Annotated in this window: 206 protein-coding genes, 2 tRNA genes, 1 other RNA gene, 4 pseudogenes and 1 riboswitch (1 of these 214 cut by a window edge); of the genes and pseudogenes, 122 read left to right on the forward strand and 91 right to left on the reverse strand. The window is 66.5% G+C overall.

Going from position 1 to position 226,741, the window contains the following annotated elements; translation table 11 throughout:
- Window positions 1-407: pseudogene (locus GLS40_RS03080) on the reverse strand (phosphatidylglycerol lysyltransferase domain-containing protein); the annotation flags it as partial.
- Window positions 408-1,019: 612 nt separating this feature from the next.
- Window positions 1,020-1,334, reverse strand: a complete 315-nt coding sequence (locus tag GLS40_RS03085; protein WP_160381165.1) for a DUF1476 domain-containing protein — start codon at window positions 1,332-1,334, stop codon at window positions 1,020-1,022.
- 245 nt (window positions 1,335-1,579) lie between these two features.
- Between GLS40_RS03085 and purC the strand changes: the two genes are divergently transcribed.
- Both purC and purS read left to right on the forward strand, forming a co-directional pair.
- On the forward strand, window positions 1,580-2,341 hold the full coding sequence (purC, locus tag GLS40_RS03090) for a phosphoribosylaminoimidazolesuccinocarboxamide synthase (RefSeq protein WP_160381166.1): 762 nt from the start codon (window positions 1,580-1,582) through the stop codon (window positions 2,339-2,341).
- 11 nt (window positions 2,342-2,352) lie between these two features.
- Window positions 2,353-2,592, forward strand: a complete 240-nt coding sequence (gene purS / locus GLS40_RS03095) for a phosphoribosylformylglycinamidine synthase subunit PurS (protein WP_160381167.1) — start codon at window positions 2,353-2,355, stop codon at window positions 2,590-2,592.
- Window positions 2,593-2,747: 155 nt separating this feature from the next.
- On the opposite strand, the gene GLS40_RS03100 is transcribed toward purS, so the two are convergent.
- On the reverse strand, window positions 2,748-3,626 hold the full coding sequence (locus GLS40_RS03100) for a sterol desaturase family protein (protein ID WP_160381168.1): 879 nt from the start codon (window positions 3,624-3,626) through the stop codon (window positions 2,748-2,750).
- Between the two features lie 546 nt (window positions 3,627-4,172).
- On the opposite strand from GLS40_RS03100, the gene GLS40_RS03105 reads away from it, so the two are divergent.
- Window positions 4,173-6,977, forward strand: a complete 2,805-nt coding sequence (locus GLS40_RS03105) for an Rne/Rng family ribonuclease (protein WP_160381169.1) — start codon at window positions 4,173-4,175, stop codon at window positions 6,975-6,977.
- Between the two features lie 588 nt (window positions 6,978-7,565).
- On the opposite strand, the gene GLS40_RS03110 is transcribed toward GLS40_RS03105, so the two are convergent.
- Entirely contained in the window at window positions 7,566-7,805 is a 240-nt protein-coding gene (locus GLS40_RS03110; RefSeq protein ID WP_160381170.1) for a sulfurtransferase TusA family protein, read from the reverse strand.
- 117 nt (window positions 7,806-7,922) lie between these two features.
- On the opposite strand from GLS40_RS03110, the gene GLS40_RS03115 reads away from it, so the two are divergent.
- From GLS40_RS03115 to GLS40_RS03125, 3 genes are all read left to right on the forward strand, one after another.
- The gene (locus GLS40_RS03115) at window positions 7,923-8,672 is read left to right on the forward strand and encodes a cytochrome c biogenesis CcdA family protein (protein ID WP_160381171.1); all 750 of its coding nucleotides are present in this window, start codon (window positions 7,923-7,925) and stop codon (window positions 8,670-8,672) included.
- Between the two features lie 64 nt (window positions 8,673-8,736).
- Entirely contained in the window at window positions 8,737-9,963 is a 1,227-nt protein-coding gene (locus GLS40_RS03120; RefSeq protein WP_160381172.1) for a hypothetical protein, read from the forward strand.
- A gap of 172 nt (window positions 9,964-10,135) precedes the next feature.
- A complete protein-coding gene (locus GLS40_RS03125) occupies window positions 10,136-11,512 on the forward strand; it encodes a cytochrome P450 (protein WP_160381173.1) in 1,377 nt (458 codons plus the stop codon).
- 199 nt (window positions 11,513-11,711) lie between these two features.
- Here GLS40_RS03125 and GLS40_RS03130 read toward each other — a convergent pair whose 3' ends face one another.
- The 4 genes from GLS40_RS03130 to hpt all read right to left on the reverse strand — a co-directional run bounded on the left by GLS40_RS03130 (window position 11,712) and on the right by hpt (window position 13,973).
- Window positions 11,712-12,611: a c-type cytochrome gene (locus GLS40_RS03130; RefSeq protein WP_160381174.1), complete on the reverse strand. Its 900-nt coding sequence runs from the start codon at window positions 12,609-12,611 to the stop codon at window positions 11,712-11,714.
- 88 nt (window positions 12,612-12,699) lie between these two features.
- The gene (locus GLS40_RS03135; protein WP_160381175.1) at window positions 12,700-13,173 is read right to left on the reverse strand and encodes a c-type cytochrome; all 474 of its coding nucleotides are present in this window, start codon (window positions 13,171-13,173) and stop codon (window positions 12,700-12,702) included.
- Window positions 13,174-13,243: 70 nt separating this feature from the next.
- A complete protein-coding gene (locus GLS40_RS03140) occupies window positions 13,244-13,423 on the reverse strand; it encodes a hypothetical protein (protein WP_408003719.1) in 180 nt (59 codons plus the stop codon).
- A 10-nt stretch (window positions 13,424-13,433) separates the two neighbouring features.
- Window positions 13,434-13,973 (reverse strand): hypoxanthine phosphoribosyltransferase, encoded by a 540-nt coding sequence (hpt, locus tag GLS40_RS03145; protein ID WP_160381177.1) that lies wholly within the window; start codon window positions 13,971-13,973, stop codon window positions 13,434-13,436.
- A 70-nt stretch (window positions 13,974-14,043) separates the two neighbouring features.
- On the opposite strand from hpt, the gene GLS40_RS03150 reads away from it, so the two are divergent.
- Window positions 14,044-14,499, forward strand: a complete 456-nt coding sequence (locus GLS40_RS03150; RefSeq protein ID WP_160381178.1) for a type II toxin-antitoxin system RatA family toxin — start codon at window positions 14,044-14,046, stop codon at window positions 14,497-14,499.
- 3 nt (window positions 14,500-14,502) lie between these two features.
- Here the strand turns inward: GLS40_RS03150 and GLS40_RS03155 are convergent, their stop codons facing one another.
- From GLS40_RS03155 to ispF, 3 genes are read right to left on the reverse strand one after another with little or no spacing between them, the layout of a single operon-like run.
- Window positions 14,503-14,985 carry a CinA family protein gene (locus tag GLS40_RS03155; protein WP_160381179.1) on the reverse strand — a complete coding sequence of 161 codons (483 nt, stop codon included), beginning with the start codon at window positions 14,983-14,985 and terminating at the stop codon, window positions 14,503-14,505.
- Window positions 14,982-15,479 carry a phosphatidylglycerophosphatase A family protein gene (locus tag GLS40_RS03160; RefSeq protein WP_160381180.1) on the reverse strand — a complete coding sequence of 166 codons (498 nt, stop codon included), beginning with the start codon at window positions 15,477-15,479 and terminating at the stop codon, window positions 14,982-14,984. Before GLS40_RS03160 ends, GLS40_RS03155 begins: the two co-directional genes overlap by 4 nt.
- Window positions 15,476-16,618, reverse strand: coding sequence for a 2-C-methyl-D-erythritol 2,4-cyclodiphosphate synthase (ispF, locus tag GLS40_RS03165; protein ID WP_160381181.1), 1,143 nt, complete (start codon window positions 16,616-16,618; stop codon window positions 15,476-15,478). The genes GLS40_RS03160 and ispF overlap by 4 nt, the downstream gene beginning before the upstream one ends.
- Window positions 16,619-16,801: 183 nt before the next feature.
- Between ispF and dusB the strand changes: the two genes are divergently transcribed.
- From dusB to ntrX, 5 genes are all read left to right on the forward strand, one after another.
- Window positions 16,802-17,791 carry a tRNA dihydrouridine synthase DusB gene (gene dusB / locus GLS40_RS03170; protein WP_160381182.1) on the forward strand — a complete coding sequence of 330 codons (990 nt, stop codon included), beginning with the start codon at window positions 16,802-16,804 and terminating at the stop codon, window positions 17,789-17,791.
- Complete coding sequence (locus GLS40_RS03175; protein ID WP_160381183.1) at window positions 17,788-18,873, forward strand: two-component system sensor histidine kinase NtrB; 1,086 nt, start codon at window positions 17,788-17,790, stop codon at window positions 18,871-18,873. The genes dusB and GLS40_RS03175 overlap by 4 nt, the downstream gene beginning before the upstream one ends.
- Window positions 18,873-20,240 carry a response regulator gene (locus tag GLS40_RS03180; protein ID WP_160381184.1) on the forward strand — a complete coding sequence of 456 codons (1,368 nt, stop codon included), beginning with the start codon at window positions 18,873-18,875 and terminating at the stop codon, window positions 20,238-20,240. Before GLS40_RS03175 ends, GLS40_RS03180 begins: the two co-directional genes overlap by 1 nt.
- 94 nt (window positions 20,241-20,334) lie before the next feature.
- A complete protein-coding gene (locus tag GLS40_RS03185; protein ID WP_160381185.1) occupies window positions 20,335-22,635 on the forward strand; it encodes a sensor histidine kinase NtrY-like in 2,301 nt (766 codons plus the stop codon).
- The gene (gene ntrX / locus GLS40_RS03190; protein ID WP_160381186.1) at window positions 22,628-24,043 is read left to right on the forward strand and encodes a nitrogen assimilation response regulator NtrX; all 1,416 of its coding nucleotides are present in this window, start codon (window positions 22,628-22,630) and stop codon (window positions 24,041-24,043) included. The genes GLS40_RS03185 and ntrX overlap by 8 nt, the downstream gene beginning before the upstream one ends.
- A gap of 562 nt (window positions 24,044-24,605) precedes the next feature.
- On the opposite strand, the gene GLS40_RS03195 is transcribed toward ntrX, so the two are convergent.
- The 4 genes from GLS40_RS03195 to GLS40_RS17795 all read right to left on the reverse strand — a co-directional run bounded on the left by GLS40_RS03195 (window position 24,606) and on the right by GLS40_RS17795 (window position 28,666).
- Window positions 24,606-25,925, reverse strand: coding sequence for an HlyC/CorC family transporter (locus GLS40_RS03195; RefSeq protein ID WP_160381187.1), 1,320 nt, complete (start codon window positions 25,923-25,925; stop codon window positions 24,606-24,608).
- A gap of 85 nt (window positions 25,926-26,010) precedes the next feature.
- A complete protein-coding gene (locus GLS40_RS03200; RefSeq protein ID WP_160381188.1) occupies window positions 26,011-26,946 on the reverse strand; it encodes a site-specific tyrosine recombinase XerD in 936 nt (311 codons plus the stop codon).
- Between the two features lie 3 nt (window positions 26,947-26,949).
- Window positions 26,950-28,467, reverse strand: a complete 1,518-nt coding sequence (locus GLS40_RS03205; RefSeq protein ID WP_160381189.1) for a hypothetical protein — start codon at window positions 28,465-28,467, stop codon at window positions 26,950-26,952.
- A 49-nt stretch (window positions 28,468-28,516) separates the two neighbouring features.
- The gene (locus GLS40_RS17795) at window positions 28,517-28,666 is read right to left on the reverse strand and encodes a hypothetical protein (RefSeq protein WP_202075858.1); all 150 of its coding nucleotides are present in this window, start codon (window positions 28,664-28,666) and stop codon (window positions 28,517-28,519) included.
- A 133-nt stretch (window positions 28,667-28,799) separates the two neighbouring features.
- On the opposite strand from GLS40_RS17795, the gene GLS40_RS03210 reads away from it, so the two are divergent.
- From GLS40_RS03210 to GLS40_RS03235, 6 genes are all read left to right on the forward strand, one after another.
- Complete coding sequence (locus GLS40_RS03210) at window positions 28,800-29,345, forward strand: shikimate kinase (RefSeq protein WP_160381190.1); 546 nt, start codon at window positions 28,800-28,802, stop codon at window positions 29,343-29,345.
- A complete protein-coding gene (gene aroB / locus GLS40_RS03215) occupies window positions 29,342-30,454 on the forward strand; it encodes a 3-dehydroquinate synthase (RefSeq protein ID WP_160381191.1) in 1,113 nt (370 codons plus the stop codon). Before GLS40_RS03210 ends, aroB begins: the two co-directional genes overlap by 4 nt.
- A 189-nt stretch (window positions 30,455-30,643) precedes the next feature.
- On the forward strand, window positions 30,644-31,153 hold the full coding sequence (locus GLS40_RS03220) for a DinB family protein (protein ID WP_160381192.1): 510 nt from the start codon (window positions 30,644-30,646) through the stop codon (window positions 31,151-31,153).
- Between the two features lie 55 nt (window positions 31,154-31,208).
- The gene (gene acuI, locus GLS40_RS03225) at window positions 31,209-32,204 is read left to right on the forward strand and encodes an acryloyl-CoA reductase (protein WP_160381193.1); all 996 of its coding nucleotides are present in this window, start codon (window positions 31,209-31,211) and stop codon (window positions 32,202-32,204) included.
- Window positions 32,205-32,889: 685 nt separating this feature from the next.
- Window positions 32,890-33,306: a universal stress protein gene (locus tag GLS40_RS03230; protein WP_160381195.1), complete on the forward strand. Its 417-nt coding sequence runs from the start codon at window positions 32,890-32,892 to the stop codon at window positions 33,304-33,306.
- Between the two features lie 61 nt (window positions 33,307-33,367).
- Window positions 33,368-35,011, forward strand: coding sequence for a BCCT family transporter (locus GLS40_RS03235; protein WP_160381196.1), 1,644 nt, complete (start codon window positions 33,368-33,370; stop codon window positions 35,009-35,011).
- Between the two features lie 56 nt (window positions 35,012-35,067).
- Here the strand turns inward: GLS40_RS03235 and GLS40_RS03240 are convergent, their stop codons facing one another.
- The gene (locus GLS40_RS03240) at window positions 35,068-35,898 is read right to left on the reverse strand and encodes an aminoglycoside phosphotransferase family protein (protein ID WP_160381198.1); all 831 of its coding nucleotides are present in this window, start codon (window positions 35,896-35,898) and stop codon (window positions 35,068-35,070) included.
- 91 nt (window positions 35,899-35,989) lie between these two features.
- On the opposite strand from GLS40_RS03240, the gene GLS40_RS03245 reads away from it, so the two are divergent.
- The 9 genes from GLS40_RS03245 to GLS40_RS03285 all read left to right on the forward strand — a co-directional run bounded on the left by GLS40_RS03245 (window position 35,990) and on the right by GLS40_RS03285 (window position 46,655).
- Window positions 35,990-37,213 (forward strand): aminotransferase class V-fold PLP-dependent enzyme, encoded by a 1,224-nt coding sequence (locus GLS40_RS03245; RefSeq protein WP_160381200.1) that lies wholly within the window; start codon window positions 35,990-35,992, stop codon window positions 37,211-37,213.
- A 55-nt stretch (window positions 37,214-37,268) separates the two neighbouring features.
- Window positions 37,269-38,675, forward strand: a complete 1,407-nt coding sequence (locus GLS40_RS03250; RefSeq protein WP_160381201.1) for a cryptochrome/photolyase family protein — start codon at window positions 37,269-37,271, stop codon at window positions 38,673-38,675.
- 75 nt (window positions 38,676-38,750) lie between these two features.
- On the forward strand, window positions 38,751-39,959 hold the full coding sequence (locus GLS40_RS03255; RefSeq protein WP_160381202.1) for an SAM-dependent methyltransferase: 1,209 nt from the start codon (window positions 38,751-38,753) through the stop codon (window positions 39,957-39,959).
- A 1-nt stretch (window position 39,960) separates the two neighbouring features.
- Window positions 39,961-40,407 carry a TrgA family protein gene (locus GLS40_RS03260; RefSeq protein WP_160381203.1) on the forward strand — a complete coding sequence of 149 codons (447 nt, stop codon included), beginning with the start codon at window positions 39,961-39,963 and terminating at the stop codon, window positions 40,405-40,407.
- 6 nt (window positions 40,408-40,413) lie between these two features.
- Window positions 40,414-41,529: an NUDIX domain-containing protein gene (locus GLS40_RS03265; RefSeq protein WP_160381205.1), complete on the forward strand. Its 1,116-nt coding sequence runs from the start codon at window positions 40,414-40,416 to the stop codon at window positions 41,527-41,529.
- A gap of 58 nt (window positions 41,530-41,587) precedes the next feature.
- On the forward strand, window positions 41,588-42,616 hold the full coding sequence (locus tag GLS40_RS03270) for a cysteine synthase A (protein WP_160381207.1): 1,029 nt from the start codon (window positions 41,588-41,590) through the stop codon (window positions 42,614-42,616).
- Window positions 42,617-42,627: 11 nt separating this feature from the next.
- A complete protein-coding gene (locus GLS40_RS03275) occupies window positions 42,628-45,102 on the forward strand; it encodes a DUF3772 domain-containing protein (protein ID WP_160381208.1) in 2,475 nt (824 codons plus the stop codon).
- 192 nt (window positions 45,103-45,294) lie between these two features.
- Window positions 45,295-45,384 (forward strand) — tRNA-Ser (locus tag GLS40_RS03280).
- Window positions 45,385-45,779: 395 nt separating this feature from the next.
- The gene (locus tag GLS40_RS03285) at window positions 45,780-46,655 is read left to right on the forward strand and encodes an endonuclease NucS domain-containing protein (RefSeq protein WP_160381209.1); all 876 of its coding nucleotides are present in this window, start codon (window positions 45,780-45,782) and stop codon (window positions 46,653-46,655) included.
- Here the strand turns inward: GLS40_RS03285 and GLS40_RS03290 are convergent, their stop codons facing one another.
- Window positions 46,656-47,039, reverse strand: a complete 384-nt coding sequence (locus tag GLS40_RS03290; RefSeq protein ID WP_160381210.1) for a hypothetical protein — start codon at window positions 47,037-47,039, stop codon at window positions 46,656-46,658.
- A complete protein-coding gene (locus GLS40_RS18070; RefSeq protein ID WP_268892935.1) occupies window positions 47,036-47,161 on the reverse strand; it encodes a hypothetical protein in 126 nt (41 codons plus the stop codon). Before GLS40_RS18070 ends, GLS40_RS03290 begins: the two co-directional genes overlap by 4 nt.
- A gap of 228 nt (window positions 47,162-47,389) precedes the next feature.
- Here GLS40_RS18070 and GLS40_RS17915 point away from each other — a divergent pair, with 228 nt between their 5' ends.
- Window positions 47,390-48,745, forward strand: a complete 1,356-nt coding sequence (locus GLS40_RS17915) for a lysozyme family protein (RefSeq protein WP_235905762.1) — start codon at window positions 47,390-47,392, stop codon at window positions 48,743-48,745.
- Window positions 48,746-48,802: 57 nt separating this feature from the next.
- On the opposite strand, the gene GLS40_RS03305 is transcribed toward GLS40_RS17915, so the two are convergent.
- The 7 genes from GLS40_RS03305 to GLS40_RS03335 form a co-directional block, all read right to left on the reverse strand.
- On the reverse strand, window positions 48,803-49,018 hold the full coding sequence (locus tag GLS40_RS03305) for a hypothetical protein (RefSeq protein ID WP_235905763.1): 216 nt from the start codon (window positions 49,016-49,018) through the stop codon (window positions 48,803-48,805).
- A gap of 149 nt (window positions 49,019-49,167) precedes the next feature.
- Window positions 49,168-50,532, reverse strand: a complete 1,365-nt coding sequence (locus GLS40_RS03310; protein ID WP_160381211.1) for a serine protease — start codon at window positions 50,530-50,532, stop codon at window positions 49,168-49,170.
- Between the two features lie 131 nt (window positions 50,533-50,663).
- Window positions 50,664-51,446 (reverse strand): YMGG-like glycine zipper-containing protein, encoded by a 783-nt coding sequence (locus GLS40_RS03315; protein ID WP_160381212.1) that lies wholly within the window; start codon window positions 51,444-51,446, stop codon window positions 50,664-50,666.
- 24 nt (window positions 51,447-51,470) lie between these two features.
- A complete protein-coding gene (locus tag GLS40_RS03320; RefSeq protein WP_160381214.1) occupies window positions 51,471-53,438 on the reverse strand; it encodes an SUMF1/EgtB/PvdO family nonheme iron enzyme in 1,968 nt (655 codons plus the stop codon).
- On the reverse strand, window positions 53,431-54,654 hold the full coding sequence (locus tag GLS40_RS03325) for an FtsX-like permease family protein (RefSeq protein WP_160381215.1): 1,224 nt from the start codon (window positions 54,652-54,654) through the stop codon (window positions 53,431-53,433). Before GLS40_RS03325 ends, GLS40_RS03320 begins: the two co-directional genes overlap by 8 nt.
- Window positions 54,651-55,442: an ABC transporter ATP-binding protein gene (locus GLS40_RS03330; RefSeq protein ID WP_160381216.1), complete on the reverse strand. Its 792-nt coding sequence runs from the start codon at window positions 55,440-55,442 to the stop codon at window positions 54,651-54,653. The genes GLS40_RS03325 and GLS40_RS03330 overlap by 4 nt, the downstream gene beginning before the upstream one ends.
- A gap of 12 nt (window positions 55,443-55,454) precedes the next feature.
- Window positions 55,455-57,725: a vWA domain-containing protein gene (locus GLS40_RS03335; protein WP_160381218.1), complete on the reverse strand. Its 2,271-nt coding sequence runs from the start codon at window positions 57,723-57,725 to the stop codon at window positions 55,455-55,457.
- Window positions 57,726-58,310: 585 nt separating this feature from the next.
- On the opposite strand from GLS40_RS03335, the gene GLS40_RS03340 reads away from it, so the two are divergent.
- Window positions 58,311-58,469, forward strand: a complete 159-nt coding sequence (locus GLS40_RS03340; protein ID WP_160381219.1) for a hypothetical protein — start codon at window positions 58,311-58,313, stop codon at window positions 58,467-58,469.
- Here GLS40_RS03340 and GLS40_RS03345 read toward each other — a convergent pair.
- On the reverse strand, window positions 58,460-59,296 hold the full coding sequence (locus GLS40_RS03345; RefSeq protein WP_160381220.1) for an IclR family transcriptional regulator domain-containing protein: 837 nt from the start codon (window positions 59,294-59,296) through the stop codon (window positions 58,460-58,462). The genes GLS40_RS03340 and GLS40_RS03345 overlap by 10 nt on opposite strands.
- A gap of 165 nt (window positions 59,297-59,461) precedes the next feature.
- Here GLS40_RS03345 and GLS40_RS03350 point away from each other — a divergent pair, with 165 nt between their 5' ends.
- From GLS40_RS03350 to GLS40_RS03410, 14 genes and pseudogenes are all read left to right on the forward strand, one after another.
- The gene (locus tag GLS40_RS03350) at window positions 59,462-59,710 is read left to right on the forward strand and encodes a hypothetical protein (RefSeq protein ID WP_160381221.1); all 249 of its coding nucleotides are present in this window, start codon (window positions 59,462-59,464) and stop codon (window positions 59,708-59,710) included.
- Between the two features lie 3 nt (window positions 59,711-59,713).
- Window positions 59,714-60,280 carry a serine hydrolase domain-containing protein gene (locus GLS40_RS03355; RefSeq protein ID WP_160381223.1) on the forward strand — a complete coding sequence of 189 codons (567 nt, stop codon included), beginning with the start codon at window positions 59,714-59,716 and terminating at the stop codon, window positions 60,278-60,280.
- 110 nt (window positions 60,281-60,390) lie between these two features.
- Window positions 60,391-60,702 carry a hypothetical protein gene (locus tag GLS40_RS03360; RefSeq protein WP_160381225.1) on the forward strand — a complete coding sequence of 104 codons (312 nt, stop codon included), beginning with the start codon at window positions 60,391-60,393 and terminating at the stop codon, window positions 60,700-60,702.
- Window positions 60,699-61,577, forward strand: a complete 879-nt coding sequence (locus GLS40_RS03365) for an ABC transporter permease (protein ID WP_160381226.1) — start codon at window positions 60,699-60,701, stop codon at window positions 61,575-61,577. Before GLS40_RS03360 ends, GLS40_RS03365 begins: the two co-directional genes overlap by 4 nt.
- Window positions 61,578-61,636: 59 nt before the next feature.
- Window positions 61,637-62,470: an ABC transporter permease gene (locus GLS40_RS03370; RefSeq protein ID WP_160381228.1), complete on the forward strand. Its 834-nt coding sequence runs from the start codon at window positions 61,637-61,639 to the stop codon at window positions 62,468-62,470.
- The gene (locus GLS40_RS03375; RefSeq protein ID WP_160381230.1) at window positions 62,467-64,071 is read left to right on the forward strand and encodes a PriCT-2 domain-containing protein; all 1,605 of its coding nucleotides are present in this window, start codon (window positions 62,467-62,469) and stop codon (window positions 64,069-64,071) included. Before GLS40_RS03370 ends, GLS40_RS03375 begins: the two co-directional genes overlap by 4 nt.
- Window positions 64,041-64,730, forward strand: coding sequence for a DUF3987 domain-containing protein (locus tag GLS40_RS18075; protein WP_160381232.1), 690 nt, complete (start codon window positions 64,041-64,043; stop codon window positions 64,728-64,730). Before GLS40_RS03375 ends, GLS40_RS18075 begins: the two co-directional genes overlap by 31 nt.
- 390 nt (window positions 64,731-65,120) lie before the next feature.
- Window positions 65,121-65,609 carry a crossover junction endodeoxyribonuclease RuvC gene (locus GLS40_RS03385; RefSeq protein WP_160381233.1) on the forward strand — a complete coding sequence of 163 codons (489 nt, stop codon included), beginning with the start codon at window positions 65,121-65,123 and terminating at the stop codon, window positions 65,607-65,609.
- On the forward strand, window positions 65,606-65,767 hold the full coding sequence (locus tag GLS40_RS17800) for a hypothetical protein (protein ID WP_202075860.1): 162 nt from the start codon (window positions 65,606-65,608) through the stop codon (window positions 65,765-65,767). The genes GLS40_RS03385 and GLS40_RS17800 overlap by 4 nt, the downstream gene beginning before the upstream one ends.
- Before the next feature lie 28 nt (window positions 65,768-65,795).
- Window positions 65,796-66,176, forward strand: a complete 381-nt coding sequence (locus tag GLS40_RS03390; RefSeq protein WP_160381235.1) for a DUF6362 family protein — start codon at window positions 65,796-65,798, stop codon at window positions 66,174-66,176.
- 161 nt (window positions 66,177-66,337) lie between these two features.
- On the forward strand, window positions 66,338-67,009 hold the full coding sequence (locus tag GLS40_RS03395; RefSeq protein ID WP_160381237.1) for a hypothetical protein: 672 nt from the start codon (window positions 66,338-66,340) through the stop codon (window positions 67,007-67,009).
- The gene (locus tag GLS40_RS03400; protein ID WP_160381238.1) at window positions 67,006-67,947 is read left to right on the forward strand and encodes a hypothetical protein; all 942 of its coding nucleotides are present in this window, start codon (window positions 67,006-67,008) and stop codon (window positions 67,945-67,947) included. The genes GLS40_RS03395 and GLS40_RS03400 overlap by 4 nt, the downstream gene beginning before the upstream one ends.
- A 441-nt stretch (window positions 67,948-68,388) precedes the next feature.
- Window positions 68,389-69,615, forward strand: a pseudogene (locus GLS40_RS03405) (DNA modification methylase).
- Between the two features lie 3 nt (window positions 69,616-69,618).
- Entirely contained in the window at window positions 69,619-70,605 is a 987-nt protein-coding gene (locus tag GLS40_RS03410) for a DNA cytosine methyltransferase (protein ID WP_235905764.1), read from the forward strand.
- 217 nt (window positions 70,606-70,822) lie between these two features.
- Here the strand turns inward: GLS40_RS03410 and GLS40_RS17920 are convergent.
- The 5 genes and pseudogenes from GLS40_RS17920 to GLS40_RS03435 all read right to left on the reverse strand — a co-directional run.
- Window positions 70,823-71,254: pseudogene (locus GLS40_RS17920) on the reverse strand (IS3 family transposase); the annotation flags it as partial.
- Between the two features lie 41 nt (window positions 71,255-71,295).
- A complete protein-coding gene (locus tag GLS40_RS03420; protein ID WP_160381241.1) occupies window positions 71,296-71,562 on the reverse strand; it encodes a hypothetical protein in 267 nt (88 codons plus the stop codon).
- 4 nt (window positions 71,563-71,566) lie between these two features.
- Entirely contained in the window at window positions 71,567-71,776 is a 210-nt protein-coding gene (locus GLS40_RS03425; RefSeq protein ID WP_160381243.1) for a hypothetical protein, read from the reverse strand.
- A 233-nt stretch (window positions 71,777-72,009) separates the two neighbouring features.
- Complete coding sequence (locus GLS40_RS03430) at window positions 72,010-72,411, reverse strand: nuclear transport factor 2 family protein (protein WP_202075862.1); 402 nt, start codon at window positions 72,409-72,411, stop codon at window positions 72,010-72,012.
- Window positions 72,408-72,845, reverse strand: a complete 438-nt coding sequence (locus tag GLS40_RS03435; protein ID WP_160381245.1) for a VOC family protein — start codon at window positions 72,843-72,845, stop codon at window positions 72,408-72,410. Before GLS40_RS03435 ends, GLS40_RS03430 begins: the two co-directional genes overlap by 4 nt.
- A 10-nt stretch (window positions 72,846-72,855) precedes the next feature.
- Here GLS40_RS03435 and GLS40_RS03440 point away from each other — a divergent pair, with 10 nt between their 5' ends.
- A complete protein-coding gene (locus tag GLS40_RS03440; protein ID WP_235905765.1) occupies window positions 72,856-73,509 on the forward strand; it encodes a TetR/AcrR family transcriptional regulator in 654 nt (217 codons plus the stop codon).
- 151 nt (window positions 73,510-73,660) lie between these two features.
- Here the strand turns inward: GLS40_RS03440 and GLS40_RS03445 are convergent, their stop codons facing one another.
- Window positions 73,661-74,119 (reverse strand): Lrp/AsnC family transcriptional regulator, encoded by a 459-nt coding sequence (locus GLS40_RS03445; protein ID WP_160381247.1) that lies wholly within the window; start codon window positions 74,117-74,119, stop codon window positions 73,661-73,663.
- 153 nt (window positions 74,120-74,272) lie between these two features.
- Between GLS40_RS03445 and GLS40_RS03450 the strand changes: the two genes are divergently transcribed.
- Window positions 74,273-75,286 carry a 1-aminocyclopropane-1-carboxylate deaminase gene (locus GLS40_RS03450; RefSeq protein ID WP_160381248.1) on the forward strand — a complete coding sequence of 338 codons (1,014 nt, stop codon included), beginning with the start codon at window positions 74,273-74,275 and terminating at the stop codon, window positions 75,284-75,286.
- A gap of 146 nt (window positions 75,287-75,432) precedes the next feature.
- On the opposite strand, the gene GLS40_RS03455 is transcribed toward GLS40_RS03450, so the two are convergent.
- Window positions 75,433-76,194: an IclR family transcriptional regulator gene (locus GLS40_RS03455; protein ID WP_160381250.1), complete on the reverse strand. Its 762-nt coding sequence runs from the start codon at window positions 76,192-76,194 to the stop codon at window positions 75,433-75,435.
- 143 nt (window positions 76,195-76,337) lie between these two features.
- Between GLS40_RS03455 and GLS40_RS03460 the strand changes: the two genes are divergently transcribed.
- The 9 genes from GLS40_RS03460 (at window position 76,338) to GLS40_RS03500 (ending at window position 86,668) form a co-directional block, all read left to right on the forward strand.
- A complete protein-coding gene (locus GLS40_RS03460; protein WP_160381252.1) occupies window positions 76,338-77,855 on the forward strand; it encodes an ABC transporter substrate-binding protein in 1,518 nt (505 codons plus the stop codon).
- 103 nt (window positions 77,856-77,958) lie between these two features.
- Window positions 77,959-78,876 (forward strand): ABC transporter permease, encoded by a 918-nt coding sequence (locus GLS40_RS03465; protein ID WP_160381253.1) that lies wholly within the window; start codon window positions 77,959-77,961, stop codon window positions 78,874-78,876.
- Between the two features lies 1 nt (window position 78,877).
- On the forward strand, window positions 78,878-79,774 hold the full coding sequence (locus tag GLS40_RS03470) for an ABC transporter permease (RefSeq protein ID WP_160381255.1): 897 nt from the start codon (window positions 78,878-78,880) through the stop codon (window positions 79,772-79,774).
- 3 nt (window positions 79,775-79,777) lie between these two features.
- Window positions 79,778-80,776: an ABC transporter ATP-binding protein gene (locus GLS40_RS03475; protein ID WP_160381256.1), complete on the forward strand. Its 999-nt coding sequence runs from the start codon at window positions 79,778-79,780 to the stop codon at window positions 80,774-80,776.
- The gene (locus GLS40_RS03480; protein ID WP_160381258.1) at window positions 80,773-81,756 is read left to right on the forward strand and encodes an ABC transporter ATP-binding protein; all 984 of its coding nucleotides are present in this window, start codon (window positions 80,773-80,775) and stop codon (window positions 81,754-81,756) included. The genes GLS40_RS03475 and GLS40_RS03480 overlap by 4 nt, the downstream gene beginning before the upstream one ends.
- Window positions 81,753-83,318: a gamma-glutamyltransferase gene (locus tag GLS40_RS03485; protein WP_160381259.1), complete on the forward strand. Its 1,566-nt coding sequence runs from the start codon at window positions 81,753-81,755 to the stop codon at window positions 83,316-83,318. The genes GLS40_RS03480 and GLS40_RS03485 overlap by 4 nt, the downstream gene beginning before the upstream one ends.
- Window positions 83,315-84,712 carry a M20 family metallopeptidase gene (locus tag GLS40_RS03490; protein WP_160381261.1) on the forward strand — a complete coding sequence of 466 codons (1,398 nt, stop codon included), beginning with the start codon at window positions 83,315-83,317 and terminating at the stop codon, window positions 84,710-84,712. The genes GLS40_RS03485 and GLS40_RS03490 overlap by 4 nt, the downstream gene beginning before the upstream one ends.
- A gap of 320 nt (window positions 84,713-85,032) precedes the next feature.
- Window positions 85,033-85,599 carry a hemerythrin domain-containing protein gene (locus GLS40_RS03495; RefSeq protein WP_160381263.1) on the forward strand — a complete coding sequence of 189 codons (567 nt, stop codon included), beginning with the start codon at window positions 85,033-85,035 and terminating at the stop codon, window positions 85,597-85,599.
- Window positions 85,600-85,609: 10 nt separating this feature from the next.
- The gene (locus tag GLS40_RS03500) at window positions 85,610-86,668 is read left to right on the forward strand and encodes a glutathione S-transferase C-terminal domain-containing protein (protein ID WP_160381265.1); all 1,059 of its coding nucleotides are present in this window, start codon (window positions 85,610-85,612) and stop codon (window positions 86,666-86,668) included.
- A gap of 26 nt (window positions 86,669-86,694) precedes the next feature.
- Here GLS40_RS03500 and GLS40_RS03505 read toward each other — a convergent pair whose 3' ends face one another.
- The gene (locus GLS40_RS03505) at window positions 86,695-87,912 is read right to left on the reverse strand and encodes an MFS transporter (RefSeq protein WP_160381267.1); all 1,218 of its coding nucleotides are present in this window, start codon (window positions 87,910-87,912) and stop codon (window positions 86,695-86,697) included.
- Between the two features lie 174 nt (window positions 87,913-88,086).
- Entirely contained in the window at window positions 88,087-88,950 is an 864-nt protein-coding gene (locus tag GLS40_RS03510; RefSeq protein WP_160381269.1) for a LysR family transcriptional regulator, read from the reverse strand.
- A gap of 117 nt (window positions 88,951-89,067) precedes the next feature.
- On the opposite strand from GLS40_RS03510, the gene GLS40_RS03515 reads away from it, so the two are divergent.
- Window positions 89,068-90,063, forward strand: coding sequence for a hypothetical protein (locus tag GLS40_RS03515; RefSeq protein WP_160381270.1), 996 nt, complete (start codon window positions 89,068-89,070; stop codon window positions 90,061-90,063).
- 91 nt (window positions 90,064-90,154) lie between these two features.
- Window positions 90,155-90,247, forward strand: a pseudogene (locus GLS40_RS18195) (nucleotidyltransferase domain-containing protein); the annotation flags it as partial.
- Between the two features lie 541 nt (window positions 90,248-90,788).
- Here the strand turns inward: GLS40_RS18195 and GLS40_RS03525 are convergent.
- The 3 genes from GLS40_RS03525 to GLS40_RS03535 are packed head-to-tail and all read right to left on the reverse strand — an operon-like array spanning window position 90,789 to window position 93,618.
- A complete protein-coding gene (locus tag GLS40_RS03525; protein ID WP_160381274.1) occupies window positions 90,789-91,541 on the reverse strand; it encodes an ABC transporter ATP-binding protein in 753 nt (250 codons plus the stop codon).
- Window positions 91,538-92,539, reverse strand: a complete 1,002-nt coding sequence (locus GLS40_RS03530) for a FecCD family ABC transporter permease (protein ID WP_408003720.1) — start codon at window positions 92,537-92,539, stop codon at window positions 91,538-91,540. Before GLS40_RS03530 ends, GLS40_RS03525 begins: the two co-directional genes overlap by 4 nt.
- Window positions 92,540-92,577: 38 nt before the next feature.
- A complete protein-coding gene (locus GLS40_RS03535; protein ID WP_160381278.1) occupies window positions 92,578-93,618 on the reverse strand; it encodes an ABC transporter substrate-binding protein in 1,041 nt (346 codons plus the stop codon).
- Between the two features lie 56 nt (window positions 93,619-93,674).
- Window positions 93,675-93,887, reverse strand: a riboswitch (cobalamin riboswitch).
- A gap of 406 nt (window positions 93,888-94,293) precedes the next feature.
- Here GLS40_RS03535 and GLS40_RS03540 point away from each other — a divergent pair.
- From GLS40_RS03540 to uvrA, 8 genes are all read left to right on the forward strand, one after another.
- Window positions 94,294-95,430 (forward strand): hypothetical protein, encoded by a 1,137-nt coding sequence (locus GLS40_RS03540; protein WP_235905766.1) that lies wholly within the window; start codon window positions 94,294-94,296, stop codon window positions 95,428-95,430.
- A 598-nt stretch (window positions 95,431-96,028) separates the two neighbouring features.
- The gene (gene queA, locus GLS40_RS03545; RefSeq protein WP_160381280.1) at window positions 96,029-97,078 is read left to right on the forward strand and encodes a tRNA preQ1(34) S-adenosylmethionine ribosyltransferase-isomerase QueA; all 1,050 of its coding nucleotides are present in this window, start codon (window positions 96,029-96,031) and stop codon (window positions 97,076-97,078) included.
- Window positions 97,079-97,546: 468 nt separating this feature from the next.
- Entirely contained in the window at window positions 97,547-98,854 is a 1,308-nt protein-coding gene (locus tag GLS40_RS03550) for an MFS transporter (protein WP_160381282.1), read from the forward strand.
- A 132-nt stretch (window positions 98,855-98,986) separates the two neighbouring features.
- Entirely contained in the window at window positions 98,987-99,556 is a 570-nt protein-coding gene (locus GLS40_RS03555) for a DUF924 family protein (protein WP_160381284.1), read from the forward strand.
- Window positions 99,557-99,703: 147 nt separating this feature from the next.
- Entirely contained in the window at window positions 99,704-101,098 is a 1,395-nt protein-coding gene (gene lpdA, locus GLS40_RS03560) for a dihydrolipoyl dehydrogenase (protein ID WP_160381286.1), read from the forward strand.
- 133 nt (window positions 101,099-101,231) lie between these two features.
- The gene (locus GLS40_RS03565; RefSeq protein WP_160381287.1) at window positions 101,232-101,792 is read left to right on the forward strand and encodes a class I SAM-dependent methyltransferase; all 561 of its coding nucleotides are present in this window, start codon (window positions 101,232-101,234) and stop codon (window positions 101,790-101,792) included.
- Between the two features lie 67 nt (window positions 101,793-101,859).
- Complete coding sequence (locus GLS40_RS03570; RefSeq protein WP_160381290.1) at window positions 101,860-102,999, forward strand: MFS transporter; 1,140 nt, start codon at window positions 101,860-101,862, stop codon at window positions 102,997-102,999.
- A gap of 99 nt (window positions 103,000-103,098) precedes the next feature.
- Window positions 103,099-105,981 (forward strand): excinuclease ABC subunit UvrA, encoded by a 2,883-nt coding sequence (gene uvrA, locus GLS40_RS03575; RefSeq protein WP_160381292.1) that lies wholly within the window; start codon window positions 103,099-103,101, stop codon window positions 105,979-105,981.
- Window positions 105,982-105,996: 15 nt separating this feature from the next.
- Here the strand turns inward: uvrA and GLS40_RS03580 are convergent, their stop codons facing one another.
- A complete protein-coding gene (locus GLS40_RS03580) occupies window positions 105,997-106,932 on the reverse strand; it encodes a LysR family transcriptional regulator (protein ID WP_160381295.1) in 936 nt (311 codons plus the stop codon).
- A gap of 101 nt (window positions 106,933-107,033) precedes the next feature.
- Here GLS40_RS03580 and GLS40_RS03585 point away from each other — a divergent pair, with 101 nt between their 5' ends.
- Entirely contained in the window at window positions 107,034-108,533 is a 1,500-nt protein-coding gene (locus GLS40_RS03585) for a CoA-acylating methylmalonate-semialdehyde dehydrogenase (RefSeq protein WP_160381297.1), read from the forward strand.
- 105 nt (window positions 108,534-108,638) lie between these two features.
- On the opposite strand, the gene GLS40_RS03590 is transcribed toward GLS40_RS03585, so the two are convergent.
- The gene (locus GLS40_RS03590; RefSeq protein WP_160381299.1) at window positions 108,639-109,046 is read right to left on the reverse strand and encodes a YkgJ family cysteine cluster protein; all 408 of its coding nucleotides are present in this window, start codon (window positions 109,044-109,046) and stop codon (window positions 108,639-108,641) included.
- Window positions 109,047-109,178: 132 nt separating this feature from the next.
- Between GLS40_RS03590 and GLS40_RS03595 the strand changes: the two genes are divergently transcribed.
- From GLS40_RS03595 to coaD, 8 genes are all read left to right on the forward strand, one after another.
- Complete coding sequence (locus GLS40_RS03595) at window positions 109,179-109,598, forward strand: hypothetical protein (protein ID WP_160381300.1); 420 nt, start codon at window positions 109,179-109,181, stop codon at window positions 109,596-109,598.
- A 24-nt stretch (window positions 109,599-109,622) separates the two neighbouring features.
- Entirely contained in the window at window positions 109,623-110,765 is a 1,143-nt protein-coding gene (locus tag GLS40_RS03600; protein WP_160381302.1) for an acyl-CoA dehydrogenase family protein, read from the forward strand.
- The gene (locus tag GLS40_RS03605; protein WP_160381304.1) at window positions 110,762-111,811 is read left to right on the forward strand and encodes an enoyl-CoA hydratase/isomerase family protein; all 1,050 of its coding nucleotides are present in this window, start codon (window positions 110,762-110,764) and stop codon (window positions 111,809-111,811) included. Before GLS40_RS03600 ends, GLS40_RS03605 begins: the two co-directional genes overlap by 4 nt.
- Window positions 111,808-112,680, forward strand: a complete 873-nt coding sequence (gene mmsB / locus GLS40_RS03610; protein WP_160381306.1) for a 3-hydroxyisobutyrate dehydrogenase — start codon at window positions 111,808-111,810, stop codon at window positions 112,678-112,680. Before GLS40_RS03605 ends, mmsB begins: the two co-directional genes overlap by 4 nt.
- Before the next feature lie 123 nt (window positions 112,681-112,803).
- Window positions 112,804-113,553: a hypothetical protein gene (locus tag GLS40_RS17925; protein WP_235905767.1), complete on the forward strand. Its 750-nt coding sequence runs from the start codon at window positions 112,804-112,806 to the stop codon at window positions 113,551-113,553.
- 89 nt (window positions 113,554-113,642) lie between these two features.
- Window positions 113,643-114,089 (forward strand): hypothetical protein, encoded by a 447-nt coding sequence (locus GLS40_RS03620; RefSeq protein WP_160381308.1) that lies wholly within the window; start codon window positions 113,643-113,645, stop codon window positions 114,087-114,089.
- Between the two features lie 205 nt (window positions 114,090-114,294).
- On the forward strand, window positions 114,295-114,729 hold the full coding sequence (locus tag GLS40_RS03625; protein WP_160381310.1) for a CBS domain-containing protein: 435 nt from the start codon (window positions 114,295-114,297) through the stop codon (window positions 114,727-114,729).
- A 199-nt stretch (window positions 114,730-114,928) separates the two neighbouring features.
- Window positions 114,929-115,426 carry a pantetheine-phosphate adenylyltransferase gene (coaD, locus tag GLS40_RS03630; protein WP_160381312.1) on the forward strand — a complete coding sequence of 166 codons (498 nt, stop codon included), beginning with the start codon at window positions 114,929-114,931 and terminating at the stop codon, window positions 115,424-115,426.
- A 16-nt stretch (window positions 115,427-115,442) separates the two neighbouring features.
- Here coaD and GLS40_RS03635 read toward each other — a convergent pair whose 3' ends face one another.
- The 4 genes from GLS40_RS03635 to gap (GLS40_RS03645) all read right to left on the reverse strand — a co-directional run bounded on the left by GLS40_RS03635 (window position 115,443) and on the right by gap (GLS40_RS03645) (window position 118,902).
- The gene (locus tag GLS40_RS03635) at window positions 115,443-116,396 is read right to left on the reverse strand and encodes an alpha/beta fold hydrolase (protein ID WP_160381314.1); all 954 of its coding nucleotides are present in this window, start codon (window positions 116,394-116,396) and stop codon (window positions 115,443-115,445) included.
- Between the two features lie 28 nt (window positions 116,397-116,424).
- The gene (locus GLS40_RS17805) at window positions 116,425-116,568 is read right to left on the reverse strand and encodes a hypothetical protein (RefSeq protein WP_202075864.1); all 144 of its coding nucleotides are present in this window, start codon (window positions 116,566-116,568) and stop codon (window positions 116,425-116,427) included.
- A 123-nt stretch (window positions 116,569-116,691) separates the two neighbouring features.
- A complete protein-coding gene (gene gap / locus GLS40_RS03640; protein WP_160381316.1) occupies window positions 116,692-117,696 on the reverse strand; it encodes a type I glyceraldehyde-3-phosphate dehydrogenase in 1,005 nt (334 codons plus the stop codon).
- Between the two features lie 201 nt (window positions 117,697-117,897).
- A complete protein-coding gene (gene gap / locus GLS40_RS03645; protein WP_160381318.1) occupies window positions 117,898-118,902 on the reverse strand; it encodes a type I glyceraldehyde-3-phosphate dehydrogenase in 1,005 nt (334 codons plus the stop codon).
- Between the two features lie 205 nt (window positions 118,903-119,107).
- On the opposite strand from gap (GLS40_RS03645), the gene GLS40_RS03650 reads away from it, so the two are divergent.
- Window positions 119,108-119,470 carry a DoxX family protein gene (locus GLS40_RS03650; RefSeq protein WP_160381320.1) on the forward strand — a complete coding sequence of 121 codons (363 nt, stop codon included), beginning with the start codon at window positions 119,108-119,110 and terminating at the stop codon, window positions 119,468-119,470.
- A gap of 61 nt (window positions 119,471-119,531) precedes the next feature.
- Here GLS40_RS03650 and tkt read toward each other — a convergent pair whose 3' ends face one another.
- Window positions 119,532-121,547, reverse strand: a complete 2,016-nt coding sequence (gene tkt, locus GLS40_RS03655) for a transketolase (RefSeq protein ID WP_160381322.1) — start codon at window positions 121,545-121,547, stop codon at window positions 119,532-119,534.
- A gap of 219 nt (window positions 121,548-121,766) precedes the next feature.
- On the opposite strand from tkt, the gene GLS40_RS03660 reads away from it, so the two are divergent.
- Genes GLS40_RS03660 through GLS40_RS03670 form a run of 3 tightly spaced genes read left to right on the forward strand, consistent with a single transcriptional unit; the run spans window position 121,767 to window position 123,207 of the window.
- On the forward strand, window positions 121,767-122,474 hold the full coding sequence (locus GLS40_RS03660; protein WP_202075866.1) for a hypothetical protein: 708 nt from the start codon (window positions 121,767-121,769) through the stop codon (window positions 122,472-122,474).
- Complete coding sequence (locus tag GLS40_RS03665; protein ID WP_160381324.1) at window positions 122,474-122,872, forward strand: cell division protein ZapA; 399 nt, start codon at window positions 122,474-122,476, stop codon at window positions 122,870-122,872. Before GLS40_RS03660 ends, GLS40_RS03665 begins: the two co-directional genes overlap by 1 nt.
- Window positions 122,869-123,207, forward strand: coding sequence for an MliC family protein (locus GLS40_RS03670; protein WP_160381325.1), 339 nt, complete (start codon window positions 122,869-122,871; stop codon window positions 123,205-123,207). Before GLS40_RS03665 ends, GLS40_RS03670 begins: the two co-directional genes overlap by 4 nt.
- 49 nt (window positions 123,208-123,256) lie before the next feature.
- On the opposite strand, the gene grxD is transcribed toward GLS40_RS03670, so the two are convergent.
- The 5 genes from grxD to GLS40_RS03695 all read right to left on the reverse strand — a co-directional run bounded on the left by grxD (window position 123,257) and on the right by GLS40_RS03695 (window position 128,624).
- Window positions 123,257-123,619 (reverse strand): Grx4 family monothiol glutaredoxin, encoded by a 363-nt coding sequence (grxD, locus tag GLS40_RS03675; protein ID WP_160381327.1) that lies wholly within the window; start codon window positions 123,617-123,619, stop codon window positions 123,257-123,259.
- A gap of 61 nt (window positions 123,620-123,680) precedes the next feature.
- The gene (locus GLS40_RS03680; protein ID WP_160381329.1) at window positions 123,681-123,917 is read right to left on the reverse strand and encodes a BolA family protein; all 237 of its coding nucleotides are present in this window, start codon (window positions 123,915-123,917) and stop codon (window positions 123,681-123,683) included.
- Window positions 123,918-124,136: 219 nt separating this feature from the next.
- Window positions 124,137-126,296, reverse strand: coding sequence for a phosphoribosylformylglycinamidine synthase subunit PurL (gene purL / locus GLS40_RS03685; protein WP_160381331.1), 2,160 nt, complete (start codon window positions 126,294-126,296; stop codon window positions 124,137-124,139).
- 149 nt (window positions 126,297-126,445) lie between these two features.
- On the reverse strand, window positions 126,446-127,027 hold the full coding sequence (locus tag GLS40_RS03690) for a hypothetical protein (protein ID WP_160381333.1): 582 nt from the start codon (window positions 127,025-127,027) through the stop codon (window positions 126,446-126,448).
- 691 nt (window positions 127,028-127,718) lie between these two features.
- On the reverse strand, window positions 127,719-128,624 hold the full coding sequence (locus GLS40_RS03695; protein ID WP_160381762.1) for a LysR family transcriptional regulator: 906 nt from the start codon (window positions 128,622-128,624) through the stop codon (window positions 127,719-127,721).
- 170 nt (window positions 128,625-128,794) lie between these two features.
- Here GLS40_RS03695 and GLS40_RS03700 point away from each other — a divergent pair, with 170 nt between their 5' ends.
- From GLS40_RS03700 to GLS40_RS03745, 10 genes are all read left to right on the forward strand, one after another.
- Window positions 128,795-132,223, forward strand: coding sequence for an indolepyruvate ferredoxin oxidoreductase family protein (locus GLS40_RS03700; RefSeq protein ID WP_160381335.1), 3,429 nt, complete (start codon window positions 128,795-128,797; stop codon window positions 132,221-132,223).
- Between the two features lie 300 nt (window positions 132,224-132,523).
- On the forward strand, window positions 132,524-133,426 hold the full coding sequence (locus GLS40_RS03705) for a lysophospholipid acyltransferase family protein (protein ID WP_160381337.1): 903 nt from the start codon (window positions 132,524-132,526) through the stop codon (window positions 133,424-133,426).
- A 21-nt stretch (window positions 133,427-133,447) separates the two neighbouring features.
- Window positions 133,448-134,260 (forward strand): glutamate racemase, encoded by an 813-nt coding sequence (locus GLS40_RS03710; protein WP_160381339.1) that lies wholly within the window; start codon window positions 133,448-133,450, stop codon window positions 134,258-134,260.
- A 104-nt stretch (window positions 134,261-134,364) separates the two neighbouring features.
- Window positions 134,365-135,393, forward strand: a complete 1,029-nt coding sequence (argC, locus tag GLS40_RS03715; RefSeq protein ID WP_160381341.1) for an N-acetyl-gamma-glutamyl-phosphate reductase — start codon at window positions 134,365-134,367, stop codon at window positions 135,391-135,393.
- A gap of 7 nt (window positions 135,394-135,400) precedes the next feature.
- Window positions 135,401-135,850, forward strand: a complete 450-nt coding sequence (ccmE, locus tag GLS40_RS03720) for a cytochrome c maturation protein CcmE (RefSeq protein WP_160381344.1) — start codon at window positions 135,401-135,403, stop codon at window positions 135,848-135,850.
- A 48-nt stretch (window positions 135,851-135,898) separates the two neighbouring features.
- Window positions 135,899-136,513 (forward strand): holin-associated N-acetylmuramidase, encoded by a 615-nt coding sequence (locus tag GLS40_RS03725; protein WP_160381346.1) that lies wholly within the window; start codon window positions 135,899-135,901, stop codon window positions 136,511-136,513.
- Window positions 136,504-137,064 carry a holin family protein gene (locus GLS40_RS03730; RefSeq protein ID WP_160381348.1) on the forward strand — a complete coding sequence of 187 codons (561 nt, stop codon included), beginning with the start codon at window positions 136,504-136,506 and terminating at the stop codon, window positions 137,062-137,064. The genes GLS40_RS03725 and GLS40_RS03730 overlap by 10 nt, the downstream gene beginning before the upstream one ends.
- Before the next feature lie 195 nt (window positions 137,065-137,259).
- The gene (locus tag GLS40_RS03735; protein ID WP_160381349.1) at window positions 137,260-139,227 is read left to right on the forward strand and encodes a heme lyase CcmF/NrfE family subunit; all 1,968 of its coding nucleotides are present in this window, start codon (window positions 137,260-137,262) and stop codon (window positions 139,225-139,227) included.
- 5 nt (window positions 139,228-139,232) lie between these two features.
- Window positions 139,233-139,682, forward strand: a complete 450-nt coding sequence (locus GLS40_RS03740) for a cytochrome c-type biogenesis protein (protein WP_408003721.1) — start codon at window positions 139,233-139,235, stop codon at window positions 139,680-139,682.
- Window positions 139,683-139,758: 76 nt separating this feature from the next.
- Window positions 139,759-140,535, forward strand: a complete 777-nt coding sequence (locus GLS40_RS03745) for an enoyl-CoA hydratase-related protein (RefSeq protein WP_160381354.1) — start codon at window positions 139,759-139,761, stop codon at window positions 140,533-140,535.
- A gap of 24 nt (window positions 140,536-140,559) precedes the next feature.
- On the opposite strand, the gene GLS40_RS03750 is transcribed toward GLS40_RS03745, so the two are convergent.
- The 3 genes from GLS40_RS03750 to gltX form a co-directional block, all read right to left on the reverse strand.
- Entirely contained in the window at window positions 140,560-141,399 is an 840-nt protein-coding gene (locus GLS40_RS03750; protein ID WP_160381356.1) for a calcium-binding protein, read from the reverse strand.
- A gap of 203 nt (window positions 141,400-141,602) precedes the next feature.
- Window positions 141,603-142,898: a citrate synthase gene (locus tag GLS40_RS03755; protein ID WP_160381358.1), complete on the reverse strand. Its 1,296-nt coding sequence runs from the start codon at window positions 142,896-142,898 to the stop codon at window positions 141,603-141,605.
- 94 nt (window positions 142,899-142,992) lie between these two features.
- Window positions 142,993-144,399, reverse strand: a complete 1,407-nt coding sequence (gene gltX, locus GLS40_RS03760; RefSeq protein ID WP_160381360.1) for a glutamate--tRNA ligase — start codon at window positions 144,397-144,399, stop codon at window positions 142,993-142,995.
- A 109-nt stretch (window positions 144,400-144,508) separates the two neighbouring features.
- Here gltX and GLS40_RS03765 point away from each other — a divergent pair, with 109 nt between their 5' ends.
- Window positions 144,509-146,638, forward strand: coding sequence for a ComEC/Rec2 family competence protein (locus tag GLS40_RS03765; RefSeq protein ID WP_160381362.1), 2,130 nt, complete (start codon window positions 144,509-144,511; stop codon window positions 146,636-146,638).
- Between the two features lie 7 nt (window positions 146,639-146,645).
- Here the strand turns inward: GLS40_RS03765 and lexA are convergent, their stop codons facing one another.
- The gene (gene lexA / locus GLS40_RS03770) at window positions 146,646-147,338 is read right to left on the reverse strand and encodes a transcriptional repressor LexA (protein WP_160381363.1); all 693 of its coding nucleotides are present in this window, start codon (window positions 147,336-147,338) and stop codon (window positions 146,646-146,648) included.
- Window positions 147,339-147,695: 357 nt separating this feature from the next.
- Between lexA and GLS40_RS03775 the strand changes: the two genes are divergently transcribed.
- The 3 genes from GLS40_RS03775 to GLS40_RS17930 all read left to right on the forward strand — a co-directional run bounded on the left by GLS40_RS03775 (window position 147,696) and on the right by GLS40_RS17930 (window position 153,163).
- On the forward strand, window positions 147,696-148,196 hold the full coding sequence (locus GLS40_RS03775; RefSeq protein ID WP_160381365.1) for a S24 family peptidase: 501 nt from the start codon (window positions 147,696-147,698) through the stop codon (window positions 148,194-148,196).
- Between the two features lie 170 nt (window positions 148,197-148,366).
- Window positions 148,367-150,109 carry a restriction endonuclease gene (locus GLS40_RS03780; protein WP_202075869.1) on the forward strand — a complete coding sequence of 581 codons (1,743 nt, stop codon included), beginning with the start codon at window positions 148,367-148,369 and terminating at the stop codon, window positions 150,107-150,109.
- 114 nt (window positions 150,110-150,223) lie between these two features.
- Window positions 150,224-153,163: a pentapeptide repeat-containing protein gene (locus GLS40_RS17930; RefSeq protein ID WP_235905768.1), complete on the forward strand. Its 2,940-nt coding sequence runs from the start codon at window positions 150,224-150,226 to the stop codon at window positions 153,161-153,163.
- A 262-nt stretch (window positions 153,164-153,425) separates the two neighbouring features.
- On the opposite strand, the gene GLS40_RS03790 is transcribed toward GLS40_RS17930, so the two are convergent.
- The 6 genes from GLS40_RS03790 to GLS40_RS03810 form a co-directional block, all read right to left on the reverse strand.
- Window positions 153,426-153,818 carry a phage virion morphogenesis protein gene (locus GLS40_RS03790; protein ID WP_160381367.1) on the reverse strand — a complete coding sequence of 131 codons (393 nt, stop codon included), beginning with the start codon at window positions 153,816-153,818 and terminating at the stop codon, window positions 153,426-153,428.
- Window positions 153,819-153,939: 121 nt separating this feature from the next.
- On the reverse strand, window positions 153,940-154,068 hold the full coding sequence (locus GLS40_RS18080; RefSeq protein WP_268892921.1) for a hypothetical protein: 129 nt from the start codon (window positions 154,066-154,068) through the stop codon (window positions 153,940-153,942).
- 407 nt (window positions 154,069-154,475) lie between these two features.
- A complete protein-coding gene (locus GLS40_RS03795; protein WP_160381369.1) occupies window positions 154,476-155,786 on the reverse strand; it encodes an ABC transporter permease in 1,311 nt (436 codons plus the stop codon).
- Entirely contained in the window at window positions 155,783-156,469 is a 687-nt protein-coding gene (locus GLS40_RS03800) for an ABC transporter ATP-binding protein (protein WP_160381371.1), read from the reverse strand. The genes GLS40_RS03795 and GLS40_RS03800 overlap by 4 nt, the downstream gene beginning before the upstream one ends.
- A 3-nt stretch (window positions 156,470-156,472) precedes the next feature.
- The gene (locus tag GLS40_RS03805) at window positions 156,473-156,892 is read right to left on the reverse strand and encodes a hypothetical protein (RefSeq protein WP_160381373.1); all 420 of its coding nucleotides are present in this window, start codon (window positions 156,890-156,892) and stop codon (window positions 156,473-156,475) included.
- A gap of 104 nt (window positions 156,893-156,996) precedes the next feature.
- On the reverse strand, window positions 156,997-158,496 hold the full coding sequence (locus GLS40_RS03810) for an alkaline phosphatase (protein ID WP_202075872.1): 1,500 nt from the start codon (window positions 158,494-158,496) through the stop codon (window positions 156,997-156,999).
- Here GLS40_RS03810 and GLS40_RS03815 point away from each other — a divergent pair.
- From GLS40_RS03815 to GLS40_RS03855, 9 genes are all read left to right on the forward strand, one after another.
- Window positions 158,495-158,995: a hypothetical protein gene (locus GLS40_RS03815; protein ID WP_160381374.1), complete on the forward strand. Its 501-nt coding sequence runs from the start codon at window positions 158,495-158,497 to the stop codon at window positions 158,993-158,995. The two genes, GLS40_RS03810 and GLS40_RS03815, sit on opposite strands and share 2 nt — an antisense overlap.
- 74 nt (window positions 158,996-159,069) lie before the next feature.
- Entirely contained in the window at window positions 159,070-160,455 is a 1,386-nt protein-coding gene (locus GLS40_RS03820) for an aminotransferase-like domain-containing protein (RefSeq protein ID WP_160381376.1), read from the forward strand.
- 107 nt (window positions 160,456-160,562) lie between these two features.
- Window positions 160,563-161,624, forward strand: a complete 1,062-nt coding sequence (locus GLS40_RS03825; RefSeq protein WP_160381378.1) for an ABC transporter substrate-binding protein — start codon at window positions 160,563-160,565, stop codon at window positions 161,622-161,624.
- Between the two features lie 48 nt (window positions 161,625-161,672).
- Window positions 161,673-162,452, forward strand: coding sequence for an ABC transporter ATP-binding protein (locus GLS40_RS03830; RefSeq protein ID WP_160381380.1), 780 nt, complete (start codon window positions 161,673-161,675; stop codon window positions 162,450-162,452).
- Window positions 162,449-163,198, forward strand: a complete 750-nt coding sequence (locus tag GLS40_RS03835; protein WP_160381382.1) for an ABC transporter permease — start codon at window positions 162,449-162,451, stop codon at window positions 163,196-163,198. The genes GLS40_RS03830 and GLS40_RS03835 overlap by 4 nt, the downstream gene beginning before the upstream one ends.
- Window positions 163,199-163,212: 14 nt before the next feature.
- Window positions 163,213-164,046, forward strand: coding sequence for a nucleoside phosphorylase (locus GLS40_RS03840; RefSeq protein ID WP_160381384.1), 834 nt, complete (start codon window positions 163,213-163,215; stop codon window positions 164,044-164,046).
- 8 nt (window positions 164,047-164,054) lie between these two features.
- The gene (locus tag GLS40_RS03845) at window positions 164,055-165,080 is read left to right on the forward strand and encodes a translation initiation factor eIF-2B alpha/beta/delta subunit family protein (RefSeq protein ID WP_160381385.1); all 1,026 of its coding nucleotides are present in this window, start codon (window positions 164,055-164,057) and stop codon (window positions 165,078-165,080) included.
- Window positions 165,077-166,567, forward strand: a complete 1,491-nt coding sequence (locus GLS40_RS03850) for an amidohydrolase family protein (RefSeq protein WP_160381387.1) — start codon at window positions 165,077-165,079, stop codon at window positions 166,565-166,567. Before GLS40_RS03845 ends, GLS40_RS03850 begins: the two co-directional genes overlap by 4 nt.
- Window positions 166,560-167,198 (forward strand): class II aldolase/adducin family protein, encoded by a 639-nt coding sequence (locus GLS40_RS03855; protein ID WP_160381389.1) that lies wholly within the window; start codon window positions 166,560-166,562, stop codon window positions 167,196-167,198. Before GLS40_RS03850 ends, GLS40_RS03855 begins: the two co-directional genes overlap by 8 nt.
- A 61-nt stretch (window positions 167,199-167,259) precedes the next feature.
- On the opposite strand, the gene GLS40_RS03860 is transcribed toward GLS40_RS03855, so the two are convergent.
- From GLS40_RS03860 to GLS40_RS03900, 9 genes are all read right to left on the reverse strand, one after another.
- Complete coding sequence (locus GLS40_RS03860; RefSeq protein ID WP_160381391.1) at window positions 167,260-167,430, reverse strand: hypothetical protein; 171 nt, start codon at window positions 167,428-167,430, stop codon at window positions 167,260-167,262.
- A gap of 7 nt (window positions 167,431-167,437) precedes the next feature.
- Window positions 167,438-168,358 carry an ABC transporter permease gene (locus GLS40_RS03865; RefSeq protein WP_160381392.1) on the reverse strand — a complete coding sequence of 307 codons (921 nt, stop codon included), beginning with the start codon at window positions 168,356-168,358 and terminating at the stop codon, window positions 167,438-167,440.
- Complete coding sequence (locus GLS40_RS03870) at window positions 168,355-169,389, reverse strand: ABC transporter permease (protein WP_160381394.1); 1,035 nt, start codon at window positions 169,387-169,389, stop codon at window positions 168,355-168,357. Before GLS40_RS03870 ends, GLS40_RS03865 begins: the two co-directional genes overlap by 4 nt.
- Entirely contained in the window at window positions 169,386-170,915 is a 1,530-nt protein-coding gene (locus tag GLS40_RS03875; RefSeq protein ID WP_160381396.1) for an ABC transporter ATP-binding protein, read from the reverse strand. Before GLS40_RS03875 ends, GLS40_RS03870 begins: the two co-directional genes overlap by 4 nt.
- Before the next feature lies 1 nt (window position 170,916).
- Window positions 170,917-171,396 (reverse strand): RidA family protein, encoded by a 480-nt coding sequence (locus GLS40_RS03880; RefSeq protein WP_160381398.1) that lies wholly within the window; start codon window positions 171,394-171,396, stop codon window positions 170,917-170,919.
- Entirely contained in the window at window positions 171,393-172,190 is a 798-nt protein-coding gene (locus GLS40_RS03885; RefSeq protein ID WP_160381400.1) for a cysteine hydrolase family protein, read from the reverse strand. The genes GLS40_RS03880 and GLS40_RS03885 overlap by 4 nt, the downstream gene beginning before the upstream one ends.
- Window positions 172,190-173,251: a BMP family ABC transporter substrate-binding protein gene (locus tag GLS40_RS03890; RefSeq protein WP_160381402.1), complete on the reverse strand. Its 1,062-nt coding sequence runs from the start codon at window positions 173,249-173,251 to the stop codon at window positions 172,190-172,192. Before GLS40_RS03890 ends, GLS40_RS03885 begins: the two co-directional genes overlap by 1 nt.
- Window positions 173,252-173,473: 222 nt before the next feature.
- Window positions 173,474-174,163 (reverse strand): TetR/AcrR family transcriptional regulator, encoded by a 690-nt coding sequence (locus GLS40_RS03895; protein ID WP_160381403.1) that lies wholly within the window; start codon window positions 174,161-174,163, stop codon window positions 173,474-173,476.
- A gap of 812 nt (window positions 174,164-174,975) precedes the next feature.
- The gene (locus GLS40_RS03900) at window positions 174,976-176,625 is read right to left on the reverse strand and encodes an alpha/beta hydrolase fold domain-containing protein (protein WP_160381405.1); all 1,650 of its coding nucleotides are present in this window, start codon (window positions 176,623-176,625) and stop codon (window positions 174,976-174,978) included.
- 180 nt (window positions 176,626-176,805) lie between these two features.
- On the opposite strand from GLS40_RS03900, the gene GLS40_RS03905 reads away from it, so the two are divergent.
- The 7 genes from GLS40_RS03905 to GLS40_RS03935 are packed head-to-tail and all read left to right on the forward strand — an operon-like array spanning window position 176,806 to window position 184,381.
- Complete coding sequence (locus GLS40_RS03905) at window positions 176,806-177,711, forward strand: shikimate dehydrogenase (protein WP_328598872.1); 906 nt, start codon at window positions 176,806-176,808, stop codon at window positions 177,709-177,711.
- Between the two features lie 15 nt (window positions 177,712-177,726).
- Window positions 177,727-178,713 carry a TRAP transporter substrate-binding protein DctP gene (gene dctP / locus GLS40_RS03910; protein ID WP_160381407.1) on the forward strand — a complete coding sequence of 329 codons (987 nt, stop codon included), beginning with the start codon at window positions 177,727-177,729 and terminating at the stop codon, window positions 178,711-178,713.
- A gap of 54 nt (window positions 178,714-178,767) precedes the next feature.
- Window positions 178,768-179,289 (forward strand): TRAP transporter small permease, encoded by a 522-nt coding sequence (locus GLS40_RS03915; protein WP_160381409.1) that lies wholly within the window; start codon window positions 178,768-178,770, stop codon window positions 179,287-179,289.
- On the forward strand, window positions 179,282-180,577 hold the full coding sequence (locus GLS40_RS03920) for a TRAP transporter large permease (protein WP_160381411.1): 1,296 nt from the start codon (window positions 179,282-179,284) through the stop codon (window positions 180,575-180,577). The genes GLS40_RS03915 and GLS40_RS03920 overlap by 8 nt, the downstream gene beginning before the upstream one ends.
- 4 nt (window positions 180,578-180,581) lie before the next feature.
- Window positions 180,582-182,471, forward strand: a complete 1,890-nt coding sequence (locus tag GLS40_RS03925; protein WP_160381412.1) for a bifunctional sugar phosphate isomerase/epimerase/4-hydroxyphenylpyruvate dioxygenase family protein — start codon at window positions 180,582-180,584, stop codon at window positions 182,469-182,471.
- A 10-nt stretch (window positions 182,472-182,481) separates the two neighbouring features.
- Window positions 182,482-183,366 carry an SMP-30/gluconolactonase/LRE family protein gene (locus tag GLS40_RS03930; protein WP_160381414.1) on the forward strand — a complete coding sequence of 295 codons (885 nt, stop codon included), beginning with the start codon at window positions 182,482-182,484 and terminating at the stop codon, window positions 183,364-183,366.
- A gap of 31 nt (window positions 183,367-183,397) precedes the next feature.
- On the forward strand, window positions 183,398-184,381 hold the full coding sequence (locus tag GLS40_RS03935) for a sialic acid TRAP transporter substrate-binding protein SiaP (RefSeq protein ID WP_160381415.1): 984 nt from the start codon (window positions 183,398-183,400) through the stop codon (window positions 184,379-184,381).
- A gap of 605 nt (window positions 184,382-184,986) precedes the next feature.
- On the opposite strand, the gene GLS40_RS03940 is transcribed toward GLS40_RS03935, so the two are convergent.
- Window positions 184,987-187,500, reverse strand: a complete 2,514-nt coding sequence (locus tag GLS40_RS03940; protein ID WP_160381417.1) for a cation:proton antiporter — start codon at window positions 187,498-187,500, stop codon at window positions 184,987-184,989.
- 378 nt (window positions 187,501-187,878) lie between these two features.
- A complete protein-coding gene (locus GLS40_RS03945) occupies window positions 187,879-189,087 on the reverse strand; it encodes an ROK family transcriptional regulator (protein WP_160381419.1) in 1,209 nt (402 codons plus the stop codon).
- 196 nt (window positions 189,088-189,283) lie between these two features.
- Here GLS40_RS03945 and GLS40_RS03950 point away from each other — a divergent pair, with 196 nt between their 5' ends.
- The 3 genes from GLS40_RS03950 to GLS40_RS03960 all read left to right on the forward strand — a co-directional run bounded on the left by GLS40_RS03950 (window position 189,284) and on the right by GLS40_RS03960 (window position 192,271).
- Window positions 189,284-190,294: a sugar ABC transporter substrate-binding protein gene (locus GLS40_RS03950; RefSeq protein WP_160381421.1), complete on the forward strand. Its 1,011-nt coding sequence runs from the start codon at window positions 189,284-189,286 to the stop codon at window positions 190,292-190,294.
- A gap of 118 nt (window positions 190,295-190,412) precedes the next feature.
- The gene (locus GLS40_RS03955) at window positions 190,413-191,495 is read left to right on the forward strand and encodes an ABC transporter permease (protein ID WP_160381423.1); all 1,083 of its coding nucleotides are present in this window, start codon (window positions 190,413-190,415) and stop codon (window positions 191,493-191,495) included.
- Window positions 191,471-192,271, forward strand: a complete 801-nt coding sequence (locus tag GLS40_RS03960) for an ATP-binding cassette domain-containing protein (protein WP_202075878.1) — start codon at window positions 191,471-191,473, stop codon at window positions 192,269-192,271. Before GLS40_RS03955 ends, GLS40_RS03960 begins: the two co-directional genes overlap by 25 nt.
- A gap of 517 nt (window positions 192,272-192,788) precedes the next feature.
- Here the strand turns inward: GLS40_RS03960 and GLS40_RS03965 are convergent.
- Window positions 192,789-192,878 (reverse strand) — tRNA-Ser (locus tag GLS40_RS03965).
- Between the two features lie 546 nt (window positions 192,879-193,424).
- Here GLS40_RS03965 and GLS40_RS03970 point away from each other — a divergent pair.
- Complete coding sequence (locus GLS40_RS03970; RefSeq protein WP_160381425.1) at window positions 193,425-194,702, forward strand: DEAD/DEAH box helicase; 1,278 nt, start codon at window positions 193,425-193,427, stop codon at window positions 194,700-194,702.
- A gap of 180 nt (window positions 194,703-194,882) precedes the next feature.
- Here GLS40_RS03970 and GLS40_RS03975 read toward each other — a convergent pair whose 3' ends face one another.
- The 9 genes from GLS40_RS03975 to tyrS all read right to left on the reverse strand — a co-directional run bounded on the left by GLS40_RS03975 (window position 194,883) and on the right by tyrS (window position 202,626).
- Entirely contained in the window at window positions 194,883-195,677 is a 795-nt protein-coding gene (locus GLS40_RS03975) for an enoyl-CoA hydratase/isomerase family protein (RefSeq protein ID WP_160381427.1), read from the reverse strand.
- A 100-nt stretch (window positions 195,678-195,777) separates the two neighbouring features.
- Window positions 195,778-195,993, reverse strand: a complete 216-nt coding sequence (locus GLS40_RS03980) for a ribbon-helix-helix domain-containing protein (protein ID WP_160381429.1) — start codon at window positions 195,991-195,993, stop codon at window positions 195,778-195,780.
- Entirely contained in the window at window positions 195,990-196,178 is a 189-nt protein-coding gene (locus tag GLS40_RS03985; RefSeq protein ID WP_160381432.1) for a DUF4169 family protein, read from the reverse strand. Before GLS40_RS03985 ends, GLS40_RS03980 begins: the two co-directional genes overlap by 4 nt.
- 1 nt (window position 196,179) lies before the next feature.
- A complete protein-coding gene (gene fumC, locus GLS40_RS03990) occupies window positions 196,180-197,574 on the reverse strand; it encodes a class II fumarate hydratase (RefSeq protein WP_160381434.1) in 1,395 nt (464 codons plus the stop codon).
- Window positions 197,575-197,730: 156 nt separating this feature from the next.
- Window positions 197,731-198,306, reverse strand: a complete 576-nt coding sequence (locus tag GLS40_RS03995) for a class I SAM-dependent methyltransferase (RefSeq protein ID WP_235905769.1) — start codon at window positions 198,304-198,306, stop codon at window positions 197,731-197,733.
- A 152-nt stretch (window positions 198,307-198,458) separates the two neighbouring features.
- Window positions 198,459-198,956, reverse strand: coding sequence for an SspB family protein (locus tag GLS40_RS04000; RefSeq protein WP_160381436.1), 498 nt, complete (start codon window positions 198,954-198,956; stop codon window positions 198,459-198,461).
- Between the two features lie 101 nt (window positions 198,957-199,057).
- Complete coding sequence (gene chrA / locus GLS40_RS04005; RefSeq protein ID WP_160381439.1) at window positions 199,058-200,305, reverse strand: chromate efflux transporter; 1,248 nt, start codon at window positions 200,303-200,305, stop codon at window positions 199,058-199,060.
- A gap of 101 nt (window positions 200,306-200,406) precedes the next feature.
- Window positions 200,407-200,757: a transfer-messenger RNA gene (gene ssrA, locus GLS40_RS04010) on the reverse strand.
- A 615-nt stretch (window positions 200,758-201,372) separates the two neighbouring features.
- Window positions 201,373-202,626, reverse strand: coding sequence for a tyrosine--tRNA ligase (gene tyrS, locus GLS40_RS04015; protein WP_160381441.1), 1,254 nt, complete (start codon window positions 202,624-202,626; stop codon window positions 201,373-201,375).
- A gap of 64 nt (window positions 202,627-202,690) precedes the next feature.
- On the opposite strand from tyrS, the gene GLS40_RS04020 reads away from it, so the two are divergent.
- The 4 genes from GLS40_RS04020 (at window position 202,691) to GLS40_RS04035 (ending at window position 207,928) form a co-directional block, all read left to right on the forward strand.
- Window positions 202,691-203,797 (forward strand): anhydro-N-acetylmuramic acid kinase, encoded by a 1,107-nt coding sequence (locus GLS40_RS04020; RefSeq protein WP_160381442.1) that lies wholly within the window; start codon window positions 202,691-202,693, stop codon window positions 203,795-203,797.
- 199 nt (window positions 203,798-203,996) lie between these two features.
- Window positions 203,997-204,665, forward strand: coding sequence for a phosphoribosylformylglycinamidine synthase subunit PurQ (purQ, locus tag GLS40_RS04025; RefSeq protein ID WP_160381444.1), 669 nt, complete (start codon window positions 203,997-203,999; stop codon window positions 204,663-204,665).
- 152 nt (window positions 204,666-204,817) lie between these two features.
- Window positions 204,818-206,575, forward strand: coding sequence for a sensor histidine kinase (locus tag GLS40_RS04030; protein WP_160381446.1), 1,758 nt, complete (start codon window positions 204,818-204,820; stop codon window positions 206,573-206,575).
- An 18-nt stretch (window positions 206,576-206,593) separates the two neighbouring features.
- Window positions 206,594-207,928, forward strand: coding sequence for a sigma-54-dependent transcriptional regulator (locus GLS40_RS04035; RefSeq protein ID WP_160381448.1), 1,335 nt, complete (start codon window positions 206,594-206,596; stop codon window positions 207,926-207,928).
- Between the two features lie 208 nt (window positions 207,929-208,136).
- Here GLS40_RS04035 and GLS40_RS04040 read toward each other — a convergent pair whose 3' ends face one another.
- The gene (locus GLS40_RS04040; protein WP_160381450.1) at window positions 208,137-209,090 is read right to left on the reverse strand and encodes a radical SAM protein; all 954 of its coding nucleotides are present in this window, start codon (window positions 209,088-209,090) and stop codon (window positions 208,137-208,139) included.
- Window positions 209,091-209,230: 140 nt separating this feature from the next.
- On the opposite strand from GLS40_RS04040, the gene zwf reads away from it, so the two are divergent.
- Genes zwf through pgi form a run of 4 tightly spaced genes read left to right on the forward strand, consistent with a single transcriptional unit; the run spans window position 209,231 to window position 213,190 of the window.
- The gene (gene zwf, locus GLS40_RS04045) at window positions 209,231-210,691 is read left to right on the forward strand and encodes a glucose-6-phosphate dehydrogenase (protein ID WP_160381452.1); all 1,461 of its coding nucleotides are present in this window, start codon (window positions 209,231-209,233) and stop codon (window positions 210,689-210,691) included.
- Window positions 210,688-210,858 (forward strand): hypothetical protein, encoded by a 171-nt coding sequence (locus GLS40_RS04050; protein WP_160381454.1) that lies wholly within the window; start codon window positions 210,688-210,690, stop codon window positions 210,856-210,858. The genes zwf and GLS40_RS04050 overlap by 4 nt, the downstream gene beginning before the upstream one ends.
- Window positions 210,859-210,880: 22 nt before the next feature.
- Window positions 210,881-211,552 (forward strand): 6-phosphogluconolactonase, encoded by a 672-nt coding sequence (pgl, locus tag GLS40_RS04055; RefSeq protein WP_160381456.1) that lies wholly within the window; start codon window positions 210,881-210,883, stop codon window positions 211,550-211,552.
- Window positions 211,553-213,190 (forward strand): glucose-6-phosphate isomerase, encoded by a 1,638-nt coding sequence (gene pgi, locus GLS40_RS04060; RefSeq protein WP_268892922.1) that lies wholly within the window; start codon window positions 211,553-211,555, stop codon window positions 213,188-213,190.
- A 217-nt stretch (window positions 213,191-213,407) separates the two neighbouring features.
- Here pgi and GLS40_RS04065 read toward each other — a convergent pair whose 3' ends face one another.
- The 4 genes from GLS40_RS04065 to GLS40_RS04080 all read right to left on the reverse strand — a co-directional run bounded on the left by GLS40_RS04065 (window position 213,408) and on the right by GLS40_RS04080 (window position 216,281).
- Window positions 213,408-214,100, reverse strand: coding sequence for a substrate-binding domain-containing protein (locus tag GLS40_RS04065; protein ID WP_160381460.1), 693 nt, complete (start codon window positions 214,098-214,100; stop codon window positions 213,408-213,410).
- 386 nt (window positions 214,101-214,486) lie between these two features.
- On the reverse strand, window positions 214,487-214,849 hold the full coding sequence (locus GLS40_RS04070) for a hypothetical protein (RefSeq protein ID WP_160381462.1): 363 nt from the start codon (window positions 214,847-214,849) through the stop codon (window positions 214,487-214,489).
- A 98-nt stretch (window positions 214,850-214,947) separates the two neighbouring features.
- Entirely contained in the window at window positions 214,948-215,373 is a 426-nt protein-coding gene (locus GLS40_RS04075) for a cupin domain-containing protein (RefSeq protein ID WP_160381464.1), read from the reverse strand.
- On the reverse strand, window positions 215,370-216,281 hold the full coding sequence (locus GLS40_RS04080; protein WP_160381466.1) for a fatty acid desaturase: 912 nt from the start codon (window positions 216,279-216,281) through the stop codon (window positions 215,370-215,372). The genes GLS40_RS04075 and GLS40_RS04080 overlap by 4 nt, the downstream gene beginning before the upstream one ends.
- A gap of 339 nt (window positions 216,282-216,620) precedes the next feature.
- Here GLS40_RS04080 and GLS40_RS04085 point away from each other — a divergent pair, with 339 nt between their 5' ends.
- On the forward strand, window positions 216,621-216,899 hold the full coding sequence (locus GLS40_RS04085) for a glycine zipper 2TM domain-containing protein (RefSeq protein ID WP_160381467.1): 279 nt from the start codon (window positions 216,621-216,623) through the stop codon (window positions 216,897-216,899).
- 130 nt (window positions 216,900-217,029) lie between these two features.
- Here the strand turns inward: GLS40_RS04085 and eno are convergent, their stop codons facing one another.
- From eno to hemB, 3 genes are all read right to left on the reverse strand, one after another.
- Window positions 217,030-218,307 carry a phosphopyruvate hydratase gene (gene eno, locus GLS40_RS04090; RefSeq protein WP_160381468.1) on the reverse strand — a complete coding sequence of 426 codons (1,278 nt, stop codon included), beginning with the start codon at window positions 218,305-218,307 and terminating at the stop codon, window positions 217,030-217,032.
- Window positions 218,308-218,527: 220 nt separating this feature from the next.
- Complete coding sequence (locus tag GLS40_RS04095) at window positions 218,528-219,085, reverse strand: lipid-binding SYLF domain-containing protein (RefSeq protein WP_160381469.1); 558 nt, start codon at window positions 219,083-219,085, stop codon at window positions 218,528-218,530.
- 130 nt (window positions 219,086-219,215) lie between these two features.
- On the reverse strand, window positions 219,216-220,217 hold the full coding sequence (gene hemB, locus GLS40_RS04100; protein ID WP_160381769.1) for a porphobilinogen synthase: 1,002 nt from the start codon (window positions 220,215-220,217) through the stop codon (window positions 219,216-219,218).
- Window positions 220,218-220,358: 141 nt separating this feature from the next.
- Here hemB and GLS40_RS04105 point away from each other — a divergent pair, with 141 nt between their 5' ends.
- Both GLS40_RS04105 and mfd read left to right on the forward strand, forming a co-directional pair.
- A complete protein-coding gene (locus GLS40_RS04105; RefSeq protein WP_160381470.1) occupies window positions 220,359-220,886 on the forward strand; it encodes a component of SufBCD complex in 528 nt (175 codons plus the stop codon).
- Window positions 220,887-220,891: 5 nt separating this feature from the next.
- Window positions 220,892-224,362: a transcription-repair coupling factor gene (mfd, locus tag GLS40_RS04110; RefSeq protein ID WP_160381471.1), complete on the forward strand. Its 3,471-nt coding sequence runs from the start codon at window positions 220,892-220,894 to the stop codon at window positions 224,360-224,362.
- Between the two features lie 29 nt (window positions 224,363-224,391).
- Here the strand turns inward: mfd and GLS40_RS04115 are convergent, their stop codons facing one another.
- Both GLS40_RS04115 and GLS40_RS04120 read right to left on the reverse strand, forming a co-directional pair.
- The gene (locus GLS40_RS04115) at window positions 224,392-225,273 is read right to left on the reverse strand and encodes a bifunctional helix-turn-helix transcriptional regulator/GNAT family N-acetyltransferase (protein WP_160381472.1); all 882 of its coding nucleotides are present in this window, start codon (window positions 225,271-225,273) and stop codon (window positions 224,392-224,394) included.
- A gap of 45 nt (window positions 225,274-225,318) precedes the next feature.
- Window positions 225,319-226,741, reverse strand: partial view of a tetratricopeptide repeat protein gene (locus tag GLS40_RS04120; protein WP_160381473.1) — the 3' portion only. The gene runs 245 nt beyond the window's last position; 1,423 of the gene's 1,668 nt are visible here — the last part of the coding sequence; the start codon falls outside the window, past its right edge — the gene reads right to left on this strand; the stop codon is at window positions 225,319-225,321.

Raw genomic sequence — 226,741 nt, forward strand, 5'->3', positions numbered from 1 at the left:
GAGGCGGTCACCGCAGCCGTCACCCGCGCGGCGCCCACGGCATCCAGCGCGGGCAGGATCCGCCAGCGCACCAGCGTGCCGGTCACCGGGCCAAGGCCCAGCACCTGGGACAGCGCCACCGCCGCCGCGCCCGCGCGCGAGGCCACGCCCGGGGCGAGGCCCGTACGCAGATGGCGGTGGATCACCGCGTCATAGCGCCCGACGGCCCAGAAGCTGAGCGCCGTCGCCCCGGCCGCCGCCAGCCACTGGCCCGGCGAGACGGCCCGCACCGCGGAGGCGATCTCGGCCATTTCCAGCCCGGCCAGCCGGTCGCGCAGCAGCCAGAGGCAGACCAGCCCCAGCACCACGGGCAGCGCAAATCTGAACGCGCGCCGCCCCGCGACGCGTGCCTTGGATGTCCTGAGCAATTCCGTTCCCTCCACTCACCGGGGGCAAGGGATAGGGCGCGGATCTTGCCCGGTCCTTAACGGATCAGATTGTCGGGACATTCGAGGGCGACGGGGACTGTCCGTCGGGGCCCCGGCCTGCGCCGGGGCGTGTCGGACCCGGCCCCCCGTGTGTCGTTCGACAGGAGGGAGCGGGCGGCGCGGGGTCCGGCGATTGTCGCCCCGAGGGCCGGTGCGCCGGTCGCGGTCCGGGTGAGAGGTACTTGGGGTGTCTCGCTGTGGCAGGATGGCCTTGCGCGACGTCCGAAATGCCCCTGTGCGTCGCTCGCGGTGCAGGAGGCTGTCGCCGGGGATACCCGCGCGTGCTGTGCCGGGTGTGCGTCCAATGGTTCGGAGTGCCGTTTCACGGCCTTCGGGGCGCCATTGCGATGTCTTCGGCCCCCCTTGGCGTTCGGTGTGCCCGTGCGTGATGCCCGGGGCGGCGCGGGGTGTCGTTTCAGGCGGATGAGCCGCTAGAAAGCGGCGAGGCACCTTGCGAAGGGGCGCAAATACCCCCTCCGCAGGGCGCCGGATACGGAAAGGGCCGCGCTGATCGGCGCGGCCCTCGGGACAGTCTCCGCCCGGATCGGCGGCTCAGTTCTCTTCCATCAGCTGCGTCTTGGCGAGGATGGCCATTTCCTCGATCTTGGCGCGGATGGTGTCGTCGTCGGCCTTGTCGCCCAGGTCGGCGGCGACCTTGCGGATCACGTCCTCATAGCCGGCTTCCTCGAAATCGGCCTTCACCACCTCGGCGGCATAGGCATCGGCATCGGCGCCGGATTTGCCCAGCAGGCCGGCGGCCCAGAGGCCAAGCAGCTTGTTGCGGCGGGCTTCGGCCTTGAACTTCATGGCCTCGTCATGGGCGTACTTGTTCTCGAACGCGTTTTCGCGGTCATCGAAGGTGGTCATGGTCGGCTCCCCTCTGGTCACTGGCCCCCGATATGACGTCGCGACCGCCTCCGCGCAAGTCTTGCCTGCGGGGGTGCGGCAAAGGGGGCGCGGCCCGGCTGCCGCCGCAAGGGGCAGCGCGGCCCCGTCCCCTGGCGCAATCGGATGGTGCGGCGGCCCCGCACACCGCTGGCGCTTGCGGCAGATACGGCATTGGCATAAGAGGACGCGAGAGGGGCCGCAGGTTCCACCGACCGGGAGATCTCATGGCACGGCGCAAGAAAATCTACGAAGGCAAGGCGAAGATCCTCTACGAGGGCCCGGAACCGGGTACGATCGTCCAGTACTTCAAGGATGACGCCACCGCGTTCAACGCCCAGAAGAAGGACGTGATCGAGGGCAAGGGCGTGCTGAACAACCGGTTGTCCGAATTCTTCATGACCGGGCTGAACAACATCGGCGTGCCGACCCATTTCATCAAGCGGCTCAACATGCGCGAACAGCTGGTGCGCGCCTGCGAGATCATCCCGCTTGAGGTGATCGTGCGCAACTATGCCGCCGGGTCGCTGTCCAAGCGCCTGGGGATCGAGGAGGGCACCGCCCTGCCGCGCCCCATCGTCGAATACTGCTACAAGGACGACAAGCTGGGCGACCCGATGGTCACCGAGGAACATATCGCCGCCTTTGGCTGGGCCAGCCAGCAGGACATGGACGATGTCCTGGCCCTGGCGCTGCGGGTGAACGATTTCCTGTCGGGCGTCATGATGGCCGTCGGCATCAAGCTGGTGGATTTCAAGATCGAGATCGGCCGCGTCTACGAGGGCGATTTCCAGCGCCTCGTGGTGGCCGACGAGATCAGCCCCGACAGCTGCCGCCTGTGGGACATGGAAACCGGCCAGCACCTGGACAAGGACGTGTTCCGCCGCGACCTGGGCAGCCTGACCGATGCCTATACCGAGGTCGCACGGCGCCTGGGCGTGATGCCCAAGAACGCCACCCAGATTACCAAGCCGACCCTGATCAACTGAAGGACCGCGCGATGAAGGCCCGTGTGAACGTCATGCTCAAGACCGGCGTACTGGACCCGCAGGGCGAGGCCGTGCGCCATGCGCTCGGCTCGCTGGGATTTGCCGGGGTCGAATCCGTGCGCCAGGGCAAGGTGATCGAGCTGGACCTGGCCGAGACCGACCGCGCCGCCGCCCAGGCCGCGGTGACCGAGATGTGCGAGAAGCTGCTCGCCAATACGGTGATCGAAAGCTATTCGGTCGAGCTGGTCTGAACGCCGTCCTGATGCGGGGCCTGCTCTGCTGTGACGGCCCGGCGCAGGGCTGACGGGCCTGTGCGGGTGTGTCGCCCGGGCATTGGCCGGTCCGCCGAAAGCTGCAATTCGTGACAAAACGGAAGGTCTGGCCGCCTGCAAAGGCGGCCGGTCCGCTATTCTGCAGGGGCGTTCCACTTGGCGGCGGCATCGGGGCGCGCGGCGATGCGGAGCGCCACCCGCCGGATGCGCCGGCGGATCATCCGGCCCCATTGCAGGACGGGATAGGCAAGGATCGCAACCGGGTTGATGTCGCTGATCCCGCTTTCCTTCAGCCCCATCGGGGCGTCGATGCTGTCGGGCCGCCGGTAGGTGGCGAAAAGCCAGTCCCACAGCGGCATCACATTGGCCAGGTTCTTGCCATAGGCCTCGGGCGTGTCGGCATGGTGCCAGCGGTGGAACCGGGGCGATGCGATCAGCAGGCGCAGGGGCCCGTGGTCGATATCCAGGTCCAGGTGCACATACATGTTCAGCAGGATCAGCAGCAGCATGATCACCGGGATCGTCTCGGGGATCTGCAGCCAGGTCAGCAGCAGGACGTAGCTGGCCGTCATCAGGATCGACTCGAAGGCATGCACCCGGAAGGCGGTGAAGGCGTTCACATGGGTGTCGGAGTGATGCGCCGCATGGGCGGGCCAGCCCCAGCGGGTGTGCATCAGCCGGTGGTTCCAGTAATCGCAGAAGTCGCGGGTCACGATGCCGACCAGAACGGTCACCGCCAGCGGCACGCCGTCCCAGGTTCCGGCGGGCAGGGTCCACAGGCCGATGGCGTCGAACTGGGCCTGCATCCAGACGCTGATCGCCTCGTAATACCGAAAGACGATCATGATGTTGAAGAAGTAGACCACCAGCGAGGCCACGCTATTGAGGATCGCATTGCGCCCCAGCTCTTCGCGCCGGCCCAGCACGAGGTAAAGACCCACGCTCGACAGCCCGCCCACCAGCACCAGGTGGCGGAAGACGAGGTCCACGGCCCAGTCGATCTGTTCCTGCATCCGTCGGTGTTCCCTGCATTGTCCTGTCTCTCTTGAACACGGGCGGTGCGGCACCAGTCGGACACCAAAGTGGCAGAATATGGCAATATCACCCCCTCAGGACGATGCCGGAGCGCCGCGCAGGGGCGATCCGAATTTCGCGATTGTGTTTACCTGCGGTATGCACCTATTGTGTTATGTACGGATCGGACCCCATGCCGGGGTCCGCCGGAGAGTTTCGCTGGCCACGCGGCGGGGGGATCCCTTGGGATCGGACCGATGCGAGGCCAGGCCGATCTGGCCCTCACGGGGGCCGAAGAAACGCCAGGCGCCGGGAAACCGGCCGTCAGGCACCTGAACGGGTAGCGCGCCCGACAAACGAGGCCGCTGCCGGAGAAGAAACGCGATGAGGCGCGCGAGCGGATCGACAGATAATGCGGGGGCCGGGATGGGCCCTTGTCGCTCTGCGCCACGTATCGCCCTTGACAGTCACGACAGCCAGCGCCCCCGTCCACCGGGCCTTCAACCGCCCGGACGGGATCGCCTTGCTGCGTGCAAACGGACAACATGGCAAAGAAAATGCTTATCGACGCCACCCACGCGGAGGAAACCCGCGTCGTGGTGGTGGACGGAAACAAGGTCGAGGAATTCGATTTTGAATCTGAAAACAAGCGCCAGCTAGCTGGCAACATATATCTGGCCAAGGTCACGCGGGTCGAACCCTCGCTGCAGGCGGCCTTTGTCGATTACGGCGGGAACCGGCACGGCTTCCTCGCCTTCTCGGAAATCCATCCGGATTACTACCAGATCCCCGTCGCCGACCGCGAGGCGTTGATGGAGGAAGAGCGCGCCTATGCCGAGGCACAGCGCGCCCGCGACGAGGAAGACGACAAGAAGAAGAGCCGCCGCTCGTCTTCGTCCCGCTCCCGCGCGGCCCGGGCCGACAGCGACGACGCCGTCGCCACCCAGGACCCCGCCGACGAGATCGAGGGGATGGAAACCATCGACTTCGACGATGGCGGCGACGAGGTGCCCGAGGGCAGCTCGCCCATGGAAACCGTGGCCGAGACCCCGGTCGAGGAGCCGCTGGACGACGACACCTCCGACGTGCAGGACGATGACGACGACGAGGAGGAGGCCAAGGCCCCCGACGCCGCCGCCAAGGACAGCGAGATCGAGAGCGTCGCCGAAGAGGACGACCACGAGGACATCCGCCCGGTCCGCAAGCCGCGCCCGCGCCGCTACAAGATCCAGGAAGTCATCAAGGTCCGCCAGATCCTGCTGGTGCAGGTCGTCAAGGAAGAACGCGGCAACAAGGGCGCCGCGCTGACCACCTATCTTTCGCTGGCCGGCCGGTACTGCGTGCTGATGCCGAACACCGCCCGGGGCGGCGGCATCTCGCGCAAGATCACCAATGCCGTCGACCGCAAGAAGCTCAAGGAAATCGCGAACGAGATCGAGGTGCCGCGAGGCGCCGGGCTGATCGTGCGGACCGCGGGCGCCAAGCGGACGAAATCCGAGATCAAGCGCGACTATGAATACCTGCAGCGCCTGTGGGAACAGATCCGCGAGCTGACGCTGAAATCCATCGCGCCGGCCAAGATCTACGAGGAAGGCGACCTGATCAAACGTTCGATCCGCGACCTCTACAACCGCGATATCGACGAGGTCCATGTCGAGGGCGAGCGCGGCTACCGCATCGCCAAGGACTTCATGAAGATGATCATGCCGTCCCACGCCAAGAACGTGAAACACTACCAGGACAGCATGCCGCTTTTTGCGCGCTACCAGGTGGAAACCTACCTGGGCGGGATGTTCAACCCGACGGTCCAGCTGAAATCCGGTGGCTACATCGTGATCGGCGTGACCGAGGCGCTGGTGGCGATCGACGTGAACTCGGGCCGGGCCACCAAGGAAGGCTCGATCGAGGAGACCGCCACCAAGACCAACCTGGAGGCCGCCGAGGAGGTGGCCCGCCAGCTGCGTCTGCGTGACCTCGCCGGGCTGATCGTGATCGACTTCATCGACATGGACGAGCGCAAGAACAACGCCGCCGTCGAGAAGAAGCTGAAAGACAAGCTCAAGACCGACCGCGCCCGCATCCAGGTCGGCCGCATCTCGGGCTTCGGCCTGCTGGAGATGTCGCGCCAGCGCCTGCGCCCCGGCATGATCGAGGCGACGACCCAGCCCTGCCACATCTGTCACGGCACCGGGCTGATCCGTTCCGACGACAACATGGCGCTGAACATCCTGCGCCAGATCGAGGAAGAGGGCACCCGCAAGCGGTCGCGCGAGGTTCTGGTGAAATGCCCGGTGGGCATCGCCAACTACCTGATGAACCAGAAGCGCGAGCATATCGCCCAGATCGAGGGCCGTTATGGCATGGCCGTGCGCATCGAGGGCGACCCGGTGCTGGTCAGCCCCGATTTCAGCCTTGAAAAGTTCAAGACCGCCACCCGCGTGGTCAAGGAAATCCAGATGGTGGTGTCGGTCGACACCTCGCTGATGGACGAGGTCGACGCCGAGGTCGAGGAGATCGAGGACGATCCCGTCGAAGAGACGACCACCCAGGCGGAGCCGTCCGGCGGGTCCGAAAACGGCGACGGCGGCGATACCCGGCCCAAGAAGAAGCGGCGGCGGCGGCGGCGGAAGAAGTCGTCCGGCGGCGCGCCGCAGGGCGAGGCCCGCGATGGCGACAGCGACAGCGATGGCGACGAGGGTGGCCAGTCCGACGATGCCGACGCGGCTGACACCGCCGGGGACGGCGCGGATGCTCCGGCCGAAACCGCCGGGGCCCCGGTGGCCGAAGCCGCGCCCGCGGCGGTCGAGTCCGCCGATGCCGTGACCGAGGCCGAGGCCCCCGAGGCCGCGGCCGAAGAGGCGCCCAAGCCCAAGCCCAAGCGCACCCGCTCGCGCAGCACCAAGTCCAAGGCGGCCAAAGAGGCCGAAGCGGCAGCCGCCGCCGAAGCCGCCGCTGCCGAAGCCGGCACCGACCCGGTCGCGCCCGAAGCGGTGGCCGAAGCCTCGGCCCCCGAGGCCGCGACCTCCGAGGCGCCGGCGGGCGAACCGGCCCCCGAACCTGCCGCCCCGGCGGCAGAGGCCGCACCCGAGGTGCTGCCCGAGCCGGAACCGGTGGTCGAAGCGGTCGAGGCTCCGGCCGAGCCCGCGCCTGCGCCCGAAGCCGCCGCGCCCGAGGAGATGGCCGAGGCCGACCCCGCCCCGGCAGAGACCCCGGCGGCAGAGGAAACGGCTGACGACAGCGCGACCACCGGCGAAGAAACCGCCGAGGCGCGTGTGCCGGAAACCGTGTCCGAAGACGGCACGGATGACGACAAGCCCAAGCGCCGCGGCTGGTGGTCGCTCGGCCGCTGAGGCCAGACGACAGGGCAGAAATCGGGCCGCGCGTCAGCCAGACGCGCGGCCCTTTTTTCGGTTTTGGGGTCTGCGTGATCTCCACAGGCCACCCTGTTCCGGCTGGCCGGACGGGGCAGCGGCCCCGAGGCGCCGGAGCAGGTCCGGCGCACCGGACGGGACACCAGGGTGTCGAGGCGGGCGGCCTGGCAAACCAGATGTCCGGCCGGACGATCAGGACAACAGCCGACGCCTTGGTCCCCGGCGCAAGGCAGCAAGTGTCAGGATGATCCGGTGAGGCCGGTCGGCTTGGCCGGACAGCTGCCAGAAGACGCCAGCCCACGCGCCAGACCCAAAACCAGCCAGGTCCGACGAGGCGCTTCACGTCCCGGACGTGCTCCGGGACCTCGCGCCGCCAGGCACACCCGCCCGGTCCAGCGAGGCGCTTCACGTCCCGGACCTGCTCCGGGACCTCGCGCCGCCAGGCACCCCCGTCCGGTCCAGCGCGGCGCCTCGCGTCCCGGACCTGCTCCGGGACCTCGCGCCGCCAAACGCCTCCGCCCGGTCCGGCCAGACGTTACGCGTCCCCGCTGCCAGGCACCTTCGCCCTCAGCCTTCGGGCCGTCCGGCCCCGCGCCTTACGGTGAATTCGGCGACCCCGTCGACCTCGCGCATGCCCAGGAACTCATGCCCCGCCTCGTGGCAGAAATGCGGGATGTCGATCACCGCCACCGGGTCGTCCGCCCGGATCCGCAGGATATCGCCTGGGGCGAGCGCCATCAGCCGTTTGCGCAACCGCAGCACGGGCAGGGGGCAGATCAGCCCGACGGCATCGACGATATCTTCCATGCCCGCCTGCCTAATCCGGCCCCCGGGCCAAGTCCAGCCACGGGCTGAAACACCCGGCCACGCGCTTGTGACATCGCGCCGCGTGACGCACACCGGCCCATGCGCTAAGCGGGTGGCATGTTCGGCATCGACATCATCGACGCGGCCCTGCTGCCCGCCATGCTCGTCGCCCTCGCTGCGGGGGTGGTGTCCTTTCTCAGCCCCTGCGTGCTGCCCATCGTGCCGCCCTACCTGGCCTATATGTCCGGTGTCTCGATGGGCGAGCTGGGGCAGGGCGGACAGCGCCGCCGGGCCCTGCTGCCCGCGCTCTTCTTCGTCATGGGGCTTTCGACCGTCTTCCTGCTGCTCGGCTTCGCCGCCTCGGCGGTGGGGACGCTCTTTCTGCAGTACCAGTCGTGGTTCAACACCGTCGCCGGCATCCTGGTGATGATCTTCGGGGCGCATTTCGTCGGCGTCTACCGCATCGGCTTCCTCGACCGCGAGGCGCGGCTGGATGCGGGCGACAGGGGCGGCTCGGCCTTCGGGGCCTATGTGCTGGGCCTCGCCTTCGCCTTTGGCTGGACGCCCTGCATCGGCCCGCAGCTTGGCGCGATCCTGTCGCTCGCCGCGTCAGAGGCCGATGTGTCGCGGGGCACCCTGCTGCTGGCCGTCTATGCGGCGGGCCTTGGCATCCCCTTCCTGCTGGTCGCGGCCTTCCTGCCGCGCCTGACTGGCGTCATGGGCTGGATGAAGCGCCACATGGAACAGATCGAGCGGGTGATGGGCCTGCTGCTCTGGACCATCGGCCTGCTGATGCTGACCGGGGGCTTCTCGGCCTTCTCCTACTGGCTGCTTGAGACATTTCCGGGGCTTGCGCTGATCGGTTGATGCCTCAATATTGCCCGGAACCCCTTGTAGGGTCGGGCAAAAGAGGCATCGAGCATCAAAGCCCATGACGACACCAGTGACCCGCCGCCGGGTGTTCTACATCCCCGGCTACGACCCGATCCATCCGCGCCGCTACCGCGAGCTCTACCGCAAGGAGGGCGCCGCGCAGGCCGGGATCTCGGGCTATGAGCTGTCGCTGCGCCCCAAGACGACCAAGGGCCCCTATGGCTGGCACGTGACCGCCACGATGGAGGGCGCGACCGCCGACGCGGATGTCGAGGTGCTGGTCTGGTCCGATATCGTGCGCGACAGCATGAGCAATTCGATCCCCGCCACCTACCTGCAACTTGTCCGCACCGCCTGGGCCTATATCGGCACCGGCGCGCTCTGGCGGCTGATGCGGCTGCGCAAGGGGCCGGTGATCGCCGCGCTTTACCCCGTGGGGTTCCTGCTGCTGCAGCTGGTGCTGGGTCTGGCCGCGGGCCGGATCGCGGGCGGGGCGCTGAACTGGGCGCTTGGGGTGCTTGGCGCCGGGCTGCTGGCGCCCTGGGCCGGGATCGCGGCGGGGCTGGCGGTGCTGGTCGCCGTGCTGCGCTGGTTCCGCAAGAAGGACGGCAAGTTCTTCGCCTATTACCTGATGCACGACTATTCCTTCTCGGCCCGCTCCCTTGGCGCCAATCCGCCGGCGCTGGAGGCGCGGATGGCCGAATTTGGCGAGGCCATCGCCGCCGCACTGGCCGAGGATGTCGACGAGGTTCTGGTTGTCGGCCATTCCTCGGGCGCGCATCTGGCCGTGTCGATCCTGGCCGACCTGATCCGCGCCCGCCGGGTGCCCGCCGACGGCCCGGCGCTGTCCTTCCTGTCGCTGGGGCAGGTGGTGCCGATGGTCTCCTTCCTGCCCAGGGCCGACCGCCTGCGCACCGATCTGCGCTACCTGTGCCAGCGCGGCGAGCTGACCTGGATCGACGTCACCGCGCCGGGCGACGGCTGTGCCTTCGCGCTCTGCGATCCGGTGGCGGTCTCGGGCGTGGCGCCCGAGGGCAAGCGCTGGCCGCTGGTGGTTTCGGCGGCCTTCACGCAGACCCTGTCGCCCGAAACCTGGAAGGCGCTGCGCTGGCGCTTCTTCCGGCTGCATTTCCAGTATCTCTGCGCCTTCGACCGGGTGGGGGATTACGACTACTTCCGCATCACCGCCGGGCCGTTGACCCTGGGTGCGCGCTACGAAGGCCGTGTGCCGTCGAAAAGCCGGATCGAGGCGGCGGTGTCGAAATACACCAGCGTCACCGCATGACCCCTATGCTGCCTGCCACCCGGGGTGCCGGCCTGACCGATCCTGCCCTCGCGCCCCGCGCGGCAGAATGGGCTGACGGCCGGGGCCAGCCCGGGCGCATCGACCGGACCGCCGCGGTGCCGCATCCCCGCCCGGCCGGGCAGGGGCGCCGCCCGCCCCCGCGGGCCGCCCGATGACCCGTCCGCCGAAACCCCCCGCGCGGCCCGACCGCGTGTCGCTGCGCCGGTATGTCCAGCTCTTCCGGGCCGATATCCTGTCGGCCCAGCCCGCCAAGCTCTACCGCGCCTGGATGGCCGAGTTCCGCACGCCCTTCTTCCGCTCCTACCTCGTCAACCAGCCCGAGCTGGTGAAGACCGTGCTCAAGGACCGCCCCGAGGATTTCCCGAAATCCGACCGGGTGAGCGAGGGGCTGCGCCCCCTGCTTGGGCAGTCGGTCTTTGTCACCAATGGCGAGACCTGGAAGCGCCAGCGCCGCATCATCGACCCGGCCTTCGAGGGCGGGCGGCTCAAGGATACCTTTCCGGCGATGCTGGCCGCCGCCCGCGCCTGCACCGGGCGGCTGGCCGGGCGCACCGGCGCCGATGTCGAAATCGAGGAGGAAACCAGCCACGCCGCCGCCGACGTGATCTTTCGCACGCTCTTTTCGATCCCGATCGAGCACGAGATCGCCGCCGCCGTCTTTCGCGAATTCCGCACCTATCAGCGCACCCAGCCGGTGGTGAACCTGGCCGCCTTTGTCCCGCTGCCGCGCTGGTTCCCGCGCTTCTTCCGGCGCGAGACGCGGCAGGCCGCGCGCACCATTCGCGGCCTGATCACCCGGCTATGCGCCGAACGGGCCGAACAGATCGCGGCCGGCACCGCGCCCGACGATCTGGCCACCAAGATCATGACGACCCGCGATCCCGAAACGGGGGAACTGTTCTCGACCTCCGAGATGGTGGATCAGGTGGCGATCTTCTTCCTGGCCGGGCATGAAACCTCGGCCTCGGCCCTGGCCTGGACGCTCTACCTCATGGCGCTCTACCCCGACTGGCAGGAGAAGGTGGCCGAGGAGGCCCGCGCGCTGGACGATGACGACAGCTTTTCGGCCGTCTCGCGCCTGCGCGTCAGCCGCGACGTGTTCCGCGAGGCGCTGCGCCTGTACCCGCCGGTCCCGATGATGGTTCGCGAGGCCGCATGCCCGGTGCAGTTCCGCGACCGCGAGGTGGCGAAGGGCAGCCAGGTCGTCCTGTCGCCCTGGCACCTGCACCGCCACGAACGGCTGTGGGAGCGGCCCGACGATTTCGACCCGGCCCGCTTTGGCACCGAGAATGGCCGCGCCTGCCTGCGTGACGCCTATATCCCGTTCTCGGCCGGGCCGCGCGTCTGCACCGGGGCGGGCTTCGCGATGGTCGAGGGGGTGCTGATCCTGGCGTCGATCCTGCGCCGGTTCCGCGTCAGCCCCGTACCGGGGCGCGAGCCGGTGCCGGTGGCGCATCTGACGGTCCGCTCGAAGGACGGGATCTGGCTGCGGCTAGAGGCGCGGGACGCTCCGGCAGAGCCGGACTGACCCCGGCGGCAGGGCTTCGGTGGCCGCAGGCCGGGGCATTCTGACAGGGGCCCGGGCCGCGATGTGGCCGGGTGGCCGGGATTCCGACACATCGTCCAGTGGCGAGACAGCGGCGCCCGTCCAGTGGATCCGCCCGCGCCGGTCAAACGATCCCTAAGGTTCCGCAACGGCCCGAGCCGGTGACCCCGGCGCAATGGCTCTACTGGATGGCGGGCACGATCTTCAGATAGGACGCGATGGCGGCGCGGTCCTCGTCGCTCAGATGGGCGGTGTTCTTGACCACATCGGCCATCTCGCCGCCCGCCACGTCGAATTCCGGGGTGAAGCCGCTCTTGAGGTATTCCGCGATATCGCCCTCTGACCAGCTGAGCCCGCCGGGGGTGATGTTGGGAATACTGCCCTGGCCCGAGGGGTTCGGCCCGCCCGCCAGCCAGCGCGACCGCTCGGCCCCGCCAAGCGCGTTGCGCGGCGTGTGGCATTCGGCGCAATGGCCAAGCGCCTCGACCAGGTAGCGCCCGCGCAGCTGCTGCGCGTCCAGATCGCCCGTGACCGCCCAGTCGTCGGTGAAGAACAAAAGCTTCCACCCGCCCAGCGATGCCCGGACCGAAAAGGGAAAGCCCACGTCATGCGGAACCGAGGGCGTGGGATCGGCTGGCAGCGTCGCCATGAAGGCATGCAGATCCGCGATGTCCTGCGGCGTGGCATGTACGTAAGAGGTGTAGGGAAAGACCGGGTAGTAATGCGCGCCCTGCGGCGAGACACCGGCCTGCATCGCATTGCCCAGGTCGGCCACGCTCCAGTCGCCGATACCCGCCTTGGGGTCGGACGAGATGTTGGGGGCGTGGAAGGTGCCGAACTGCGTCTTGAAGGGCATGCCGCCCACCAGGACCAGCCGCGCCTCGCCCTCGGCCCCCGGTGCGGCGTGACACGCGGCGCAGCCGCCCGCCCAGAACACCGTTTCGCCCTGTACGGGATCGCCTGTCAGCCCCTCGTAGGTGCCCGCGGCCATCGGCGCCGGGCGGGTGATCATCCAGAAGGCGCCGCCGCCCAGGACGGCCAGCACGACCGCGATGAAAACGATCCTGAGGAACATGTACATGGGCGGTCTCCGCGTTGCTGCTGGCGCGACTCATAGCACGGGGCGCCGTTTCGGGCGCCCCGCAAATCCGTTTTCCGGCCGGGACCGGTCAATCCGCGGCGCGATAGGCCTTGTGGCAGGCACCGCAGGCGCCGCCGAGGGGGCCCATTGCGCCCTGAAGCGAGGCGAGGTCGGTGCCGGCCACGGCAGCCATGTCCGCTGAGGCTGTCTGCAGCGCGGCAGCGCTCTTGGTGATTCCCTCCATGTCCTCCCAGATCGCGGGCAGGGCGCGGGTGCCCTCGACCGAGGCATTGTCCGATCCCTCGGGCCAGAGCGCCATCTGGTTGGTGCCGCTGATCGCGACCAGGTTGTCGGCGGCGGCCTGCGCGGCGGCGGCGTTGTATTCCATGTCGCCCTTGGCCATGGCCCCCAGCTGCCCGAGGTTGAAGGCATAGAGCTGCATGGTGGCCTTGCGGGCCTTGATCGCGGCTCCCACGGCCGGATCCGCGTGGCTGGCACCGATGGCGGCCCCTGCAATTCCCAGTGCAGCAAGCGCCGCGGCGGCGAGTGTCAGCTTTTTCATCCCTGTTGGTCTCCATCAAATTGGCTGTTCGTAGCGCAACGGTAGCAGGAAAAATTGTTGCGGTTGCTGACTAATTCGTGAATCCGGGCAGGCGCGGGCCGCGCGGGTTCACCTTCATCCAGTCGGGCGTTCCGAAAAAGTGTTCCAGCGTGACGATCAGCAGGCAGATCGCGACCACCGCCAGCACCAGTTTCACACGTCCGGGCGAGGGCGGATTGCGCGCCCAGCGGGACATTCGGACCAGCCACATGCCCCACATCTCAGGTGAACCTCACCTTGCCGATATAGGGCAGGTTGCGGTTGCGCTGCGCGTAGTCGATGCCGTAGCCGACCACAAATTCGTCCGGGATTTCAAAGCCGATCCAGTCGGCCTTGAAATCCACCTCGCGCCGCGAGGGCTTGTCCAGCAGGGCGATGGTGCGCAGCTTCTTGGGGCGGCGGGCGCTCAGCATGTGGATCACGTGGCTGAGCGTGTAGCCGGTATCGACGATATCCTCGACCACCAGCACGTTGCGGCCCGCGATCTCGCCCCGCAGGTCCTTGAGGATGCGCACCTCGCGGCTGGATTCGGTCGAGTCGCCGTAGGACGAGGCCTCCAGGAAATCGACCTCGACATTCATGTCCTGCAACTCGCGCGCGATATCGGCGATGAAGACGAAGGAGCCGCGCAGCAGGCCCACGACAACCAGCTTTTCATCGGCCGGAAACTCGGCGCGGATTTCGCGGCACAGCTGTTCGATCCGCGCGGCAATGGACTTGGCCGAGATCATCTGGTCGATGACATATGGACGCTCTGACATGATCTTCCCTTGATCTTCCCGGCCCAGTCTACGACATCGGCGGGGTGAACTGAACGGCCCAGAGAGCGACATGCCGACCCATTCCGAGACGCGGATTCTGCCCTATACGGCACAGCAGATGTACGACCTTGTGGCGGATGTGGCGCGCTATCCGCAATTCCTGCCCTGGTGTGCCGCCGCCCGAATCCGCACGCGCACCCCCTTCGACGGGCCCGAGGGCGCGGGCGAGGTGATGGAGGCGGATCTGGTGATCTCGTTCAAGGTCTTTCGCGAGCGGTTCGGCTCTCGCGTCACGCTCTGGCCCGGGCGGCGGCGGATCGACACCGAATATATCGACGGGCCGTTCAAATACATGAAATCCTACTGGCAGTTCGCCGAGGCCGACGGCGGCTGCGAGGTCCAGTTCTTTGTCGATTTCGAATTCCGCAACGCAGTGCTGCAGGGCATCATCGGCGTGGTCTTCAACGAGGCGATGCAGCGCATCGTGCGCGCCTTTGAACGGCGCGCCGCCGATCTTTATGGCTGAGCCTCAGGGCGCGGGCGCCTGCAGCAGCATCCGCAGCGCGTGATCGCGGGACGCCTCGCGCACCGCGGCGCGGCCCCGGGCGCCAAATTCGATGGTCTCGGCAATCGTGTCCCGTCCGGTCTGGGCCAGGGCAAAGCAGACCCGCCCCTCGGGCTTGTGTTCCGACCCGCCCGGCCCGGCGATGCCGGTGATCCCCACCGCCAGCGTGGCCCCGGCGCGCGCCAGCGCCCCCTCGGCCATTTCGCGGGCGACCTCCTCGCTGACCGCGCCGTGGGCCTGCAGCGTCTCCGCCGACACGCCCAGCAGGTCGCGTTTCATCCCGTTGGAATAGGTGCAGATCCCGCCCAGAACCGCCTTTGACGATCCGGCGATATCGGTCAGCGCGGCGCTGACCATGCCGCCCGTGCAGCTTTCGGCGGTGACCACCCGGTGGCCGTGGGCGAGGCAGACGTCGAGCACCTGTTGCGCAAGCGAAGGCTGGGTCATGACATGAACACTCCATGCACGATGGCGGCCGAGATGGCGACCACGACGGCCGCGGCCACCCCGGCGAGGATATCGTCGAGCATCACGCCCAGCGGATCGTCGCGCCGGTCGGCCCAGCCGATGGGCCCGGGCTTGAGGATGTCGAAGGCGCGGAAGGCCAGGAAGGCGACGACCCAGCCGGGCCAGAGCGCCAGGACACCCACATCCGCATGCGCCGCCCCGATGGAGACCGGCAGCAGGGCCACCCATTGGCCCGCGACCTCGTCGATCACGATTTCCGACGGGTCGTGATTGTCGGACCCGGCGGTTTCGATCCGCGTGGCCCAGACCCCGGCGACAAAGGTCACGAGGATGCCCAGCATCAGCAGATAGGGGCCGCCGATCCAGTGCAGCACCAGCGCCACGGGCAGGGCCGCCAGCGACCCCCAGGTCCCCGAGGCCGGCCGCATGTACCCCACGCCGCCAAATGTCGCGACGATCTCAGTGACTTTCATGCCTTCACCAGCGTCGCGGTGGCCAGCGCCGCGATCCCTTCTTCTCGTCCGGTGAAGCCCAGCCTCTCGGACGTGGTTGCCTTGATCGAGACGCGCGTCCCGTCGATCCCGCAGATGCGGGCGATTTCCTGTGCCATCCGGATGGCATGCGGCCCGATCTTGGGCCGCTCGCAGACCAGGGTGCAGTCGACATTGCCGATGGCAAAGCCGCGCGCGCGCGCCAGACCGGCCGCATGGGCCAGGAAGATTTCGCTCGCCGCGCCCTTCCATTGCGGGTCGGTCGGCGGGAAATGCCGCCCGATGTCGCCCTCGGCCATCGCGCCGTAGAGCGCATCGGTGATCGCATGCATCCCCACATCGGCATCGGAATGGCCCACCAGCCCGTGCCCGTGATCGACCCGCACACCGCAGAGGATCACGTGATCCCCGGGGCCGAAGGCATGCACGTCATAGCCGTTGCCCAGGCGGATGTCGGGCAGGGGCAGCTGGTCCATCGTCCCTCGCAGGATGCGCTCGGCGCGGGCGAAATCGCCGGGGCCGGTGATCTTGATGTTGTCGGCCTCGCCCTCCACCACGGTGACGGCCAGGCCCGCCGCACGGGCGACCTCCACATCGTCGGCGGCTCCGCCCGGATGGGCGGCATGGGCGGCGCGGATGGCGGCAAAGCGGAACCCCTGCGGCGTCTGCGCGGCCAGCAGGCCGGTGCGGTCCTGGGTGCCGGTCACCGCGCCCCGGTCCCCGTGCCAGAGCGCATCGCTGACCGGCAGGCCCGGGGCCGCGGCCTCGGCGCTCTCCAGCGCGGCGGTGACCCGTGCGATCAGCGCGGGCGTCACGCAGGGGCGGGCGATGTCGTGGATCAGCACCGCGTCGGGCGGATCGCCCGCCAGCGCCTCCAGCCCCGCCCGGACGGAGGCATCGCGCGTGGCCCCGCCGGTGGCGCGCAGCACATGGGCGGGCAGGGGCACCGCGCCGTCATCGGGATGCAGGACCACCACGATGGGCGCTGTCCCGGCGGCGTCGAAGGCCGAAATCGTCCAGTCGGCCACGCGGCGCCCGGCGAGGGGGCGCCATTGCTTGGGCAGCCCGCCCCCGGCGCGTGTGCCGCGCCCGGCTGCGACGATGATTGCGGCTGTCTTCATGGTCCCCTCGTGGTACGTCCCGGTCATAGGACCTTGGCCGGGCAAGCGCAATCGCGGGGTGATTGCGGGAATGTGCCCAACTAATAGGCATCTGCCTGTTTGCGAACAGGTTGCGACGCCCCGATTCATTGTCCATATGCATGCTTTCGGCTAGCCAAAGAGCACTGCACAAGGATTGGGCACATGCTGCTGACCCTGGGCACTATCGCCCTCTCGCCTCCGGTTCTGCTGGCCCCGATGGCCGGAATCACCGATCTGCCTTTCCGCGATCTGGTGACAGGTTTCGGCGCGGGCCTCGTGGTGAGCGAGATGGTGGCCTGCCGCGAGATGCTGACCGGGCGTCCCGGAACCCGCGAAAAGGCCGAGCTGGGCCTGGGCCGCGCCCGCACCTCGGTGCAGCTGGCCGGCCGCGATCCCGAGTGGATGGCCGAGGGCGCGCGCCAGATCGCAGGTCAGGGCGCGCAGATCATCGACATCAACATGGGCTGCCCCGCCAAGAAGGTGACGGGCGGGCTGTCCGGGTCGGCGCTGATGCGCGACCCCGATCACGCGCTGCGGATCGTCGAGGCGGTGACCGGCGCGGTCAGCGTGCCGGTGACGCTCAAGATGCGGCTCGGCTGGGATGGCGACTGCCTGACCGCGCCCGAGATTGCCGCCCGGGCCGAGGCGGCCGGCATCCGGATGATCGTGGTGCACGGGCGCACGCGCTGCCAGTTCTACAAGGGCCGGGCCGACTGGGCCGCCATCGCGGCGGTCAAGCAGGCGGTGTCGATCCCGGTCATCGCCAATGGCGACATCACCGATGCCGCCTCGGCGCGCGAGGCGTTGCGCCTGTCGGGCGCCGATGGCGTGATGATCGGGCGCGGCGCGCAGGGGCGGCCCTGGCTGCCGGCGCAGATCGCGCATGACCTTTACGGCGCCCCGCCGCCCGACGTGCCTGTGGGAGAGGCGCTTTCCAACATGATATCAAATCATTACGACGCGATCCTCGCCTTCTACGGGGTGTCCTTGGGCCTGCGTGTGGCGCGCAAGCACCTGGGCTGGTACATGGATGCCGCCCGGGTGACGCCCGATCTGCGGCAGCGCATCCTGCGCAGTTTCGACCCGAAAGAGGTCCACCGGCTGATCGCCCGCGGCTTTGCCTCCGCTCCGGTCGAGATGGCGGCGGCATGACGATGGAGGACAACGCGATCTGGGCCTCGCTTCCGGTTCCCGCCCTGCTGCTGGACCCCGAGGACAGGATCGAAGAGATCAATCCGGCGGCCGAGGGGTTCCTGAACACCTCCTCCCGCTCGATCCGCGGCCAGCAGGTCTGGGAGCGGGTGATGATCAACTCGCCGCTGGAACTGGCCTTCAACCGGGCGCGGGACACGGCCTCGCCGCTGTTTGTCAACGATGTCGACGTGGGCACGGGCGAACGCGCGCCGCTGCACTGCAACCTGCAGATCGCGCCGGTGCAGGACCGCCCGGGCTATATGCTGTTCCTGATTTCCCCGCGGGAACTGGCGGGGCGGATGACGCAGGACCATTCGGTCAAGAGCGCCGCGAAATCCGCCATCGGCATGGCCGAGATGCTGGCGCATGAGATCAAGAACCCGCTGGCCGGCATCACCGGCGCCGCGCAGCTGCTGTCGATGAGCCTGTCGGCCGAAGACCGCGAGCTGACCGACCTGATCGTGGGCGAGACGCGCCGTATCGTGAAGCTGCTGGAGCAGGTCGAACAGTTCGGCAATCTGACCCTGCCGGACATGAGACCGGTGAACATCCACGACGTCCTGGACCGCGCCCGCCGGTCGGCCCTGCTGGGCTTTGGCGCACATATGAAGATCATCGAGGATTACGACCCCTCGCTGCCGCATGCGATGGCGGATGCCGACCAGCTGCTGCAGGTAGTTCTGAACTTGTTGAAGAACGCCGCACAAGCTGCTGGAAAAGAAGGCGGAACCATCCGTCTGCGATCCTATTTCGAACACTCGTTCCGGCTGCGCCGGGCGGATGGCGGCGGAAAGTCGCTGCCGCTGCAGATCGAGGTGATTGATGACGGCCCGGGCCTGCCGCAGGATATCGCAGAGGATATATTCGACCCCTTCGTGTCGGGCCGCGAGAACGGGACGGGGCTGGGGCTGGCCCTGGTCAGCAAGATCATCTCGGACCACGAGGGCTGGATTTCGGTCACCTCGGTGCCGGGGCGGACGGTGTTCCGCATTTCACTGCCGATGGCACCTCGAGCCAGGAAGAAAAAGGAGACTCTCTGATGGATGGCACCGTCCTCGTCGCGGATGACGACCGCACGATCCGCACCGTGCTCACGCAGGCGCTGACGCGGGCCGGCTGCAAGGTGCATGCCACCTCGTCGCTGACCACCCTGATGAGGTGGGTCGGCGAGGGGAAGGGCGACGTGGTCATCTCGGATGTCATGATGCCTGACGGCAACGGCCTGGAAATGCTGCCGAAAATCGCGACCGACCGGCCCGGATTGCCGGTCATCGTGATCTCGGCCCAGAACACGATCATGACGGCGATCCAGGCGGCCGAGGCCGAGGCCTACGACTACCTGCCCAAGCCCTTCGACCTGCCGGACCTGATGAAACGCACCGCCCGCGCGCTGGAGCAGAAGCGGCGTATGCCCTCGGGCCCCAAGGTCGAAGAGGTCGAACGCCCCGACGAGCTGCCGCTGGTCGGCCGCACCGCAGGGATGCAGGCGCTCTATCGCCTTGTCGCGCGGGTGATGAACACCGACCTGGCGGTGATGATCTCGGGCGAGAGCGGAACCGGCAAGTCGCTGATCGCCAAGGCGATCCACGATTTCAGCGACCGGCGCAACCTGCCGTTTGTCACCGCCTCGTCCTCGGATCTGCAGGATCTCGAAGGCCCGGCGCGGGTCCTGGCGCGGGCCAAGGGCGGCACCGTATTGTTCGATGAAATCAGTGACATAGACATCGAAGTTCAGGCGCGCATCGTGCGCATGATGGACGGGCCCACCGACTCGCTGCCGCGGTTCATGGCGACCTGCCAGACCGACCCGAACCGCGCGATGGAAGAGGGCAAGGTGCGCCAGGACCTCTACTACCGGCTCTGCGGCGCGACGATCCAGGTGCCCGCCCTTCGCGAGCGGGTCGACGACATCCCGCTGCTGGTCGAGCATTTCCTGCAGCGCGCCGAGCGTGAGGGCGCCCCGCGCCGCCACGTGGTGGACGACGCGATCGAGATGATGCGCGCCTATTCCTGGCCGGGCAACGTGCGCCAGCTGGAAAACGCCATCCGCCGGCTGGTGCTGACCGCGCGTACCGACGAGATCACCCGCCCCGAGGTCGAAGCCGTGCTGGGCAACCAGCCCGAGACCGAGCCGGTGCTGGGCGGCGGCGATACCGAGAAGCTTTCGGCCTCGGTCTCGCGCCATCTGCGGCGGTATTTCGACCTGCATGGCAACATGCTGCCGCCCCCGGGCCTCTATGCGCGCATCCTCAAGGAAATGGAGATGCCGCTGATCGAGATCGCGCTGGATGCCACGGGCGGGAATCAGGCGAAATGCGCGGATCTGCTCGGCATAAACCGGAATACTTTGCGCAAGAAGATCACCGACCTTGATATTCGCGTGACACGCCGACGCAAATTGATGTAAAACCGCAACATAACCGTGGCCATTGGGAGTCCTCTCCCGCAACGAGCCACAATATATGGCGGTTGGCCGTTGAGGCTACACATCTAGGCGGGGGATGCCTGTGGCAACCCGGGCACGAAACCTGACATGGAACCGGCTGGCCCGGCTCCGTCGTCAGAAGCGATATCAGAATGCGGCGACGCTCGGGCTGGTGATACTTGGCCCGACGCTGGCGCTGTGCACCTTCCTGGTGCTGGGCCCGCTGGACCAGGGCGCATCGGCCCTGTCCTTGCGGCTGGTGCTGCTGGCCGACCTTGTCTATGTGCTGGTCGTGGCGGCGCTGGTCCTGCAGCGGGTGGCGCAGATGGTGGCCGCGCGGCGCGCGCGGTCGGCCGGGTCGCGGCTGCACCTGCGGCTGACGGGCGTGTTTGCGCTGATGGCGCTGATCCCCACGGTGACGGTTGCGATCTTTGCCATGCTGACCGTGAACATCGGGCTGGAGGGCTGGTTTTCCGACCGGGTGCGCAATGTGGTGGGCACCTCGCTTGCAGCCGCGCGCGCCTATGAGGACGAGCATCGCGGCGATCTGGAAGAAGACGCCCGGGCGCTTGCCAATTTCCTCGACGGGGCGCGGGATGCCGCGTTCTTCATGGGCGATGCCGAGCTGCGGCAGGTGCTGACCTCGGGGCAGGGCCAGATCCAGCGCGGGCTGCGCGAGGCCTATGTCATCGACGGCACGGGCGAGATCCGGGCGCGGGGCGAACGCTCCTACCTGTTCGATTTCGAACGCCCGAGCGCCGAACAGATCACCCAGGCCGAGGAGCAGGGATTCCTGCTGATCGAGGATTGGGACAACAACGAATTCCGCGCCCTGTTGCCGCTGTCGCGTTTCACCGACCGGCTGCTCTATGTCAGCCGCCAGGTCGACGGCGAGATCCTGAACCTGCTGGACGACACGCAGGAAACGGTGCGGCTGTATCAGCAGCTGGAAAGCGAACGCGGCAGGGTGCTGTTCGAGTTCGGGCTGCTCTATGTCGGTTTTGCCGTGATCCTGATCCTGGCGGCGATCTGGCTGGGCCTGTGGTTCGCCGAACGCCTGTCGCGCCCCGTGGGCCGGCTGACCGGCGCGGCGCAGCGGGTCGGCGCGGGCGACCTGGGCGTGCAGGTCCCCGAGGAGGAGGGCGAGGACGAAATCGCCATGCTGGGGCGCTACTTCAACCAGATGACGCGGCAGCTGAAGGGGCAGCGCGACGCCCTGCTGGAGAACACCGCCCAGATCGAGGCGCGGGGCCGGGTCTTCGACAGCGTGCTCTCCTCGGTGACCTCGGGCGTGGTCGGGCTGGATGCCGAGGGGCGCGTGACCTTCGTCAACCGCTCGGCCGAGCGGCTGCTGGCCTGGGACGAGGGGCGGACGGCGACGATGATATCGGTCGCGGTGCCCGAGTTTGGCGCGCTGTTCGAGCAGATCCGCGCGGGCGGCGGGCCCGTGGTGCAGGAGGAAATCCGCGTCTCGCGCAAGGGGCGGAGCGAGAACCTGCTGGTGCGCATGGCCACCCGGCGCAATGCCGACGGGCGGCGCGAGGGCTATGTGGTGGCCTTTGACGATGTGACCGACCTGGTGGCGGCGCAGCGCATGGCGGCCTGGGGCGATGTCGCGCGGCGCATCGCGCATGAGATCAAGAACCCGCTGACGCCGATCCAGCTGTCGGCCGAACGCATCCGGCGCAAGTTTGCCCGCCACCTGGACGAGGCCCAGGCGAGCGACCTGGAGGGGCTGACCGAGGTGATCGTACGTCAGACCAACGACCTGCGCCGGATCGTCGACGAATTTTCGAAATTCGCCCGCATGCCGGAACCGGAGCGGCGCGACGAGGATCTGGCGCGGCTGGTGCGTGACGCGGTGCTGCTGCAGCAGGCGGGCCAGCCCGACGTGGATATCACCAGCGACATTCCGGCGGCGGCGATGCCGGCGCGGCTGGATGCGACGATGATCGGGCAGGCGCTGACCAACCTGATCAAGAATGCCGGCGAGGCGACCGAGACGCTGCGCGAGAAGGGCGCACCGGAGAATTACGGTCCGGCGGTGCGGGTGCGCTGCGGCGTTGCCCCCTCGGACGGCGACCCGGAGCTGGCCCCCTGGGCCGAGGTCCGGATCGAGGACAACGGCATCGGCCTGCCCGAGGACCGGGCCCGGCTGTTCGAACCCTATGTGACGACGCGGGACAAGGGCACCGGACTGGGCCTGCCCATCGTCAAGAAGATCATCGAGGAGCACGGCGGAACGCTGGCCCTTGAAGATGCGCCCCTGTTCGCGGGGTGCAATCACCACGGCGCCGCGGCGGTGATCCGGCTTCCCCTGAAGCCGGTGGAACAGCCGCAGGTCCGCAAGGAAAGAGAGCGAGAGGCACATGAGTGATATTCTGATCGTTGACGACGAGCGTGACATACGTGAGTTGATTTCCGACATCCTCGAAGACGAGGGCTATACCACCCGGCTGGCCGGGAACTCCGACGACTGTATGGGGCAGCTCAACGCCGAGCCGCCCGCGCTGATGATCCTGGACATCTGGCTCAAGGACAGCCGGATGGACGGGATCGACATCCTGAAACACGTCAAGCGCGACAATCCGGATGTGCCGGTGGTGATCATCTCGGGGCATGGCAATATCGAGATCGCCGTCGCCGCGATCAAGCAGGGCGCCTATGACTTCATCGAGAAGCCGTTCAACATCGACCAGCTGCTGGTGGTGATCCGCCGCGCGATGGAGGCCAGCCGCCTGCGCCGCGAGAACAACCAGCTGAAGCGCAAGGACACCCAGTCGGCCGAGATGATCGGGGCATCGGCCGCCTATCGCACGCTGGTCTCGCAGCTGGACAAGGTCACCAAGTCGAACGGCCGCGTGATGCTGAACGGCCCGGCCGGGTCGGGCAAGGAGGTGGCGGCGCGCTTCATCCATGCCCATTCCAACCGGGCCGAGGGGCCGTTTGTCGTGGTCTCCTGCGCCTCGATCGACCCGGACCGGATGGAGCAGGTGCTGTTCGGGCGCGAAAGCCCCGAGCGCGGGGTGGAAAAGGGCCTGCTGGAGGAAGCCCACGGCGGGATGATCTATTTCGACGAGGTCGCGGACATGCCCCTGGGCACCCAGTCCAAGATCCTGCGCGTGCTGGTCGACCAGCAGTTCCTGCGTGTCGGCGGGTCGGACAAGGTGCGGGTGGACCTGCGCGTCGTCTCCTCGACCAGCCGCAACCTGGAGGCCGAGATCAACGGCGGCCGCTTCCGCCAGGAGCTGTTCCACCGGCTGAACGTGGTGCCGATCACCGTGCCCAGCCTGGAGGAGCGCCGCGAGGACATCCCGCTGCTGGCGCAGCATTTCATCGAGGGGCTGAACCGGACGCAGGGCCTGCCGCTGCGCGCCCTGTCCGAAGAGGCGGCGGCGCTGATGCAGACCATGGTCTGGCCCGGCAACGTCCGCCAGCTGCGCAACATGATCGAGCGGGTGCTGATCCTGGGCGACGGACGCGGCGAGATCACCTCGGCCGAACTGCCAAAGGAGGAAAACAAGGCGCAGGGCGAGGACCGCGTGGTGCTCTCGGGTTCGCTGGCGACCCTGCCGCTGCGCGAGGCGCGCGAGGCCTTCGAGCGGGAATACCTGCTGACCCAGATCAACCGCTTCGGCGGAAACATCTCGCGCACGGCGCAGTTTGTCGGCATGGAACGCTCGGCGCTGCACCGCAAGCTGAAGTCGCTGAACGTGGTGACGACCTCCAAGGCCGGGTCGCGGGTGGCCCATGTCGAGGACGAGGAAACCGTCGAGGTGGATTGACCCTCCCCGCCTGGGCTGCGGGAGGGGAGATGACGCCGGGCGCCGCGGGCGCCTCGGCCGGGGAAGGGGGGCTGTCTGCCCCCCTCTTGCACCTGCGGTGCAATTCACCCCCCGAGGATATTTTTGGCCAGAGGAAGCGAGCGGGGCGGTGCGGGGGCCGGGGCGTCCGGACAGGAGCCCCACGTTTTGGTCTGGGCGTGCGACCCGCGTGCAACCGGCATTGGACGGCGAAGCGGGGGCGGCGGAGACAGCCGGGTTTCATGGCTTGGCGTGAGGATGCGCCGCCGCGGGATGTCGCGTAGGATGCAGGCCCGCGCAGCGAATGCAGATGCAGGCTGTCGGGCACGCGGCTCGTGCCGGTGTGACGTGTTTTCGGATCGGCGTTCGGATGATCGTGGCGCGTTTGGTGTCCGGGGTCATGTCCCGCCCGCTGCGGGATCTCGACTCATCCTCCGGAGGGGGCGGCGGGCTGGAGAGGGGAGCAGGAGGTGCCGCCCCGGGGGCGTTGCAGGGCAGGTGGCTGTGCGGCCCGGCCCCTGTGCCCCGGGTTGAGGCGCGCGGGTCAGGCCACCGGTTCGAGGGGGCGGATCTTGAGCCGGGTGATGCGGTTTTCCTTGCGCGCCACCACTTCGAAACGGAAGCCGTGGAACGAGAAGACCTGGCCCACCGTCGGGATTGACTGCGCCTCGTGGATCACCAGGCCGGCGACGGTATTGGCCTCGTCATCGGGCAGGGACCAGTCGGTCGCGCGGTTCAGGTCGCGGATCGTCATCGCGCCGTCGATCAGGTACTGGCCGTCTTCGGATTTGCGGATCGAATGTTCCGCATCGGCGTCGAATTCGTCGGTGATCTCGCCGACGATCTCTTCGAGGATGTCCTCCAGCGTGATCAGCCCCTGAAGCGAGCCGTATTCGTCGACCACCAGCGCGAAATGCGTCCGCATCTTGAGGAACTGGCGCATCTGGTCGTCCAGCGTCGTGGTCTCGGGCACGAAATAGGGCTTCATCGCCACATCGGCGATGCGGAATTCGCGCAGCCCCTCGGCCGCGCTGCCGGCGGTGACCGAGAGCTTGTGCACCGCGCGCAGCAGGTCCTTGGCGTGGATGATGCCGATGATGTTCTCGGGGTCGTCGCGATAGACCGGCAGGCGGGTGTGGCTGCTTTCCAGGCACTGGGCCAGGATGTCCTCGGGCGAGTCTTCGGCATTGATGATCTCGATCCGCGAGCGGTGCAGCATGACCTCTTCGACCGTGCGATCGCCCAGGTCGAGCGCGCCGAGCAGGCGGTCGCGGTCCTCTTTCTCCACCACGCCCTCGGAATGGCCGAGGCTGATGGCGCCGGCGATCTCCTCGCGCACGGCGAGGATCTGGCTGTCGGGATCGGTGCGCACGCCAAAGATGCGCAGCACCAGCCGGACCAGCAGCCGGACGGCCGAGACCAGCGGCGCAAAGACCGTGATCACCACGCTGATCGGGGCCGACACGCCGGCGGCGGCGGCTTCGGCATTGGTGATGGCATAGGTCTTGGGCAGCACCTCGGCGAAGATCAGGACCAGCAGGGTCATCACCAGGGTGGCCAGCGCCACCCCGTTGTCCCCGAAGAGCCCGGTGAAGAGCGCCGTCGCCAGCGAGGTGGCGAGGATGTTGACCAGGTTGTTGCCCAGCAGGACCGAGCCGATCAGCCGCTCGTTATCCTCGGTGATGTCGAGGGCGCGCTGCGCGGAGCGCGAGCCCTTGTCGGCCTGCGAGCGGAGTTTGCCGCGCGAGGCGGCGGTGAGCGCGGTTTCCGAGCCCGAGAAGAAGGCCGAGAGCACCAGCAGGAAGAGGATCGCCGAGGCGGTGATCCAGAAGGCGGCGTCGTACAGGGTGGCTGTGTCGTCCATGGGTCAGGTCAGGCGGCCTATGAGGGGTTCGCATGGTTATGGGGCCGGGCGGCCCGGCATTCAAGCGTGGCACCGAGCCGCGCCGTCAGCCGCGGCGCTTGCGCATCAGGGGGTGGTGATCCTGCACCAGATCCTTCAGCCGCTCGTCCAGCACATGGGTGTAGATCTCGGTGGTGGCGAGGTCGGCATGGCCCAGCAGGGTCTGGATCGCCCTGAGATCCGCCCCGCCGGCCAGCAGGTGGGTGGCAAAGGCATGGCGCAGGGTATGCGGTGTGACCTTGTCGGGCGAGACGCCGCCATAGGCCGCGATTTCCTTGATCAGCAGGTAGAACCGGTTGCGCGTCAGGTGCCCCGAGGCCCCGCGCGAGGGGAAGAGGAATCGCGAACCGGCCGCCCCGCGCGCGCGCGCGGCGACATCGGCCTCGTCCCGCAGGATCAGCCATTCGACCAGCGCCACCCGGGCGGGCCCCGACAGCGGCACCATGCGTTCCTTGCCGCCCTTGCCCAAGATCAGCAGCATGCGCGGATCGCCCCGCGCGGCGGCAACCGGCAGCGAGACCAGTTCGCTGACCCGCATCCCGGTGGCGTAGAGCAGTTCCAGCAGGCAGGTGTTGCGCACCCGGTCGGGGACCGAGCGGCCCTGATGGCGGGCGGCCTCCAGCAGCTTGCCGACCTCTTCGGTGCTCAGCGTCTTGGGCAGGCGCTTGTCGCGCCCGGGACCGCGGATCTGGATCGCGGGATTGTCCGCGCGCCAGCCTTCCTCGAAGGCGAAGCGGTAGAGCTGGCGGATGGCCGAGAGGCGGCGGGCGCGGGTGGCGCGGCTCAGCCCCTGGGCGTCGCAGAAGACGAGGTAGGCCTCGACATCGTCGCGGCTGGCGGTGGCGAAGCCGTTGCCGCGCCGCTCCAGCCAGTCGGCCACGTCCTTCAGGTCGCGGCCATAGGCGAGCAGGGTGTTGCGCGCCGCGCCGAGTTCGGCCGCCTGGGCCTCGAGGAAAGCGGATATCCAGCGCGCGGCGTCCACGGCTCAGCCCCTCCGGTCCAGGATCAGCATCTGCAGGGCGGCCTGGCGGGCGATGTCCTCCAGCCCGACGGAGCGCAGGACGGTCAGCGCCTCGGTCGCGTCCTTCCACTCGCCCGCGGCGGCGCGGGAATAGAGCGTCATGGCCCTGAGGATCGCCTCGCCCAGACGGTGCTCGGCGATCATGCGGCGGGTCTCGTCCGTGGGGCGGGCATCGGGGGCCCAGGCGGCGGCCACCGCGCGGGCGGCGGCGGAATGCGCCTGAGCCTTGCCGGGATCGCCGGTGGCCAGGGCGGCGAGGAACAGTTCCTCGGGGCCGTCGGCCTGCATCTTCATCGCCGCCGCCTCGTACCCGCTCGACAGCATGGCGGTGCGGAAGGCCGTGCGGCGGGCGGGTTTGCCGGGCAGGTCCATCCCGGCCAGCCTGTCGCCGTAAAGGCGGGCAAAGGGCACCTCTAGCCAGACCTCGCGCATGGCGGCCCAGGCGGCGGTCACCGTGTCGGCCACGGCCTGGGGTTCGCCCGAGGTCATGGCGGTGTCGAACTCCTGCACCGCCGCGACCCGGTCCCAGATCCCGCCCGAGGCGGCGGGCTTGCGTTCGGTATAGACGCCCAGCAGGCGGTTTTCCGGCAGGGCGCCGGTGCGGGCCAGGCGTTCGATGGCCTCCAGCTCGGATTTCCAGCCCGACAGGTTGCGCAGGTCCGACATGGCATAGGCGCGCGGCTGCGAGGCCACGGGCAGCGACTGGCCGATCGCCTCGTGCAGGCGGAAGACCAGCGGCGTGATCCGGGCCGGCGGGGCCAGCGGGGGGGCGCCTTCGACCAGTTCGGGATCCAGGAACATTTCCAGCAGCGTGTCGGTCGACGGCGGCAGCACATTCAGCGCCCGCACGGTCGAGAAGGTCAGCGCCGCCGCCCGCCAGTCGCCGCGCCGGGCGAGGCAGTAGATCCGCGCGTCATAGCCCGGCGCAAGGTCGGGGCGCGCATCCATCCGGGCACAGGCGTCATCCTCGGTCCCTGCCAGCAGAGACAGGTCGAAATAGCGGTTGAAAACCTCGGGGTAGCGTTCCGGCCCGGCGCGTTCGATCAGGGCCAGCGCGGGTTCCACGGCGCCCAGTTCGGCCAGCTTGTCGATCCGGGCGACCAGCAGCACCGGGGCGCTGCCGTGATCGGCGGCGGGGTCTGCCTCGGCCAGCAGCAGGGTATAGAGCAGCGACTGCATCGCGGGCAGCCGGTCGACGTCGAGCCGGCCCATCAGCCCGGCCAGAACGCTTTCGCGCGACCCGGCCCAGAGCGTTTCGGGAAAGCCGGTGACCGCCGAGCCCAGCAAGCCGACCGAGGCCGTGTCGACCTGGTTCAGCGGCGTCACCTCGACATCGGGACGGCTGGCGCCCCGGGCGACGGGCGGTTCCACCACCGGCTCGACCGGGCGCATGACGGCCGTGGGCAAGGACTGGCTGAGCCAGTCGATCGCCGAAATCGGCGCCTGTGCGGCGACCGGGCCCGCCAGAATCGGGCCTAGCACAGTCGGGCCCGCCAGGAGGGCCAGCGCAAGCGGGAAAGGGATCAGGCGCCTAGTTGACATCCAGCGTCACGGGCGAGCGGACCTCGGTCAGGGGCGGCGAGAAATCCACGCCGAACCACGGGCCGAGATAGGCATAAACGACAAGGGCGAAGCCCAGCAACAATGCCAAATAGAACAACCACTTGATTACGGTAAACATCCGTTGCTGCCCCGGTGCCTGATTTCATATGCCTGCTTCTTTTGGGACTTTATAACTGGCATTTCCGACAAGATCACGTCATTCAGGCAAGATCGTGAAGAATTGAGCGAGAGACAGCCGAGTCAGGCGCGAAATGGGGTGGAACGTGCGGAAAACCATCGTGCTCGTTGGCATGATGGGAGCAGGCAAGACGGCTGTCGGCAAGGCGCTGGCGGCGTCGCTGGCCGTTCCCTTTCTCGATTCGGATCACGAGATCGAGACCGCCTCGAACCAGTCGGTGGCCGAGATATTCGACCGTTACGGCGAAGCCTTCTTTCGCCGGAAAGAGGCCCAGGTGATCGCGCGCCTTCTGGACGAGGAATGCTGCATTCTGTCGACCGGCGGGGGTGCCTTTCTGCAAGAGACGAACCGCAGCGCGATCAGCGCGCGGGGGGTTTCGGTCTGGCTGGACGTGCCGCTGGACCTGCTGTGGAAAAGGGTGCGCCAGCGCGACACCCGGCCCCTGCTGCGCACCGCCAATCCGCTGGCCACGCTCTCGGGGCTCTACGATGCGCGGGTGCCGATCTATGCGCTGGCCGATCTGAGCGTGAAGGCCGATCCCGCCTTCACCGTGCAACAGATGGCCGAGCGCGTGCTCGACGCGCTGGCCGTACGCCCCGATGTTCTGGAGAAAACATGATCGACACCATCCGCGTCGAACTTGGCGACCGCAGCTATCCCATCCACATCGGCCCCGGCCTGCTGGGCCGCGCGGGGGCGATGATCGCCCCGCTGCTGGCGCGTCCGCGCGTGGCCGTGGTGACGGACGAGACGGTGGCCGCGCTGCACCTGGACACCCTGCGCGCCGGGCTGGCGGGGCAGGGGATCGAGACGGTCGCCCTGGCGCTGCCCCCCGGAGAGGCGACCAAGGGCTGGCCGCAGTTCGAACGCACCGTGGAATGGCTGCTGGCGCAGAAGGTCGAGCGGCGCGACATCGTGCTGGCCCTGGGCGGCGGGGTGATCGGCGATCTGGCCGGATTCGCCGCGGCCGTGCTGCGCCGGGGCGTGCGCTTCGTGCAGGTGCCGACCTCGCTGCTGGCGCAGGTCGACAGCTCGGTCGGGGGCAAGACCGGGATCAACGCGCCGCAGGGCAAGAACCTGATCGGCGCGTTTCACCAGCCCTCGATGGTGCTCTGCGATATCGACGTGCTGGCCTCGCTGCCGCCGCGCGACTTCCTGGCCGGCTATGGCGAGGTGGTGAAATACGGGCTGCTGGGGGATGCGGCGTTCTTTCACTGGCTGGAGGAGAACGGCCCCGCCGCCGCGGCCGGTTCGCCCGAGGCGCGGGCGCGGGCGGTCCGCCGGTCCTGCGAGATGAAGGCCGAGATCGTGGCCCGGGACGAGACCGAGCAGGGCGACCGCGCGCTGCTGAACCTGGGCCATACCTTCTGCCACGCGCTGGAATCGGCCACCGGCTATTCCGACCGGCTGCTGCATGGCGAGGGCGTGGCCATCGGCTGCGCCCTGGCGTTCGAGCTTTCGGCCCGCCTTGGCCTGTGCCCGCAGGAAGAGCCCAGCCGGGTGCGTGCGCATCTCAAGGGCATGGGCATGAAATGCGACCTCTCCGACATTCCGGGGGAGCTGCCCGGCGCGGCGGCCCTGCTGGATCTGATGGGGCAGGACAAGAAGGTCATCGACGGGCAGCTGCGTTTCATCCTCGCACGCGGGATCGGGCAGGCCTTCGTCACGGCCGATGTCCCGCGCGAGGCGGTGCTGGCCCTGCTGGACGAGGCGCTGACGGCGGCCTGAGGGCCAGAGCGCAGCGACGGGGACAGGGTTTCCGGCCAGGGCGTCGTGGGGGGCGCTGTTGCTGCGCGTGCGGCGCCGGGGGGCTGCGCGGGGGGCGGGGCTGCGCATTTCGTCGCGCCGGGGGCGTCTTGGGTCTTGCAAACCGCGTTGATGGCTTGTGAATATCGGGCCGACCAAGGAGAGGTTTCGATGATCAGTCCGGCCTATTGCGTGATGATGGCGCAGTACAATTCCTGGCAGAACCGCTGCATGCGGCAGGCGATGGAGCAGTTGGACGAGGCCGATCTGACGGCGGATCGCGGCGCCTTCTTCAAGTCGATCCTCGGCATTGCGAACCACCTGCTCTGGGCCGACCGGATGTGGATGTCGCGACTGGGGGACACGGTCGAAAAGCCCGATGTCGCCGCGTCGGGCAGCACCGCGATCACGCCCACCTCGGCGGTCTGGAGCGCCGAGCGGTTCCGGCTGGACGGCCAGATGGAGCTCTGGGCCGAGGGGCTGCACGCGATCGACCTGACCGGCAACCTGCGCTGGTATTCCGGCGCGCTCGGGCGGGACACGGCGCGGCCGGTGGCGCTCTGCGTCGCGCATATGTTCAATCACCAGACCCATCACCGCGGCCAGATCCACGCGATGCTGACCGCCGCCGGCGCCAGGACGGCGGACACCGATCTTTTCATCATGCCCGGGCTCGAGTAAGGCCCGGGTCCGGCGCGGGCGATCCGCGGCGGAAGACTTCTCAAGGAGGACACCCATGTTCAACGCCCTGATCGTCGACAAGACCGGGGACGGCCCGGCCACGGCCAGCGTCCGGCAGATCGATACCGACGAGCTGCCCCATGCCGAGGTCACGGTGGCCGTCGAATATTCGACGGTGAACTACAAGGACGGGCTGTGCCTGTCGGCCAGTGGCGGCGGGCTGGTGCGCAAATATCCGCATGTGCCGGGCATCGATTTCGCCGGCACGGTCGAAGAGAGCAGCGACAGCCGCTACAAGCCCGGCGACAAGGTCGTGCTGACCGGCTGGCGCGTGGGCGAGGCGCATTGGGGCGGCTATGCGCAGAAGGCGCGGGTCAAGGCCGACTGGCTGGTGCCGCTGCCCGACGGGCTGACGACGCGCCAGGCGATGGCCGTGGGCACCGCCGGGTTCACCGCGATGCTGGCCGTGATCGCACTGGAGGAGCACGGGCTGACCCCGGGCCACGGGCCGGTGCTGGTGACCGGCGCCGCGGGCGGCGTGGGCTCGGTCGCCACGGCGATCCTGGGCAAGCTGGGCCATGAGGTGGCCGCGGTCACCGGCCGTCCCGAGACGGCGGCGTACCTGAAGGATCTCGGTGCGACCACGATCGTGGCGCGGGAGGAGATCAACGAGACGGTCAAGCGGCCGCTGGAAACCGAGGCCTGGGCCGGCTGTGTCGATGCCGTGGGCGGCGCGATGCTGGCGCGGGTGCTGGGGCAGATGAAATACGGCGGTTCGGTTGCCGCCGTGGGCCTTGCGGGCGGCGCGGCCCTGCCGGCGACGGTGATCCCCTTCCTGCTGCGCGGGGTGAACCTGCTGGGCATCGACAGTGTGATGAAGCCCTATGCCGGGCGGCTGAAGGCCTGGGAGCGCATCGCCACCGATCTGCCGATGGAGAAGCTGGAGGCGATGGTTCATCCCGCCACCCTGTCGGATCTGCCGGGGCTGGGCGCGGATATCCTGGCCGGCAAGGTCAAGGGCCGCGTGGTGGTCGACGTGGCCGGAAGCTGACGGAGGCGCGCCGTCTCTCACGACGGCGCAAGCGGCCCCGTCGGACAGGAGCGCCTTCGGCGCACATGATGTTTTGCACCGCGCATCCGCGCGGTGCGTCTGACTCCTCCGGCGGGCATATTTGAAGCAAGAGGAAGCAGGGGACCGGCCCCCTGCTTCATCTCGTCCAAAATACTCCGGGGGAGACGCACCGCAGGTGCGGCGGGGGCAGAGCCCCCTTTCTTGCACAACATGCAGCCTGTCCATCCGGCGGGTCCGCCGGAATGCGGGGTCAAAGGGCCGTGACCCGGCTGGTTTGGGCGACCCATGTCCCGGATCTGGGACCACCACCTGCCGTACAGGACATCGGCGTGCTGTGCCCGCCGATTTGGCCGCCCGTCCGGGGGCCGGGGTGCGGCTGTCGCGGGCTGAGCCGTGGTGCCGTCACGCTCGGGGGGGGCGAGGGCAGCAAATGCGGCGGTCCGCGGGCTGCCCGATCGTGGGCGCGATGTGTTTTCTGCGACAGGATCGGTCGCTTTTGCATAGAATATGGGCGTTGCCGGTTGAACCCGGACCCATGGTTTGATTAACCTTTCACCTCAAGGATGTGCTGCGCCCTGCCGCGGCACGGATGCCACAGCAGCGCGAGGGAGAGTACCCGGACCGGACGTGGCCGGCCCCTTCGCGTCAAACCGGGAGAGGTGAGATGTTCTCGACAATCATGGTGCCCGTGGACCTGGCCCATGCCGACCGGCTGGGCAAGGCGCTCGATTGCGCGGCCAGGCTGGCGAAGGCCGAGGGTGCAAAAATCGTCTATGTCGGCGTTTCGGCCGCCGCGCCGTCCTCCGTCGCCCGTACGCCCGAGGACTTCGCCGAGAGGCTTGCCGCCTTTGCCGCCGAGCAGGGCCGGGCGACGGGGATCGAGGCGTCCTCTCATGCTGTCACCAGCCACGATCCGGCCACCGATCTGGACCCCGCCCTGTTGCGCGCGGTCGAGGAGACGGGCGCCGATCTGGTGGTGATCGCAAGCCACATTCCCAATGTGGCCGACCATATCTGGCCGTCCAACGGCGGCACGATCGCGGCGCGGGCAAGGACCTCGGTCCTTGTCGTGCGTGACTGAAGGCAAGCGGGCGCCAAGACCCGCGACATGTTGTTTACCATAGCGAACAGGGGGGCCATGAATGGCCGATACGACAAGCAACCAGGGCATACCCGAACCGGAAGGCGCGTCCGATGTGATCCAGACCGAATACGAGATCGGTCAGGACAACATCGATGGCAGCGTCGGCCCGTTCGGCTTTGACATCCACAACCCGGTCTTCGTGATCTCGGGCCTGGCCATCGTGGCCTTCGTCTTCTACACGCTCGCCCTGCCGGAGCAGGCGGGGGCGGTGTTCTCGTGGCTGTTTGCATCCGTGACCAAGGGGTTCGACTGGTTCTTCCTGGCGGCGGCGAACATCTTTGTCATCTTCTGCCTCGTGCTGATCGTGACCCCGGTGGGCAAGGTCCGGCTGGGCGGCGCCGATGCACGGCCTGATTACAGCTATATCGGCTGGTTCGCGATGCTGTTTGCCGCCGGCATGGGCATCGGGCTGATGTTCTTTGGCGTGCTGGAACCGGTCTATCACATGGCCGTTTCGGAACCGCTGGGCGTGCCTTCGCCCTTTACCGAGGACGGGCAGCTGATCCCGGAAAACGTGGAGGCGGCCAAGAAGATGGGCCTGGCCGCCACGATCTTCCACTGGGGGCTGCACCCCTGGGCGATCTATGCGGTGGTGGCGCTGGCGCTGGCGCTCTTCAGCTTCAACAAGGGGCTGCCGCTGACCATCCGCTCGGCCTTTTACCCGATCCTGGGCGACCGGGTCTGGGGCTGGTGGGGCCATGTCATCGACACGCTGGCGGTCTTTGCCACGCTCTTCGGGCTGGCGACCTCGCTCGGCTTTGGCGCGCAGCAGGCGAATGCCGGTCTGAACCACGTCTTCGGCGTGCCGATCGGGCCGACGGCGCAGGTGCTGCTGATCACCGGCATTACCTCGATCGCGCTGATTTCGGTGCTGCGGGGGCTGGATGGCGGGGTCAAGCTGCTGTCCGAGATCAACATGGGGATTGCGGCCCTGCTGCTGCTTTTCGTGCTGTTTGTCGGGCCGACGCTGCTGATCATGACCGATTTCGTCAACGGGCTGGGCGCCTATCTGGTCGACCTGATTCCGCTGTCGAACCCGGTGGGCCGCGAGGATACCGGCTTTGTCCAGGGCTGGACCTCGTTCTACTGGGCCTGGTGGATCAGCTGGTCGCCGTTCGTGGGCATGTTCATCGCCCGCGTCAGCCGCGGCCGCACGGTGCGCGAGTTCATCATCTGCGTGCTGATCATCCCCTCGCTGGTCTGCGTGTTGTGGATGGCCGTCTTTGGCGGCGTGGCCATCGACCAGGTTCTGAGCGATCCGGCCACCAGCGCGGTCAAGGCGCAGGTGATCGACAGCTACAACCCGCCGCTGTCGCTGTTCGCGATGCTGGAGGGGCTGCCGTTTTCGGGGATCACCTCGGTGATCGGGATCGTCCTGGTGATCGTGTTCTTCGTCACCTCGTCGGATTCGGGCTCGCTGGTGATCGACACGATCACGGCCGGCGGCAAGGTCGACGCGCCGGTGCCGCAGCGCGTCTTCTGGTGCGTGTTCGAAGGCGCGGTGGCCATCGTGCTGCTGCTCTCGGCCGGGGGGCTGCAGTCGCTGCAGTCGATGGTGATCTCGACCGGGCTGCCGTTCACGATTGTCCTGCTGCTGATGTGCTGGGCGATCTGGAAGGGGCTGCGGGCCGAACAGGCCTGAGGCCGGCCAGCCGGCTGAGGAAATCCGAACCGGCCGGGGCAACCCGGCCGGTTTTTTCATGCGCGCCCGAGGCCCAGCAGGATCGACAGCAGGTCAAGCTCGCGGTCGCAGGCCAGTGTGCCCCCGGCCCGCCAGGCGATCGAGAGGGCGCATTTCGCAGCCCCCCATTGCAGCAGCCGGTCGGGCGTCTGGCCAAGCGCCGGGGCCCAGACGGATGCGCGGCGCCGCAGGACGGCGGGGTCCCGGATCAGGTCCGGGACACCCGAGGGATTGCGCAGGGCATTGGCCAGCTCATAGCCGATGTCGCCCGCCACGCCCTTGGCGTCGAAGGCGACATATCCGCGGGAACAGAGGCGGATATTGTCGTGATGCAGATCGCCGTGCAGCCCCCGGGCGGGGCCCTGGCTGTCCAGCAGGCGGCGCGCCAGGGCGCGGGCGGCGGCGATGTCGCGCCGGGCGGGGGCCGGGCAGTCAGGCGCAAACTGCAGGGCGAAGAGGGCGGCGAACCAGTCCGCCAGTACCGGCAGGCCGTCGCAGGGCAGGGCGCGGGCATGCAGCCGGGCGGCGGTGGCGGCCAGTTCCGCCGTGGCGGTCACGTCATCGCCCGCGCGCACCATGTCGCCCAGCGACGGGCCGTCGAGCCATTCCATCAGCGCCGTGGTCCGGCCGACCGAGTGGACAAGCGCCGCCCCGTGCCCGTCAAGCGCCTGCATCAGGGCAAATCCCGGCGCCTCGTTTGCCATATCGGAGCCGTGGTAGACCTTGAGCGCGGCGGGGCTGCCATCCCCCCGTGTCACGCGCCAGATCGTGGCCAGGGCGGAGCGTTCGGCGACCTGCGCCGCGCGCAGCCCGTGGGCCTGCAGGATGCTGTCGGGCAGGGTCTCCATGCCGCGCACTCTGGCGCAATCCCCGCGACAGGACAACGACGCCGCGCGATCCCCCTTGCGCCCGGGCCAAAAGCTCTGAAAAGTCCGGCGCATGACATTCGACATCGACTTCGTCCGGGCGCAGTTCCCGGCCTTCGCCACCCCGGCACTGACCGATTGGGCCTTCTTTGAAAACGCCGGCGGCAGCTATGCCTGCCGCCAGGTGATCGACCGGCTGACCCGGTTCTACACCGAACGCAAGATGCAGCCCTATGGCCCCGCCGATCCCACCCGCCTGGGCGGCGAGGAGATGGACGAGGCGCGCAGCCGGCTGGCCGCCATTCTGGGCGTGGCGCAGGACGAGCTGTCCTTTGGCCCCTCGACCACGCAGAACACCTATGTGCTGTCGCAGGCCGTCCGCCAGTGGCTGAAACCGGGCGAGGCCATCGTCGTGACCGACCAGGACCACGAGGCGAATTCCGGTCCCTGGCGCCGTCTGGCCGAGTCCGGCATCGAGGTGCGCGAGTGGAAGCTCGACCCCGACACCGGCCAGCTGGACCCGGAACAGCTGGAGGCGCTGCTGGACGACACCGTGCGGCTGGTCTGTTTCCCGCATTGCTCGAACGTGGTGGGCGAGGTGAACCCGGTGCTGGAGATCACCGCCATCGCCCATGCCGCCGGGGCCTTTGTCTGCGTCGACGGTGTCAGCTATGCGCCGCACGGGCTGCCCGATGTCGGGGCACTGGGGCCGGATGTCTACCTGTTCTCGACCTACAAGACCTACGGGCCGCATCAGGGCGCGATGGTGATCCGCCGCCAGTTCGGGCAGGAGCTGCCCAACCAGGGGCATTTCTTCAACGCCGATACGCTCTACAAGCGGTTCACGCCCGCCGGGCCGGACCATGCGCAGGTGGCGGCCTGCGCGGGGATCGCCGATTACATCGACGCGCTGGATGCCCATCACGGCGGGCAGGGCGGCACCCCGGCCGAACGCGGCGCGCGGGTGCACGACCTGATGCGCGCGCAGGAGATCCGGTTGATGGAGCCGCTGCTGGATTACCTCGGCTCGAAGAACTCCGTCCGCCTGCTGGGACCGCGCGCGGCCGCCAACCGGGCGCCGACCATCGCGGTGCAGCCCGAAGGGCCTGCCGCGCCGCTGGCCGAGGCGCTGGCGCAGCACGGGATCGTCTGCGGCGGCGGGGACTTCTACGCGGTGCGCGCGCTCAAGGCGATGGGGGTCGACCCGGCGCAGGGCGCCTTGCGGCTGAGCTTTGTCCACTACACGAGCGAGGCCGAGGTGGCCAAGCTGATCGGGGCGCTGGACGCGGTTCTTTGATCCGGGCGGGCAGCGGCTTACGTAGCCCCGTTGCATTCCGATCCGACATGGACCCATGACCGAGACCAAGCCCTGCATCCTCTGGTTCCGCCGCGACCTGCGGCTGGACGACCATCCCGCCCTGCGCGCCGCGGCCGAAGGCGGCCGCCCGGTGATCCCGCTCTACATCCGCGACCATGCGGTGGACGATCTGGGCGCGGCCCCGAAATGGCGCCTTGGCCTGGGGCTGGAGGCGTTCGCCGCAACGCTGAAGGGCGCCGGGTCGCGCCTGATCCTGCGGGCGGGGCCGGCGCTGGAGGTTCTGGAAGAGGTGATCGCGCAGACCGGGGCCGGGGCGGTCTACTGGTCGCGCCTTTACGATCCGCAGGCGCAGGAGCGCGACAGCCGGGTCAAGGCGGCGCTGAAGGACCGGGGCGTCGAGGCCAAGAGCTTTGCCGGGCATCTGCTCTACGAACCCTGGACGGTCGAAACCCAGCAGGGCGGGTTCTACAAGGTCTATTCGCCCATGTGGCGCGCGGTGAAGGACCGCGAGATCGCAAAGCCCCTGCCCAGGCCCGCGCTGACGGCGCCCGCCGACTGGCCCGCATCGGACCGGCTGGACGACTGGGCCCTGGGTGGCGCAATGCGCCGGGGCGCGGGCGTGGTGGGCGAGCATGTGAAACCGGGGGCCGAGGCCGCGCACCGCAGGCTGGGTCAGTTCGCGGCCCACCGGCTGCGCAACTACAAGGCCGACCGCGACATGGTGGCCGAAGACGGCACCTCGGGGATGTCGCAATACCTCAGCCTGGGCGAGATCTCTCCGCGCGAATGCTGGCATGCCGCCACCGGATCGGGGCAGGGGGCCGAGACCTTCCGCAAGGAACTGGTCTGGCGCGAGTTCGCCTATCACCTGATGTTCCACACGCCGCGTATCCTGGATGCCAACTGGCGCGAGGACTGGGATGCCTTTCCCTGGAACGAGGACGCGCGCCGCAAGGAGGTCATCGCCTGGAAACAGGGCCGCACCGGCGTGCCCTTCGTCGATGCCGCCATGCGCGAGATGTATGTGACCGGCACCATGCACAACCGCGCCCGGATGATCGTGGCCAGCTACCTGACCAAGCACCTGATGTGCCACTGGCGCATCGGCCAGCAGTGGTTCGAGGACTGCCTGGTCGACTGGGACCCGGCCTCCAACGCCATGGGCTGGCAGTGGACGGCGGGGTCGGGCCCGGATGCCGCGCCCTATTTCCGCATCTTCAACCCCGAGACGCAGGCGGCCAAGTTCGATCCCGACGGCACCTACCGCCGCCGCTGGCTTGCCGAGGGGCAGGCGCGGCCGACCAGGACCGCGCTCAGCTATTTCGACGCGATCCCGCTGCGTTGGGGGCTGAGGCCCTCGGATCCGCCCCCGACGCCGCTGATCGCGCTGGAAGAGGGCCGCAAGCGCGCACTTGAAACCTATCAGGCGCGGGAAACGTAACGGAATGGTGACAAAATCTTGCGGGCCGGGGCCGTTGCCGCCTAGCCTTGCGCAACGGGTATGGGAGCAAGGAACATGATCCTCACCAGCACGAAGGACCAGAAGGACCTGCCACGATATTTCGTGCCGGTCTTCGATATGGCGGCGCGGATGCCCGTCGGGCGGCTGGACCTAGTCCTGCCGGATGGCCGGACCTTCCGGGCCGAGGGCGGCAAGCCCGGCCCTGTGGCCGAGGTGCGCGTGCATCACCCCGACACCTTTGCCCGCCTGATCCGCGAGGGCGATCTGGGGTTCTGCGATGCCTATCTTGAGGAATGGTGGTCGACGCCCGATCTTCAGGCCTTCCTCGACCTGATCCACGCCGGCAATGACGAGATGTTCGACGGCTTCCCGGGCATGGGGCTGGTGCGCGCCTACGAGAAGTTCCGCTTCTGGATGCAGCGCAACACCAAGAAGCAGGCCAAGAAGAACATCAGCGCCCATTACGATCTGGGCAATGAGTTCTACGGGCTGTGGCTGGACGAGACGATGACCTATTCCTCGGCCCTGTTCCAGACCGGGCAGGAAAGCCTGGAGGCGGCACAGACGGCGAAATATGCCTCGATGGTGGATCAGATGCAGGTCAACCCGGGCGACCACGTGCTGGAGATCGGCTGCGGCTGGGGCGGTTTCGCGGAATATGCCGCCAAGGAGCGTGGGCTGCGCGTCACCGGGCTGACCATCAGCCAGGAGCAGTTCAAATACGCCCAGGAGCGGATTGCCCGCGCCGGGCTGTCCGAGCAGGTGAATTTCAAGCTGCAGGATTACCGCGACGAGCGGGGCAGCTACGACGGCATCGCCTCGATCGAGATGTTCGAGGCCGTGGGCGAGAAATTCTGGCCGGTCTATTTCAACACCCTGCGCGACCGGCTGAACCCGGGCCGCAACGCGACGCTGCAGATCATCACCCTGCAGGACAAGCGGTGGGAGACCTACCGCCGCGGCGTCGATTTCATCCAGAAGTACATCTTTCCCGGCGGCATGCTGCCCAGCCCCACGGTGCTGCGGCAGGAAATCGAAAGGGCGGGCCTGTCGGTCGCGCGCTCCGTCGAATTCGGGCAAAGCTATTCGCAGACGCTGCGCCGCTGGCACGATACGTTCAACGAAAAGTGGGACAAGGTGGCCGACCTCGGCTTCGATGAGCGTTTTCGCCGCATGTGGAACTTCTACCTGACATCTTGCGCGGCAACTTTTGCCGGTGGAAACTGCGACGTGACGCAAATTACCGTGACGAGGCCCCTCTGACATGCTGACGATGCCCAAGCTGGTATCGGCCCTGATGATCGCCTTCCTGGCGTGGATCATTTCGGGGCTGGTCAAGGCGGTGATGCCGGAAGAAACCAATTTCGGGCATTTTGTCGAACTTTCGGTGGTGGTGGGCCTGCTCTGCGGCTGGGTCGTGCTGGGGCGCCGGGTGAACGGCTTCCTCGGCTTTGGCATCGCGACGGGCATCGGCCTGACGGCGATGGTGGCGACGGTGTTCTGGACGCTGTTCCTGGTCACCGGCAACGAGGTGCTGCGCCTTGCGGTCGACGAGCGTTTCGACGGCCCCAAGGAGGCGCTGCTGGCCATGTTCCCCCTCGGGGCGGAATACGGGCAGTACCTGCTGTTCCGCGACACGATCCTGACCATCGTGATCGGCGGCATGGTGGCCGGGTTCCTGGCCGATCTGTCGGCCCGGTACTGGAAATAACGCTGCATGCCATCGGTCTTTGTCTATGGCACCCTGCGCCATGCCCCGTTGCTGGCCATTGTCACAGGCGAACTGCCCGCGACAACGCCCGCCCGTCTGGCGGGCCATGCCGTGGTGCAGGCCAGAGGCGAGGATTATCCCCTGCTGGTGCCGCGCCCCGGTGCCGTGGCCACCGGCCTGCTGGTCGAGATGTCGGACGAGGGTTTTGCCCGCGCCGACTGGTACGAGACCGCGTTCGGCTATGCCTGCCGGCCCTGCGAGCTGCAGACCGACGCGGGCGCGCGCACGGCGCTGGTCTGGCTGCCGCAAGAGGCGCCGCAGGCCGATGACGGGCCCTGGAGCCTGGAGCGCTGGCAACCCGGCTGGGCCGCCCTGAGCGAGATCGCGGCGAGCGAGGCGATGAGCTTCTTCGGCCGCCTGACGCCCGCCGAACTGGGCTTCAGCTTCACCATGATGCAGATGCGGGCCGATGCGCATCTGCGCTCGCACGACAAGCCCAGGCCCCGTGTCACCAGCGACATGACCTCGGACAGGGTGGAACTGCTGTCCTCGCGGGCCGATCACATCGGCTATTTCACCACCCGGGTCGACACCCTGCGCCATCCGACCTTTGCCGGCGGGATGAGCGCGGTGCTCAAGCGCGAGACCTTCATCGCGGGCGACGCGGCCATCGTGCTGCCCTACGACCCGGTGCGCGACCGGGTGCTGCTGGTGGAACAGTTCCGCATGGGCCCCTATGCGCGCGGGTCGCGCTATCCCTGGATGCTGGAGCCGGTGGCCGGCCGCGTCGACCCGGGCGAGACGCCCGAGACCTGCGCCCGCCGCGAAGCGGTGGAAGAGGCGGGGCTGGATCTGCGGGATTTGCTCCACGTCGGGGATTTCTATCCCAGCCCCGGCTGCATCACCGAATATTTCCACACCTATGTCGGCCTCTGCGACCTGCCGGATTCCATCCCCGGCACCCACGGCGTGGACGCCGAGGGCGAGGACATCCGGACCCGTCTTCTGCCGTTTGAGGCGGCGATGGACCTCATTCCCGCGGGCGAGGCGGACAACGGACCGCTCTTCCTGCTTCTGACCTGGCTTTCACGCGAGCGTCCCCGTTTGCGCGGCATGGCTTGAGTCCACCCCGGCCCCCGTCTAAATCTAGCGGGCCAAAGGACGAGGAAGGAGCCCCGCCATGCAATTCGCCAAGGACCTGGCCCAGGCGGTCGGGAACACGCCGCTGATCAAGCTGCGCCGTGTGAGCGAGGAGACGGGATGCACGATCCTCGGCAAGGCCGAGTTCCTGAACCCCGGCCAGTCGGTCAAGGATCGCGCCGCGCTGTGGATCATCCGCGACGCCATCGCCAAGGGCGACCTGCTGCCCGGCGGCACCATTGTCGAGGGCACGGCGGGCAACACCGGTATCGGGCTGGCGCTGGTCGGGGCCTCGATGGGGTTCAAGACGGTGATCGTGATCCCCGAGACGCAGAGCCAGGAAAAGAAGGACATGCTGCGTCTGGCCGGGGCGCACCTGGTTCAGGTGCCCGCCGCGCCCTACAAGAATCCGAACAATTACGTGCGATATTCCCAGCGTCTGGCCGAAGAACTTTCCAAAAGCGAACCAAACGGCGCGATCTGGGCCAATCAGTTCGATAACGTGGCCAATCGTCAGGCGCATATCGACGGCACCGGCCCCGAAATCTGGGACCAGACCGATGGCAAGGTCGACGGGGTGGTCGCCTCGGTCGGATCCGGCGGCACGCTGGCCGGTATCGGCATGGCGCTGCAGCCCAAGGGCGTGAAGATGGCGCTGGCCGATCCGATGGGCTCGGGGGTCTATTCGCTCTACCGCGAAGGCGAGGCGAAGCCCGAGGGCAGCTCGATCACCGAGGGGATCGGGCAGGGGCGGATCACCGCCAACCTCGAAGGGTTCACGCCCGATTTCTCGTATCAGATCCCGGATGACGAGGCGCTGCCCTATGTTTTCGACCTGCTGGCCGAAGAGGGGCTGTGCCTTGGCGGGTCCAGCGGCATCAACATCGCCGGGGCGGTAAGACTGGCGCGGGACCTCGGGCCCGGGCATACCATCGTGACGATCCTTTGCGATTACGGTAACCGGTACCAGTCGAAACTGTTCAACCCGGAATTCCTGCGGGAGAAGGGCCTGCCCACGCCGTCCTGGCTGAGCGAAGCCCCCCGCTCGATCCCCGGAGTCTTCAACTAGAGAGGTGGCCGATGCGGCTCTTCCGCCTTCTGACGGTCCTGCTGCTCGGCCTTGCCCTTCTGGGGCCCGTTGCCACGGCGCCGCTGCTGGCGCAGCCGGTGCAGGGCCAGCCGCTGGACTACGAGGCCTGGAACCGTGTGGCCGCCCGCGCGCAGGAGGCCACGGACAGCCGCCGCGCCTCGACCGAGGCGCTGGAACAGCTGCGCACCGAACTGGTGGCCTGGCGCTCCTCCTTCGAGGCGGCGCGATCGACCAATGCCTCGGCCATCGACACGGTGCGCGCGCAGCTTGCCGCCCTTGGCCCGGCGCCCGCCGATGACCAGCCGCCCGAGGCGGCCGACATCGCCACGCAGCGCAGCGAGCTGACGCAGCGCCTGACCGAGCTGGAGGCCCCGGGCCGCGCCGCCGAGGTCGCCCACAGCCAGGCCGACGCCCTGATCCGCGTGATCGACCGCATCGTGCGCAATCGCCAGACCGACGAGCTGCTGGAACTGGGCCCCTCGCCGCTGAACCCGGTGAACTGGCCCGTCGCGCTAGGCGCGGCGATGGATTACCTGACCGCGCTGGTGACCGAGACGCGCAACACCGTCACCAATCCGACCCGCGTCGCCGAGGCCAAGGCCAAGGCGCTGCTGGTGCTGATCCTGCTGGCCATCGCCACCGTGCTGCTTCTGCGCGGGCGCCTGTGGACCGAACGCCTGACCCAGTCGGTCCAGGACCGCAGCCGCACGGCGGAACGCTACCTGCTGGCCTTTCTGATCTCGCTGGGCCAGATCATCCTGCCCGTTGCCGGAACCATCGCGCTGGTCACGGCGGCCTTCGTCACGACGATGGTTTCCGGCAGGTCCGAGGTGGTGCTGACTGCCTTGCCCGGCGCGGCGCTGGCCTTCTTTGTCGCCCGCTGGGTGGGGGGGCGCATCTTCCCCCGCTCCGAGGTCATCGAACCGCCGCTGGATCTGACCGGGCAGCAACGGCTGGAGGGGCGGCTCCACGCGACCTTCCTGGGGCTGGTGCTGTTCCTTTACGGGATGATCAACGCGGTTGGCGAATCCGAGAACTGGCTGCCCGGCACCCGCAATGTGCTGCTGTTCCCGCTGATGGTTCTGGGCGGGCTGATGCTGCTGCGGGTGGCGCGCCTGCTGGCGCTGCATTCCCGCGCCGCCGAGGCCGATGGCGACGAGATGCCCTTCCGCAACCGGATGACCTATCTGCTGTCGCGCGCCATCGCGACGGTGGCCATCCTGGGGCCGGCGATCTCGGCCGTGGGGTATTTCAAGCTGGGCTATTCGATTGTCTTCCCGACGATCTTCAGCCTTCAGACGCTTGGCTTCCTGCTGATCCTGCAGCGCGTGGTGACAGAATTCTACGTGCTGCTCACCCGCAACCGCGAGGGCGCGCGCGATGCGCTGGCCCCGGTGCTGGCGGGGTTTGTGCTGGTCATCGCCTCGGTCCCGATCTTTGCGCTGATCTGGGGCGCGCGGGTCACCGACCTGACCGAGCTCTGGGGCCGGTTCCTCGCCGGGTTCACCGTGGGCGAGACCACCGTCTCACCCACCGATTTCCTGACCGTGGTGGTGGTCTTCGCCTTCGGCTTCGGCGTGACGCGGCTGGTGCAGGGCACGCTGCGCACCACGGTCCTGCCGCGCACCCGGATCGACCCGGGCGGGCAGACGGCGATCATCTCGGGGCTGGGCTATGTCGGTATCTTCCTCGCCGCCATCGTCGCGATCACCTCGGCCGGGATCAACCTCTCGGCGCTTGGATATGTCGCCGGGGCGCTGTCGGTCGGCATCGGCTTCGGCCTGCAGAACATCGTGTCGAACTTCGTCTCGGGGATCATCCTGCTGGTCGAACGTCCGGTGTCCGAGGGCGACTGGATCGAGGTCGGCCCCAACATGGGCTTCGTGCGCGCGATCTCGGTCCGCTCCACACGGATCGAGACCTTCGACCGCCGCGACGTGATCGTGCCCAATGCCGACCTGGTGGCCGGCACGGTGACGAACTGGACCCGGGGCAACCTGACCGGCCGCCTGGTGGTGCCCATCGGCGTCGCCTATTCCACCGACACCCGCCATGCGGCCAAGGTGCTGCAGGCAATCGTCGAGGAACAGCCGATGGTCCTGCTGAACCCGCCGCCGCAGGTGGTCTTTGTCGGCTTTGGCGCGGATTCGCTGGATTTCGAGATCCGGGCGATCCTGCGCGACATCCTGTCCATCGTCTCGGTCCAGAACGAGGTACGCCACCGCATCATCGAACGCTTCCGCGAAGAGGGGATCGAGATCCCCTTCGCGCAGCGCGACCTCTGGTTGCGCAACCCCGAGGCGCTGCGCGGGGCAGGGGGCACGGAGCCCCAGACCGCGCCCGCCGCCACGCCAGCCGCGACAGAGCCCGCCACCCCGCTGGCCCCCGGCGCGGCCTATCTGAAGGACAGCGACGTGGACAGCGACGGCACCGCGGACGGCGGCGACCCGGACGGATCGCGCTGAGCCGACGCGTTGCCGCGCCCCGCCGGGGCCCCTGCGCCGCGGGGCTGCGCCCGCCCGCGTGGCCCGCCCGGAGTACCGAGCGGTCCATTGTGGCGGCCGAGGGCAGTTCCGCCAGGGTCTCGCAGGGGCCTGTCGAAAACCCTGTTTTGGCTCTTGAACGTCTTGGGGATGTTCGGCTAATGAGACCCGACCGGAGAGGTGGCCGAGTGGTCGAAGGCGCACGCCTGGAAAGTGTGTAGGCGGGAAACCGTCTCCAGGGTTCGAATCCCTGTCTCTCCGCCACTTTCAGACACCGAATACGTCCAAGGGCCCCGGTTGGGGCCTTTTTTCTTTTTGTTTCAAATGGCATTGGCAGGGCCATTCGCCCTTCGGAGACTGGGCGCTTGCCGAAGAATGGGTCTCCGAAGGGCCCGTGTCTCTGTTCGAGTGCCCCTCGATGGTTACGGGACGGCGTGAAACATCCTCGCATTTACAATGGGTTGCCGGGTTCATGGGGTCGCCGCGTTCGCGAGATAATCCGGTAACGGAGACCGACACGAAGCTGCAGGGCGGTCGGAAGGATGGCTCCTGGCGGCCTATCACGATGTCAGCACGGCACTGCGTGCGATCCGCAAGAAAGCGCTGATGACGGATCGGCTATAAAACGATAACGATTACAAAAAAGGGAACGGGTGCGGATGAACCACCAAGCCTACTCGAACGGCATTCAGATAGAACAACTCGAAGGTGGCCTCCTGATACAACAAGGTGGCGAGGCCTACATTGCGCGATCCTGGCGTCTCACGCCCTCCGTCGATCATTTGATCAGGACAGCAGCTGCCGGTGGGTTGGACTGGATGATCCGCTCGGATCACCCGCTTCGAAAAGCGCGATGGCCCAATGCGAGAGGGGTTGTCTACTTGGCCTTCTCGGCGTCTCCTGATCTGCAATGGTCCGTCGCGATCGACACATTTCGCCCGGCGCGCGGTGACTTCGGTCATGCTGTCTTTAACGGCAAGTATCACGCGCAGTTTGTTACGCGGGGCATCCCGTTTGTCTTCGAGGGGCGCAACAAAACGTCGGGACATCTGGTCGTTGCCAGAGATTTCGTGATCCCGACCCTTGTTGAATTGGCGGACTTCGATCACAGCGTCTTGACCCTCAACAGGACGCCACATCAAGGGGATGGCTTTACGACCGAATACGTGATCCAGCACAGCATACTTGCGAATTGGGAGCAGACGCCTTGGGCGGGACGTTACGACCTTGTTCAGGACGAATTCCCGGTCGATGGAGGGCTCTCTTCTCGGCGGATCGACATTCTGGGACGTGACCAGTTGACAGGAGATTGGCTCATAATCGAGCTAAAGCGCGCCGAAGCGAGGCCCGAAGCCGTGGAGCAGGTGGCGGATTACTTGCTCGCCCTCGGGAAGCGAGATGACTTTGTATACGGCAAATTGGAAGGAGTCTTAGTCGCCGAACGGATCCCAACCTCTGTCCGTTCATTGGCAAAGGCCGAGGGCATCACGGCTTACGAAATTGGGTGGCCGATGCAGCTTACGCGTGTCGCCTGATCAGTCGAACACCCGCTCCGGCTGTTCGTGCCATGGCAGGGCCGCGACGTCGGTCAGTTTCAACAGGGTTACGGCGGGCACCTCGCGCTTGTAGACCAGTCGCTTGAGGACACCCGGCGCGAAATAGGTGAGCCGCGGCTGGCGGCTGACATGGCGTTCGGCCAGCCCCACGGCTTTTTCCAGATCGGTGACCGTATTGAACTCGTCAGCTTCCATGCTCCGCCGCCGGCCCCACGCCCGGCCGATGGCGCGCGGGATATGCGGATCCTGCGTCCGGTCTTCGCTGGGCAGATAGGCGGCGGGCGGCATGATCTTCGGCCGCCCGTTTTGCTTGCGGACCTTGAGCGGCACGAAGATCTGGATGGACACGTCGGGTTTCATCATTCCGCCGCCGCCTTTTTTCGTGGCGCAATCATGTCGCGCATGACGCCCGAGACGCCGTCGGTCCGGACGTCGATGGCCAGCCCCTCGGACGTGACGGTGACCCAGCGCACCAGCAACTGCACGATCCGGGTCTGCTCTGCAGGGAACAGCTGGCCCCAGGCGCAGGATGCGCGTCATATAGGACGTCGCGATCCCCTCCCGTTCGGCCAGTTCGGCGATGGTGGCGAACTCTCCTGACTCATACATCCGCTTCCAGCGGAAGGCGCGGGCTTCCGCCACCTGCTGAGTGTCGGCATCGCCGTCGCCACGCTGATTCTGATCCTCTCGTTTCTAAGGTAACTTCCAGGCAGATGACCGACCGGGGCCTCCTGGCCCGCGTCCGGCACGAGGGAATCGTATCCGGACCCTATCTCGATGTGAAACAGGTCTGGACCCTCGGAATAGGCCACACGGCCGCCACCGGTCTGCCCGATTCTGCCGCTATGCCGCGCGGCATGGGTGCTCTGGTCGAATGGCGCGTCGCGATGTCGGTGTCGTTCCGTCTGATCTCTCTGATTTCTTTGGATTTTTGGATTGCCTTCCGGCCAGCCACCGTGCTTGGCTTCAGCGGTATATTTGATCGCGTGGATTGTCTGATGTCAGGATCGCTCCAAGCCAGTTTACCGGAGAAATATTTTGTCGATGACTTGCCGGGCGCCGCGCTCGTCGGTGCGCGGTTGAACGGAATTCTGCAGAAGATCGAGGCGGGTGAGACGCTGACCTCCCTGGCGCAGGCGTTTCTGACGTTAGGTGAGCTCAACTCTCTTCTGGCGCTAGCGACCGGTCAGATCGATCGCCCTGCCTTCGAGGAGGCTGCGGCACGCGAGCGGTCAGATCGTATCCAAAGCGCGAAGGACGAAGCCGACAGGGTGGCAGCCGAACAGGCCCGAAAGGCCGAGGCGATGGATGTCGCGGTCAAGGCGCGCTTCGCTGCAATGGAGAATGACCCCGTGCTGCGCCGCAAGCGCGAAGCCCGCGAGTTGCGGGATCGGTTCGGCATCGGCTTCATCGAGACAGAGCACTATCCGCGTGCAATGCGGCTGCTAAAACAGGTAGCGAGCGGCGACCGCCTGGCGCATGTGGACGTCGCATGGTTGTCTACCGAGGCGGTGGACTGCTGGACCGATGCGTTGCAGCAAGCATGGCATCGGATGGAAGCAGAAGCGCTCACCAAGGCATGGGAAGAAAGCCGCGATCCGTGGGACGCCGTAAATGCCAGTGCGCATTGGCGGAAGGCTGCTGAACCCCAGCGGGCGCTGGAGGTGACGGAGGCGGCGCTCGCCAAGGCGGGACGGAGCCCGAAACCGAGATCGGCGCTCTTGACGACGCGCGGAGGCGCGATGCGCGATGGTGGTCGTCTCACCGAAGCCAGGACACTCGGGCTGGAGGCGCACGAACTGACTCCGGCCGATTTCAGGCCGTGCACCTTGCTTGGCGCTGTCTTTATGGGGCTTGGGGACCTCGCAGCCGGTCACGAGTGGTATGCAAAAGCCGAGGCAATGGGCGCCGAGCGCCGCGCCATCGATCAGGATCTGCGGGCGCTGCTGATCCGTTCGGAACCCGATGCGCGAGATCGTATCCGGAACTATCTGCTCGAGCAGGATCCAGAGCGTTTCGCGTGGCTGCGAAAATGGAATCATATGGTCGCTGAGGAGCACCGGCGATAACCTGTGTAGGTGCCAGTTCATCGCTCGACCTATGGTCGAGCGATGAAAGCCACTCGATCAGTCGAAAACCCGCCCTGGCTGCTCTTCCCACGGCAGGGACGCCACGAAGCACAGGTCATAGATGCTGATCGTCGAGGGCTCACGGCGGACGACCAGCCGCTCGACGACGTCCGGTGCCAGCCATGCGAGGCGGATCAGGCGGCTGGCGCAACGGTCGGACAGGCCCTCGTCGGCGGCGAGATCGGCGAGCGTGGCGACGTCGCCGCGTTCCAACCGCTGCCGCCAGCGCCAGGGACCTTCCGAAGCCGCTCATCTCGGCGTGATCCCTGCAGGCGGTCCCGGAGGATCAGCGTCGTGCATTTGCCCCGCCAAAGCGTTCTTCCGATCCCACTGCGGCAGGAAAACCTCGGTGTCACCAAGGGTTAGCCCCGGTGGCATTCGACCCGCACGGTCAAGGCCCGCCAGGTGCGACCGCGTTCGTCTTCGGGCAGGGGGCGGGCGTTGCGAGACTGGTTGATGACCGGCACCTCGTAGCGCTCCAGAAAATCGCGAGCAACCGCGCCGCGGATCATGAAGGCGATGTTCTCGATGTTCTTGCCTAGGCTGACGGTGATGTTCGGCTTTGACACCACCACGCCGATCTGCGCGCCATCCGAGGACAGAACCGGCCCGCCCGAGTTGCCGGGCTGGACCGGCGCGGTCATCTGCATGTGGCGCCGGTCGCCAAAAAATCCGACCGTGCTGGACAACACGCCCGATGTCAGGTTCAGCGACTGCGAGTCCTGAAAGACCGGATAACCAAGCACGTATAGCTCGGCGCCAAGTTCGGGCGAGGTTTGCGAGAACCGCACCGGGTTGCGGCCCGCCAGCGAAGGCACGCGGATCAGCGATAGGTCGACCCGCGGGTCGGACCCGATCAGGATCGCGTCCTGGCCGAACACGGTCAGCCGGGCGCACCCTTCGACGACATGGTGGTTGGACAGAACATGCCCCTGCAGCGACACGATGGAGCCCGACCCGGTGCCGCGCACCGTGTTCATCCAGGCGGCCTGTCCGCGCCCGACGCCTTCGCCGCGGGCGGCGCGGGCCTTGGTCTCGGTCTTGGAAAGGCCGGCGCTGTGGAAGGGCTCGAAACTGCCGAGGATCTCGGCGATCAGCGGGCGCATGGCGGTCACGCTGTCCTCGTCCAAACTGATCTCGACCCCGCGCAGCTGGCCGTTGGCGGTGGAGTATAGCGAATACTTTCGTCGCTCGGGTCCTTCCTCGTCCTTTTTCCGGACGCCGACCATCGCGGTGAAGCCGCCTTCGCTGCTGGTGACGAGAATGCGGTAGTCGTTCTTCTCGGCGGCCTGGCGCAGCATGGTTTCGGCCTGCGAGATCGACAGCGCCAGGTCGTAGCGTTCGATGGTCAACGCCATATTCGAGACATCCTGGCTGCGATAGCGGATGTGGCTGTCATTATCGCCCCAGGTATTGGGGTCGCCAAGGAAGCCTTTGGGCAGGCGCAGGCGGGTGCCCGTCCAATACTGATCCTCCAGCAGAAGGCGGGCGTCGCGGCGGGTGGCCGAGGCGCGCCTGTCCAGCGCGCGCAGCTGCGCGTCGGTCAGGTGGCCAGTGGCCTGCTCGCCGAATCCCTGCTGGAACAGCCGGATCGCCGCATCCAGTTCGCGCGTCGACTGCCCGTTGATCTGTCCGCGGTAAAGCCCGATCCACGAAAGTTTGGTCTGCAGGTCCTCCAGCCGGCCGGCCTGGCCGGTCCGGTTGGCGGGCAGGCCGATCATGGCCATCAGGTTGTCGGGCGCCGTCCGGGCGGCAGCCGGTCCCGCCCCCAGACCGGCCCCCAGACCTGCCAGCAGAACAGCAAGGGCAATGCACAGACGCATTGCCCTGCAAGCGTGCCGTATGCCGATCGTCGGTATCATCCCAGCAGCACCTGCAACGCCTCGATCTCGGCGTTGACCTTGGACTCGCTGCGGGTCGAGACGGTGATCTGCTGGCTGCGCTCGCTCGACAGGCGGGCGACGTTCGGCGTCTTGGCGCGCGCGCCGGCCGAGTTGATGCCCTGCTGCGTGCGCGCGACCGAGCCGGTGACGTCGACAAAGGCGTCCAGACGCTGCCCGACACCGTTGAATGCGGCCGAGATCAGGCGGTTGTCCTGCGCCACCCAGACTTTGATCTGGTTCAGCTCAGAACGTGCGGCGGTCTTGGTGACCTTGCCCGACACAGCCCGGCTGCGCAGCGAGGCAAGCTGGCTGCTGCGGCAGTTGCGCAGGTTCTTCGCCGCCGTTCCGGTGCGCGTCAGCAACGCACGTTCCTTGCCGGCGTCTGCGTTCACATTGCCGAGCAGCGAATTGGCATCGGCCGATCGTTGAGCGACCTGCTTGTAATAGACCTCGCTATACCCGGCCAACCCGCCCAGCGAGGCCCCGATCAGGGCACCCTGCGCGCGGTTGTCGCTGCCGGCAACCGCCGCGCCCAGCACCGCGCCAATCAGCGCGCCGGCGATGGCGGCATTGGCCTGTTTCTGAAGGTCCGAGCGGCGCGATGCCTCGACATCGGCCCGGAACTTCGAACAGGTGTCGGCGGCGTTCACGGCGCCGGGTGCAAGGGTGATCTGTTCATCGCACCCTGCGAGCGACAGGCTGGCGACAAGTGCGATGCAACCCGCCTTGCCGGTGTTGGAAAGAAGTTCGAAATTCATGATATACCTCCAAATGTCATCTGATCATTGCCGTTGTTGATCCGGGAAGCGGCTGCGCCGCAGGTCGCGCACGCTGTCCAGCTGGTTGATCCAGCTGCGGCGCATGGTTTCGGTGACCTGACCCCGCGCGGCGCGGATCTCGGTCTGGTGAGTGGTGAAAAGATCGAGGTAGGGCCCGAAAACCTCGACGCCGAGGCCAGCATAGCCGCGCCTGGTCTCTGCCAGGCGGGCATCCACGAAGGCGGGCTCGAAGCTTGCGATCTTGGTCTGCATCTGCAGGTAGAGGTCAAAGGCAGCGTCGATCCGGGTCTGGTTGACCTCAAGCTGCTTGGCCGCCTCGGCCAGTGCATCGGTGATCTCGCGCGTCTGCGGGCGGCGGTCGCGCAATTCGCTGACGCGCTGCATGCCGGCGAACATGTTGCGCCCGATCCGGTCCATCAGGTTCGCGGTGGCGACGGCCGATCGGGCGGACAGGCGGACCTCTTCGGATTTGCTTTCGCGGAGGCGGACGTTCATCCGGTCGATCTCGACCTGAAGCTGGGCGACGCGGTCCTTCAGCTGGCTCTGCGTCAGCGTCCCGACCGACACTTCGCGGCGCAGGCGGTTCAATTCGGCCTCCAGGTCCTTCGCGTTGGTGTCGTCATTGATGCCCACGCCCTGATCCAGCAGCGTGCCGCGGCCCTGCATCATCGCCTCTTCCAGGGGGGTGTTGGCCAGCCCCTCGACGAAGTCGTTGCCGGCGTCGCGGCGGCCGACGAAAACCGGGGCAGAGACCAGCAGCCGCGTGCCCATGGTGGCCGTGCGGCCTTCGCCGCGCGCGGTAAAAAGGGCCTGCGCCTCGACCCGGCGGCCGACGGTGTTCTGTTCGCGCAGGAAAAGCGAGTTTCCGCCCTTGGTCACCACGCCGCCGACCTGTCCAGCCAGCCCGTCCGGGCGGGTCATGCGGAACAGGTCAAAGACGATCTCCTCGGCGTTGCACAGCGTGTCGAGCAGGCCGAAGGCATTGGGCCGGGTCATGCCGACCGGGGCCAGCCCTGCGGTTTCGCCGCGCGGAGGCTCGGCACATATCTCGGGCAGCAACGGCTGGACGGTCTGGCCGGTGTCCGGGTCCAGCACGCCGGGCAAGCGCAGGCTGCGGCTTTGCGGCGTCACCTGGCTGGCGCCACCGCGCGCTGCGAATTCCCACTCTGCCTCGGTGGGCAGGCGGACATAGCCGGTCGCGCCCTGTTCCCAGGGCAAGTCGGGGTTCTGGCCGGCCGCGATGCGTTCGCTATCGCGGGCGATCAGCCAGTTCGAATAGTCGCGCGAATAGCCGACCGCATCGAACCACGACAGGCCGCCCTGGGGCGGGATGCGGCGCAGCTCCATGTCGCGCAGACCTTGTTCAAGCGGCGCGCAGGCGGGGCCGGCGGGGTCGGCGGTCTCGGCGGCGGGCAGGTCGAAGAGGCCAAGCGCGCGTATCGACCACTGGACGGAGGTCAGCTCGTACTTGGCAAGGTAATAGGCGCGGGCGGTGGTGTCGGCGATGGCACCGCTGGTCAGGGGGCCGCTGGCCTGCGACAGCGAGAAAGCGCCCGAGACCGGCGTCGTCCAGGGCCCGTTTGAGAGCACGATCTGCGCGGATTCAGCGTCGATGTCGACACTGCGCCCGAAACTGCCGTCGACCTGATCCAGCAGATGGTCCACCGGCACGTCAATGCGCTGAAAGATCATCGACCGCCCGCAGGGCATCGGCAGCGCCAGCACGGCTGGCAGGGTGGCGCCGCCGCGCCGCTCGGGGCAGGGGACGTTCGACAGGTCGCGCTGGTTCTTCGCAATCAGCTCTTCGCGCGCGCTGCGCCAGGCGGCCGGGTCGTCTACCAGGCACCAGCTGCCGCCGGTCGGGTCCGGCTGCGCCGCATCCTGTGCCGCTAGCGGCCGCGGTGTCAGGGGCCAGGTCAGCGCCGCAAGGCCGGCCAGCACCGCCAATGTCCCGCGAGCCCGTTCAGTCATGGCGCAGCCCCTTCGTCGGTTCCAGCCGCGCCGCCCGATAGCCGGCAAGGCAACCCGCCGCCGCTCCGGCGGCGGTGGCGGTCAGCGTGGCCACCAGCAGATGATGCGGGGCGATTTCGCTGATCCGGCCGGAAAGCCCGGCCAGCCCCTCGAGCCCGCGATTGATCAGGGGTTGCAGGCCAAGCGCGATCAGCGCCGCGGCGACCGACCCGGTCAGCGCGATCATCATGCCCTGCAGCGATGGCATCAGCGAGATTTCGGCGCTGCTCAGCCCCAGCAGGCGCAACAGCGAAAGTTCGCGGGATTTCTCGACCACGCTGGCGGCCAGATGCAGGCCAAGGGTCAGCAGGAACCCGGCGGAGGCCAGCGAGGAGATGGCGAAGAATATCCAGGTCAGCCCGGTCTCGATCTCGAGCGCGGTTTCCACCGCCGAGGCGCGTGTCTCGACGTCCAGCCCGTCCTGCAACAGGCGGTCGCGCAGGCCCGGCACATCGCGCACGTCGCGCGCGAACAGGCGGAAACTGGCAATGCTGCGCGCGCCGGCGTCCAGCCGGGTTCCGGCGCGGGCGCTTTCCCAGCCGAGTTCGGGCACCGCGAAGCCTTCGCGCCAACGCTCGATCGCGCCTTCAAGCTCGGGCGCGACAAACACATCGTCGGTCTGAAGCAGGTCGCGCGGGATTGTGCCGACCACGGTGACCTCGTGGCGAAGGCTTTCGCGCTGCTCGCCGACGGTGCGCAGGATCACGAAGGTGATCGTGCCGCCGGTCCTGACACCGGTTTCGATGGCGGCGCGTTCGGTCAGCACGGCCTCGGACAGTCCCGCGGGGGCGGGGCCGCCGGCCAGGTAAGGATCGCCGGTGACCGAGGGGATCATCCGGCTGTCCAGCATGGACCGGCTATCCGGGCCACGCAGCCGGACCGATCCGGCCAGATACCGCGCCCGAGGCAGGAGGAAGGCGACCCGGGGGTCGTCTGCGAGGTCGGCGAACCACGCTTCGGTCAGTTCGGTATCGCGCATCAGGCGGATTTCTCTCACGCGTGGGTCATCGCGCAGGCTCGAGATCATGTTGTTAACCACGCCGAACTTCAGCGCGTAGAGCAACAGCAAAGGCAGCAGCGCCACGGTCACCGCGATGCAAAGGCAGCCAGCGGCCTGCCAGCCGTGCAGCAGATCGCGGCGCGCCAGTCGGAACAGCAGGCCAAGGCGCAGACTCATGCGGATTGCACCTGTTGGGGCAGCGGCGCCAATGTCGATGTCTCGCCACCGCTTCCGGTGTGCGTCTCCAGGCGGCGCACGGTGAAACCGTAGCGTGTGGCGAGGTCCTCGTTGTGGCTGACCATGACAAGTGTAGCGCCGGTGGCCTTGGCGGCGTTGACCATGACCTGCATGACCTCGTTCGCCGTCGCGCCGTCAAGCGCGGCGGTCGGTTCGTCCGCCAGCAGGATAACAGGCGCCGAGGCCATGGCGCGCAGCACCGCCGAACGCTGGCGCTGCCCGCCCGAAAGGCCGGCGGGCAGGCGGTCGAGCATGCGTTCGATGCCCATGGCAGCGGCCAACGCTTCGATCCGTTCGCCGATCTCGCGCCCGCGCTGGCCGGCCAGTTCGGCCGCCAGCAGGGCATTGTCCCGCACCGAAAGATAGGGCAGAAGTCCGCCATCCTGCAGGACGAAGCCCATCGTGCGCGACCGGATCGCCGAAAGCACGGTGGCCTGTCCCGCAAGGATCGGTTCCTGCACCGACAGAAGGCGGCCGTCGCCGTAGGGCGACAGGTCGTAGCGGTCCAGCGCGTCCGGGCAGCTGAGCAGGCCGAGAACCTCCAGCAGGGTGGTCTTGCCGCTGCCGCTGCGCCCGACCAGGCAGATGCGTTCGCCGGCGCGGATCGTCAACTCGGGCACGGACAGCCGGAACCAGGCCTGCCGCGAGGCGTCGAAACGCGCCACCTCCAGCCCGCCGAGCGCCATGATAGGGCGGGCCGGACGGCTTTCGCTTGGCACTTCGGTCACGGCGCGCGGTCCTCAGGGCAGGTTGCGCAGTGAGACCGGGGTGGCTTCGAGGCCGGGGTCGTCCGCACCGAAATCGACCCACTTCTTGGTGTCGTTGAACAGCTCTCCGTAGACCCGCCGCTTGCCGTCGATCGATTCAATGAACTCCTGCCGCGCGGCGACGCTGATCGAGGACCAGTATTCGCGGTCGAGCCGCAGCACCTGGCTGCGATAAGGCAGGTTCTTGAGGAAGGTCGGCAGGATCGAGGCGACGATGTCGCGCCCCTCGGGGATGGGCTTGTCGGGGTCGGACGAGGTTTCGGCCGCCAGCACCTGCAGCTTGTCGAAGAAAGCGCCGGGATCGTCGCCGCCAGAGCGGTAGGCCTGCACGATCAAGTCCAGACGCTTGTCGAGCGTGGACAGCTGGTTGCGGGTTAGGAACACGCTGACCTCGAGCGCGCGGCGTTTGGGGTCGCTCAGGTCCTTGTCTGCGGCCCATCCGGCAAGGAAGGTCGGGGCATCGCCCCCATTCGCGGCGGCGAGACTTTCCAGCTGGGCGCGAAAGATCTCGTTGCGCACGGCGGCGGCCAGGCGGCCCGAGCTGCCCTCGGCGGGGATCGGCTCCAGCGCTTCGACCGAATTGATCATCTCGCCGGCCGAGGCGGTAACAACGGCCTGTGCCAGGGTCCGGCTCATCGTGTCCAGTTCGCGGCCGAATTCCTCGTCCGAGGTGGCGTCGATGGCGACGTATTTCTGAACCGCTGCGTCGCCGGTGCTGGAGATCACGCGATATTGCGCCTCGCCGCTGGCGAAATCGGCCGAGTTGGCGGGGGTGCGCAGATGCAGCGTCGCGATGGCGATGTTGCTGCGGTTGGCGCCATCCGCCACCGTGTCCGACGTGACACTGGCCAGGGCGGCCAGCGGGTCGCCGCCCTCGCGCGCCGAGGCGTCGGTCACCAGGATGATGAGGCGGGCGTCGAAGGGTTTCCAGTCCATCTCGCTGATCGCGGCCTGGATGCCGGCAAAGCTGTCTTCGCGGAAACCGACCGTCGGGACCGTGGCCTCGCGGATCTGGCGAGCCTGGGCAAGCACGGTGGCCGGGTCGGCCTCGATGTCCAGCGGCTGGAATATGCGGGTCACATATTCGAGCCCGCTAGGGTTGTTGCCGATATTGTCGCGGAACCCCACGATGCCGAAGCTGACGTTCTGCGTAGTCTCGAACTGCTGGAACGCGTTGTAGAAACTTTCGATGGTCTGATATGTGCGGTCGATGAACGGCCCCATCGAGACGGTGGTGTCGATCACGAAGGTCACGCCGATGCGGAACACCCCGTCGTTGCGCGCGGCCGAGGAATCGGCCGAGACCTCAAAGCTTTTCTCGTCACGCGGCGCGATGGCGCTGGCGTTGGCGGGCACGGCGGCGACCTTGAGCAGAACGGTCTCGTCGGCCCCGTCAAAGGCTTCCTCGCGCCAGTCGAGGATCGGCAGCAGGTAGGGCTGGTTGTCGAAGGTCACGGCTGTTTCAGGTTCGATCGCCACCAGTTCGCGGACCCACACCGGCTGATAGGCCGGATCGGCCTGCACCTTTTCGCGCTCGGCGCGGATCCGGTCATAGAGTTCGGCCGCCTCGCTGGAATAGTATGGGCTGTTCACCATGTCCGACAGGACCGTGGCGTCGTCGAAGAACAACACCTGACCGCGGCTGCCGCGCGGCGCAAAGTTCATCACCAGCATCGAGGACCATTTCAGCGTGTCCGCCGTGCGTATCCAGCCCGAGGTGCCTTCGCGCAGGGACGAGCCGACCTCGAGCCAATTCTCGCCACCCGCGAGAGCTTCGTCGAAGACATAAAGCAGGTCGAAGACGGGCAGTTCGGTTCCGTCGCCCGTGTCGGTGACATCGGCGTGCAGCGAGGCGTTCGGCAGGGTCAGGACGCGGCGGAACAGGTTGTCGTTGTCGGGATCGACCATCGGGCTGCGGCGAGCGGCAGGCGTCGCGTCGGCCGCGGCGGTGCCCTCGCCGGTTGCCCCGTCGGTGGCGGCGCTGCCCTCTGCGGCGGCGGCGGGCTGACCGGTGGGCGGCTGCGGCGTTTCACCGGCGGGCGCGGCATCGACCGAGGTGTCGGGCGTGGTTGGACTGGCGGGCGCAGCGGATGCAGCGGATTCGGCGGCGCTGACAGCGTCGCTCAGCGCCGCGACGGCGGTGGAATAGCTGTCGACCTGCACCCTGGCTGCATCCAGTGCACCCTGGATCTCGGCGGTGACGGCCGGGGCCGTGCCGGTATCGTCGCACGTCACCTCAGGCATGGAATCCTCGCCAAAGAGCGTGTCTGGCAGCTGCGGCTTTGCTGGCAGATCGGGCAGGGCGCCGGCGGCCTCGGCAGTCAACGCTGTGGCGCGCAATTCCAGCCCGTCCGCCCGTGCAACAAGTTTGCGAAGGCTTTTCTGCAGGCTTACATATTGATCGCGCAGGTCCCGGACAATTGCCTGTGTGTCGGAATTGCATTCCGCCAGAACGGGCGATGACATCACGGTCAGAAAAATGGATACAACAAATGCAGACCTAAACTTCAAGGAAATGTCCTCCTTAAATTTGCATGCAATACACAGACTGTTTGCGCATCTGTCAAGAATGAATGGGTCGCAAATGTGACAGGAATTTGGGGCCTGCCAGAAAATGCGCGAAAGGGTCCGGGTCAGGTCACTGATCGCCCCGTCGCCGGGCACCGCAGGGCCCAAGCTGCGATTCGGCGTCAGCCAGATCCGGGAAGCGCCTGATACAGCGACATCTCGGTATGCTATGCGTTGGCCCCGCTCGCGGCAGTCATCGCGACCTTTTCCCAGATCCTGACCAACTGGCTCCGAAAGCTCTTGCACGGAATGCGGCACGGTATGCGGCCGAGGATAATCCTGATCGGTTCCGGCAGTCTCGACGCGGCCATCGTCTCGGTGCTGGCACGCGACCACGGGCTGAGGGTGCCGGGCCCCGACATCCGCAAATCGCAGCGCCATGTGACGGGGGGCTGGGATCAGCCTGGTGATCAGCGGTAACTACGGAATGCACTGTGCTTCCCTCGTCCGGGGACGGGGCATTCATTATGCAATAGGGCCCGCGGGCGATATGACCTGTGCCCCGATTTTCCTGCGAATTGGCGCAGAGTCGGCAGATTGATTTCCGAGGCAGGGCGGCGCGCATTGTCGCCAGTTTCGGGCGCCAACTCCACGGGCGGCAAGTGTCCGACGCCCGGGTGAGGCCGGTGCTGAGTGTCGTCGTGCTGCCATGGAGCCTGTCGAGAGCGCCCTGTCGGAGATCCTAGCGGTCCCTGACGGCCTGGCCCAATGTGGACGCCGCCTCCATCACCATGGGGGCCATGCGGTTGCGGAAGTCCTCTTCGCTCCAGTCCGAAAGCGAGGCGGCCAGGTGAACCGCGGCGATTGGGGCGTCCCGAACTGTCGGTCACGGCGGCGCCGATGGCGATTTCGCCCATCAGGACCTCTTCCAGCACCACGGCATAACCGTCTTCGCGGGCGCGGTCGATACGGCGGGCGACCTCGGCCTTGTCCAGCACCGTCCGCGAGGTGAACGCGAAGTAATCCGCCGTTTCGACGATCTCAAGCATCTCGTCGCGGGGAAGCCGTGAGAGCATGGCGCGCCCGCCCGAGCTTTGCGGACAGGACAGGCGGTGACCGACCAGCGTGGCATAGAATGTCCCGCGCTTGCTTTGCAGGCGCACCGCGTAGATGTGGCTGGCGCCGTCCTCGCTGTTCCGCGCGAGGCGGGCGCGGCGGCTGATGCTGGGGCAGGCGGGACAGATCGACCTCGCCGCCAACCGGGCCGTGACGTCGGACCATCTGTCGGTTCCCTCGTCGATCTGCATGCATCCCGACCCTGCGCTGCCGCCGGACAGGCGTAACATGACCGTCGCTTCTGCCGTGGTCGACCTGACCGCCTGCAGGCTCTGGGTCACCGACGGCCCGCCCTGCGAGGCCGAGTATCACTCCTATGACCGGCAGGCGTAGCCGCAGCTGGCCGAGGCGTCGGGATGAACACCATTCCCCGATCCACGCCGCGCGACCCGCGCACACCGAGCGCCCCGATCCTGCCGCGCGACCGCTGGTGCCTGCCGCCGCATCACCGTTGGACCTTCAGCCACATGCTGGAAATGACCGCGACCGCGACCGCGGCCATTCGGCGCGGGCAGACAGCGGTCTGGACGCTTCCGGCCGCCGCGCGGGACGTCACCGGCATCGGTTTTGAAAGCCACCGCGAGACCCGGACGGTCGGGGCCTGACTGGTGGCGGATCAGACAGACGGGTTCCTGGTGCTGCACCGCGGCCGCATCCTGCACGAAAGCTATTGTGACGCCATGCGCCCGCAGGACCTGCACTTGTCGATGTCGATGTCGATGTCGATGTCGATGTCGATGTCGATGTCGATGGCCAAGTCGATCCTGGGCATCCTCACCGGCATTCTGGCCGACGCGGGACGGATCGACCTGGCGGCCCCGCTGGCCGCGCACCTGCCCGAGCTGGCGGCGACGGGCTACAGGGGGGCAACGGTGCAGCACCTGCTCGCCATGACCTTGGGCGTGGTCGTCGACGAAAGCTACGACGTGCCCGGGTCGCACATGCAGAAATTGGGCGAGGCCGTGGTATGGGCGGATGGCCCGCGCACCGAAGGCTGGCCGCAGACCGTCTGGCAACTGATCCTCGAACTGACCGAGACCGAACGCGTCCACGGCGCTCAGTTCCTGTATCGCTCCATCGAAACCGACCTGCTGGGCTTTGTAGTCGAGCGCGTGACCGGCCAACCGCTGGCCGAGCTGGTGTCCGAGCTGATCTGGCAGAAGATCGGCGCCTAGGAGGACGCGGCCTATACGCTGGATCACGGCGGTTTTGCCTTGGCCGACGGCTGGTTCAACGCGATCCTGCGCGACTATGCCCGCTTTGCTCAAATGGTGCTGCACGGGGCGTGGCGAATGCCAGGCGCGTGGTGCCCGAAGCCTGGATCGAAGAGGTGCGGTTCGGCGCCGGCGGCGCCTTTGGCGGACCGCATGCCGAAGTGCTGCCAAGGGGCGGCTATCACAACAAGTGGTGGCAGACCGATCGCGGGCGCGGCGTGATCATGGCGCAGGGCATCTATGGCCAATGCATCTATCTTGAATTCGAGGCCCGCTTCGCCGCGGTCAAGCTGTCGACCTGGCCGACACCCCTGAGCGTGCCCGGCGCCAGGACGCGGCTGGCGGCACTCCGGGCCATCGGGCGCGAGGTTGCGGCGTCATGATCAGGTTCGTCGGCCTCCGCCTGCTGATGGCGGTCCCCACCCTGGTGCTGGTTACGCTGGCCGTATTCGTGATGATGCGCCTGGTGCCTAGCGATCCGGCGTCGGTCATGCTGGGCGAACAGGTCACCGGGGAAATGGTGGCGCGGGTGCGCCAGAGCATGGGACTCGACCAGCCGCTGCCGCGGCAATACCTGCTCTGGATTGGCGACCTGTTGCAGGGCGACCTCGGGCGGTCGATATCGAACAATCAGCCGGTTCTGCCGACCATCCTCGACCGCTTCAGGATATCTGCGCCGATCGTGATCGTCGCGGTGACGCTGGCGGCGCTGATCGCGGTTCCGCTCGGGCTGCTGACCGCGTGGCGGCAGGGATCGGCATGTGACGTGTCCACGGTCGCGACCTCGACCCTGCTGCCGTCGCTACCCAGCTTCTGGCTGGGTCTGATGATCCTGCTGGTGTTCGGGCTGAAACTGGGGTGGTTCCCGGTGCTCGGCATGGTGGGCGCGATCGGCGGCGGCTGGGCCGTTCTGAGCGCCATCGCCATGCCCGTCCTGACCCTGCTGCTGATCGAGATCGGCGCCATCCTGCAGATGACCCGCCCCAGTGCGGTCGAGGTGCTGCGCCAGGACTACATCACCCATGCGCGGGCCAAGGGGCTGTCCGAAGCGGTGGTGCTGCGCCGCCATGCCTTTCCCGATGCCTTCGCCCCGACCTGGACCCTGATCGACCTGATCCTGGGCGCGCTGCTGGGCGGGATCGCGGTGGTCGAGACGGTGTTCACCATTCCCGGGCTGGGCCGGCTGCCGGTGCAGGCGATCTTCGAGCGTGACTACCCGGTGGTGCAGGGCTGCATCCTGCTGATCGCCCTGACCTAGGTGGTCATCAACCTGGTGGTCGACCTGACCTATCCACTGTTCGACCCGAGGGTGCGGGCATGAGCGCGATTTTCCGGGGATCGGGGCGCATCGGGCTGGCCGGCTGGATCGGCGGCGCACTGGCCTTCGCGGTCATCGCCGTGGCCGCGTTCGGGCCCTGGCTTGCCCCTTATGATCCCATGGCACTGGATCTGCGTGCGCGGCTTTCGGCGCCCTACCTGGATCACCTGCTGGGCACGGGCGAGTTCGGGCGCGACATCCTCAGCCGGCTGATTTTTGGCGCGCGGGTCTCGATCTTTGTCGCCCTGTCTACGGTGGCCGTGGCGCTGGTCATCGGCGTGGGATTCGGCGTGCTGACGGGGTTCGTGCGTGCGTGGACCGACCGGATCATCGGTATCTTCAACGACGCGCTGCTGGCGTTTCCGGGCCTGTTGCTGGCGCTTGGCGTCATGGCGGTGGCGGGTGCATCGGCAGGGGCCATGGTGCTTGCGCTAGGCCTGGCCTTTGCCTCCGCGGTGCTGCGTGTGACGCGGTCCGCTGTGCTGTCTCAGCGCGCGCGCGAATTCGTCGAGGCCAGCCGGGTGATGGGAAATTCCGAGGCGCTCACCATGTGGCGGCACGTGCTGCCCAACGCGCTGGCGCCGCTGATCGTTCTGGCGACCTCGATGTTCGGCTGGGTGATACTGGCCGAAAGCGCGCTGAGCTTCCTTGGCCTGGGCGTCCCGCCGCCCGCGCCGTCCTGGGGCAACATGCTGGCAGCCGCGCGGCCCTATATCCAGGATGCGCCCTGGCTGATTGTTCTGCCGGGTTTGTGCATCCAGGCCACCCTGCTGGGGGTCAACCTGCTGGGCGATGCCCTGCGCGACCTGCTGGATCCGAGGATGCGGACATGAGTCTTCTTGAGGTGGAAGCGCTGCGGGTGCAGGCCGGGCTGACCGGGGCCGAGGTTGTCAGCGACCTGTCCTTCACGCTGGGCGCGGGGCGCATTCTGGCGCTGGTCGGCGAAAGCGGGTCGGGCAAGACCATGGCCGCGCGGTCGGTTCTGGGGCTGCTTCCCCATCCGATGCGGATTGCGGGCGGCGCGATCCGCTTCGTCGGCACCGACCTGACATCGCTCGCCCCCCGGCAGATGGCGGGTTATCGGGGCGCCCGGATCGGGATGATCTTTCAGGAGCCGATGACGTCGCTGAACCCCGCGCTGCACATCGGCCGCGCCCCGAAGCGTCTGCTGGTCTATCGCACGGCCGCACCGTTTCGAGGCATCAAACGCCATCAGCTCGAAGTGCTGTGCCTCGGGCTGCAGTTTCTGGCTTATGCCGACCACCCCGACACCGGCGCGCCCTATGTCTGGCCCGACGAGGGGCTGGCCGATCTCGATATCAGCGATCTTCCGGAAATCACCGAGGCGGCGGCGGCGGCCTTTCTTGACGAGGCCTATGCGATCCTGCCCAAGGCCCTGCGTCAGCGCGGACTGCGCTCGGCAGCACCGGCCACATCCCTGCGAAGCCACAAGCAGATCGGCACCTTGTCGGCTATCCGGTCGGCGCTCGACTGGCTGCCGAATGACGAGCTCGATTACGACAGCTGGATGCGCATCGGCATGGCGCTGAAAGGGGCGCTTGGCGGTGAGGGCGGCGAGGTTTTTGCCAACTGGTCGGCTCAGGCGGCCAAGGATGTGCCTGCGACGACCGTCCGCGCCTGGGCGAGCTTCAAGCCCGACCGGATCGGCGCAGGCACAATCTACCACCTCGCCATGGAGCGCGGCTGGCAGCCGGATGCCGCCTTGCGCCTCGACGGCAGCCTCGATCCGGACGGCCCGCATCCGGCCGCCGATCTACTGGCCCGGCTGGAGGGGAGCGCGCCGACCGTGGCCGCCCCGGAAAAGCCCATCTTCAACCTGACCATTCCCGACGGTCTTGTCGGCGATCTGACCGGCTACATGCTGGCGACCGCGCGCCGCCCGCAACCGCTTCTGTCGCTCGGGGCCAGCCTCTGCGCGATCGGGGCGTTGATGGGGCGGCGGTACCGCACGACCAGCAACCTGCGCTCGAACCTCTATGTCGTGGGGATCGCCGACAGCGGTTCGGGCAAGAACCACGCCCGCGAAATCATCAACGAGGTCTTCTTCGAGGCGGGTCTCGCCCACCATCTCGGCGGCAACAAGATCGCGTCCGGCGCCGGGCTCCTGACCGCGCTTCATCGGCAGCCCGCGATCCTGTTCCAGATCGACGAATTCGGGATGTTCCTCTCGGCCGCCGCCGACCGCAAACGCAGCCCGCGCCATATCACCGAGATCCTCGACAACATGACCGAGCTCTTCACCGCAGCGGGCGGGATCTTCCTCGGGGCGGAATATGCGAACCGCGACGGCACGAACGAGCGGCGCGACATCAACCAGCCCTGCCTTTGCGTCTATGGCACCACGACGCCGCTGCATTTCTGGGGGCGCTGCAGGGCGCGAATGTGGTCGACGGCTCGCTCGCGCGCTTTCTGATCCTGCCGAGCGATGAGGACTATCCGGACGAAAACCTTTCCGTGGGAATCCGGCAAGCCCCGTCCGTGCTGATCCAGGCGCTCCAGCTGGTTGCCAATGGCGGCGGGGCCGTGAAGGTCAACCTGACTGGCAAGACCGCCGACCAGAACACCGCCGTGAACCCGATGACCGTACCGATGTCGGATGCGGCGCGCGCCCGGTTTGCCGACCTCAGCGACGCCCTGACCGAGGAGCTACGGGCAGCGGCCGGCACGGCCTTCACTGCCATCCTCGCCCGCACCGGAGAGAACGCGTTGAAATTGGCGCTGATCGTCGCCGTCGGGCGCGATCCGGTGCGCCCCGAGATCGACATCACTGCGGCGGACTGGGCCATCGGCTTCGTGCGCCATTACGCGCGGCGCACCATGGAGGCGGTCGAACGCCATGTGGCGGACACCGAAACCGAGGCGCATCTGAAGCGGCTGAGGGAGATCGTCCGCTCGGCCGGGCCCAAGGGGATCGCCAAATCCGAGATCACCCGGGCCTCCCAGTGGTTGAAATCGCGAGACCGCGACGAAATCCTGCTGACGCTGATCGAGAGCGGCGACATCACGACGGGCATGCGCGACTCCTCGACCAAGCAGGCCATGGTCTATCGGATGGCGCGGTGGGGCGGGTGACCGGAGATCCTTCAATCCGCCTGAAACGGCCCTTGAAGCCAAGATTCCGCCAAGCATTAGAAACGAAAGGGAAAAACCGCATCCTTCAAATCCTTCAATCTTTCAAGAGGACCCCTTATCCCTATACGTGTACGCGCGCGGTTTAATATTGGGAGAGAAATATCCATTGAAATACTGAATAATTGAAAGATTATATATTACATATACAGGACAACCACTTACGGGCGTAAGTCTTTCAAGATGCCTCTCTGGAGGTTCTGAAGGATTTGCCGGGCGGCCGAGCCGCCCAGCCCATGAACTGACCAGACCACCCTTCGAGGCCTGGCGAGACCGCAGCCTTCACCGGCCAGCCCGCTCGCCTCGGTCACAAACGCGAAGAGGAGGTCTCTCATGACCCAATCCAACAAACATCCGCGCTGCATCCTTGCGCTTGATCTCGGCACCAACACCGGCTGGGCATTGCGCAGCCACGACGGGCTGATCACCAGCGGCACCGCCAGCTTCCGGCCCGGGCGCTATGAAGGTGGCGGCATGCGCTACCTGCGCTTCACCAACTGGCTGACCGAGCTGGACCGCCTGTCGGGGCACACCGCCGCGATCTGGTTCGGGGAGGTCCGCCGCCATGCCGGAACCGACGCGGCCCATGTCTATGGCGGGCTGATGGCCTCGCTCACCAGCTGGGGCGAGCTGCGGGGTGTGCCCTACGAGGGCTTGCCGGTGGGCACGATCAAGCGCCATGCCACCGGCAAAGGCAACGCACCCAAGCAGGCCATGATCGATGCGGCCCGCGCGAAGGGCTTCAGTCCCGAAGACGACAACGAGGCCGATGCTATCGCCATCCTGCTCTGGGCCCTCGACGCCCGGGGAGGTGCGGCATGACGTTCTATCCCAAGGGCTATGGCGGGCAGCGCCGGTCGCCCGATGAGGTGAAGCGTGACGGCTGGCGCGAACAGGGCGTGCTGGCGGTCAGTGTGGATGACCAGCGGCTGACCTGGCCCGAGCGTGAACTCGTCGAGCAGCTGGGCACGCGTCTCTAAGGTCCGCGCCCGGCCGAGGATCTGCACCATGGCTGAGCACATCAGGACCGCCGAGGACGTCGCAGATCATTTCGAGGAGGCGTTCCGCACCCTGCGCAAGCTGCCGCCGGTGAAGGTGCAGGGCTACTTAAACGCCTGGCCGCAGGTCATCCGCACCGAACGCGAGATCCTCGCCATGGAGCCCGAACCGATGCGGGTCTGGCCCTCGGCCGCCGCGATCTCGCGGCTCGAGCAGACCTTCGACTGGGTGGTCTGGCTTGGCGAGAGTGAACGCCGCCTGATCTGGTGGCGCGCCGGCCGGCGGCCGTGGAAGCAGATCACCCATGATCTGGGCGTCGACCGCAGCACCGCATGGCGCCAGCACAAGCTCGCGCTCACAAAGATCTCCGCGCGGCTGAATGTGCGCTGATAAACTTGGCTCGGGCGGTCTCGTAGGATGCCACCCGAACCAACTCATACTGCCTTCCTCAACGCCTCGCTCGGGAAGTACCTGTTTGTCGGAGGAAAATCGACTTGCGAAGCTCGAGAAAGTCTACTGATATCCTTCGGGCAGCGTAACGGATGAATATCATGCAATTGCCAACGGAAGTTGTACAAGCTGAGATTTTGGACTGGTGGGAAGGAGAGCGTGAAAAAATCACTCAAATCCTGCCTGACCGTCTGCCGGCGTTGTTTTATAGCGTGGACAAAGTCATTGATGGCATGTCAGCCGCAGATTTTCTGAAGCGAGGCAAGTTCATCGCTGAGAAGGTGGAACCCCTCGTCGCTGATTGGATAGAGCGAACCTATAAAGAACTGACGCATGATATCGACAAATCTTTTCGGGCGTCGGCTGAGGAGACCGAGGGCGGAGACGCTTATCAGAAATGGTCGTATGGCGAGATGGCGACAGCCGGAGCGGCAATCGCTGTTTCCGCCGCTCCTGTCGCTGGAATACCGTTTTTTGCGGGAGGATTGACGACCGTCGGAACTGCGATACTTGGACTTACTTTAGGCGGTGGAGCATTGATACCGGCTGCCGTTGTCGCATTGGCAGGAAGCGCGGCTCTATTGGCTGCGGGGCCCGGCATCCGCTCGAAGGCAATATCGCAGCTGAAGTCGAAGCTAAAAATATCTTTGCATGACACTATTACCACTCGCGTCGTTGGCGGGGCCGTCGATGCAAAGTTAGTTTCTCTGAAGCATGTACTTTTCAATGAATTGCAGGGCGTCGCGTTAAAGAGGATGGAGATGGCAAAATGAGTATCCCGTTCGATATTCCCTCCCAGTTTCAAGCCGCCCATTTCGCAGGTGATATCATCCGCAGCGGCGCTGTGCTCAGAGACTCTGCAACCGGTCGAATTGTTGCCCACCTTCAAGAGACTGGGGCATTGCAAAAAGCTCTTCAGACTGGGCTTTCATTCGATCCGACAGGTGCCACGGGCTTGATCGGGATAGCGCAGAATGCGGCGATCTCTCACAAGCTAAACGCGATGCAGGCTATGATGGGGACGATGCAGACGCTGCAAATCGCGACTTTGGCATCGTCCGTTGTTGGTATCGGCGTTACAGCTGCAAGTACCGCCATGATCTTGAGGCGACTCGACCAAGTAGATAAGTCGCTTGGTGGCATTGAGGCCTCTGTCGCTGGGTTGCCATCGAAATGGCGCGAAATGAACCTCCGATCCAAGATTGTGACCGTGCGGACGGCGCTGGAACGTCTGCAAGAAGCCGAGGTTAGGCCTGACGCAAAAGACGTCATCGCAGCGGTCGAAGAGAAGATGAGTTACGTCTTCGACGAACTGCACAGTGGTCTCGCAGAGGTTGTAATAGAAGCGCGGGTGGATGCTGGGTTGGTACGAGCCCTTTTGGCGAGTTTAGCCCTATGTGGGGGCGCGCAGATTAAGTCACTGCTTTGGCTCGACATGAAAGAGGCGGCTGAATTTAGGGCGCGGCACCAATGCGTCAAACTTCAGAACCTCGCATTTTTGATGCCACGCGACGTGATGGTCGACCGAGTCGACGGCGATCAGAAAACTGCACTGGGAATATCCCAGGACTTCTCAGAAGTTCGATTGCGTATCGCTTCTCAACCAAGTCTCGCTCGCACATTGATAGCGCACGATATTAACGGCCGAGAATACATCGAGCGCATCGAACAAGAGGAGACCGAGCCGTATCTGCTCTTGGCGCCGAGCTAGGTTTTCTGGGATCGCCTATGAAATCACTAGTCTGCTTTGTGCTTCGGCCTTGCCAATGCTGCGGCTGCATGAAGTGTTGCAACACTTTGGTCTTCGACAGTTTCAACAGATCCATGCTATCTGAAGGATATGATGGGGAGAGTGCGTCGGAAGACGGCTCTCCCCGTTTCCGTTCGTGCGGACCCGCGACAGCAAGGCCGCAGCGGAGAGCATTTCCCTGAAATCGGCGGGTCCTTCCCGGCGTCCATCTTATACGGGCGGGCGAAACGCGAGGGTTTCCCAGTGACGCCCCGAAAAACACCCGTTTCGTTTCGCTTGGGCCCACGCGGCAACGAGCGAAAGGCCTGACGGCCCGACACCCCATGCGTGAACCGAAACGGCCCTGTCGGGTCATTTCGGTTCAGCTCCCCATTTCGCCGCCCGGCACCCAAGGACATTCCCATGGACGTCGTCGACCTGCCGCTCGAGCAGATCATTCCCTATGCGCGCAATCCCCGGCGCAACGAGCAGGCCATCGCCACGGTCGCGGCCTCGATCCAGGAGTTCGGCTAGCGTCAGCCCATCGTGGTGGACGAGGCAATGGTCGTGCTGGCTGGGCACACCCGGCTGGAGGCGGCGTGCAAGCTCGGCTTCAAGACCGCGCCGGTGCATGTTGCCAGTGGTCTGACCGCCTCGCAGGCCCGCGCCTGCCGGATCATGGACAACCGTTCCGGCGAGAATGCCGAATGGGACAAGGACCTCTTGAACCTCGAACTGGCGGACCTGCCGGAGGCGGATTTCGACCTCGGTCTGACCGGCTTCACCGAGGACGAGATGAACGCGCTGATGTCGAGCCTCGATGCGGGCACCGGTCCGCGGGAGAGTGAAGACGAGATCCTGGAAACCCCCGAGGATCCGATCAGCCGTCCTGGCGATCTTTGGCTCCTCGGACACCACCGGCTTCTCTGTGGTGACAGCACGGTTGCCACGGATGTCGAGCGGCTGCTCGGCCCGGTGAAGCCGCTGCTAGTGGTCACCGATCCGCCCTACGGCGTGGAATATGACCCTGGCTGGCGCAACCAGGCGGGGGCGGCCAAGACCAAGCGCACCGGCAAAGTGCTGAACGACGACCGCGCCAACTGGCGTGAGGCCTGGGCACTGTTCCCGGGCGATGTCGCCTATGTCTGGCACGGCGCGCTGCACGCGGCGACCGCGGCGGAAAGCCTTGAGGTCGCGGGCTTCACCATCCGGTCCCAGATCATCTGGGCCAAGGAGCGGCTGGTTCTGAGCCGGGGCGATTATCACTGGCAGCACGAGCCCGCCTGGTATGCCGTGCGCAAATCCGGCAAGGGCCATTGGGCGGGCGACCGCAAGCAGACGACGCTCTGGCACATCTCGGGCAAGGATCAGGACGATAAGACCGTCCACGGCACCCAGAAGCCCGTGGAATGCATGCGCCGGCCGATCCTCAACAATTCGAGCCCGGGTCAGGCCATCTACGAGCCTTTCATGGGTTCGGGCACCACGCTGATCGCGGCCGAGACTACGGGCCGCGTCTGCCTCGGTATCGAGCTGAACCCTGCCTATGTCGATGTGGCCGTCCGGCGCTGGCAGAAATTCACCGGGAAGCAGGCCGTCCTCGACGGGGATGGAACGCCCTACGACGACCTCAAGACCAAAGACCGCTGAGGGATGGATGACCTGGCTTTACCTTCCGCAGGCCTGCCTGACGGAACAGGCGACGCATGCCTCTTCGGCCCCTCGCTCTGCTCCGGCGCGGGCGGGCTCGACCTCGGGCTCGCCATCGCCATCCCCGGATATCGTGCTGTGGGCCATGTCGAACGGGAAACCTACGCCGCAGCCACTCTCGTGGCGCGGATGGAGGACGCGTCCCTGGATAAGGCTGTTGTCTGGGACGACGTTGCCACCTTCGACGGCCGCCCGTGGCGCGGCGCGGTGGACATCGTCACTGCGGGCTATCCGTGCCAGCCGTTCTCTGTCGCGGGCAAACGCCGGGGCGCGGACGACCCGCGCCACCTCTGGCCGCATGTCGCCCGCATCATCGGCGAGGTCGCGCCACCCTTCGTGTTCCTCGAGAATGTCGCCCATCATCTCCGCCTCGGCTTTCCCGAAGTCGCCGGAGGACTGGTCGGCATGGGCTACCGCCTTGCGGCAGGCCTCTTCACGGCGGCGGAAGTCGGCGCGCCCCACAAGCGGGAGCGGCTCTTCATCCTCGCCATCCGCGAGGGCGACGAGCTGGCCGACCCCGCGCGCCTGCTCCGGCACCCGCTCGAGTGGCGGGAACCGGACGGAACTGCTGCGGCTCTGGCCGACGCCGAGGGCCAGTGCGAACGAAAACCGGCAGACGAAACCGACGCCCTCGCAGGCAGCGGGCCAGCACGGGATGAACCTTGCGACCACGGCCGTGATGTGGCCGACACCGCAAAAGCAGCGGAAAATCCTCCTAGAGCAGCGGAAGCAAGTACGAGAAGTCAGGATCAAAAGGATCCTACGGCAAAGGTTACGGAAAGGGCAGCGCCTCCTCAAACGAGCGCAAGTACCAACCCCGAACCGAAGCACAAACTCGCAGAGAAGACAGAAAGTTCAGCTGGTTCAAGTGAACCCGTCGAGTTGAGGCTGTTCGCGGATGTGAAGTTCTTCCTTGCGGACAAGAACTAAGGGTTCCTCCTTAACCCCGCTGGGGGAAAGGACATACTCATCCACCGAAACGGTGTAATCGATGGAACCGTCCCCCAAAAGGGGGCGGTCTACTGGTTTGACCTTGGTGAAGACCACCGGCAACGGCCTTGCGCGGTGAACGCTTCTCTAAAGGTCGGCGCAACGACCGTTCCTATTCCGGTCGTGGATCAAGACACAAAGGAATAGTTCGACTGACGCCGGAGATCGATGTATCGACGACCGTGGCCAGGCATTCCCGGCTGAAGTCGTCGATCACGCACAGCACACGGAACCGCCGCCCGCAGGACAGCGCATCAGACAAGAAGTCGAGGCTCCGGCGCTGTTTCGGGCCCTGCCGAATCGCCATCGGGGCCCGCGTCCCGAGCGCACGCTTCCGGCCGCCGCGCTTGTGTACGGCTAGCCGTTCCTCGCGGTAAATGCGGTAGAGCTCCTTCCAGTTCACCTCCCAGCCCTCCCGGCGGAGCAGGATGTGCAGGCGGCGGTATCCGAAGCGCGGCCGCTCGAACGACAGCTCGCACAGGTGTTGTCGAAGTGGCCCGTCACCGCCCTGTATCGAACGATACCGGTAGACGCGGGGATCGATCCCGACGAGCTGGCATGCGCGCCTCGGCGAGACGGATTCATCACGCCCAAAGGAAAGTCGGCATGGCGCATAGCCTCCAGAATTTATCAGATCTGCGGGAATATCGACCGTCCCGCTGCACCGCTTTTCCTGTGCTCTGCGCCCTGAAAACTGGATCGTTTGAAGCTGGAGTTTCCGGCTGAACTTTCCTCGCTGCGCATCGGCGCGGCCACGAGAAACTGGGTCGACCGGGGCGCTGGCGTGTCGGGCGGGGTGGCGAGCGGGAAGAAGGAGAACGCGCCCCTGGCAGAGGCGACGAGGGCAGAACTGCCGGGCGGCAAGGCCATGCCGTGATCGGTGGACATGTCGGTCATGGGATCACCAGTAATATTTTTGGGGTTTGTGGTTGCCGAGATCCCAGATCAAGACATCGGGATCGGCGCCATGCATAAGCTTGACGATCGTCTTCGCGGTCCGCCTACGGCGCGGGCGGTTGTGGAACCGGATGTTCCAGTGCGACGGCGTTCCGTTCGGAAACGCGCCGATGCTGCGACTCTTGGTTCTGGGTTTCTTGCGCTTGTGGTTCATCGATCTTCCTCCGGAAATTGCAGACATGCGAATGCCTGCGGTCCGGAGGGCCGCGAATGAGGAACCAGCGATAAGGGTCAAAGTCGAGATGGTTTTTGCGGTGACGCGTATATCACGGCTCTGTTCAAACGCAAACCGCCGCCCCGAAAGACGGCGGCGTCCGGTTCGGGGCTTCAGTCTTCAGGCTTCCGGACGTTTTCCCGGGGATCACATCGCGCCGTGGAAACGCGCGGTCAGACATCACTGGCTGGCGACCCGCCGGCCATGTTCACCGGCGTAAGCTGGGTCAATTCGCATTTCCAGTTGTTCCCGACCCGGCGATAGATGTCGCAGACCCATTCATCGGCGCTGATCGGCGCGCCGCGAAACCAGCCGGTATTGGTTCCCCGCCCGACGACGACGGCGACGTCACCCCAGACCCGCATCAGATGGCTGCGCTTGGTCATGGTGTCATGGCCAAGAACGCCCGAGGCAATCACGGACAGGATGTCAGCGGCCGGAACGGGACCACGCTCGGGCGTGATCAGACACCAGTCCTCGGTGATACAGGCCCGGATCCGGTCGACGTCATTGCTGATCATGGCGTCGTTGAACGCCTGCTCGGCGGCGTCCAGCTCTTGTTCCAGGGCGGTCACGCGCCCGTCTCCCGGTTCCAGCGCTCCTGCATCTCGGCGGGCGAGACATGTTCGATCGTCTGGGACAGCATCCAGCGGTGTCCGAAGGGATCGAGCAGCAGCGCCGTGCGCTCGCCGAAGCTCTGATTGGCCGGGGCGCGCAGGGTCAGGGCGCCGGCCTGCGCCGCCCTTGCCGCATCGTCGTCCACGTTGGCGGTTGCCAGATGCAGCGTCACCGGGCTGCCGCCAAGCGTGTCCGGGCTGATTGCGCCAAAGTCGGGGTATTCGTCGGAGAGCATGATCATGCCGTCGCCGATCTTCAGCTCGGCATGGCCGATCCTGCCGTCCGCGGGGTCGGTCATCCGGAACAGCTCTTCCGCCGCGAATGCGGCCCGATAAAACGCGATGGCCTCGGCTGCGGCGCCAACCACCAGATAGGGTGTGAGGGAGGACATGGAGGACTCCTTGATCGATCCGATGAATTACGTTACGTTCAGTAACATAATGAGTCAAGATGACACCCAACCCCCGCGCCGTGGTCGGCCGCCCAGCAAGGCGGCGCGACAAAAGGCGCTCATGGCAGCCAGGGAGATCCTGGCGACGCAGGGCTTCGGACGCCTTTCGATCGAGGCGGTTGCGGCGCGCTCGGGCGTCGGCAAGCCAACCATTTATCGTCACTGGGCCAACGCGGGCGAGTTGGTGATGGAGGCGCTGATGAGCGATCTGCCGGGGCGCGCCCCGGCCTCGGGCGGCGGCCTTGTCGAGGGGTTGCGGGGTCAGCTTCACCTGCTGGTCGCCGCTTTCGCCACGACGCGTGGACGGCAGGTCGCCATGGTGCTGGCTGCCTCCGATCCGGAAAGCGAGATGACAAAGGCGTTCCGCCACCGGGTCATCCTGTCGAGCCGGGAGCATGGCCGCAGCCTGATCGAGGCCGCCGCGCAGGCGGGCGAGATTGACCGGCCGCAGGATATCGAAATCATCCTCGACATGATTTACGCGCCATTGTTCTACCGGCTGCTGGTGGGCCACCTGCCAATCGGGCCGGACTTCGCGGAGGGGCTGGCCGAGCATGCGGGGCGATTGCTGGGCGGCAATGCAGCCGAAGGACCGCGGGCCTGACCGAATTCGGGTGCAACGGGTGGAAAGGGCAGGGCACCGGGCCCGTCCCCTCTGCCACCACCCTGGATTGCGTTGCGGACTTCGCCAGGTCGTCAAAGCCGCTGACGCTGGACCACGCCGTTCAGCCGGTATTAACGCCCGTGCCGGGGGGTCAGAAGTCGAGCGGCGCGGCGTCCTTCACTTCTTTCATGACAAAGAAGGTCCGGGCCTGTCTGACCTCGGGCAGGGCGATCAGGACCCCGCCGTGGAGGCGGCTGAAATCGGCCATGTCGGCCACCCGGATCTTCAGAAGGTAGTCGAAATCCCCGGCGACCAGGTGACAGTCGAGGATCATGGGCAGGGCCAGGATGGCCGTCTCGAACTTGGCGAAGCTCTCGGGCGTCGAGCGGTCCAGAACGACACCCACCATCGCGATCGCGCCCAGACCCACGCTCTGCGGGTTCACGACGGCGCGCACCGTCTGGATATGGCCGTCGTCAAACAGCCTCTGGGTGCGCCGGTGGCAGGTCGCGGGGCTGACGTTCACGCGCGCGGCGAGGTCCGCGTTGCTCATCCTGCCGTCCTCCTGCAGCAGGCGGAGCATCAGCTTGTCGATTCGGTCCAATGCCATTGTGAAAGAGTCTTCCGATCAATGAGGGTTCGATGGAAGCATATCGGATTGGATGGGGTTAGGTACAGCAAACAGCTACGATTTTGGCCCCGTATTTGAAAGCACCCATCACCTGCTCTTTGCTACCCTGCGCCGCAGACAAAGGAGCACGACATGCTGGAAAAATTCGAACGCTACCCCCTGACCTTCGGCAAGACACCGATCGAGTATCTTCCCCGCCTGTCAGACGCCCTTGGCGGCAAGGTCGAGATCTATGCCAAGCGCGAGGACTGCAACTCGGGCCTCGCCCAGGGCGGCAACAAGCTGCGTAAGCTGGAATATATCGTGCCGGACGCGATTGCCTCGGGCGCGGATACGCTGGTGTCCATTGGCGGCGTGCAGTCCAACCACACCCGGATGGTCGCGGCGACGGCGGCCAAGATCGGCATGAAATGCCGCCTGGTGCAGGAGGCCTGGGTGCCGCATGACGATGCCGTCTATGACCGCGTCGGCAATATCCTGATGACCCGCCTGATGGGCGCGGACAGCCGTCTGGTCGAAGAGGGGTTCGATATCGGCATTCGCACCAGCTATGAAGAGGCGATCAAGGATGTCGAACGCGAAGGCGGCAAGCCTTACGGCATCCCCGCCGGTGCATCGGTTCACCCCTTTGGCGGCCTGGGCTACGTCGGTTTCGCCGAGGAAGTGCGCGAGCAGGAGGCTGAGCTGGGATTCAAGTTCGACTATATCGTCGTCTGCGTCGTCACCGGATCGACCCAGGCCGGCATGATCGTCGGCTTCAAGAAGGACGGCCGCGCGGATCGTGTGATCGGCATTGATGCCTCGGCCACCGTCGATCAGACCCGCGCCCAGGTCAAAGAGATCGCCAACAAGACCTGCGAGCTGATCGAATGCGGATATTCCATCGAAGACGAGGATATCCACATCAACCCCGATTACGCCTATCCGGCCTATGGCGTGCCGAGCGCCGAGACCAACGATGCGATCCGCCTGGCCGCCCGGACCGAGGCGATGATCACCGACCCGGTCTATGAAGGCAAATCCATGCAGGGGATGATCGACCTGGTGAAAAAGGGCTTCTTCCCTGAGGGCTCCAAGGTGCTTTACGCGCATCTGGGCGGCCAGCCCGCCCTGAACGGCTACAGCTACACTTACCGGAACGGTTGACCTGACAGGCTGCGCAGCCCCCGGGTTGCGCGGCCCGTCTCTGGGGCCTGGACCGCCTGGACATAGCCCCACCAGTCCCGGCGCGCCCCAAATCCCCGATCTTGCGCGGATTTGGCGCCGACGCGGCTGGATCAAAGGGTCCCGAGCTAGCCCAGAATACCTGCCGCCGTGTCCAGCAGGGACCGCAGGAATTTCTGGACGACCTGGTCCTCGTTGGCATCGATCGCGGAAATCGAAATCTGGACGGCGGCATGGGCGATGCCGTCCGGTCCTTTCACCGGGGCCGCCAGGCTGATTTCGTTCAGCAGCATCTGATCCCGCGTGATGCAATATCCGTCTCGACCGGCAGCCCGCACGCGCCTGGCGATCTCGGCCCGATCCATGACCGTCTTGTGCGTCCACGCCTCCATCGTCCAGCTGGCGCAGGCCGCGTCGATCTCGGCATCGCTTCTGGTCGACAGCATCACGCGTCCGGCGGCGGTATTGAGCACGGGAACGCGACGCCCGACGATGCTGGCCCCGAAATGGATACGCTGGGTCGGCAGGCGCAGCGAATAGATGATGTGTTCGCCCGACATCTGCGCAAGGTTGACCGTCTCGGCATTGGCCTGGCTGAATTCGATCAGCTTGGGCAGGGCGCGGGCGATCAGCGGGTCCGACCAGTAATAGGCATAGGCAAGCTGCAGCCAGGCGTGGCTGGGGCGGAACCGGCGGGTGTTGGCATCGCGTTCCAGCATCCCCTCCACATGCAGCGTGTGCGCCATACGCTGCACCGCGCTTTTTTCCAGCCCGGTGCGTTCCACCAGATCGGTGAGAGAGAGAGCAACATGCGATTCGTCGAAGGCGCGCAGGATTTTCAGGCCCCGGGCGAGCGTGCTGACATACAGGCTGTCCTGCCTCTTTTCCAAACGTTTCCTCCACTTGCAGTCCTGCCGGGCCGCTTCTGGCAAACAGGGCCTTGACGGATGTGCGGATCGTCTTGCTACAGTAGTTAAATAACGATCAGAAGTATCAAATAATGATAACTGTCAAAACACAACAAGGAAAAGCCATGCCCGTCAAGAAAACAACGTCCACCCTCGCAGTTGCGGCCCTGATGGCCAGCGTTGCCATGCCCGCACTGGCCGACAAGGCTTCGGGCACGCTCAACGTCGCTTTCACGAAAGAGCTTGAGAACGTCGACAGCTACTTCAACTCGGCGCGCGAAGGCGTGGTGTTGCAGCGCGCGATCTGGGACGGATTGATCTACCGCGATCCGGAAACCAACGAATACGTCGGCAACCTTGCGACCAGCTGGGAATGGATCGACGACACCACGCTGGAATTCAAACTGCGCGAGGGCGTCACCTTCCACAACGGCGAAGCGTTCAACGCCGACGACGTGGTCTACACCGTCGATTACGTCGCCAAGGAAGAAAATGGCGTGAAGACGCAGCGCAACGTCAACTGGATGAAGTCCGCCGAAAAGATCGACGACTACACCGTGCGCATCCACCTCAAGGAGAAGTTTCCGGCCGCGATCGAGTTCCTCTCGGGTCCGGTTTCCATCTACCCCAACGAATATTATGCCGAGGTCGGCCCGTCGGGCATGGGGCTGAAGCCGGTCGGCACCGGGCCCTACAAGGTGACCGAGGTTGTGCCGGGCCAGCACTTCGTGCTTGAGGCCAACGAGACCTATTACGACAGCCCGAAAGGCCAGCCCGAGATCGCCAAGGTCGACATCCGCACCATTCCGGATGTGAACACCCAGATGGCCGAGCTGTTTTCCGGCTCGCTCGATCTGATCTGGCAGGTGCCCGCCGACCAGGCCAACAAGCTGGCGCAGATGGATCAGTTCACCGTGGCCAACGAATCCACCATGCGCGTGGGCTATCTGCAGATGGATGCCGCGGGCCGGTCCGGTGAGAACCCGTTCACCAACAAGCTGGTGCGCGAGGCGGTGAACTACGCGATCAACCGCCAGGAGCTGGTCGACGCGCTGCTGCAGGGCAAGTCCAAGGTGGTCTACACCCCCTGTTTCCCCAGCCAGTTCGGCTGTGTGCAGGACGTGACGGAATATGAATACGACCCCGAGAAGGCCAAGGCCCTGCTGGCCGAAGCCGGCTATCCCGACGGGTTCACCATCGACTTCTACGCCTACCGCGACCGCCAATATGCCGAGGCGATCACCTCCTACCTCAACGCCGTGGGCATCAAGACCAACTTCAACATGTTGCAATACTCGGCCCTGCGCGAGCTCAACATGAAGGGCGAGGTGCCGCTCGCGTTCCAGACCTGGGGCAGCTATTCGATCAACGACGCCTCGGCCATGGTCAGCCAGTTCTTCAAGCACGGCTCGCTCGACACCACGCGCGACGATCAGGTGCTCGAATGGCTCGACGTCGCCGACAGCTCGACCAACCCGGACGAGCGGATCGAATACTACACCAAGGCGTTGCAGCGTATCGCTGACGAGGCCTTCTGGGCGCCGATGTTCACCTATAACACCAACTACGTGTTCACGACCGAAGTCGCCTATACGCCCACGCCCGACGAGGTGCTGCGCTTCGTCGACATGAGCTGGAACTAGGACAGCGACGGGCGAGGGGCGCCTTGCCCCTCGCCACCCCCTTCTTCACCATAAAACTCCGCCCCGGCATCGCCCGCTCATCGCGTCACGCGAAAGGTCCGCCATGTTTGCATTCATCCTCAAACGCCTCGGCCTGGCACTGCTGGTTGCCTTTACCGTCAGCTTCATCAGTTTTTCGCTGCTGTTCCTGTCCGGCGATCCGGCCGCCGCGCTGGCCGGTGAGACCGCCAGCGGCGAGGATGTCGAGGCGCTGCGCCGTCTCTACGGCTTCGACCGGCCGATGATGGTGCAATATGGCGACTGGTTGTTTTCCGCCCTGCGCGGAGATTTCGGCGAGAGCTATTATTTCAAACTCCCCGTTGCCAGCCTGATCGCCGAACGCTTGCAGGTGACGATGACGCTGGGCGTCTGCGGTATCCTGTTCGCGCTGGCGACGGCGGTGCCGCTTGGCGTCGCCGCGGCGATCCGGCCGAATTCGCTGATCGACCGGGTGGCGCTGTTCCTGTCGGTCGCGGGGCAGGCGATGCCGTCCTTCTGGTTCGGTCTGATCCTGATCGTGGTCTTTGCGATCCAGCTGGGCTGGCTGCCGCCCTCGGGCGCCTCATCCTGGCGGCATTTCATCATGCCGACCATCGTTCTGGGCTATTACGCCATGCCCGCCATCATGCGCCTGACGCGCGCCGGCATGCTCGACGTGCTGAATTCCGATTACATCCGCACCGCGCGGGCCAAAGGGTCGGGCGAAATGCGCGTGCTGTTCAAACATGCGCTGCGCAATGCCATCATCCCCGTCGTCAGCCTTGCCGCGGTGCAGATGGGCTTCATGCTAGGCGGCTCCATCGTGGTGGAAAGCGTCTTTGCCCTGCACGGCGCGGGCTATCTCGCCTGGGAAAGCATCGCGCGCAACGACCTGCCCACGGTGCAGGCGCTGATCCTTGTCTTCTCGATGTTCTACATCGTCTTCACCTTCCTTGCCGACGTGCTGAACGCCTGGCTGGATCCCAGAATGCGGAGCGCCTGAGATGACCGACATCGCCGATCCCCTGTCCGCCGAAATCCAGGGCCCGTCGCCGCGCCAGATGCTGAAATCCCGCGCGCTGTCGCACAAGGGCCTGATCTTCGGGCTGAGCGTGGTGCTGCTGCTGGTGGTGGTCGCGCTTTTCGCGCCGCTGCTCGCGCCGCATGATCCCTATGCGCAAAGCCTGATGAACCGTATGGTCCCCCCGGTGTTCATGGGCGGCACGTGGGAACATCCGCTGGGCACCGATCACCTTGGCCGGGATTACCTGTCGCGGCTGCTTTACGGGGCGCGCGTCTCGCTGATGATCGGCGCCATCGCCGCCTTGATCTCGGGCGTGATCGGCACGGCCATGGGCGTCGCGGCGGGCTATTTCGGCGGAAAGGTCGATGCGGTCGTGACCTTCCTGATCAACGTGCGTCTGGCCATGCCGGTGGTGCTGGTGGCGCTGGCCGTGGTGGCGATCCTGGGCGGGTCGCTGACGGTGGTGATCTGCGTGCTGGGCCTGCTGCTGTGGGACCGCTTCGCGGTTGTGATGCGCGCCTCGACCCTGCAGATCAGCCGGCGCGACTATGTGGCCGCCGCGCAGGTCATCGGCGCCTCGACCCCGCGCATCCTGCTGACCGAGATCATGCCCAATGTCTTCAACAACCTGATCGTCATCGTCACGCTGGAAATGGCCCATGCCATCCTGCTGGAGGCGGCGCTGAGCTTTCTGGGCCTCGGGGTCCAGCCGCCGACGCCGTCCTGGGGGCTGATGGTGTCCGAGGGCAAGAACATGATGCTGTTCGAGCCCTGGCTGGTGCTGATCCCCGGCGCGGTGCTTTTCGTGCTGGTGCTGGCGATCAATCTCATGGGCGATGGTCTGCGCGACGTGACCGCCCCCGAAGGACGGAGCTGACCGATGAGTGACATGTTGCTTTCCGTCAGGAACCTGACGCTCGACATTCCCACGGGCAGCGGCATCCTGCATGCGGTGCGCGGCATCGACTTCGATCTGAGGCGCGGCGAGACCCTGTCCATCGTTGGCGAAAGCGGGTCGGGCAAGTCGTTGACCTCGCTGGCGGTGATGGGACTGCTGGGCAAGTCGATCAAACGTTCGGCGGACGAGATCCGCTTTGGCGATACCGATCTGCTGAAGGCGAACAACCGGGTGATGCGCGATCTGCGCGGCAACCGTATGGCGATGATCTTTCAGGAGCCGATGACCTCGCTCAACCCGGCCTATACCATCGGCGACCAGCTGATGGAGGCCCTGCTGCTGCACCGCAACGTCAGCCGCGACAAGGCGCGCGCCCGCGCGGTGGAGCTGCTGGAAAAGGTCGGCATCACCGCCGCCGCCAGCCGGTTGTCGCAATACCCGCACCAGCTGTCCGGCGGGCTGCGGCAACGGGTGATGATCGCGATGGCGCTGATGTGCGAACCCGACCTGCTGATCGCGGACGAACCGACGACGGCGCTGGATGTCACCATTCAGGCGCAGATCCTGCGGCTGCTGGTGGATCTCACGCGCGAGATGAACATGGCGATGATCCTGATCACCCATGACCTGGGCGTGGTCGCGCGGGTCGCCGACAAGGTCGCGGTGATGTATGCGGGCGAACTGGTGGAAACCGGCCCGGCGAGCGAGGTTTTCGCCACGCCCAGCCACCCTTATACGCGCGGCCTGCTGCGCTGCATTCCGCAACCGGGCAAGACGGCGCGGGGCGCGCGGCTTGGCACCATTGCGGGCATTGTCCCCTCGCTGGTGGGCGAGGTCACGGGCTGCGCCTTCCGCACCCGCTGCCCGCATGCGCAGCCTTCATGCCGCGAGGCGATCCCGATGCGCGGCACCGCTGGCCATGCCTTTCGCTGCGTCTTTGCCGATGGTGCGCTGTCCGAAGAAAAAGGAGTGGTCGCATGAGCGATATCCTGACGCTCGACCGTGTGAAAAAGACCTACAGCGTCAAACAGGGGCTGTTCGGCAAGCGCAAGCCGCTGACGGCGGTCAATGACGTCACCCTGTCGATGCGCAAGGGCGAGGTGCTGGGGCTGGTCGGGGAATCCGGCTGCGGCAAGTCCACCCTGGCCAAGCTGCTGCTTGGGCTGGAAAAGCCCACCGCAGGCGATGTGCTGGTCGAAGGCGACCGGATGCAGGACCTCGACCGGCGGGCGCTCGCCGGGCGGCTTCAGCCGATCTTTCAGGATCCCTATTCCTCGCTCAACCCGCGGAAATCCATCTACGACCTGATCTCGCTGCCGCTGCGCGTGCATCGCATCGGCGATGCGGCCAGCCAGCGCAAGGCGGTGCTGGACATCCTTGATATCGTCGGCCTTCCGGGGCGGGTCATCAACACCTATCCCAGCCAGATGTCGGGCGGTCAGCGCCAGCGTGTGGCCATTGCCCGCGCCCTGGTGATGAAGCCGGAAATCGTGATCTGCGACGAGCCGACCTCGGCGCTGGATGTGTCGGTGCAGAGCCAGATCCTCAACCTGCTGGGGGATCTGCGTCAGGAATTCGGGCTGACCTATCTGTTCATCTCGCATGATCTGGCGGTGGTCGAACATCTGGCGACCCGCGTGGCGGTCATGTACCTTGGCCGGATTGTCGAGGAGGCCCCGGTGGCCGATCTGTTCGAACGGCCGCGCCATCCCTACACCCGGGCGCTGCTGAGCTCGGTCCTGACGCCCGACCCGGGGCAGGGGGTGCCGGAAACCTCGCTTGGCACGGCCTATCCCAACCCGATTGATCCGCCCTCGGGCTGTGCCTTTCACCCCCGCTGCCCCCATGCGACGGAACTGTGCGCGGCCAAGGCTCCGCGCCCCCTGGAAACCGATGCGGGACGGGTGGAATGTCATATGCACGATCCCGACAGCCCGATGTATGAAGAGGCCGCAGCATGAGCGCATTGTCCAGGACCCAGGAGGTCCGCAAGCACGTGATCGAGACGCCCGGCGGCGTGGTCGCATCCCAGCACCGCCTGGCCGCCGAAGCGGGGGCCGAGGTGCTGCGCGCCGGGGGCGATGCGGTGGACGCGGCGGTGGCCACCTCCTTTGTCCTCGGGGTGCTGGAACCCTGGATGAGCGGCCCGGCAGGCGGCGGGGCGGCCGTGCACTGGCGGGCCGATACGGGCGAGGCGGTGGCGATCAATTTCGGCATGCGCTCGCCCAAGGGGCTGAACGTGGCGGACTATCCGCTGTCGGGCGAAGGCAAGGCAAGCGATCTGTTTCCCTGGGAACGGGTGGTCGGGGACCGCAACGTCGAAGGGGCCAAGGCCATTGCCGTTCCGGGCACGGTGGAGGGGATCGGGCAGGCGCATGCCCGCTGGGGCCGTCTGCCCTGGGCCGATCTGCTGGCCCCGGCCATCGCCCACGCCCGCCAGGGGATGCTGGTGGACTGGTACGCCGCTCTGCTGATCGCCTCGGTCGCGCGCAACCTGTCGCAAGACCCGGATGCCGCCGCGCTGTTCCTCGATGACGGGGTCTGGCCCAAAGGGTCGGGCTGGACGGCGATCCCGGACAACCGGCTGGATCAAAGCGCCATGGCCGACATGCTTGAGGTGCTGGCCAGCGGCGGTCCGCGTGCGTTCTACGAAGGCGACATTGCAGCGGCGCTGGCCGGCGACGTGCAGGCCAAGGGCGGCAGCCTGTCGGTCGATGACCTGCGCGGCTATCGCGCCTGGACGGGCGCGGCGCGGCCCGTGCCCTATCGCGACGCCCTGTTCCACGTCATGCCGGGGCTGACGGCCGGGCCGACCTTTGCCCGGGTGATGGAACAGCTGTCCGAGGTGGACATGTCCACCCCCGCACAGGCCTATCCCGCCTATGCCAGCGCCCTCAGCCGCGCCTATGCCGAACGCCTTGGCACGATGGGCGACACCGGCGAGGTGCCCGAGGCGCCCGGCTGCACCACGCATTTCTCGGTCGTCGACCGTGCGGGCAACATGGTCGCGCATACCCAGACCCTGCTGTCGATTTTTGGCAGCCGCGTGGTCTCTCCCACCACCGGTCTGCTGATGAACAACGGCATCATGTGGTTCGACCCGGAACAGGGCAGGCCGAACTCCCTCGGGCCCGACAAGGCCTGCCTGATGAACGTCTGCCCGATTGTCGGCAGCCAGGGCGCGCGCAGCTTTGCGCTTGGGGCCTCGGGCGGGCGCAAGATCGTTTCGGCGGTGGCGCAGCTGGCCTCCTTCGTCACCGACAGGGGCATGGGTATCGGCGCGGCCTTCCACACGCCGCGCATCGACGTGTCGGGCGGGGCAGGGGCGATTGCCGATGAAACCCTGCCGCCCGAGGTTCTAGCGGCCATTGAACGCGTCATGCCGGTTCAGACCACGCGGCGCACCGTGCACCCTTATGCCTTTGCCTGCCCCGCCGGGGTGATGCGCGACGGGGCGGTGAACTCGGGATGCACAGAAATCATGTCGCCCTGGGGTGACGCAGCACTTGAAGAGACAGAATGACCAGAGACACTGCCATTGCCAAAGCGACCGAGTATTTCGAAACCGGCGCCTTCCAGTCCGATCTCGCCCATCTTGTCTCTTACCGCAGCGAAAGCCAGAACCCGGCCCCCGAAGCCCGCGCCGAGGCGCAGCGTTACCTGGTCGAGGCGATGCTGCCCCGGCTTGAGGCGATGGGCTTTGTCTGCGAGATCATCGACAATCCCGATCCGAAAGGGGGCCCCCTGCTGCTGGGGGAACGGCGCGAAGGCGATGATCTGCCCACGATCCTGACCTACGGGCATGGCGACACCGTGCGCGGACAGGAGGGGATGTGGCGCGAGGGCCTGAAACCCTGGGAGATCACCGAGGACGGCGACCGGCTCTATGGCCGCGGCACGGCCGACAACAAGAGCCAGCATCTGATCAATATCGCCGCGCTCGAATCCGTTCTGGCGGCACGCGGCAGCCTTGGCTTCAACACGCGGATCGTTCTGGAGATGAGCGAGGAGGTCGGCTCCGTCGGACTGCCCGAGGTGTTCCGCACCTACAAGGACCGGCTGAGCGCGGATGTTCTGATCGCCTCGGACGGGCCGCGCCTGCAACCTGACGTGCCGAGCATGTTCATGGGTTCGCGCGGCGGGACGACCTTCGACCTGCTGGTCGAGACCCACGAAGGCGCGCATCATTCCGGCAACTGGGGCGGGCTGCTGGCCGATCCGGCGATGATCCTGGCCCATGCCCTGGCCTGCATCACCGATGTGCGCGGTCAGATCAAGGTGCCCGAATGGCGCCCCGACAGCCTGACAAACTCCGTGCGCGACGCGCTGAGCAGGCTGCCGGTGCATGGCGGAGACGGCCCCGCGGTCGATCCCGACTGGGGCGAGGAAAGCCTGACGCCCGCCGAACGCGTCTTTGGCTGGAACAGCTTTGCGGTGCTGGCGATGGTTTCGGGCGTGCCCGAGGCCCCGGTCAACGCGATTTCCGGATGGGCGCGGGCCACCTGCCAACTGCGCTTTGTCGTCGGAACCGACCCCGAAGAGGTCGTGCCCGCGCTGCGCCGCCACCTTGACGCACATGGCTTCGAACGGGTGCAGATCCGCGCGCATGACCGTGGCTTCTTTTCCGCCACCCGGCTGGATCCCGAACATCCCTGGGCCAGGTTTGTCGGTGCGTCGATCCGCGAAACGGCAGGCGATCTGCACGTCCTGCCCAACCTCGCCGGATCGCTGCCCAATGACAGCTTTACCGAAATCCTGGGCCTGCCCACGATCTGGGTGCCGCATTCCTATCGCGGATGTTCCCAACATGCGCCCAACGAGCACGTCCTGAAACCGCTCTGCCGCGATGCGCTGCGTGTCATGGCCGGCGTGTTCTGGGACATCGGGGCAAGCGGGTTTCGCGGCGGCCAGGTGTAACACCCCGCCATCCTGCTGGCCGGATCGGCGGTGAAGCGATCCGGCGCCACATATCACGAGCGGGCCGTTGCCCGTTCTTGCCGACCTGCATGTGCTTGCGGGTGCCCGGCCGGTTCTGTCGCCGCGCCCGCCCTGCCGATGGCGGCGATGACAGGCCGTCCGGCGTCACCGCGCACGACATCACCATATGACAACGCAAGATGGCAGACATCCGCGGCATCCGCCGTGCAGAGGGCCGCTGACGCAGGGCCGCTGTGCGCCAGTCCGCAGTGGTGTGGCACCCCGGGCAGCCCCACCTTTCATCCGAAAGGAGAAATCCAATGCTTGATACCGACACCATTCGCCAGACCGAGATGCCGGAAGAGATGCGGTTTCTCTTCGACCAGTATCCGCGCGACAGCTGGGACGCGCATCCGGGCTTCAAGGAAAAGACCCGGCACTGGCTTGGCGCGCATCAGATGTTCCGCCGGGTGGCTGAGCGTGTCCGCCTGGATACCGAATCCCTGCTGGATCGCGGCATGGAGCTGGAGGACTACGCCGGGCGTCTGTCCCATTACGGCGGCAACCTCGTCGGGAACCTGCATGGCCATCATGGCTGGGAAGATCGCAGTTATTTCCCTGAGCTTTCGGCGGCGGACCCGCGTTTCGATGCCGGGCTTGAGGTGCTGGAACAGGATCACGCCGATCTGGACCAAGTGCTCGATGATTTCACCCGTACCGCCAACCGGCTGATCAAGCTGTCTGATCTGGACGAGGTGCAGGCCCGTGAGGAAGCCGGGCAGGTGCATGCCACGGCCGCAACGATCGAGGCCTTCCTGAAACGGCATCTGAGCGACGAAGAAGAGCTGGCGGTGCCGATCATCTTGCATCACCGCCTCAGAGGGTGACACTGGCGCCATGAGCGACAGATCGACCGAAGAAGACCAGACGGGTATTCGGCAACGCCGCGCACGGGGCGAATTCGTGCGCGGCGTCAGCGGCTTCCGCCATGCCATCGGCGATCCCGATTTCCCGGCGGAACCGGGCCGCTATCATCTTTTCGTGGCGCTCAATTGCCCCTGGTGCCATCGCGTGACCCTGGCCCGGTCGGTGCTGGGGCTGCAGGACGCCATCACGATGGACGTGGCCTTTCCCAATCGCACCGGCGACGACGATCCCGAGGGGGCGAACCTCTGGGAATTCGCACCGGACCGGATTGCCAGCCTGACCGGGGCCCCTTTGCCCGAATGCACGGCCGAGACCGGCACCGGCAAGGGTTTGCGCCTGGCCAAACAGGTCTACCGCGCCGAAGGGTCAGAAGAGCAATCCGTCCCGATCCTTTACGACAGGATCGCGGGCCGCATCGTGAACAACGAAAGCGCCGAGATCATCCGCATGCTGGATGCCCATGCCGAGGCGCTTGGCAGCGGTATCGCGGCGGCAACGCGCGTGCGGCTCTACCCCGAGGACGACAGGCTCCGCCACGACATCGATGAGCTGAACGATCTGATCTACACCACAATCAACAACGGCGCCTACAAGGCCGGGTTTTCCTCGGATCAGGCGATCTACGAAACCGCCTTTGCCGCCTATTTCAAGACGTTCGACAAGCTGGAGGACCGTCTGTCCGATGGCCGCCCCTTTCTGACCGGCGAGGCATTTACCGAGGCCGACCTGCGCCTTTTCCCCACGCTCTACCGCCACGATCCGGTCTATTACCTCCGCATGAAGCTCAACGGTGCGCGGGTGCTCGATTATCCGCATCTGTGGCGATGGCTGTGCCGCGTCCATGCATTGCCCGGTGTCGCGGATGCGGGATCCCTGGTGCATTGCCGTCAGGGCTATTTCGGGCGCAGCTGGAACGGCGTCGTGCCCCTTGGGCCCTTCAGGCCGATGGCCTATCCGGCGGCGTATCTTCACCCCGGACTGGCCGACAGCCAGCGGGACGGTTCCCGCGATCCTGAAACCGGGCGTTGAATTTCCTTTGGCGAAGGGCGGCCAGCCTATTCCAAACGCAGCCTGAACACTGCGTAGGCAAGCAAGAGCGCACATGCGGCCCCGGCGCAGACGAATGTGGCGCGCAAAGCGATTTCCCGGCCCAGATCCTGCTCCAGGACCGAGACGAGCACCCCGCCTGTCATGGCCCCCAGTGGCATCGAGCCCCATCCGAAGAAGCGGTAAATGCTGTTGACCCGCCCAAGCAGCGCAGGCGGAATACGTCTCTGGCGCCAGGACACGGTGATGACATTCCACAGCATGGCTGCGGCCATCACACAGAACAGCGCGGTGGCCATTGCATAGCCGGAATGGCTGAGCCCGATGGATGCATAGCCGATGCCCCAGGTCGCAATTGACAGGTAGAGGCACCTTTGCGTTCCGAAAAACCCGACAAGTTTCGGGGCAAGCAGGCTTCCCGTAACGGCCCCCAGTGCGGCGACGGACAGGACCAGCCCGTAGGCATAGGCGGACATGGCCAGCACATCCTGCGCAAAAAGAACCTGAACCGTGATCGTCGCCATCGCGATGAAGTTGGCGATCCCCAACACAACGGCAAGCCGCAGCAGCAGGGAATCGGCCCGCATGAAGGCGATCCCTTCCAACAGGGCTTGGCGAAAACGCGTCTTGGTCTTCACTCTGGGCGCAAGCGTGATCATCCAGACGCATCCGGCGGATAGGACCAGAAGGGCCGCGTCAATCCCGAAGGGAATGCCGATACCCGCCGCGATCAGGACGCCCGCCAATGGCGGTCCGATGAACTGGTTCGTGAGTTGCTCGCTGCTCCAGAGCTGGCCATTGGCCGCCTCCAGGTCCTTGGAGTCGACAATCGACGGGAGCATCGTCTGAGCGGCATTGTCTCTGAGCACTTCGGCAGAGCCCAAAACGAAAGCAAGCCCCGCCAGCACCCACACCGCGCCCTCGGCCGGCTGGTTCACCGCCAGCAACAGGATCGCCAGCGCAATGGCCGCGCGCAGAATGTCCGCTCGGGCAATCAGTTTGTTGTGTTCGGCATTGTCGACCACGACCCCCGCCGGAATCGCGAACAGCAGCCAGGGCAGGCGACTAGCCGCCGCCACCGCCCCAATCGCCACCGGATTCTGCGACATCAATGTCGCAAGCCAGGGCAGTGCAAGCACGACCAGTCCATCGCCGAGATTGCTCAATGTGCCGGCACTCAAGAGCAGGCGAAAATTCCGGTTTCTGACAACAAGAGGTGCCGACATTTTTCCACCCTATCCGTACCTGCAAACCGTGGCACGCAGGTCCGGCCTTAGCAAGCAACCGGGCAAGTTGGCGCGATTCCCCGGACCGCAAACCGGGCGCTCGCAAATCGGTGCGGCATGTTTCGACAACGGGGCTCGAGTCCCGGTTGCAGCCCCATATCCAGGGCTTGTGTCTCACGCGAACTCAGCCGCGATCCAGTCGACGATGCGCTTGATCCGCGCCTGGCCCAGATGGTCCTTTGACCATGAAACATACAGCCCATCCCCCGAGGGTTCGGGATCGAGCCAGATCTCGACAAGCCGTTTCGAGCGCAGGTCATGGTCCACCATGTAACCTGGCGCGATGGCAACGCCGTAGCCACCGATGGCGGCATCCAGCGCCAGGGCGGATCGGTCGAAATTGAGCAGCTTGTGCGCGTCGCCCCATCCCGTGGCCTCGATCAGCCTTTCCCACCGCCGGTGCGAATCCTGAAGCAGGGGCAGGGTGAGCAGGGTGTCCAGACCCATGGGCCAGTCCGGGCGCAGGAAGTCGGGGCTGCACACGGCGACGAGGCGGATATCGGTCAGGCGCAGCGATCCGTGCGCCGGATTCGCATCCGGCGCCGTGCCGGGCCAGATCGCGATCTCGTTCCGGCCCAGACTGCGCGACAGCATCCGTTCGTGCGTCTGCGTGGTCAGCGAAACGGTCGGAAACCTGGCGGCAAATGCGTCCATCCGGGGCATGAGCCACTTGATCGCGGTGGATGCCCCCAGGTGCAGCGTGACGCGGTCACCGGATTCGGCGAGGCTTAGCAAGGCGGTGTCGAGGATCGCCAGGGCCTGTTGCATGGCGGCATGGCAGCGCGCGCCCTCCGGCGTGAGGGCGACGCCGCGCGCGCCGCGCACCAGCAGCACCACGCCCAGCTCGATCTCAAGCTGCTTGATCCGCTGCGAGACCGCGCCCCGCGACAGGTTCAGCTCGTCCGCGGCACGTTGCAGGTTCCCGTGCGAGGCCACGACGGAAAACACCCGAAGCGCATTCAGATTGACGTTTTTCATCCAACACCCCGGAGGCGATAGTTTTTCTGAACGCTGGTGAAATTATCCTGCTTTGTCAATTTGGTGCCGAGGGCCGATACAGGCACGACAGCGGCACCCAGCAAGCGAGATCGACAGATGACCCAGACCGTCCGGCCAGCGACCCCCGAGGATATTCCGCGCCTTGTCGAACTTCTTATGCTGGATGCCGGGGCGCGCCATGCTGCGGATCCGATCCTGTGGCGGATGGCTGCGGATGCGCCCGCCCAGATCGAAAAGGCGCTGAACTTCGCGCTGACCGCCGAGCAACAACCGTTCCACCAGATCTGGCAGGTGTCGCAGGATCAGGGCCGGATCACCGGCGTCATCCATGCAATGCTGCTGCCGGTGCCGCCGATCTACGCGGGCGCCTTGGGTGAGCCGGGGCTGATCCTGCCGGACTCCTTTGTCCTGCCCGATGCGCCAAGCGGCACGGTCGAGGGCCTGCTGGCCGCGGCCGAGGACGCGCTGCACGCGGCCGGAGCGCGGATCAAACTGGCCTCCCATGTCACGGGTGAGGACTGGCGCCGCGCCTTCGAGGCGGCCGGCTATGATCCCCTCACGCTTTATCTGTCGCGCACCGACCTTGGCGATCAGGGGATGCCGGCCGGGGTCCGGTTCGCGACGCAGGACGACATTCCCGGCATCGTGGCCCGCAGCGCCGAGAACCGGCAGGTTCTGTTCGGGATCGACCCGTTCTGGGACATCCATCCCCAGGCCGATGCACGGTTTTCCGCCTGGATGACGCGCAGTCTGACGCTGCGGGATCGTGACATGATGGTCCTGGGATCGCCCGATCAGCTTGAGGGCTATGTGATTGCTCAGCCTGCCTCGCGCCTGCATTTCCCGCCGGGCCACGACATCACCGGCACGGGTGTGATCGACGATTATTTCCACCACGACCTGGCCAGCCCGGCGACGCTCGACCACGGCACGGAGGGGGCAGGCGCCTTGCTGCACGCCGCCGAAGCCGCCTTGGCCGGCCGTGGCATCGGGGTGGCCTTTGTCGTCTGTCCCGCGCGGTGGACCTCCAAGATCGCGCTGCTGGACGCCGCCGGTTACGAAACGGCGATGGTCTGGTCCATCAAGCGCTAGCGCCCCGCCGCCCAACCCATCCGCCCCGGAAACACCCCCTGCGGCGTCATTCCGCAAGGCGATCCCCTTTGCCCGAAGAAAGGACGGCACCATGCAGTCAGACCGCGCCATCGAGATCATCAGCGCCGCGCTCCGCGACCGTCCCGCCATTCGCGGCCTGTTTCTGAGCGGCAGCTTCGGCAATGGCAGGGCCGACGCCTATAGCGACATCGACTTCGCTCTGGTCTGCGAAGACGGGCCGAACGACGAGATCGCCGGGGCCTGGAAAAACGCCATCGAGCAGACCGGCGAGATCGTGATGTGGTGGGACCGCAGCACCCGTCCCGCGCTGATCAATGCGATCACTGCCGACTGGACGCGTACCGATGTGATCATCCTGAAGCCCGCGCATGTCGCCGCGCACAGCCAGGCGAGCCTTCGGCCCCTGTTCGATCACGATGGCCTGTACCAGACCTTGCCGAAGGAGCGCGCGCCCGTGCCGCCATCCCCGGCGCGCCGAAGTCGGATCGCACCGTGTCAAAACCCGGGGTCGGGCCGCTCGCGGATATTGCGCCAGCATCGCGGGCCGGTTGCGCGAACGTGGCGCATCGCCGGTCAACCGGGATGTCCAGTGCGTCAAGAATGCACCTGTGGCCTTGGCCCTCGCGGCGGCACAGACCCGCTGCAAGCCCTGTCCTGTCATGTCCGGCGCCGGTTCAGCCGAGGTGCACGCCGGTTGCGGGCCCTCAGAAGAACGAAATCCTGGGTCCGTTCGGTCCGCGGACGATCATGGCCTCAACCCCGAAGACCTCGCCGATCAGCTCGGCGGTCAGGATTTCCACCGGCTTTCCCTGTGCGATCAGCTGCCCCTCGCTCATCACCGCGACCTCGTCGCAGAACGCCATCGCCTGATTGAGGTCGTGCAGCGCCACGATGACATGCGTTCCCAACGAGAGCAGCAGCCGCAGCAGGTCGAGCTGGTGGCGGATATCGAGATGATTGGTCGGCTCGTCCATGAGCAGCTCGCGCGGTTCCTGCGCCAGCGCCCTGGCGATCTGGATTCGCTGGCGCTCGCCACCGGACAGCGTGGACCAGGATTGTCCCGCGCTGCGCGTCATGCCGGTGCGTGCCAATGCGCGCTGCACGATCTCTTCGTCCCGTGCGCTCCAGCCGCCCAGGGCGCCGCGATGCGGCAACCTGCCAAGTGCGACGACGTCGCGCGCGGTCAGCACGACATCGGTTGTCGCGTGCTGTTCCACCAGCGCAAGCCGCCGCGCGATCTCGGCGCGACCTATGGTGTCGATCGGCCGCTGGTCGACCAGCACCGCGCCGCCACTGCCGCGCCGGACCCCGGCCAGCAGGCGCAGCAGGCTCGACTTGCCCGATCCGTTGGGTCCCACCAGGCCCAGGACACCCTGTTCGGGCACCTGCAGGGTCACACCCTTCACAATGGCCGCGCCGCCGGAGGTCCAGGAAATATTGTCGCTCTGCAGGCTCATTGTCCGCCCCGCGCGCGCCACAGCAGGACGGCAAAGGCCGGGGCGCCAAACAGGGCGGTGATCACGCCGATCGGCAACACCTGTCCCGGCAGCACGAGGCGTGACAGGACGTCGGCCAAGACCATGAAGATCGCGCCCGCCAGGGCCGAGCCGAGGATGAGCCGGCCATGTGACGGACCGACGAAGAAGCGCGTCGCATGAGGGATGACCAGCCCGACAAATCCCACGGCCCCGACGATGCTGACAACGCAGGCGGTCAGCAGCGCGGTGAGGCCCAGAAGCTCAACACGAACGCGCGCGACGTCGACCCCGAGCGAGGCCGCGGCATCCTCGCCAAAGGCAAAGGCATCCAGCGCCCGGGCCCGGTAGAGGCAGAAGGCGAGCCCCAGGAGCAGGACGGGAAGGGCCAGGCCGACATCCGGCCAGCGGACGCCGCCAAGGCTGCCGAGCAGCCAGAACATGATGCCGCGGGTCTGTTCGGCGCTGGCCGAGGAGGTGACGATAAAGGCGGTGGCGGCATTGAACAGCTGCGAGCCGGCGATCCCGGCAAGGATGACCCTTTCGGCACCGCGACCGGACCCGAAGGACAGGACCGCGACAAATCCGAAGGCGAGGAGCGCCCCCGCCATGGCCCCGGCCGAGACCGTCACGGCCCCGGCTCCGATCCCGAGTACGATGACCAGCACCGCCCCGGTCGAGGCGCCCGCCGAGATCCCCAGCAGATAAGGTTCGGCAAGGGGGTTGCGCAGCAGTGCCTGCAGCACGACACCGCAGATCGCCAGAGACGCGCCCGCGCACATCGCGACCACCGCCCGGCTCAGCCGGTAATGCCAGACGATGCCCTCGCGGATCGGATCGACGGCCAGGTCGAAGCCGAAGAGCCGGTTTGCCAGCGTGGACAGGACCTCGCGCGGGGTCACGGTGATCTCGCCGAACAGAACCGCGCAGCAGGTCGCGAGGGTCAGGGCGACGCTGCCGGCCAGCAGGAATGGCCCCAGCCCCGAAACGGAGCCGGAGCGGGCCCGGGTCAGACCGCTCACCGGGTCAGACCGATTGCTTTCAGGCCGCGCGCAAGCACCTCGACCCCGTCGACGGCCCGAAGTGTCGGGTTCATCGAATGTGCGGGCATGTCGATCAGATGTCCCTCGCGCACCGCGCGCAGTTGGCTGGCGACCGGATCGCTTTGCAGAAACGCGCGTTTCGCCGTCACGTCGTCAGCGGGAAAGTTGCGCCGGTCCATGGTGCCCAGAACGATCACATCCGGGTCGAGCTGCGAAATCGTCTCCCAGCCAACCAGCGGCCATTCCTCGTCCGAGGTGATGACATTGCGCACGCCCACGACGTCGGAAATCCAGGCCGGGGCCCCGAAACGCCCGGCGACATAGGCTTCGCCCGCGATTTCGGGCGACGAGAACCAGTAGAGCACCGAGATGTCCTTTGCCTGCAGCGCCTCGGCATCCGCCGCGGCCGTCGCGATCCGGGAGGCATTGGCGGCAACCAGGTCGGCCCCCCTTGCCGGCACGTCGAAGATCCCGGCCAGTTCGGTGATCTCGCGGTTCAGCAGATCGACGGTCCAGGGTTGCGCGCGGGCGCCATCGCCACTGCCCGCGCTGAATTCGCTCTTGGCGCATTCCGCGGGCGAGACATAGGTGCGGATGCCGAAATCGTCGAACTGGGCGTAGGTCCCGACCCGGGCCTGATCCGGCGCGATATCGTTGATCCATTGCGCCGCGACGAAATCGGGGCGGGTTTTCAGCACGGCTTCGAACCCGGGCGACTTGTCGGCGATGCGCGGCAGTGTCCGGCCCGCCTCGACCAGGGACTCGGGCAGCGGAGACAGCCAGATGGCGGTTCCCACAACCCGGTCGGCAAGGCCGAGTGACAGCAGTATTTCGGTTGTGCCCTGACCGATGGAGACGGCGCGTTCCGGCGCCCGCTCGTAGGTCGTCACGCGGTTGCAGTTGGCGATCGTGAGCGGATAGCCGGTCGGTTGCGCACATGCGGTGCCGGGGACCGGCAGCAAGGCGCAGCACAGCAGCGCAAGGCCGCGTGTGCGGCCCGAGATCGAGAGAAACATCAATATCCTTTCCCGGACGCCCCGTCCGGTCGGTTCTGCAGGTGTCGCCCCCGCGTCATCGCGGGGCCGGAACGGCAGGTCTCCTGACTTGCGACCATGGTTCCGAGGCCACCTTCCCACGCCAATGGCGCAGTGGCTCCGCCCGGAGGGGCAGGGTCTCGGAACGGTCGCTTACAGTTGCGGGGGCAGTCCCGGATTCCGCGGCCCAAAGGCGGCGCCACCGGGTTCCCTTTTCATCCCGGATGGGAACCGTTCGCGGCGAACCTCGGGCCAGCGCCCCGATTTGTCAAGCTGGCGCAGTCGCGTCGCCATGTCCTCCGGTCAAGCCTTGCCGATCCCGAAGCGGAGGCAGTGCCGCGATCCCGGTGCCTGACGGGTTGTGGCGCGCGGGTCCTCGGTCGGCGGCGTTTGCCGCCGGTGCGGGGATGGGCTTGGCGGATACGACAGGACAACCGATCCCTTTGCCCGGTGATCGGTTCGGCCTGCCGCTGCGCTGCGCGCAGCGGCCGCCTGGGTCCTGACCCCGGACGCTCCGTGGCGGGATGGGCGGCGGATGCGTGCGCTGCCTTGGGACGCCATTGTCGACTTAAGGGGGCGGTCGCGGTAGGATGCATTGCAGTCTCGTGGACTGCAGACCTCCGTCGGTTTGTGTTCCAAGTGTTCCTTGAGGCGCCGATGTTCAGTTTGCATGGGATATTGCTGCTCTGTCTTGTCTCGGGCCTGGCCGGTCCCGCATGGGCCGGACGCGAGGTGCATGTCGTGGCGGTTGGCGAGGGGCACCGGAGCGATGACTACTACGCCTTGCCCGAGGCCCGGCTGCTGGTCGACCGCCCGGGTCAGGAGGTCGGCCTGGTGCTGCTGGACGGCGGCACATTGCACTGGAAGATCGAGGCAACGGACGGAACCGTCATCAGCGAAATCGTCAGGAGCGGCCCGGGTCCGAGAGACAGCAAGATCACGCTGTTCGGCATTCCGATGGTTGGCGACCAGATGTCCGGGCTGCCTCTGGTGTTTCGCCCGCTGGGGCGGGATTTCCGGACGCTGGTCGACAGCCTGACGGACCATATGCATACGGATCGCCTGAGCAGCTTTCAGGGGGTCCACAAGGCCGGCGACGTGCCGGTGCGGGTGGATCGCGTCGACACGGGGAGCGCCGGCCTTGCGCGCGACTACCTTTCGCAGCGGGTGGGGCAGAGCGCGGATCTGCCGCCCCGGATCCGCGACTGGGTCGCCAGCCGGGGGGAGACACCGGACTTCACCCTGGTTTTTGACGAGCACGCGATCAACCTTGCCGGCCCCGCGGGCACGCGGCGGTTTGCGATCACGCCCGACGTTCCCGACACGCTCCTGCCGTCGACGGCGGTCTACGACCCGGGCTCGCAGATGATCTATTGCATCACCTATGGCGCTGAGGGCTACCTCTACTCGGTCGATGTCCGGACCGGCGCATGGGCGGTCGTGACCAGTCTCGAGGACTATGACGCCGCGGGCCTGCTCTATGTGCCGGAGGGCCGCTTGCTGGTCACCACCGGCGCATTCTCGCGGCCCGGCCAGATCAAGGTGTTTGGGCTGGACGGGAGCCGGTCGTCGATCTTCGTCCCGACCATGGCCTTTCCCGGGCTGACCGACCTGTTCGACTATGGCAACGAACACGGCCCGCCGCTGGCGCCCCGGGCGTTCAGCGACGGCTGGCTGCTTGTCGAAGCTGTCGCGCGCCGCGATGCCACCCATCCCGACCTTGGGGAATATCGCATCTATGCCGTTCAGGTCGCAACCGGCGAGGTGCGCCTGCTGCACTATGGCAGCGACTGACCGTGAAGGTTTCGATTGCGGCCAGTCGGCATGCGGCCGCAGTCAAAGGTCCTTCTGACCTGCCGGCTTCGGTGACCTTCCCGATCATCCTGCCTGCCAGGTTGGTGGGAGCGTGGAGCGGCGGGGAATATTCTGCGCGGCGCCGACGTCTGGACGACAAGGCCGGCTGACAGGGTGGGCAGGGGGTCCAGTCTGACCGGTCTGTGCAGTGCCCCCGACGCGGGACGCGGCGGCCTGGTGAGACATCGCCTCCGGTGTCCAGGGAAAGTGCCATTGACCACGGTGGAGGGGGCGCTGCCCCCGCCCGCGCTGCGCGCGGACTCCCCCGGAGTATTTCGGACGAGATGAAGCCGGGGAACCGGGAAGACGTCGGGCCGGGGGGCGGTGGAGCGGGCTTTGGTCGGGGGCGCGGGCAGGGGCCTGCATGACAGCTGGCCGGGGAGCGGGCGTGGCGGGGTGCCAGGCCTGGTGGCGCTTGAGGGCTGTTGCGGCCGGTCCCGGGGCGTTTTCCGGCCAGATCGGGCCGGGGGCGGCGCGGCGAGGTTGACAGCGGCGGGGATTGGCGGGAAGGGCGGGGCCGCGACTATGAGGTGTGCCCGTGAAACTGTCGGATTTCGATTTCGATCTGCCCGAGGACCTGATCGCGACCCGGCCCGCGCGGCCCCGGTCCTCGGCCCGGCTGCTGGTGGCCGAGGGCGACGCGATCACCGATGCGGTGGTTCGCGATCTGGTGGACTGGCTGCGCCCCGGCGACCGGCTGGTGCTGAACGACACGAAGGTGATCCCGGCGCGGCTGTCCGGTCTCCGGCGGCGCGGCGGCCCGGAGGGCGACACCGCGGCGCGCATCGAGGTCACGCTGCTGGAGCCGCGCGCCGGGGGGCAATGGGCGGCCCTGCTGAAGCCCCTGAAGAAGGTGCGCGACGGCGAGGAGATCGTGTTCTCGGACCGCCTGTCGGCCCGGCTGGAGGCGCGGGACGAGGGGCAGGGGCTGCTGCGGTTCAACCTGGCGGGCGAGGATTTCGACGCCGCCCTGGCCGAGGCCGGGGCCATGCCCCTGCCGCCCTATATCGCGGCGCGGCGGGCGGCGGATGCGCAGGATGCCGAGGATTACCAGACGGTCTTTGCCCGCAATCCGGGGGCGGTGGCGGCGCCGACCGCCTCGCTGCATTTCGACGCGCCGCTGCTGGAGCGGATCGCGGCCATGGGCGTGGCATTCACCCACGTGACGCTGCATGTCGGCGCGGGCACCTTTCTGCCGGTGAAGGTCGAGGATGTGACAACCCACCGGATGCATGCCGAATGGGGCGAGGTGACCGCCGGCGCCGCGGCCGAGATCGCCGCGACACGGGCTTCCGGGGGGCGGGTGATCTCCGTCGGCACCACCGCGCTGCGCCTGATCGAAAGCGCCGCCGCCGCAAGCGGGGCCATCGCACCCTGGCGAGGCGAGACGGATATCTTCATCTACCCGGGCTTCAGCTTCCATGTCACCGATGCGCTGATGACAAATTTCCACCTGCCCAAGAGCACGCTGATGATGCTGGTGTCCGCTCTGATGGGGCAGGAGAGGGTGCGGCGGATCTACGATCACGCGGTGCGTGAAAGGTATCGGTTCTTCAGCTACGGTGACGCATCGCTGCTGGTGCCCTAGGGGCGGGACCCCTTGATCCTGCACCGTCGGCTTGCCAGTTCTGCCCTCTGGCCCCGAACAAATGCGCAGGAATAGCGGCTTTATTTCAGGCGCTTGCGGGGCCGTCAGGGGGGCATCCGTCAAATCCGAAACCCGTCAAATCCGCTTCACCTCGGCAGCTTGGACCGCCGGGACATGGACGCGCCGTTCCCGGCGCGTCCCACATCCCTGACCATTCGCGGATTTGGCGCCCAGGGTGTAGGATGGGCGGGACCTGATCCCAGGCCCGGCACCGGACACCCCCCGGGCGGACTGCATGCACCGGGGCGCTGCCCGCGGGGCGGCGCGGAATCCAGCGCGCGCCTGTTGATCCCGCGCGCGACAAATGCCAGCAGGGGCGGGACCGGTTCGCGACCCGACATGTCGGATTCGGGACCGACAGGGCGCCGCCCGGGCATCAGCCTGACGGCATAGGCAAGGAGAGACGACATGTTGCAGGTTCTGCGAAGCGCATGGGCGCTGCTGCTGGGTCTCATGCTGCTGATGCTGGGCAACGGCATCCAGGGCACCCTGCTGGGCGTGCGCGGCGAGATCGAGGGCTTTTCCACCTTCGAGATGTCCATCGTGATGTCGGGCTACTTCCTGGGCTTCCTCGGCGGTTCGCGCCTGGCGCCCGAGATGATCCGCAGGGTCGGGCATGTCCGGGTCTTTGCCGCGCTTGGCTCTTTCATCTCGGCGGTGCTGATCCTTTACCCGACCTTCGCGCATCCGATTGCCTGGACCGTGGGGCGCATCGTCATCGGCTTCTGCTTCTCGGGCGTCTATGTCACGGCGGAAAGCTGGCTGAACAATGCCGCCACGAACGAGAACCGGGGCAAGGCGCTGTCGATCTACATGATCGTGCAGATGATCGGCATCATCGCGGCGCAGGGCCTGCTGCTGGTGGGCGATCCCTCGGGCTATGTGCTCTTCGTCATCCCCTCGGTGCTGGTGTCCATCGCCTTTGCGCCGATCCTGCTGTCGATCTCGCCCACGCCGGCGTTCGAAACCACCAAGCCGATGTCCCTGCGCCGGCTCTACGGCATCTCTCCGCTGTCCTGCGTGGGGGTCTTCGTGCTGGGCGGGGCATTCTCGGCCCAGTTCGGCATGGCGGCGGTCTACGGCTCCGAGGCGGGGATGACCCTGCCGCAGATCTCGCTCTTCATCGCGACCTTCTACATCGGCGCCACGGTGGTGCAGTTCCCGCTGGGCTGGCTGTCGGACCGGATGGACCGGCGGCAGCTGATCATGATCGTTGCCGCCGTGGGGGGCGTGGGGGCGGTTGTGGGCATGCTGTTCGGGGGGGTCTTCAGCATGATCCTGGTGGCCGCCTTTGTCGTCGGCGGCATGTCGAATCCGCTCTATTCGCTGCTGATCTCCTATGCCAACGACTTCCTCGATCACGAGGACATGGCCGCCGCCTCGGGCGGGATGATCTTCATGAACGGGCTGGGCGCGATTTCCGGCCCGCTGGTGTCGGGCTGGATGCTGGGCGTGTTCGGCCCGATGGGCTTCTGGCTCTACATCGCGGTGCTGCTGCTGGCGATGGCGGTCTATGCCGGCTACCGCATGACACAGCGCCCGGCGCCCAAGGTCGAGGACACCGGCTCCTATGCGCCGGTGCTGATGTCGGCCTCGCCCGTCGCGATCGAGGTGGCGCAGGAATGGGCCATCGAACAGGCCGAGGAAGCCGCCGAACTGGCCGCCGCCGAGGACGCCGCCGAGGGCGGCGCAAAGGGCGAGAATTCCGCCGCCTGAGTCATGCCGCGGCGCGGCGTGGTGATTTGATGCCGCAACCCGCCGGGTCATGAATTCCTGACCGTGCCAGGGGCTTGCGTTCCGTGCTATCCTATGGTCGTGGCGCGCTAAATTCGAGGAGGAGTCGCGGCAATGACGGGTGCGGAAGAGGTCCTGAGCTTCTGGCTGGACAAGGTGGGGCCGGAGGGCTGGTATCAGCCGCCCGAGGGGCTGGACGACGAGATCCGGGACCGGTTCGAACCGGTCTGGGTGGCCGCCTGCCAGGGATCGTTCGGCCTGTGGCTGACCTTTCCCAGCGGGGCGCTGGCCTATATCATCCTGATGGACCAGTTCCCGCGCAACATGTTCCGGGGGCAGGGCAAGGCCTTCTCGTCGGACAAGCATGCCCGCGCGGCGGCCAAGGTGGCCATCGGGCGCAACTGGGACATGAAGATCGACGAACCGGCGCGGCAGTTCTTCTACCTCCCGCTGATGCATTCCGAAAACCTGACGGACCAGGAACGCTGCGTCCGCCTGATGAAGGAACGCATGCCGATCGGCGGCAACCTGCTGCACGCCAAGGCGCACCGCGAGGTGATCCGCAAATTCGGCCGTTTCCCCTATCGCAACGAGGCGCTGAACCGGTCGATCACGACGCCGGAACGCGAATATCTAGAGGCGGGCGGCTATGGTCAGACCGTGCGCGAGTTGCAGGCGAGCTGATAGCGCCAACCGAGACGGCGGAAAAATCTTTCTGTATCAATAATTTGGCCCCCGGGCGCGGATAATGCGTCGCGGGGGCTCTCTGTCTCGTTGAAGCATTCCGAAAAGTAGTTTAACGTCAAACTATCTTGCAAGGCGGAGGGATTCATGGCCAGCACAAGTTACGATATGATCGTCATCGGCGCCGGCCCCGGGGGCTATGTCGCCGCGATCCGCGCGGCACAGCTGGGGCTGAAGGCCTGCGTGGTCGAACGCGAACATCTGGGTGGCATCTGCCTGAACTGGGGCTGCATTCCCACCAAGGCGCTGCTGCGCTCCTCCGAGGTGTTCCACCTGATGGAGCGGGCCAAGGACTTCGGGCTGAGCGCCGACAAGATCGGCTATGACCTCGACGCGGTGGTCAACCGCTCGCGCGGGGTGGCCAAGCAGATGGAGGGCGGGGTCAAGCACCTGCTCAAGAAGAACAAGGTCGACGTGGTGATGGGCGCCGCCTCGCTGCCCGCCAAGGGCAAGGTCGCGGTCAAGACCGACAAGGGCACCGAAGAGCTGACGGCCAAGCACATCGTCGTCGCCACCGGCGCCCGCGCGCGGGAACTGCCGGGGCTGGAGGCCGATGGCGATCTGGTGTGGACCTACCGCCATGCGCTGAAGCCGGTGCGGATGCCCAAGAAGCTGCTGGTCATCGGCTCGGGCGCCATCGGGATCGAATTCGCCAGCTTCTACAACACCCTGGGTGCCGACACGACGGTGGTCGAAGTGATGGATCAGGTTCTGCCGGTCGAGGACAAGGACATCGCCGCCTTTGCCAAGAAGCAGTTCGTCAAGCAGGGCATGAAGATCATGGAAAAAGCCATGGTCAAGCAGCTGGACCGCGCCAAGGGCAAGGTCACGGCGCATATCGAGACCGGCGGCAAGATCGAGAAGATGGAGTTCGACACCGTCATCAGCGCGGTCGGCATCGTCGGCAATGTCGAGGGGCTGGGGCTGGAAGAGCTGGGCGTCAAGATCGACCGGACCCATGTGGTGACCGATGAATATTGCCGCACCGGGGTCGAGGGGCTTTATGCCATCGGCGATATCGCCGGCGCGCCCTGGCTGGCGCACAAGGCCAGCCACGAGGGCGTCATGGTGGCCGAACTGGCCGCCGGGGGCCATCCGCATCCGGTGAAACCCTCCAGCATCGCGGGCTGCACCTATTGCCAGCCGCAGGTCGCCAGCGTGGGCCTGACCGAGGCCAAGGCCAAGGAACAGGGCTACAAGATCAAGGTCGGCACCTTCCCCTTCATCGGCAACGGCAAGGCGGTTGCCCTGGGCGAAGCCGAGGGGATGGTGAAGACGATCTTCGACGAAAAGACCGGCGAATTGCTGGGCGCCCATATGGTCGGTGCCGAGGTGACCGAGCTGATCCAGGGCTATGTCGTCGGCCGCCAGCTGGAAACCACCGAGGAAGACCTGATGAACACCGTCTTCCCGCATCCCACGCTGTCCGAGATGATGCACGAGTCGGTGCTGGCCGCTTACGGCCGCGCGATCCACATCTGACGGGCCGGATGGCTGAACCGGCGAGGCCCCGGCGCAAGGCCGGGGCACCGCAGGGCGGGCAGCAGACCGCAGACCGCCGCGCCCCGGCCTCCGCGCCGGGGCCCCGCCGCCGAGGAGCCATGACGGAGCCGCCATGCCCAGCCTGAACCGTATCGCGATGAACCGCTCCAGCCGCCGCTGGATTCAGGAGCTGAAACCGGAGCGCCTCTCGGTCTGCGAGATTTCGGGCAAGTGGGGCGAGCAGTTCGGCTTCAAGAGCTATGCGGCCTACCGGTATCCCGATCACGACATCTGCGCGGGGCCGTTCGAGGGCGCGGACGGCAAGCCGCTGAAATTCGACCTGATCATCGCGAATCAGGTCTGGGAACATCTCGACCGGCCCTATGCCGCCACCCGGAATGTGCTCAAGATGCTGCGCAAGGGCGGGAATTTCTTCGTCGCGGTGCCCTTCTACATCCCCTATCACGGCGCGCCTATCGACTGCTCGCGCTGGTCGGCGCGGGGGCTGCGCAACCTGCTGATCGAGGGCGGGTTCGACGAGGCCGGGATCCGGTCCGAGCAATGGGGCAACCGCCACGCGGCGGCGCGCAACCTGGAAACCCCCTGGCCGCCGGACTATGACGACCGGACCGACGACCTGACCGACGATCCGGACTTTCCGATCTGCGCCTGGGCGATCGCGCAGAAGATCTGAAAGCGCGCCCCCCGGGCCAATCCGATCGCCACTTCCATCCCCCCGCGCTTTGCCCGATAGAGCGGGGATGGAACGCACCACCACAGACTGGCGCCAGGTTGGGCTGCTCTTTGCCGCCGGGCTGCTGGCTGCGGCGCAGTTCGGCAAGATTTCCCTGAGCCTCGGCCCGCTCGCCACGCTCTACCTCGGCCATGCCGCGGTGCCCTTCCTCGTCTCGATGGTGGCGGTGACGGGCATCCTGCTGGGGCCGGTCGTGGGCGGGATCGTCACCCGGATCGGCATCCGGCGCTCGGTGCTGGGCGCGCTGGTCCTTGGTGCCGCGATCTCGGGGTTTCAGGCGATGTTGCCGCCGCTGCCGCTGCTGGTGGTCAGCCGGCTGGTCGAGGGCGCCTCGCATCTGGCGCTTGTCGTCGCCCTGCCGACCCTGATGGCCGAGGCCGCGACCCCGCGCGACCGGCCCGTGGCCATGGGGCTCTGGGGCACCTATTTCGGGCTGACCTTCGCCGCGCTGGCGCTGCTGCTGCCCTGGCTGGTGGCGCTTGGCGGCATGTCGGCGGTCTTTGCCGCCCACGGGCTGGCGATGGCGGCCATGGCGCTGGTTCTGGCCCCGATCCTGCCGCGCGGGGCAGGGCAGCGGACCAGCTTTCGCCTCGGCGCCGAACTCAGGGCGATCTACACCACGCCGCGCCTGATCGGGGCGGCGGGGATGTTCCTGTGGCATGCGCTGGCCTTCATCGCCATGCTGGCCTACCTGCCGGCGGCGCTCGGTGCGCCCTGGATCGCGGCCGTTCTGCCGCTGATCTCGCTGGTGGGGACCTTCGGCGCGGGATTCGCGGCCCGCAGCGTCGCGCCGCCCCGGCTGGCCGCCGGGGCCTTTGCCCTGAACCTGGTGCTGGCGCTGGCGGTGCTGGCCTTCCCCCTGGCCGCGGTGCCGCTGACCTGCGCGATGTTCCTCTGCATGGGCGTCGTCCCGGGTGCGGCCTTTGCCGCCGTGCCGTGGCTGAACCCCGACCTGGGCCAGCGGGCGCGGGCCAACGGGGCGCTGGCCCAGCTGGGCAATGTCGGCACCTTTTCGGGCACGCCGCTGCTGGCCTTCACCGGCACCGCGCTGACGCCCCTGATGCTGGCGATGCTGGCCATTGCGGCCTGCGGGCTGGCGGTGTCGCTGCTGATCGCCTGGGCCTTCCGGCGCCAGCCCGCCACCTGACGCGGCGGCGCGGGGCGGTGTTCGCGAAATGTTCGCATTTTTCGATTGGAACGCACCGCGTCCTCAACTAAGTCTTAATGGATTCCACGGAGGGCTCCGATGGCTGATCTCAAGAAGATCGAAGTGCGCGGCGCGCGCGAACACAATCTCAAGAATATCGACGTGGATATCCCCCGCGACGAACTTGTTGTGATCACCGGGCTTTCCGGGTCGGGCAAGTCCTCGCTGGCGTTCGACACGATCTATGCCGAAGGGCAGCGGCGCTATGTCGAATCGCTCTCGGCCTATGCGCGGCAGTTCCTCGACATGATGGAAAAGCCCGATGTCGATCACATCAGCGGCCTCAGCCCCGCGATTTCCATCGAGCAGAAGACCACGTCGAAGAACCCGCGCTCCACCGTCGGCACGGTGACCGAGATCTACGACTACCTGCGCCTGCTCTTCGCCCGCGCGGGCACCCCCTACAGCCCCGCCACCGGCCTGCCGATCGAGGCGCAGCAGGTGCAGGACATGGTCGACCGCGTCATGGGCATGGAGGAGGGGACCCGCGCCTATCTGCTGGCCCCGATCGTGCGCGACCGCAAGGGCGAGTACCGCAAGGAATTCCTGGAACTGCGCAAGCAGGGCTTTCAGCGGGTCAAGGTCGACGGCGCGTTCTACGAACTGGACGAGGCGCCCAAGCTCGACAAGAAATTCCGCCACGACATCGACGTGGTGGTCGACCGCATCGTGGTGCGCGAGGGGATGGAGACGCGGCTGGCCGACAGTTTCCGCACCGCGCTGGACCTGGCGCAGGGCATCGCGATCCTGGAAACCGCCCCGACGGATGCCGAGCCCGAGCGCATCACCTTTTCCGAGAATTTCGCCTGCCCGGTCAGTGGCTTCACCATCCCCGAGATCGAACCGCGGCTGTTTTCCTTCAACGCCCCCTTCGGTGCCTGCCCGGTCTGCGACGGGCTGGGGGTAGAGCTGTTCTTTGACGAACGGCTGGTGGTGCCCGATGCGGCGCTCAAGATCGGGGATGGGGCCCTGGCGCCCTGGCGCAAGGGCAAGAGCCCCTATTTCACCCAGACCATCGAGGCCATCGCCAAGCATTACAAGTTCGACAAGAACAAGAAGTGGAAGGACCTGCCCGACGAGGTCCAGCAGGTGTTCCTGTACGGTTCGGGCGAGGAGGAGATCCTGTTCCGCTATGACGAGGGCGGCCGCGTCTACCAGGTGACCCGCGCCTTCGAGGGGGTGATCCCCAACATGGAACGCCGCTACCGCGAGACCGATTCCAGCTGGGTGCGCGAGGAATTCGAGCGCTACCAGAACAACCGCCCCTGCGGCGCCTGCCACGGCTATCGCCTGCGTGAGGAGGCGCTGGCGGTCAAGATCGGCAGCCCCGGCGGCACGGGCGAGAACCTGCTGCATGTCGGCCAGGTGGTGCAGATGTCGATCCGCGAGGCGCTGGCCTGGGTCGAGGACGCGCCCAACCACCTGAGCAAGCAGAAGAACGAAATTGCCCGCGCGATCCTCAAGGAAATCCGCGAACGGCTGGGCTTCCTGAACAATGTCGGGCTGGAATATCTGACGCTGAGCCGCAATTCCGGCACGCTGTCGGGCGGGGAAAGCCAGCGCATCCGGCTGGCCAGCCAGATCGGCAGCGGGCTGACCGGCGTGCTCTACGTGCTGGATGAGCCCTCCATCGGGTTGCACCAGCGCGACAACGGGCGGCTGCTGACGACGCTCAAGAACCTGCGCGATCAGGGCAACACCGTGATCGTCGTCGAACATGACGAGGAAGCGATCCGCGAGGCGGATTACGTCTTTGACATCGGGCCCGGGGCCGGGGTGCATGGCGGGCAGGTGGTCAGCCACGGCACGCCCGCCGATGTGGCGGCCGATCCGGCCTCGCTCACCGGGCAATACCTCGCCGGCACGCGCGAGATCGGCGTGCCCGACACCCGCCGCAAGGGCAACGGCAAGAAGCTGACGGTGGTCAAGGCGACGGGCAACAACCTGAAAGAGGTCACCGCCGAGTTCCCGCTGGGCAAGTTCGTCTGCGTCACCGGCGTGTCCGGCGGCGGCAAGTCGACCCTGACCATCGAGACGCTGTTCAAGACCGCCTCGATGCGGCTAAACGGCGCCCGGCAGACGCCCGCCCCCTGCGAGACGATCAAGGGGCTTGAGCTGCTGGACAAGGTCATCGACATCGACCAGCGGCCCATCGGGCGCACGCCCCGGTCCAACCCCGCCACCTATACCGGCGCCTTTACGCCCATCCGCGACTGGTTCGCCGGCCTGCCCGAGGCCAAGGCGCGCGGCTACAAGCCCGGGCGGTTCAGCTTCAACGTCAAGGGCGGGCGGTGCGAGGCCTGCCAGGGTGACGGCGTGATCAAGATCGAGATGCATTTCCTGCCCGACGTCTATGTCACCTGCGAGACCTGCAAGGGCGCGCGCTACAACCGCGAGACGCTGGAAATCAAGTTCAAGAACAAGAGCATCGCCGACGTGCTGGACATGACGGTCGAGGATGCGCAGGAGTTCTTTCAGGCCGTGCCCGCGATCCGCGAGAAGATGGATGCGCTGATGCAGGTGGGGCTGGGCTACATCAAGGTGGGCCAGCAGGCGACAACCCTTTCAGGCGGCGAGGCGCAGCGGGTGAAACTGTCCAAGGAGCTGTCGCGCCGCTCCACGGGCAAGACGCTCTACATCCTGGACGAGCCGACCACCGGCCTGCATTTCGAGGATGTGAAGAAGCTGCTCGAGGTGCTGCACGAGCTGGTCGAGCAGGGCAATTCCGTGGTGGTGATCGAACACAACCTCGACGTCATCAAGACCGCCGACTGGATCATCGACATCGGCCCCGAGGGCGGCGACGGCGGGGGGGAGATCGTCGCCACCGGCACGCCCGAGGACGTGGCGCAGGTGGATCGCTCGCATACCGGGCGCTACCTCAAGGACATGCTGAAATCCCGGCGCACGGCGGCGGAGTGACCGCCGCGCCGGGATCTATGCGCCTGCGGGGTTGAGCGCGCCGCGCGCCTGGTCCGCCGCGTCGACCTCGGCCTCCAGCCGCGCGACCTCGCTCCGCAGACCCTCGGCCAGGGTGGTGGCAAAGCGGTTCATCCGCTCCATCCGCGCGTCCCCGGCATGGCAGACCAGGTAGAAACTGCGCGTTAGGCTGACCTCGGCGGTCAGCATCCGCTGCAGCTCGGGCGCCGAGGGCAGGGCGAAGTCATGCGCGATCCCGATACCGCCGCCCTGGCGCAGCCAGTTCAGCTGCACCGACACCGAATTCGAGGCGAGCGCGACCCGCGAGGCGCCGACCTCTACCAGGTAGTCCAGTTCCTTGTCGAAGATCATGTCGGGGATATAGCCGACCATGCGGTGATCCTGCAGATCCGCCAGCCCGCGCACCGGCGGATGGCTGGCGAGGTAATCCGAGGACGCGGCCAGATGCAGGCGGTAGTCGGTCACCCGCAGCACGGTCAGGCGTCCGGCGGTTGGCGGGCTGACGGTGATCGCCACATCCGCCTCGCGCCGGGACAGGTTGAACAGGCGCGGCAGGGCGACGATCTGCACCTCCAGGTCGGGATTCCCGTCGGCGATGGCGGCGCAGACCTGCGGCAGCAGGAAATTCGCCACCCCGTCCGGCGCGCCGATGCGGATCTGGCCCGACAGGCGCCCGGCCTGGCCTGCGATCTCTTCGCGCGCGGCGGCGACCGACTGTTCCGCGCGCAGGGCGTGGTCCATCAGCCGCTGGCCCGCATCGGTCAGCGCATAGCCCTGCTGCGACTTGGCGAAAAGCGCCGCGCCAATCGCCTCTTCCAGCCGGGCGATCCGGCGCGAGACGGTGGCCGGGTCGATCCGCAGACGGCGGCCGGCGGCCGACAGGCTCTCATCCCGCGCCACGGCAAGGAAAATTCTCAGATCGTCCCACTGCATTGATGTCGTTCCTGCATTTTTGCAAAGCGCGTTTGAGTAATTTCCTCTTTTCGCCCCAAAATCGCAAGCCTATGGTGCCCCCAAACGGGAAGGAGCCCCCAATGACCGAACTGACCCACTACCTGAACGGCGCCCATGTCAAAGGCACCTCCGGCCGGTTTGCCGATGTGATGAACCCCGCCACCGGCGAAGTGCAGGCCAAGGTGCCGCTCGCCTCTGCCGCCGAATTGGCGCAGGCCGTGGACTATGCTGCCGCCGCGCAGCCCGGCTGGGCCGCCGTCAACCCGCAGCGCCGCGCGCGGGTCATGATGAAATTCGTCGACCTGCTGAACCGCGACATGGACAAGCTGGCCGAAGCGCTGAGCCGCGAGCACGGCAAGACCCTGCCCGACGCGGCGGGCGACGTGCAGCGCGGTCTGGAGGTCGTCGAATACTGCATCGGCGCGCCCCAGATGCTGAAGGGCGAATATACCGACAGCGCGGGCCCGGGCATCGACATGTACTCGATGCGCCAGCCGCTTGGCGTGACGGCGGGGATCACCCCGTTCAACTTTCCCGCCATGATCCCGATGTGGATGTTCGCCCCGGCCATCGCCTGCGGCAATGCCTTCATCCTCAAGCCGTCGGAACGCGACCCCTCGGTCCCGCTGATGCTGGCCGAGCTGATGGAAGAGGCGGGCCTGCCCAAGGGCATCCTGCAGGTCGTCAACGGCGACAAGGAAGCGGTCGACGCCATCCTCGATCACCCGGTGATCCAGTCGATCGGCTTTGTCGGCTCGACCCCGATCGCGGAATACATCTATGGCCGCGGGTGTTCCAACGGCAAGCGGGTGCAGTGTTTCGGCGGTGCCAAGAACCACATGATCATCATGCCGGACGCCGACATGGACCAGGCCGCCGATGCGCTGATCGGCGCGGGCTACGGTGCGGCGGGCGAACGCTGCATGGCGATTTCGGTTGCCGTGCCGGTGGGCGACGAGACCGCCGACCGCCTGATCGAAAAGCTGGTGCCCCGGATCGAAAAGCTGAAGGTCGGCCCCTATACCGCCGGCAATGACGTGGATTACGGCCCTGTCGTGACCAAGGCCGCCAAGGAGAACATCCTGCGGCTGGTGCAGTCGGGCGTGGATCAGGGTGCGAAACTGGTGGTCGACGGGCGCAACTTCTCGCTGCAGGGCTACGAGGACGGCTATTTTGTCGGTGCGCATCTGTTCGACCACGTCACCAAGGACATGGACATCTACAAGACCGAGATCTTCGGCCCCGTCCTGTCGACCGTGCGCGCCCAGACCTACGAAGAGGCGCTGAGCCTGGCGATGGACCACGAATACGGCAACGGCACGGCGATCTTTACCCGTGACGGCGACGCGGCCCGCGATTTCGCCAACCGCATCAACATCGGCATGGTGGGCATCAACGTGCCGATCCCGGTGCCGCTGGCCTATCACACCTTCGGCGGGTGGAAGAAATCGGTCTTTGGCGACCTGAACCAGCACGGGCCGGACGCGTTCAAGTTCTACACGCGCACCAAGACGGTGACCGCGCGCTGGCCCTCGGGCATCAAGGAAGGCGGCGAATTCTCCATCCCCGTGATGGAGTGATCCGCACCGGGCGGGCGCGGCGTCACAGCCTCGCGCCCGCCCGTCCGATCCCCGATCCCCGCAAGGAGAGCCGCGATGCCATCCGCACCGGCGCGATGCCCGTTGTCAGGCCCGGTCCCCGGGCACCCTGCGCCTGCCGGGCGACATGGCGTCGATCACCCCGGCCGCCGGAAGGTCGTCGGGCAGGGGGGCCGGGCCGGATGTCATGCGTTGCGCCTCGGCGCCCCGGTGACGGCGCGCCATCGCGCATTCGAAGCTGCCCGCCCGGAACGCGCGGCAGGCGGTCGGGCGGCTGTCGTAGACCGCGCAGGCCAGGGTGCCCGCATCGGTCAGGGTCAGCTGGGCGCAATGGCCGCCCGTCATCGCCATGAACACCTCTGCGCCGTCCCAGTGCAGGGCGTGGTCGGGCAGGCCGCGGGCCAGGTCTTCGGGGAACAGTCGGATATAGCGGTCGTGCCCGCCGAAACAGCAGGCCCCGCAGGAGAGACACTCCGGTACGGTCTTTGGGATCAAGATGGAACACTCGCGGTGCCGGCCGGCGGCTACTGGACCGACGGCGATGCACCGCAGAGGCGATACACCACTGTCGTTTCACGGAAAAGAGGCTATGGTTGCGATCCAGATCTGGACAACCGGAAGACTTGCATGGCCGTTTCTTTCCGCATCCTGCCACAGCACGGGCTGGTCCATGTCCGGTTCTCGGGGCAGGTGATCCTGAGCGACAGCAGCACGGCGTTGCAGCGGTTTGCGGCCCACCCGGAGTTCCGCCCGGGGCTGAATCAGCTGATCGACCTGACCGACGTGACCGGCCATATCGCCGACCCTGTCGAACTGTTCCGTGTGCATGCGCGCAAGGCCGAGGTGTTCAACCGCCCCGGCGAGCAGAACCTGACAGTCTATATCGCACCGCATGAAACGGCCCAGAAGCTGGTCGCGCTGATCCTGCGGTCCTTCGAGGGGATCGAGGGGCTGCGCCATTCGGTGGTCCGCGCCGAGGCCGAGGCGATGGATGTGCTGGGCTTTGCCCAACGATCGGTCGCGGAGTTGACGGAACAGCCGGTCTGACCGGCATCACGAGGGGGGAGGCCCATGGATTTCGCACTTTCTGAGGAACAGCAGGCCATATTCGACATGGCCCATGCCTTTGGGCAGGACCATATCGCCCCCTTTGCCCGGCAGTGGGAGGCAGAGGGCACGATACCCAAGGATCTCTGGCCGCGTATCGGCGAACTGGGGTTCGGCGGGCTCTACGTCAGCGAAGAGAACGGCGGCTCGGGGCTGAGCCGGCTGGACGCCACGCTGGTCTTCGAGGCGCTGTCGATGGCTTGCCCCTCGGTCGCGGCCTTCCTGTCGATCCACAACATGTGCGCGCGGATGCTGGACAGCTTTGCCAGCGACGAACTGCGCGCGCGCGTCATGCCCGGTGTGCTGTCGATGGAGACGGTGCTGTCCTATTGCCTGACCGAACCGGGATCGGGCTCGGACGCCTCGGCGCTCAAGACCCGGGCCGAGCGCACGAACGAGGGGTACAGCCTGACCGGGACCAAGGCCTTCATCTCGGGCGGCGGCTATTCCGACGCCTATGTGGTGATGGTGCGCACCGGGGATGCCGGGCCCAAGGGCATCTCGACCGTCTATGTCGAGGACGGGACCGAGGGCCTGTCCTTCGGCGGGCTGGAGCGGAAAATGGGCTGGCAGAGCCAGCCGACCCGCCAGGTGCAGCTTGACAATTGCAACATTCCTGCCGGAAACCTGGTTGGCGAGGAGGGTAGGGGTTTCACTTATGCGATGAAGGGGCTGGATGGCGGGCGGTTGAACATCTCGGCCTGTTCGCTGGGCGCGGCGCAGGCCGGGCTGGATGCCACGCTGACCTACATGGGCGAGCGCAAGGCCTTTGGCCAGCCCATCGACCAGTTCCAGGCCCTGCAGTTCCGCCTGGCCGACATGGAGATCGAGCTGCAGGCGGCGCGCACCTTCCTGCGGCAGGCGGCGTGGAAGCTGGACACCGGCGCGCCGGATGCCACCAAGTTCTGCGCCATGGCCAAGAAGTTCGTGACCGAGGCCGGCAGCTGCATCGTGAACCAGTGCCTGCAGCTGCATGGCGGCTACGGCTACCTGGCCGATTACGGGATCGAGAAGCTGGTCCGCGACCTCAGGGTGCACGAGATCCTCGAAGGCACCAACGAGATCATGCGAATGATCACCGCCCGTCACATGCTGGCCGCACGATGACCCCGGATCTGCACATCCGCACCGACGGGCGGGCCGGGCGCATCACGCTCACCCGGCCCAAGGCGCTGAACGCGCTGAGCCACCAGATGTCGCTGGATATCGAGGATGCGCTGGACGCCTGGGCCGGGGATGACGCGGTCGACCTGGTGATCCTGGACGCCCGGGGGGACAAGGCCTTTTGCGCGGGCGGCGATATCGCCCGGATTCACGCCCAGGGCACGGCCGGAGAGCTGGACGGCCCGCGCGGGTTCTGGCGCGACGAATACCGCATGAATGCCAAGCTGGCGGATTATGCCAAGCCGGTGGTGTCCTTCATGCAGGGCTTTGTCATGGGCGGGGGCGTGGGGCTGGGCTGCCACACCCATTACCGCGTGGTGTCCGACACCACCCGCATGGCGATGCCGGAATGCGGTATCGGCCTGATGCCCGATGTCGGCGGCACCCTGCTGCTGGCGCGCGCGCCGGGCCGGGCGGGGGAATATATCGGCCTCAGCGGGGCGCGCATGGGCGCGGCCGACGCGATCCACGCGGGCTTTGCCGATTGCTTCATCCCCGAGGCGATGTGGGCCGATGTGATCGCCTCGCTCTGCCTGAACGGCGACCCGGACCTGGTGCGCAAGGCGGCGCTGTCGCCGCCGGAAAGCACGCTGCCGGCGCTGGCCGGCGAGATCGACGCCCTGTTTGACGCGCCCGACCTGCCGTCCCTGATACAGGCGCTGGAGGAGGCGGGCACGGAATTCGCCACTGCCACGCTCAAATCGCTGCGGCATCATTCGCCCCTGTCGATGGCCTGCACCCTGGCCGCCGTCCGCGCGATGCGCGGCGATCACGACATCCGCGACGCGCTGCGGCAGGAATACCGCTTCACGCATCGTTCGCTGGACATGGGCGATCTGCTGGAAGGCATCCGCGCGCAGATCATCGACAAGGACCGCAATCCCCGGTGGAAACACGATATCGCCAGCCTCACCGCGGCGGATGTCGCGGCCATGCTGGCCCCGCTGGGCGCGGCGGAACTGACATTCGAAAGGGAGGACAAGCCATGAAGATCGGGTTCATAGGTCTGGGCAACATGGGCGGGCCGATGGCCGCAAACCTGGCCGCCGCCGGGCATGAGGTGACGGGGTTCGACACCGCCCCGGTCAGCATCGACGGGGTGAGCATGGCGCCAAGCGCGGCCGAGGCCGCCGCCGGGCGCGAGGTGGTGATCACCATGCTGCCCAACGGGGCCATCCTGCGCGCCGTCGCCGCCGAGATCGTGCCGGTCATGGCGGGCGGGGCGGTTTTCCTCGATTGCTCGACCGTCGATGTGGACAGCGCCCGTGCGGTGGCCGCGGACGCGGCGGATCGTGGACTGATGGCGCTGGATGCGCCGGTCTCGGGCGGGATCGGCGGGGCGCAGGGCGGCACGCTGACCTTCATGGTGGGGGGCGGGGCCGAGGGCTTTGCCAAGGCGAAACCGCTGTTCGACATCATGGGCCAGAAGGCGGTGCATTGCGGCCCCTCGGGCAACGGACAGGCGGCGAAGATCTGCAACAACATGATCCTTGGCGCGACCATGATCGTGACCTGCGAGGCCTTTGCCCTGGCCGACAAGCTTGGGCTGGACCGGCAGGCGATGTTCGACGTGGTCTCGACCTCGTCGGGGTATTCCTGGTCGATGAACGCCTATTGCCCGGCGCCGGGGGTGGGGCCGACCTCGCCCGCCGACAACGGCTACAAGCCCGGGTTTGCCGCCGATCTGATGCTCAAGGATCTGCGCCTGTCGCAGCAGGCGGCCGAGGCCGCCGATGCCGACACACCGCTGGGCGCCGCCGCCACCGCGCTCTATGCCGCCTTCGTCGAGGAGGAGGACGGCAAGGGCCGCGATTTCAGCGCCATGCTGCCCCGGTTCGAGGGGCGAGGGCGCGGCTGAGCCTCTGGCGGTCTTTCGCCCATCCGGCGGGCGCGCGGGAACCTGCGTGCCCGCCGGCTGTTGTCCTTGCAACGAACAGGGGGCGGCCCGGATGCCGCCCTGTCCTCACGCAAGGAGACGATCATGACTGTCCTGACGAAATCCGCCGGTCTGGCTGCCATCATCGCCACGGCGCTTCTGCCCGTCGCCGCGACGGCCAAGGACAACGGCCACGGCCACGGCAAGGCCAAGGGCCATATGAAACAGCAGCTCAAGCACAAGGGCGGCCCCAAGGCCAAGGGCCACAAGGTCGAAGTGCGCCGCGAAGAGCCCAGGACCGTGATCCGCGAACGCACCGTGCTGCGCGAGGCCAACCCCGTGACGCGCGTGCTGCGCGATGCGCCGAAATCCGGCGGTCTGGACCTGGGCGATGTGGTCACCGCCACCGCGCTGGCCGCGGCGGGCGCGATGCTGTCCAATGGCACAGGGCTGGACATCGGCAACCTGAACTACCTCTACGGCGACGATGTCCTGTATGACAGGGACGGGCGCGCCTATGTGGTCGACACCCGTCGCGACGACCGCGTCTACGTCGATGACCGCTATGTCTATGTCGACAACAACGACCGCCGCTTCTGCCCGCCGGGCCTGGCCAAGAAGACACCGGCCTGCGTGCCGCCGGGCCATGCGGGCGATTTCGCCTATCACGTGGGTGACCGGATCGACTCCGTCGACCTGGACCGCTACGTGCTGGTGCGCGACCCGGGCCGCTATGGGCTGGACCCCTACGGCACCTATTACCGCGCCGACGATTACGTGGTGCAGGTGAACCGCGAAACCAACGAAATCACCGCTCTCATCGGCCTTGCCGCCGCCGTGCTGAGCGGCGGGTAACCCGCCCGGCGGGGGGCCGCCCTGCGCGGCCCTTCCCAAGACGGCATGTTTTTGGCATCCTGCGGGGGCTGTTGCCGAAAGACCGATCCATGAAACCTGTCACGCTTGTGGCGTGCGCCCTGGCTTGTGCGGCCATTGCGCCGGCTGTTCACGCAGCCTGTTCCGTCACCATTTCCACCGCCCGCTGCGTCAGCGCATTCGGGCAGGCGCCCACCGGCCCCGCGACGGAGGAGGCGGGCATTTCCGCCCGTTTCGTCCAGGCGCCCGAACGGCCCGAACGGCCCGAACGGATCGTCCCCGGGCGGTCCACGCGGTTCTTCTCGACCTCTGCCGTGCCGCCGCCGCCGCCGACCTATGCGCCGGGCGATGTCCTGCCGGACGATGTGATGATCCTGCTCAACCGGGAACGCCACGGCCTGCCGGCGCCGCGCGACGGCTGGACCTATTTTCGCACCGGGCGCGAGGTCTATCGCGCCGACCTGCAGACGCGCGAAGTGATCGACCGGGTCAACGACCACATGTCGATCAGGTTCTGAGGGCCGCGCCAGGCGCCGCAAAAAGCGGCAGCGGGCGGCGCTTCCCTGTGCAACCGGCGGGTTCGGCCCGGCGCGGGCAGGGGGCACGGGCAGCGGGGCGCGGGAAAGTCAGCCAAAGAAAACCGCCGCTTGACAGAATATCGGACAATCTGTGACCCTTGGGATCCGGAGGAGGAGACCGGACACCCAGGGAGGCACTATTATCATGCTGGTTCACCAGATCCTGAAATCCAAGGGCAACGACGGCGTCATCACCGTCGATCCCGGCGCGTCTGTTGCCGAGGTCGCGAAATTGCTGGCTGAGAAAAGGATCGGCGGCGTGGTGGTGTCTTCCGACCGGGAGACGCCGATCGGCATCCTGTCGGAGCGTGACATCGTCCGGGCACTTGGCCAGCGCGGGCCGGACTGCCTGAAAGACACGGCACGGCAGATGATGACCGCCAACCCGATCTGCTGCAGCCGCGAGGATTCCGCCGATAGCGTGCTCCAGCGGATGACCGAAGGGCGGTTCCGCCACATGCCGGTGACCGAAAAGGGCCGGCTGGTGGGGATCGTGACCATCGGCGACGTGGTCAAGTCGCGGCTCGACGAGCTGACGATGGAGAAATCCGCCCTCGAAGGGATGATCATGGGCCATTGAGCCCGCGGCGCGGGGCAGGGCCGGCGGGGCATCGCCTGTCCGTGCCTTGTGCCGTGGTTCCGGGGCGGGGGCGCGGGACCGAATTGGCGCGGGGCTGATTTTGGCAATCCGGCACATACGGGTTCTCTTTCGTCCGGTCTTGCATTCCCCGGCGTAATATTGTTGCGTGCGCTCCGAAGCTCACGACGCGGAGACTGCAATGCGGATCGGCCTGTACCCCGGCACCTTCGACCCCATCACGCTGGGACATATCGACATCATCCGCCGCGGCGCGGCGCTGGTCGACCGCCTGGTGATCGGTGTCGCGATCAACCGTGACAAGGGGCCCCTGTTCGGGCTGGAAGAGCGTGTCGAGATGATCGAGGCGGTCTGCTGCAAGCTCTCCGAAGAGACCGGGACCGAGATCATCGCCCATCCGTTCGAAAACCTGCTGATCCACTGCGCCCGCGACGTGGGCGCCAGCGTGATCGTGCGCGGCCTGCGCGCGGTGGCGGATTTCGAATACGAATACCAGATGGTCGGCATGAACCGGGTGCTCGACAGCTCGGTCGAAACGGTGTTCCTGATGGCCGAGGCCAAGCATCAGGCCATTGCCTCGAAGCTGGTCAAGGAAATCGCCCGGCTGGACGGGGATGTGACGAATTTCGTCACCCCCGAGGTCCACAAGCGCCTGATGGCCAAACTCGGCAGGGGCTGACCCCGGCCACGGGCCGTCAGGTCATCGCCTGACTGGCGCGCCGGATGAAGGTCGCGCAGGTCTCGGGGCGGGTGACGGGGATCATGTGCCCGCCGTCGATCAGCTCCAGCCCGATCTGGGGCACCCGCGTGACCAGATCCGCGCCGTGATGTTCGGGGTCGAGGATCCGGTCCTCGCGCCCGAACAGGATGCGCACAGGCAGGGTCAGCCGGGGGTATTCGCGGGCCATGGACGGCAGGTCGTCGGCGGTGTTGACGAAATCGCGGCTGGCCTGGATGAAATGGCGCGGACGCAGGCCAAGCAGGCCGCCGCCCCGGATGGCGTAGGTGTCCGGCACGGGGTCGGGGCCAAAGATCAGCTCTTCCACCGGTTCGGGGCGGCGGATCATGGTCGGCACCGCGAAGGTCCAGCCGACAAAGCGGCGCAGGATGTCGGAGCGGATGGCAAGGCCCGCAAAGGCCTCCGAGGCTTCCTCCACCGGCATGGTCAGCGGCGCCAGCAGGGCCAGGCCGCGCAGCTTGGACCCGTGCCGCAGGGCCATGCCCAGGGCAATGGCGCCACCCAGCGAATGGCCCACGATCAGGGGGCGTTCGATGCCGAGCGCCTTGATGATCTCCATCATCTGGTCGGCCTGGGCCATGATATTGGTGGGCGTGCTGGCGGGGCGTTCGGAATAGCCCATGCCGGGGCGGTCAATCAGGGTGACGCGGTGATCGCGCGCCAGGTTGTCGGCCAGGCCGGTGTCGAAATTGCCCATCTGCCCGCCCAGGCCGTGGATCATCACGATCTCGGGCCCGTTGCCGCAGGACAGGTAATGCAGCTTGCCGGTCGACACCGGCACAAAGGCGCCGCGTGGCGGCACGCTGCGCTGCACGTTCCACTGGATCCAGATGGCGTAGATCACCAGCCCCAGCAGGATGACCGCCGTGATGCCGACAACGGCCAGAACGATCAGGACGATCGGCGACATGTTCCGCTCCGCTCCCTCGGGCCCGGGGCTAGCGCCAGAAGGCCAGCCAGTCGATCAGGGCCGCGAATTTCTTGGCGAGAAACAGGGCGTTCGCCCAGTCGAACATCATGGCGTCGATGCCCAGAAGAAGGGCGATGACAAGGCCAATGGCGATGGCGATCTGGTTGGTCATCCGGCGTCCCGCGCGAGTGCTGTCGAAGGCTATGCCCGACCGTTGCGCCCGGATCAAGTGGCCGGGGCCGCGCGCTGATGCCACAGTGCTGTCCCGGTCTCAGTTCCCGGGCGGCGCTGCGGATCAGTTGATGCGGCGCCCGATGGCGGCGGCGACATCGGCCATGCGGTTGGAAAAGCCCCATTCGTTGTCATACCAGGCCAGAACCCGCACCATGGTTCCGTCCATCACCCGCGTCTGGTCCAGTGCGGCGGTGGAGGAATGGGCGTCATGGTTGAAATCGACCGAGACGAGCTTGTCCCAGGTCACGCCCAGAACGCCCTTGAGCGGGCCCTCGGCGGCTTCTGTCAGGGCGGCGTTGATCTCCTCCACCGTGGTGGCGCGGCCGGCTTCGAAGGTCAGGTCGACACAAGAGACATTGGGCGTGGGCACCCGGATCGCCACCCCGTCAAGCCGCCCGTCGAGCTCCGGCAGCACCAGGCCCACGGCGCGTGCGGCGCCGGTGGAGGTGGGGATCATCGACATCGCGGCGGCGCGGGCGCGGTAAAGGTCCTTGTGCCCGGTGTCCAGCGTGGGCTGGTCGCCGGTATAGGAATGCACCGTGGTCATGAAGCCCTTGCGGATGCCCACGGCGGCATGCAGCACCTTGGCGACCGGCGCCAGGCAGTTGGTGGTGCAGGAGGCGTTTGAGACGACGTGATCCCCGGTTTCCAGCGCCGCGTCGTTCACGCCGAAGACCACCGTGCGGTCCGCGCCCTTGGACGGGGCCGAGACCAGCACCCGCGAGGCGCCGTTTTCCAGATGCACGGCGGCCTTGTCCCGGTCGGTGAAGATGCCGGTGCATTCCAGCACGACATCCACGTCCTTCCACGGCAGCTCTGCCGGGTTGCGCAGGGCGGTGACGCGGATCGGCCCGCGCCCGGCGTCGATGCTGCTGTCGCCATGTGTGACCACGCCCGGGAAGCGGCCATGCACGCTGTCGTATTTCAGCAGATGGGCATTGGTGGCGACGGGCTGCAGATCGTTGATGGCGACAACTTCGACATCGTCGCGGCCCTGTTCGACGATGGCGCGCAGCACGTTGCGCCCGATGCGTCCGAATCCGTTGATGGCAAGGGTAGTGGTCATGAGTGCCTCCACGATAGGGAGTGTCTGTTAGCGCTAACCTAACGTTTCGGAGGCAGGAGTCAAATGCGTCCGGACAGATGACCGCCATTCACGCAAAAGACCGCGTCACGCGGCGGGGAGACACTTCTGTGTGCATAGGAAAAGGGCCCGCCGGGCGTATCCGGCGGGCCCTTGACTGCACCGTGTTAAGGTTGCTTGGGATCAGTTCACGAGGCGCCCCATGGCCGCGGCCACATCGGCCATGCGGCAGGAGAAGCCCCATTCGTTGTCGTACCATGCCAGAACCCGGACCAGGCGCTTGCCGATCACCTTGGTCTGGTCGGGGGCAAAGATCGACGACTGTTCGGTATGGCAGAAATCGACCGAGACCTTGGGTTCCGGGTCATAGCCCATCACCATGCCCATGTGGCCGTTGACCGCGTCGCGTACGACCTCGTTCACATCGGCTTCGGTCACGTCCTTGCCGGCGACAAAGGTCAGGTCCACGGCCGAGACATTGGGCGTGGGCACGCGGATGGCCGACCCGTCCAGCTTGCCCTTCAGCTCGGGCAGCACCTCGCCCAGGGCCTTGGCGGCGCCGGTGGAGGTGGGGATCATCGACATGGCCGCCGCACGAGCGCGGTAGAGGTCGGAATGGCGGCGGTCCAGCGTGGGCTGGTCGCCGGTGTAGCTGTGGATCGTGGTCATGATGCCGCTCTCGATGCCGATGGCATCGTTCAGCACCTTGGCCAGCGGGGCCAGGCAGTTGGTGGTGCAGGACCCGTTCGAGATCATGTAATCGCCCTGTTCCAGCGCGCGGTGGTTCACGCCGTAGACGATAGTCTTCTGCACATTCTTGGCGGGGGCCGAGATCAGCACCGATTTGGCGCCGCGCTCGCGGTGGACCTTGGCCTTTTCGCCGTCGTTGAACTTGCCGGTGCATTCCAGCACCACGTCGACGCCGGACCAGTCGAGGTCCTGCGGGTCGTAGGTCGAAAAGACCTCCATCGGGCCGCGGCCCAGGTCCATCGTGTTGCCTTCGACCTTGACCGTGCCGCCGAACCGGCCATGCACGCTGTCGTATTTCAGCAGGTGGGCATTGGTTTCGATCGGGCCGGTGGCGTTGATCTTGACGACCTGCACGTCATTTCGTGCGCTCTCGGCGATATGGGCGAGGGTGCAGCGGCCAATGCGGCCAAATCCGTTGATACCGATGGTCACGGTCATGTGCGGCGTCTCCTGTGTGCAGTCGCGCATGCTATATCCGGGTCGTGTGACAAAAATAAGAGGAAAAAGCCGGAAATTCCAATGTGTTAGCGATAACCTAGACATTGGTGTGTCCTGTTGGCGCTAACCTCGGAGGTGTTCCGCGCTAACATTACCGGGCGGGGCGGCATTTCGCCGGGCCCGGCAAGAATCAACGGGGGCGGACATGGCGGATCTTGCGGTACTGGTGGGTCGGCTGCTGATCGCGGCGCTGTTTCTGGGCGGCGCGGCGCAGAAACTGGGCGATCCCGAGCCGGTGAAGGGCCTGCTGGCCGGTGCGGGCTGGCCGGTCTGGCTGTGGATTCCGGCGATGCTCTACAACCTCGGCGCGGGCATGGCACTGGTCACCGGCGTGGCGGTGCGCCCGGTGGCGGCCAGCCTGGCGGGCTATTGCGCGGTCACGTCGTATTTCCATTTCCTGCCGGACGACCCGTGGCAGATGACGATCTTCGTCAAGAACTGGGCCATCGCGGGCGGCTGTCTGGTGCTGGCGGCCCACGGGGCCGGGCGGTTCGCGCTCAGGCGGTGAAACGCAAAGGGGCGGACCCGCGGCCCGCCCCCCCCCCTGTGTCCCGTCCAATCCCGCGGGATCAGAGCAGCGACTTGACCTTCTCGGCCACCGCCTCGGCGGTGATGCCGAATTTCTCGTAGAGCACTTCGGCCGGGGCAGAGGCGCCAAAGCTGTCCATGCCGACAAACCCGGCCTTGGCCTCGCGCCCGCGCTCGCCCAGCAACCAGCGGTCCCAGCCCATGCGCACACCGGCCTCCACCGCCACGCGGACGGAACCGGCGGGCAGGACGCGCTTGCGCAGCGCCTCGTCCTGCATCTCGAACAGCTCCATGCAGGGCATCGAGACGACGCGGGTGCCGATGCCCTCGGCCTCCAGCAGGTCGCGCGCCTTCATGGCGATTTCCACCTCGGACCCGGTGGCCATCAGGATCGCCTGGCGCTTGGCCTCGGCATCGGCCAGCACATAGGCGCCCTGGGCGGTCATGTTCTTGGCCTTGTAGGCGGTGCGCAGGGTGGCCACGTTCTGGCGCGTAAGCGACAGGACAGAGGGCGTGCCGGTCTGGGTCAGGGCGATTTCCCAGGCCTCGGCGGTTTCCACCGTGTCGGCGGGGCGGAACACCAGGGTGTTCGGCGTCGCGCGGCTGATCGCCAGATGTTCCACCGGCTGGTGCGTCGGGCCGTCCTCGCCCAGGCCGATGCTGTCATGGGTCATCACATAGACCACCGGCACCTGCATCAGCGCCGAAAGGCGCATCGCCGGGCGGGCGTAATCGGTGAAGCACATGAAGGTCCCGGAATAGGGCCGGATCCCGCCGTGCAGCGCCATGCCGTTCATCGCGGCGGCCATGCCATGTTCGCGGATGCCGTAATGCACGAACCGCCCTTCGCGGTTGTCGATATCGAAGACGCCCAGATCGCCGGTCTTGGTGTTGTTCGATCCCGTCAGGTCGGCCGAGCCGCCGACGGTTTCGGGCAGCACGGGGTTCACCACCTCCAGCACCATTTCCGAGCTCTTGCGCGTCGCGACCTTGGGCTGGGCCTCGGCCATCTGCTTCTTCAGCGCGCGGATCACGGCGGCCAGCTTGGTCGGCACCTCGCCGCTCATCACGCGGTTGAACTCGGCCTGCTTGCGGTCCGACGCGGCGGCAAAGGCGACCTCCCAGGCGAAACGCGCCTCGGTTCCGCGACGGCCGGCCTCTTCCCAGGCCGACTTGACGTCGTCGGGGATTTCAAAGGCGGGGGCGGTCCAGCCATAGGCCGACTTGGCATCGGCGATCAGGGTCGCATCGGTCAGCGCGCCGTGCCCCTTCGAGGTGTCCTGCGCCGAGGAGCCAAGCGCGATATGCGTCTTGCAGGCGATCATCGAGGGCAGGTCGCTCTTCTTCGCGGCGGTGATGGCGGCGTCGATCGCATCGGGGTCGTGGCCGTCGATCTCCTGCACATGCCAGCCCGACGCCTTGAACCGCGCGACCTGATCGGTGCGGTCGGACAGGTCGACCTTGCCGTCGATGGTGATGCCGTTGTTGTCCCAGAAGACGATCAGCCGGCCAAGCTGCTGGCGGCCTGCCAGCGCGATGGCCTCATGGCTGACGCCTTCCATCAGGCAGCCGTCGCCGGCGATGCAATAGGTGTGGTGGTCGACGAATTTCTTGCCGAAGCGGGCGCGCAGCATTTCCTCGGCCATGGCAAAGCCGACAGAATTCGCGATGCCCTGGCCCAGCGGGCCGGTCGTGGTCTCGATCCCGTGGGCCAGGAAGTTCTCGGGGTGGCCGGCGGTGCGTGCGCCCAGCTGGCGGAAGTTGCGCAGCTCCTCGATCGGGAATTCCTCGTAGCCGGTGAGGTGCAGCAGGGAATAAAGCAGCATCGACCCGTGGCCCGCCGACAGGATGAACCGGTCGCGGTCGGCCCAGGTCGGGGCGGAGGCGTCGAATTTCAGGTGCTTGGTGAACAGCACGGTGGCGACGTCGGCCATGCCCATCGGCATGCCGGAATGGCCGGAATTCGCGGCAGCGACAGCATCGAGCGTCAGGGCGCGGATGGCGGCGGCCATATTCCAGTGTTCGGGATGCGCGGTGCGCAGGGCGGCGATATCCATCGGCTTTTCCTGTCAGTAACTGTTTTCGGCAGCGGCGTTGCATAGCTCTGTACCAGCCGGGGGCGGAATATCAAGACGCAGTTCCCCCAGCGTGAAGCGCGTGCCGTATCGGTCCGGAAAGATTGGGAAACCCCCCGCCTTTCGCTAGACTTGGCGAAAAGCGGCAGGGCCCGGCGATTCGCCATGACCGGGGTCCGCCGGACAAGAGGGGTTCGAGGGATGAGTGAGAGCGAGAGCACGCTCGACGATTTGCAACGCAGGATCACGGCCGCGATGGAGCGTATCGGGCGCGGAGTCGAGGCGCTGGACCGTCCGGCGCCGTCTCCGATGCCGGACGCCGGGGCCGTGCCGGTCGAGCCGGAAGACGCCGAGGCGCCGCCCGCCGATCCGGACGGCGCGGCGCCCGCCGCCGACCTGCCCGAGATGGCCGAGCTGACCCGCGCTCTGGAGGAGGAACGCCTCGCCAGCGCCCAGCTGGAGGAGCGGGTCAAGGATCTGCGCGCCCGGCAGGAAGAGGCCGGGGCCGATCACCGCAAGACGGTCGAGGATCTGCGCCGTGCCATGGCGGCCCTGGACGCCGACCTGCAGAGCCTGCGCCTGTCCAACGCCCGCCTGCGCGAGAACAACAGCGCCCTGCGCGAAGCGAATGCGGCGGGGCTGGCCGATGCCACGCTGATCGACGCGGGCATGGCCGCCGAACTCGCCGCGCTGCGCGCCGGGGCCGAGGCCGACCGCAGCGAGGCCGCCGCCATTCTGGCGGCGCTGTCGCCGCTGATGCCGCCTGTCGCCGAACCGGACGCGCCCGGGCCGCAGGCGCCAGAGATCGAAACGCCCGACCCAGAAGACGCCGATATGGACGCGCCCGCAGCCGATCCGGCGATGCCCGGGGCCGCCGGAACCACGGCGCCCGACAAGGAGGACAGCTGATGCCCGAAGTCGAGATCACCATCGGCGGGCGCTCCTTCGAGGTCGCCTGCGCCGCCGGCGAAGAGGATTACCTGATCGCCGCCGCCGCCATGCTGGACACCGAGGCCGGGGCCCTGATCCAGCAGGTCGGCCGTATCCCCGATGCGCGCATGCTGCTGATGGCCGGGCTGATGCTGGCCGACCGCACCGCCGGGGTCGAGGACAAGCTGCGCGATGCCGAGGCCGAGGCCGGCCGCCTGCGTGCCGAACTCGAGGCGCTGCAATCGCGCCCCGCGCCGGATCCGGAAAAGGTCGAGGTGCCGGTCATCCCCGCCCATGTCACCGAAACCCTCGCCGAACTGGCGGCCCGGGCCGAAGCCCTGGCCGACACGGTCGAGGAAAAGGCCGCCGGGTCTTGATCCGCGCCCCTGCCGCCGCCGCCACGGCGCTGCTGGCGGCCACGCCGCTTGCCGCCCAGGACGTGATCGAGGTGACCTATGTCTGCGAGCGCGGTGTAGAAATCCCGGTTGTCTATATCGAGGGCGAGGCCTCCACCGCCGTTCTGCTGGCCGAGGGGCGCATGGTCGTGCTGCCCCGCGCCGTCTCGGGCTCCGGCGCGCGCTATGCGCGGGACGGGGATGCCGAGGGCTATGTCTGGTGGAACAAGGGCGACGAGGCCACGCTGGCCTGGTTCGACGCCAGGCTTGGCGAAGAGGTCACGCTCTACGCCTTCTGCGAGGAAACCGGCGACTGAACGCCGGGCAGGGGGCCGCGGCGCGGCCCCCGTCCTGCATGTCGCGGGATCAGCCGTTGGCCGCGCGGATCTTCTCGGCGGCGTCCTTGTCGAATGCCACGGCATTGGCTTCGAACAGCTGGTCCAACTCGCCCGACAGGGTCATCTCGGTGATGATGTCGCAGCCGCCCACGAATTCGCCCTTCACATAGAGCTGCGGGATGGTCGGCCAGTCGGAATAGTCCTTGATGCCCTGGCGGATGTCCTGGTCGGCCAGCACGTTCACATCGGTGAATTCCACGCCCATGTAGTTCAGGACGCCGGCGACGCGGCTGGAAAAGCCGCATTGCGGCATCGACTTGGTGCCCTTCATGAACAGTACCACGTCGTTGGATTTCACCATCTCGTCGATGGAAGTCTTCACGTCGGTCATTTCGTGTCTCCAGTGTTCCCCCGCGCAGCGCACGCAGAGAGGTGTGTCCTTGGTCCCGGTCTCAGGCGGGCGCCCGGGTCGTCAGGGCCAGCGCGTGCAGCTCGCCGTTCGGCCCGTCCATCTTGCCCTTCAGTGCGGCATAGACGGCCCGCTGCTGCTGCACCCGGTTCTTGCCCCGGAAACTCTCGTCCACCACCAGGGCCGAGAAATGCTGGCCATCGTCCCCCTCGACCGTGATCGCGGCCTGGGGAAATTCCGAGCGGATCAGATCCTCGATGTCGTGGGCGGTCATGGGCATGTCTGGCCTCCGGGAAGTGCTGTGTATGAATTTAGATGCCGCATGGCAGCGGCGCAAGGTGTTGAGGGTCCGGGGGCGCGCATCCCCGGCTTCATCTCGTCGGAAATAATCCCGCCGGAGGCATCCGCCCCATCAACCGGCGCGCATGGATCGGCAGGGCATCCCCCCGCCGATATCGCCCAGCGTCACGGCGGGGCAAGGGCGCGGGGGGCAGGGCCTTCAGCCGAAGAGCGCCCCGAAGGTGCCGCGGTAGATCGCCGAAAGTTCGTCCATCGGCGCCGAGACCTTGCCGAACCGCAGCTCCGAACCGGTGAAGCGTCCCGCCGTCTGGATCGGCACACCCGCCTTGGCGGCCTGGATCATCAGCGCCTCGGCGGCGTCGAAGCTGCAGGCGATCAGGTAGCGGCCCTGGTCCTCGCCGAAGAGGAAGGGCGTCTCGTCGCTGTCGATATGCACACCGCAGCCCGCGGCCTCGGCCATCTCGAAGGCCGCCAGCGCCAGCCCGCCGTCCGACAGATCGGTGCAGGCCCGGATCCAGGCGTGGTTGTCGCGGATGAAGTCGCCGTTGCGCTTCTCGGCGGCCAGGTCGACCGGGGGGGCGTCGCCTTCGACCCGGTTGAACACCTCGGCCAGCAGGGCCGACTGGCCCAGGTGGCCCTGGGTCTCGCCGACGATCAGGGCGACATGGCCCTCGCGCGCGATGCCGGTGATCGCATTGGCCAGATCGGCGATCAGGCCCACGGCGGCGATGGTCGGCGTCGGCAGGATCGCCTGGCCGTCGGTTTCGTTGTAAAGCGACACGTTGCCCGAGACGATGGGCATGTCGAGCGCGGTCACCGCCTCGCCGATGCCCTGGATCGCGCCGACGAACTGGCCCATGATCGCGGGCTTCTCGGGGTTGCCGAAGTTCATGTTGTCGGTCGTGGCCAGCGGCAGCGCGCCCACGGCGGTCAGGTTGCGATAGGCCTCGGCCACCGCCTGCTTGCCGCCCTCGACCGGGTTCGCCTTGACGTAACGCGGGGTCACGTCGCTGGTGAAGGCCAGCGCCTTCTTGGTCCCGTGCACCCGGATGATCCCGGCACCGGCGCCCGGCGTGCGGGCGCTGTCGCCCATCACCATGGTGTCGTATTGCTCATAGACCCACTGTTTGGCCGCGTAGTTGGGACAGCCGATCAGCGCCTTCAGCCCGTCGATCGGGTCGATCCCCGGCACGTCGGCCAGCGGTTCGGCGGGGGGCGTCGGCTCCCACGGGCGGTCGTATTCCGGTGCGTTGCCCGATAGGGCGCGCAGGGGCAGGTCGGCCTTGATCTCGCCGTTCAGCATGATCAGGAAGCGATCCTCGGCAATCGTCTCGCCCACGATGGCGAAATCGAGGTCCCATTTGTCGAAGACCGCGCGCGCCTCGGCCTCCTTCTCGGGGCGCAGGACCATGAGCATGCGCTCCTGGCTTTCCGACAGCATCATCTCGTAGGCGGTCATGCCCGGTTCGCGACAGGGCACCGAGTCGAGGTCCAGCCGGATCCCCAGCTCGCCCTTGTCGCCCATCTCGACCGCGGAACAGGTCAGGCCCGCGGCCCCCATGTCCTGGATCGAGATCACGGCCCCGGTCTGCATCAGCTCCAGGCAGGCCTCCATCAGGCGCTTTTCGGTAAAGGGATCGCCGACCTGCACGGTGGGGCGCTTTTCCTCGATGGTCTCGTCGAATTCGGCCGAGGCCATGGTCGCCCCGCCGACGCCGTCGCGGCCCGTCTTGGCGCCGAGATAGACCACCGGCATGCCCACGCCGGATGCGGCAGAGTAGAAAATCTTGTCGGCATCGGCCAGGCCCGCGGCAAAGGCGTTGACCAGACAGTTGCCGTTATAGGCGGGATCGAAGCGGACCTCGCCCCCGGCGGTCGGCACGCCGAAGCAGTTGCCATAGCCGCCCACGCCCTCGACCACGCCATTGACCAGCTGGCGGGTCTTCCAGTGGTCCGGGCTGCCGAAGCTGAGGGAGTTCATCGCCGCAATCGGCCGCGCGCCCATGGTGAAGACATCGCGCAGGATGCCGCCCACGCCGGTCGCGGCCCCCTGGTAGGGTTCGATATACGAGGGGTGGTTGTGGCTTTCCATCTTGAAGACCACGGCCTGACCGTCGCCGATGTCGACCACGCCCGCATTCTCGCCGGGGCCGCAGATCACCTGGGGCCCGGTGGTGGGCAGGGTGCGCAGCCATTTCTTGGACGATTTGTAGGAACAATGCTCGTTCCACATGGCCGAAAAGATGCCGAGTTCGGTAAAGGTCGGCTCGCGGTTCAGGATGCGCAGAATTTCGGCATATTCGTCGGGTTTGATCCCGTGTGCGTCGATCAGCTCCGAAGTGATCTCCGGTTCCTGCATGTCCTGTCCCCCGATGCGGATATGGGCCCCCTTTACGATGTTGACCATGGATAAGGAAGAGGGGAGTGCAAGGCCCGGGCACCCCGATCACACGGAAAAGGGGCCGGAGCTTGCGCTCCGACCCCCCGGTCGAATGGATCGCTGTGCGATTACATCTTTTCTGCAACCGGGGTCGTGCCCACGATCTCGGCGACCTCGTTCATGAATTGGAGCTTGGTCTGCGCCAGCGTGATGCTGTCGTCGACGCTGGCCTGGGCGCTCATGTTGACCAGGAACTCGTCGGTGTCGAGGCCCAGCGTGTCATCCAGGGCCACCACGGCGGTCTGGGTGCCGTTGGGGTTTTCATAGACGCCGGTGATCTGGCCCAGCTCGGCGCCATCCGAACTTTTCACCCAGTTGCCCACATAGGCATTGGCCGGATTCAGCGTCGAGTCGGCGATCTCGGCCTTCAGCGACTCGGCGGTGCCGATGGTCATCGGGCTGTCCGTGGCCGGGGTCTGGTCGTCCATCTCCTGGGCGACGCCGACGCGCTCGTTGCCGGTCAGCGGTGCGGTGTCGGGGGCGACTTCGGTCGACTCGACGCGATTGACCGTGTCCTGGTCCATCTGCATCGTCTCTTCCTGGGCGGTGCCGACACGCTGGTTGCCGTCCTGGGCCACCTGGGCCGCAAGCGGGGTGGCGAGGATGGCTGCTGCGGAAACCGATGCGAGCAATGTTTTGAAGTTGGTCATCTTTTCGTCCTTTCGTTTCGTTCGTCGGCGTTGCGACGTCTGGATGGACAATGCGCCAGGCGCGGATCGGTTCCTCGCAGCGGGCGGATTTGCGCATCACTAGATTGTCACCCGGAACGGTGGGCCATGACTGGTCCGCTTGGCCTGCCGGCCCGTAAAGCGCCCGCGCGCGCGATCATTAGTCACGCGCAAGCGGGCGGGCGATCCATGCGGACTGTTTCGAAACTGCGGTATGCCGGTATGCGGCCAGCGGCCCGCCTGCGGGCATTCGGCAGCCGTGATTGTATCCGTTCGTATACATATTTTCGGGTCGCGCATAGGTTGATTCGCGCGAGTCACTGCGACCGGAGGTAGGCGAGCCCCCTCGGAATCACCCTGTCGAACCTTGGCGCCAGTGTTCCGCGCCGCGCCGCGCGCGCGGATTTCTACGCAATAACCCGTAGGTCGCGCAGAGCTGGGAATCTCAAGACATTGAAACTAGGGGATTTTCCGGAACCCTGTGCGCCTGGATACGCCGGGGCCAAAAAAAAGGCCGAGCACGAAGCCCGGCCAAGTCCAACAGGGAGGTATGAAGATGATGTGCCATTGGGCAGCGATCATCGTCATAAGCCCAAGTAAGCATCGGAAATGAATCGATCAAGTTCCATTTTGCCGCATCGGCAGCATGGCCGTTATGCGTTGCCTGCAAACCTCAGTCCTCAACCCTTTCGCGAATCTTTTTCCGGTGGGCGATGACCTCGTCCTGGATGAAATCGCGGAAGGCGGCGATGCGCTTGGAATGGCGCAGTTCCTCGGGGAAGGCGAGGAAGACGGGCACCTCGTTGGACTCGACCTCGGGCAGGACACGCTCGAGATCGGGGAAGTTCTCGATCAGGTAATCCGGCAACACGCCGATACCCAGGTTGGACAGCACGGCCTGCAGTACGCCGAAGTAGTTGTTCACCGTCAGCAGCGACGGCACGTCGTAGCTGAGCAGCATCTGCACCAGGCTGGCCCCGGCCGCGACCTGGGCCGAACTGGGGTTCTGGCAGATCAGCCGGTGCTTGCTGATGTCTTCCACCTCGACCGGGCGGCCATGCTGGCGCAGGTAGTCCGGGCTGGCGTAGCAGCGCATGCGGACCGACATCAGCCGCTTGCGGATCAGGTCGGCCTGGCTCGGCTCCTTCATGCGGATGGCGACGTCGGCCTCGCGCATGGGCAGGTCGAGCACCCGTTCCTCAAGCATCAGGTCGATCTTGAGGTCGGGATATTTCTCGTAGAGCGCGGGCAGGCGCGGCGCCAGCCACAGAGAGCCGAAGCCGGTGGTGGTGGTCACCCGCAGCTCGCCGAAAACCTCTTCCTCGCTGTCCTTGATGCGCGCGGTTGCCGTGTCCAGCCGTTTGGCCATCGCACGGGTCGCGTCGAACAGCAGTTCGCCCTGCTCGGTCAGAATCAGTCCCCGCGCATGGCGATGGAAGAGGGTCGCGTTCAGCGATTCCTCCAGCGCGCGAATCTGGCGCGATACGGCGGATTGCGACAGGTGCAGCACATCCCCGGCATGGGTCAGGCTGCCGGCATCGGCCACCGCGTGAAAGATTCTGAGCTTGTCCCAGTCCATACTCATAAGATTCGGACTTTCCCGAGGCGTCTTGTGAAATCGTCTTGCCTAGTAACCATACACGGAGCAAGCGGGTAGGGGGGTGCACAAAAAATGCTTTCTAGGTCAATATTTTTGACCTATCCTTGCCTTACATATAGGCACGATGCCATCAAAGGAGGAGGAACCCTATGTCCCATCCCGAGATCAGCCTGAACGATCGCTTCGATCTGAAGAAATCTCCAGTATTGCTCAACGGCACGCAGGCGCTGGTTCGCCTGATGCTGACCCAGAAGGACCGCGACCGGCAGGCCGGGCTGAATACCGCCGGTTACGTCACCGGGTATCGCGGATCTCCGCTTGGCGCCGTGGACATGCAGATGAATCGCGCGGCCAAGGTGCTGGCCGAGGCCGACATCACCTTCCAGGAAGGGCTGAACGAGGATCTCGCCGCCACCGCCCTATGGGGTGCGCAGCAGGCCGAGCTGCGGGGCGATGGGAAATTCGACGGGGTCTTCGGCCTCTGGTACGGCAAGGGGCCGGGGGTCGACCGGTCCGGCGACGTGTTCCGGCATGCCAATATGGCGGGCACCTCGCAGCATGGCGGCGTGCTGGTGGCCATGGGCGACGACCACACCGGCGAAAGCTCGACCGTGCTGCATCAGTCGGAATGGGCGCTGGTCGATGCCTATATGCCGATCGTCAGCCCCGCGGGCGTGCAGGAAATCATCGACTACGGCATCTACGGCTGGGCGCTGTCGCGATTCTCGGGCCTGTGGGTCGGGCTGAAGACGATGAAGGACACGGTCGAGGCGACAGCGGTGATCGACGGCGACCCGAACCGGCTGAAGCTGCTCTTGCCCGATTACGACATGCCCGAGGGCGGGCTGAACATCCGCCTGGGCGACACGCCGCATGCGCAGGAAGCGCGGATGATCGACCACAAGCGTTTCGCGGCCGAGGCGTTTTCCCGCGTCAACGGCATGGACAAGCGGGTCTGGGGCAAGCCGGGGGCCAAGATCGGGCTGGTGAGCGCCGGCAAGAACTGGCTGGACCTGATGCATGCCCTGTCCCTGCTGGGCATCGACGCGGCCGAGGCCGAGCGTCTGGGCATCACCACCTACAAGGTCGGGCAGGTCTTTCCGCTCGACATGCAGGGCTTTCACGACTGGGCCGAGGATCTGGACCTGATCGTGGTGGTCGAGGAAAAGCGCAAGCTGATCGAGGTGCAGATCAAGGAGGCGATCTTCAACGACCGCCGGGGCCGCCGGGTCTATGGCTGGCACAAGGGCGGTGGCGCGGGCTCGATGCATGGCGAAGAGCTGTTCCCGACCCGTGGCGCGCTGGACCCGGTCTGGATCGCCGAGAAACTAGGCGGCATCCTGATCGAGGAAGGGCGCGGCACCGACGGGGTGAAGGCCGGGATGGCCGCCCTGTCCGAGATCAAGCGCAACGACAACGTGCAGGAGATCGCGGCCCGGCTGCCCTATTTCTGCTCGGGCTGCCCGCACAACACCTCGACCAAGGTGCCCGAGGGCAGCCGCGCCTATGCCGGGATCGGCTGTCACTACATGGTGCAGTGGATGGACCGCTCGACCCTGGGCTTCACCCATATGGGCGGAGAGGGCGCGAACTGGATCGGCGAGGCGCCGTTCTCCAACACGAAGCACGTGTTCCAGAACCTGGGCGACGGCACCTACAACCACTCGGGCATCCAGGCGATCCGCGCCGCGATGGCTGCGGGAACGAACATCACCTACAAGATCCTCTACAACGACGCCGTGGCCATGACCGGCGGCCAGCCGAACGAGGGCGACCTGAGCCCCGAGCGCATCGCCGCCGAGGTCAAGGCCATGGGCGTCAAGAAGATCGCCGTGGTCTATGACGCAAAGGAAGAGCCCGTCCGCGACGGTTTCCCCAAGGGCCTGGAATGGCACGAGCGGGCCGAGATGGACGATGTCCAGAAGCAGATGCGCGAGGTCGAGGGGGTGTCGGTCATCCTCTATATCCAGACCTGCGCCGCCGAGAAACGCCGCCGCCGCAAGCGGGGCAAGTTCCCCGATCCGGACAAGCGCGTTTTCATCAACACCGATGTCTGCGAGGGCTGCGGCGATTGCGGGGTGCAGTCGAACTGCGTCTCGATCGTTCCGGTGGAAACCGAGCTGGGCCGCAAGCGGGCCATCGACCAGTCCTCGTGCAACAAGGATTTCAGCTGTCTCAAGGGCTTCTGCCCCTCTTTCGTGACGCTGGAGGGGGCCGAGATCCGCAAGGATACGGTGGAAACCGCCGACCTTGACCTGCCGCATCTGCCGGCGCCGCAACTGCCCGTCATCGACGGGACGTGGAATGTGGTCATCACCGGCGTCGGCGGCACCGGCGTGGTCACCATCGGCGCCGTTCTGGCCCAGGCCGCTCAGGTCGACGGCAAGGGCGCGGGCATGATGGAAATGGCCGGTCTGGCGCAGAAGGGCGGCGCGGTGCATATCCACGTCCGCCTGGCCGAAGCGCCCGAGGATATCACCGCGATCCGCGTCGCCACCGGCGAGGCCGACGCGCTGATCGGCGGCGACCTGGTGGTCAGCGCCGGGGCCAAGACGCTGGGGCTGACCCGCACCGGGCGCACCGGCGCGGTGGTCAACAGCCACGAGATCATCACCGGCGATTTCACCCGCGACACCGAATTCACCCTGCCCGCCGACCGGCTTGCCCTGCAGCTGCAGGGCCGGTTGCAGGACAAGGTGCAGCTGTTCGACGCCTCGGAACTGGCGCGGGTGACGATGGGCGACTCGATCTTCTCGAACATGATGATCTTTGGCGCGGCCTGGCAGAACGGGCTGATCCCGCTGGCGCATGAGAGCATCGCCAAGGCCGTCGAACTGAACGGCGCGGCGGTCGAAAAGAACCTGCGCGCCTTCGAGATCGGCCGTTGGGCCGCGCTCAACCCCGACAAGGCGGCCGAGCTGCTGCGGCCCAAGGTCGTGGCCAGGCCCAAGTCGCTGGAGGAACAGATCGCCTTCCGCGCCGATCATCTGGTGAAGTACCAGAACCGGGGCCTGGCAAAGACCTACCGCAAGCTGGTCGACAGCGTGCAGGATCCGGCGCTGAAAGAGGCCGTCGCCAAGGGCTATCACAAGCTGCTGGCCTACAAGGACGAATACGAGGTCGGCCGCCTGCACCGCGAGACCAGGGCCAAGGCCAGGGCCGAGTTCGGCGGCGATTTCAAGATGACCTACCACCTGGCCCCGCCGATTGCCGAAAAGAAGGGCAAGGACGGCCGCCCGGTCAAGCGGACATTCGGCGAATGGATGGGCGGTGCGATGTCGCTGCTGGCGCGCTTCAAGATGCTGCGGGGCACCAAGCTCGACCCGTTCGGGCGGACGGCGGAGCGCAAGATGGAACGCGCCCTGATCGCCCAGTACGAGGCCGACATGGCCGAGGTGCTGCCCCATGTCAGCGACGACACGCGCGAGACGGCGATTGCACTGGCCGAGCTGCCGCTGTCGATCCGCGGGTTCGGGCCGGTCAAGCAGGCCAATGCCGCCAAGGCCGAAAAGCAGCGCGAAAGCCTGCTGGCGACCTTCCGCGCGGGCGGGCCGGGGGTGAAGGCGGCGGCCGAATAGGGCCGGGCGCGCGATCCCGGTTGCCGGTTTCACGGCGCGACCTTGTCCGGCAGGGCCGGGCTGGCCGGGACCAGGCCGGGACGCCAGCCGTGATGGCAGGGGGCAGACCCCCGGGCGGCGACGCATCGGCGGGACTCTGCCCCGGCCCGGCGCTGCCATGTGCCGTCTTGGCCCGGCGTCGCGATGGGTGGCCCACCGGGACGCTGCGACGGGTGGCCCCGGCATGCGGGCGTTACAAAGACTGGATAGACTGCCCCGACACCACTATCTACGCGGTACACCATGCCGCGCACCGGACCCATGCAAGCCACGATCCAACCCACGCCCCGCCAGATCGCCCGAGAGCTGAGCTATTCGCACTCGGGTGCCACCAAGTTCTCGCGTGCGGTGATCCGCACGCTGGAGAATGTCACCGGGCGGCCCTCGCTGATCCGCCGGGCGGACGGCTACCAGGACGAGGTCGCCGCGGGCCGCGATTTCTGGTCGGTGATCATGGAACGCTACGGGCTGCGGCTGGAAACCCTGGGCGGGGGGCTCGACAACATCCCGCGCGAGGGGCCGCTGGTGGTGATCGCCAACCACCCCTACGGCATCCTCGACGGGCTGATGATGGGCCATATCCTGCAGGAGGCGCGGGGCGATTTCCGCATCCTCGCCAACCATGTCTTCCGCAAGTCCGAAGACCTGAACCGCCTGATCCTGCCGATCAATTTCGACGACACGAAAGAGGCGCTGCAGACCAACCTCGAAACCCGCAAGACCGCGCTCGACTATCTGGCGCAGGGCGGGGCGATCGGCGTCTTTCCGGGGGGCACCGTCTCGACCGCCGCGCGCCCGTTCTCGACCCCGATGGACCCGGGATGGCGGTCCTTCACCGCCCGGATGATCGCAAAATCCGGGGCCACCGTGGTGCCGGTCTTTTTCGAGGGCCGGAACTCGCGCCTGTTCCAGCTGGCCAGCCATGTGCATTACACCCTGCGCCTTGGTCTGCTGCTCAAGGAATTCCGCTCGCGCATCGGCACGCCCGTGCGCGCGGTGATCGGAGAGCCCGTTGCGCAGGCCGAATTGCAGGCCCGTTCACGCGAGCCGAAAGCATTGATGGATTTCCTGCGCAAAGCGACGTATGAGCTGTCTCCGGAGCCGCTGAAATCCTATGACTACGGCTTCGAGTTCGAGGAAAAGCATCGCGGGGCCGCGCATTGACGGCCCCCGGAGGGCAGGCGGATGGCAGTCGGGATCTTTGACAGCGGCCTTGGCGGCCTGACGGTGCTGGACGCCGTGTCAAAGCGCCTGCCGGATGTGCCCTTTGTCTATCTCGGCGACAATGCCAATGCGCCCTACGGGGTGCGCGATGCCGATGACATCTATGCCCTGACCACCGCCGCCTGCCAGCGCCTGTTCGAGGCCGGCTGCGACCTGGTGATCCTGGCCTGCAACACCGCCTCGGCCGCGGCCCTGCGCCGGATGCAGGAAAGCTGGGTGCCGACCGACAAGCGGGTGCTGGGCGTCTTTGTCCCGCTGATCGAGGCGCTGACCGAACGGCAGTGGGGCGACAACTCTCCCCCGCGCGAGGTTGCGGTAAAACATGTGGCGCTCTTTGCCACCCCCGCGACGGTGGCCAGCCGGGCCTTTCAGCGCGAACTGGCGTTCCGCGCCATCGGCGTGGACGTCGAGGCGCAGGCCTGCGGCGGTGTGGTCGACGCGATCGAGGAAGGCGACACCATCCTGGCCGAGGCCCTGGTGCGCAGCCATGTCGACGCGCTGAAACGCAAGATGCCCAAGCCCGAGGCCGCGATCCTGGGCTGCACCCATTATCCGATGCTCGAAGAGGTGTTTCAGGCCGCTCTGGGGCCGCAGGTCGCGGTCTATTCCCAGGCGAGCCTGGTCGCCGCCTCGCTGGCCGATTACCTCAAGCGCCGCCCCGAGATGGTCGGCCCGGGCACCGAGTCGATGTTCCTGACCACCGGCGACACTGCCCGCGTGTCCGACCGGGCGACGCAGTTCCTCCGACGACAGGTCAAATTCCTGCCCGCGTGACCCGCGGCATTTGATCCATCTCATTGGACCCGCGCGGTCCGGTTCCCTATCTAGAGCGCAGATGCGCCGGGGCCTGTCGAAGGCCCTGCTGAGGAGGCCCAGTCATGGCCAAGAAAATCGCAATCATCGGCGCGTCCGGTTACACCGGCGCCGAACTGATCCGGCTGATCGCCACCCATCCCGGGATGGAGATCGCCGCCCTTGCCGCCAATTCCAGCGCCGGCCAGTCCATGGCGCAGGTGTTTCCTTTCCTGCGCCATCTCGATCTGCCTGACCTCGTGACGGTGGACGAGGTCGATTTCTCCGCCATCGACCTGGCTTTCTGCGCCCTGCCGCACAAGACCTCGCAGCAGGTCATCAAGGCCCTGCCGAAAGAGTTGAAGATCGTCGACCTTTCGGCCGATTTCCGGCTGCAGGACCCCGAGGCCTATCGCACCTGGTACGGCAACGACCATGCCGCCGTCGAAATGCAGGGCGAGGCGGTCTATGGCCTGACCGAATTCTACCGCGACCGGATCCGCACCGCCCGGCTGGTGGCGGGGACGGGGTGCAATGCGGCCACCGGGCAGTTCGCCCTGCGCCCGCTGATCGCCGCCGGGGTGATCGACCTCGACGAGATCATCCTCGACATGAAATGCGCGGTCTCCGGCACCGGGCGCGGGCTGCGGCAGGATACGCTGTTTGCCGAGCTGTCCGAGGGCTATCACGCCTATGCCGTGGGCGGGAAACACCGTCACCTCGGCGAATTCGACCAGGAGTTCTCGGCGCTTGCAGGCCGGCCGGTGCGGGTGCAGTTCACTCCGCATCTCTTGCCGGCAAACCGCGGTATCCTGTCCACCTGTTACCTGAAGGGCGACGCGCAAGCCATTCATTCCACGATGGAAAAGGCCTATGCGGATGAACCCTTCGTCTGCGTTCTTCCGTTTGGCGAGCCCCCCTCGACACACCATGTCCGCGGCTCGAACTTCGTGCATATCGGCGTGACCGGCGAGCGTATCGACGGTCGGGCCATCCTGGTCTGCGTGCTCGACAACCTGACCAAGGGCTCTTCGGGCCAGGCGATCCAGAACGCCAACCTGATGCTGGGCCTCGATGAAACCGAGGGGCTGATGATGGCCCCGCTTTTCCCGTGAGGATCCTATGAGAGGGCTGAAGAAAAAGCGCCGCATCCAGATCATCGCCCTGGCCTTTGTCTCTCTGGCGTTGGCCGTCGGGCTGATCGGCTATGCCTTTCAGGACGGGATCAATTTCTTCCGCTCGCCCAGTCAGGTGCTGGCGGAACCGCCCTCGCCAAACGAAACCTTCCGCATTGGCGGGCTGGTCGAGCAGGGGTCGCTCCAGCGCGGCCAGGGCGAGACGGTGCGCTTTCGCGTCACCGATGGCGGCGGCGCGGTGCCGGTGACATTTCGTGGCGTGCTGCCCGATCTCTTTGGCGAGGATCAGGGCATGGTCGGCACCGGGCGCTACATCAACGGCGTTTTCGAAGCCACTGAAATCCTTGCGAAACACGATGAAAGCTACATGCCGAAAGAGGTGATCGACGCGCTGAAGGAACAGGGCGTCTACCAGCCGGACGGCGAAGGAAGCTGACATTAACCGCCTGTTGAGACGCTTGTGCCATGATCCTTGGAGGATGAAATGGCGCAAGAGGTACAACAGATTGCAGAGGCCATCGTCGCCCGCGAGGGCGGCTATGTGAACGATCCCGACGATCCCGGCGGGGCAACCAACCACGGCGTGACGATCCACACCCTGCGGCGGCTGGGGATGGACGTGGATGGCGACGGCGTGGTGGGCATCGCCGATGTGAAGCGGCTGACGCGCGAGCAGGCGGTGGCGATCTTCCTGCGGGACTATTTCGAACGGCCCCGGATTGCCGAACTGCCCGAACTGCTCTGGCCGACGGTGTTCGACATGTATGTCAACGCCGGGGCCAATGCGGTGAAGATCCTGCAGTCCCTGCTTGGGCGCATGGGCTGGACGGTCGATGTCGACGGCGCGATCGGTCCCCAGACCATCCGCGCGGCGCGCGAAGCGGCAGAGGCCGCGCCGGACCACCTGGCGGATGCCTACGGGATTGCGCGACGGAACTACTATTTCGGTCTCGCCGACCGCCGCCCGGCATCGCGCAAATACGCGCTCACCCGGGCCGGCGGCAAAGGCGGCTGGATCCGCAGGGCAGAGGAGTTCATCGCCCCGCGCTATCACCTCAGCGACACCGAATTCCGGGCGAGGGTGGCGGCATGGGGCTGATCGAGAAGGTGCTTTCGATGGTCTTTGGCGGCGGCAACCTGATCCGCGACACCGCCGGGGTCTTCCGCGAGAATGCCGAGGCCGGGGCGCAGCGCGACCATGACAGGGCGACGGCGGCCCTGGCCCAGTTCGGGGCAGAGTTCACCGGCCGGCGCAGCTGGTTCGACGCGCTGGTCGACGGGGTGAACCGGCTGCCCCGCCCGATGATGGCGCTTGGCACGATCGGGCTCTTTGTTGCCGCGATGACCGACCCGGCCTGGTTTGCCGGGCGGATGCAGGGCCTCGCCCTGGTGCCCGAGGCCCTCTGGTGGCTGATGGGGGCCATCGTCAGCTTCTATTTCGGCGCCCGGCACCAGTTGAAGGGGCAGCAGTTCCAGCGAGAGCTGGCAAGCTCCATCGCCCGGATGCCCGCTGTGACGGATTCGGTGATGCCGAGTGCCCCGCAAGGGTCGCCCGAGGAACCGGGGCAGGGCAGCGGGACGGCAACAGCCGCCCTGGCAACCGGCGCGAACGCGGCGCTCGATGAATGGAGACAGGTGGCAAGGGCCTGATCTTTCCCGCAATTCCCTGCCACCGGCCTTGCAGCTTTCGGCCCCGGCCCGAACCTCCGGCGCCGCCACTGGCACCGAACTCTTCCAGCCCCGCCCGCCACCAGACGTCTCAAGCGGGCGGGGCCGCGACAATGTGATCGCTCCGCGCATCCGAAAGCCTTTGGCCATATCGGCCGAGATGAATATAAGCGGGCCATGCTCGCAGAACTTGGCCACTTCACCCTGATCCTCGCCTTCGCGGTCTCCCTCGTGCAGGCCACCGTGCCGTTGATCGGCGCCCACCGGCGCGCACCGGGCTGGATGGCCGTCGCCGAACCCGCCGCCAACGCGCAGTTCCTGCTGGTGGCCTTCTCCTTCGGCGCGCTGACCTATGCCTTTGTCACCTCTGACTTTTCCCTGTCGCTGGTGACCGCCAACAGCCATTCGCTGAAACCGATGCTCTACAAGGTGACCGGGGTCTGGGGCAATCACGAGGGCTCGATGCTGCTCTGGGTGCTGATCGTCACCCTGTTCGGCGCGGCGGTGTCCTGGTTCGGCGGCAACCTTCCCGCGACGCTCAAGGCGCGGGTCCTGGCAGTGCAGAGCATGATCGGCGCGGCCTTCCTGGCCTTCCTGCTCTTCACCTCCAACCCCTTCCTGCGGCTGGCCGTGCCGCCGATGGACGGGCAGGACCTGAACCCGCTGCTGCAGGACCCGGGCCTCGCCTTCCATCCGCCGTTCCTCTACCTCGGCTATGTCGGGCTCTCGATGTCCTTCTCCTTTGCCGTCGCCGCCCTGATCGAGGGGCGGGTCGATGCCGCATGGGGCCGGTGGGTCCGCCCCTGGACGCTGGCGGCCTGGATTTTCCTCACCATCGGCATCGCGCTCGGCTCCTGGTGGGCCTATTACGAGCTCGGCTGGGGCGGGTTCTGGTTCTGGGACCCGGTCGAAAACGCCTCCTTCATGCCCTGGCTGGTGGCGGCCGCGCTGCTGCACTCCGCCATCGTGGTCGAGAAGCGCGAAAGCCTGAAGGCCTGGACCGTCCTGCTGGCCATCGTCGCCTTCGGCTTCTCGCTGATCGGCGCCTTCATCACCCGGTCGGGCATCATCACCTCCGTCCATGCCTTTGCCAACGACCCCGAACGCGGCGTCTTCCTGCTGCTGATTCTGGCGGTCTTCATGGGCGGCGCGCTGATCCTTTTCGCCGTGCGGGCCGAGGCGATGTCCTCGCGCGGGGTCTTCTCGATGGTGTCGCGCGAAAGCGGGCTGGTGCTGAACAACGTCCTCCTTTGCGTCGCCGCCTTTGTCGTCTTCGTCGGCACCATCTGGCCGCTGGTGGCCGAACTCGCCTTTGACCGGAAATTGTCGGTGGGGGCGCCGTTCTTCAACCTTGCGTTCACACCTTTCATGGTAGCCCTTGGCCTGGTCCTGCCCTTCGGGGCGATGCTTCCGTGGAAACGGGCCCGGCTGGGGCGGGTGAGCCGCACACTTGTCCCAGGGGCCGTGCTGGCGCTGGCCGTGCTTGCACTGGCCTGGGCAATTCAATCGGGCCGGACGGTGCTCGGGCCGTTTGGCATGGCGCTTGGCGCCTGGCTAGTCGCCGGGGCCGCCGTTGACCTGTGGTCGCGCAGCGGCCGGGGCGGGGACCGGTTCGGCCGCCTGCGCCGCCTGCCACGGGCGGACTGGGGCAAGGCCGTGGCCCATGCGGGGCTGGGTGTGGCGATGATCGGGATCTCGGCCATGCTCGCCTGGCAGCAGGAGGATATTCGCGTGGTCCAGATCGGCGACAGCGTCGAACTGGCCGGCTACACGATCACGCTCGACGCGGTGAACCGGGTCGAGGGGCCGAACTACATTTCGACGACCGGGGCTGTAACCCTGTCGCGCAACGGGCACGAGATCGGGCAGCTGCGGCCTGAGAAACGCTTCTATCCGGTGGCCCGGATGCCCACGACCGAGGCGGCGATCGACAACGGTTTCCTGCGCGACATCTATGTCGTGATCGGCGATCCGCAGGACGGCGGTGGCTGGGCGATGCGCAGCTATTACAAGCCGCTGGCGAACTGGATCTGGGGCGGCACCATCCTGATGGCCCTGGGCGGGGCGCTCAGCCTCAGCGACCGCCGGTTCCGGGTCGCGGCAGGTTCGCGCAAGACGGTGGCCGAGGGGGTGCCCGCGGAATGAGGGCGCTGGTTCTGGCCGCCGCGCTGGCCCTTGTGGCCACGCTCGCCCCGGCGGTGCAGCCGGACGAGGTGCTGGCCGATCCGGCACTGGAATCGCGTGCGCGCGAGATCAGCCAGGGCCTGCGTTGCCTGGTCTGCCGGAACGAGAATATCGACGACAGCAACGCGGAACTGGCCCGCGACCTGCGCCTGCTGGTGCGCGAGCGGCTGACAGCGGGCGACAGCGACACCGAGGTGGTGGATTTCATCACCGACCGCTACGGCGAATATGTCCTGCTGAAACCCACGACCGGGGGCGCCAACTGGCTGCTCTGGGGGGCGGGGCCACTGATGCTGGTACTGGGGCTGGGGATCGGCGCCCTGTTCGTGCGCCGCCGCAGCCAGGGCGCCGCGAGCCGCGAAGATGCGCTGAGTCCCGAGGAAGAGCAGAGATTGCAGGCGTTGCTCAAGGAGTGACGCCCGGTTTCGCTTTCCGCGCCGCCGGTTTTCGGTTTGACTGCGGCACGAGAGGAACCTGCCCCGGGGAGCATCCATGACCTACCAGACACTTACGCTCGACATTGCCGAGGACATCGCCGTGCTGAGGCTGAACCGGCCGGATCAGATGAACGCGCTGAACGGGCAGATGCGGGCGGAAATCACCGACGCCGTGCAGGTCGCGGAACGCGAGGCGCGCGTGCTGGTACTGACCGGCACCGGGCGGGCCTTCTGTTCGGGGCAGGACCTGAGCGACCGGTCTTCGGTGGCCAATCCCGACCTGGAGCGCACGCTGCGCGACGAATACCTGCCGATGGTCCGCGCCATCGTGAACTGCGCGATCCCGACGATCAGCGCGGTCAACGGCGCGGCGGCCGGGGCAGGGGCCAACCTCGCGCTCTGCGCGGACGTGGTGATCGCGGCGGAAAGCGCCTATTTCCTGCAGGCCTTTGCCCGGATCGGGCTGATCCCCGACGCCGGTGGCACCTATACCCTGCCGCGGTCGATGGGCACGGCCAAGGCCATGGGCGCCGCCCTGTTTGCCGAAAAAATCACGGCAAAACAGGCGGATGACTGGGGCATGATCTGGGAACACGTGTCCGACGATCATTTCGAGGCAACCTGGAAGGCGCGCGCGGCGCATCTGGCGCAGGGCCCTTCGCTGGCCTATCGCATGGCCAAGCAGGCGATCCGGGGCACCTGGGACAATTCGCTGGAGGACCAGCTGGCGCTGGAAGGCCGGTCGCAGGGCAGTTGCGGCGGGTCACGCGATTTTCAGGAGGGCGTGGTGGCCTTTCTCGAAAAGCGCCCCGCGAAATTCGAGGGGCGCTGATCGGGGTCTTGCTGGGTCCGCGACTCAGATGGACGACGACTGCATGTCCACGGTCACGTCAAAGATATTGGCCTGGAACAGGGTGCCCGGCATCTTGTTCACGGTCAGCACCGCCTGGCCGCTTTCCATGATCGTCGCGGTGTCGCCTTCGAGGGTCTGCACCACCTCGAACTGTGCGGGACCGTCACGGAAGTCCTTCATATAGGCGATCTGGTCGTCGTTGTCGGGGGTCTGGCTGTAGTCATGGATCACAGGTGCCGCGCCGGCGCCCTTGACCCAATCGCCCACCACGATGAAGTCGTCGCCCTCGCCGCCGGTCGCCTGGTCGTTTGCGCCCAGAGTGATGTAGTCGTTGCCATTGCCGCCGGAAATGGTGTCGGCCTCGCCCGAGTCGCTCCAGTCCAGAGTGTTGAACGGCTGGACGTCGGTGCCCTCCTTGACGCTGGATGCAACCATCTTGGCGTAGTCCAGGATGTCGGCGCCAAAGATCAGGTCGTCGCCATTGCCGCCGTTCATGACATCCGCGCCGGACTCGTCAAAGATCAGGTCGTTGCCCTGGTTGCCTTCCATCGTGTCGTCGCCGGTGCCGCCGGCCAGGATATCGTCGCCCGGCCCGCCAAGCAGCAGGTCGTCGCCGCCGCCGGCCACCAGAACGTCGTTGCCGCCTTCGCCGACAAGTTTCTCGTCGGCCTCGCCGGTCACCAGAACGTCAATGTCATCTGTGCCCAGGAACTTGTCCACGGACACGATTTCTACCGGTTCAGGGGGGGTGGCCTCGGTATCCTCGGCCTCGTGATCCGATCCGTCATTGTCGGACAGGATGAAAGCGCCCAGCCCAAGAAAGGCGAGCAATGCGAAAATCATGTGTGACACTCCGCCACTGGTTTCTTATGAGAAAATATCAGAATTCGCGGCGGCGGGAAGCGGATTCTTCGGGCGCCTGATCGGCAGAAACAAAAGGGTTTCAGGGGGTTGACCGTTTCCACTCCGGCATCAAACGGGCCGGGACGGGACAAAAGAAAAGGGGCGCCGCGGCGCCCCTTCGATTTCGATTCGACAAACCCGGGTCAGCGGGTTTCGACATCCGTGTAGTCGCGGTAGGAGGCGCCGGTGTAGAGCTGCCGCGGGCGGCCGATCTTCATCTGCGGATCCTCGATCATCTCTTTCCACTGCGAGATCCAGCCCACGGTCCGCGACACGGCGAAGATCGGGGTGAACATCGAGGTGGGGAAGCCCATGGCCTCCAGGATGATGCCCGAATAGAAGTCGACATTCGGGAACAGCTTGCGCTGGATGAAATAGTCGTCTTCCAGCGCGGCCTTTTCGACCTCTTTCGCCACGGCCAGGATCGGGTTGTTCTCGACCCCAAGAAGCTCCAGCACCTCGTCGGCGGACTGTTTCATCACCGTCGCGCGCGGGTCGAAGTTCTTGTAGACCCGGTGGCCAAAGCCCATCAGGCGGAACGGATCGTCCTTGTCCTTGGCGCGGGCGAGGAATTCCGGAATGCGGTCGGTCGTGCCGATTTCCTTGAGCGATTCCAGCGCCGCCTGGTTCGCGCCGCCATGTGCCGGGCCCCAGAGGCAGGCGATGCCGGCCGCGATGCAGGCAAAGGGGTTCGCGCCCGAGGACGAGGCGAGACGCACCGTCGAGGTCGAGGCGTTCTGCTCGTGATCCGCGTGCAGCATGAAGATCCGGTCCATCGCGCGGCTCAGGATCGGGTTCACCACGTAATCCTCGGCCGGGACCGAGAAGCACATGCGCAGGAAGTTGGACGCGAAGTCCAGATCGTTGCGCGGATACACGAAGGGCTGGCCGATCGAGTATTTGTAGGCCATGGCCGCAATGGTCGGCATCTTGGCGATCAGGCGGATCGAGGCGACCTCGCGGTGCCAGGGATCGTTGATGTCGGTGCTGTCGTGGTAAAAGGCCGACATGGCCCCCACGACGCCGGTCATGATCGCCATCGGATGCGCATCACGGCGGAAGCCGGTGAAGAACCGGTGCATCTGCTCGTGCACCATCGTGTGGTTGGTCACGCGGCTTTCGAAATCCTCAAGCTGCGCGGCCGAGGGCAGATCGCCGTAAAGCAGCAGGTAGCACACTTCCAGGAAGTGCGATTTGCTGGCCAGCTGGTCGATCGGATAGCCGCGGTGCAGCAGGATGCCCGCGTCACCGTCGATATAGGTGATCGAGCTGTCGCAGGACGCGGTCGAGGTAAAGCCCGGATCGTAGGTAAAGACATCGGCCATGCCGTAGAGCTTGCGAATGTCGACGACATCCGGCCCCTCGGTCGGGGAAAGCATCGGGAGATCGTATTTCTGGTCCCCGATTGTCAGCGTTGCCGTTTTGTTCGTGTCTGCCATTACATCCCCTTCCTGGTTCAGGCGCGCACCCCGGAGGCCCGCGCCATTCGTAGTCGCCCGGGGCTTTCCGGGCGGTTAACCGGCGGCGGCCTGATCAGGCGCTGCCAGCGGCGTTGGCGATCCGGGCCACGCTTTCATCGCGCCCCAGGACCATCAGCATGTCGAAAACGCTGGGAGTGGCGGAACGTCCCGCCAGCGCAGCCCTGAGAGGGCCCGCCAATTTGCCGAACTTGGTGCCCTGCGCTTCTGCAAAGCCATTCAACACACCCTCCAGCTCGTCCCGGTTCCAGCTAGCATTTTGCAGGTGCGGCGTCAATTGCGTGAGCATGTCACGCGTTTCCTCGGTCAGGGCCTTGGCCGCTTTCTCGTCCGGAACGATGGGTCGCGCCGCGATGGCAAACTCTGCCTTTTCAAGAAGTTCCGGGAAGGTCTTCGCGCGTTCCTTCAGGAACGGCATGGCCGCGGCAACCCTCTCGCGGACCACCCCGTCCAGCGGAGCGGCCCCTGTGGCGGCCAGAAATCCGTCGAGTTCCGCCAGAACGGATGCATCCGCAGCAGCGGCGAAATGCTGCCCGCAGATGTTCTCCAGCTTCTTGAAATCCAGACGGGCGGGCGACTTGCCGATGCCCTCCAGCCCGAACCAGTCCCGCGCCTGCGCATCGGTAAAGAATTCGTCGTCGCCGTGGCTCCAGCCCAGGCGGGCCAGGTAGTTGCGCATGCCCGCGGCCGGGTAGCCCATGTCGCGGTATTCCTCGACCCCAAGCGCGCCGTGACGCTTGGACAGCTTCTTGCCGTCGGGCCCGTGGATCAGCGGGATATGCGCCCAGACCGGCACATCCCAGGTCATCGCGTGATAGATCTGCATCTGGCGCGCGGCGTTGTTCAGGTGGTCGTCGCCCCGGATCACATGGGTCACGCCCATGTCGTGATCGTCGACCACCACCGCCAGCATGTAGACCGGCGTGCCGTCCGACCGCAGCAGGACCATGTCGTCCAGCTGGTCGTTGCGGATGGTGACGCGGCCCTGCACCTGATCCTCGATCACCGTCTCGCCTTCGCGCGGGGCCTTCAGGCGGATCACATGGGGGGCGTCGGGATGGGTTGCCGGATCGGCGTCGCGCCAGGGGCTGCGGTAGAGGGTCGAGCGGCCGGCGGCGCGGGCCTCTTCGCGAAAGGCGGTGATCTCGTCCTGAGAGGCAAAGCACTTGTAGGCGTGGCCCTTGGCCAGCATCTCCAGCGCGACCTCGGCATGACGGGCGGCGCCCTGGAACTGGCTGACCGGATCGCCGTCGTGATCGAGGCCCAGCCAGGCCAGCCCGTCGAGGATCGCCTGTGTCGCCTCGGGGGTCGAACGGGCGCGGTCGGTATCCTCAATCCTTAACAGGAAACGCCCGCCCCGGCCGCGTGCAAAGAGCCAGTTGAACAGCGCTGTCCGCGCCCCGCCTATGTGCAGAAAGCCGGTGGGCGAAGGGGCGAAACGAGTGACGACCTGCGCGGACATGCGTATTTGTTAACCTTTTGCTAACCAAGTGTTCTTAGCTTCGGGACTGTCTACCGACGCGCGCGAGGGGTGACAAGTGCTGCGCCTGGCCTCGATCCCCGCGGCTTTGATGACTGCCCAGAGGGGGCACCTGTTCCCCTGGACACCCGTGGCCCTGGGCTGCGGCATCGGGGTCTATTTCGCGCTGGATCGCGAACCCGGGCTTGCGATCCTTGCGGGGCTGGCGGCACTGACCCTTGCCGCCGGCCTCGCGACCCGGTGGGCCGGCCCGGCCCTGGGGCCGCTGCTCTGGGCCGTCGCGCTGGTGGCGGCCGGGGTTCAGGTGGCGGCGCTGCGCACGGCCCTGGTGGCCGGGCCGGTGCTGGGCCACAGGTATTACGGACCGGTGGAGGGACGTGTCGTCGCGATCGACCGTTCCGCCGGCGACGCGGTGCGGCTGACGCTGGATCGGGTGAGGTTTGAGCATCCGGGGCCCGGACCAGCGCCGCACCGCGTCAGGATTTCCCTGCATGGCGATGTGGCGCCTCTCGCCCCCGTCGCGGGCCAGTGGGTCGCCGTGACGGCCCATCTGGCGCCGCCTGGCGGGCCGGTGGAACCCGGCGGGTTCGATTTCCGCCGCCATGCCTGGTTCCTCGGGCTGGGCGCCGTGGGCTATGCGCGCGAACCGATGGTGGAGCTTGCGCCGCCCGGCCCGGGTGCGATGCCGGTGCAGGCCCTGCGCCGGGCCGTCGCCCTGCGCATCGCCCAAGTTCTGCCGGGCGAGACCGGCGCCTTTGCCGTGGCGGTCACCACCGGGGACCGGTCGGCCATGGGGCAGGCCGCGCTGGAGGACCTCAGGGCGGCGAACCTGGCGCATCTGCTGGCGATCTCGGGCCTGCATATGGGGCTGCTGGCGGGGGTGGTCTTTGCCGCCGTGCGCCTGGCCCTGGCGCTCTGGCCCTGGGTCGCCCTGCGCTGGCCGGTCAAGAAGATCGCGGCGCTGGCGGCGCTGACGGCGGCGTCGGGCTACCTCGCCCTCTCGGGCGGCAACGTGGCGACAGAGCGCGCCTTCGTCATGGCGGCGGTGATGCTGGTGGCGGTGCTGGCCGACCGGCGGGCCCTGTCGCTGCGGGCCGTGGCGCTGGCCGCGCTGATCGTCCTGCTGCGCCGGCCCGAGGCGCTGACCGGCCCCGGTTTCCAGATGTCCTTTGCCGCGACCGTGGCGCTGGTCACGGTCTTCGGCGCCCTGCGCGACCGCGCCACGGGGCGGGCACGGCGCTGGTTCGATCCGGTGCTGGCGGTGGTGATCTCCTCGGCGGTCGCGGGCGCGGCGACGGCGCCTTTCGGGGCGGCGCATTTCAACCAGATCTCGCGGCTCGGGCTGATCGCCAACCTGCTGTCGGTGCCGATGATGGGGGCGGTGGTCATGCCCTCCGCGGTGGCCGCCGCCTGCCTCGCGCCCTTTGGCGCCGAGGCGCTGGCGCTGAAGGTCATGGGGCTCGGGCTCGACTGGATCCTGCGCATTGCCCATGCGGTGGCCGCGCAGCCCGGCGCGATCGGCCATGTCGCGGCGCCGCCACCGGCTGTCCTGCCGCTGCTGTCGCTGGGCGCGCTGCTGGTCTGCCTGTGGCGCGGCTGGCCCCGGTGGCTGGGCCTGGCCCCGCTTGCCGTGGCGCTTGCGCTCTGGGCCACGGTCGAACGTCCGGCGCTGCTTGTGGCGGAAAACGGCGGGCTGGTCGGCCTGATGACGGCCGAGGGCAGGGCGCTGAGCCGCGGGCGCGGAGCGGGTTTCGTGGCCCGCGTCTGGCTGGAGAATGACGGCGACCCGGCGGATCAGGCCACGGCGGCCGCGCGCTGGCGCGACGGGGCGGTGCGCCACGTCACGGGCGCCCGCCGGGTCGCCGGGCTGACCGGCTGCGGCGGCGCGGTTCTGGTGGTGACGAACGCCCCGGCGCCCCCGTTGCAGGGCTGCCGGGTGATCGGGCCCGAGACCCTGTCGCGCACCGGGGCGGTTTCTCTTGTGCTGGAAGAGGGGGGCGCCCGCATCGTCGCCTCGGACAGGCGGGCCGGGGCCGCGCGGCCCTGGCACGATGACATGGCCGTGGACTTGGCCGGGTACTTGGCCTGGGGCGACACCCTTGCCGCCCTGGCCTTGCGCTGGCGTGGCGCCAGGCCCCGGCCGATACCCCAGCCAGAGCTGTCGCCCGTGGTCCTGCAGGAACCGATCCACCTTTCCGGCAGGGCGGCCCCCGATCCCTGATCGCCGGTCAGTAGGTGCGGATCAGGCCCACCAGGCGGCCCTGCACCCGCACCATATGGTCGGGCAGCACGCGGGTTTCGTAATCCGGGTTGGCCGCGACCAGTTCGATCATCCCGTTGCGCCGGTAGAACCGTTTCAGCGTCGCCTCCTGATCCTGCACCAGGGCGACCACGATGTCGCCATTGTCGGCGGTCGACGTCTCGCGGATCACCACGACGTCGCCGTCGTTGATCCCCGCCTCGATCATGGAGTCGCCGCGCACTTCCAGCGCATAGTGCTGCCCGCTGCCCGACAGCATGGCGCCCGGCACCGCGACATGATGCGAGACCTGTTCGATCGCCTCGATCGGCACACCCGCCGCGATCCGGCCCATCACCGGCAGTTCCATCGCATCCACGCTCTCCACCGGCCGCGCCCGGTGCGGCCGCTCGACCGCGCCGCCCTCGATCACGCGAGGGGTGAAGGCCTGTGCGTCCCCGCCCATGGCATCGGGCAGTTTGACGATCTCGATCGCCCGCGCACGATGCGCCAGCCGGCGGATGAAGCCGCGTTCCTCCAGCGCCGTGATCAGGCGGTGAATGCCTGATTTCGACCTGAGATCCAGCGCTTCCTTCATTTCGTCGAAGGAGGGGGGAACACCGTCGCGCTGCACCCTCTTGTGAATGAATTCAAGTAGATCGAGCTGTTTCTTCGTCAGCATGCCTGCTCTCCCAGCGGGGTGTGTGTCGGATTTGTTCTACACTTGTTCCCGGTTTGTGTCAACGCGCGGCATCAGGTGGCGGGATCCCGCGCCGGGCCGAGTGTAGCGTGACTGTAGCGTGACACCGAAGTTTTCAGTGTTTGACAGCTAAAGTTACAGCAAACGATTTTTCAAAGGCGCGGGGAGGAGGCGGTTTGAACGCCCCTTTCAAGGGGGCGTGAACACGTCTCGCTGAGCTAGCTTTTCTGCCAGGAGCTGCATGAACTCGCGTTCCAGCGGAAGGATACCTCCGCGATACAGAATATGAGGCGCGGCTCCGCACCTTCATTTGAGAAGCTTCAGTCCATCTGCGAGGTCTTGGATCTGGAGTTCTACGTCGGCCCACGCAGGCCCAGCCTCTCCGCCCATCAGAAGATCGCGCGCGCGGGCCAGTTTGTCATGGTCGAGAGATTTGACGTGAAACTGGCGGCCGGAGCGGGCGCCTCGGTTGACAACACCGTGCCTCTCGCGCCGGTCGCCTTCCGAACCCGATGGATCGACGACCAGGGACTGCAGGCTGACAAGTGCTGCGTTGTCAGCGTGGCGGGCGACAGCATGGTCCCGCCGCTCCACGACGGCGACCTGGTGCTGATCGATCGTCGAAAGGCCGACGTAAGGTCCGGCCATGTCTACGCCTTCGTCGATGTCAGCGGAGACGTCCGCGTCAAGCGCCTCGAACTGCACGCAGACCGTCTGGCGATCCGCTCCGAGAACCCAACGGTGCCCCTGGAATTCCGCGAGCCGGTTGAGGTCGAGCAAATGGTGGTTATCGGCCGCGTCGCCTGGTCGGGGCACACCTGGAGTGCAAGCGGTCAGTAGGTCAGTATATTTACACCAGAGCTGGATATTATTTGTGCGGTGGCGAGAGTACAAAACCTACACCTCATATTCACCAATCAACACAAAAAAAATAGCGATTTCATAAAGCTGCGAAGGGACCAGTAAATTCTTTGCGTGAATGCCGACTCGCCTCATGATCAGGTTGAAAGATGAGCAACGGAAACTACTCTACGATGTCGGTCTCGGTATTTTTCAGAACGCGCTTTGGCAAACAAATCGTTCATGGCCCGCTTCAGGTCAAATGGAGCGCCAGAGGTGACAGAATTCTACCCTACTACGTGGATGTCAGGCACCTGGGTTTGAACCTGCATAAGGAACTCAGCGCTCCGGAAGTGGAGATACTGCAGAACAAGATCGATACCTTGCTGGCGTCGTGGGACACGAAATTTGAAGCTGCCCAACAGAAGCAGGACCTACAAAAGGGTAGGGAGCTCGCTGAAGAGACGGCCATCGATGCCGAAGCTGCACGGGAGGAACTTCGGAACGTTCTGATGCATACGCTCGGCATCAACGATGAAGTTGATTGGGACAGCCTTAAGAGCCGAGAAAGCTATATACGGCAACCGTTTGGTGAAAGGGCTCCCGCGGCACCTCAGCTAGTACCACTACCCGATTCTCCCAAGATTGGCTTCTTCGATAAGCTTTTTGGCAAATCTCGTCAGATTCAGGAGCGGCACAATCAAGCCACTCAGGTCGCTGTCGAAAGCAGGACAAGACGCCAAAAGGAACATGCGGCGGCGCTCGAGTCCTGGCAGATGAGGAAGCAGCAGTGGAAGCAACACCAAGAACTCGAAGCGGTGGCTTTTGACAAGAGACAGGCCGCAGCTAACGCACTGGTCGACGATCTCAGAAATCGTTGGCGCGTTGGAGAGCCGGAAGCAATTGTCGAACACGCCGCTCTGGTGCTCGACAGCTCCAGTTACAATGAAGTCGTACCTCGGAATCATGACCTATCCTTTGATCCAGAAAGTAAGACCCTCTTGGTCGAGTTTGAACTTCCTGATCCCGAAGCGCTTCCGCTGACCAAGTCGGTACGATTTGTCGCGAAGACGGGAGAACTTAAGGAAAGCAAGATCAGTCAGAAAGAAGCGAGAGATCTCTACGACGATCTTTGCTATCAAATATGCCTCCGGACCATCCACGAACTGTTCGAAGCCGACACGCTTGGCTACATTTCGACCATTGTGTTCAACGGCGTGACGGACACCGTCAACAAGGCCACTGGTCAGAACGTGCGGTCCGTGATTATGTCGGTCATGGTTGATAGGCCGACATTTGAGGCAATCGAACTGTCGCGCGTTGACCCAAAAACGTGCTTCAAGACTTTGAAGGGGGTTTCAGCCAGCTCCCTTGCAGGGCTCGCGCCGATCCCGCCGATCATGTCGATCAGCAAGGAAGATCGCCGGTTCATAGATTCCCAGGATGTTTCGCTGGACGATGCCGGTACAACAAACTTGGCAGCTATGAACTGGGAGGAGTTCGAGCACCTGGTTCGGCAGATATTTGAGCGCGAATTCGCCTCCAGAGGCGGTGAGGTCAAGGTGACTCAATCCAGCAGCGACGGTGGCGTTGATGCGGTGGCGTTTGACCCTGACCCAATTTCAGGCGGCAAGATAGTAATTCAGGCAAAGCGATACACTAAGACGGTTGGTGTGTCTGCGGTGCGGGATCTGTACGGAACCGTTATGAATGAGGGAGCATCCAAAGGCATCCTGGTAACGACAGCCGACTTTGGGCCAGACGCTCACAAGTTCGCCTCAGGCAAACCCATCACATTGATGTCTGGCGCCAACCTCTTGTTCCTATTGGAAAAGCACGGAACGAGGGCAAAAATTGACCTAGAAAGTGCCCGGAAAGAACTCGGCCTTTCGATCAAGGCGCCACGGATCTAGATGCCGAGGGGACACCGAAGGTCGACGCTAGTTTTCTTTTGATACCAATTTGTTGTCCTTGTCGACTTGGTCGATTCTCTTGTGTTGGCCATTTTTGGTAGATGGAATGAACCTTTGAAATTTCAGAAACCTGGAATTAAGAAGAACATCAACGAAGCTGTCCTACTTGCAGCCGTCGCGCTGGCCAAGATTCAGTACCAAGACCCGGTGAGTGCGGCTGAAGGCCTGAAGGGGATTTGGGCCAAGGTTAAAGGCGAGCTTGAAGATAGTCCCGAGCACAGGGCCTGGACATTCATTGCCAGTTGCGTGTCGACAGCGGGTGTCATGCTGCTGCGTGAGCCGCGCATGCGCTGCGAACTTACGGACAGCGAGTTGCGATCGCATGCCCAAGAACTGGTGGAACTGCTGCCGGATCACGGCAATTTGGCGGCAAGCGACCTAACAAATCTTGCATTGGCGTCGTTCACCCAAATCTGCATTGGACACATACCGAAGCTGGTGGCTACTGCGGCCCCTGACGCGGGGCTCAGCGATGACCAAGCCAAACAAGCCTATAGGGAAACGCTGGCCAGATCGGTCACGGCCGTGTTTGATCGACAATCCGACCTGTTTTCAGGGATGGTTGAGGCCGTCCAGGGCGCGGCGTCAACCGCAGATCGCAGAGACATTGCATGGAAACGGCACAGCGCGTGGGTGCGGGGACTCTTCCATGAAACGCCGGTCTTCTCACCGGACAGCGACATCGATATCCCGCTCTCTTCGGTCTATCAAAAGCTCCGGTGCTATTGGAACACGGAACACGAGATGGAACGGCCCGGCGGACGGGACCCGCTCAGATATCGGACAGCGACCGTCGGAGATCTTCACCACACTATAGACGTCTGGCTTGAAGCCCCAAGTCCGCAAGATGCCGTGCGGTTGATCGCTGGCGGCCCGGGCAGCGGCAAGTCTTCGTTTGCCAAGGCTTACAGCGCGGATCGGATTAGCAAGGGAACCCACCGGGTTCTGTTCGTTCAACTGCAACACCTCGCGATGTACGGCACGCTTAAGGAAAGCATCGGGCGACATTTGAAGGCGCGGCACGGGTTTAAATGGCCGAACAAGACTGAAGGCTTTCCGGAAAACCCGCTGGACTGGCACGGCGAGGACACTCGCCGCATCCTACTGGTGTTCGACGGTTTGGATGAACTGACGACGAACAAGGACCGTGAAAATGAACTGACCAGGAAGTTCGTCAGCAATCTGAAGCACGTCTTGAACGACCTCAACTCGGCCGGGCGGCCAGCCTCCGCTCTTGTGCTGGGTCGGGACGGTGCCATGGATGCCGCCCTCGAAGATGGGGACCTCAGCCTTGACGCTCTGATCCATGTGGCCCCGATCCGTGCCATGACACGTAATGATCTGCGTCTTGACCGAAACCCAGCTGACAAAGACATCGAGGAAGGGTTCGACCCAGTCCAGGATCCAGGCAACCTGATGGAGGGCGACAGCCGTATCGCATATTGGGAAAAATGGTGCAGAGTTCGGGGAACTCCTGACCTCGCCCCATCCGACGCGATTACTCACGAAAGCATGTCAGAGCTGAATGTGGAACCGCTGCTGCTCCACCTGCTGATCATATCGGAATTCTGCGGCGACCGCTGGGAAGAGGCGGCAGAAAACCGCAACCTTGTCTATTATGACATTCTTCGAAAGGTTTTCCGGCGCAACAAGGACAAGGATTTGGATGCCTACAGGCAATTGGAGGAAAGGCATTTCTTCGAGTTGATGGAGGTATTCGGTCTGGCCGCGTTTCGGGGCAATGGCCGGACCGGCGATCATGAAGAATTTAGTCAATTACGCAGGCGCTATGCCAACCCCAAGGCGGAACATTCGCTATACTCCGGGATCGATGGCGCCAGTCTGAAAAATGTCGCGCTGATGGTGCACTCCCGGCAGGATGTGGATGGCGCCGGATTTGAATTCGTTCACAAGAGCTTCGGTGAATATCTTGCCGCGCGCGCTATGCTGGGGGCTGCGGATCGCCTGCACAAACTGTGGCGCAATGACGACATCGATGAAAGTGAGGAGCAATTGGCGCTGCGATGGGTGGATCTGATCGGTGGCGGGAAAGTGTCAAGACCTGTGTTGCGGTTCCTCAGCGACGAATGCAAACTGCGGTGTCGAAGTCCCAAAATAGAGATCATCGATACCCTGTCAGATATCTTTGATTGGACATTGGTGCACGGCTTCCCTGTGCAGAAGTCGGAAGACCTCCAAATACTTGATTATCGTGGCTTGGAACATCATCAGAAATGCGCAGAAACAGCCATGCTGGCGACTGTCACGTCCCTTTGGGCTTCCCAGCACAACTCCGTCCCTGACAATCAGGCAGAATTGATACCCATTGGGACCTTTTCATCCTCGAGCCGGGCCGCATCCGACATGATCGACAGAATATTTCCAGTGCCGGAAATAGGTGATGCTATTCCCGCTACTCTGAGCGGACTCGACCTGGCCATGAGTAATCTGAACATGTGTCGATTTCCCTTGGCGGACCTGTTTGGGGCGGACCTGAGAGGGGCGGACCTGAGAAAGGCGGACCTGACTGAGGCGAACCTGAGAGGGGCGTACCTGAGTGGGGCAGACCTGAGAGGGGCGGACCTGAAAGGGGCGGACCTGAGTGGGGCTTACCTGGGCGGGGCGTACCTGAGTGGGGCAGACTTGACTGAGGCGGACCTGAGTGGGGCGGACCTGACTGAGGCGGACCTGAGTGGGGCGGACCTGAGAAGGGCGGTCCTGAGAGGGGCGAATATACGATCCACCGACCTGAGTGACTGCCGCATGGGTTCCACGTCACTCAGGTCGGTGGATTGTACCGCTGCACTAAATCTGTCCCAGCAACAGGTCAATGCCGCCTTTGGAGTGAAGTCCGGCGTCGGCCTGACTCTTTTGCGGCCTAATTTTGCCTGCCCGGATCATTGGCATATTGCCGAGGACAAGGAGGAAGACAGCAATGAAGCCATCAGGGCCTATGTGCGGGCTTGGGCAACTTGGGCAAATGCACGTCAGTAAGGTCGAGGTCGCTGCGAGTGCCGCCTCCGCACCTGCCATTGTCTTGACGGCAAGTATCGAGATCGCTGCATCGAGCTTTGCACGGTTTACGTGACTTGATGCTTAAGCCATTGGTTCGGCTGGAATCACTACTGCCGGTCAAAAATCGGGTCCCACTTAAGGTCGGCTCGCGCTGAGGGCGTCCAAAGCCTAGTGCATTGATATCAAGATCAAATCCGCCAAGTGGGACGCCTTCATGGTAAGTGGGCGGCCTGGGTCCCACTTACCGGCCAGGATTTCGGTCCGATAAGCGCCTTTGTGTACCCCTCAAATTCCGTTTCAACCCGGTTTTACAAAGGGTTACGCCTCTCGTATGGCCAGAGGTCCAATCCGTGCCGATCGGCCTTCTTTTGGCCGGCAAACCACGGGTCTTCAATACCACTGACTGATTGCCGCCGCTCAGTACCCAGCCACTTTGGGTCGGCATGACCTGTTGAAGTTGTCGTCTTCTGGCCTCTTCCGGCGTCTTGATGTCTCTTCCGGCTTCCACTGTAAGTTTATCTGTCACCCGACAATCGCCGAAGTCCTGCATCAGCGGTGTCATGTCGGTGAGTGCCGCGGCGACCCGGGCGGGCGCCCGGGTCATCTCCTCGGTGTTGAGTTCGATGCGGATCACGATTATGTCCCCTCATGCAGGCGTGACACGGTGATAGTCTCGCGGCCGTAGCACGGTCTTCGGACCGGAGCGCTTTGCGGGGTTTCCGGCTTCGGCCGGGTGCGAGGCCCCGCCGCCTGCATCACTCCCGTCTCAGATATTGCCGGATCAGCCGGGCGCGCTCGGCAGGGTCTGCGCTGATGCGCCGGAAGCTCGCCACGAACAGGCCCTCGCCGCTGCGGGTGAGGGGCGCGACCATGGCCTCGATCATCGCGACCACATCCGCCGGGTCTTGCCCACGTCATCGCGGCCCGTGTCGTTGCGCCCGCGCGTGATCACGGTGCGGCAGGCCAGCAGCGTCAGGCAAAGCCGCAGGGTCGGCTTCAAGACCGATCCGGCCAAATCCTCCGTCACATCGCCACAGGCCCGGGGGCCACTCAACCGCCGAACACCTGGAACGCACCATCCGGGCCCACCTGCGCCACCCGATCCGGGTCAGGACTCCTGACGCCTGTACTTTTGGACATCATACGGGCTGGCAACCCAAAGCACCGATGGAGCGCATAGCGTCTGCGTCGATCCTTGCGAAAGGTGGTTCAGGGCGCACTTTGGGCGGCAAGCGCACCTTGGCTGCGATCTTTGCCAATCCCGGCTCTGGTCAGGACGGATCGCCACCCGTCACGCCCGGAGGGCCGGTACGATGGGCTGACGCAGGATGATTGCGGCCGGTAGAAGGGACAGGACCAGCGTCACGGAAACGAAGCCGGCGAGGAAGTGGATTTCGGTCCAGCCGAGCGGCGCGGTCACGAGAATGTCGGTCTGGGCGGTCACGACCCTGGCAAGGAGTGTCGCTGCGCCGATTCCGATACACAGCCCTAAGATGGCACCGGCCGAAAGAAGCACTGCGCCGAACGACCAGACCACAGCCAAGACGAAACGGGCCGGTGCCCCGAGCGCGCGCAACAGGGCGATATGCCGATGGAACAGGCGCGACAGGATGAAAAGCCCAAGCAGAACGGCGGCAGCCACAAGGGTCTGCGTCACCAGCGCCATCAGCGACATGATCTGGCGGATGTCGCCGAGGACGCGGTAGAGCTGTGACAGGACCGCGCCGGGAAAGAAGGCCATCGTGTCGCGATCGCGGGTGAATTCGGATCGCAGGGCGTAGTTTGCCCAAAGCGCCTCTGACCGAACCACGACAGCGGGCGTGCCCGGGAAATAGGCCGGGTCGAAGGGCGGGCCAAGCTGGTCGGCTCTCTCGGGCGCGTGGCCGTTGGCCAGACCGTGAACGCCCCATACCGCTTCGATCGGCAGCAGAATGGCGCGGTCCCAGGGTGTGCCGGTGGGGGCGAGACGGCCGACAACCGTCAGGTCCGCGCCTTCATGGGCGTCGTGTTCGGCGGCGTCGCCGTGGCCGTGGGCAGGTTCGAACCCGTCCCCGATATGCAGATCGACCAGGGCGCCGACAAGCGCCTCGTGGGTGTCCTGCCACATGCGGCCCTCGATCTGCCCGTCCGCCAGATAGCGCGCGAAGTCCGCCGTGGTCCCGATCACCGGCGACGGTCCAAAGCTGTCTCCGAAGGCGAGCGGGGCGGCGATCGAGACGTTGTCGTGCGTGGAGATCTCGGCGTAGGTCGCCCCGTCCAGCAGCGGCATGTCGGAGGGTTGCAGAAAGACCGCGGCCATCATGACGCTGAGTTCACTGCCCGGCGCAGAGATCACCAGGTCGAATTTGTCCGCCGCCTGCGCGGTGCCGCGCCGCAAGCCGCGTTCCTGTGCCAGAAGGCCGATGCCCATGCAGACCGAAATGGCGATCAGCAGGACGAACAGGGCAGAGGCGCCGCGAAACCGCCGCAGGATCGCCCAGACCAGCGTCCAGGGCGCATAGCCTCGCAAGACGAGGGCGCCAACCAGGAGCGCCGGGACAAGCAGAAGGGCCGTCAACGCGATGTCCTGCGCCAGCGCGGGGAGGGTGTCCCAGACAGTCATGCAGCGCTCGCCCGGTTGTCGGTCGCCCTGCCGTCGACGATGTTCAATACGCGGTCCATGCGGGCGATCAGCGCGGGGTCATGGCTGACGGCGACCAGAGTGGTGCCGGCACCGCGCGCGGCGGCGATCAGGTCTTCGATCAGTGCGTCGGCGGCCGCCCTGTCGAGGCTTGCGGTCGGTTCATCCGCCAGCAACACGGGCGCATTCGTCGCCATCGCACGGGCGATGGATGTGCGTTGACGTTCGCCGCCCGAAAAGCTGGCCACGGAGCGATCCTTCGCCTGCCTGCCGAGGCCAAGGAAGTCGAGCCAGCCCGCCGCGCGGGCGCGCACTGCCCCCCGCTCGCGCCTTGGGCGGAACATGGCGGCGAGGCCGGCATTGGCCTCGGCGTCAAGTTCCTCGAACAGCAGGAAGTCCTGAAAGATCATGCCGATATTCTCTGCACGGAACCGTGTGCGCTTGCCGGGAAGCAGGCGCAGGATGTCCTCGTCGCCCCAGCGGATCATGCCCTGCGCGTCCAGCAGCCCGGCCAGGGCATAGAGCAGTGTCGACTTGCCCGCTCCGGACGGGCCCTGGATGCCGACAAGCGCTCCGGCGGGCAGTTCCAGTTCCGGCAGAGACAGCAGCACGCGGCCATCGCTGGCACGGACGGTCAGGCCGGTAATCGAGAGAGGCAGTCCCATGATTCAGGCGATGCTCGCGTCCATCAGCCTGACGAGGCTGACGAAACCGGTCTCCGGGTCCTTGTAGGGTGTCAGTTCCAACACGCCGGACGTGACGATCTTTGCGTTGTACGGAACGACATCCACGATCCGCTTGGTGTAGACGGCGACGATATCGCTTGGCCATTCTGCCTCGGTCTCGCAGAACGGGCACACGGCCATCGGGCGGCGCGTGAGGACGAAAAACTTGCTCTCGGCCTTGAGCGGCGGAGCCATGTAGCCTTCGATGGCGAGGCGCTCGCCCTCGCTGGCCTTGGCAAAATCGGAAATCGCCTGACGGTGGTACAGGGTACGCAGCTTGATCGGTTCTCCGTCAGCCATTGCGGGGCGGGCCAGAAACGGCGCGGCCAGCGCGGTTGTCACGAATCTGCGGCGTGTGAGCATTGTGTGGCTCCCTGGGGCTGCGGGTAGTGGCCGGACAAGCCTTCCTGACGAAGGCAGAAGGGCCCCGGTGTCGCGGGGCCCTTCGGTGTGTCGCCGGTCGCGGATTATTCGGCGTTGATCGCGTGGTTCATCACGTGGAAAATCACGTTCTGCTCCAGGGTGCCGTCGATCAGATGGGCCCAAGGGCCCTTGGCATAGACGGCAACGTCCTCGCCCGAGTGGGTTTCCGAAGACATCGGGATCAGCGCCTGCTGGAGGTAGTCCAGATCGGTGGCTTCTTCCTGGGTCACGTCCGGACGGGAGCCGGAGAAGTCGTTCTTGCCTTCACCCTGCTTCAGGATGGTGCCGGAGCCGTTGGTGTAGGTGATGACCGAGTAGGGCTTGCCGTCGTCGGCGAGGTTCAGCTCGTCGGAGTGCATCTCCCCTTCCTTGGCGATGCCGTAGCACAGGCCGTGGATCGGAGTGCCGCGACCGCAATAGCCATTGAACGCGATGGCGTGCTCGTGGTCGGCGGTGACGATGATCAGAGTGTCCTCGTCGTTGGTCATCTCGTCGGCCAGAGCGACGGCCTCGGTCCAGATCATGCCATCGGCGGCGGTGCGGGCAAAGTTGCCGGCGTGGTTGGCGTGATCCACGCGGCCCGCCTCGATTTCCAGGTAGAAGCCTTCGTCGTTCTGGCTCAGGAAGTCGATGGCGGTACGGGTCATGTCGGTCAGCGAGGGCTCGGTGGCCGGACGGTCTGCCTCATAAGACGTGTGGCTGTCGGTCCAGAGGCCGAGGATCGGCTTGGACATGTCCAGCGCGTTCAGCTCTTCAAGGTTCGAAGCATACTGAATGCCGGCCTCTTTGGCGTCCGCGATCAGGTCAGCGCCATCCGCACGGCGGCCGGTGCCGCCGTTGGGCGTCGCTGCATCCTTGGGCGTAAAGTAGCGCGACCCGCCACCCAGTGCGATGTCCAGCATGCCAGATGTCATGGCGTCGATCATCTGTGCCGCGATGTCCTTCTGGGCGGTGCAGCCCTCGGGCACCGAGTCTTCCCAGTTGCGGTTGGCGGTCTTGGAATAGACGGCAGCCGGGGTGGCGTGCGTCAGGCGCGCGGTCGAGACGATGCCCACCGATTTGCCCATGCCCTCGACGATTTCGGCAAAGGTCGTCAGCTCGTTGCCGGCCACGGTCGAGCAGTCGTCGTGGATCGCGTCGCCGGTCAGGTTGATCAGGTTGAAGCGCTGCTTGACACCGGTGTTCATCGCGCCGGCTGTCGGGGCCGAGTCCGGGGTCTGGGCATTGATGTTGTAGGTCTTGACCAGCGCGGAGTGGTAATCCGGGGTCTCGTAGGGCAGGACTTCTTCCTCGCCCAGTTTGCCCTTCTGCTGACCGACATAGAGGCGCGTGGCGTAGTTGGTGCCGACTCCGTTGCCATCCGCGATCATCAGGATCACGTTCTTGGCCCGGCCGGTGTTGGCCTGACGCGCGATAAGCTCCTGGATGGTGGTCTCACCAGATTTGAACCAGTCGTTGTCGGTTTGAATGTTGGGCAGGTCCTGCGCAGTTACGGCGCTGGCGGCCGTCAAGGCCAGCACGGAGAGCAGAGAGTGTTTGATCATGGAATTCGTCCTGTTGCGGGTGGCGTTTCTTGCGTCGTCGGCGGTTCGCCTGCGCTCGGTATCGCTGTTCTGTGACACTTCCATGATGCCGCAACGGAAGAACGCGGTGGCATCGCCACCGGGCATCGCCGGCATCGAGGGCAAAGGTCTGGGGCCTGACGTGACGGCATGCCCGGCGGCGGCCATGCCTGTGCCCCTGCTTGCCGTTTGCGCGCGCCGTCGGCAGGATCAGGGCGAAAGACCATCCGACATGCGGTGGGGCATCGGCAACCGGTTGGACAGCCTTTCGCAGGTCGACAGCCACCCCGCATCCTTCGCCATGAGCAAGGGCTATGGGGATTGGCTACCTTCCGTTCCATGCGCCCATCACTTTCTCGGGGGCACCTGGAGCTGTGCAGCCTGGTCCGGTGACGAGAGTATTGCGCAGCCGCCTTACTTCGTCACACTTGATTGCATGCCGAACACCTTCCCGCTTTCGCCCAGCCCCGATCCTGCATGACAGCCGCTCCCGACCGCTGGCCGTTGATGTCGACCTTGCCCCCGGATGATCGCAGAGACCTCAAGCTGCGCGCCATGCAGGCGATCATCGACACCATCCGCGAGCACGAGGTCCCGCCCGGCACCCGTCTGCCTTCGACCCGGAGCCTGTCCCGGCGTCTCGGGATTTCCCGCAACACGGCCATCGCGGCGATCGAGGCGATGGCCGAACAGGGTGTCGTCGAGATCAGGAACCGATCGGGGTGCTACGTGGCCAGCAACCCGCTGGCCCCCGCAAGACTCCCAAACGGGCGGACGCCGGCCATGCCGTCCCCGGCCCGGGACTGGCTGCGCCGCTTTTCGGTCGTGCTGCCCGAGGCAAGCCCCCGTCCGCCCACGGCAGAGTTCGATTTCACCTATGGCCAGTTCGACCCCACGCTCTTTCCGACGAACCCGTGGCGCGCGTGCGAGCGCCGCGCCTTGGCCGTGACGGAGATCGAGGCCTGGGCCCGCGATACCGGCGATGCCGATGATCCGATGCTGGTCGACTACCTCATCAGCACCGTGCTGGCCCGCCAGGGCATCCGCGCCCGCCCGGAGGAGGTGATCGTGACGCTCGGCGGCCAGCAGGGGCGATTCCTGGTGGCGCAGCTCCTGGCGGGGCAGGGCACGACCACCGGCTTCGAGAACCCCGGAATGCTCGAAACGCGGCAGGTGCTCGAACTGATGCCGACCCGGGCCCTCAGCTTGCCGATGGACGACGACGGGGTGATCGCCGGGCCCGAGGTGGAAGCCTGTGACACGATCTTCCTGACCCCCGGCCACCAATGCCCCACCACGGCGGTCATGCCGCTCGACCGGCGCGAGGCGCTGCTCGACTGCGCGACGCGCGCAGACACCATCGTCGTCGAGGATACGTTCGAGGTCGAATTGCTGCCGGACCCGCTACCGGCCCTCCACGGGCTGGACCGGACGGGCCGGGTGATCCACATCGGCAGCATGTCGAAGCTGATCGCGCCGGGCCTGCGCATGGGCTACGTCGTCGCGCCGGCCGAAGTCACAAGGCAGCTGCGCGCATTGCGGCGGCTGATGCACCGCCATCCGCCGGGCAACAACCAGCGCGCGCTGGCCCTGTTTCTTGCGCATGGCCATTACGGCGCCTTCCTGCGACGGGCCTACCGGGTTCTTGGCGAACGGAATGACCGGATGTGTGCGGCGCTTGCCCGGCACCTGCCCGAGATGCAGGTCAGACATCGTCGTGGCGCCTCGACATTCTGGATGACCTTGCCCTCGCCGGTGCCCGATCAGGCCCTGGCCGCGCGTGCCGCCAGCGAGAACCTCTCCGTCCGCCCGTCGGTTCACTTCTTCGATGCTCAAAAAGGCGGCATTGGCCATCTTCAGCTTTCGGTGTCGAACCTGCCGGCAGAACGCATCGAGGAGGGCGTGAAACGGTTGTCCCGCGTGCTTCGGGGGGTGTTGTAGCCGCTGACACCGGGATCTGGATCTTCAGGTAGAACAGAACTGGATCTTCCGGGCATTGGGGCGCCGGACATACTGGCCTCACCAAAACACACAACAGGGACACGACAATGACCAAGAATCGCAAGGCGCCTGACGCGTCCTGCGGCCTGAACCGCCGTACCTTCCTGACGACCAGCCTCGGCGCCGCCGCCGTGACGGGTCTTGGCGCCCAGGCCTTCCTCACCGCCGGCCCCGCACGCGCGTCCGGCACCACGCCGCTCCGGGTCCAGTTCGACTGGCTGATGGGCAATGGCCAGATCGGCGACATCGTGGCCCGCGAGAAAGGCTACTTCGCCGAAGAGGGCCTGGACGTGGAATTCGCGCCCGGCGGCCCGAACGCCCAGACGCTGCCCCCCGTCCTGACCGGGCAGTCGCAGATGGCCGAGTTCTCCTCGACCGCCCAGTTCCTCGTGGCCGCCGGCGCAGGGCGTCCGGTCAAGCTCTTTGCCTGCGGCTACCAGTTCTCGCCCTACGCCTACATCTCGCTGCCGAAGTCGCCGATCCGCACGCCGCAGGACCTTGTCGGCAAGACCATCGCAGTCAATCCCAACGGCCGCTTCACGCTCGACCTGATCATGAACCTGAACGGCATCGACAAGGATGACGTGCGTCTGATCACCCAGGGCGCCGACATGACGCCACTTCTGGTTGGCCAGGCCGACGCGGTCACGGGCTTCATGACCAACACCTCGGCGCTCGCGGCGCTTGGCCCGGATTACATCACGATGACCTCCGAGGATGCCGGGCTGGTGGGCTATGCGAATGCCTATTTCTCGACCCAGGAGGGGTTCGAGGAAAACAAGGACGCGCTGACCAGGTACATCGCCGGCGCCGCCCGGGGCTGGGGCTGGGCCTTCGAGAACCGGACCGAGGCCGTCGACATCATGTGCGACGCCTATCCCAACCTGGACCGCGCGGTCGAACACAACACGGTCGACATCGTCATGAGCATCGCCTTCGGACCCGACACCAAGACCCACGGCTGGGGATGGTTCGACAAGTCCAAACTGGAACGCCAGGTCGAAATCTTCAACTCCGGCAATGGCTTCATCGAGGGAGTCCCGGTGGTCGAGAACGTGGTGACCCATGAGATCCTCGAAGCCACCAGCGACGTGCGCCCCAAGCTCTGACAGCAGGACCACGACACGCCGCATCCCGAACCAGGAACGAGACAGACCATGACGAGTAATGCCTTCACCCTCGACGATGTCGGGGTGACTTTCGAAACGCCCGACGGGCCGCTGATCGCGGTCCAGGATGTGAAGATGGACGTGGAGAAAGGGCGCTTCGTCGTTCTGATCGGGCCCTCGGGATGCGGCAAATCCACCTTGCTGCGGGTCCTCTCGGACCTTCTGCCGGCATCTAAGGGCACCGCGCGGGTGTTCGGCGGCTCCGGTGCCCAGGCCCGCAAGGAACGCAGGCTTTCCTTCGTGTTCCAGGACGCGACGCTCCTTCCCTGGCGCAGCGTACTGGAGAATGTCCGCCTGCCGCTGCAGGTCGGTCGCTGGTCTCGGTTGAAGCGAGAGGCCAACGACCCGGCGGAGATGGTGCGCCTGGTCGGGCTGGAAGGACGCGAGAACGCCCTGCCGCACGAGCTTTCGGGCGGGCAACGCCAGCGCGTCGCCATCGCCCGGGCGCTGGTCACACGGCCCGACGTCCTGCTGATGGACGAGCCCTTCGGCGCCCTCGACGAGATTACGCGCGACCGCCTGAACGACGAACTCCTCCGTATCTGGCGCGAAACCGGGACCACGATCGTCTTCGTCACCCATTCCCTGTCCGAGGCCGCATTCCTCGGACAGACCGTGGTGGTGATGGCGGCCAAGCCTGGCCGCATTCTCGACGTCATCGAACTCGACGCGCGCAAACCCGGTAACGAGATCGACCGCACCGGCGAGGCCTTCTTCGGGATCACCTCGGATCTGCGTCACCTTCTGGAACGGGCGGACGCAGCATGAAGAACAGGTTCGAATGGCTCTGGCCGGTGGCCGGCTTCGTCTCGCTCATCGTCCTGTGGTGGGGTCTTATCGTTGTCCGGGACGTGCCCAAGTACATCGCCCCGAAACCGGGCGCTGTCTGGGCCTCGCTGGTCGACAACGCGTCGCTGCTGCTCGACAATCTCTGGCCGACGGCAACGGCGGCTCTGGGCGGGTTCATCATCGGCAACCTGATCGCCGTGATCCTTGCCACGATCTTCGTCCACTCGGCGAGGGCACGAAAGATGTACTTCCCGGTGGTGGTCGTCTTCAACACGATCCCGATCATCGCCCTGTCGCCGATCCTGATCCTGATCTTCGGCTTGACCCTGACGTCGAAGATGATCGTGGCGGCCATCATCTGCCTGTTTCCGACGCTGGTGAACATGCTGCGCGGTTTCGAATCCGTCTCGTCGTCGGAGCTGGAACTGATGCGCGTCATGTCGGCCTCCAGGACCGAGGTCTTCCTGCGCCTGCGCCTGCCGCGTTCGGTGCCCTTCCTCTTCGCGGCCCTGAAGATCGCGGCGACCTCTTGCGTGATCGGCGCGATCGTCTCGGAATGGATCGGCGCCGAAAAGGGCCTGGGTGTGCTGATCATCCAGACGACTTTCGACTACCGGACCGAGCTGCTCTACGCGGCCATCGCCGTCTCTTCGGCCCTCGCCCTCGTTCTCTTCATGGCCGTGACCTTGGCCGAACGTTTCCTCGTGCGCTGGCGCACCAATTAAGACCGGAGTTTTCCATGACCGACACGTCCCCCAAGCCGACGGCGACCAGCGGCGACATGAAACGGCTGCTGGCGCTCGAAGCGCTGGACATGCCGAAATACGTGCTGATGCCGGGCGATCCCGAACGCATCGACCTGATGGCCAGCCAGTGGAAGGATGCCCGGGTGATCCAGCTTCCCCGTGGCTACCGCGCGGCGTCGGGCACTTTCGACGGGCAGCGGATCGGCGCCATCTCGACCTCGATCGGCGCGCCGTCGCTTGAACTGGTGTTCACCGACATGGCCCGCCTCGGGGTGCATACCTATCTGCGCGTCGGCACCTGCGGAACACTGCGCGAGGACATCGCCACCAACAGCCTCATCATCAACGACAGCGCGGTGCGCCTGGACGGCACGACCAATTTCTACGCCCGGGCCGAATACCCGGCGACCGCGTCGCACGAGGTCACGATAGCCCTCTGCGAGGCCGTCCAGTCCCTGGGCGAACCGCTGCATGTCGGGACCGGCTGCACCTCAGGCTCGTTCCTGGCGGGGCAGGGCCGCCCCGGCCTCAACAACTTCCTGTCCGCCGAGGGCGAGAGGATATTTGCCGAGATGACGCAGCTCGGCGTGCTGAACTTCGAGATGGAAACATCCTCCCTCCTGACGCTCGCGCGGATCTTCGGTTTCCGGGCCGGGGCCGTGGTGTCGGTCATCGCCAACCGGATCACCGGGGTCTGGGGCGACGAAGGCGGCATCGAGAAGGCCTGCCTGGCAGGAGCCGGGGCGCTGGCGCGGCTGTCCCGCTGGGACGCGGCTGCCGCCGCCGCCGGGCGCAAGGTGCTGACCCTCTCGGACATGAAGTGCTGAGACGCGAAATGACACTGATTGAAACGATCCCCGAACCTACCCTCATGCGCGAAAGCGTGCTGATCGAGGCCGACCGCGTCCGTATTCTCGACCGCCGCATTTTCCCGCTCGAAAAGCAGTTCGTCGACTGCCCCGACGTGGAAAGCGTGGCACAGGCCATCGAGGCGATGGTGACGCAGAGCATGGGGCCCTTCCTGGCCGCCACCGCCGCCATGGTCCTCGCGGCCCGCGAGGCACAGGACCTGGCCCCGACAGGCCGGTGCGAGGCGATGCAGGTGGCAGCCAAGCGCCTGCGCGACACCCGCCCGACCAACAACGCCATCCGCGACGGTATGGCTGCCCTGCTGGACCAGATGCCCGCGCTGGCTGAAAACGCCGCATTCGGCGCCGCGACGGAGGAGGCCGTGCGCAGGCTCTGGGCCGACCGCCGCGCCCGCAGCGCGTCCCTGGGCGATGCCGCCGCCAGCCTCGTGCGGGACGGCGACACGATCCTGACCCATTGCTGGGGCGAAACCAGCATCATCGCCATGCTCGAATCCTGCCTGCGGAGCGGCAAGCGGGTCTCGGTCATCTGCACCGAGACGCGGCCCTACCTCCAGGGGTCGCGGCTGACGGCCCATTCCGTGGCCGAGATGGGCATCCCCACAACGGTCATCACCGACGGCATGGCGGCTCATGCGATGGCCAGCGGCATGGTCTCGCGGTTCATGACCGCTGCGGACCGGGTGACGCTTTCGGGCCATGTCTTCAACAAGGTCGGCACGTTCCAGATCGCCATCGCGGCCCGCGCCCTTGGCGTGCCCTTCGTCGCCATGGTCCAGGAGCCGGATCGCCTTGCGCCGGGTCCGGAGGACGTACGCAACGAGATGCGCGACGGCGAGGAGGTGCTGAATTGCCTCGGCCAGCGCACCGGCACGCCGCTGGCGAAAGGCTGGTATCCCGCCTTCGACGTCACCCCGCCCGAATATGTCTCTGCAGTTGCGACCAGCCGGGGGGTATTCTCTTCCTTCGCGCTGGAGCAGGTCTTCGCGTGACACGCCCCCTGCGCCTGAGCGGCGGCCGTGTCTGGACGGGAGAGGGGGGCGCGGCGCAGCTCTGCGACCTCCTCATCGCCGGCGACCGGGTCGAGGCTCTGCTCGATCCCGGTGCGCCGGGTCATCCCGACTGGCAGGTTGTCGATGCCGGCGGTTGCCTGATCCTGCCGCCCTTTTACAACGCGCATGTCCATGCCGGGTCGGCACTGGCGCGCGGCACCGAGGATTCCCTGCCGCTGGAGCTGTGGTCGTTCTGGGCCATCGGCATCGGCAGTGCCGCCTCCGAGGCCCAGTTCGAATGCGCCATGAAGCTGACCGCGATCGAGATGATCCGCGGCGGCATCGGCGGCTACACGGATCACGCGCCCCAGGCGCGCCGGGCAGGGATCGCCCTGCGTGTCCACCGTCAGAGCGGCATGCGGATCGGCTATGCCCCGTTCTTCGCCGACCTCTGGGACGAGGATATCCTCGACATCCCGGCCGACCGCGCGGTGCTGCGACGTCTCGGCCTGCCGGTCCCCGCGACGCCGGATGGCATCGGCCAGCTCTTCCGGGGCCTCGCCGCCGAGCTTGCGGGCAGCCGCGTCCATCTGCTCTTGGGTCCGAACGCGCCGCAGCGCAGTTCGGACCTGTTGCTCGATGCATGGGGCGCGCTGTCGGACGAACTCGGCATTGGCAGCCATACGCACCTGCTTGAGACATTTCCCCAGGCCGACCTCGCGGCGCGGCGCTGGCCGGGCGGGGTGCTCGACGCACTTCGGCAGCGCGGGCTGGCCGGGCCGGGCTTTTCCGGCGCCCATGCGATCTGGCTGACCGACCGGGATTACGCCGACATGGCGCAACGGGGCATGATGGCGGTGCACAACCCGCTGTCCAACCTCATGCTCGGTTCGGGACAGATGCGCCTGCGGGCGGCCCTGTCGGCCGGGGTACGGGTCGGGCTCGGCACCGATTGCTGCAACACCGCCGGGCGCTACGACATGTTCGAGACGATGCGCCACGCGCTGGTGAACGGCCGGACCCCGGGCAGCGACTTCACGACGTGGATCCGCCCGGAGGAGGTCCTGCGCGCTGCTGCCTGCGACGGCTGGGCCGCCCTCGGGCCGTCCGAGGAGCCCAGGCGCATCGCGCCCGGTGCCGCGGCCGACCTGCAGATCATCGACCGCAGAGGGCACGGCCTTGCCGGGACAGCTCCCGACGCGCGCGGCCTTGTCAGCCAGGGTCACGGCGGAGCGGTGCGCGACCTGATGATCGCGGGCGACTGGCTCATGCGCGACGGCGTGGTGCGGGTCTTCGACGAGGCTGCCGTGCTGAGCGAGGCCGCTGACGCTGCAGAAGCTCTGCGCCAGTCCAGCCGCGAAATCACCTCGGCCCTGCCAGGCCTCGTACCGGCCTACCTGGACTGGCAGTCCAGGCGCTTCGCCCCCGCGGCCTGTCCCGGTTGCGGCGGCCTTCATCCCCCGGCTGCAAGAGACGGAAATGACTGACCTCGTGAGTGAACGACAGCGCGTCATCGACACGGCGCGCGCCATGAATGCCTCCGGGCTGAACCGGGGCACCTCGGGCAATGTCAGCCTGCGCTGTGCCGGGGGGTTCCTGATCACACCCACGGGCATGGCCTATGATGGACTGACCCCCGAGGACATCGTGCTGGTCGCCATGGACGGCACCCCGCAGGGGACGCGCAAGCCATCCAGCGAATGGCGCTTTCACCGTGACATCCTGGCGGAGCGCCCGGACCTGAATGCGGTTGTCCATACCCACGCGACCCATTGCACCGCCGTTGCCATCCTCGGCGTGCCGATCCCCGCCTTGCACTATTCGATTGCCGCCGCGGGCGGCCACGACATCCGCTGTGCCCCCTACGAGATCTTCGGAAGCCAGGAACTGGCCGTTTCGGTCGTGGCGGCCCTGAAGGACCGTCGGGCCTGTCTGATGGCCCATCACGGCATGATCGCCTGCCACGCCACGCCCGAACGCGCCCTGGCGCTTGCCGGAACCATCGAGGAACTGGCCCGCCTCTACCTGCTCTGCCGCGCCGCCGGGGAGGTCCCGGTCCTCGCCCCCCAAGCGATGGCCGAGGTTCTGGAACGCTTCGGGACCTACGGGCAGCAGTAGCGAACGGGAGGGGGGCGGCGTCCGCCGTGCGTCAGGCCCGGGCGTTCGTCCCGAAGCGTGGTCAGTTCGCGACGCCGATGGGAAGCACGGCCTTGCCATTGATCCGGGGCGGACCTTCGCCGAAGTGTGACTGAATGGCAGCCAAGGGCCGGTCCTCGGGATCGTTGATTATGCCGTCGATCCCGAAGAAATGGCTCGCACCCAGGAAGCCGTCGATATGGAGCCGCAGCACGGCCGCGTCACTGGAACACCCGTTTCAAGTCGGCGGGCATGGCGGCGCCGGGCCTGAAGGTGATCTGGTTGGCAACCAGCGCAACCAGCACGACGGCGTAGGGGAGTGCCGACAAGACGTAGGACGACAGGTCTACCCCCATGGCCGGGAGCCGCAGCGCCGCGGTTTCCGCGAAACCGAACAGCAGGCAGACAGGCAGGACCAGGCGCGGGTTCCACCGCGCGACAATGACCAGCCCCACGGCGACAAGGCCGCGCCCCTTGGTGATCTCGTTGGCCCATGTCTGGGTGTAGTCGACCGAAAGCACCGCGCCGCCAAGTCCGGCAAGGCATCCTCCGACGAGGACTGCGGACAGGCGCGACAGGGTCGGCGACATGCCGTTTTCCGTGGCGATCAGGGCGGATTCCCCTGCCACGCGCCATGACAGGCCGGTGCGGGTGCGCTCCAGCCACCAGACCGCCGCCAGGACCAGCAGCACCGCGATCGGGGTCGCGACGCTCAACTGGCCCAGGCCCTTGCCAATGATCGGCAGGTCGGTCAGCCAGGTCCCGGCGAGGGAAGGCAGCGCCTCGACCTTGCCGCCGACGAAGGCTCGTCCGATGTAGGAGGTCAGGCCAAGCGCGAGCGTCCAGACCGCGATTCCCGCGGCCAGCTGGTTGGCGCGCGCTCCGAGGACCAGCGCCGCATGCAACGCGGCAAAGAGGAGCCCTGTCGCGGCCCCCGCCGCCATCCCGATCCAGGGATTTCCGGTGGCCATCGCCGCGCCGAACCCGGCGCAGGCCCCGCCCAGCATCGCCCCTTCGCAGCCAAGGTTGATGACCCCGGTGCGCTGGCCCAGCGTCTCGCCCAGCGTGACGAGGATCAGCGGCGTCGCATTGGTGAGCGAGGCTAAGCCCCAGACGAAGAAAAGGGTGGCGAGGTCCATCATGCGGTCCGCCTCTGAAGCAGTCCCGGCACGGCCAGGACGGTGACAAAAAGCAGCCCCTGCAGGATCACCGCCGAGGAGGCCGGGACCTTTGCGTAGAGTTGCAGCGCATCCCCGGCCGCCAGGAGCCCGCCGATCAGGATCGACACCAGCAGGATCGGCAGGAACCGGTGGCCGCAGAGCCAGGCCACGAGGAACCCGGTCAGGCCGTACCCGAGTGACAGCCCGGGTTGCAGCCGGCCCTGGATGGCGATCGCCTCGCCGATTCCGGCCAGTCCGGCCACCGCGCCGCCAAGGGCCATCAGCACGACCGCATGGCGCGGGAAGCTGAGGCCGAAGGTCTCGCCGACCTTGCGGTTCATCGCCAGGATGCGGACCCGTTCCGCGCGTATGCCGCGCGAGAAGGCCAGTGCACAGGCCAGTGCCAGAAGGGCCCCCAGCATAAGGCCCAGATGCAGCCTCGTGCCGGGCAGGACGGGCAGGTCGACGGCGTCGGGAAAGCGCGCCGTCGCCGGCCAGCCGAGGTTGACGGGATCGCGCCAGGGCCCGAAGACAAGCGCATTCACCATCAGGACGCCGATGTAGTTCATCACCAGCGTGGTGATCGTCTCGTTCACCGCGAGCCGCCCGCGCAGCCAGCCCGGGATCGCCCCCCAGAAGGCCCCGCCGCATGCGGCCGCCATGAGGGTCGCGGGCAGCAGGATCATCGCGGGCGCCCCCGGCATCGACAGCACCATCGCCGTGCCGAAGATCGCACCAAGGTGAAGCTGCCCCTCGGCCCCGACCGAGATCAGCCCCAGCCTGCCGGGGATCGCCGCCGCCAGCGCGCAGAGCAGGATCGGCGCGGCCTTCAGCAGCGTTTCCTCGCGGCTGAAACCGTCGCCGGCGGCAAAGAGGACGAGATCGGTCATCACCTTCAGCGGCGATTGCCCGATGGCGGCGAAGAATGCCGCGGCCACCGCAAAAAACACCAGTGCGGTCGTCAGGAGCACGGCGCTAAAGGGCCACGGTCTTGCGGTGCTGTCGATCCTCATGTCGGTCCTCCGGTCATCGACGCGCCCACCTCGGTCCGGGTCAGCCCGGGCGTGACCGGCCATTCCGCCATGATGCGCCCTTCGCGGATGACGGCGATCCGGTGGGCAAGCGCCAGCAGGTCGTCCAGCTCTTCGGAAATCCACAGCACGGCCGCACCGGCGGCCGCCGCCGCGACCATGCGGTCATAGACAAAGGCGGTGGCGGTGATATCGAGACCCATGGTCGGAAAGACCATCAGCAGCGCCTCGCGCGGCTCTCCGGTCTCGCGCGCGATGACAAGTTTCTGCACGTTCCCACCCGATAGCGTGCCGGCCGCGCGCGCGGGTTCCGGCGGGCGGACGTCGTATTCGGCCAAGCGCTGCGCCACCTCGCTCGACGTCATTCTCCGGCTTGCCCCCTTGCGTTCGGCGATGCTGCGCAGGGCGAGGTTCGTCTCAAGGCTCAGCCCGGCGACGATACCGTTTTCGCGCGGATTCTCGGGCACGTATCCGATGTGCAGCTTGCGGCGCGGATCGAGACGGCGGCGGCTGATCACGCTGCCGTCGAGCAGGACCTCGCCATCAGTCAAATCGCGGATACCGGCAACGCCTTCGGCCAGTGCCGTCTGGCCATTTCCGGTCACCCCGGCGATGCCAAGGATCTCGCCGCGGTGCACCGTCAGCGTGACGTCCCTGGCGTCCGAGGTCTGGTCCCCTGTCGACACCCTCCGCAACAGAAGCTGCGGGCGCGGCCGGGCGGGGAGGGGCGGTTTTTCGGGCAGTCCGCGGGGGTCGTCACCGCGCGCGGTCCTGCCCATCATCAGTGTCACGATCTCGGCCCGCGAAAGGGCTGCGGCGGATCCTTCGCCTTCGACCCGGCCCCTGCGCATGACGACGACGCGATCGGCGCAGGCTTCGACATCCGCAAGCTTGTGGGTGATCATGACCACGGCAACACCATCCGCCGCAATGGCGCGGATCAGGCCGTAGAGCCGTTCGGCCTCGGCCGGGGTCAGCACCGACGTCGGCTCGTCCAGGATCACCAGCCGCGCGTCGAGGTTCAGGACCTTGGCCAGTTCGACCAGCTGCTGCTCTCCCGTCGACAGAGTGCCGAGCCGCGCGTCGGGATTGATCCCCGGGGCAAGCTGGGACAGGTGTGCCAGCGCGCCGCGGACATTCCGCCCGCGCTTGCCCAGATACCAGGGCGTGCCCGGCCAGGCCATGGCGAGGTTGTCCCTGACCGAAAGCGCCGGCAGGAGGGAAAAGGTCTGGAACACCATCCCGATGCCCGCTGCCATCGCGTCCGCCGGGCGGGCAAAGGCGGCGGGCCGGCCGTGGATCAGAACCTCGCCGCCATCCGGCGGGTGGATGCCGTAGAGTGTTTTCATCAGTGTCGACTTGCCTGCGCCATTCTCGCCCAGCAGGGCCACCACCTCGCCACCGGCCACGTCGAAGCTGACGTCGTCGCAGGCGGCGAGCGTCCCGAAGCGCTTGGTCACGCCTCGGAAGGAGACCATCGGCACCGCCTCGGCCGGGGCGCCGGTCATGTCAGCGGACCGCGAATATTGCATCGACCTCGACCGCGGCATTCTGGGGCAGTGTCGCGACCCCGACCGCCGTGCGCGCGTGCGGTCCGATTTCGGGGCCGAAGACCTCGGCCATCAGATCCGATGCGCCGTTCACCACCTTCGGCACCAGCGGGAATTCGGGGTCGGCGTTCACGAAGCCGCCCAGCCTCAGGCAGGCCGTGACGCCGTTCAGCGAACCGCCCAGCGACAGGCGCAGCGCCGCGATCAGGTTGAGCCCGCAGATCCGTGCGGCCTTCTGCCCGGTCTCCAGGTCGTGGTCGCGGCCGATCTTGCCGGCGTAGATCATCGCGCCGTTCCATTCGCAGGTCTGCCCGGCGAGAAAGACAAGGTCGCCATGCCGTCGGAACGGCTGAAAATTTGCGATCGGGACCGGCACGGCGGGCAGCTCGATCCCGAGCTGGGCAAGGCGATTTTCGGGGGTCATGGTGAGTGTCGTCATTCCTTGGAAGCCAGCCCGTCGAGGATCGCCTGAGATCCGGTCACGAAGCCGAAGAGGAGCTTCACGTTGTAGAGCACAGCCTGAACGCAGTAGTCGGGCGAGGTCGTGGCCGTCGCGTCCTCGATCAGTATCGTGTCGTAGCCGAGGAAGGATGCATCTTCGAGCGTCGTCATCACGCACTGGTCCATGTTCACGCCGCCGATCAGCAGCGTCGTGATCCCGAGGTTGCGCAGCACGGCATCGGTTTCGCAGTCCCAGAAGGCGCTGAACCGGTGCTTGGTGATCTGGTGGTCGCCGTCGCCGGGGTCGATCTCGTCCACCACCCGGGCGCCCCAGCTGCCCTTGGCGATGATCTCGGACTTCGTGCCCGGGACCGGCTGGCCAAGGTCGGTTTCCAGACCTGTCGGGTTATGCGCATGCCGCAGCGAGGGGTGGATGTTGAGCAGGTCTTTGCGCACCCCCCAGTTCACCCAGACCACCGGCATGTCCTCGGCGTGGAAGGCGGCGATCAGCGCCTTCAGCGGCCCGATGGGCGCCCGGTTGGGGGTGATGTCGATGCCGCGCGAATGCATCCAGCCGCCTTCGGTGCAGAAGTCGTTCTGCATGTCGACGATCAGCAGGGCGGTTTTCGAGGCATCGACCGTGATGCTCTGCGGTTCGGCCGCAAGGGTCACTGGCCGGACCGGCCGGGCAGGGCGCGTCATGTCGACATGATCCGGCGTGACCTGCCAGGAGGTCGAAGGTGCCGCGCCCATGGGATGGGGCGCGGCGACGGGTGTCTTCCGGTCGGTCATCAGCTTGCGGACCCCGTGACGCCCTGGACCATGAAGCCCATGGATTCAATGGCTTCCATCTTCATCACGTCGCCGTCCGGCACGATGGTTTCGCCTGACTGCGTCACGATGGGGCCGGACCAGATGTCGAGCTCGCCCGAGAGGATCTTCGCCTTGGCGGCCAGCACCTCATCCACCACCTCCTGCGGGACCTTCGGGCCGAAGGGATCAAGCACGGCGTGGCCGCTCTTGAGGTCGCCGCGGACATGGCTGGGCGTCCAGGTGCCGTCCTGGATGGCCTGCACCTGTTCCACCATCATCGGGCCCCAGTTCCAGGACACGCCGGTCAGCCAGACATCGCCCGCCCGGTCCGAGACGTCGACGTCCTTGCCGACGATCATCGTGCCGGTCTTCTGCGCGGCCTCGGCGATGGTGATCGGGCTGTCGACCTGTTCGGCCACCACGTCGATCCCCTGGTCGGCAAAGGCGGCCACGGCGTCGGCCTCCTTCTGCGGCTCCCACCAGCCGCCGGTCCAGACCACGGTCATGGTCACGTCCGGATTGACCGACTGCGCACCCAGTGTGAAGGCGTTGATCGAGCGGAAGAGTTGCGGGATCTGGAAGGCGCCGATGAAGCCCAGCTTGTTCGACTTGGTCATCCGGCCCGCGACCATGCCGGCGAGGTACATGCCGTCATCGCTGTCGGCCCAGTAGGTGCCCACGTTGTCCGAGGTCTTCATCCCCCCGGCATGCAGGAACTTCACGTCCGGGTATTTCTCGCCCAGCTCGATGGCGTAATCGAGGTAGCCGTAACTTGTGGCGAAGATGATGCCGGTGTCCGACCGGATCATCCGTTCCATCACCCGGCTGACCTCGGCGGTTTCGGGAATGGCTTCGAAGACCTGTGTCTCCATGCCGGGAAAATCCTTCTCGACCTCGATTCGGCCGAGGTCCATCGACATGTTGTAGCCGTAGTCGGCGGCAGGCCCGACGTAGATGAACCCGACCTTGTTCATGTCCGGTTCGGCGAAGGCGGCAGTCCCCGTCACGAGAGCGACGGCAGTAAGAAGATGCGATTTCATGGTACGTCCCCGTGGATTGGATTTTAGTAATTGAACTGTTACTAAAGGGCGCATGGCCGGACGTCAGGGCAACAGAATTCGTCGCCCTCTCTGACCGAGGCAGGTCCTGGATTTTGGCCGCGGACGGCTGTTAATTCATTGAATAATTTCAGAAAAAATGCGCCTTTGGTGCATCGTCTCTCAAAACGGAAATTTCTGGGCGGCGACTAAAAAATAGTCAGATCAGCCCCGGTCGGCCGCGTTCATGGCCGCCTGAGCCGCTGTCGGGGCGAGAAAAGTCCGCAACATGTCCCGCGACAGCCTGCGGTGTTCGGCGCGCCAGGCGCTGTCGGTCAGGTCCTGATTCCAGATCGCGGAAAGGGTCGGCGCGTTCGACAGGTGGAAATAGCTGAGCGCCACCATCATCACGTAGACATGCAGCGGATCGAGCCCCGCGCGCACGCTCCCCTCGGCCTCGCCCCGGCGCAGCAGGTCGCGGATTTGCCCCACGACCGGGGAGGCGACCATCGGTGTCGCTTCGGATTTCCGGAGGTAGGCGGCGCCCATCAGGTTTTCCGCCGACAACAGCCTGACCAGTTCCGGGTGCCGCTCGAAATGGCCCGAGGTGAAATCGAACATCGTCAGCAACCCGTCCAGCGGCGGCGTCACGCTCAGGTCCAGCTTGAGCTCTTCCATCCGCAGCCCGCCCAGCACATGATCCAGCGCGGCGACGTAAAGCCCCTCCTTGTCGCCGAAGTAGTGGTAGATCATCCGGTTGCCGACATCCGCATCGCGCGAGATCGCCTCGGTCTTGGCCCCGTTGAACCCGCCCTGCGCAAAGTGCTCGATCGCGGAAAGCAGTATCCGCTCCCGCGTCTCGGCTGTGTTCTTGGCACGCGGCCCGGTCGGAGGCCCGATCTTCTTCTTTCCCACGGCGGCGGTTCCCAGGATGGCGGACGGGGCTTCAGCAATAGTCACAACGCGACAGGATGAGAACCCCGGTAACGGTTCCGGCTGCGAATGTCGCCGCCCGGGGTATCCTGCGCGATAGGGTCGAAGACGCCGCCGACCGACGTCAGCCAAATTGTCCCGGGGCAGGGATATGGCGTCGTCCCGGCGCGGACCTGAGAGGTCAGCAATGCCACCGCGCCGCCGCCGGTGCTGGTGAGCCGCCGGTTTGCCGCGAAAACCGCGCGCCGGCGGATGATATCTCGGGTAGCGGTCAGGGGCATTCGAATGCGTGGTCATCAGCACCGGCCTGTCTGAGGCCGCGACCCTGGCGCGATGGGCGCCCCGGCCGAACCGGACCCACTGCCCGACGGATGACGGATTGCCCGACATCAGCCGCCCCTCGACCGACTGCAGCCTGCGATGGGCCGAGACGACCTGCGCTTTCCAGCCACGCCATCCAAGCCTTAAGGAGCGTCGCATTGCATGGCCCTTCAGCCGCAGGCGCAGCCCGGGAGGAGCTAGCCGCGCATGATGTCGAAGCGGAGGCGACGCAGACCGGAGTCACCGACGGAGTCGCCCTCCCTTGCAACAACGCGCGGCTTCGGAGTCGTCTGGCCCTCTCAAGTCGCCATCGCATTCGTCCTGCGGCTGACATTGTCCGAAGGCCTATGAGCGGGGTCCCGTATTCAACCCTGTCACCGGACATCGCCCCCGGGACGCCGGTGACGGATGCTGTGCCGGGGCCTTGTGCGGACGGCCCCGGGTGCGGGCCGGACCGCCGATCCGTTTGCGGTTCAAGCTGCGGAGACCCCTTTCAGCCAGGCGCACATGTCGCGCAGCCGGTCTTCGCTGTCGGCGCAGTATTCCATCGCCCGGAGGTAGCCGTGGATCAGCCCGTCGCCGCCGTGCGTCGTGACCGGCACGCCGTCCGCCGCCAGCTTCTTTGCATAGGCCAGGCCGCTGTCGCGCAGCGGATCGTACTGCGCCACCGCCACGTAGGCCGGCGGCAGGCCGGCGTGGGTGTCGGCGGCCAGAGGGGCGATGCGCGGATCGGTTCGCAATTGATCCACATCCGCACAATAGAGCGCGTTGGTCGCGGCCATTCCCGCGACCTTGAGCAGCGGGCCCTCGGCATTCTCGGCATAGGAGGGACGGCTGCGGTCGAAATCGCAGGCCGGGTAGATCAGGAGCTGAGCACAGAGCGGCACCCCCTCGTCCCGGCAGGCGAGGGCCACGACGGCGGCGAGGTTGCCGCCGGCGCTGTCACCGCCGATGGCGATCCGTTCCGGGTTGATCCCCAGGGTCGCGGCCTCGTCCCGGGCCCATTTCGCCACCGCCAAGACCTGCAGAAAGGCGGCGGGAAAGGGGTGTTCGGGGGCAAGCGCATAGTCGACCGAAATCACGGTCTGCCGGTTCCAGGCCGCGATCCGGGCGGTGATGTCCCAATGGGTTTCGGGGCTGCCCTGCATCCAGGCGCCGCCATGCATATAGATCAGCGCGGGCTGGGTGCCGCCGTCCGAATGGCGGAAGATGCGCACGCGGACCGGGCCGCCGTCGCTGTCGATCCAGTGTTCCTCGTCGGTCTCCACTTCCGGCGGTGTCGGCAGGCGCATGTCGCGGGCGATGCCCTCGAAATGAAGGCGGCGGTCGGCGGCCGTCGCGTCGGGCCCGAGGGTGGACCACTTGTCCTCCCACACTTCGAGGAACCGGAAGATGTCCGGGTTGATCATGCGTGCCTCCTCCCTTGGTCGTGGCAATCCGCTTTCGGCGGAGAGACCCGGTTTCATCACCAGGCCCAGGATCATGTCGCCGACGTGACGGCGCAGCATGTGCTGGCCGCGCTCCGAGAACAGCTCGTCGCCGAAGATTTTCGAGAAAGTCGCGCGGTTCGAGACGTTGAAGACCGAGACCGCCGAGATGTGCCAGTGCAGTTCCAGCGCGGTCAGGCCACGGCGGAAGAATCCGTCCTCGACGCCGCGCCGGTAGATGTCTTCGAGCAGCCGGATGACCGAGGAGTTCTGCCCCGCGATCGCGTCCGATCCGGACATGTGCCCGGCCTCGTGCACGTTCTCGATCATCACGAGGCGCACGAAATCGGGGTTGTGGCGGTGATGGTCGAAGGTGAATTCCGCCAGCTGCCTGAGCGCCGCGACCGGGTCGAGCGCGCCCAGGTCAAGCGCGTCCTCGCGGTGGCGCATCCGGCTGTAGGCATCTTCGAGGACGGCGCGGTAGAGGTTCTGCTTGTCGCCGAAATAGTAGTAGATCATCCGCTTCGAGGTACGGGTACGGGCCGCGATCTCGTCGATCCGGGCGCCTGACAGCCCCTGTGCCGCAAAGACCTCGCGCGCGACCTGCAGGATGTTGCTGCGTACGGCGTCCGGGTCCTGCTTCCAGCCGCGCCGCTGGGTGTCGCCCGAGCCATCGCCCGACATTGCCTCGCCCATCGTCTCCTCCCTGTCACCCGGTTCGGAGGCGTTTGATAGCGCATTTCCGGACGGAGCGATATCGCGGCGTTTCTGATTTTGAACTGTCGCGAACAATTGGTTGACACAATTAACCGCATGGAACAATCTCGCGTCAAGACCGCATCGTCGGAGGGGCGATGCAAGGGAGGAGACGTTCAGGTGCCGCAGGACGCGACAGCCGGAGTGACCGTGGACCGCAATACGCCGGTGCGCATTGGCCTGCTGGGGCAGGGCATTGCCGCATCGCGGACCCCGCGGATGCACATGGCCGCGGCCGAGGCGCTCGGCCTGACCTACGATTACCGGCTTATCGATTCGCAGCGGCGCGAACTGCCCGGCGACGCGCGCGCGATCCTCGACATGCTTGAGGCCAAGGGGTTCAGCGGGCTCAACGTGACCTATCCGTTCAAGCGCGCGGTGATCTCCGCGATCGACGTCCTGTCCGATGCCGCGCGCAATGTCGGCGCGGTGAACACGGTGGTGTTCCGGGACGGCAAGCGCTTCGGGCACAACACCGATCACTGGGGCTTTGGCGAAAGCCTGCGGCAGGGGCTGCCCGATGCGCCGCTGGACCGCGTGGTGCTGATCGGCGCGGGCGGGGCAGGCGGGGCGGTGGCCCATGCGCTGCTCGACGCCGGTGTCGGCACGCTGATGGTGGCCGACCTCAGCGCGGCGATGGCCCGCGACCTCTCCGCGGCCCTGGCTGACCGCTACGGGGCCGGGCGGGCCGAGGCGGTGACGGACCTCCCGGCTGCCATCGCCTCGGCCGACGGGATGGTCAACGCGACGCCCGTGGGGATGGACAAGCATCCCGGCATGCCGGTTGCGGCGTCCGATCTGCGGCCCGACATCTGGGTCGGCGACATCGTCTATTTCCCGCTTGAAACCGAACTGCTGCGCACCGCGCGCGCCCTCGGCTGCCGCGTGCTGCCCGGTTCGGGCATGGCGCTCTATCAGGCGGCGCGGGCGTTCCGGCTTTTCACCGGGCTGGAACCGGATACCGGACGGATGTGGGAGGCATTCCGTTCATTCGACCCGGGACGCGACAGCGCCCCGTTTGCATAACCAGGGAGGAACCACATGAAACATCTCACACTGACCTCGGCCCTTTGCGGTGCGCTGGTCCTGTCCGGACTGACGGCCGGACCGACGAGCGCGCAGGAAAAGGTCGAGCTGATCTATTCCGACACGGTGCAGGAGACCGACCGCCGGTCCACCATCCTGCGCGAGGTCTTCTCGACCTGTCTCGGCGACGGGTTCGAGTTCAAGCCCTACTTCGGCGCGACCCTCTTCAAGCAGGGCACCGAACTGACCGCGATGCAGCGCGGCAACCTCGACATGGGTGCGCTGGCGATCTTCGACTTCTACAATCAGGTGCCGGAGGCCTCGATCCTCGGCACGGCCTACCTTTTCCGTGACTACGACCACCTGCGCGCGGTCTACGACGGCGACGTGCTGGACGATCTGGTCGCCAAGATGGAGGAGACCACCAACATCAAGGTGCTGGCCTGGCCCTACATCGGCACCCGCCACGTGAACATCCGCGGCGACAAGAAGGTGATGACCCCCGCCGACCTCGATGGCGTGAAGCTCAGGATGCCGGGCGGCGAGGGCTGGCAGTTCGTCGGTGAGGCGCTTGGCGCGAACCCGACGCCGCTGGCCTTCACCGAGGTCTACACCGCCCTGCAAACGGGCGCCGTGGACGGGCAGGACAACCCGCTGCCCGCGGACAAGCAGATGAAGTTCTACGAGGTGACCAACCAGATCATCCTGACCGGCCACCTGATTTCCGCGAATGTCTTCACGATCTCCCGCCAGAAGTGGGAGTCGATGACCGAAGCGCAGCAGGCCAAGGTGCAGGAGTGTTCCATCGAGTTCCAGAAAGCGCTCGACGCCAGCACGATCCAGCAGGAAGCCGAGCTTGTCGAATTCTTCAAGGGTGAGGGGCTGAGCGTCTACGAACCCGACAAGAAGGCGTTCCGGGACCACGTTCTGGAGGTCTTCCGGAATTCCAAGTTCTCGAAAGACTGGCCCGAAGGGCTGCTCGAAAAGATCAACGAGCTGTGACGAACCCGGGGACCCGGACGGACCGGGTCCCCTCCTGACCGACGCGGGGGCAGAATGAACCGCCTGAACTCCATATTCGACTGGCTCGCCCGGCGCGCGGAAAATTTCCTTGCGCTGATCCTGGGCGCTCTGTTCATGAGCTTCCTGATCCAGATCGTGTTCCGCTACCTGCTGAACCTGCCGCTTGGCTGGACGGTGGAGTTCGTCTCCATCGCCTGGCTCTGGGGCATCCTCTTCGGCTACGCCTTCGTGGTCCGGGAATCCGACGTGATCCGGCTCGACATCATCTACGCCGCGCTGCCCCGCTGGGCCCGGCGGGCACTGGATGTCATCACCGGCACGATCTGCGCCGGCATCTTCATCTGGTCGATCCCGCCGGTCTGGGACTACGTCCAGTTCATGGCGATCGAAAAGACCGCCTACATGAAACTCCCCTTCGACTGGGTCTTCGCCATCTACATGCCCTTCATGATCTCGGTGATCATCCGCTGCGGGATCAGCATCTGGCGCGGCATCACCGGTTCCGGGCCGGACTTCAACACGCCGCAATCGGCGGGAACCCACGATTATGATTGATCCGTTCACCGCCGCGATCCTGCTGATCGCATTCCTCGCCTTCGGCGGGCTCTCGATGGGCCTTGCGATGATCTGCGGCTCGACCGTCTACCTTGCCCTGCGCGGGTTCGATCCCTCGATCGCCGCCGAGACCCTGCTGCAGGGGCTGTTCAACAGCTACACGCTGCTGGCGATCCCGCTTTTCATCCTTGCCGCCGACATCATGAACATCGGCTCTCTTGCCGACCGTCTGCTGCGCTTCAGCCAGGCGCTGGTGGGCCGGTTCAAGGGCGGGCTGGGCCATGTCAACGTGGTCTCGTCGCTGATCTTTTCCGGCATGTCGGGCTCGGCCGTCGCGGATGCGGTCGGCATGGGCAAGATCATCATCAACATGATGACGAAGGACGGGAAATACACCGCCTCCTACGCCGCCGCGATCACCGCCGCCTCGGCCACCATCGGGCCGATCATCCCGCCGTCGATCCCGATGGTGCTCTATGCGCTCGTCTCGGACCAGTCGGTCGGATACCTCTTCGCCGCCGGGATGCTGCCGGGGCTGCTGATGGGCGTCGTGCTGATGGTGATGAACTTCATCATCGCGCACCGGCGCAATTTCGACGTGGACGAGGTGATCCCCCTCAAGGCGATGCCGGGCGTGACCTTTCGCGCGATCCCGGCGCTGCTGCTGCCGGTCATCCTGCTGGGCGGGATCTACGGCGGGGTGATGACCCCGACCGAGGCGGCTGCCGTCGCGGCCTTCTACGCGCTGGCGATTTCCGTGATCTTCTACCGCTCCGTCAGCCTGCGGCAGTTCTACGTCACGCTGCTCTCCTCGGCCCGCTCGACGGCCACGGTGGGTATCCTGATCGCGGGCGCGCTGACCTTCCAGTACGTCGTCACGCGCGAGAACGTGCCGGATTCCCTTGCGGCCTTCCTTGGTCAATACGACCTCTCGCCGACCGGATTCCTGATCGCGATCAACGTGCTGTTCCTGCTCCTCGGCTGCATCCTGGAATCCGGGGCGATCCTGCTGATCATCGTGCCGATCTTCATCCCGACCGCGCAGGCGCTCGGCATCGACCTGGTGCATTTCGGGGTGATCTGCGTGGTGAACGCCATGCTGGGGCTGATCACGCCGCCTTACGGGCTGCTGCTTTTCATCGTGTCCTCGATCACCAAGGAACCCCTGGGCAAGATCGTGAAGGACCTGCTGCCCTTCCTGCTCGCGCTGTTCGTGGCGCTCGCGGTGATCACCTTCGTGCCGGACTTCGTCCTCTGGCTGCCGCGCCTGCTGGGCTACAAGGGGTAGGCCGATGAGGACCTCGATCGCCACCGTCTGCATCGCCGGAGACCTGCGCGAGAAACTCGCCGCCATCGCGGCGGCGGGGTTCGACGGGATCGAAATCTTCGAGCAGGATTTCATCACCTTCGACGCCTCCCCGCGCGAGGTCGGCGCAATGGTGCGGGACCACGGGCTGGAGATCTCCTTGTTCCAGCCGTTCCGCGATTTCGAGGGACTGCCGGAGCCGGAGCGCGCCCGCGCCTTCGACCGGATGGAACGCAAGTTCGACCTGATGCAGGAACTGGGCACCGACCTGGTGCTGGTCTGTTCCTCGGTCCATCCCAAGGCGCTCGGCGGGGTCGACCGGATGGCGGGGGACTTTCGCGACCTTGGAGAACGCGCCGCAAGGCGCGGCCTGCGCGTCGGGTACGAGGCCCTGGCCTGGGGCAAGAATGTCTGGGACCACCGCGACGCCTGGGAGGTGGTGCGCCGTGCCGACCATCCGAATATCGGGCTGATCGTCGACAGCTTCCACACGCTCGGCCGCAAGATCGACCCGGACACGATCCGCTCGATCCCCGGCGACAAGATCTTCTTCGTCCAGCTCGCCGACGCGCCGATGATCGAGATGGACCTGCTTTACTGGTCCCGCCACTTCCGCAACATGCCGGGCGAGGGTGACCTTGACGTGACCCGCTTCACCCGCGCGGTCGCGGCAACCGGCTATGACGGCCCCTTCAGCCTGGAGGTCTTCAACGACCAGTTCCGCGGCGGCTCTCCCCGCGCCATCGCGCTCGACGGGCACCGGTCGCTGGTCTACCTGCTGGACCAGGTGAAACGCGCCGAGCCTGACATCGCGGTCGAGGTCCCCGATATCCCGCCGCGTATCAGGCCCGAGGGCGTGGCCTTCATCGAGTTCGCCGCGAACGAGGACGAGGCGGCCTTGCTGCGCGCGCTGCTCGCCTCGCTTGGCTTCCGGCTGGCGGGCAAGCATATCGCCAAGCAGGTCGAGGTCTGGCAACAGGGCGAGATCCGGATCGTGGTGAACACCGATCCCGAGGGCTTCGCCCACACCGCCCATATCGCGCACGGGCTGAACATCTGCGACGTCGGCCTTACGGTGGAAAGCGCCCAGGCCACGGTCGAGCGCGCCGCCGCGCTTGGGGCCACGCCGTTCCGCCAGCCGGTCGGGCCGGGCGAGCTGGAGATCCCGGCGATCCGCGGTGTGGGCAGCGGGCTCCTGCACTTCATCGACCGTCAGAGCAACCTCAACGACGTCTGGAAGATCGAGTTCACGCCGGTCGAGCGCGAAGGCGCACCGGAGGGCGGGCTGACCCGGATCGACCATATCGCCCAGACGATGAACTACGAGGAGATGCTGACCTGGTCGCTGTTCTACATCTCGCTGTTCGAGACCGAGAAGCTGGCCACCGTGGACGTGGTGGACCCGGGCGGGCTGGTCCGGTCGCAGGCGCTGGAATCGCCTGACGGCGCGCTTCGGGTGACGCTGAACGGCGCCGAGACGCACCGGACCTTCGCGGGCCGTTTCATCGCCGACAGCTTCGGCTCCTCGGTCCAGCACGTGGCCTTCGCGACCGACGACATCTTCGCCACGGCCGCCGCGCTGAAGGACAGCGGGTTCGCGGGGCTGCCGGTGCCCGAAAACTATTACGACGACCTGTCCGCCCGGCTGGGGCTGGAGGCGGCGTTCGTGGACCGGCTGCGCGAGGCGAACATCCTCTACGACCAGGATGCCGGGGGCGCCTTCTATCAGATGTATTCCCGAACCTTCGGTGACGGGATCTTCTTCGAGATCGTGCAGCGCGAAAACGGCTATGGCGGCTACGGCGCGCCGAACGCCCCGTTCCGGATCGCGGCGCAGCGGCGGCTGGGGCCTGCGCCCGGCATGCCGAAGTTCTGAGGGGGGCGGGATGAGCAAACCGACAATCGACTGTGTCCAGAAGGCTGACGCCCAGCTTGGCGAAACCCCGCTGTGGGATGCGGCGCGGGGCGTGCTCTGGTGGATCGACATCGAGCGCCCGACGCTGTGGCGGCTCGATCTGGCGACCGGAAAGGCCAGCGCGCTGGAACAGCCCGGGACCTACCTCGGCAGCCTCGCGTTGACGCGCTCCGGCCGGCACCTGATCGCCCGCGATCTCTCGCTCCTTCTGCTCGACCCAGGGACCGGCGCGACCGAGCCCTTTGCCGAGACTCCGGGCGAGGCGATGCCCGACACGCGGCTCAACGACGGGCGCGTCGATGCGAAGGGGCGGCTCTGGATCGGCACGATGGACAATGGCCTGACGGACGGGCGAGGGGGGTTTTACCGGGTCGATCCGGATGGAGCCGTGGCGGCGATCTTCGGCGACGTGATCGTCTCGAACGGCATCGCCTTCGACCCGGACGGGCGGCACATGTACTTCACCGACACGCGCCGGTACATCACCTATCGCCTGACGCTGGACGCGTCGGGTGAGCGGGTCGAGAACCGCGAGATCTTTGCAGATTACAGCGCCACCGGCGACCGCCCCGACGGGGCCTGCGTGGATGCCGACGGCTGTCTCTGGCAGGCGTTCTTCGGGGGCGGCAAGGTGGTGCGCTACGCCCGCGACGGGCGCATCGACCGCGAGATCGCGCTGCCGGTCTCCAACCCGACCTGCCTCTGTTTCGGGGGGCGCGACCTGCGGACGCTCTTCGTCACCAGTGCAACGAAATTCCTTACACCCGACCAGCTGGCCGCAGAGCCGCTGGCCGGGTCGGTCCTGGCCATAGACGGCGTCGGCCAGGGTGTCCCGGAATGTCTCTTTGGCGCCTGAAGACCCTAAGAAAAGGAATTGGGAGGAAGACATGACACTTGCATATCTGCGCACCGCCGCACTCTCGGCGGCGACGATGATCGGACTGGCGGCGGGCGCCGCGGCCCAGGACAGGATCGAGCTGATCTTTTCGGACGTGAACCCGGCCGAGGTGCCGCGGTCCAAGGCGATGACCGACATCTTCGCCGAGGAAATCGGCGACGCCTTCGACTTCAAACCCTATTTCGGCGCCACGCTGATGAAGCAGGGCACCGAGCTTGTCGGCCTGCAGCGCGGCAATATCCAGATGGCCGGCCTGCCGCCCTCGGACCTCGCCCAGCAGGCGCCAGAGTTCGACATACTTGGCGCGGCCTATGTGGTCCGCGACCAGCCGCACCTCAAGGCGATCTTCGACAGCGAGGTCGGCGATCAGCTCAGGCAGATCGCGCGTGACAAGCTCGGGGTCGAGATCCTCGGCACCTTCTACTACGGCACGCGCCAGGTGAACCTGCGCGGCGACAAGGAGATCCGGACGCCCGCGGACATGGCGGGCGTGAAGCTGCGGATGCCGGGCGGCGAAAGCTGGCAGTTCCTCGGCAAGTCGCTGGGCGCGAACCCGGTGCCGATCCCCTACACCGAGCTCTACACCGCCCTGCAATCGGGCGTCGTGGACGGGCAGGACAACCCGCTGCCGAACGACAAGGCGATGAAGTTCTACGAAGTGACCGACCAGATCGTCATGACCGGCCACAACGTGGGCTTTGGCATGCTGCTGGTCTCTTCGATGGTCTGGGACGACCTGACGCCCGAGCGGCAGGCGATGCTGAAGGCCGCCGCCGACAAGGCGACCGCCTGGTCGGACCAGCAATACCTCGACCAGGAGGCCGAGCTGGTGGCGTTTTTCGAGGGTGAAGGGCTCAAGGTCTATACCCCCGATGTGAAGGCCTTCCAGAACCATGCGCAGGAGATGTACCTGAACTCCCCGCTGTCGGACTCCTGGCCCGAAGGGATGCTCGACGCGATCAACGCGCTCTGAATCGCTGGCGTGACGACGGTTCGGGCGAGGTGCCTGAACCGTCTGTCGCTCTGCGTGAGCCGACCCAATGCGCTCATCCGTCCCTTGGAGCGCCTCGCGCGGGTCTTGCGGTCGTCATCGAATGACGCAGCGAAGGTCCGGTATCGGACCGTCCAAACCTGTTCGGTGATCGCGCAGACCGCAGCGTCCGATTGACCCTTGAACATGTCGATCAGTGTGCCGTCCCGATGCTGGCGCAAGCGCCGCCCCTGCGCCGGTATGTCTGAGAAGGCCGCAAAAGATGTCGCCACACGGGTTCCCCCTGCGTTCCGATCCGACGGCTAGGCGATACCGTTTGCATCGTTTGCCCGCTATCGCACAGCGGTTGCGCTCGTCGTGCGGCAGGCCGCTGGGGCAATCACACAGACAGGTAGCGATCCAATCGGGTTGATCACCGCGAAGAAGGTGATGAACGCCTGGTTGGTGGCGGCCAGGTCCATGACAGCTCACGTCAACTTCGGCTTGGCCTTTCCGCACCAACGGGCACCGGGTTTTCAAATGTCAGGCGCCAAAGCCCCGCGCGGCTGCCGGCGCGTCCGGTGCAATGGACCGCTCCGTCCACCGGATCATGTGCTGGCCACGTTGTCCGGCAGCAGGGCCGAGGGGTCGATTCCGCGCGCGTTGGCACTTTCGCGGACCGCCTGGCGCAGGGTCTCGCTGCGTTCGAGCAGACGGCGGAACCTCTCTTCGTCGAGCACCAGCAGCGTCGTGGGGGCAATCGCGCGCACCTCGGCGCGCCGCGGCCGGCTGCTCAGCACCGCCATTTGCCCGAACATCTCTCCCCGCCCGAGGCGCCATGTCTGACCCGCGGCCGTCAGCTCCACCGCGCCCGAGGCAATGAAAGCGACGCTCCGGGCAGGGCTGTCCTTGCGGATGATCACCTCTCCCGCATCGACATACCAGGTGGTGAGCGCCCGCCCGAGCCGCTTCAGCGCCGCCTCGTCGAGATCCGCGAACAGCGGGAACTGACGGACCAGCGCCACCCGCTGCAGCCTGACGTCGAGATCCGGACGACTTTCGATCGCCGCGCGCCGCGCGTTGAGTCCCTGCATCAGGGCGGTGTGTACCTCGGCCCCGATCAGCCCGTCGTCCCGCATCGCGACATATTCGCGTTCCTCCAGGCGCAGGGCGGTGCGGCGGATGAAGCGGCGCTCCAGTTCCTCCGCATAGCCCGGGTATTGCAGGCGCAGGCCTTCCAGCGCCGTCTCCACCGCCTCGATCCGGCGCGAGAGCAGTTCCTGCAGCAGATCGGCCACCCGGCGGCCGTGAATCCGGCGGATGCGCCCGTCGATGAAAGGCCCCAGATCGCGCAGGATGAGGCGCTGCGACAGCAGCAGCTCGAACCGGTCCGCCGTCATCCGCGCCAGCGGCCCGGCAAGGCCGAACCAGTCATGCAGCCGCAGTCTCACCCGGAAAGGCCGGCCATAGGCGACGCTGCGGCGTGCCGCACGCTGGTAGCCGTTGCGCCCCTGGGTGCGGGCGCCCTCGATCAGGCTTTCGGCGGTCGACAGGACCTGATCCGCCATCCGCGCCGAGATCGTGCGCTCGCGCACCCGGGACAGGATCACATCGCGTTCGTGGCCGGCCAGCGCGATCAGACCCAGCGTAATCCGGTCGCGATCGAGGATATCGGCGCTTTCCTCGGCCTGCTTCACCGCGCGGTCCAGCCGCTCGCCGAACCGCTTCGCCTCGGACCGGACGATCTCGTGGCTCAGATCGTAATTGTCGGTGGTCCGCGCCACGTCCTCGCGCACCGTCTGGAGCGCGACGGCGACCACCTGACGGGACAGCGCCTCGTCGATCGGCGAAAGCCGGTCGAGCCCGAGCCATGAGATGACCGGCCTGAGCGTGGTCCCCTGCACCACCAGCGTGAAGAGCGTGAAGCCGGTGGCAAGGATGCCGACCACCCGTTGGATCCCGTCCGGCACGCGGAAGCTTTCCGTCACCGCAAGCGCCAGGGCGAGCGTCACCGCCCCCCGCAGCCCGCCCCAGAGGATCGCCACCCGGTAGGGGCGCTCCACCACCGGAGACAGCTTGAGCGTCGACAGGAGCGGCAGGAGCCCGAAAAGGATCACCATGCGCGCCGCGATGGCGGCGACGACCACGACGCCGACCAGTACGAAATCCGTCAGCCTGATCTCTTCGAGCAGCCGGGGGATCAGCAGGGCCGCCAGAATGAAGATCAGTGCCCCGGCCCAATGCGCCAGCACGTCCCAGAGTTCGCGCATCATGGCCCAGCTCTGGGGCGGCAGTCGCCCCGGCGCGGTCAGGTTCAGGGTCAGGCCGGCTGCCACGACCGCGATCACGCCGGAGGCGCCCGCGACCTGCTCGGCCCCGATATAGGCGAGGTAGGGCAGAGCGATCGAGACCGAAAGCTGCGCCAGTTCGAAGCGGCTGAAGAGCGCCATGATCCAGACCGCACATCGGGCGAGCAGCCAGCCGGTGAAGGCGCCCCCGAGGATCAGCCAGGGAAACCGCGCGAGCGCTTCGCCCAGGTCCGGGTCCGGCACGCCCAGCATCACGAAACCCATGAAGAGGCCGAAGAGCGAAATCGCGGCGGCGTCGTTCAGCAGACTCTCGCCCTCGATGATCCGGGCCAGGCGGCGGGGCGCCGAGATGGAGCGGAAGATCGAGACCACCGCCGAAGGATCGGTGGTCGAGACGATGGCGCCGATCAGCAGGCAGGCGGTCAGCGGCAGGGCACTGGCCCAGGAAAGCGCATAGCCGACACTGACCGTGGCCACCACCACAGCAACCACCGCCAGCAGCAGGATCGGCACCCAATCGTCCAGCATGCGCCCCAGATTCATCCCCAGCGTCGCCTGGAACAGCAGCGTTGGCAGGAACACGTAGAGGAAGACATTGGACCGAATCGGCAGGCCGAGGATCGCCTCGGCGGCCGGATTGAGGGCATCTGTCAGATCGGTCTGAAGGAAGAAGATCGCCCCGGCCCCGATCAGGATCCCCAGCACGGCGAGGATCACGCTGTATGGCAGCCGGAGGCGCGCCGCGAGCGGCTCGGCGGCGCCGATCAGCAGAAAGAGCGACGCAATGATCGTGGTGATAATGACGATGTCCATACACCGGAATTACCATGCAGGCGGGGGGACGGAAGGGAGAATTGGTACAGCGACGTCCGGGACCGCCAGAGATCTGCCCGCCGGTCGTTTTTTCGGTGGTTCGGTCGCGCTCGAGTTCAGCAAAGTCTCGCCGTCGTCACACGATGACCGCTTGTGCCAGCGCGCAACTTTCGCGGTCGGCGGCGGTCAAGGTCCACGTCTGGGACCGCAGATATCGACGACGGTGCAGACCGGGGCGGGAAGCGGTCGTTAGCCGCACCTCTGATGAAAGTCAGCAGTACGCGGAACGCAAAATCCCTGAATTTGCGCTCACCATCCGCCGCGGATCGTCACGACGGGCCTTGGCCGCCATCCAATCAGCGCCGGGGGACAGACAGGTCAGATCCTCAGGTTCGCCGAAAGGCCGGCATTCGTGTTCAGCAGGAACTGCGAGAAGAACGGGCTGCTCGCCGCGCCGATGCCGCGGGCGTTGTGGCCGATGCTGCCGGCCTCGATGCTGGGTTCGATCAGCCCGCGCTTGTCCTGGTTCAACAGGTAGCGCCGGGTGCGTTCGACCAGCCGGTCGCGGACATCCGTGGGAAAGGCGCCGTCGATCACGATGGCCTCGAAATCGATGACCGAACAGATCGACAGCGAGGCCTTGGCGAGCTCTTGCGCCGTCTGGCCGATCCACGCGTCGACATGGCGGGAAAAGGCGCTCCAGTCCTGCGGCTGCTGCCAGATCGCCGAGGGGTCCAGCCCGGCCTCGACCAGGCGCGCCTCAAGCAGGTTGATCGACGCGACATCGATCAGCTGTTGCGCTTCGCCCAGCGGGCCGGTGCTGCGCATGGATCCAAGCGCGCCGGCATTGCCCTGACTGCCCTCGTAGACCGTGCCGTTCAGCACCACGCCGCCCCCGATGAACGAGCCGATGAAGAAGTAGGCGTAGTCGCGGTGCTCGATGTGGCGGCCGTACAGCCGTTCGGCCCGGCAGGCCGCCGTCGCATCGTTGACGATGAAGACGGGAAGATCGCTGAAGGCGGCGACCTCGGCGGCGAAATCCACATCCCGCCATGAGCGGAATTTCTCGGCAGCGATGCCGACAAGGTCATGCCAGCGCCACAGCTCGAACGGGGTGGCGATCCCTATGCCGCAGGCGCGATCCCGCAGGCCTGGCGGTATCTGCTCGATCATGTCGGTCAGCCCGGTGCGCAGGAACCCGAAGACCGCGTCGGGCATGGGATAATCGTAGCTGGTGCGGGATTGCGCGCGCACGGTTCCGACAAGGTCCAGCAGCACGAGATCCGCGCTGCGGCGGCCGATCTTCAACCCGATGGAAAAGGCGCCGTCGGGGTCCAGCTCCATCGGCAGAGAGGGCTTGCCGATCTTGCCGCGCACCGGCTCTCCGCGCCGGACCAGCCCTTCGGTTTCAAGGGTGCGCAGGATGGTCGAGACGGTCGGTTTGGACAGGCCCGTCTGGCGCGCCAGTTCGGCCGCCGAGACGGCGCCGGCCATCTGCAGGATCGACAGAAGCAGGCGTTCGTTATGGTCGCGAACCCCGCTCTGGTTCACGCCTGTGCTTGCTGTTCTGATGCGGGTGCCGTCCATGCGCTGAACCGTAGTGACCTCCTCTGACAAAGCAAAGATAGATCAGGATGGTTAGTAAGTAAAGTTTCCAAACTAATTGACAGCTGCCTCAGAATCGTATTGGTTCGGGGCAGGTCGCGCCGCTCTATGCCGTGGCGGACCGGGATCGGGAGGGATCCTGAACCGCAATGGAATTCGCTTTCAAAGGGAGGAACGCATGAAGACCCTTACCACCACCGCGGCCCTGGCCGTGACCCTGTATGCCGGGGCCGCCTATGCCGAGATCAACGCCTGTCTGATCACCAAGACCGACACCAACCCCTTCTTCGTCAAGATGAAGGAGGGCGCCACCCAGGCGGCCGAGGCCAAGGGCATCAACCTGTCGACCTTTGCCGGCAAGTATGACGGCGACGTCGAGACCCAGGTTGCCGCAGTCGAAACCTGCATCGCCTCTGGCGCCAAGGGCATCCTGATCACGCCGACCGACAGCCGCGCGCTTGTCCCGTCGATCACTCAGGCGCGCGACGCCGGGGCCATCGTCATCGCGCTCGACACCCAGTTCGAACCCGCCGACGCCGCGGATGCGACCTTTGCCACCGACAACTTCAAGGCCGGTGAACTGATCGGGGAATGGGCGCGGGCCAAGATGGGCGCGGACGCGGCAAACGCCAAGATCGCACTGCTTGATCTGAGCGCATCGGAAGTGTCGGTCGATTACCAGCGCGACAACGGCTTCCTGCAGGGGTTCGGCATCGACATCAAGGATCCGACCGATATCGGCGACGAGGACGATCCGCGCATCGTGGGCAACGATGTGACCAACGGCTCCTCGGATGGCGGCCGCACGGCGATGGAGAACCTGCTGCAGGTCGATCCCGACATCAACCTCGTCTACACGATCAACGAACCGGCGGCGGCTGGCGCTTATGAGGCGCTCAAATCCTTCGGCAAGGACCAAGGTGTCACCATCGTTTCGGTCGATGGCGGCTGCCCGGGCATTCAGGATGTGGCCGCGGGCGTGATCGGCGCGACCTCGATGCAGTTCCCGCTGCTGATGGCGTCCAAAGGCATCGAAGCCATCGCGCAATTCGCCGAAACCGGCGAGAAGCCGAAGAACACCGAAGGGCTGGATTTCTACAATACCGGTGTCGAGCTTGTCACCGATCAGCCGGTCGAGGGCGTGCCGTCGATTTCGTCGGAAGAAGCCATGGCCAAGTGCTGGGGCTGAGTGCAGCCGACCTGCGGGGCAGGGCGCCTGACCGGCGCCCTGCCGCCTTACGAGGCCCCCGGCAGGTCTTTGAAACCATTTGACGCGGCGGCCGGACGTGCCGTCATGGGAGAGAGGCATGTCAGACCAAACCATGCCGCCCCGCAAGGGGCAGGATTATGAACAGGTTCTCGACGGCAGCGCCACCGAAGTCGCCGCCTTCGAACGCCGCAACGAAACCGTGCTGAAACGCATTCAGCACATTCTGCACAACAACCCGACGCTTGTGCCGGTGGTGGTCCTGCTGATCAGCCTTCTGGTCTTTGGCCTGATCGCGGGCGGGCGGTTCTTTTCCGCCTTCAATCTCAGCCTGATCCTGCAACAGGTGTCGATCATCGGCATCCTTGCCGCCGCGCAGTCGCTGATCATCCTGACCGCGGGCATCGACCTGTCGGTCGCGGCGATCATGGTCCTGATGTCGGTCATCATGGGCAATCTGGCGGTCTTTGCCGGGGTGCCGACGTTTTTCGCGATCCTCGCGGGCCTGGCCGGCGGCGTGGGCGCGGGGCTGATGAACGGCTGGTTCATCACCAAGGTCAGGCTGCCGCCCTTCATCACCACGCTGGGCACCTGGTCGATCTTCTACGCCCTGCTGCTCTGGCTTTCGGGCGCGCAATCCATCCGCGGCCAGGATATCGACACCAACGCGCCGTTCCTGAAATTCTTTGGCCAGTCCTTCGACATCGCCGGGGCGCGCATCACGCTCAGCTCGATCCTGATGATCGTCATCTTTGTCGTGCTCTGGTACATGCTGAACAAGACCGCCTGGGGCCGTCACGTCTATGCCATCGGCGACGACAAGGAAGCCGCGGACATGTCGGGCATCCGCACCGACCGCACGCTGCTGTCGGTCTACGGGGTGGCCGGTTTTGTCTGCGCGCTGGCGGGCTGGGCCTCCATCGGCCGGGTCGGTTCGATTTCGCCGCAATCCTTCTACGAGGGCAACCTGGATTCGATCACCGCCGTCGTGATCGGGGGCATCTCGCTCTTCGGCGGGCGCGGCTCCATCCTGGGCGCGCTGTTCGGCGCGCTGATCGTGGGCGTGTTCCGCTCTGGCCTGCGCCTGTCGGGTGTGGACGTGCTGTGGCAGGTCTTTGCCATCGGCTGGCTCATCATCATCGCGGTCGCCATCGACCAATGGATCAGAAGGATTTCGGCATAATGTCCACGCCTGTTGTTCAAGCCCGCGGTATCGTGAAGCGCTATGGCCACGTCACCGCGATCGACCATTCCGATTTCGAACTGCGCGCGGGCGAGGTCCTCGCCGTGATCGGCGACAACGGGGCCGGCAAGTCCTCGATCGTCAAGACGATCTGTGGCGCCACCATCCCCGACGAGGGCGAGCTGCTCATCGAGGGCAAGCCGGTGAAGTTCAGCTCGCCGATGCAGGCGCGGGAGATGGGGATCGAGATCGTCTATCAGAACCTCGCGCTGTCTCCGGCCCTGTCCATCGCCGACAACATGTTCACCGGCCGCGAAATCCGCAAGCAGGGCTGGCAGGGCAAGTATCTGCGGATGCTGGACAAGCCGGCGATGGAGAAGTTCGCCCGCGACAAGCTGACCGAACTGGGGCTGATGACCGTGCAGTCGATCAAGCAGCCGGTCGAGACCCTGTCGGGCGGCCAGCGCCAGGGCGTCGCCGTCGCCCGCGCCGCGGCCTTTGCCACCAAGTTCATCATCATGGATGAGCCGACCGCCGCCCTGGGTGTCAAGGAAAGCCGCAAGGTGCTGGAGCTGATCCAGGATGTGCGGGCCCGCGGGATCCCGATCATCCTGATCAGCCACAACATGCCCCATGTGTTCGAGGTTGCCGACCGCATCCACGTGCATCGCCTGGGCAGGCGGCTCTGCACGATCGACCCCAAGGACTACACCATGTCCGATGCGGTCGCCTTCATGACGGGTGCCAAGGAACCCCCCGCCAAGGACGCCGCCTGACCGCGCCCGACAAAAGAGCCGAGGCGCTGCCGGATGAACCTCCGGCAGCGCCCTGTGCATGCCGGGGCAAGCGGACCGCGATGGCCTGCCGCAGGTGCCCGGGAGGCCGGCGCAGTCCGATGGTCTGGCCGACGCAATGACGGCCACCGGACGGGCCGTGGCGCTGATCTGCTGTCCTGCAACGTCCTCGATTTTGGGTCTCGCTGTTTTCCACCTGAGGAGACAGACAAGGAAGGCAGACCCTTCACAGCGACGTGCCGGATCCATCGGCCCGCGCCTGAGGGATCAACGATCAGACACTTCGCCGCCGCCATGATCGCCGGAACCAGGCGAGAGGACCGGAGTCCCCGTCAGCCGACCGGTGCCGTAGCCCAAGCCTCGGTTCATCAGACGGAATGATCGGCGCCGGGCAAAACCGAAATCGGGCCATCTGGATCGAAATCAGGCGCAGGGGGCGCAAGTTCTGAACCTCGGAGGTTTGAACAGCCCCGGATGCCAATCAACAGAAGTGGTGAAATGGCGGAGACGATGGGATTCGAACCCACGAGACGGTTTCCCGTCTACTCCCTTAGCAGGGGAGCGCCTTCGACCACTCGGCCACGTCTCCGCCGCCGGGTATAGCTGTGCAAGCACAGGGGATACAAGGCAAAATTGCCGCGTCCCGACAATCTGGCGCAAAGGGTTCAAACCCTTGAAAACGCGGGCCAACGGGCCGATTGACGCCCCGAACGGGTGGCTGTGGGCCGTCGAAATCGGATCCCGCCCGACTGGGCAGGGTGTCGAAACCGAACCGCAGGCCGACAGGGCGGGGGTGCAAACCGCCTTGCAGGGCCTTGGTGGCAGCCTCAGGCGGGGCGGGCAGGGGGGCGCCTTCTGCCGCGATGCAGCAGCGGACCCTTGACTTTCCGCCGGCGAAGGCGCACTTGCCCCAAGACGCTGTGCTGCCGCGTGAGCACGCAGGGCCCGCAAGGGGCCATCAGCGCACCGCAGACCAGTTCCCCATCACGCAGGGTTCCTGACGCGCCGGCCGGATGCCGCGGGATGAGCCCGCAGGTGCCCAAGGCCGCGCCGACCCTCTTGGCCGCACCGGTTGCGGCATCACAACGGCCGTGCCCGTGCCCTGCGGGGCTGCGCGGTCCGCAAAGGATACGATTTGTTCGATTTCGAAATGCTCGGCCTCGCGCCGGCACTGAATACCTCCCTGAAACGCATCGGCTTTACCGAGCCGACCCCGATCCAGAACCAGGCCATTCCCCTGGCGCTGGAAGGGCACGACATCCTGGGCCTGGCCCAGACCGGCACCGGCAAGACGCTGGCATTCGGCCTGCCGCTGGCCGATCACCTGATCGCCCAGTCCACGCCGCCCGAACCCAAGGCACCGCGCGCCCTGATCCTGGCCCCGACGCGCGAGCTGGTGAACCAGATCGCCGACAGCCTGCGCGCGCTGACCGAAGGCACGCGCCTGCGCGTTGTCACCGTGGTGGGCGGGCAGTCCATCGGCCGCCAGATCGCGCAGCTGGCCAAGCGCACCGACATCCTGGTGGCGACGCCGGGCCGGCTGATCGACCTGATGGACCGCCGCTCGGTCGACCTCGGCTCGGTCAAGCACCTGGTGCTGGACGAGGCGGACCAGATGCTCGACCTCGGCTTCATCCACGCGCTGCGCAAGATCGCGCCCAAGCTGGGCACGCCGCGCCAGACGATGCTGTTCTCGGCCACCATGCCGAAACAGATGGAAGAGCTGTCGCGCACCTATCTGGACAACCCCCGGCGCATCCAGGTCACGCCTCCGGGCAAGGCGGCGGACAAGGTCACCCAGACCGTCCAGTTCGTGCCCAAGGCGCAGAAACCGGCCGCCCTGCGCGAGCTGTTGTCCAAGGACCGCGAGGCGCTGACGCTGGTCTTTGCCCGTACCAAGCACGGCGCGGAAAAGCTGATGAAGGGCCTTGTGGCCGACGGGTTCAACGCGGCCTCGATCCACGGCAACAAGAGCCAGGGCCAGCGGGACCGGGCGATCAAGGGCTTTCGCGACGGCGAGATCAAGGTGCTGGTGGCCACAGATGTGGCGGCGCGCGGCATCGACATCCCGGGTGTGGCCTATGTGGTGAACTTCGACCTGCCCGAGGTGCCCGAGAACTATGTCCACCGGATCGGGCGCACCGCCCGCGCCGGGCGCGAGGGCGAGGCGATCGCCTTCTGCTCGTCCGACGAGACGGACATGCTGCGCCGCATCCAGAAGCTGATGAAGATCGAGATTCCCGTCATCGGCGGCGGCAGCCTGCCGGCCGAGAGCGAAGGCAGCGGCGGGGCAGGGCGCGGCAGGCCCGGCGGCCAGCGTCGTGGCGGGGGCGGACGTCCCGGCTCGGCCAAGCCCGCGGGTCAGGGGCAGGCCAAGCGGCGCCGCCCGCGCCGCCGGTCCGCAGCCGCCTGACCCGGGCCAGGAATAGGCGCGCCGCAGTCATCCTGCGGCGCGTTTGCATATGCGGGGGGCGCGGTGCGGCTGGCATCGTCCGTCAACGCATCGAAACCCCGAAGCCGCGGGCAGAGTGGGCCGGGCGAGACCTGGCGCCGCCTGACGCTGCGCCCGCCCTGAGCCGACGGGGCGATACCGTCAGCGCCCCTTGAACACCGGCTTGCGTTTTTCCAGGAAGGCCTTGCGCGCTTCCTGTCCGTCCTCGCTGCCAAAGGCCATGCGGATGTTGGCGACCTCGTAGCGCAGCTGCTGTTCCATGTCGGTGGCGTTGTAGGCCTTGACGATCCCGCGTTTCAGCAGGCGCATCGTGATCGGCGACCATTCGCAGAGCGACTGGCAATAGTCCTCAAGCCGCGCGGCAAAGCCTTCGTCCGAGACGGATTCCCCCGCCATCCCCCAGTCGACCGCCTCGGCGCCGGTGACGGTGCGGTTCTCCATCATGAAGCGCATCGCCTTTTCGTGGCCCATGGCCTGGGGCAGGGTGATGGTCAGCCCGGCGTCGGGCGATCCGCCGATCCGGGTGTAGCCCGCCATCAGCCGCGCGCTGTCGGCGATCAGCCGGGCATCGGCGGCCATCGCCAGCCCCAGCCCCGCGCCAACCGCCACGCCGTTGATCCCGGCAATCACCGGCTTGTCGCATTTCTGGCGCAGGGCCAGCAGGAACATGCCCACCCATCCGGTGTCGTTCAGCTGGCTGTCCATCGGCGACATGGGCGAGAAATCGTCGCCCCCCGACAGGTCCAGCCCGGCGCAGAAGGCGCGGCCCGAGCCGGTGATCGCGATCACCCAGACAGTGTCGTCATGGGCGGCGGCCTCGACCGCGCCGATCACTGCCCAGGCGAGCTCGCGGCTGAGGGCGTTCATCTTGTCGGCCCGGTTCAGCGTGATGGTGCGGACATGGCCCGTGTCGGTAATTTTCACCAGGTCGGTCATTGCGGTTCCCCTAAAGACTGTCGCGCCAAGGAAAGACGCCCGCCCCGGCGCTGCCAAGGCGCGGGGCGCGGAATTCACATGGATGCGGGGGCGGGGCGGGCTAACGGGTGCGGAAATGGGCCAGCACGTGCAGGCGGATCGCGGTGGCCAGTCCGGTGTCGGGGTCGCGGGCCTCGTCGATCTCGGCGGCGAGGTCGTTGAGCGTGCGGTCCCCGGCCTCGGCGATCTCGCGGAAGGCCTGCCAGAACTCGTCTTCCAGCGAGACGCTGGTGCGGTGCTGGCGCAGGGTCAGGGACCGCTTGACCGGGCGGCTCATTCCTCGGTCCCGGGATCCCGGCGGTGGCCGTCCAACTCGCGCCGGGCCTTGTCGGCGCGGGCCTTCTCGGCGTCTTTCTCGGCTTTGGTGCGGCCGAATTTCACCGCGTTCTCATCGGCGCGGGCCTTTTTGTCGGCCCGCGCCTTGTCCTTGCGGAACCGGTTCAGGTTGACCGGCTGCGCCATGTCAGTCCTTGGGTCCGATCATGTCCTCGGGCCGGACGATCCGGTCAAAGGTCTCGGCATCGACAAAGCCGAGGGCGATGGCCTCTTCCTTCAGCGTGGTGCCGTTCTTGTGCGCCGTCTTGGCCACCTTGGTGGCGTTGTCGTAGCCGATGGTGGGGGCCAGCGCCGTGACCAGCATCAGGCTTTCCTTCATCAGCTTGTCGATTCGCGCCGTATTGGCCTGGGTGCCCGTCACCATGTTGTCGGTGAAGGATCCCGCCGCATCGCCCAACAGCTGCATGGATTGCAGCACGTTGTAGGACATCATCGGATTGTAGACGTTCAGCTCGAAATGGCCCTGCGACCCGGCAAAGCCGACAGCCGCGTCATTGCCCATCACATGGGCGCAGACCATGGTCAGCGCCTCGGCCTGGGTCGGGTTCACCTTGCCGGGCATGATCGAAGAGCCGGGCTCGTTCTCGGGCAGGATCAGCTCTCCCAGGCCCGAGCGGGGGCCCGAGCCGAGCAGGCGCAGGTCGTTGGCGATCTTGAAGAGCGAGGCCGCCACGGTCTTCAGCGCGCCCGAGAACATGACCATCGCATCATGGGCGGCCAGAGCCTCGAACTTGTTGGGCGCGGTGACGAAGGGCAGACCGGTGATCCCGGCCATGTTCCGGGCGACCATCTCGGCCCAGCCCTTTTTCGTGTTCAGCCCGGTGCCGACGGCGGTGCCGCCCTGCGCCAGTTCGTAGATGTCGGGCAGGCAGGCCTTGACCCGCTCGATCCCCTTGCGGACCTGGTGGGCATAGCCGCTGAACTCCTGCCCCAGGGTCAGGGGGGTGGCGTCCTGGGTGTGGGTGCGGCCGATCTTGATGATGTCCTTGAACTCGTCGCGCTTGGCTTCCAGCGCGGTGGCGAGCTTTTCCAGCCCCGGCAGCAGCACGTCGCGCGCCTGCATGGCGATGGCCACATGCATCGCGGTCGGGAAGGTGTCGTTGGACGACTGGCCCATGTTGCAGTGATCGTTCGGGTGGACGGGTTTCTTGGACCCCATCTCGCCGCCCAGCATCTCGATCGCGCGGTTCGAAATCACTTCGTTCGCGTTCATGTTCGACTGGGTGCCCGATCCGGTCTGCCAGACCACCAGCGGGAAGTTGTCGTCGAACTTGCCGTCGATCACCTCGGTCGCGGCGGCGACGATGGCATTGCCGATCTCGCTCTCGATGGTGCCCAGTTCCAGGTTGGCCTGCGCGCAGGCCTTCTTGACCACGCCAAGCGCCCGGATGATCGGGACCGGCTGCTTTTCCCATCCGATCGGAAAGTTCATGATCGAGCGCTGCGTCTGCGCGCCCCAATACTTGTCTGCGGGAACTTCGAGCGGTCCGAAACTGTCGGTTTCGGTGCGGGTCTGGGTCATCGTCCGGTACTCCGATGTTTGACGTCGGGCCTGCTATACGCGCTCGCCCTGACGCACGCAATCGTGAGGGCTGCCGCAGGGAGCGACGGGCCGGGACGCGAAAGGCCCGGGGAGCGCCCGGGCCTTGGCTTCATCGGTCGGGGCAGTGCCGCGCGCCTATTGCACCACGCGGCGGAATTCGAAGACGCGGGCGGGGGGCAGGTTGGCCCAGACGGTGCCGCGCTTGGACGCCGACACGCCCAGTTCCGCCTGCACCTCTGGCGGAATCGGGGCATTGGGCGAATAGGTGATCTGCACGAAGACGGCATCGGGCGCCATCACGCTGAAGGCCGGGCCCAGGATTTCGCGCTGGATCTGGGGACGGGCCAGCACCGGCACCCCCGAGATCACCGCGCCGATGCCGGTCAGCCCGATGCGGGCGATATCCTGCGCCGGGCGGTTCAGCACGGTCACGCCGGGGAATTTCTGGCACAGGGTCTCGCAGAAACGGGGGTTCATCTCCATCAGCGTCAGCCGCTCGGGCGCGATGCCGCGTTCCAGGATCATCCGGGTGAAACTGCCGGTGCCCGGCCCGATCTCGACGATGGGACCTCGGACGCTGTCCAGCCCCTCGGTCATCTTGCGCGCCACGGCGGCCGAAGACGGCGCAATCGCCGAGACTTCGGTCGGTCGCCGCATCATTTCGCCAAGGAAGACGGTGAAGTCACTCGCCATGCTCGTCAGGCCCCTCATCTGGTTGTCCTGAGCGGGAGAGAAAGAACATGTCGCGTCATCCGGCAAGCTGTGCCACGCGTATTTTACGAAAAATTCACAGAGCAGGACCGCAAAAGGCGAAAGCGCACAGTTCATGCAGAACCGCAGCTTTGCCCTGCAACACCTTGATCTTACTTACGGAAAGAATCCAGCCGGACGACATCCGCCGCGCCGCCGTTGTCCTTGGCGGGCTTGCGCTCGACCGCGTCCTTGGACCGGTCGCGCAGCGGCCGGGGCGGGTCGGGCGGCGTGGGATCGTCCTCGTCGGCCTCGGAGGTCTGCGTCTCGAAGCGCAGGCCGAACTCCACCGACGGGTCCACGAAGGTCTTGATCGAGTCGTAGGGGATGAACATCCGTTCCGGCGCATCGCCGAAGTTGAGCGTCACGCCAAAGCCCTCGTCCTCGACCACGAGGTCGTCGTACCAGTGCTGCATCACCACCGTCATCTCGCTGGGGTAACGGTCCTTGAGCCAGTCGGCCAGTTCCGCGCCCGGATGGGTGGTGTCGAAGGTGATGAAGAAATGGTGCTGGCCGGGCAGTCCTGTCTCGGCGACATCGGACAACACTTCTTGGATGAGACCACGCATGGCGCGGTGCATCAGGCTGCCATAGTCGATCGTTCCTGACATATGCCTTCCCGTTTCCAGTTGCCTGCAAGCATAGGGGATTCGGTGGAAAACAAAAGACGGACGGGGGAGAAAAATTGCCTTTCCGTCAAGCGTCTGCCTGTTCAACCGACAAGTGCATCCAGACCCAGGCCTGCCGCCGCCATGATGCCCAGAACCGCAATCAGTGGCAACCTCAGCCCCAGGATCAGCCCGCCCGCCAGCACAACTAGGCCGAGAGCGAGCGGCTGGAAGCTGGCGGGATCCGGCCAGGGCAGGTGGCCCAGGGCCCCGACGTCCGAAAACAGGATTTGCAGCGCGAAGCGGATCGACAGGTCCGCGATGACACCAGCCACCGCCGCCGTCACCGCCGCCAGCGCCGAGGCCAGCCGGGGGGTGCCCATCAGCCGGTCGACATGCGGCGCCAGGGCAAAGATCCACAGGAAACACGGCACGAAGGTCATCCAGAGCGACAGCGCCCCCGCCGCGAGGGCCATCGAAACGCCGCCCTGCGCGGCCCCGGCCAGCATGGCGACAAACTGGGTCACCAGGATCAGCGGCCCGGGTGTCGTCTCGGCCAGGCCAAGGGCGTCGATCATCTGCGTGGCGTCGATCCAGCCCTTGGTCTGCACCACGGTCTGGGTCATGTAGGCCAGAACCGCATAGGCCCCGCCAAAGCTGACAACCGCCAGCTTGCCGAAGAACAGCCCGATATCCGCCAGAAACGCCTGCCCGGCGAGCCAGAGGGCGGCGACCGGGGCGATCCAGAGCAGGCCCCAAGTCACGAATGCGGTGGCGGTTCCGCGGCGCGCATCGGGGGCGAGGTCGGCCTCTGGCGGCGCGGCGCGCCCCAGCAGCGCCCCGGCGGCGGCGGCAGCGGCAACGATCGCCGGGAAGGGCAGGCCCAGGATCAGGATCGCGGCAAAGGCCAGCACCGCGACGGCCTGTCCCAGCCGATCCGTCAGCGCCCTGCGGCTCAGCCGGATCATCGCCTGCAGGACGATCACGATGACCGTCGCCTTGATGCCCAGGAAGGCCGCCTGCACCGCTGGCAGCGTGCCCCAGGCGACATAGGCCAGCGCCAGCGCCGCGATCACCAGCGCGCCGGGCAGCACGAAGAGCAGCCCCGCCAGCAGACCGCCCAGCGTGCCGCGCAGCCGCCAGCCGCACCAGGTGGCCAGTTGCATCGCCTCGGGCCCGGGCAGCATCATGCAGAAGGACAGGGCGCCCAGGAACCGCTGTTCCGACAGCCAGCGGCTGCGCTCGACCAGCTCGCGGTGCATCAGGGCGATCTGCGCCGCCGGTCCGCCAAAGCTCAACACCCCGATCCGCCCGAAGACGCGGGCCATCTCTCTCAGGCTGGGGTCAGGCATCGGGGGTCTCCGTGGCGGCGCCGGACGGTCGTCGGGCATGGCACGGCATTTGGCAAGCGCGCCTGCGCGGGCGTCATGAAAACTTCACCGAAGAGGGGGGAAATGCAGGTTTCTGTTGCCAGGTACCTGCGAACCCCGCCTTACGCTGCTAGGCGCAAGGGCTTAAGATTCGATAGATCGAACCGCTTACGCGGCCAGAGCCATCGGAGCACGATTGTTGTTGGCAATTATGCTTAGCGTACCGATAACGGTGGTAACTCACCGGGACAAAGCAAACCCCTTTAGACGTTCGTCGATCCTGTTTCAGCCCCATGATCCCCCAACAAGGGATGTTTGGTGGAGCCGCCGGGTACCGCCCCCGGGTCCGATCCGCTTATTACGAGCGCGTTTATGTCCATAGTCGGTTGCCCGACATCCCGGATATAGGCGCTGGCCGTCCGGAATTCAAAGGGTTTGACGGGGAGATCCCGAAAATCCGCGCGATCACCTGAGGCCGAGGAAGCCGAGGATGAAGAGGATGATGACGATCAGGCCGACGATGTAGATGATGCGGTTCATTCTGGAGTCTCCATATGTTCAGGTCAGGGAACCAACGGCGGGTCGGGGACTATTGTTCCCGATCTCGTGAGGTGGGGGTGAGGGCGCGCGCGGCCGGAACGGGCCGGTTCCGGCGCGGAGGGGGGCGGCAGACACGGGGTTCGGCCGCCCGACTGATCGCGCTGCGGTCTGACGGCTCGTCGGATGTGCCGTCGCGACGGAGGTGCCACGAGTCCGGGCGCGGTCTTCCGGGCGCGGTCTGCGATCAGGGCAGCAGCCCGGCGGCGTGACGGGGCAGCGCCAAGCTGCCCATCGTCGCATGTCTGGCCCGGCGCAATGGCGCGACAAGGGCGAGCGGCGCATGCGCCGTCCCCGATCCGGCGTTGTCGTGCACGGAGTGCTGTCCGGGATGCCGGATCGCCCCTGCGGGCCTGTGCCGCGCGACCTGAGCGGCGCACCAAAGTCTTCGTCTGGAGCGCATGAACCGAAGCGATGGCAGGCCGCCGGGCTAATGCCCGGCAGCCAGACCGTCAGGCCGCGATCTTCACCAGCGCGTGCCGCTTCTTGCCCGCCGAGAGCTTTACCGGAGAGGCGAGGGCGGCCGCGTCCAGCACCATCCCGGCATCCGTCAGCGGCGCATCGTCGATCCGCGCGCCGTTGTCGGCGATCAGGCGCTTGGCCTCCTTGCCGGTCTTCACCAGCCCCGAGCGCACGAAGAGCTGCACAACCGAAATGCCGTCGCCGACCTCGGCCGCCGTCAGCTCCAGCGTGGGCAGGTCGTCACCCACGCCGCCCTTTTCGAAGACCTCGCGCGCGGTGGCCTCGGCCGTGGCGGCGGCCTCGGCCCCGTGCAGCAGGGTGGTCACCGCATTGGCCAGGATCACCTTGGCGCCGTTGATCTCGGACCCGCCGAGCGCACCCAGCCGGTCGCATTCGTCCACCGGCAGTTCGGTGAAGATCTTCAGGAAGCGGCCCACGTCGGCATCGGTCGTGTTGCGCCAGAACTGCCAGTATTCGTAGGGGGACAGCATCTTGTCGTTCAGCCAGACCGCGCCCGAGGCCGACTTGCCCATCTTGCGCCCGTCCGATGTCGCCAGAAGCGGCGTCGTCAGGCCGAAGATTTCGGTGTCCAGCACGCGGCGTGTCAGGTCGATGCCGTTGACGATATTGCCCCACTGGTCCGACCCGCCCATCTGCAGCACGCAGCCGTAGCGGCGGTTCAGCTCCATGAAGTCATAGGCCTGCAGGATCATGTAGTTGAATTCCAGGAAGGACAGCGACTGTTCGCGGTCCAGCCGGGATTTCACACTTTCGAAGGACAGCATGCGGTTGACGCTGAAATGCCGCCCGATGTCGCGCAGGAATTCCAGGTATTTCAGATCGTCCAGCCATTCGGCGTTGTTCAGCATCAGCGCCCCGGTGGGGCTGTCGTCATAGGTCAGGAGCTTGGCAAAGACGTCCTTGAGCCCGGCGATGTTGGCGTCGATGGCGGCATTGTCCAGCAGGGGCCGTTCCTCGGAACGGAAGGAGGGATCGCCCACCTTTGTCGTGCCGCCGCCCATCAGGGTGATCGGCTTGTGCCCAGTCTTTTGCAGCCAGCGCAGCAGCATGACGTTCATCTGGTGGCCGACATGCAGCGAGGGCGCTGTCGCGTCATAGCCGATATAGGCCGGGACCACCCCCGACACCAACGCCTCGTCGAGGCCCTGGTAATCGGTGCAATCCGCGATGAAGCCGCGCTCGCGCGCAACAGTCAGGAAATCCGATTTCGGGTTGTAGGTCATGGCTCTTGTCCGGGATGTGGTTCGGCGGCACTGTATAGGACCGAGGCAGGCAAAGGAAAAGGGCATGATGAGGCCCAGGGGGCAGTCGGTTCGGGTCAAGGCACTCGGGGCGATGTCGGGCACGTCGCTCGACGGCGTGGACGCGGCGGTGGTGGATACCGACGGCGTCGATATTTTCGGATTTGGCGCAACGGGTTACCGGGAATACACCCCGGCGGAACGGGCCGTGCTGACCGCCGCGCTTGGCCGCTGGCCGGGCGAGACCGGCGTGGATGCCGCCGCCGACGTGGTGCAGAGCGCGCATGAAGAGCTGATCGCCGGGTTCGACGGCATCGCGGTGATCGGCATGCATGGCCAGACCCTGGCGCATGAACCGCGGGGCAGGGGCACCCACCAGGTGGGCGACGGGCAGGCCCTGGCGCGTGCCCTGGGCGTGCCGGTGGTCTGGGATTTCCGCACCGCCGATATCCGCCTGGGGGGCGAGGGGGCGCCGCTGGCGCCGTTCTTCCATTTCGCCTGCGCCCGCTGGATCGGCGCGTCCGAGCCGCTGTGCTTCCTCAATCTCGGCGGGGTGGGGAACCTGACCTATGTCGACCCCTCCTTCGCAAGACCCGAGGAGGAGGGCGCGCTGCTCGCCTTCGACACCGGGCCGGCCAATGCGCCGATCAACGACCTGATGCAGGAGCGGCGGGGCGAGGTCTATGACCGCGACGGCGCGCTGGCGGCGCAGGGCGACGTGGCCGAGGGCGCGCTGGAGCTGTTCCTGGACGATCCCTATTTCTCGCGCATGCCGCCCAAGTCGCTGGACCGCAACGCCTTTGGCGACATGGTGGGGCTGGTGCGCGAGCTGGACGACGCCGATGCGGCGGCGACGCTGACGGGGATGTGCGCGGCCTCGGTGCTGCGGGGGATGGAACATTGCCCGACCCCGCCGTCACGGCTGCTGGTGACCGGCGGCGGACGCAACAACCCTGTGCTGATGGAGATGCTGCGCGTCTCGCTCGACTGCCCGGTGGAACCGGTGGAGGCGGCGGGGCTCGACGGCGACATGCTCGAAGCGCAGGCCTTTGCCTATCTCGCGGTGCGGGTGATGCGGGGGCTGCCGACATCCTGCCCCTCGACCACGGGGGTGCGCATGGCGGTTGGCGGGGGCGAGGTCAGCCGGGGCTGACATCGCGCCGCTCCGACCGGTTTGGCGGCATCTGCCGGAGGCCGGGCCGGGGCGGAGCCGTTAAGGCCCATTGCCGCATTGATCGTGCCACGGGCGCGCGATAAGAGGCGGATTATCCGCACCGGGCGCCCAAGGGCTCGTCGGAGAGAGCATCGGATGCCACCTGCCGGCCGCGCGCCGGTCTGCAAGGAGCCTGACCATGAAAGCCGCCGTCCTCGTCTTTCCCGGATCCAACTGCGACCGCGATCTCAAGGTCGCCTTCGAACAGGCCGGGGCCGAAGTCACCATGGTCTGGCACAAGGACACCGCGCTGCCCGAGGGGCTGGACATCGTGGGCGTGCCGGGCGGCTTTTCCTACGGCGATTACCTGCGCTGCGGGGCCATCGCGGCAAATTCGCCGATCTGCGCCTCGCTCAGGGCGCATGTGGAGCGCGGCGGCTATGCGCTTGGCGTCTGCAACGGGTTCCAGATCCTGACCGAGACGCGGCTGCTGCCGGGGGCGCTGCTGCGCAATGCCGGGCTGAAATACGTCTGCCGCACGGTGCCGCTGACGGTGCGCACCTCCGACAGCGTCTTCACCCGCCAGTACAATGCCGGCACGACGGTGCATATTCCGATCGCCCATCACGACGGCAACTACCAGGCGGATGCCGATCTGCTGAAGCAGCTGGCCGACGAGGACCGGATCGCCTTCACCTACGACGAAAATCCCAACGGCTCGGCCGGGGATGTGGCGGGGGTGCTGAGCGCCAACCGGCGGGTGCTGGGCATGATGCCCCATCCCGAACGCGCGGCGGACGAGGGGCATGGCGGCACCGATGGCCGCGCCCTCTTTGCCGGCATCATGGACGCGCTGGTCGCGGCCTGATCCGCAGGACAGCCAAACCCCCCCGAATTTTCGACGAAAATTCGCCCGCGCCCGGCGGCAAAACGTCAGGCGCGGGCGGAATGACGCCTTCGTGACGCGGGCCCGCTTCACCGCTGCTTGAGCGGTGAAGCGGCTCGGCGTAATCTGCAGGGATGGCAGCAACGGATACCGAGAAAAAGGGATCGGGCGGACCGATTTCGTGGCGGGCGCGGGTGGCGCTGCTGATCTTCGTGGCCGTGGCCTCGGGGGTGGTCTTCGTCACCAACTGGCTGCTCAGCGACCGCTTCACCCAGAACACCCGAAACCGGGCCGAGCTGCGCCTCGCGCTCTACGGCGGCAACCTGGTCAGCGAGCTGCAGCGGAATTCCATCGTGCCGCAGCTGATGGCCCGCGACCCGGCGCTGATCGGCGCGCTCAACAGCCTCGATTATTCGCAATCCACGCAGCGCCTGATCTCCTTCGTCGACGAGATCGGGGCCGCCTCGCTGATGCTGCTGGATGCGCAGGGCCGCACCGTGGCCGCGACCGACCGCAACCGTCTGGGCGAGATCCACGACCAGGCGCCGTTCTTCACCGATGCGGTACGCTCCAACGGCACCGTCTTCACCGTGCTCGAACGCGAGAGCGGCGGTTACCGCTTCACCTATTCCCGCAAGGTCGAGGCACAGGGCGCGGCCATCGGCGTGGTGGTGGTCGAGGTCGACCTGCAGAAATTCGAACGGGCCTGGGCCGGCATTTCCGACGCGGTGCATGTGGTCGACAGCACCGGCCGCATCATCCTGGCGACCGAGCCGCGCTGGCGCGGCAAGACCGAGGCCGACGCCCTGGCGACCGAGCCGCCCGCCAGCGCCATCCGCCGGGCGATCCAGGCCACCGCCGACTGGACGGCGCTGCCCGCCGACGCCTATCTGCGGGGCGAGGCGGTGATGCGCATGTCCTCGCGCATTCCGTTCCGCGGCTGGCAGATCACCAGCTTCACCACCTATGCCAGCATCCGCGAGCGGGTGAACGGTGTCCTCGCGCTCGAAATCATGGGATTTGCCATCCTGCTGGCGCTGGCCTTCTACGCGCTCAGCCGCAAGACCGCGCTGCGCATGGCGCTGTTCCAGCGCGAGTCGGCGGAACTTCGCGCACTGAACGAACGCCTGCAGCGAGAGATCGCCGAGCGCGAGCGCGTGCAGGAAACCCTCGCCGTGGCCGAACAGACCCTCGCGCAGAGCTCCAAGCTCGCGGCCCTGGGCGAGATGTCCGCCGCCGTCAGCCACGAGCTGAACCAGCCGCTGGCGGCGATGAAGACCTATCTCGCCGGCGCGGGCCTGCTGCTGCGCCGCAGCCGCCCGGACGAGGCGCTTTCCTCCTTCCAGCGGATCGACGACCTGATCGAGCGGATGGGCGCCATCACCCGCCAGCTGAAGAGCTATGCCCGCAAGGGCGGCGACGTCTTTGCCCCTGTAAACATGGGCGATGCGGTCAATTCCGCCCTCTCGATGATGGAGCCGCAGCTGCGCCGCCGCAAGGTGCGCATCAACCGTGCGCTGCCCGACCGCCCGGTGCTGGTGATGGCCGACCGGGTGCGGCTGGAACAGGTGATCATCAACCTCATGCGCAATGCGCTGGATGCCACCCAGGCCGTCCCCGCGCCCGAGATCGACATCCTGCTCTCGGCCGGGGAAACCGCCACTCTGACGGTGCGCGACAATGGCCACGGGATCGAGGATCTGACCGCCCTGTTCGAACCGTTCTACACCACCAAACGCCCCGGAGAGGGGGTCGGCCTGGGGCTTGCCATCTCCTCCGGGATCGTGAACGACCTCGGCGGACGCCTGACGGCACGGAACGCAACCGGGGGTGGGGCTGTTTTTGAAATGCAGCTGCCTATCTTGTCCGAGGACATCGAGGCCGCCGAGTAGGTTAACCGGAGTACATACATGCAAAAAGGCATGAAGATCGCGATCGTCGACGACGAACAGGACATGCGCCAGTCGATCAGCCAGTGGCTGGCTCTCTCGGGCTATGACACCGAGACCTTCCCGAGCGCCGAGGATGCGCTCAAGACGCTGGGGCCCGATTACCCGGGAATCGTGATCTCCGACATCAAGATGCCGGGGATGGACGGGATGCAGTTCCTCAAGAAGCTGATGGGCAATGACAGCGCCCTGCCGGTGATCATGATCACCGGCCACGGCGACGTGCCGATGGCGGTCGAGGCGATGCGCATCGGCGCCTTCGACTTCCTCGAAAAACCCTTCAACCCCGACCGGATGACCGAGCTGGCCAAAAAGGCCGCCAATGCCCGCCGGCTGGTGATGGACAACCGCGCCCTGCGGCGCGAGCTGTCGGACGGCGGCCAGATCATGAAGAAGCTGATCGGCGCATCCCCGGTGATGGAGCGGCTGAAGGAGGATATCCTCGACCTCGGCCAGGCCGACGGCCATGTGCTGATCGACGGCGAGACCGGCACCGGCAAGACCCTCGTGGCCCATGCGCTGCATGCGGTCGGCGCCCGGGCGGGCAAGAAGTTCGTGCTGGTCTCCTGCGGCGCGCTGGAGGAAGAGAAGCTCTCCAAGCGCCTCTTCGGCCCGATGCTGCCCGAAGACAGCCAGCTGCCCGCGATCGAGGAAGCCCGGGGCGGCACCCTGGTGCTGGAGGACATCGAGAAGCTCTCCGAGACCCTGCAGGCCCGCCTGCTCTCGGCGATCAACGACCAGGGCACCCCGGCAGAGACCCGGATCGTGGCGATCTCGAACATGCAGGAACAGGACCGCACCTGCGAGGACGCCCTGCGCCCCGACCTGTTCTACCGCCTGGCCGCGCTGCGCATCACCGTCCCGCCCCTGCGCCAGCGGGGCGAGGATATCCTGATGCTCTTCACCCAGCTCTCGGAACAGTTCTCCGAGGAATACGGCTGCGAGGCGCCTCAGGTCAGCGCGCAGGAGGCCGCGCAGCTGCTGCAGGCCCCCTGGCCGGGCAATGTGCGCCAGCTGATCAACGTGGCCGAACGCGCCGTGCTGCAGTCGCGCCGCGGTTCCGGCACCATCGCCTCGCTGCTGATGTCGGACCATGACGAGATGCAGCCGGTGATGACCACCGAGGGCAAGCCGCTCAAGGAATATGTCGAGGCGTTCGAACGCATGCTCATCGACAACACGATGCGCCGCCACAAGGGCTCCATCGCCAGTGTGATGGACGAGCTTTGCCTGCCGCGCCGCACCCTGAACGAGAAGATGGCCAAATACGGCCTGCAACGCTCGGACTACCTCTGAACCCGGCCAGGAGGTCCCCGGTCAAGCCGGGGACACCGCCGCCGCATCACACCAAGCCGCGCCACCCTCGCGGCAAGGGCACAACGCGCCTGCTTCCTCTGGCCCAAAATATCCTCGGGGGGTGAATTGGCCGCAGGCCAAGAGGGGGGCAGACAGCCCCCCTTGCCCCGCGCCGGCGCAACCCGCCTGATCGCACCGTCGTCCGCACCTAGCCCGAGCAGGACGCCCCGCCCAGCACGCAGAACTTCGCGCAATGCGGATGGTTCAGCGCCACCGGACGTCCCGCCTCGGCCAGCGTCCCGCCCAGTTCGAACTCCGGGTCATAGGCCAGCAGGGTGCAGGCCAGCACCGCGGGCCGTTCGGCCCCCTTGCGCCGCACCACCATCCGGGCCGAGGCGCACATCACCTCCGAGGGCGCCTTGTGCAGGATGCCCCAGCAGGCCGTGGTGATCTCGGGCACCTCGACCGTCAGGTCCATCTCGGGAAAGACGACGCAATGCGCTGGATCGGCGGCGTCGACGGCAAAACCTTCCTCGGCAAAGAGCCGGGCGAATCCGTCGCGCACCTCGGCCTCGCTCTCCGACACCCCGGCGCGCCCGGCGACATCCATCGCGAGTCCCGCATCGCGGATCCAGCGCATCCCCTGCAGCGTCACGTCCCAGGTGCCCGCGCCGCGTTCCGAATCGTGCACGGCAGGGTCGGGGTGGTCGAGCGACACGCGCAGCACCAGCCGGCCGGGGAACTCCCGGTTCAGGGCCACCAGCCCCGCGCGCATCGCCGGCCGCATCATCGGGCGCATCGCATTGGTCAGGATCAGCACCCGGTGCCCGGCCTCCAGCGCCATGCGGGCCATCGCGATGATCTGCGGGTTCATGAAGGGCTCGCCCCCGGTGAATCCGACCTCTTCCAGCGGATGCCCCAGGTCGCGCGCCTCGGCCAGGTAGCCGGCCAGGTCCTGCGTGGTGAAATAGACCAGCGCGTCGTTCTGCGGCGAACTTTCGATATAGCAGTTGGCGCAGGTGATGTTGCAGAGCGTGCCCGTGTTCACCCAGAGGGTGCGCAGCCCCTCAAGCGCGACGGTGGCGCGGGGGGCGCCGTCGGCGGTGAAGCCCGGGTCCTGAAACTTGCCCTTGTTGGCAGGGCCGATGTCGATATCCTTCATGGCGCCACATTGGGGCATTGCGGGATGCGTGACAATCGTCTCTGCACTGCCGCACGGCGTTGTGAAACGTCTTCAGAGCCGCTATAGATCGCACTGTTGGCGCTAACAGCGCCGGTGAACACGGAACAGGGAGAACCCGGATGGTCTCGCGCGTCATTCCCGTCGAACCTTTCGACCTTGTCATCTTCGGCGGCACCGGCGACCTTGCCCGGCGCAAGATCCTGCCGGGGTTGTACCGGCGCTTCTGCTCGGGCCAGATGGGCGAGGATTCCCGCGTCATCGGCGCCGCCCGGGCCGAGATGGACGCCGAGGGCTACCGCCAGTTCGTGCGCGAGGCGATCGACGAGTTCGACGCCGGCCGCACCTGCGAGGTCGGAACGATTGACGCCTTTCTCAAGCGGCTGGACTACGTCACCGTCGACGCGCTTGGAAAAGACGGCTGGCCCGATCTGGCCAAGCTGATGGGCGAGGGGACGGGCCGGGTGCGCGCCTATTACTTCTCGGTTGCGCCCAGCCTTTTCGGCGCCCTGGCCGAGCGGCTGCACACCTACGGCATCGCGGACGAGGATGCCCGCATCGTGGTGGAAAAGCCATTCGGGCGCGACGAGGCCTCGGCCTGTGCGCTGAACGGCGTGCTGGCCGAGCATTTCGACGAAAGCCAGATCTACCGGATCGACCATTACCTGGGCAAGGAGACGGTGCAGAACCTGATGGCCGTCCGCTTCGGCAACATGCTGTTCGAACCGCTGTGGAATTCGCAATATGTCGACCACATCCAGATCACCGTGGCCGAGACGGTGGGCGTGGGGGGCCGGGGCGAATATTACGACAAGTCCGGCGCGATGCGGGACATGATGCAGAACCACCTGATGCAGCTGCTGTGCCTGATCGCGATGGAGCCGCCGGCCAAGTTCGACCCTGACGCGGTGCGCGACGAAAAGCTCAAGGTGATCCGCGCGCTGGACGAGGTCGAACCGCGCGACATCGTGCGCGGCCAGTACGAGGCCGAAGGCGACAAGCCCGATTACCGCACCCATGTCGAGAACCCGGAATCGACCACCGAAAGCTTCATCGCGATGAAGGTGCACCTGTCGAACTGGAGATGGGCCGGCACACCCTTCTACCTGCGCACCGGCAAGCGGCTGCGGGCGCGGACCTCGGAAATCGCCGTGGTCTTCAAGGAGACCCCGCATTCCATCTTTGGCCCCGAGGCCGGGCGCCATCGCAACATCCTGACCATCCGGCTGCAGCCGAACGAGGGGATGGACCTCGGCGTCACGATCAAGGAACCCGGGCCGGGCGGCATGCGGCTGGTCGACGTGCCGCTGGACATGACCTTTGCCGATGCGCTTGGCCCCGATGCCGAGGACGTGCCGGATGCCTACGAGCGCCTGATCATGGATGTGATCCGTGGCAACCAGACGCTGTTCATGCGCGGCGACGAGGTCGAGGCCGCCTGGGCCTGGACCGATCCCATCATCGCCGGCTGGGAAAAGCGCGGTGACAAGCCTGAACCATACGAAAGCGGATCGTCCGGCCCCGAGGATGCCCTGGCGCTGATGCACCGGGACGGACGCCGCTGGAGGGAGATCCGGATTTGATCGCCATCAGGATCATCGGCGGGTGTGCGATTGGCGTACGGCTTCGTACAGTCCGGGCGGCGGGTCTCGTCGGCATTGCCCAAGTGACTGATCTGCTGTCGAAATCCTGTCTGCACGCCATTGCTGCGGTGCAGCGCAAATCACATACGGTGCCGTCGGTTTCTTGAACCGGCAGGGGGAGGATATCCGATGAAGTTCAGGGAATACCAGGATCGCGACATGCTCGCGCTGGACCTGGCGAACCAGATCGCGGGCGAACTTGGCGCCGCGCTGCGCCAAGGGGGGCGCGTGCTCTTTGCCGTGCCCGGGGGGACGTCGCCCGGGCCGATTTTCGATGTGCTGAGCGACGTGGCGCTCGACTGGTCGCGCGTCGACGTGGTGCTGACCGATGAACGCTGGGTGCCCGAGGACGATCCCCGCTCCAACACCGCGCTGGTGCGCAAGCGCCTGCTGACCGGCAAGGCGGCGGCGGCGAGCCTGCTGCCCCTGCGCGCCGACAGCGACACGCCCGAGGAGGCGCTGGATGCGCTGGCCGCCGGTCTGAAGGACCATCTGCCGATCAGCGTGCTGTTGCTGGGCATGGGCGATGACATGCACACCGCATCGCTTTTTCCCGGGGCGGATCGTCTGGCGGATGCGCTGGCCAGCGACGCGCCGGTGCTGATGCCGATGCGCGCGCCCGGCGTGCCCGAACCGCGGATCACGCTGACCGCCCCGGTGCTTGGCGGCGCGATGGCGACCCATCTGCTGATCTTTGGCCCCGCCAAACGCGCCGCCCTGCAACAGGCCGAGCGCCTGACACCCGAAGAGGCCCCGGTTTCCGTTGTGCTTGACCAAGCCACGGTGCACTGGTGCGACTGATTGACCCAACATACGACGGAGACTCTCATGTGGGATGACGTGATGCGGGCCGGAGCGGCTGCCGAGGACCGTTCTATCATCGACCTGTTCGCGACCGATGCCGATCGGGCAAGCGGGTTCGCGGCGGAATTCGACGGCCTCCTGCTGGACTATTCCAAGACCTCCATCGACGCCGCGGCGCGCGAGGCCCTGCTGGCCCTGGCCGACAAGGCCAAGGTGGCCGAACGGCGCGAGGCGATGTTCTCGGGCGAGAAGATCAACGAGACCGAGGGCCGCGCCGTGCTGCACACTGCGCTGCGCAACCTCTCGGGCAGCCCGGTGATGGTGGAGGGCAAGGACGTGATGCCCGGCGTACTGGACACGCTGGCCCGGATGGAGGCCTTTGCCGCCGACCTGCGCGACGGCGGTTTTACCGGGCAGGGCGGGGCGATCACCGATGTGGTGAACATCGGCATCGGGGGCTCCGACCTGGGGCCGGTGATGGGCTATATCGCCTTGTCGCCCTATCGCGACGGGCCGCGCTGCCATTACATCGCCAATGTCGACGGCGCCCATGTCGCCGACGTGCTGGCGCCGCTCGATCCCGAGACGACGCTGATCATCGTCGCCTCCAAGACCTTCACCACCATCGAGACGATGACCAATGCCCGCGCCGCCTGGGCCTGGATGGCAGAAAAGGTCAAGACCCCGGGCGAGCAGTTCGCCGCGCTGTCGTCCAACCCGGGCGAGACCACGAAATGGGGCATCGCGCCCGAACGCGTCTTCGGCTTCGAGGACTGGGTCGGGGGGCGCTATTCGATGTGGGGGCCGATCGGCCTGTCGCTGATGCTGGCCATCGGGCCCGACGATTTCCGCGCCTTCCTGCAGGGCGCCGCCGATATGGATGCGCATTTCCGCAGCGCGCCGTTCGAAAGGAACCTGCCCGTGCTGCTGGCCCTGGTGGGCATCTGGCACAACCAGGTGCAGGGCCATGCCACCCGCGCCGTCCTGCCGTATGAGCAGCGCCTGCGCCGTCTGCCCGCCTACCTCCAGCAGCTGGAGATGGAGAGCAACGGCAAGAGCGTCGCGATGGACGGCAGCGCGCTCGACATGCAGTCCGGCCCCATCGTCTGGGGCGAGCCGGGCACCAACGGGCAGCATGCTTTTTACCAGCTGATCCACCAGGGCACCCGCGTCGTGCCCTGCGAGTTCCTGGTCGGCGCGCAGGGGCACGAGCCCGAATTGGCGCATCAGCACGAACTGCTTGTCGCCAACTGCCTGGCCCAGTCCGAGGCGCTGCTGCGCGGCCGCTCGCTGGACGAGGCGCGGGCGATCATGGCCGCCAAGGGCCTGACCGGCGACGAGCTGGACCGCCAGGCCCGCCACCGCGTCTTCCCGGGCAACCGTCCGTCGATCACCATTGCCTACCCCCTGTTGACGCCTGGAACGCTGGGCCGGATCGTGGCGCTTTACGAGCACCGCGTGTTTGTCGAAGGGGTGATCCTGGGCATCAACTCCTACGACCAGTGGGGCGTCGAGCTGGGCAAGGAACTGGCCCTCGCGCTGGAGCCGGTGCTGAAGGGCGAGGATCCGGGCAAGGGCAAGGACGGGTCGACCCTGGCCCTGGCCGGGTGGATGCGCGCCCACGGGCTGAGCTGAGCGCCGGGGGCCTGCACGGATGGAATAGGCGGCGGGCCGGGTTGGCCTTGGCCCCCCGGATGTGTCGCGGGGCATGCGCCGGTCCCGCCATTCATGGCCCCGCCTTGCCAGGGCCCCCGCGGATGTCGCGGGGCCTTGGCCTGAGGAGGTCTGATCCGCAGTCGGTCCGGACCCGGAGGGCCATCCTGTCAGCAAGCGACATGGCCGGCTGCCACGCTCAGCTCAGGTCGAAGCGCGCAATTCCCGCCGCGGCGAGTTCATCGTCAAGAGCGTGACCGGTCAGGATGTCGGTCACCTGCGCCACGATCTCGGGTGATGCGACGCTCTGAAACACCGACATGTCGATATGGGTGCCAAGGCTTTCCGGGAAGACCGCGACGGGCACGACCCCCGGCGTGGCCAGCACCGTTGTCAGCGGGGCAATCGCAAGCTCGTAGTCCCCGTGCGCGACCGATGCCGCAGGCACGCCCCCGTCCATCGCATGGCTGTGCGGCAGGACGGAACCGCTCAGCCCCATCCGCTCCAACGCATCCAGATAGCTGCGCCCGCTTGTCCCCGGGCCTGTATAGGCGATGCCGCGCGCGCCGCGCAAAAGCGCCGCGATTTCGGCGGCCTCGGTCATGATCCGGCCTTGCGCCGCGCCTTGGCCCGCCACCGCCAGCGAAACGCGCCCGAATGCGCGATGGCTGCTGCCGTCTGCAAATCCGTCCTCGATCAGGGCCTTTGCATACGGCGGATTGGTCAAACCGATGTCATAGGGCTCACCCGCTCTGATCCGCTTCGGTATCAGGGGGTTGAGGTCGACCTCCTGCAGGATCCGCAGGCCTGTCCCGGCTTCCACCCGTGGCATGATGCGGGCCATGACGGCCCGGATGGCCGCCGGAACGAACATGCGCAACACTGTGGGCATACGGATAGTCCCTCCGGGAGGCGCAGGCGCTCTGACCCCGGGATTAAGCACCATCCGTTGTGGACCGGCAAGCCGGTTTGCCGCGGGCTCTTGTCGGGTTTGAACCGGGTCCCGGCTGCGCCTGGATGCCAGCGGGCCGTCTGTATCGACATGTCCGGCAAGGGGGACCAGGTGGGCGCCGCCCCTGTTTCCAGCCACCTGACGCCGAGCAGGAAACGGGGCGACGCCCTATGCGCGGTCCTCGGGATGCAAGGGTCGCTCAAGGGATGAGCGGGGACCGCGACAGGCCTGTATTGGCGGCCCAGTGCCGGGCCATTCCCTAGATACGAAACCGCTGCACATAGAGTTTCAACGAAATCGAAAAAAATTGTCCTGCTTCGGGGGCGTCAGTAGCAGATTGTCCGGCCCCAGCTCGGATAGCAGTACATCCGGCTCTTTTCGGTCTCGGCATCCTCGATCAGACTCAGCAATCCGTCCTGTCCGGCGGCGGCGGCCTTGGCGGCGCCGATCAGCGTGTCCTTGTCGGTGAAGGCTTCGGCGGGGGCGACGGTGGTGTTGTCCAGCGATGCGCGCAGGCGCAGGGCGGCCAGCATCAACACGGGGTCGTCCCGCTCCATCCCCAGGGCGATCAGCTGTTCCGACAGCATCACCTGCTGCATCATGCCGGGGGTCGGCGCGGGGTCGTCCTGAGCGACGGCCTGGGTGGCCAGCAGGGCAGAGCAGACGAGCGGAAGGATGAGGCGTTTCATGGCATTTGACTTTCTTCACGGTTGACGTGCCGGAAAGGCTAAGCCGGGCGCCCGATTTTTCGCAAATGACAAAAGCGGTTAGCCCCCTGAACAGGGGGTCAGCGCGGGATGTCGAACCCCGGCGCGGCCAGTTCGAACCCCTCGAACCGGAAGGCGGGGGAGACGGTGCAGCCGACCAGCGTCCAGTCGCCGGTGGTCGCGGCGGCCTGCCAGTACCCTTCGGGAACAATGCCCTGCGGGCGCTCGCCCGCCGCAAGGTCGGGGCCAAGGCGCAGGTCTTGCGCAGGGCCCGCATCGCTGGCGGCAATCGACAGGATCAGCGGCGCGCCGGCATAGTGGTGCCAGATCTCGGCGGCATCGACCCGGTGCCAATGGCTGCTTTCGCCCGCCTTGAGCAGGAAATAGATGCAGGTCCCGGCCGGGCGCGTGTCTCCTTCGGCCCCGGCGATCCAGGTCTGGCGGAAATATCCGCCCTCGGGGTGCGGTTGCAGGTGCAGCAGGGCGATGATCTCGTCGGCGGTCATGGGCGTCTCCTTGCCAGGTAGGCGCGGGTGAAGGCGGCATAGCCCGGCGCCGTGGTCCGCAAGGCCCGGCGCATGTGGCCGTGCAGGGCGGGCAGGGCGTGGAACGGGGCCGCCGGCATCGCGTGGTGTTCGATGTGATAGGGCATGTTCCAGGCGATCAGCCGCACCAGCGCCGTCGTAAATGTGGTGCGGGTGTTTTCCAGCATGTTCGCTGTCCGGGGGCAATCGCCATGTTCGGCCAGCAGATAGATCCGCAACAGCGGCTGGCCCAGAACCGAGGGCAGGAGCCAGATCCAGAACGGCAGCGGTGTCCAGATCAGCGACAGGGCGACAAGGGTGTAAAGGATCAGCAGCCCGCGCGCCTCGGCCTCGGCCCGGGGCCGGGCGCGGGCGGGCAGGTAAGCCGGGCGTTCGCGCCCCCGGGCCAGGCGGATCACCAGCGCGAGGTTGCCGTACCAGAGCGGCAGACCGGAAACATGCCAGAGCCAGGCGCGCAAGGCGTCGGGCTTGGGGCTGTCCAGTTCGGGGTCGAGGCCGGGCAGGTTCGTATGCCTGTGGTGCGCCAGATGGAAATGGCGGAACCACAGGAAGGGCAGCATGCCAAGCGCGCCGGTGACATGGCCCACCACCTCGTTCAGGCGGCGGCTGCGGAAGGGCGTGGTATGGGTGCACTCATGTTCCAGCGTGAAGAGAAAGGCGAGCAGCACGCCCTGCGGCAGCATCAGCAGCGGCCATCCGGGCACGCGGGCGGCGATCGCCCAGCCGAGCAGACCGACGGCCCCGCCATGCGCCAGCAGCCGCGCGACGCCGGGGGCATTGCGCCGCGTGCTCAACCGGGCGCGCGCCTCGGGCGGGATGGCCGACAGGACGATGCGGTGATCGGCGGGCGGGGCAGGGCCGTCGCTCATCGCGCTGTCCCCGCACGCGCGATCACGGCGAATTGGGGCATCGGCCGAGACTTTCCGCTGGTCATCCGCCCGGTCCGCCCCATCTGCTGCGTTACGGCCAATGACGAGGCAAGAGGACGACACCACGTGACAAATCCGTGAGCGGCACCGGGGCGGTTGCAAGACTGCCGTCGAGGCACGGTAACAAGATGGTGCTCCTTCTCGCCGATCGGCCCCTTGATGTTGGGCCGGATCTTGCCGTTTGAAAAAAATTGGCAAATATTGGCCGCCACATGGAACCGGGAACAGGCTACGGTGTTCATGTCTTACAAGGGAAGACAATCCATAATGGAGGTATTTATGACCAAGTGGAAAATCGCCGTGATCGTTGCGGTCACGTCTGCACTGAGCGCATGTGCCGGTGGCATGAGCCCCGAAGCACGTACCGTGGCAGGCGTTGCTGGCGGCGCGGCGGCGGGTCTGATCGCAGCAGAAGCACTCAACGCGGACAACAACTGGCGGATCATCGCCGCTCTGGGCGGCGCAGCAGCCGGCACCATGGTGGCACAGAACACCCAGAGCCAGAGCTGCGCCTATGCAAACGGCAACGGCGGCTACTACACCGCGCCCTGCCGCTAAGCGTGACGCTCTGACGCCCCGGTATCGCCGGGGCGCATATGCAAATGGCGGTCCGGTATCCGGGCCGCCATGTTTGTTTGCGCAGGTCCCGCAAGGGGCGGGCAGGGCCGGCTGACCGGCCCCGGGGGCCTCAGCCCTTCAGGATCGACCGGCCGGCATATTCGGCGGTCTCGCCCAGCATCTCTTCGATACGGATCAGCTGGTTGTACTTGGCCATCCGGTCCGAGCGCGAGAGAGAGCCGGTCTTGATCTGACCGCAGTTCGTGGCCACGGCGAGGTCGGCAATGGTGCTGTCCTCGGTCTCGCCCGAGCGGTGGCTCATCACGTTGGTGTAGCGCGCGCGGTGCGCCATATCGACGGCCTTCAGCGTCTCGGTCAGGGATCCGATCTGGTTCACCTTGACCAGCATCGAATTCGCCACGCCGCGCTTGATCCCGTCGGCCAGGCGCGCCGGGTTGGTCACGAAGAGGTCGTCGCCCACCAGCTGGACCGTCGCGCCCAGGGTGTCGGTCAGCAGCTTCCAGCCGTCCCAGTCGTCTTCGGCGCAGCCGTCCTCGATCGAGATGATCGGATAGGCATCGCAGAGCTCTTTCAGGAAGGCGACATTGGCGGCGGCGTCCAGCGTCTTGCCCTCGCCCTTCATGTCGTAGACGCCGTCCTTGAAGTACTCGGTCGAGGCGCAGTCGAGCGCGAGGTAGATGTCCTCGCCGGGCTTGTAGCCGGCCTTCTCGATGGATTTCATGATGAAATCCAGCGCCACGGTGGTCGAGCTGAGGTCGGGGGCAAAGCCGCCCTCGTCACCCACAGCAGTCGACAGGCCCGCGTCGTGCAGCTCTTTCTTGAGCGTGTGGAACACCTCGGCGCCCATGCGGATCGCGTCCCGGCACGAAGGGGCCGAGACGGGCATGATCATGAATTCCTGAATGTCGATCGGGTTGTCGGCATGTTCGCCGCCGTTGATGATGTTCATCATCGGCACGGGCAGCACGCGGGCCGAGGTGCCCCCGATGTAGCGATAGAGCGGCTGCGCGGTGAAATCCGCCGCCGCGCGCGCCACGGCGAGCGAAACGCCCAGGATCGCATTGGCGCCCAGCCGGCCCTTGTTGTCGGTGCCGTCCATTTCGATCATCGCGGTGTCGATGCCGACCTGTTCGGTCGCGTCGAACCCGACGATGGCCTCGGCGATCTCGCCGTTGACGGCGGCCACGGCTTCGGTCACGCCCTTGCCCATGTAACGCGACTTGTCGCCGTCGCGCCTTTCCACCGCCTCGTAGGCGCCGGTCGAGGCGCCCGAGGGCACGGCGGCGCGGCCCAGGGTCCCGTCTTCCAGGATGACGTCCACCTCGACGGTGGGGTTGCCGCGGCTGTCGAGGATCTCGCGGGCGTGAATGTCGATGATCGTGCTCATGGGGGCGGTCCCTTGTCCCTAGGCTGGCTTCGGGGCGGCTTGTAAGGGGCTGACCTGACGTTGGAAAGAGGCGCGCGCGGACGTTTGCGCAAACAGTGGCAAACTGGCGTAGGAGGGTTGCCGTCAGGGCACGGGACGGGGGGATCTTGCGCCGGGAGCGGGGGGCGCGCCAGGACAAAGGCCGCCTCGCGGCGGCCTCCGATCAAGCTGTCGTCTGGGCTTACGGGATGATCCGCGAGTATTTCTGCCCTTCCAGCGTCGCCCCGGCGCGCAGCCCTGCCTGGCCGAAGACAACCGCCACGATGGGCGCGTTCAGCGTGGTGGTGTCGGCCTTGAGCGCGCCGCCCTTGTCGGCAAAGGCATATTCCGCATCCGCCCCCAGCGACCAGCCGGGCGAGCGGCGGAAGGTGGTCAGCACCTCTTCGGTCATGAAGAACAGCACATGGGCATATTGCTGCGCGCCGATCTGAAAGCCGATATTGGCCGTGGTGGCCGAATAGTAATCGACCGTCGAGCCCTGGATGCGCAGCGCGCCGCGCCCGTAGCCGCCGCCGATGCCGAACCCGGCCTCGGTGACCAGCGGCATGATCAGCATGGCCACCGACTTGTCCGCCAGGTCGCGCGTCTGCGGGAACTGGTTGAACATGTATTCCAGCGTGGCATCGGCGCGGGCGTCGATGACCTCGGCATTGCCGGAGCCGACGCCGTTGTTGCAGCCAGCCATGAAAAGGGGAGCGGCCAAGGCCGCAAAGGTGAAATTGCGTCGCGAAATGCTCATCTGTCCGCCTGTGCTTGCCCAATATCCTGCGCCCGTTCGGGCGCCGTCGGGTTGAAACCCGATCATTGACGCGAATTATAGACGCAGGGGCGGCCCCTGTCACTAACCGTTGTGGGCCCTCACGCCCATGTCAGGCCAGTGCGCGGGCCATTGCCGGGGCAAAGTAGGTCAGGATCCCGTCGCAGCCCGCCCGCTTGAAGCCCAGAAGGCTTTCCGCCATCGCCCGCTCGCCGTCGATCCAGCCGTTGAGAGCCGCGGCGCGGATCATCGCGTATTCGCCCGAGACCTGGTAGGCGAAGGTCGGCACGCCAAAGCTGTCCTTTACCCGGCGGCAGATATCCAGATAGGGCATCCCGGGCTTGACCATCACCATGTCGGCGCCCTCGGACAGGTCGCGGGCGACCAGGCGCAGCGCCTCGTCGGAATTGCCCGGGTTCATCTGATAGGTCTTCTTGTCGCCCTTCAGCGCGCCGGTGGCGCCAACCGCATCGCGGAACGGGCCGTAAAAGGCGCTGGCATATTTGGCGGCATAGCTCAGGATCATCACGTTGCGGTGTCCGGCGGCCTCCAGCGCGTTGCGCATGGCGCCGATCCGGCCATCCATCATGTCGGACGGGCCGATCATGTCGGCCCCGGCCTCGGCCTGCGACAGCGTCTGCCTGACCAGCGCCTCGACCGTCTCGTCATTGATGATCTCGCCATCCACGACAAAGCCGTCATGCCCGTCGATGTTGTAGGGGTCGAGCGCCACGTCGGTCATCACCGCCATCTCGGGCACGGCGCGTTTGATCGCGCGGGTGGCGCGGTTTGACAGGTTCTCGGGGTTCCAGGCCTCGGCGCAGTCGCTGGTGCGCTTGTCCATCGGCGTATAGGGGAAAAGGCAGATCGCCGGGATCCCCAGGTCCGCCGCCTCGCGCGCGGCCTCGGCCACGGCATCGACGGTCAGGCGGTGCACACCGGGCATCGAGGGGACCTCCTCGCGCGCCACGCCATCGCCCTCGCGCACGAAGACGGGCCAGATCAGATCGCCCACGGACAGGGTGTTTTCCTGCGCCAATGCGCGAATTCCGGGCGACTGGCGCGCGCGGCGAAAGCGGGTGGCGGGGAACGGGGCCTGGACGGCGGGGTTCATCGGGGACATGGCGGCGGCTCCTGTTGATCCGGCGCGTTTCAGGTGGCATGGAATGGCGCGCATCTCAAGGGTAGGAATTGCCGCCCCTTGGGGCTAAGAGGTTTGAAAACCGGGCCGGGGCGAAGAGAGCAGGATCAAAACGTGGGTCTGCCACAGACAGTATTCGAGCTGATCGACCTGAGGTCGTTTTCCAACCTCTGGTTCTGGATCGCGCTTGCCGTGATCTGGTCATCGGCCAGTCACTGGGTGCTTGGCGTGCCCTGGGACATGGTCATGCGCGCCCGCCGCAAGGGCGGCCAGGCCGAAACCGATTTCGAGGACATGGTCCGCATCAACGTGAACCGGCTGCTCTATATCGCCGAGGTCTCGGGGCTGATGCTGATGTCCTTTGTCTGCTTCGTGCTGACGACGCTGCTGGTCACCGGCTTCTGGTATGGTGTGGAATTTGCCCAGGCCCTGTTCCTGCTGGGCTGCCCCCTGTCGGTGGTCGGCGTGCTCAGCCTGTGGTCGGCCCACGGCATCCGCACCAGCGGCGCGGCGGGCGAGGACCTGCGCCGCCGCATGTGGCGCCACCGGATGATGGTGCAGATGGTGGGCGTGGTCGCGATCTTTGTCACCGCCATGTGGGGCATGTTCCAGAACATGTCCATCGGCGTGCTGGGCGGCTGAGAGGCATGGCGGGCGCGGATCACATCACCCTCGGCGGTGCACCCGAGGGGTTCGACGCATCGCTGGTTCTGGCCGAGGTCGCGCGCCGCCAGGCGCCCGTGGTGCATGTCGCCCGCGACGACCGGCGCATGGCGGCGATGGCCGATGCGCTGCGCTTCTTCGACCCTTCGATGCCGGTGATCCAGTTCCCGGGCTGGGATTGCCTGCCCTATGACCGGGTGTCGCCGAATGCCGATATCTCGGCCACGCGGATGGCGACGCTGGCCGCGCTGGTACATGGCATGCCCAGCCGGTTCGTGCTGCTGACGACGCTGAATTCCGCCACCCAGCGGGTGCCCGCGCGCGAGGTGCTGCGCGAGGCGGCATTCACCGCCCGTGTCGGCCACCGCATCGACGAAAAGGCGCTGCGCGATTTCCTTGTCCGCATGGGGTTCGTCCAGTCCCATTCGGTGACCGAGCCGGGCGATTACGCCCTGCGTGGCGGCATCATCGACATCTACCCGCCGGGCGAAGGCGGGCCGGTGCGGCTGGACATGTTCGGCGACGTGCTGGACGGCGCGCGCCGCTTCGACGCGGGCACGCAGCGCACGACCGAGAAGCTGGAGGTGGTGGAGCTTGCCCCCGTCTCCGAGGTGATCCTGGACGACGCCGCGATCACCCGCTTCCGCCAGAACTACCGCGTGGAATTCGGCGCGGCCGGCACCGACGATCCGCTTTACGAGGCGGTGAGCGCGGGGCGCAAGCATCAGGGCGTGGAGCACTGGCTGCCGTTCTTCCACGAGCGGCTGGAAACGCTGTTCGACTATCTGCCCGATGCGACGGTCATGCTGGACGAGCAGACGAAACCGTCCCGGATCGCCCGCTGGGAAAGCATCACCGACCAGTACGAGACGCGCCGCCTGGCGCTTGAGACGCGCGGGCGGATGGACAGCGTCTACAAGCCCGCACCGCCGGGTCTGCTCTACCTGGACGAAAGCGCCTGGGACGGCGTCATGGCCAGCCGGCGGGTGGTGCAGATGTCGGCGCTGCCGCAGGCCTCGGGGCCCGGGGCGGTGGATGGCGGCGGGCGTATCGGGCGCAATTTCTCGCCCGAGCGGCAGATGGAGAACGTGAGCCTTTTCAAGGTTCTGGCGGACTTTGTTCGCGCAAAGCTGCAAGAGGGGCCGGTGGTCGTCGCCTCTTACTCCGAGGGCGCGCGCGAACGGCTCGAAGGGCTGATCGAGGACGAGGGGCTGGTTGGTGCCGTCTCTGTCCGCGACGCGGGCGGGATCGGCAAGCGCGGGCTGCATCTGGCGGTCTGGCCGCTGGAACATGGCTTCATGGGGCCGTGGCGCGAGTCCCGGATCACCGTGGTTTCGGAACAGGATGTGCTGGGCGACCGGCTGATCCGCGGCCCCCGCCGCAAGCGCCGGGCCGAGAATTTCCTGACCGAGGCGCAGTCGCTGACCTCGGGCGATCTGGTGGTGCATGTCGACCACGGGATCGGCCGCTACATCGGCATGGAGGTGATCACCGCCGCCGGTGCCGCGCATGAATGCCTGCTGCTGGAATATGCCGACAACGCAAGGCTTTACCTTCCGGTCGAGAATATCGAACTGCTGTCCAAATACGGGCATGAGGAGGGTCTGCTCGACCGTCTCGGCGGGGGCGCCTGGCAGGCCAAGAAGGCCCGGCTGAAGGAACGCATCCGCGAGATGGCCGACCGGCTGATCCGGGTGGCCGCCGAACGCATCCTGCGCACCGCCCCGATCCTGGAGCCGCCCGAAGGTGCCTGGGATGCCTTTCAGGCGCGCTTCCCCTATCAGGAGACCGACGACCAGCTTTCGGCGATCGAGGATGTGCTGGGCGACATGGCCTCTGGCCACCCGATGGACCGGCTTGTCTGCGGCGACGTGGGCTTTGGCAAGACCGAGGTCGCCCTGCGCGCGGCCTTTGTCGCCGCGATGTCCGGGGTGCAGGTCGCGGTGATCGCGCCAACAACCCTGCTGGCGCGGCAGCACTATCAGGGCTTTGCCGAACGGTTCCGGGGATTTCCCTTGCAGGTCAGCCCCTTGTCGCGCTTTGTGAATGCGGCGGATGCCACCCGCGTGCGCAGCGGCGTGGCCGACGGCACGGTGGATATTGTTGTCGGCACCCATGCGCTGCTGGCCAAGGGCGTGAATTTCCGCAACCTCGGCCTGCTGATCGTGGACGAGGAGCAGCGTTTCGGCGTCGGCCACAAGGAGCGGCTGAAGCAGCTGAAATCCGACGTGCATGTGCTGACCCTGACCGCGACGCCGATCCCGCGCACGCTGCAGCTGTCGCTGTCGGGGGTGCGGGATCTGTCGATCATCGGCACCCCGCCGGTCGACCGGCTGGCGATCCGCACCTATGTCTCGGAATTCGACGGCGTGACCGTCCGCGAGGCCCTGCTGCGCGAGCATTACCGGGGCGGGCAGTCGTTCTTTGTCGTGCCGCGCGTGTCGGACCTGAACGAGATCGAGGCCTTCCTCAAGGATCAGGTGCCCGAGGTGACCTATGTCACCGCGCATGGCCAGATGGCGGCGGGCGACCTGGATCGCCGCATGAACGCGTTTTACGACGGCCGGTTCGACGTGCTGCTGGCCACAACCATCGTGGAATCCGGGCTGGATATCCCGAGCGCCAACACGATGATCGTGCACCGGGCCGACATGTTCGGGCTGGCGCAGCTCTATCAGATCCGGGGCCGGGTCGGCCGGGCCAAGACCCGCGCCTATGCCTATATGACCACCAAGCCCCGGGTGAAGCTGACCCCGGCTGCCGAGAAACGGCTGCGGGTGCTGGGCACGCTGGACACGCTGGGCGCGGGGTTCACGCTGGCCTCGCAGGATCTCGACATCCGCGGCGCGGGCAACCTGCTGGGCGAGGAACAGTCGGGCCAGATGCGCGACGTGGGATACGAACTGTACCAACAGATGCTGGAAGAGGCGATCGCCAAGATCAAGGCGGGCGAACTGGAGGGGCTGACGGATGCCGACGACCAGTGGGCCCCGCAGATCAACCTGGGGGTTCCTGTCCTGATTCCAGAGGATTACGTGCCGGACCTCGACCTGCGCCTTGGCCTGTATCGCCGGCTGTCCTCGCTCTCGACCAAGGTCGAGCTGGAGGGCTTTGCCGCCGAGCTGATCGACCGTTTCGGCAAGCTGCCGAAAGAGGTGAACACCCTGCTGCTGGTGGTGCGCATCAAGGGGCTGTGCAAACGCGCGGGGATCGCCAAGCTGGACGGCGGCCCCAAAGGCGCGACGATCCAGTTCCACAACGACAAGTTCGCCAGCCCCGAGGGGCTGGTGGAGTTCGTGCAGGCGCAGAAGGGTCTGGCCAAGGTCAAGGACAACAAGATCGTGGTGCGCCGCGACTGGAAATCCGACGCCGACAAGATCAAGGGCGCCTTTGCCATCGCCCGGGACCTGACCGAAAAGGTGCAGGCCAAGGAAAAGGCGCGCAAGGCCGGGTAGGGTCAGCCGCCCCGGCGCCACCCGTTGCCTTACAGGCCCAACCGTTTCTCGAAAAATGTATCCGGATAGGGATCGTCGTTGAACCGGGGGATCTCGCTCCAGCCTTCGCGGTGGTAAAGCGCCACCGCCTCGGGCAGGGCGGAATTCGTGTCCAGTCGCAGCAGCCCGATGCCCAGCTCGGCGGCGATCTCCTCCACCCGGGTCATCATGCGCCGTGCCAGGCCCAGGCCCCGGGCCGAGGGGGCCACCCAGACGCGTTTGACCTCGGCCGTGCCATCGCCCGTGCCCTTCAACCCGGCGCAGCCCAGGGCCAGCCCGTCCGAGCGGGCCACGAGGAACACGCCGCGCGGGCGGATCATCGCCGTGGCCTCGGGGTCGCGGGACAGCGAGACGTCGAAACCGGTCGCCAACCGGCGGGACAGCTCGCCGTAGTATTCGCCCAGGCAATAGCGGGCGTCGGGGCCGCGGGGGTCGTCCTCGTCCAGCGTGATGCGGTCGCGGGCAAGGGCCGAGGCGACGAGATCCATCGCCGCCAGCAGCGCCTCGGGCCGGGGGTGGCGCGAGAGGGTGTCGCGGGCGCGCTCGTCCGAGAGCGCCTCGTAGGCGGCGAATTCCGCCGCGCCGGTTTCGGTCAGCGCGGCCACGCGGCGGCGGGCGTCCTCGGGGTGGGGCGCGGTGAGGATGAGGCCCTCGTCCTCCAGCCCGCGCAGAAGGCGGCTGGTCAGCCCGGAATCGAGCCCCAGAAAGGCGCGCAGCGCGGCCACGTCGCAATGCCCGTGCCCGATGGCGTTCAGCACCCGGGCGGCGCCAAGCGAACGCCCGCGGCCAAGGAAACTGTCGTCGAGCGCGCCGACCTCGGAGGTGACGGCGCGCGAGAAGCGGCGGAAGCGGGCGACGGGATCAAGGCTCATGTTTATCTGACTAAGGTCAGATAAATCCGCCGTCAATCCGGAATGTCACGCGCAGCAGGGTCGCATCGCCGCCTGGGCGCAGAAGCACGAGGCCGCGACCTCGGTATCCGCGCGGGCCAGGGCGAAATCCAGCCGCTGACGCAGCTGCGGCAGCTCGACCGTGTCGCCCCGCGCGGCAAGGCAATCGTGCAGGCCCTTCAGGCTCCAGACATTGTCCGGGTGGATCGAGCCACGCGGCAACTGCCCGGCCAGGCCCAGGTCCTCGCGGTAGATCTGTTCCGCTTCGGCCACATGCCCCTGTTCGAACAGCAGCGCCCCAAGCGCGTGGCGGGCGGGCTGCATCCAGCCCCAGGGCTCGTCATAGGGCAGGGCGTCGTCCAGCGCGACGGCACGGCGCAGCGCGTCAAAGGCGGCGTCGAAAGCGCCCTGACGGTAGAGGATTTCGCCCCGCAGCATGGCCTTGGCGATCTCCATCAGGTCGGGCACCACGTTGTTGTGCAGATAGCGGGTGCGCGGCACCAGCGCGGCGGCCTGCAAAAAGGCCTCTTCCCCCGCCAGCGCGGCATCGACATGGCCAAGCGCCGCATGGGCCAGCGCCTGAGCATAGAGCGTGGTGGCGGTGAGCGTGCGATAGAGCGTGCGGTCCTCGGGCAGTTCCATCGCCAGCAGCGCGTCCCATTTGCCAAAGCGGATCAGGATATGCGGCTCCATCGCCATGAAGGCCTCGAAATAATCCGCCATCGGCGGGCTTTCGATCCGCAGCATCTCTTCGGGCGTGGTCTCGCGCAGGCCGCGCATCGCCGCCAGCGCCGGTTCCATCTGCCCCAGAAAGAGCGCGCCATAGATCACGAAGTGATAGTTGTGCTGGCGATAGCCGGTGTAGAGGTTCATCGCCCCTTCGCGCTCATAGTATTTCAGATCGGCCACAATCGCCTTCTGGTTCCACACAACGGTGTCGCGGTAATGGCCGCATTGCACGTCGATATGGGTCGGCATGTGCACCAGGTGGCCGGCATCTGGCACCAGTTCGCGCAGGGCGTCGGCCTGGGGCAGGGCGATTTCGGGCGTGGGCGACATCTCCATCAGGTGGATGTAGAGGTGCAGCAGACCCGGGTGGCGCATCGCGGCGGGATCGCTGGCAAAGGCGTCCTCCAGCACGCGCTGCGCCTCGGCCGTGTCGGCACCCGGGGCGGGCTGGCCGGTCCGCTGGTCCCACATCCGCCAGGGCGTGCGGTTCAGCAGCGCCTCGACAAAGATCGTGCGGATGTCGAGCTGGCCGGGATGGGCGGCACAGACCGCGCGCATGGCATCGGCAAAGGCATCGTCCCAGGGGCGCAGGTCGTCGATCGGTTCGCTTGCGGGATAGCGGGCGGGCAGGGCGGCGATCAGCGCGGCCTCGGGCGCGCTCACCCGGTCGGCCAGGGCCATCGCGGCGGCGGCGGCGGCATGGGCCGTGGCCAGCGCATCG

The sequence above is a fragment of the Pseudooceanicola pacificus genome (assembly GCF_009789075.1).
Taxonomy (GTDB): Bacteria; Pseudomonadota; Alphaproteobacteria; order Rhodobacterales; family Rhodobacteraceae; genus Pseudooceanicola; species Pseudooceanicola pacificus.

Coding starts and splice junctions, on each gene's coding strand:
- GLS40_RS03085 (WP_160381165.1), bottom strand. CDS start 1,334: ATGACCACCTTCGATGACCGCGAAAACGCGTTCGAGAACAAGTACGCC.
- purC (WP_160381166.1), top strand. CDS start 1,580: ATGGCACGGCGCAAGAAAATCTACGAAGGCAAGGCGAAGATCCTCTAC.
- purS (WP_160381167.1), top strand. CDS start 2,353: ATGAAGGCCCGTGTGAACGTCATGCTCAAGACCGGCGTACTGGACCCG.
- GLS40_RS03100 (WP_160381168.1), bottom strand. CDS start 3,626: ATGCAGGAACAGATCGACTGGGCCGTGGACCTCGTCTTCCGCCACCTG.
- GLS40_RS03105 (WP_160381169.1), top strand. CDS start 4,173: ATGGCAAAGAAAATGCTTATCGACGCCACCCACGCGGAGGAAACCCGC.
- GLS40_RS03110 (WP_160381170.1), bottom strand. CDS start 7,805: ATGGAAGATATCGTCGATGCCGTCGGGCTGATCTGCCCCCTGCCCGTG.
- GLS40_RS03115 (WP_160381171.1), top strand. CDS start 7,923: ATGTTCGGCATCGACATCATCGACGCGGCCCTGCTGCCCGCCATGCTC.
- GLS40_RS03120 (WP_160381172.1), top strand. CDS start 8,737: ATGACGACACCAGTGACCCGCCGCCGGGTGTTCTACATCCCCGGCTAC.
- GLS40_RS03125 (WP_160381173.1), top strand. CDS start 10,136: ATGACCCGTCCGCCGAAACCCCCCGCGCGGCCCGACCGCGTGTCGCTG.
- GLS40_RS03130 (WP_160381174.1), bottom strand. CDS start 12,611: ATGTACATGTTCCTCAGGATCGTTTTCATCGCGGTCGTGCTGGCCGTC.
- GLS40_RS03135 (WP_160381175.1), bottom strand. CDS start 13,173: ATGAAAAAGCTGACACTCGCCGCCGCGGCGCTTGCTGCACTGGGAATT.
- GLS40_RS03140 (WP_408003719.1), bottom strand. CDS start 13,423: ATGTGGCTGGTCCGAATGTCCCGCTGGGCGCGCAATCCGCCCTCGCCC.
- hpt (WP_160381177.1), bottom strand. CDS start 13,973: ATGTCAGAGCGTCCATATGTCATCGACCAGATGATCTCGGCCAAGTCC.
- GLS40_RS03150 (WP_160381178.1), top strand. CDS start 14,044: ATGCCGACCCATTCCGAGACGCGGATTCTGCCCTATACGGCACAGCAG.
- GLS40_RS03155 (WP_160381179.1), bottom strand. CDS start 14,985: ATGACCCAGCCTTCGCTTGCGCAACAGGTGCTCGACGTCTGCCTCGCC.
- GLS40_RS03160 (WP_160381180.1), bottom strand. CDS start 15,479: ATGAAAGTCACTGAGATCGTCGCGACATTTGGCGGCGTGGGGTACATG.
- ispF (WP_160381181.1), bottom strand. CDS start 16,618: ATGAAGACAGCCGCAATCATCGTCGCAGCCGGGCGCGGCACACGCGCC.
- dusB (WP_160381182.1), top strand. CDS start 16,802: ATGCTGCTGACCCTGGGCACTATCGCCCTCTCGCCTCCGGTTCTGCTG.
- GLS40_RS03175 (WP_160381183.1), top strand. CDS start 17,788: ATGACGATGGAGGACAACGCGATCTGGGCCTCGCTTCCGGTTCCCGCC.
- GLS40_RS03180 (WP_160381184.1), top strand. CDS start 18,873: ATGGATGGCACCGTCCTCGTCGCGGATGACGACCGCACGATCCGCACC.
- GLS40_RS03185 (WP_160381185.1), top strand. CDS start 20,335: ATGCCTGTGGCAACCCGGGCACGAAACCTGACATGGAACCGGCTGGCC.
- ntrX (WP_160381186.1), top strand. CDS start 22,628: ATGAGTGATATTCTGATCGTTGACGACGAGCGTGACATACGTGAGTTG.
- GLS40_RS03195 (WP_160381187.1), bottom strand. CDS start 25,925: ATGGACGACACAGCCACCCTGTACGACGCCGCCTTCTGGATCACCGCC.
- GLS40_RS17795 (WP_202075858.1), bottom strand. CDS start 28,666: ATGTTTACCGTAATCAAGTGGTTGTTCTATTTGGCATTGTTGCTGGGC.
- GLS40_RS03210 (WP_160381190.1), top strand. CDS start 28,800: ATGGGGTGGAACGTGCGGAAAACCATCGTGCTCGTTGGCATGATGGGA.
- aroB (WP_160381191.1), top strand. CDS start 29,342: ATGATCGACACCATCCGCGTCGAACTTGGCGACCGCAGCTATCCCATC.
- GLS40_RS03220 (WP_160381192.1), top strand. CDS start 30,644: ATGATCAGTCCGGCCTATTGCGTGATGATGGCGCAGTACAATTCCTGG.
- acuI (WP_160381193.1), top strand. CDS start 31,209: ATGTTCAACGCCCTGATCGTCGACAAGACCGGGGACGGCCCGGCCACG.
- GLS40_RS03230 (WP_160381195.1), top strand. CDS start 32,890: ATGTTCTCGACAATCATGGTGCCCGTGGACCTGGCCCATGCCGACCGG.
- GLS40_RS03235 (WP_160381196.1), top strand. CDS start 33,368: ATGGCCGATACGACAAGCAACCAGGGCATACCCGAACCGGAAGGCGCG.
- GLS40_RS03240 (WP_160381198.1), bottom strand. CDS start 35,898: ATGGAGACCCTGCCCGACAGCATCCTGCAGGCCCACGGGCTGCGCGCG.
- GLS40_RS03245 (WP_160381200.1), top strand. CDS start 35,990: ATGACATTCGACATCGACTTCGTCCGGGCGCAGTTCCCGGCCTTCGCC.
- GLS40_RS03250 (WP_160381201.1), top strand. CDS start 37,269: ATGACCGAGACCAAGCCCTGCATCCTCTGGTTCCGCCGCGACCTGCGG.
- GLS40_RS03255 (WP_160381202.1), top strand. CDS start 38,751: ATGATCCTCACCAGCACGAAGGACCAGAAGGACCTGCCACGATATTTC.
- GLS40_RS03260 (WP_160381203.1), top strand. CDS start 39,961: ATGCTGACGATGCCCAAGCTGGTATCGGCCCTGATGATCGCCTTCCTG.
- GLS40_RS03265 (WP_160381205.1), top strand. CDS start 40,414: ATGCCATCGGTCTTTGTCTATGGCACCCTGCGCCATGCCCCGTTGCTG.
- GLS40_RS03270 (WP_160381207.1), top strand. CDS start 41,588: ATGCAATTCGCCAAGGACCTGGCCCAGGCGGTCGGGAACACGCCGCTG.
- GLS40_RS03275 (WP_160381208.1), top strand. CDS start 42,628: ATGCGGCTCTTCCGCCTTCTGACGGTCCTGCTGCTCGGCCTTGCCCTT.
- GLS40_RS03285 (WP_160381209.1), top strand. CDS start 45,780: ATGAACCACCAAGCCTACTCGAACGGCATTCAGATAGAACAACTCGAA.
- GLS40_RS03290 (WP_160381210.1), bottom strand. CDS start 47,039: ATGATGAAACCCGACGTGTCCATCCAGATCTTCGTGCCGCTCAAGGTC.
- GLS40_RS17915 (WP_235905762.1), top strand. CDS start 47,390: ATGACCGACCGGGGCCTCCTGGCCCGCGTCCGGCACGAGGGAATCGTA.
- GLS40_RS03310 (WP_160381211.1), bottom strand. CDS start 50,532: ATGGCCATGATCGGCCTGCCCGCCAACCGGACCGGCCAGGCCGGCCGG.
- GLS40_RS03315 (WP_160381212.1), bottom strand. CDS start 51,446: ATGAATTTCGAACTTCTTTCCAACACCGGCAAGGCGGGTTGCATCGCA.
- GLS40_RS03320 (WP_160381214.1), bottom strand. CDS start 53,438: ATGACTGAACGGGCTCGCGGGACATTGGCGGTGCTGGCCGGCCTTGCG.
- GLS40_RS03325 (WP_160381215.1), bottom strand. CDS start 54,654: ATGAGTCTGCGCCTTGGCCTGCTGTTCCGACTGGCGCGCCGCGATCTG.
- GLS40_RS03335 (WP_160381218.1), bottom strand. CDS start 57,725: ATGCCTGAGGTGACGTGCGACGATACCGGCACGGCCCCGGCCGTCACC.
- GLS40_RS03340 (WP_160381219.1), top strand. CDS start 58,311: ATGCGGCCGAGGATAATCCTGATCGGTTCCGGCAGTCTCGACGCGGCC.
- GLS40_RS03345 (WP_160381220.1), bottom strand. CDS start 59,296: ATGCAGATCGACGAGGGAACCGACAGATGGTCCGACGTCACGGCCCGG.
- GLS40_RS03350 (WP_160381221.1), top strand. CDS start 59,462: ATGAACACCATTCCCCGATCCACGCCGCGCGACCCGCGCACACCGAGC.
- GLS40_RS03365 (WP_160381226.1), top strand. CDS start 60,699: ATGATCAGGTTCGTCGGCCTCCGCCTGCTGATGGCGGTCCCCACCCTG.
- GLS40_RS03370 (WP_160381228.1), top strand. CDS start 61,637: ATGAGCGCGATTTTCCGGGGATCGGGGCGCATCGGGCTGGCCGGCTGG.
- GLS40_RS03375 (WP_160381230.1), top strand. CDS start 62,467: ATGAGTCTTCTTGAGGTGGAAGCGCTGCGGGTGCAGGCCGGGCTGACC.
- GLS40_RS03385 (WP_160381233.1), top strand. CDS start 65,121: ATGACCCAATCCAACAAACATCCGCGCTGCATCCTTGCGCTTGATCTC.
- GLS40_RS17800 (WP_202075860.1), top strand. CDS start 65,606: ATGACGTTCTATCCCAAGGGCTATGGCGGGCAGCGCCGGTCGCCCGAT.
- GLS40_RS03390 (WP_160381235.1), top strand. CDS start 65,796: ATGGCTGAGCACATCAGGACCGCCGAGGACGTCGCAGATCATTTCGAG.
- GLS40_RS03395 (WP_160381237.1), top strand. CDS start 66,338: ATGCAATTGCCAACGGAAGTTGTACAAGCTGAGATTTTGGACTGGTGG.
- GLS40_RS03400 (WP_160381238.1), top strand. CDS start 67,006: ATGAGTATCCCGTTCGATATTCCCTCCCAGTTTCAAGCCGCCCATTTC.
- GLS40_RS03410 (WP_235905764.1), top strand. CDS start 69,619: ATGGATGACCTGGCTTTACCTTCCGCAGGCCTGCCTGACGGAACAGGC.
- GLS40_RS03420 (WP_160381241.1), bottom strand. CDS start 71,562: ATGACCGACATGTCCACCGATCACGGCATGGCCTTGCCGCCCGGCAGT.
- GLS40_RS03425 (WP_160381243.1), bottom strand. CDS start 71,776: ATGAACCACAAGCGCAAGAAACCCAGAACCAAGAGTCGCAGCATCGGC.
- GLS40_RS03435 (WP_160381245.1), bottom strand. CDS start 72,845: ATGTCCTCCCTCACACCCTATCTGGTGGTTGGCGCCGCAGCCGAGGCC.
- GLS40_RS03445 (WP_160381247.1), bottom strand. CDS start 74,119: ATGGCATTGGACCGAATCGACAAGCTGATGCTCCGCCTGCTGCAGGAG.
- GLS40_RS03450 (WP_160381248.1), top strand. CDS start 74,273: ATGCTGGAAAAATTCGAACGCTACCCCCTGACCTTCGGCAAGACACCG.
- GLS40_RS03460 (WP_160381252.1), top strand. CDS start 76,338: ATGCCCGTCAAGAAAACAACGTCCACCCTCGCAGTTGCGGCCCTGATG.
- GLS40_RS03465 (WP_160381253.1), top strand. CDS start 77,959: ATGTTTGCATTCATCCTCAAACGCCTCGGCCTGGCACTGCTGGTTGCC.
- GLS40_RS03470 (WP_160381255.1), top strand. CDS start 78,878: ATGACCGACATCGCCGATCCCCTGTCCGCCGAAATCCAGGGCCCGTCG.
- GLS40_RS03475 (WP_160381256.1), top strand. CDS start 79,778: ATGAGTGACATGTTGCTTTCCGTCAGGAACCTGACGCTCGACATTCCC.
- GLS40_RS03480 (WP_160381258.1), top strand. CDS start 80,773: ATGAGCGATATCCTGACGCTCGACCGTGTGAAAAAGACCTACAGCGTC.
- GLS40_RS03485 (WP_160381259.1), top strand. CDS start 81,753: ATGAGCGCATTGTCCAGGACCCAGGAGGTCCGCAAGCACGTGATCGAG.
- GLS40_RS03490 (WP_160381261.1), top strand. CDS start 83,315: ATGACCAGAGACACTGCCATTGCCAAAGCGACCGAGTATTTCGAAACC.
- GLS40_RS03495 (WP_160381263.1), top strand. CDS start 85,033: ATGCTTGATACCGACACCATTCGCCAGACCGAGATGCCGGAAGAGATG.
- GLS40_RS03500 (WP_160381265.1), top strand. CDS start 85,610: ATGAGCGACAGATCGACCGAAGAAGACCAGACGGGTATTCGGCAACGC.
- GLS40_RS03505 (WP_160381267.1), bottom strand. CDS start 87,912: ATGTCGGCACCTCTTGTTGTCAGAAACCGGAATTTTCGCCTGCTCTTG.
- GLS40_RS03510 (WP_160381269.1), bottom strand. CDS start 88,950: ATGAAAAACGTCAATCTGAATGCGCTTCGGGTGTTTTCCGTCGTGGCC.
- GLS40_RS03515 (WP_160381270.1), top strand. CDS start 89,068: ATGACCCAGACCGTCCGGCCAGCGACCCCCGAGGATATTCCGCGCCTT.
- GLS40_RS03525 (WP_160381274.1), bottom strand. CDS start 91,541: ATGAGCCTGCAGAGCGACAATATTTCCTGGACCTCCGGCGGCGCGGCC.
- GLS40_RS03535 (WP_160381278.1), bottom strand. CDS start 93,618: ATGTTTCTCTCGATCTCGGGCCGCACACGCGGCCTTGCGCTGCTGTGC.
- GLS40_RS03540 (WP_235905766.1), top strand. CDS start 94,294: ATGTTCAGTTTGCATGGGATATTGCTGCTCTGTCTTGTCTCGGGCCTG.
- GLS40_RS03550 (WP_160381282.1), top strand. CDS start 97,547: ATGTTGCAGGTTCTGCGAAGCGCATGGGCGCTGCTGCTGGGTCTCATG.
- GLS40_RS03555 (WP_160381284.1), top strand. CDS start 98,987: ATGACGGGTGCGGAAGAGGTCCTGAGCTTCTGGCTGGACAAGGTGGGG.
- lpdA (WP_160381286.1), top strand. CDS start 99,704: ATGGCCAGCACAAGTTACGATATGATCGTCATCGGCGCCGGCCCCGGG.
- GLS40_RS03565 (WP_160381287.1), top strand. CDS start 101,232: ATGCCCAGCCTGAACCGTATCGCGATGAACCGCTCCAGCCGCCGCTGG.
- GLS40_RS03570 (WP_160381290.1), top strand. CDS start 101,860: ATGGAACGCACCACCACAGACTGGCGCCAGGTTGGGCTGCTCTTTGCC.
- uvrA (WP_160381292.1), top strand. CDS start 103,099: ATGGCTGATCTCAAGAAGATCGAAGTGCGCGGCGCGCGCGAACACAAT.
- GLS40_RS03580 (WP_160381295.1), bottom strand. CDS start 106,932: ATGCAGTGGGACGATCTGAGAATTTTCCTTGCCGTGGCGCGGGATGAG.
- GLS40_RS03585 (WP_160381297.1), top strand. CDS start 107,034: ATGACCGAACTGACCCACTACCTGAACGGCGCCCATGTCAAAGGCACC.
- GLS40_RS03595 (WP_160381300.1), top strand. CDS start 109,179: ATGGCCGTTTCTTTCCGCATCCTGCCACAGCACGGGCTGGTCCATGTC.
- GLS40_RS03600 (WP_160381302.1), top strand. CDS start 109,623: ATGGATTTCGCACTTTCTGAGGAACAGCAGGCCATATTCGACATGGCC.
- GLS40_RS03605 (WP_160381304.1), top strand. CDS start 110,762: ATGACCCCGGATCTGCACATCCGCACCGACGGGCGGGCCGGGCGCATC.
- mmsB (WP_160381306.1), top strand. CDS start 111,808: ATGAAGATCGGGTTCATAGGTCTGGGCAACATGGGCGGGCCGATGGCC.
- GLS40_RS17925 (WP_235905767.1), top strand. CDS start 112,804: ATGACTGTCCTGACGAAATCCGCCGGTCTGGCTGCCATCATCGCCACG.
- GLS40_RS03620 (WP_160381308.1), top strand. CDS start 113,643: ATGAAACCTGTCACGCTTGTGGCGTGCGCCCTGGCTTGTGCGGCCATT.
- GLS40_RS03625 (WP_160381310.1), top strand. CDS start 114,295: ATGCTGGTTCACCAGATCCTGAAATCCAAGGGCAACGACGGCGTCATC.
- coaD (WP_160381312.1), top strand. CDS start 114,929: ATGCGGATCGGCCTGTACCCCGGCACCTTCGACCCCATCACGCTGGGA.
- GLS40_RS03635 (WP_160381314.1), bottom strand. CDS start 116,396: ATGTCGCCGATCGTCCTGATCGTTCTGGCCGTTGTCGGCATCACGGCG.
- GLS40_RS17805 (WP_202075864.1), bottom strand. CDS start 116,568: ATGACCAACCAGATCGCCATCGCCATTGGCCTTGTCATCGCCCTTCTT.
- gap (WP_160381316.1), bottom strand. CDS start 117,696: ATGACCACTACCCTTGCCATCAACGGATTCGGACGCATCGGGCGCAAC.
- gap (WP_160381318.1), bottom strand. CDS start 118,902: ATGACCGTGACCATCGGTATCAACGGATTTGGCCGCATTGGCCGCTGC.
- GLS40_RS03650 (WP_160381320.1), top strand. CDS start 119,108: ATGGCGGATCTTGCGGTACTGGTGGGTCGGCTGCTGATCGCGGCGCTG.
- tkt (WP_160381322.1), bottom strand. CDS start 121,547: ATGGATATCGCCGCCCTGCGCACCGCGCATCCCGAACACTGGAATATG.
- GLS40_RS03660 (WP_202075866.1), top strand. CDS start 121,767: ATGAGTGAGAGCGAGAGCACGCTCGACGATTTGCAACGCAGGATCACG.
- GLS40_RS03665 (WP_160381324.1), top strand. CDS start 122,474: ATGCCCGAAGTCGAGATCACCATCGGCGGGCGCTCCTTCGAGGTCGCC.
- grxD (WP_160381327.1), bottom strand. CDS start 123,619: ATGACCGACGTGAAGACTTCCATCGACGAGATGGTGAAATCCAACGAC.
- GLS40_RS03680 (WP_160381329.1), bottom strand. CDS start 123,917: ATGCCCATGACCGCCCACGACATCGAGGATCTGATCCGCTCGGAATTT.
- purL (WP_160381331.1), bottom strand. CDS start 126,296: ATGCAGGAACCGGAGATCACTTCGGAGCTGATCGACGCACACGGGATC.
- GLS40_RS03690 (WP_160381333.1), bottom strand. CDS start 127,027: ATGACCAACTTCAAAACATTGCTCGCATCGGTTTCCGCAGCAGCCATC.
- GLS40_RS03695 (WP_160381762.1), bottom strand. CDS start 128,624: ATGGACTGGGACAAGCTCAGAATCTTTCACGCGGTGGCCGATGCCGGC.
- GLS40_RS03700 (WP_160381335.1), top strand. CDS start 128,795: ATGTCCCATCCCGAGATCAGCCTGAACGATCGCTTCGATCTGAAGAAA.
- GLS40_RS03705 (WP_160381337.1), top strand. CDS start 132,524: ATGCAAGCCACGATCCAACCCACGCCCCGCCAGATCGCCCGAGAGCTG.
- GLS40_RS03710 (WP_160381339.1), top strand. CDS start 133,448: ATGGCAGTCGGGATCTTTGACAGCGGCCTTGGCGGCCTGACGGTGCTG.
- argC (WP_160381341.1), top strand. CDS start 134,365: ATGGCCAAGAAAATCGCAATCATCGGCGCGTCCGGTTACACCGGCGCC.
- ccmE (WP_160381344.1), top strand. CDS start 135,401: ATGAGAGGGCTGAAGAAAAAGCGCCGCATCCAGATCATCGCCCTGGCC.
- GLS40_RS03725 (WP_160381346.1), top strand. CDS start 135,899: ATGGCGCAAGAGGTACAACAGATTGCAGAGGCCATCGTCGCCCGCGAG.
- GLS40_RS03730 (WP_160381348.1), top strand. CDS start 136,504: ATGGGGCTGATCGAGAAGGTGCTTTCGATGGTCTTTGGCGGCGGCAAC.
- GLS40_RS03735 (WP_160381349.1), top strand. CDS start 137,260: ATGCTCGCAGAACTTGGCCACTTCACCCTGATCCTCGCCTTCGCGGTC.
- GLS40_RS03745 (WP_160381354.1), top strand. CDS start 139,759: ATGACCTACCAGACACTTACGCTCGACATTGCCGAGGACATCGCCGTG.
- GLS40_RS03750 (WP_160381356.1), bottom strand. CDS start 141,399: ATGATTTTCGCATTGCTCGCCTTTCTTGGGCTGGGCGCTTTCATCCTG.
- GLS40_RS03755 (WP_160381358.1), bottom strand. CDS start 142,898: ATGGCAGACACGAACAAAACGGCAACGCTGACAATCGGGGACCAGAAA.
- gltX (WP_160381360.1), bottom strand. CDS start 144,399: ATGTCCGCGCAGGTCGTCACTCGTTTCGCCCCTTCGCCCACCGGCTTT.
- GLS40_RS03765 (WP_160381362.1), top strand. CDS start 144,509: ATGACTGCCCAGAGGGGGCACCTGTTCCCCTGGACACCCGTGGCCCTG.
- lexA (WP_160381363.1), bottom strand. CDS start 147,338: ATGCTGACGAAGAAACAGCTCGATCTACTTGAATTCATTCACAAGAGG.
- GLS40_RS03780 (WP_202075869.1), top strand. CDS start 148,367: ATGAGCAACGGAAACTACTCTACGATGTCGGTCTCGGTATTTTTCAGA.
- GLS40_RS18080 (WP_268892921.1), bottom strand. CDS start 154,068: ATGATCGAGGCCATGGTCGCGCCCCTCACCCGCAGCGGCGAGGGCCTG.
- GLS40_RS03795 (WP_160381369.1), bottom strand. CDS start 155,786: ATGACTGTCTGGGACACCCTCCCCGCGCTGGCGCAGGACATCGCGTTG.
- GLS40_RS03800 (WP_160381371.1), bottom strand. CDS start 156,469: ATGGGACTGCCTCTCTCGATTACCGGCCTGACCGTCCGTGCCAGCGAT.
- GLS40_RS03805 (WP_160381373.1), bottom strand. CDS start 156,892: ATGCTCACACGCCGCAGATTCGTGACAACCGCGCTGGCCGCGCCGTTT.
- GLS40_RS03815 (WP_160381374.1), top strand. CDS start 158,495: ATGGAATTCGTCCTGTTGCGGGTGGCGTTTCTTGCGTCGTCGGCGGTT.
- GLS40_RS03810 (WP_202075872.1), bottom strand. CDS start 158,496: ATGATCAAACACTCTCTGCTCTCCGTGCTGGCCTTGACGGCCGCCAGC.
- GLS40_RS03820 (WP_160381376.1), top strand. CDS start 159,070: ATGCAGGCGATCATCGACACCATCCGCGAGCACGAGGTCCCGCCCGGC.
- GLS40_RS03825 (WP_160381378.1), top strand. CDS start 160,563: ATGACCAAGAATCGCAAGGCGCCTGACGCGTCCTGCGGCCTGAACCGC.
- GLS40_RS03830 (WP_160381380.1), top strand. CDS start 161,673: ATGACGAGTAATGCCTTCACCCTCGACGATGTCGGGGTGACTTTCGAA.
- GLS40_RS03835 (WP_160381382.1), top strand. CDS start 162,449: ATGAAGAACAGGTTCGAATGGCTCTGGCCGGTGGCCGGCTTCGTCTCG.
- GLS40_RS03840 (WP_160381384.1), top strand. CDS start 163,213: ATGACCGACACGTCCCCCAAGCCGACGGCGACCAGCGGCGACATGAAA.
- GLS40_RS03845 (WP_160381385.1), top strand. CDS start 164,055: ATGACACTGATTGAAACGATCCCCGAACCTACCCTCATGCGCGAAAGC.
- GLS40_RS03855 (WP_160381389.1), top strand. CDS start 166,560: ATGACTGACCTCGTGAGTGAACGACAGCGCGTCATCGACACGGCGCGC.
- GLS40_RS03865 (WP_160381392.1), bottom strand. CDS start 168,358: ATGATGGACCTCGCCACCCTTTTCTTCGTCTGGGGCTTAGCCTCGCTC.
- GLS40_RS03870 (WP_160381394.1), bottom strand. CDS start 169,389: ATGAGGATCGACAGCACCGCAAGACCGTGGCCCTTTAGCGCCGTGCTC.
- GLS40_RS03875 (WP_160381396.1), bottom strand. CDS start 170,915: ATGACCGGCGCCCCGGCCGAGGCGGTGCCGATGGTCTCCTTCCGAGGC.
- GLS40_RS03880 (WP_160381398.1), bottom strand. CDS start 171,396: ATGACGACACTCACCATGACCCCCGAAAATCGCCTTGCCCAGCTCGGG.
- GLS40_RS03885 (WP_160381400.1), bottom strand. CDS start 172,190: ATGACCGACCGGAAGACACCCGTCGCCGCGCCCCATCCCATGGGCGCG.
- GLS40_RS03890 (WP_160381402.1), bottom strand. CDS start 173,251: ATGAAATCGCATCTTCTTACTGCCGTCGCTCTCGTGACGGGGACTGCC.
- GLS40_RS03900 (WP_160381405.1), bottom strand. CDS start 176,625: ATGGGCGAGGCAATGTCGGGCGATGGCTCGGGCGACACCCAGCGGCGC.
- dctP (WP_160381407.1), top strand. CDS start 177,727: ATGAAACATCTCACACTGACCTCGGCCCTTTGCGGTGCGCTGGTCCTG.
- GLS40_RS03915 (WP_160381409.1), top strand. CDS start 178,768: ATGAACCGCCTGAACTCCATATTCGACTGGCTCGCCCGGCGCGCGGAA.
- GLS40_RS03920 (WP_160381411.1), top strand. CDS start 179,282: ATGATTGATCCGTTCACCGCCGCGATCCTGCTGATCGCATTCCTCGCC.
- GLS40_RS03925 (WP_160381412.1), top strand. CDS start 180,582: ATGAGGACCTCGATCGCCACCGTCTGCATCGCCGGAGACCTGCGCGAG.
- GLS40_RS03930 (WP_160381414.1), top strand. CDS start 182,482: ATGAGCAAACCGACAATCGACTGTGTCCAGAAGGCTGACGCCCAGCTT.
- GLS40_RS03935 (WP_160381415.1), top strand. CDS start 183,398: ATGACACTTGCATATCTGCGCACCGCCGCACTCTCGGCGGCGACGATG.
- GLS40_RS03940 (WP_160381417.1), bottom strand. CDS start 187,500: ATGGACATCGTCATTATCACCACGATCATTGCGTCGCTCTTTCTGCTG.
- GLS40_RS03945 (WP_160381419.1), bottom strand. CDS start 189,087: ATGGACGGCACCCGCATCAGAACAGCAAGCACAGGCGTGAACCAGAGC.
- GLS40_RS03950 (WP_160381421.1), top strand. CDS start 189,284: ATGAAGACCCTTACCACCACCGCGGCCCTGGCCGTGACCCTGTATGCC.
- GLS40_RS03955 (WP_160381423.1), top strand. CDS start 190,413: ATGTCAGACCAAACCATGCCGCCCCGCAAGGGGCAGGATTATGAACAG.
- GLS40_RS03960 (WP_202075878.1), top strand. CDS start 191,471: ATGGATCAGAAGGATTTCGGCATAATGTCCACGCCTGTTGTTCAAGCC.
- GLS40_RS03975 (WP_160381427.1), bottom strand. CDS start 195,677: ATGACCGACCTGGTGAAAATTACCGACACGGGCCATGTCCGCACCATC.
- GLS40_RS03980 (WP_160381429.1), bottom strand. CDS start 195,993: ATGAGCCGCCCGGTCAAGCGGTCCCTGACCCTGCGCCAGCACCGCACC.
- GLS40_RS03985 (WP_160381432.1), bottom strand. CDS start 196,178: ATGGCGCAGCCGGTCAACCTGAACCGGTTCCGCAAGGACAAGGCGCGG.
- fumC (WP_160381434.1), bottom strand. CDS start 197,574: ATGACCCAGACCCGCACCGAAACCGACAGTTTCGGACCGCTCGAAGTT.
- GLS40_RS03995 (WP_235905769.1), bottom strand. CDS start 198,306: ATGAGGGGCCTGACGAGCATGGCGAGTGACTTCACCGTCTTCCTTGGC.
- GLS40_RS04000 (WP_160381436.1), bottom strand. CDS start 198,956: ATGTCAGGAACGATCGACTATGGCAGCCTGATGCACCGCGCCATGCGT.
- chrA (WP_160381439.1), bottom strand. CDS start 200,305: ATGCCTGACCCCAGCCTGAGAGAGATGGCCCGCGTCTTCGGGCGGATC.
- tyrS (WP_160381441.1), bottom strand. CDS start 202,626: ATGACCTACAACCCGAAATCGGATTTCCTGACTGTTGCGCGCGAGCGC.
- GLS40_RS04020 (WP_160381442.1), top strand. CDS start 202,691: ATGATGAGGCCCAGGGGGCAGTCGGTTCGGGTCAAGGCACTCGGGGCG.
- purQ (WP_160381444.1), top strand. CDS start 203,997: ATGAAAGCCGCCGTCCTCGTCTTTCCCGGATCCAACTGCGACCGCGAT.
- GLS40_RS04030 (WP_160381446.1), top strand. CDS start 204,818: ATGGCAGCAACGGATACCGAGAAAAAGGGATCGGGCGGACCGATTTCG.
- GLS40_RS04035 (WP_160381448.1), top strand. CDS start 206,594: ATGCAAAAAGGCATGAAGATCGCGATCGTCGACGACGAACAGGACATG.
- GLS40_RS04040 (WP_160381450.1), bottom strand. CDS start 209,090: ATGAAGGATATCGACATCGGCCCTGCCAACAAGGGCAAGTTTCAGGAC.
- zwf (WP_160381452.1), top strand. CDS start 209,231: ATGGTCTCGCGCGTCATTCCCGTCGAACCTTTCGACCTTGTCATCTTC.
- pgl (WP_160381456.1), top strand. CDS start 210,881: ATGAAGTTCAGGGAATACCAGGATCGCGACATGCTCGCGCTGGACCTG.
- GLS40_RS04065 (WP_160381460.1), bottom strand. CDS start 214,100: ATGCCCACAGTGTTGCGCATGTTCGTTCCGGCGGCCATCCGGGCCGTC.
- GLS40_RS04070 (WP_160381462.1), bottom strand. CDS start 214,849: ATGAAACGCCTCATCCTTCCGCTCGTCTGCTCTGCCCTGCTGGCCACC.
- GLS40_RS04075 (WP_160381464.1), bottom strand. CDS start 215,373: ATGACCGCCGACGAGATCATCGCCCTGCTGCACCTGCAACCGCACCCC.
- GLS40_RS04080 (WP_160381466.1), bottom strand. CDS start 216,281: ATGAGCGACGGCCCTGCCCCGCCCGCCGATCACCGCATCGTCCTGTCG.
- GLS40_RS04085 (WP_160381467.1), top strand. CDS start 216,621: ATGACCAAGTGGAAAATCGCCGTGATCGTTGCGGTCACGTCTGCACTG.
- eno (WP_160381468.1), bottom strand. CDS start 218,307: ATGAGCACGATCATCGACATTCACGCCCGCGAGATCCTCGACAGCCGC.
- GLS40_RS04095 (WP_160381469.1), bottom strand. CDS start 219,085: ATGAGCATTTCGCGACGCAATTTCACCTTTGCGGCCTTGGCCGCTCCC.
- hemB (WP_160381769.1), bottom strand. CDS start 220,217: ATGAACCCCGCCGTCCAGGCCCCGTTCCCCGCCACCCGCTTTCGCCGC.
- mfd (WP_160381471.1), top strand. CDS start 220,892: ATGGCGGGCGCGGATCACATCACCCTCGGCGGTGCACCCGAGGGGTTC.
- GLS40_RS04115 (WP_160381472.1), bottom strand. CDS start 225,273: ATGAGCCTTGATCCCGTCGCCCGCTTCCGCCGCTTCTCGCGCGCCGTC.